Genomic DNA, 230,686 nt, shown 5'->3' on the forward strand with positions numbered 1-230,686 from the left:
AAATAATAGGAGGCGATATGATGAATATTCTATGGTTTATTCCAACGCATGGGGATGGGCGTTATTTAGGATCATCGAAAGGGGCAAGACAGGCAGACTATCCGTATTTTAAACAAATTGCTCAAGCTGCCGATCAGCTTGGGTACACAGGGGTCTTGCTGCCTACTGGTAGATCTTGTGAAGATCCATGGCTGACAGCGGCCGCTTTAGCTGCAGAAACAACCCATTTAAAGTTTCTTGTGGCTCTTCGGCCAGGGTTGATGCAGCCATCTGTTACTGCTAGAATGACCTCCACATTTGATCGGCTTTCAGGCGGGAGACTGCTGATCAATGTTGTAGCGGGAGGAAGTAAAGAAGAACTTGAAGGAGACGGGCTATTCATTTCTCATGATGAACGTTATGAGGCAGCAGAAGAATTTTTGACCATATGGAAGAGGTTATTGAAAGGAGAGAATGTTCAGTTTCAAGGGAAGCATCTGCAAACACAAAATGGACGGCTGTTATTTCCACCAGCTCAAACACCACATCCACCCGTTTTTTTTGGAGGATCATCAGAAGCAGGCATTCAAGCCGCTGCAAAACATACAGATGTTTATTTAACTTGGGGCGAGCCGCCTGCACAAGTAAAAGAGAAAATCGCACAAGTGAAAAAGCAGGCTGAAAAGGAAGGAAGAACGGTGAGGTTTGGTATTCGACTTCATGTGATCGTGAGGGAAACGGAAGATGAAGCTTGGCAGGCAGCGGAACATCTGATTCGTCATTTAGATCAAGAGACTATTGATGAGGCGCAAAAGACTTTACAAGGGATGGACTCAGTAGGGCAAAAACGAATGGTTGAATTACATCAAGGGAATAAAGAGAAGCTTGAAATTAGCCCTAATCTTTGGGCGGGCATTGGCTTAGTTAGAGGCGGGGCAGGAACAGCGCTCGTCGGGGACCCGCATACAGTAGCAGAACGTATAATAGAATATCAGTCTCTAGGTATTGATACATTTATCTTTTCTGGTTATCCGCACTTAGAAGAATCTTATTATTTAGCAGAACTTGTTTTCCCGCTTCTCCCATTTAAAAGAAATGGTGATGCAGGACCACACGTTCCTGCTGGTGAAATTATTGGGAACAATTACTTTCCTGATACAGTCTCTGCTGCAAGTTCCTCATAAATGAAAGCAAAGCAGTCATACTTGTCGGGCTGCTTTGCTTTTTTTATAGAAAGAGAAGCAAGTAAAATGATATGTGCTGTGGAAGAAGGCAAGGGCTTTTTTCCCAACAGGTTTTCTTGTATATACATATTTTAAGAGACAAGAGAAGAAGGAAAATATGCTCACTCTTTTGTCGGAATTATCAGTTAATATGTCGTATTTGATGTGTTAACGACATATAATTAGGACTTTTATATCTGATATATCGGGGGAATTCTTTCTATCTCAAAAAAATGAAAGATTAAATAGAAGAGATGATGAAAATGAACTATTTGAAAAAAGGCAGAAAAAAGATGGATTTATTGACAATATATGGTTTCGGTGGTTCTTATGTTATGGTGAAAAATAGTAAAAAAGGGAGTATTTATATAGTTGAACATGAATAATTGAATAAAAAGTCACATTTTACACGAAAATATGTTCGGTCAAAAATGGGATCTTCTGTTGATGTTTGGAGTGTGACGCCTATGATACGATCATCATAAGCTGGGAGGTGAAAAGTATGACTTATGCAGCGCCGCAAGTTGACTATTCCACTATGGAACCTGCTATTATGGACCAAGCTTGGTTCTTAGTATTTGTTGCTGTCCTTCTTGGATTGGGAGCAACAGTTGTTCTAGGAGCAGCAGTTTGGTGTTTAGCAAACGGCAAGGGTAGCTTTACAGGAGCCGTTCAGTGGGAAAGTGGCTTAAAAGTCCAAATTGAATGTAAGTAGCTATACTTAGGATTCATCTTTTTACTTCTTAGATAAGACACCAGGGCTAAACCGTCTGTGGCGGGCGGTTTAGCCTGATCTGTTTTTAAAGAATATGCAGACACTTGGAGGTTATATGTTTACGATCGAGAATTTAACCAAGACGTATAAAAATAACGTGACTGCTGTCAATGATTTTCATTTGAAAATTGCCCCTCATCAAATCGTTGCTGTGGCTGGACCAAATGGATCCGGTAAAACAACGATGATTAACTGTGTACTCGGCATCATTAAGCATACAGAAGGAACCATTCATATCAAGGATGTCACAAATGATGATCCATCCTTTAAAAAACAAGTCGCCTATGTTCCAGATGATCTGCTGCTCCCTGAAGCATTGACTGGTGCTGAATATTTAGATTTTGTTTCTTCTATGTATGAATGTAAAACAATTCAAAGAAGAAATCAACTAATTGAATTGTTTGATATGGAATCAGCTTTATCAAGACCGATTGAAACCTATTCCCATGGAATGAAAAAAAAGACACAGCTGATTGCTGCCTTTATGCTTGAGAGTCAATTAGTGATCATGGATGAGCCCTTTAGAGGACTTGATATTGAAGCGGTTATAAACACAAAGAAACTGATGAAACGTTATGCCGAGCACCATGGTGCAATCTTGCTTTCAACGCATGATATGCTTTCAGCGGAAGAGCTGTGCCACAAGATCGCCATTATTTCTAAAGGAAATAAAATGGATGAAGGGACGGTTTCAGCCTTAAAAGAAAAGTATCAATCAAGCACATTGGAACAGGTGTTTCTGAAAGCTTCAATGTTAAGTGATAGGGGTGCACATTTTGATGAAATCATTAATCATTTCTAAAATGATGCTTAAAATGTGGCAGCAGGAGATGTATAAGCTCTTTGATACTCAAACGAAGCGAATCATTGTGGTCTTATTCTTTTTGTTTGCAGTCACAATGGGAGCCATCATCGGATACAGTTTTACGGGTGTCTTTATGAAGGCTTTCTTAAATGGAGATGAACGTTCACTTGGGTTGTTGGTTGTGTCGATGGCAATCAATGCATCCATTTTTACAAGCTTGTTATTTGTGCTGATCAAAGTCAGAACACCTGAACAAGATCGTTTTTCTATGCAGCTCAGCTGGTTTCCGCTGTCTACCTTTCAAAAAAGTCTTGGTTACTTCATTCCGATGGTGACAGTCGTGACAGGGCTTGTTTTATTTTTCATCGGGATCTTGCTTTTACCTAATTTTATTGCACAAGGGATCGGTATTTTCTTTATTCTTACATTCTTTTTGATGGTGCTTTTGCAATCCCTCTTTGTCTTAACACTGCTTCAGCTCATTTACAACGTGACTTATTTACTCGTACTAAAATTAAAATTACCGTTGCAAAAATTTGCAGCGATATTTGTTTTATTAGCGCTAGTTGTAGCGTATGGAATGACACATTTCGACATCAATCAAATACAGCAATCATATGTACAGTTTGATTATCATTTGATGTATTTTACAGCGCCGTTTTTCTTAGCGGCACAAGGGATGTCTCCTGACGGGGTGAATTATGCGATTTTGATCCTCTTCATCTTATTATCTGCGGGAGGCGCATTTATTTCTCTTGCTTTAATGCCAATTATGGCTGAGAAAAAAGCGTTAACCTTTCTGCACAAACTACCATTTTCATCTTCGAAAAAGTGGTCACTCATTGTAAAGGAAATAAAGTCACAAGTGAGAAATGAAGAAAATATTTTAAACTTTCTCATCCTCCTTATTGTCATTTTATTTGTTCGTTATCAGTTTGCCTTCCGCTTTGAAGGAGAAGCTTTTTTTGTCTTATGTGCGCTAGCTGGGTTAACAGCTTTTAATTCATTTGGCAATGACAAACGTATGCTTGGGATGTATAAAACGTTTGGTCTAAGGCCGTGGGAAGTGGCTCTTTATAAGTTTCTCGGGCTTTTGCTCGTTGGTGTGATCCAAATTGTATTATTTATGATCACAACACTGACGCTCCCGGATCAGATCTGGATCGTGTTGATTGGCGCTGCTGTCTTGGTTAATGCAACGGCTCTCTTTTATGTGGTGGGTATTTTATTGCCCCTTGATCGAAATAATCCATACACAGGCATTTTCTCGTTTGGAGCGCTTATTTTAATCATGATTCCGATTGTATTTATTGGAAACTATGTGATAGGGGAATCGAGTCAAATGCTTCAGTGGCTGCTTGTGGCAGGATTTGAATGTCTGCTCATCTTTGCCATATATAAAGGTTTTTCATGGAGGTATTCACATGATTCAACTTCTTAACAATAAGCTAAAGATTGAGCGGGTGCCGGCACTTGCGCCATATGTGACTTTACAAAAAAGACATTTGACTGATACGCAGTACGGAAGTTCGCTTCCGATTAACGAAAGTGCATATCATATGTTAACGAAAGTGGATGGTCAAAGGACAGAGGCGAGTATTACGGCAGAGCTCGCCGATTTGTTTCAGGTCGATGAGTCTGTGATTGCCCGTGATTTTTATCAATTGATGATGGGGCTGAATCAGCATCACTTGCTGTCGATTCATTATCAATCGCCATATCGGACTGTCACAGCCTTCTGTCAATTTTTTAAGCAGTATCAAGTAAAGATGAAAGAGCGGTTTGACTGCACGGGTCATTCATTTCTTCACATATTGGGTACGGCTCTGCTGATGGTGACGCGCAAAATCATCTTTTTCTGGGTGCTCTTTATGATCATGGCGGGAATCGCCTTTTTATTTATTCCTGATCCATCGATTGCAGCCATTGCCATTTATTTTACGATTATTTATTTCGGATTAATTACTGGAACCGCCTTGCATGAGGCGGCACATGGGTATGCACATCGGAAGTTCGCCGGCCGGGATGGTCCTCAAGGCTTTTTTGCGAGCGATATGATGTCTGTGAAATTTGTGAGGCCTGTTTTAGATCCATTTCAGAAAAAACAGGTGTGGATTACACTGCTTGGTCCGCTTTTGCCGGGGCTCATTGGCGCAGCCGGAATCATTGTGACTGTTTTATTTCTAAAAGAAAATCCAATTTCGACAGGGTTTTTCATTTTTTCAATCACGTATTTTATTCAATTACTCTACCTTCTTCCGTTTATGGGGGATGGTAAGTCTATTATGAAGCAGTTATTGCTTGGTGGAATGGGAGGACAACGATCATGAACGTTCAGGCAATGAAACAAGGTGCAATTGTTGGTAGTTTCCTAGGTTTCTTAGGCTTTCCGATGCTGACCATTGGTGTTCTGTTCTATCACTTATTTCAATCAAAAACAAATAATGAATTATTATTTAACAGTCTTGCTTTTGAGATGGAAGGTTCGTCTGCATTTACGTTCCAAATCAAACCAAACTTTTTTATTTATATGGTTGTCATTTTTGCTGTCAGTTTTCTCATTGTGGCATTCCTATCAGCCATGAAACAGAAAAAAGCGAAAGATTAGGAGAATTTTCCTAATCTTTTTTTGTATAATCAACCAAATTTTAGTATAATAAAAAATAAAAGTATAAAAGGGGATATCAATGATTAAGAAATGGAGCATTCTTTTATTGACTGTTTTTCTATTAGCAGGATGCGGCGAGAAGGCTGCAGAAACAACAACGACAGAGAAAACGGTCTCTAAAATAGAAACAGAGTCTGACTCTAAAAACCAAGTAACGATTGAAAAAATGAAATTGACAAAGAAAGAAAAAAACTTACTAGAGGCATCAACGACGAATGAAATAGTAGCTCTTACACTTAAAGGATTAACGAAGAATGATAAGAGTATTACGTTTATCGGGAGCCACTACAAAAATGGCCGGCTAGTTGATAAGGAATCATCTTCTTCGACTTTTACGTTACATCAGGATGGAACTGACCAAACGATGAATATACTTTTACAATTAAGAGATGAGAAAGATACATATGAATCACAATTTAGTATGTGGTCAGACAACAAGAATGAGGGAATGACAAAAGCAACAGCAAGTTTTCCGTTCAAAGTAAGTGATTATGTTTTTTCTGCACAATCTGATACTGTCAAAGTCTCTCCTGGAGGAAAGGCACTGATTGCGTATACTGCGGCAATGGGGAAAGACGGAAATTCACCGATGCTTGAAGTGATTGAGAAAAATCCTAAGCAAGCGCTGAAGAATAAGTCACATGCCTACTTATTTTATATCCAGCTCGATAAATAACTATCGTAATATATATGGAGAATATGAAATTTTTTGACGAAAAATCTTCATATTCTCTTGACGAATTGTTAAGAAAGTTGTAACATAATAAAAGTCAACGCAATGATGTTGTCTTTAAAAGATTGATGCGGGTGTAGTTTAGTGGTAAAACCTCAGCCTTCCAAGCTGATGTCGTGAGTTCGATTCTCATCACCCGCTCCAATACATAATTTTGTTTATAACGCAGTATTTCGTTTCATAGATAAACGAAGTGTTGCGTTTTTTATTATGTCAGTATAATGTAAAAAGCACTGTGACCTACAGTGCTTTTTCAATGAGTTCATATTTACTTTCTCCACCATGTATTTGTATAAACATCTTCGTCAAGGATTGTATAAGTGTCTCACTCTTTTCCCGGGAAATAGATGGTGGGAAGAGAATGATTTGAAGAATGCTTTTTGTGTCTTGAGAAATTTGAGCTTTACTTGCTTGAGAAAATAACCCTTTAAGCTCTGCGCCATCCTGCCATTCAATATGACCAGTTTCATTTTTGGATAATGAAAGAGGCCCTTTCAATTGATCGGCATCTAATGTAAGGATAGGCAAGAAATATTTTAATGAAAAAAATATCGACAAATCCTGTACGGAATTGGCCGAGTCAATAAATTGTTCTTTTTGAATATCAGCAAGAAGCGGAAGAAAAGGGACATCTTCTAGAAGATTCGTCCATTCTTTGATCGCTGGTACTTCTTCCAAAGTTTGATCTTCATATTCAAAAAACAAAGATTCTTGAAACAGGCGCAGTCGGCCTTTTAACATTTGAGGGGATTTTCCTATCTCAATATGTGAATATTCAATCTGTCCAACATGGATAGACGGGCTTTGAGGTTGGGAGATTTCCATTTGTATCTTCACAGTGACTCACTCCAATCGGTCATGATACACTCGTATTATACTGAAAACAACTGAAGAAACAAAGAAAGGAGGTTTGCAAGGTGATTCATGTTGGACAATTAAAAGAAGAGTTAATTCAATATGCGAACGAAATTGGTGTCGATAAAATTCGATTTGCAAGTGCTGATACATTTGATTCATTAAAGGACCGCCTCATCTTACATGAATCGTTAGGGTATTTGTCCGGTTTTGAAGAGCCTGATATCGAAAAACGAACAAATCCTGCTTTGCTGCTTCCAAAAGCAAAATCAATTGTCGCCATTGCGCTCGCATACCCTTCCAAAATGAAAGATGCTCCCCGAAGTACAAAGGATGCAAGAAGAGGGATTTTTTGCAGGGCTTCATGGGGAACTGATTATCATGTTGTGCTGAAAAAAAAGCTCGACATGCTTGAAGAATTTTTGCGCAGTAAACACGAAGATATACGGACAAAATCAATGGTGGACACAGGTGAATTGTCTGACCGTGCTGTAGCCGAACGTGCTGGCATTGGCTTTAGTGCAAAGAACTGTATGATTATCACCCCAGAGTTCGGATCTTATGTCTACTTGGCTGAGATGATTACAAATGTTCCATTTGAACCGGATGAGAAAATAGAAGACCAGTGCGGAACTTGTAATAAATGTGTGGATTCATGCCCAACGGGTGCTCTTGTGAATCCAGGCCAGCTCAATTCTCAAAGGTGTATTTCGTTTTTAACACAGACAAAAGGGTTTTTACCTGACGAATTTCGCTCGAAAATAGGGAATCGGTTGTATGGATGTGATACGTGCCAAACGGTCTGCCCAATTAATAAAGGGAAAGACTTTCATCTACATCCTGAAATGGAGCCGGACCCTGAAATTGCAAAGCCGCTCTTAAAGCCACTGCTGACAATCAGCAATCGTGAATTTAAAGAGAAGTATGGTCATGTTTCTGGATCATGGCGAGGGAAAAAGCCAATTCAGCGGAATGCCATTTTGGCACTTGCTCACTTTAAAGATACATCTGCTTTGCCAGATTTGGTTGATCTGATGCATAAAGATCCAAGACCAGTCATTCGAGGCACGGCTGCTTGGGCAATCGGTAAAATTGGCGATGGTCAGCAGCTTTCAGAACTCGAAAAAGCCCTTGAGCGGGAAAGTGATGAAGAAGCAAAACAAGAGATCATCAAAGGGATTGAATTGTTACAAACACCTTTAAATACTAAATAACCTCCCATTGAACATAGAATGAACCAAACAGAGATGTTAAAAAAAGTTTGGTGGTGTCTGTGTGAAACAATTATTAGAACAAACGTTAGAAGACAGACTGGCATATTTATTAAATGGCAGTACGATCAAACAGCCGCAGCTGATGTCTGATGTGGACGCTGTGGAGCGAAAGAAAGAGCTGTTTGCAAGAAGACAAGTTGAGATTGTCAAGGCGAAAGCAAAAGCAAAACTTCTCGATTCAGCTATTCAAGATGATGGAGCTCAGCAAGTACAATATCTCGCGCACCTCACTTATGTCTGTAAGGATATAGACGATTCTTTTTATTTAGAGGAACAGGTTGAGAAAAGAGAAGCGTTTCTTTATAACGACATGCTTGTGAAAGATCGGATGATGTTAGAAGAACGACAAAAGGAAGGTCAGGTGGATGAGCGCTTCCAAAATGAAGACCAATTTGGAAGAGCTTTTCACTATGACCGGCGTGCAGCTGTTCAATATGCTGAGACGTATTGGAATAAACGGAATCCAGCCTATAAAAATTTTGAAGATAACTGTACGAATTTTATTTCACAATGTCTAAAAGCAGGGAATGCACCAACGAGAGGATATCCGAACCGTGGATCTGGCTGGTGGGTTCGTCCACATACATGGAGCTACAGCTGGACGGTGGCACATTCGATGAAAAATTATTTAGCGAATTCCAAAGCGGGGTTGAGAGCGAAGAAGCTCAAGGAGCCGCAGGAGCTTCAAATAGGTGATGTTATTTGCTACGATTTTGAGGGTGACGGTAGGTATAATCATACAACCATTGTCGTTGATCATGATAAAGGCGGAATGCCTCTTGTGAATGCACAAACGTATGACAGTCGTATGCGTTACTGGTCGTATGAAGATTCAACGGCTTATACACCTAGTATACGTTATACGTTTTTTCACATTTTGGACGATGCTCCGAAGGATAGTTAATGGTATAATGTTGAGCGGAAAAGAAAATTAGAGGTGAACTTTTTTGGGACTTCATGTCGTTTTATATCAACCAGAAATTCCAGCTAATACTGGAAATATTGCGCGAACATGTGCAGCAACAAATACAACACTTCATCTGATTCGTCCGCTTGGTTTTTCGACAGATGATAAAATGCTGAAGCGTGCAGGACTCGATTATTGGAAATATGCCAATGTCGTCTATCATGATTCATTAGATGAATTGTTTGAGGCTCATCCGAAGGGGCAATTTTTCTATATCACAAAGTTTGGGCAAAAGCCGCATACAACGTTCGATTACTCGCAGCTAGATGAAGACTACTTCTTCGTATTTGGCAGAGAAACGAGTGGATTACCAAAAGATTTGATTGAACGGAATATGGATCGCTGTCTACGTTTACCGATGACAGAGCATGTTCGTTCACTGAATCTATCGAATACGGCAGCGATTCTTGTGTATGAGGCGCTTCGCCAGCAGCAATACCGAGATTTGATATAAGAACATGATAAAAAGCCGAGATCCCATCTCGCTTTCAGTGAATATGTAAGTGCTGAAAATATGAACGAAATGAAAAAGGATGTTCCGCTGATGGAACATCCTTTTTTTCATTTACCAGGCTTGCCTTCGTAGCCAGCTGTGAAAATGGATACTAAAAACGTAATGATGACGCCCATCATAATGACCGTTCTCATATAAGCTCCCCCTTATCCCTTTGTTCCTTTGTTGCCGGTTTCATATGTTGTGAAGTTCGCCTTGAAAAGCAGGAGATGAAGATCATTTTTCTCCTGTTTTTCCTTTATTATGAAGGGTCTTGCGGATGGTTGTCAATTCAGTTTGCCAATTCGTCATTTTGAAGAACGAAAGCATGTAATAGGACGCCTCCGCATAGATTGTAAAACAGTATCTGATTTCTAGCTTCAATCTTGAAAGAGGAGGTTCATATGGATATTTTAAAGAAAATTGAACAGCACAGAGAAGAAGAGCAGCGACTGAAATGGGAAGGCACCTTCAGCGAATATTTAGATATTATTAAAGAAAATCCACTTGTCGCTCAATCTGCTCATTCTCGCGTTTATCATATGATTAAGGACAGCGGGATTGAAGAGGAGAATGGGGTCAGAACCTACAAATTTTTTGATCAGGAGCTTTTTGGTTTAGAGGAATCATTGGAAAGGCTAGTGGAAGAGTATTTTCACCCTGCGGCTAAACGTTTAGATGTCAGAAAGCGTATTTTATTATTAATGGGCCCAGTCAGCGGCGGGAAATCGACGCTTGTCACAAGGCTGAAAAGAGGGCTGGAAGAGTATTCACTAACAGATCATGGCGCAGTCTATGCGATTAAAGGCTGCCCAATGCATGAAGATCCGCTTCATCTCATTCCGCAAAATCTGCGGGAGGATTTCTATAGAGAATACGGCATACGTGTGCAGGGGAATTTATCACCTTTGAACTTGATGAGGCTCGAAGAGGAATATGGTGGCCGCATTGAGGATGTGAGAGTGGAACGAATTTTTTTCTCAGAGGACAAACGGACCGGCATTGGTACCTTCAGCCCGTCGGATCCGAAATCTCAGGACATTGCTGACTTAACAGGAAGTATTGATTTTTCAACGATTGCTGAATTTGGTTCAGAGTCAGACCCGCGTGCGTACCGGTTTGATGGAGAGCTCAATAAAGCGAACCGTGGAATGATGGAATTTCAGGAGATGTTAAAGTGTGATGAGAAATTTCTATGGCATCTTCTTTCATTAACGCAGGAGGGAAATTTTAAGGCAGGGCGTTTTGCGTTGATTAGTGCGGATGAATTGATTGTTGCACATACGAATGAAACGGAGTACCGATCATTTATTTCAAATAAAAAGAACGAGGCTTTACACTCAAGAATTATTGTGATGCCGATCCCTTATAATTTAAAGGTGACAGAGGAAGAACGTATTTATCATAAGATGATTTCAGAAAGTGATGTCTCAGATGTTCATATTGCACCGCATACGCTAAAGGTGGCTGCGATGTTCTCTATTTTGACAAGGCTGAAAGAGCCGAAGCGGTCTGATATCGATTTGGTGAAAAAAATGCGACTGTATGATGGGGAAAGTGTCGAAGGTTTCCAATCTGTTGATATTGATGAGATGAAAAAGGAATTTCATGACGAAGGAATGAGCGGAATTGACCCGAGATATGTCATTAACCGCATTTCATCCACTATTATTCGAAAGAACATGGAATCCATCAATGCACTGGATGTCCTCCGTTCCTTAAAAGAAGGACTCGATCAGCATCCATCGATCTCAAGTGAAGATCGGGAACGTTATTTGAATTTTATTTCTGTCGCACGAAAAGAGTATGACGATATGGCGAAGAAGGAAGTTCAAAAGGCATTTGTGTATTCCTATGAGGAGTCTGCGAAAACTCTCATGGATAATTACTTAGATAATGTCGAGGCGTACTGCAATAAAAACAAACTGCGTGATCCGTTAACAGGTGAAGAAATGAATCCTGATGAAAAGCTCATGCGTTCAATTGAGGAACAGATCGGCATTTCTGAAAACGCCAAAAAGGCATTCAGAGAAGAAATCCTTATTCGGATTTCAGCTTATGCGAGAAAGGGCAAACGCTTTGATTATAATTCTCACGAGAGATTACGAGAAGCTATTCAGAAGAAGCTCTTTGCCGATTTGAAAGATGTCGTGAAAATTACGACATCGACAAAAACGCCGGATGAGCAACAGTTGAAAAAGGTCAATGAAGTAGTGGCGCGATTGATTGATGAGCATGGCTATAATTCTACAAGTGCAAATGAACTCTTAAAATATGTAGGTAGTCTTCTGAATCGTTAATAAATGAAGGAGGCATTATTGGCGCAAACCAGCACCGGTAATGTCTTTTTTAAAAATCGTCGTCATTTCGCTGACGAGCAGCATACGATAATGGAATCGATGGGTACAAGAATTGTCCAAAAAGGTGAGGAGGGGGATGGATGTCCCGGCAAGAAAAAAGTCAGTTTATTGTGTCTCAGGAAGACTGGTCCCTCCATCGAAAAGGCTTTGATGACCAGCAGCGTCATCAGAAAAAAGTCAAAGAGGCGATTAAAAACAATTTGCCGGATCTTGTCACAGAGGAAAGCATCATTATGTCTAATGGCAAAGATGTGGTCAAAATTCCGATCCGTTCTTTAGATGAATATAAAATTCGGTACAACTATGATAAGAATAAGCATGTAGGTCAGGGGGATGGAGACAGCCAGGTTGGCGATGTGGTCGCTCGGGATGGATCTGACAGTAAGCAAGGGCAGGGAAAAGGTCAAGGTGCTGGAGATCAAGCCGGTGATGATTATTACGAAGCAGAAGTCTCATTAATGGATTTAGAGGAAGCGCTATTTCGTGAGCTGGAGCTACCAAATCTTAAACAAAAGGAACTTGATGATATCGTTGTCGAGGAAATTGAGTTTAATGATATTCGCAAAACGGGGTTAACCGGTAATATTCATAAAAAACGAACAATGCTGTCAGCATTTAAACGAAATGCCATGACAGGAAGCCCTTCCTTTTATCCCATTTACCCAGAGGATATTAAGTATAAGACGTGGAATGAAGTCACCAAACCAGAATCAAAAGCGGTTGTCCTAGCGATGATGGATACGAGCGGAAGTATGGGGCTTTGGGAAAAATATATGGCGAGAAGTTTTTTCTTTTGGATGACACGTTTCTTGCGGACAAAGTATGAGACAGTCGAGATCGAATTCATTGCCCACCATACAGAGGCGAAGGTCGTAGACGAGGAGCACTTCTTTTCTCGGGGAGAGAGCGGGGGAACCATTTGTTCTTCTGTCTATCGAAAGGCACTAGAGCTCATAGACGAACGATATCCTCCGTCACGATATAATATTTATCCTTTCCATTTTTCTGATGGTGACAATTTGACCTCTGATAATGCACGGTGCGTGAAGCTGGTTTCTGAAATTATGAAAAAAGCCAATTTATTTTGTTATGGTGAAGTGAATCAATATAATCGGCATTCTACGTTAATGTCAGCATATAAACATATTCAGGATGAGAAATTTAAGCATTATATTTTGAAGCAAAAATCAGACGTTTTTCTCGCATTAAAAAAATTTTTTCAGCAGGAAGAAGTTCTTTCTTAAAGAGAACATTCAAAAAAACCTTTCAGCATAAGGGCTGAAAGGTTTTTTGTGTGGAGAAGGAAGGGATCACCAGAAAAAAAGTAAAACTTTCTCTTTGACATTTCAATTTTCATTTATTAATATTTAATCTTGTTAAATATAAGTTTTTCAAAAAAGATGCCGATTGTCTTTTCTTCTTTTTCTGCTTTTTGCTCATAAGTGAACAATAAGTATAAATGGGCTGCACACCATTTTCAGCGGAGTAGAAAAAGGGGAAACAGGCAGCTCTATGAGCTTGTTTCATAATCTGTCAGATGATGGGCATTCTAAGTTTGCTAAAGCAGATGACACTATATTTTTATACATGAAAGGAGAAACAAAACATGAACAGAGGGCGTTTATTGCTAACGAATATTATTGGCCTTATTGTGATTCTTGCCATTATTGCCGGAGGTGCTTATTACTACTACGAAAGCACAAACTTCGTAAAAACAGATGAAGCAAAAGTGACAGGTGACATGTACCAAATTACAGCGCCAGCAGCTGGACAAATCAAAGGCTGGGACATCAATGAAGGTGACGAAGTGCAAAAAGACAGCACAGTTGCAAAAGTTGAAGGAGAAGCAAAAACAAACATTAAAGCAGTGGCTGATGGCACATTAGTCAAAAAAGAAGTACAAAACAACCAACAAGTGCAGCCTGGGACAGTTCTTGGTGAAACGATTGACCTAAGCAAGCTTTACATTACAGCGAATATTAAAGAAACAGACATTAAGAACATTGAAAAAGGTGACAAAGTGGACATCGTTGTAGACGGCGATCCTGATACAACATTTGAAGGAACTGTTGAACAAATTGGTTATGCAACAAACTCAACATTCAATATGCTGCCAGCAACAAACTCAAGTGGTAACTACACGAAAGTGACACAAAAAGTAGCAGTGAAAATTTCAATTAAAAATCCATCTGACAAAGTACTTCCAGGTATGAATGCTTCTGTCAAAATTTCATCTTAATGATGACTGATATCAAAAAATGAAAGGAGGTTGTCTGAGATGGCAAATCAACCTGCAGCGACAAAACAGGGAGCAGGCTCCTTGTCTTTACTGATCATTTTAATGGCCGGTTTGTTCGTAGCGATTTTAAACCAAACGCTTTTGAACGTAGCCATGCCCCATTTAATGACTGAATTTAATGTGAGTGCGACGACAATTCAGTGGCTTACAACAGGTTACATGCTTGTCAACGGTGTGCTCATTCCGTTATCTGCGTTTTTAATCACACGTTTTGGCCAGCGCAGCTTATTCCTCGTGGCGATGATTTCATTTACATTAGGGACTTTTATTTGCGGTATTGCGCCAAATTTTTCTACGATGCTGATTGGTCGTTTGATTCAGGCAGTCGGTGGCGGTATCTTACAGCCGCTCGTCATGACAACAATCCTTTTTATTTTCCCTCCAGAAAACAGAGGGAAAGGAATGGGGATTTTTGGTCTTGCGATGATGTTTGCGCCAGCTGTCGGACCAACGTTATCTGGTTATATTATTGAACACTATTCATGGCGTATTATGTTTTATGGACTTGTACCAATCGGTGCGATTGTCATTATCGCGGCTTTCTTTATGTTTAAAAATATTGTAGAGCCTAAAAAAATCAAGCTGGACACTCTTGGTGCGATTCTGTCGATCGTTGGTTTTGCTTCGCTTCTATACGGAGTGAGTGAAGCGGGAAGTGATGGTTGGACAGATCCAATCGTTTTATCTACGATTATCATTGGTGCGATTGCGATCATTCTCTTTATTTTCCAACAGCTAAAAGCGGATAATCCGATGCTTGATTTCCGCGTGTTTAAATACAGCATTTTCTCATTATCAAGTGTTATTAACATTATTATTACCGTTGCCTTATACACTGGGATGTTCTTACTACCGATCTACTTGCAGAACCTCGTTGGGTTTACTGCATTGCAATCGGGGCTATTAATGCTTCCAGGGGCACTTGCGATGCTCATTATGTCCCCAATTTCAGGGATCTTGTTTGATAAATTTGGACCTCGTCCACTTGCCATTGTGGGGATGCTGATTACGGTTGTCACCACATACGAGTTTACAAGGCTGACGATTGATACATCTTATAGTCACATTGTGCTCATGTATGCAGTACGTGCCTTTGGTATGTCACTCTTGATGATGCCAGTCATGACTGCTGGGATGAACCAATTACCGCAGCATTTAAACAGTCATGGTACAGCGATGTCAAACACACTGAGACAAATCAGTGGTTCGATCGGTACGAGTTTGATCACGACGATTTATACAAATCGCACGACATTCCATTATTCCAATATGGCAGATCAAACGAATACAGCTGATCCGTTCTTTATGAATTCATTCCAGGCGGCTGTCTCTCATGTGATGCACCATATGGGCATGACAGCAGAAGCTGCTCAAAAATACGTGTCGACCCAGCTCTTTACGAAAGCACAAGTCGATTCCAATGTGATGGGCATCAATGATGCTTATATGTGGGTGACATTATTCTGTGCAGCTGGTGTGATTCTCAGCTTGTTCCTGCGAGATGTACGTAAGGATAAAAAGCGAAAAGAAAAGCAGGATAAGAAACAAGAAATGACATTGCTTCCAGCACCTAAGGAAGCAAACCAAGATGCAAGATAAGTGTGGAGGGACCGTACATGAAAATTTATGTCGTATACGATAGTGAAGGTGACCATACAAAAGCACTTGCAGAAGCGATTGCAGCTGGCGCAGGTGAAACAGAGCAAGCTGAAGTGTTCATTGATCATGTGAAAGATGCGGATATCCGCAAGCTTGATCAAATGGATGCAATCATTTGGGGCTGCCCTGGTCACTTTGGTACCATTAGTTCTGGATTAAAGACATGGATTGACCGTCTTGGGTATTTATGGGCAGAAGGAAAACTCATCGATAAAGTCGGTGCCGTTTTCTGTACCACTGCAACAACACACGGCGGATTAGAAATGACGATGCATAATTTGATTACGCCAATGTTCCATCAAGGGATGCTTGTGGTCGGCCTTCCTGGAAATGTTCCAGAAAATGCGTTATACGGCTCTTATTATGGAGCAGGTGTGACGTGCCCGATTGATTCTGATGAAGTGATTTCTTCAGAAGGCATTGAGCTGGGGAAAGCATTAGGAAGACGTGTAGCATCAGTCACTGCGTCATTTAAGCGATAAGGAGAGGGTTCTTTTGGCGACGATTATTGTAGCGTTAGTAGCTGCTGTTCTAGTCATTATCGGATTAGTAGCGTTCAATGTCAGACACGCTTCGGCCGAGAAGGAAGAGATCAAAGAAGATGTATCGAATCATCCTGACGTGCCGCATAGCGAGCCAGAAGTTGCGGCGAGACCTGTAGAGCCTGAAGTGGAAGAAAAAGCGTCAGAGCCTTCTCAGACAGATGATGCTCCGTCAGGTGATGATTTCTATAGACAGGCGCTTCAAAAGTTTAAGCAGCCAGAACCACCTGTCAAAGAAGAAGAACCAGAGACGAAAATGAATGATGATATGTATCGTTCTGCTTTACAGAAACTAAAGCAGAAGGACAAATAAAAAGAGAACCTCTCGTCAGGTTCTCTTTTTTTTATTGCACAAAAAAACCGCCGGCATAAAAGCCGAGCGGTTTTCCTTCACTCTATAAAGTGCTAAAAGAGCAGATGCTCTTAAATTACGCTTTGTTAACGTTAGCAGCTTGTGGTCCACGGTTACCTTCAACGATTTCGAAAGAAACTGATTGACCTTCTTCTAAAGTTTTGAAGCCTTCGCCTTGGATAGCAGAGAAGTGAACGAATACATCGTCTTGACCTTCTACTTCGATGAATCCGAAACCTTTTTCAGAGTTGAACCATTTTACTTTACCTTCTAACATGAAATTTCCTCCTAAAGCGATCTTAACGCTTAAATTCACTATTCTTGCTCTTACACAAACTTCAAAGACGAAAACTCTTTCAAAACTTTCTTCTTAAAGATGATACGAACAAAAATAATTACCTTTACTTTACCAGTGTTTGCGGGAAAAAACAACTGTTATACGAAAACTTTTTTAAAAATAATTAGCGCTAACAAATTGAGGAAAAAACCTATGTTAAGTGTTCTCTTTTTCGTCCAGAAAAGCTCACTTGGTTTCTGCCTGACTGCTTCGCTTTATAGAGCTCCTGGTCTGCAATAATCGGTAATTGTTTCATGTTTTCACTTGTTCCTGCATCATAAGCACATCCAATTGACACCGTAATGTGAATCGATGTTCCGTTTTGTAAATAAATTGGCTGATCCGCCATTTTTTTTCGTAAACGTTCCGCAATTTGCCATGTTTTTTCAACGGAACAATTCGGTAAAAGCACAGCAAATTCTTCACCGCCGATCCGCCCAATATAATCAGAGCTTCTTGTGTTTTTAATCAGCCTTGTTCCGATTTCTTTTAAAACGATATCTCCCTCATGATGTCCATACTGATCATTGATGGTTTTGAAATAATCGATGTCTAGATAAATCAAGGACATTTGATGGATAGGTTGCTTTAAGTTCAGAGAAAAAGCATCACTTAATATCTCATCGAATTTCCGTTTATTTAAAACACCAGTTAAAAAGTCATAATGAGCTTGGAATTTATACAAATTTAACATCTGATACGCTTTTGTTTGATGCTCAATGACATAAAAGTTAAATAAACCGGCAATATACGAGAATATCCAATAGGCAGTATGCAGTTCAAATGATCTTTCATTGACGATGATGATAAATAAAATCGTCGCTATGACGTTGCTCATGGTAATAGATAACAGCATTTTTACGACGTGATTGATATGACGCTCAGCAATTAAAAAAGAAGCTGTGGCGATAAATATCATGGAAAAAATATTAATGAAAGAAGCGACATTGGCTTCGATTAATAATCGGCCAATAATGATCACACAGGCTGCAATGAACGTTTGTGCAATGCCTCCATAAAATGCCGTTAAAATAAGGGGGATATGTCTTAAATCGATGATGGCTGGTCCTGCTTTAATAGAGAAAAACATTAAGAGGACACCGAGTAACCCAGAAATCATTCCTTTATAAATTTGTCTGAGCAGGGTGTCTTCCTTTTTTAAAAAATTCTCTTTAAACACAAGCATTAATAAATAATGGAAAGTGACAAGAATTGTTAAATTAATAAAGAGGTCTCTTAGCAAAATAAAATCACCTTTTTAAAATTACTAAAATTTGTTGCAAAAGAAAAGGGGAAACAAGATAATTAATAAAAATTTCACTTATGAGGGATTTAAAATGAGGAGAAAACAATTTCCAGATCGAACGGACTGGCTTTCTTTTTTTGAGACGTGGCCTGATGAAGGATTTGAACGAGATATGCCCATTGAATATCAAGATCTAACGTTTCGGTTTGAGAATGAGGAAGAGCAATTTGTGGTGACGATGTCTCTTGGAGTACAAGAATTTTCTTTGAAGGCTGTTCGAAAAAAGGACGCATCCGTTTTAGGAGTATATGCCTTTAAAACTGTGCGACATGTAGAAATAAAAAAGGATCGGCAACATGAAAAAGAGCTGTTGATACTATTAGATGGTGTGGAACGGTTTGTTATCACGATCGAAATCACCTTCTTGCCTTCCTTCTGCATCATGGTGAAAGAGCATTTTTCAGGAGAATAAACAGGAGCCTTTCTGAAAAAAGGCTCCTGTTTTAGTTATTTGTGCTCGATGTCATTGAGCACTTGCTGAATAGATTCATCATCCATTACATTCATGACACTTTCATCAATGTGAAGAGACTGGGCGTAAGACTCTCTCGGTGGCTGATGGGTTTGGTATGTTTTCGATGATGTTTGATGCTGGCTTGTTTCATTTGGCTGGACAGCGGTGAATGCTTGCTTGATCATTTGTCCTACTTCAGCTGTGCCTTTTGAGTCTTTACGTGAATGTGAATGGGACTCATGACGAGATGACTCATGATGGTGTTGATCTTTGCCTTTCATCATTGAGGACAAATTCATTTGAGTCATGCTGCTTAGTCTTCTCCGTAATAGTGGTGAAAATAATGCAATGATGGCTGTTGATGCTGCGATCATTGCACCAGTACTCATACCTTTTCTCTTTTTAAACAAACGAATCCCTCCATTTGATCGTGATGATACTTCTTCATCATGTTTAGGATGACCAATCAAGGCTGATTTATGAATTCATTTGCTGAAATAGAGGATGTGTGCATAAAAAGTCTGCTGGATGAAAAACCTATGAGCAAAAGGAGGGAATAAATTGATGAATAAGAAATGGATGCTATCTTTATTACTCGTTCCAACATTGATCACTGCTGGGTGTGGAATGAACAACCAAGGCGATGAACGAAGAGGAACAATGAAACGACAGTACGAAAATGTCACATATAAGAACGACAACATGAGACAGGATCAACCAAATGTGCAAACACCTCAGAAGGTGAAAGTGGCAGATAAGGCATCAGAGCTTGTTGCCAACATGTCTGAAGTGAAAACAGCGAACGTACTTGTCACAGGGAAAAATGCATTTGTTGCTGTCGTGCTTGAAGGCAATAAAAGTGGAGATGTAACAGACGATTTGAAAAAGAAAATCTCTGACAAAGTCAAATCGACGGATCAACAAATTGATAATGTGTATGTATCTGCTAATCCAGACTTTGTCGATCGTATGGCAGGGTACGGAAAACGTATTAGAAGTGGAGAGCCAATTTCAGGATTCTTCGACGAGTTTACTGAAACGGTTCGACGTGTCTTCCCTGAATCAAAATAGCTACGACAAAAGCCGTATGTCATATGCGGCTTTTTTGTTTGGAACCGCACCTTGCGCACCTGACTGCATAAAGTAAAAAATATATCACCTCTTGTTGATCTTTGTTTTTTCATAGAAAGAGAAAGAGGTTGCAGGATGAATTCAGGTGGGGAGTAAATGAAAGCAAAACCGTCATTAATTCATAAAAAACTTGTAAGCGGAATGATTGCAGCAGGTTTGATTTTTTATGCGTTCACTGCGTACTTGATTTATGTTGCGTTCCAGCTGGCAGAGCAATATCTAGAGCAGCATTCTTCGCCTAAAACGGTCTTAACGGAAGGACTCAATAAGCAAGTCTATGAACATATTCGAATCTATTATGCAAAGGATGAGGGCGCCTTTGTCGATTTGACCATAGAAGCGCTGGAACAGGCAAAGAAGAGAACGATGTCAGTGTTTCAGTATGAAGCTGACAAACCGTTAGATATCATTTATTTTGATGATAAAGAAACGATTGAGCAATTTGCCGGCATTAAGCATATTACAGGTTTTTATTCTGATGTTGATCATATGATTGGATTATACCCAGATAAACGGGAAGAATTGTTGAAGAAAGAGACACTGCCTTTATACTTTTTCAACACGTTATTCATTCATGAGTATGCCCATTTCGTTTTCTATGAAAAGGTGCATGCATACAATGTATCTCCAGTCGTCTTTCCCCTTTGGTTCCATGAAGGAACAGCAGAATGGACGGCCTATGATGTGCTGAACGCCACGTCTGAACGGTTTGATGTCATTCCTTTTAAATCTCTTTATTCTGATCAAGACTGGCAAGAATCTCGCACGACGTATGAGACAGATGTTTATTTACAAAGCTACTATATGATCTATGAGCTTGTGCAGCTTTATGGACGAGATGTCATACATGAGATCATGGAGGAAACGGCGAAAACTAGTCGTTTTGATAGAGGATTTGAACAAGCGACAGGACAACGTCTCACAGATTTTGAAGAGCAATTTAAACTGAATTATCAAAGAAACAACGGCTGACCTGTAAATAGGTCGGCCGTTGTTTTTGGTTAATGAAGCGGTTTTTGCTGATTGGCTTTGCTTGGCGGCATCTGCACTTGTCCCTGCATAGGGGCAAATGTAGACGTCATCGCCTGCATATCTTGCGCTGTAAGCTGCGGAACTTGATAATAGCTATGTTTGTTTTGATATAAGAAAATTTCATACGCCATTTCAATAAAGTTCGGGATTTGCGCTGCAAGCACACGTCGCACCACAGGGTTTGTGACCTCTAATGCAGTCATTGAGAGTAATCCAGCATGAGATTTCACGAGACCAAGCATATGCCCTGTAATTCCCGCATCTTTTACATCCTGTATTGATTGATTAGGCTTCTTAGGCTGAGATGGTTTTATTCCGTATGTCACCTGTGTCTGTTCTTTCATCATATAAGTAGATGTTTCTTCACTAGGCTTTTGACCAGTAGAAAAGCAATCTACCGTGACGTTGTACTGGGACAATACAAATTGATATTGTCGATCTAACATGTCGGATAATGCGGGATCTTGGATAAATTGCCGAAAGATCATGTATTGATCCAAAATATTAATGGTCCCTGCTAATACCTCATGTAAATCAAATAACTCATGCCCGCCATGATTGAATTGGGGCTGCTGGACATGTCCTTGAACGTTTGGTTGCTGATCGTTTTGCATAAAGAATCCTCCTTCTGTTTATACAGTCTGTTTTAATGTGAGGAAGTTTTCCTCCTTTCATGCAAAAAACATTATTTACAATTAGAGGGTTTTCTTCCTTTTTGTCGAAAAAATGTATCAGACGAATGAACATGGGGGTACCAGATGCAGGACAAAATCATTAATCGTTTGATAGAAGACGAACATGTGCAGGCACCAGTGATTGGCATCGGTGTTTCGCCGTTTGAACAGCATCATCTTGAGGCTTTTTTTCAATCATTTCCGCATGAATTAAATGCCTCTTTTATTGTTGTGCAAAATCATGTGACAGGCGATTGTGTAACTGATTTGGAAGCACTTGTTTTACCGATTGGCTACCGGGCAAAGCCGATTAAGCATGGTGAGAAAGTCATGAAAAATACGATTTATGTTTGTCCGCAGCATGCAGCTGTGACATTGACAGAAGACAAACGGCTACACATAACAGAGCAGCATCCTACGAACAAGGCGTGTGCTGTAAATTCATTGTTTCAGTCACTTGCCAATGTGCAAAAGGAAGAGGCCTATGCGATCTTTTTTCAAAAAGGCTATTGTGTAGGAAGTGGTTTGCTTCAAATCGTTGAACAAGGCGGTACAGCCATATCGTGCAGTGAGACAAATAGTGGGTTTGATCGTATGTATCATCAAACATTTCAAGACCCTTCTGCACTTGCGTCATATATAGCCAACATCATCAACGTTCCGCATACAGATGTTGCAGACCCTGTTTTGATCAGAATCATTGAACGTCTTGAAATGCATAAAGGAATTGCATTTTCAACCTATGAGAAGCGCAGGCTGCTCTCTGTCATTCAAAAAAGAATGAGGAGTGCGAACCAATCGATCTCCTTATTGTCCGAGTACGATCGTTTATTAGAGAGAGAACCAGATGAGCTTGATCGCCTGCATGTACAGCTTTTAAGCGGCACGACTTCCTTTTTTAGAGATATGGAAGCCTTTCGAGTATGTGAACATCACATCATTCCGTCGATCATTGAAAACACAATGAAAAATGGGAAATCTCGATGCCGCATTTGGATTGCAGGATGTTCTACAGGTGAAGAAGCCTATTCTTTTGCGATGTTATTTTTAGAAGAAATGAAACGAAGACAAGTGTCCATTGAACTTCAAGTGTTTGCAACAGACATCAACCGGAAAGCCATCCAAAGTGCAAGCAAAGGTGTTTATTCGCTTGAGTCTATGGCACGGATGCCAGAAAAATGGAGGGCGCGATATTTCGAAAAAAAAGGTGACGCTTTTATTGTGAAGCAGTCGCTTAGAAAACATATTGTCTTTGCTCCTCACAATTTATTGATCGATTCACCTTTTATCCACCTCGATTTTATCAGTTGCCGAAATGTTCTGATGTACTTCCAGCCAGAAGTACAAAAACGAGTCTTATCTCGATTCCAATATGCACTAAAGGATCAAGGGATGTTGATATTAGGACCGAATGAAAAGGTACCCAATATCCCTCGTTTATTTCATTTGTTCAATGAAAAGTGGAACATTTACACCCACTCAAACGTTCCTAAATACAATGCAGGTCGTACGGAGTTAAAAGAACGAGCTGTCCAATATATGAAAGAAGTAGAGCAGGAGTATGATGCATGTTTCATCATAGACGATTGCGAGAAAATCCTCGCGATATCAAACGGTGCCTATTCTTACTTAGCGCATGCAGAAGTCTCAGATGAATTATGTGAATATGTAACCCCTGATTATATGAAAGAGATACTAAGTCAAAGCTTTCAAAAGGTGTGGACTGAAGAGACTGAGGTTGTCTTTCAACATGTCCTCATTTCGGAAAATGGCAGAAAGCAGTATGCTGATTTTACAGTGAAACATTTTGATCGCCGTTTTAAAGGAGTATACGTCATTCTCATTCGGATGAGTGAGAGAGGAAAAAATCAAAAGAACGGCAGGGTCAAAGGGATGTCAGAGCAGAATTCGGTTTATCAACAGCGAATTGTCGATTTAGAAAATGAGCTCAATGAGGTCAAACAAAAGGAGCAAGAAGCAAGGGCTCAATTAAAAGAAAAAAACAAGCAAATAGAAGTGCGCGAGAAAACAAACGAGCATTTTATTAATATTATAAACAATTTAAAGGTGACAAGAGAAGAACTGTACCGGCCGTCTGTGAAGCCAGAACTTGCCACGTTGTTTGTGGACCGGGAAATGAATATTCGCTATCACACTCCTACAGCTGCCTCTTTATTCACTTCAGCTCAAACCCGGCACCAGCAAACGTTTCAGTCGATGGTCAAGAAGTTATCGAAGGAAATGCTCTATCATGATATTCAATCTGTCATTTCAGATAGGCGCGTGATCGAACGTGAAATTGAAACGAACGAAGGAGAACAATTCACGGTTCATTTGACGCCTTTCTATGATCAAGATCACGAGGGAGCAGTGATGACCTGGATCAAAATGACCGAAATGACGAAATTGAAGCAGGCTCTTCATCTTGCGGTGACAGCACTTGATAACAGCCATATTCATATTGTGGTTGCAACGGGAGAAGGCGTTATTCAGTGTGTCAACCAGCGCTTTTGTCAGTTTGTACAGCAGCATGAATATGACTTGATCGGAAAAGATATTTTTTCTGTCTATTATGCGTTGTGTCAATGTGATGATCTAGTGAAACAATGGGACGTGTGTTTAAGAGAAGGCAGCTGGACAGGTGAGTTGTATTTTCAGGACTTATCAGGGCGTGAGCGATGGGAAAGAGTCTCTTTACACCGAATCGATGACCCTGACAAAATGCAGTCTACTGTCATGCGGATTTCAGAGGATATTACAAGTCAAAAACAGTCTGAGAAAATGCTAATGAAGTCTGAAATGCTGTCAGCAGTTGGACAGCTTGCAGCTGGTATTGCCCATGAGATACGTAACCCACTTACGTCGTTAAAAGGCTTTTTACAGCTAATGATTCAAAGTAAAAAGTATCAGAAGGATTATGCCGATGTGATGATGTCAGAGTTTAATCGGCTTGAGTCTATTATTAACGAATTCCTTGTGCTCTCTAGAAGTAAATCTGTTAAATTTGAACCGGTGAATGTAAATCTTCTCCTCGAAGAAGTCATTATGGTCGTTGAATCTCAGGCGGTCTTAAAAGGAGTGTCGATTCAAAAGAATCTGGCGCCCTCTCTGCCACATATTCAAGGCATTCCAAATGAATTGAAACAAGTGTTCCTTAACATTCTTAAAAATGGAATTGAAGCGATGGATGGAGTAACAGGTGTGATCCAAGTGACTTCATTATTGAAAAACGACCAAATGATGCTGATATTTGAAGACCAAGGAAAGGGCATACCAGAAGAGGAGATTGGGAAATTAGGTGAACCTTTTTACACAACGAAAGAAAAAGGCACGGGTCTTGGATTAATGATGACGATTAAGATTATTGAAAGCCATGGCGGTACCATTCGTTTTGAGAGCAAGAGCTTTGAAGGGACACGTGTGATTATTACGTTTCCAAGTAATTGAGATCAGTTTTACATGAAATCCATCCAGTCTCAATATTTGCTTTGTACACTTAGAAGAGATGAAGTTCAAAGGGGAGAAATCTAATGAAACGTATACAATCTATTCGAATGGTCTGTTGTTTGATTTTGGTGATATTTAGTCTGCAATCTTTACTGCCTAGTATGATGACAGCTGAGGCGTTTTCTTCTTCTGAGAAAAAGGAGACTTTATGGAAACAAACAAAGCCGATGAACATAAAAAAAGCCCGAAAACTGATAGGAGAAACGGTAACGGTGAGCGGAATCGTAACAGCAGATCAATCCGCTATAGGGAATGGGAAACTATCAACATATATTCAAGACAAAACAGCTGGTCTCAATATTTATTCTGCGCAGCCTAAGAATTTTCCAGAACTGAAAGCAGGCATGAAGGTCACGGTGACTGGCAAGGTGACGACTTATAAAGGGCTCGTTGAAATTGTGCCAGATCAAGATCGTCTGAAGATAGAGGCTGTGAATCAGCCATTGCCTTCGCCAAAGAAAGTTTCCATTAAACAATTGGAATCGGATCAGGCAAGCAAATATGAAGGAAGATTAGTGAAGGTAAAAGGCTATGTAGAACAAGCGCCAGATCAGCCAACTGGCGGTGGATACAATGTGGTCATCATCGATAAAAAATATCATAGCACAGTCCTTAGAGTCATGGTTGATACGGGTGCCATTGATCAAGTGAAGACCGGAAAATGGTATGAGTTTACTGGCGTTTTAAGCAGATATGATACGCTGCAAGTACTTCCAAGACACAAAACCGATGTCAAATTGCTGAAGCACCAGCCAAAGCCGCCAAAAATCAAAAAAGAATATGAGGCAACGGTAGATCGTGTTGTGGATGGAGATACCATTCATTTGAAGAAGCCTGTGCTCGGCACAACAAAGGTACGCTTCGTGAATATGGACACACCAGAAACCTACCACAAGCCAAAAAATGAATTAGATCAAAACCAGCTACGCTTTGGACAAAAAGCGACGGATTATTTAAAAACGCTTCTTTCAAGTGGTGATCGAGTCACATTAAAGATTGGCCCGGAAGCAAAGGATGGATATGGACGTCTTTTAGCTCAAGTCAAAACCAAAAAAGGGCTGAATACGAACCTAGAGCTTGTGAAAAAAGGATATGCCCCTACTTATTTCATCTGGCCTGTTGGAGATGAAAAAGAGTATCAGATGTTCCAACAAGCAGTGAAAGATGCCAAGGAAAAAGGGCTGGGTATTTGGAATGAAGAAGATCCTCTGTTAGAACAGCCGTTTGAATTTAGAGCACGCGAGCAGAAAAAAGGGCTCACACGTTATGTGGGGGATTCATCTGCAAAAACCTACGTATCACCTGACAGCTGGAATGAGATCGATGTAGATAAACGTGTCTTTTTTGCTTCTAAAGAAGAAGCAGAGCAGGCTGGATATCAGGCGTCAGCATCATCCAGTGAAGTCCCATTAACCATTTTAAGCATGAATGATTTGCATGGGAAAATTGATCAGCAATATGAGCTGGATGTAAAAGGTGATGGCAGTAAAGGAACATATGGACGGATGGATTATGTGGCGGCTTATATAAAACAAAAGCAAGCTGCGCAAAAAAATACACTGACAGTTCATGCAGGAGATATGATAGGCGGAAGCTCGCCAATATCTTCCCTTTTACAAGATGAACCAACCGTTGAACTAATGGAGAACATCGGCTTTGATGTTGGGACAGTTGGCAACCATGAGTTTGATGAAGGTGTAGATGAATTATTGCGCATCTTAAAAGGTGGAGATCACCCGAAAGGCACAAAAGGATACGATGGGCAGAACTTCCCGCTTGTTTGTGCAAACTGTGAATACAAGGATACTGGCAAACCACTTTTACCAGCCTATGAAATCATGGATGTCGAAGGAATTCCTGTGGCTTTTATCGGGGTTGTGACAACATCAGCGGCAGGTATGGTCATGCCAGAAGGAATTAAAGACATTCAATTTACTGATGAAGTCCAAGCTGTCAATGAAGCAGCGAAGGAATTAAAGCAAAAAGGGATTAAAGCGATCGCAGTTCTGGCTCATATGACCGCCTCTCAAAATGGTGATACCATTACTGGAGAAAGCGCAAGGCTTGCCAAAGAAGGCGATGACGAAATTGATGTCATTTTCGCTGGCCATAATCACGAAGTGGTCAATGGAGAAGTGAATGGAAAATTAATTGTCCAAGCCTTTGAATACGGAAAGGCAATTGGAGAAGTCAATGTCACACTTGACCGGAAAACAAAGGATATTGTCAAAAAGAGTGCAAAGATCCAGTATGTAGACCAGGCTGGTATTGAAAAGGATCAGGAGGCAGCGGACATTTTAGCTCATTACGGAAAAGAAGTGGAGCCGATTATTAGTGAGGTGGTTGGAGAAGCAGGGGTCAAGATGGAGGGCGGCTATTCCAATGATGGTGATACACCACTTGGCAACCTCATTGCGGATGGCATGAGATATTCAATGAAAAGTGACTTTGCCATGATGAATGGTGGCGGCATCAGACAAAATCTCGAAAAAGGACCCATTACTTGGGGAGACCTCTTTAATATTCAGCCATTTGGAAATGTGTTAGTGAAGCTGGAAATTAAGGGGAAAGATTTAGTTGATATCATTGAAGCTCAAATATCTCCTCAATTTGGACCGGATTATAGCATTTCAGGCTTTTCTTATTCGTACAATCCGTTAACATATAAAGTAGTCGACTTAAAACTGCCTGATGGTTCTTCCGTTGATTTCGATAAAACGTATACACTCACAGTGAACAACTTCATGGCGACTGCCACTGGAAGTAAGTATGCACCGATTGGGCGGCTAGGGAAAAATCCGGAAACAGGCCCAGAAGATTTAGAAGCAACGGTCGCTTTTGTAAAGAGCTTCGAGGGAGCTTCTATTGTGTATCAAAAAGAGGGCCGAATTCAACAAGCGAAACAAGAAGAAAAGGCAGCAGCAAGCTAAAGAATCATCAGCAAAGACAAAGGAGTTAACGCATGAAAAAATGGCTTGCAGTGATTGTCATGTCAGCGGGGATTGTGGTGCTTGGCTGGGGAATTTGGCAAATCGCTTCTACTCACTTACAAACAGCACATTCGTTAGAGGAAGCAAAGAAGGTCGTAGAAACTGATCAAGGGATGACAAAGGAAAAATTTTCACCTGAAATGGGGAAAGCCTCTGGCATCCTGACCATTCCGAAATTAAAAGCCGATTTGCCGATTGTTGAAGGGACAGATGCGGACGACCTTGCCAAAGGCGTCGGTCATTATAAAGGCAGTTATTACCCTGATCAAAATGGACAAATCGTTTTGTCGGGACACAGGGATACGGTCTTCCGCCGGACTGGTGAACTGGATATTGGGGATCAACTGAAAATCACTGTACCGTATGGTGAGTTTGTTTATGAAATTACGCATACGAAAATTGTGGATCAGTATGATACATCCATTATTACCTTACAAAATAAAAAAGAAGAGCTTGTGTTAACCACATGCTATCCATTTCATTTTGTCGGCAACGCACCAGAGCGGTACATTATTTATGCGAAAAGAGCATCTGTCTAACGTCAAAAGAGCCTGTATGATCAGGCTCTTTTTTCTACATATTGTCCATTAATTCAGCCATATCAGGTGGAAGCGGTGCTTCTATCGTCAGCTTTTCACCTGTGAATGGATGGTTCATGTCTACTTGTTTGGCATGAAGGGCGCATCTGTTTATCAGGTCACGCTTCCCGCCATATAATGTATCGCCAGCTAAAGGATGCCCGAGACTGCTAAGATGGACCCGAATTTGATGCGTTCTGCCTGTTTCTAATCGCAGCTTAACGGCCGTCATCTGTAAACGTTTATTGAGATGGAAGACCTCATAATGGGTCTTGGCGCTTTGACCAGTAGGAGAAACCCTCCTTCTGACGGCATGGTGTTTATCACGTCCAATGGCTGCTTGGATCGTTCCTTTCTTTTTCTTAAACAGTCCTTGTGCGATGGCAAGATACGTTCTGTTAATCGCTTTTTTTGAAAGCATTTGATCGAGTACAGCATGTGCCAACCTGTGTTTGGCAAAAATAACGGTGCCGCTTGTGTCTTGATCCAGCCTATGTATATGTCTGACCCGCTTTTCTTCTCCATTTGCTTGAAAATGGAAAGCGACTAGGTTCGCCAGCGTACCTGTTTGTCCTTTTTCATTTGGATGCGTCGGCTTTCCAGCAGGCTTTTGGACAACTAATAAATGCTCGTCTTCAAAGAGTACCTCTAATTCACCGTATTCTGGCGTCACATCACTTTCTTCCGTCTCAAATAAATCAATGAGAATCTGATCACCTGTACTCACTTTTGCAGCATGGTGGGCAGGTTTTTGATTGAGACGGACTTTTTGGTGCTCCATCCAAAAATGGATAATCGGTTTAGAGGCAGACACTTCGTCTTTTAAAAATTGACTTAAGGAAATGCCATTTTGCTGCTCACCTACTTTTAGGGAGAGCGTGTGTCCTTTTATGATCATGATATTCGTCCTCTCTTTGGGTATATATAGGAAACACTTACCTTAGCGAATGACTTTTTTTCTGTGCTATTCTGAATGGAGTAATAACGACAGAGAGGTAGATGCCACGTGAGATTAATGAAAGCTGCGACAGACCTTCAAGAGCAGGCAATTGAAGAAGTATCAAAGGAAATTGAAGATCTCTTATCCCATTCTGTCAATGGAGAAGCGCAGGAAAAACAACCCCGGCTTACATTCATTGATGGTGTGTATAACGGGACAATGGATGATGCTTTTCGTATCTTATCTGGTCTTCAGCTATTACATACCATTATTTTAAAGCCGAAGCGACATATCACAAAACGAGATCGTGAGTTATTTGAACTCAACCGTGAACAAGTTAATGCGTGCGGCTTTTCTTTCCCGTTTGATTTAGATGATTTTGCAGGCCGTCACCTTCAAAATGCGTAAAAGTTGGTGTGAACTTCCTTGTTAACTTACAAGGTCGTCGCACATACTATTTTTAAGGGAACGGAGAAACCTTCAAGATCTGCAATACCAATTCCGCTCTTTTTCAACAATGTCTATTCTCCACGAATCGGAGCGCTTGGATCTCTTGCAGAAAGAATCGAACATGACAGGAGCCTGACAAAACGATGCAGGCTCCTTTTATACATAATCATTTTAGCAGACATTCATCTTTGAAAGTCAATTTTATTCACGATATGATAGCAGTATGGAAGATATTTCAGACTTTCGGAAAAAAGGAGTGGCCTCTTTGGTAAAGGCGATTATATTTGATTTTGATGGATTAATTTTAGATACAGAAACACATGAATATGAGGTTCTGCAGGAAATGTTTGCGGAGCATGAATCGGAGTTGCCTCTGTCTGTATGGGGAAATGTGATTGGAACGCAGGCAGGTTTTAAGCCTTTTGAATATTTGGAAGAGCAGTTAGGAAAGACATTAGATCATGAGGCACTCACAGAAGACCGGCGTTCACGTTTTCAAAAGAGAATGAAGGACGAAGCAGCAAGACCTGGTGTAGAAGCTTATTTAGAAGCGGCAAAGGAGCTTGGAATTAAGATTGGACTTGCTTCCAGCTCAGATTATAAATGGGTGTCTGATCACCTGAAACAAATTGGACTTTTCGATTACTTTGAATGTATCCGCACGTCAGACGATGTGGAAGAAGTGAAACCTCACCCAGAACTTTATTTGCAAACCGCACAATGCTTAGGCGTTGAGCCAAAAGATTGCGTGGCATTTGAGGACTCTGTGAATGGGTCAATCGCTGCTAAACGAGCGGGTATGAAATGTGTCATCGTGCCAAATAAAGTGACGAGCACACTGCAGTTTGAAGAATATGATGCGAGATTAGAATCCATGGCTGAAATCGAATTGCTCCAGCTATTCCATCAGCTTGAAAAAGAGGATCAGTAAGGGGGCAATACATCATGGCAGAAAAACTAGATTTAACGCGATTTGAAAAAAGAATGGTGATTCGAAATATTAGAGAAGAAGATATCGACCGAATCATTGCATTGCAAGAGGTATGCTTTCCAGGCATGGACCCTTGGAAAAAAGAGCACCTTGAAAGCCACCTTGAACATTTCCCAGAAGGCCAGTTCTGTGCGGAATTCGAGGGAGAAATCATTGGCTCATGTTCAAGTTTATTAATTAACTTTGATGAATACGATGATCGTCACACATGGCAGGACATCACAGATGATGGATATATCACAAACCATAATCCAGATGGGATGAATATGTACGGAATTGAAGTAATGGTCAGTCCTGAGTACCGCCGGATGAAAATCGGTCATCGTTTATACGAAGCAAGAAAAGATTTAGCGAGAAGATTAAATTTAAAAAGCATCATCATTGGCGGACGTATCCCGAATTATCATAAATATCAAGAGGAAATGACGCCTCGCCAATATGTAGAGCAAGTCATGCTGCACCAAATTTATGATCCTGTGCTATCTTTTCAGCTGTTAAATGAATTTAGCCTGATGCGGATCAATCCGAATTACTTGCCGGATGATAAAGCTTCCAGTACGTACGCAACGCTAATGGAATGGAACAATGTCGATTATCGCCCGCAATCGAAAAGATATTATAAATCGGCGTTCCCAGTACGAATTTGTGTCATTCAATATGCAATGAAGCAAATTCATTCCTTTGAGGAATTTATGAATCAAGTGGAGTATTACGTGGATGTGGCATCAGATGCGTCAGCTGACTTTGCCGTTTTCCCGGAAATCTTTACAACGCAGCTTATGTCATATTTAGAAGAGAGATCACCAAGTCTAGCAGTGCAGCGGATCACAGAATATACCGAGGACTACATTAATTTGTTTACAGATCTCTCGGTCAAGTACAACATTAATATCATCGGTGGTTCTCATTTCGTTGAAGAGGAAGGGAAAATCTATAATATCGCCTATTTATTTAGACGTGATGGAACGATTGAAAAGCAATATAAGCTTCATATCACGCCGAATGAAAGAAAATGGTGGGGGATTTCAGCTGGTGACCAAGTCCGGGTATTTGATACGGACTGCGGTAAAATTGCAATCCAAATTTGCTACGATATTGAATTCCCTGAGCTTGCTCGAATTGCAGCTGACAAAGGAGCGAAAATTATTTTCACTCCATTCTGTACAGAAGACCGTCAAGGCTATTTACGAGTACGTTACTGTGCGCAGGCGAGAGCGGTTGAAAATCAGATATATACGGTCATTTCTGGAACGGTCGGAAACCTTCCGCAAACAGAAAACATGGATGTCCAATATGCACAATCAGCAATCTTTGCACCATCTGATTTTGAATTCGCAAGAGATGGCATTGTAGGGGAATGCAACCCGAATATTGAAATGGTGGTTGTCGGTGATGTCGACTTAGAAATATTAAGAAGACAGCGTCAAGATGGGACGGTTCGTCAGCTGAAAGACCGAAGAAGAGACGTGTACCATATTGAATATAAGAAATAACCAAAACAAGCGCCCCGCAATTATGCGAGGCGCTTTTCTTTATGTTTACATTTTCTTTAATGCGAGTGTAGCAAAGTGGGCAATGCTTTTGGCAGCTAAAAATGGAACGTCTGATTTGACAAGAGATTGATAAATCGTTTTTTCTACTTGTTTCCATGTAAGAGCAGGCTCTTCTAAAAGATTTTTTAAATCAGGTCCTACATGCTGGTTGAAAAACTGTTCAAATTGTTCACGTTTTTCTTGTCCGGCAATCACTTCTAATTTTTGTAGCCACTTTTCTTGTTTTTGGAAAGATTGTTCGATGTTTTGTTTAATGGTGTCTGTTGTTGAAGGAAGCTGAAAATCACTTTCTGCTGTCACCTGCTTCGTTTGAAGAGATGCAGCATCAGCTGTTTGTGTAATAGGTGAAGCGAATAAAAGGACAGAGGTGGAGAGCATCAAAGATTTTGCGATTGTTTTCATTAAGAAAACCTCCTAGTTCATTTAGTATTGTGCACGAGATTTATTATACATTTTTGTTAAAATAAGGTAATGGGGCTTACCGCTTATTTTTTCATGCGACAAAGGGATGCCAAATGAAAAGACGAATATACTGAATGGAAATGATGTTTTACAAAGGGAGAGGGATATGGGGCGAGAATCTAAACATCTGTATATCAATTTGCCGGTTAAGCATGTAAATGAGTCAAAGGATTTCTTTGAACAGCTAGGTTTTGACTTTCAACAAGAACTGACGAATGAACATGCTGCTTGTTTTGTGATGAATGAGACGATCACAGTCATGCTGTTATCACTTAAGCATTTCCAATCCATTTCAGAGAAGGAATTGGTAGATGCCAGAAATGGCGCAGAGGTCATTATCTCTTTACAGGTCGAGACGAGGGAAGAGGTTGATGAGCTTGTAGAGCGTGCGATCGCAGCTGGTGGTTCACCGTTTAAGGAAAAACAAGACCATGATTTCATGTATGGCTGGAGCTTTCAGGATCGTGATGGTCATTTATGGGAAGTGTTTTATATGGATGAGGAGAGAAGCGACCTTTCATAAGGGTGCTTCTTTTTTATTGATGATCAGTGGTATGATAAGAGGGTAAAAAATAAGGAATTCATCTAGAGAAAAGTAGGTGCTGCATGGAGTTTTTACTTGTCTTAATGCCAGTGTTCGGCATATTCCTTATAGGGTATATAGGGCAGAAGACAATTGGTTTTGATATACATACGCTCTCATCAATGTCTTTATATTTAATGTCACCTTTTCTTGCGTTTGAAACCTTTTATCAAAATAAAGTATCGATGGACTATGTGTACTTATCTATATTTGTCGTAGGGCTTTGTCTTTCACTTGTTTTATGTGTCTTCATTTTATCTCGAATTTACGGGTATTCGAATGAAACGTATTGTGCCATGATTTTGTCATCAGCATTTATGAATAATGGAAATTACGGCACGCCTGTTGTCCTTCTTGTTTTTGGAGCAGCTGGTTTAGATATTGCGATTGTGCTAATGGTCCTTCAGCAGCTCGTCATGAGTACGATCGGCATGTATTATGCAGCAAAAGGTGGAGAGGACGCGGGAGACTTGAAGGTCGTTCTAAAAAAAGTGCTGCGTATGCCGGTTGCTTACGGGGCTCTTCTTGGTTTATTATTTCAGCTCATTGACCTTTCATTACCTAAAGAGCTTATGACAGGTGTTCAGCTGGTCGGGGATGCAGCGATACCAACGATTATGCTGATTTTAGGTATGCAGCTCGCAGTGATTTCTTTTAAACAAGTGGATTATCGCAATATTTCCTATGCGGTGCTGCTGAAGCTCTTTATCTCACCACTCATCGCCTTTGGTTTTACACTTATTTTACCTGTAGATGATTTGGTGAAACAAATTATGATTTTAGTTGCAGCGATGCCGACAGCGGCGAATACAACGTTGATGGCTGTGCAATTTCGAACGAAGCCTGAGTTTGTCTCAAGCACGACGTTTCTCAGTACGATTTTAAGTATTGTGACTTTACCTGTTTTATTATGGATTTTATCCATGCACCCTCTGGGATAGGGGACGGCAAACAAAGGGGGACTTATGAATGAATGTAGATGTTCATTTTCAAGTAAGTGATGTGTTAAAAACGAAGCATTTTACGCATGCGAAAGTGTTAGCTGGGGAAAAGGGATTGTTTCGGCAGGTAAAATGGGTACATGTACTTGAAGTGCCTGCTGTAGAAGATTTGTTAAACGGAGGCGAGCTGATCTTAACGACGGCCGCAGGCTTCCATGATCAATTGGATGTCTTTCAGGCGTTTTTAAGGCAGTTGATTGACTCAGGTGCGGCTGGACTATGTATTGAATTTGTACCGCTCCGGTTTGATGTACCGGAAGAACTGATTATTTATGCAGAAGAACGTGATTTTCCGCTTATATTGTTTACAAAAGAAGTGAAGTTCGTCAATATTACACAGCATCTCCATACGATGATGATTGAGCGTCAGTATCAGATGATGGCGGATTTAGAAGCGTTGTCGTCAAAGCTGAATGAGCTTTTACTAACTCCTCATCCCCAGATGGATATTTTGGATCAAGTGTATCAGCACGTGAGAGGGATACTACTGCTGATCCCTGTTCAAGGTGAGCCGATTATTTTATGTGATTCTTCCAAACAAACAGAAGAGCTTGTGATGAATTATTTGCAATATGCTTCATTACCAAAAGGATATGAAGTGACGCAAAAACAAGTCCTTGCACTCAAACAAACCTTTGCAGACCTCGTCCTCATTCATCAATCGAACACGCTCTCGGAATTTGAACTGCTTGTGATGGATAAAGGAGCGAATGCCCTTGCCCAGCAAACATTAAGAGAGCTGTATACAGAAGAGCTGAAGAAGACAAAAGAGAATGAATGGCTGCAAAAATGGTTTCATGAAGAGCATACAGAAAGAGAAATCATAGAACACCTTGAGGAAACAGAAGGACTGAAAAAACCGACCGGCTGTGTGGTGATGCTCTTTCAAAAAAACCACCAAATAGAAGAAATCGCAGGGAATCTTTATTTTCTTGTCTCTTGCCGTTCTATTTTTCAGCGTGCTGGTTTCTATTTGATTGTGTACGAGCATCAAGGACAAACCTTATTTATTTTATTGAATACTAGAAAAGTTGAGGACTGGAAAGAGCGTGCAGAAAAAGCGGCAAACGACATCACGCAATTATATGACCGTGAGAAGCCCGGCGAGGCAGTCATCAATTATGGAATCGGTTCATATTGTGAGCAATTTCAGTACATGAGAAAAAGTTTTCAAGCAGCGAAAGAAGTGCTGCATTTAAAGAAAGTGATGCCGCAACGGATCAAAAGCCCATTTTATCAAGATTTACATATGCTTCGGTTGATGCCTGTCATGAAAGAAAGCGGGTTATTAGAATGCATGGTGAAAGAGTATTTAGAGCCGGTGATTTTATATGATAAACAAAATAGCGGCAGGCTCTATCAGACGCTGAATATCTTTTTACAGACAAACGGTTCTAAAAAAGAAACCGCAAGCCAGCTCTATATTGTGAGGCAGACGCTTTATCACAGATTGGATAAGCTTCATGCTTTACTTGGTGAGGATATGATGCAAGCGCCAAAACGTCAAGCGCTTGAATTTGCGATCCTTGCTTATGAATTTTTACAGGGGAATCGCCATTAACGGTATATGTTAGATTTGCCAAGGGATCAAGTAGAGTGTCTCATGGTTCTTTTCAATCAGTTGACGATCTGTCTAATGTAATGTGTCTGGCCCCTTTTTTATAATGAGAGTAACGACAGGGGCGGTCTTGTTTCAGTTTCATATGCCTCACTTTTTATCCATATAATGAATGGAGAGGTTATATGCAGGACCGGTTTAAGCTTCTTTGATGATGAAAACGGATACATGGGGGCGTGGGAAGATGAAAACACATAACGCACAAGATCTTCAGGCGAAAGATGATCAGTTCATTTGGCATCATATGAAAGGGACAAACAAAGAAAATGAAAGTATGGTGATTCATGAGGCAGAAGGCGCATGGGTGACAGATATTCATGGAAATCGCTATTTAGACGGGATGTCAGGACTATGGTGTGTAAATGCCGGATATGGACGTAAAGAGCTTGCAGAAGCGGCGTATAAGCAATTAAATACGATGCCTTACTACCCACTGACACAAAGCCATGTGCCAGCGATTCAGCTGGCTGAGAAGCTCAATGAATGGCTAGACGGGGACTATGTGATTTTCTTTTCTAACAGTGGTTCTGAAGCGAATGAAGCGGCATTTAAGATTGCCAAACAATATCATGCGCAAAAGGGAGAGAGTACACGCACAAAATTTATTTCCCGATATCGATCGTATCATGGCAATACAGCAGCAGCTCTAGCCGCAACGGGTCAAGCGCAGCGTAAGTACAAATATGAACCGTTAGGGCAGGGGTTTATCCATGTCGCACCGCCTGATATGTACCGGCATCCTGAGGATCAAGAGAGCTTGGCAAGTGCTGATGCAATCGATCAAGCGATGACGTGGGAATTAAGTGAGACCATTGCTGGCGTCATCATGGAGCCGATGATTACAGGAGGCGGTATCTTAATGCCGCCAAAAGGATATTTGAAGAAGGTGAAAGAAATCTGTGAAGATCATGGAGCGCTCCTTATTGTGGATGAAGTCATATGCGGCTTTGGCCGGACAGGAAAGCGGTTTGGATTTATGCATGAGGAAGTGAAGCCAGATATCATCACCATGGCAAAAGGGATCACAAGTGGATATTTACCGCTATCTGCAACGTGCGTGAAACGAGACATTTATGAAGCGTATGCAGGAGAAGATACGTATGATAGGCTACGGCATGTGAATACATTTGGCGGTCACCCTGCTTCCTGTGCGGTGGCACTTGCTAACCTAGAGATCATGGAAAACGAGCAATTAGTGGAGCGGTCAGGCACGCTTGGCCAAGACATGCTCGAACGTTTGCAAGAGTTAAAAGAGCATCCATTTGTCGGTGATGTGAGAGGAAAAGGCCTGCTGTTTGGAATTGAGCTTGTGCAGGATCAGGCGTCAAAAAAGCCAGCTGATCCAAGTGTAGTCGGTCAATTGATTGCAGAATGTAAAAAGCGGGGATTGATCATCGGGAAAAATGGCGATACAGTGGCTGGTTATAATAACGTGGCACAGCTCGCACCACCGCTAAATATCACTGATGAAGACGCCTCATTCATTATTCATACTTTAAAAGAAAGCATGGCGCAATTATAGCAGAGAGGTTTCTCTGCTTTTTTCTATGCCCTGAAAGGATCAGGTCTGAATCGATCTGCTAGGCTGAATGGTCAATGGGCACACTAGGTGTATTGAAAAAAACATGCGATTCTATTACTGTAAGGAGAAGATAGAACCAATACACACGAGAAGGAGACGACATATGAGTTTTCATGATCAACCCATTCTACCTGCTGTTCGCAATATGAAGCAATTTGAGGAATTTTTAAAAAGTCCATTTACATATGGGGTCTTACTAGATGTTCACTTAGGGCGGCTTAAGGGCATCATGAATGAGGCGAATGCGCATCATAAAAAAATGTTTGTCCATGTCGATCTCATTCACGGAATCAAACATGATGAGTACGGAACGGAATTTATTTGTCAGGAAATGAAACCAGCTGGCATTATTTCTACTAGGTCTTCTGTCATAGTAAAAGCCAAGCAGAAAAAGGTATATGCCATCCAGCGAATGTTTTTACTTGATACAAGTGCGATGGAAAAAAGCATGGAGTTTGTCGGGAAACATCGTCCAGATTTTATTGAAGTATTGCCGGGTGTCGTGCCAGATTTAATTACAGAAGTGCGCGAAAGAGCTGGAATACCAATATTTGCAGGAGGGTTTATCCGAACAAAAGAAGATGTAGAAAGGGCGCTTGCAGCAGGGGCGACAGCTGTCACCACATCGAATACAGAGCTTTGGAAAGCATTCCAAAAGTGAAAAAGATAAAATGTGAAAATTGATTGACAACGTTTTCATTCTCTGTTACTATAGCACTAAGTTAATATCATGTGATGGAGAAATGGAGATCCACAACGACGCTTTACTAGGTGACAAATGACCCTGATGTAAAGTATGTTTGTTGTGGATCTTTTTTCTTTATCTTTTCTACACATTTATAGGGGATGGCAACTGAACCAGAGGAGGAATTTTTCATGACACCATTTTGGGGTGAAGTCGTTGGTACAATGCTTCTTATTATTTTCGGAGGCGGTGTGTGTGCGGCAGTCAGTTTAAAGAAATCGCTCGCTTACCAGTCCGGCTGGATTGTAATCGCTTTCGGATGGGGATTTGCAGTAGCGATTGCAGCTTATGCCACTGGAGGAATCAGCGGTGCACATTTAAACCCGGCGCTGACAATAGGTCTTGCATTAGAAGGAAGTTTTCCTTGGGCCGATGTTCCAATGTATATTGTCGGTCAAATGCTTGGCGCATTACTCGGAGCTATTATTGTCTTCTTACATTACTTACCACACTGGAAAGCGACAGACGATCCAGGTGCAAAACTAGGCGTATTCTCAACTGGTCCTGCGATTCCGCATACTTTTGCAAACGTGCTCAGTGAAGTCATTGGTACATTTGTATTGGTGGTAGGAATTTTAGCGATTGGTGCAAATAAATTTGCAGACGGAGTCAATCCGCTGATTGTTGGTTTCTTAATTGTCGCAATTGGTCTTTCATTAGGTGGTACAACTGGTTACGCAATTAACCCTGCACGTGATTTAGGTCCAAGAATCGCACATGCCATTCTGCCGATTCCAGGTAAAGGTCCATCAAATTGGAAATATGCTTGGGTTCCTGTTGTTGGTCCAATTTTGGGCGGTGCATTTGGCGGTGTTTTCTATAATGCAGCCTTTAAAGCGAACGTCACACCAGCCTTTTGGATTGTAAGCGTTATTTTAGTTGTGGTATTGTTAGGACTCTATGTTTCTACGAAAAACCAGACAAATGCTGTCAATGAAAGTATGTAAGGGGAGGAAAACACCATGGCAAAAGAAAAATATATTCTCGCATTAGATCAAGGGACAACAAGCTCAAGAGCGATCTTATTTGATCAAGAAGGTAAAATTGCCCATACAGCTCAGAAGGAATTCAATCAATATTTTCCGAACCCAGGCTGGGTAGAACACAATGCAAATGAAATTTGGAGCTCTGTTCTATCAGTTATTTCAACTGCTTTAATCGAATCAGGAATTGAAGCAGATCAAATCGCCGGTATCGGAATTACGAACCAGCGTGAGACAGCTGTCGTTTGGGATAAACATACAGGCGCACCCGTTTACAATGCAATTGTTTGGCAGTCACGACAAACATCTGGTATATGTGATGAGCTAAAAGCGCAAGGGCACGATGAAACGTTTAGAAATAAAACGGGTCTACTCATTGATGCTTATTTCTCAGGTACTAAAGTGAAATGGATTTTAGACAATGTAGAAGGTGCTCGGGAGAAAGCAGAAAATGGTGACTTACTGTTTGGCACAATCGATACATGGCTCATTTGGAAAATGACTGGCGGTCAATCACACGTGACAGATTATTCAAATGCATCAAGAACGTTAATGTTCAATATTTACGATCTGAAATGGGATGAAGAACTACTTGATATTTTAGGTGTTCCAGCTTCCATGCTGCCAGACGTCAAACCATCATCACACATTTATGGTGAAACAACAGACTATCACTTCTTCGGTAAAAATATTCCGATTGCAGGAGCGGCAGGAGATCAGCAGTCTGCGTTATTCGGTCAGGCTTGCTTTGAAGAAGGAATGGCGAAGAACACATATGGTACAGGATGTTTCATGTTGATGAATACAGGGGAAAAAGCAATTAAGTCGGATCATGGATTGTTAACGACGATTGCATGGGGCATTGACGGCAAAGTTGAATATGCTTTAGAAGGAAGTATTTTCGTTGCTGGCTCAGCGATCCAGTGGCTGCGTGATGGACTTAGAATGTTTAAAGACTCAAAAGACAGTGAAGCTTATGCTGAGCGCGTTGAGTCAACAGACGGCGTATATGTCGTACCAGCATTCGTTGGTTTAGGCACACCATATTGGGATAGTGATGTCCGAGGCGCTGTATTCGGTTTAACACGCGGTACTTCTAAAGAGCACTTTGTTCGTGCAACGTTAGAATCACTTGCTTATCAAACGAAAGATGTTTTAGATGCGATGGAAAAAGATTCAAACATCTCACTTAAAACATTACGTGTCGATGGCGGGGCTGTAAAGAATGATTTCTTAATGGGCTTCCAAAGTGATTTGCTCGATGTACCAGTAGAACGTCCAGAAATTAATGAAACGACGGCACTCGGTGCGGCCTATCTTGCGGGAATAGCAGTTGGCTTCTGGAACGACCGTTCAGACATTGCAAAACAATGGAACCTTGACAAGCGCTTTGAACCTAAAATGGAAGAAGACAGCCGTGACTCGTTATACAGCGGGTGGAAAAAGGCTGTAAAAGCAGCTCAAGCTTTCAAATAAACAAAAAGTATGGTATACTTCAAGTAAGTTAATAGAACGGTTGGAGAACTGGAGAGACCGCAAGCACCGAAGTGTAGAAATACGCTTTGGGTGTTTGCGGTCTCTTTTTCTTTACCGTACAACATGGGAGGAACAAGAGATGACTTTTTCTAGCTTAGAAAGAGAACAAATGCTTCAGGACATGACAAAAAAACCATATGATGTGTTTATCATTGGTGGGGGTATTACAGGCGCTGGTACTGCACTTGATGCGGCTTCACGCGGAATGCGTGTCGGTCTTGCGGAAATGCAGGATTTCGCAGCAGGTACATCTAGCCGCTCAACGAAACTTGTACACGGCGGACTTCGTTATTTAAAACAATTTGAAGTGAAAATGGTCGCAGAGGTCGGTAAAGAGCGTGCCATCGTATACGAAAACGGTCCTCATGTGACAACGCCAGAATGGATGCTTCTTCCGATGCATAAAGGCGGGACATTCGGTAAGTTTTCAACTTCAATCGGACTTAGAGTATATGACTTTTTAGCTGGCGTTAAGCATAGTGAACGCAGAAGTATGCTAAGTGCAAAAGAGACACTTGCAAAAGAACCACTTGTGAAAAAAGATGGCTTAAAAGGCGGGGGCTACTATGTTGAATACCGTACAGATGATGCACGCCTGACAATTGAAGTCATGAAAGAGGCTGTGAAATTCGGGGCAGAAGCGGTCAACTATGCGAAAGTAAAAGAATTTATTTATGATAAAGGCAAAGTTGTCGGTGTTGTCATTGAAGATGTCACAACACAGAAAACATACGATGTATATGCGAAAAAAATCGTCAATGCGACAGGTCCATGGGTCGATCAGCTAAGAGACAAGGACCACTCAAAAGAGGGGAAACATTTACAACATACAAAAGGAATTCACTTAGTATTTGACCAATCTGTTTTCCCATTAAAACAAGCAATCTACTTTGACACACCTGATAAACGAATGGTCTTTGCGATTCCAAGAGAAGGAAAAACGTACGTGGGAACAACAGATACCGTTTACAAAAAACAGCTGGAACATCCGCGTATGACAAAAGCAGATCGTGATTACGTGATCAAAGCCATTCAATATATGTTCCCAGATCTTCATATTACAGAGAAAGACGTTGAATCTAACTGGGCTGGTCTTCGTCCACTCATTCATGAAGAAGGCAAAGATCCTTCAGAAATTTCTCGTAAGGATGAGGTATGGACATCATCTTCAGGCTTAATCACGATTGCTGGCGGTAAATTAACAGGTTACCGTAAAATGGCTGAACACATTGTGAATCTTGTACGTGATGGACTTAAAGAGGAAACTGGAAAAGATTTCGGACCATGTAAAACGAAACATATGCCAATTTCAGGCGGGCATGTAGGCGGTTCAAAAAATATGGCATCCTTTGTTCAAGCGAAAACGGCAGAAGGAGCATCCGTTGGTTTAACAGAACCGATTGCACAAAAATTAGCTGAGAAATATGGCTCAAACGTCAGCAATGTCTTCAAGCGTGTGGAGCAGCTTCAAGGGGAAGCAGACAAACGAAATATTCCCGCATATGTGTTGGCTGAACTTGTCTATGCGATTGAAGAAGAATTGGCTGTTACACCTGTCGATTTCTTCTTGAGAAGAACAGGCAGCCTATTATTTAATATCAATTGGGCAAAAACGTATGCACAGCCTGTTGTTGACTATATGGCAGATCGTTTTGGCTGGGATGAAGCGACAAAACAGAAACATCAAACTGAATTAGACCGACTATTCCATGAAGCAGTCGTACCGCTTGATGCTGAATAAGTAAAAAGCCGATCGTGTATCGGCTTTTTTTATTTTGTTCATCGTTTTTTCATATGTTCATGATATAACATGACATGAAGGATAATTCCATATAAAATAACAGTAGATGTTATTTTATTGATGATAAGAGCTGGGAGGACGACCATGAGTTGGAATACGAATTATGAGCGTTGGATCAATGAGAAGCACCTGGATACTGAACTAAGGGAATGGCTGGAGGCACATCAAGATGATCATCAAGCGCTTGAAGACTGCTTCTACAAAAACCTTGAGTTTGGTACTGGAGGAATGCGCGGAGAAATTGGTGCTGGAACGAACCGAATGAATGTTTACACTGTTCGAAAAGCATCTGCTGGTCTTGCTGCGTATATTGCAGCACATGGAGAGGATGCAAAAAAAAGAGGCGTCGCCATTGCCTATGATTCACGCCATAAATCTCCTGAATTTGCGATGGAAGCGGCCAAAACACTTGCTTCACATGGCATTCAAACATACGTATTTGACGAACTGCGTCCGACACCAGAACTCTCTTTTGCAGTTCGAGAACTGAATGCCTTTGCAGGGATTGTTGTGACAGCAAGTCACAATCCGCCAGAATATAATGGCTATAAAGTTTATGGAGAAGATGGAGGCCAAATGCCCCCATTTGAAGCAGATCAAGTCATTAAAGAAGTAGATGCCATCGAAAATGAATTAGCCATTTCAGTGGAATCAGAAGAAGTATTGAAGCAAAATGGTTTGATCCGTATGATTGGTGAAGAAATCGATCAAGCGTATATGGAAAAATTAAAAACCATTCGTGTGCACCCTGAGCTTGCAAAAGAAGTCGATGTCAAAGTGGTGTTTACTCCGCTTCATGGGACGGCGAATAAACCTGTCCGAAACGGACTTCAGGCCTTTGGTTATAAGCATGTGACGGTTGTGCCTGAACAGGAAAAACCAGATCCGCAATTCTCGACGGTTACGTCTCCAAATCCAGAGGAGCATGCCGCTTTTGAATACGCCATCAAGCTTGGCGAAAAGCAAAATGCTGATATTTTGATTGCGACAGATCCAGATGCAGATCGATTAGGTATCGCTGTGAAAAATCATGATGGTGAATTTACCGTTTTGACCGGCAACCAAACAGGTGCCTTACTACTTCATTATTTATTATCTGAAAAACAAAAACTAGGTCAGCTGCCGCCTCGCCCCGTTGTGATGAAAACGATTGTGACAAGTGAGCTTGGGCGTGCTGTTGCCTCAGCATTTGGAGCTGACACGATTGATACGCTCACTGGCTTTAAATTTATCGGAGAAAAAATCAAGCAGTTCGAGGAAAGCGGAGAATACACGTTTCAATTTGGCTATGAAGAAAGCTACGGCTATTTGATCGGTGATTTTGCACGAGATAAAGATGCAGTTCAAGCGGCGTTATTAGCAGTTGAAGTCGCAGCCTTTTATAAGAAACAAGGCAAGTCATTATATGATGCGCTTGTTGATATTTTTAAGGAATTTGGATTTTACAGAGAAGGGTTAAAGTCATTAACCTTAAAGGGGAAAGTAGGAGCAGAGCAGATTTCTGCTATTCTTCATACCTTTAGATCAAACCCGCCAGCTTCTATCGCCGGTCAGCGCATTACGGTCATTGAGGATTATCAATCAAGTCAAAGGCACCTTGTGGCTGAAAAGAAAGAAGAAACGATTCATCTGCCGGCATCAAACGTCCTGAAATATTTCCTTGAAGATGGCTCATGGTTTTGTTTACGACCTTCTGGTACGGAGCCTAAAGTCAAATTTTATATTGCAGTCAAAGGCACATCGTTAACAGACAGCGAAGAAAAGCTGAAACACTTATCAGAAGAAGTCATGAAAGTCGTCTATGACATTGTGGAAGAAACAGCTAAATAAAATATCACAAAGCCATCATGTCATGCATGATGGCTTTTTCTCAGTCAAAAGGATGAGAAAAAATCATCCTTTTTGAGAAAGAGCCGCACAGATGCTCATGGTATAATCAACATATTGATAAGAGAGGCAGTAAAAGCCGGGGGTACACACGATGGGAGATTACCAAGAAAAAGTCAAAACATTAAAAACGTTAAAAGAAATTGCTGAAAAGCTAAATGAAGGGATGGAAATGAAGGAAACGCTTCATGAAGTGCTTCATATGCTTATGGAAGTGACAGGCTTTCAAACAGCATGGATTTATTTTATAGAAGAAGACGGATCGTATGAACTAATGGCAGAAGTATGCTTACCTGAAGCGTTGGCAAAGGATCGAAAGCAATTGATGTGTCAAAACGATTGCTATTGCATCAACCGCTACACGAAAGGCTCACTGCAATCAGCTACCAATATCATCAATTGTAAACGGATTGAAACGGCGATTGAGCAAAAGCTTGGAGATACAGAAGGAATTACCCATCATGCAACCGTTCCGCTCCAAGCATGTAAGCGTACGTTTGGCTTATTAAATGTGGCGGCAAAAGGGAAGGTCACATTTACACAGGAGGAGCTGAATCTGCTTGAAAGTATTGCACTGCAAATTGGTACGGCTATTCAGCGCATGAAGCTTGTGCAAAATGAGCAGCAGCATGCACTTTTAGAAGAACGAAACCGGCTTGCGCAGGATTTACATGATTCTGTGAATCAAATGCTGTTTTCCGTGAGTTTGACTGCAAAGGCAGCGCGTCAAATGACAAGTGATCAAAAATTAGGTGAAATGATTGATTTTATTCAGCATTTATCACAAGATGCCCTCATTGAAATGCGATCACTCATCTGGCAGTTAAGACCAAAAGGGCTTGAAAAAGGATTTACAACAGCGATTGAAGAGTATGCACAGCTTTTAGGTCTAAATTGTTCATTGTCTTTATCAGGCTGTATGGAAATAGATCATTCAAAGCACGAAACCATATTTCGCGTATGCCAAGAAGCTCTAAATAATTGCCAAAAGCATGCGGGCGTTGAGAAAGTAGAGGTCAAACTGGAGCAATCAGGAGACACGTTTGGTATGAAAATCATCGATCAGGGAAAGGGATTTCAGTATGATGAACAAATGAGTCTTCCTTCATTTGGGCTGAAAGGGATGGCTGACCGTATCCGAAGAGCAGGAGGTACATTTTGCATCAATTCTGAGCTAGGGAAGGGAACGACGATTGATGTGAAAGTACCATTTTCTCAAGAAAGGAAGGGATTGTCATGAGGGTAGTCATTGCAGATGATCATCACATTGTCAGAAAAGGGCTGGTCTTTTTCTTGCAAACCCAGCCAGATGTGGACATCGTTGGTGAAGCATCCAATGGAGAAGAGGCACTACAGGTAGTGAGGCAGACAAAGCCTGACATTGTCTTGATGGATCTCTCTATGCCTGTAATGAATGGGATTGAGGCGACAAAGCAAATGACGCTGGATATGCCGGATGTCCGCATTGTCATTTTGACAAGCTATGCAGATAAGGACTATGTGATCCCTGCTATCCAAGCGGGAGCAAAGGCTTATCAGCTCAAAGATGTAGCACCTGAAAAGCTTCTCACGACAATGATTGAGGTGCAAAATGGTACGTACCAGCTAGATGGTCATATTACAGCTTTTCTTGTCCAGCATCTAACTGAACCTAAAGAGCAGAAATGGGCATTGATGAACGAACTGACCAATAGAGAACGTGATGTCTTATTTGAAATCGCAAAAGGGAAAAGTAACAAAGAAATCGCCTCATCGCTTTTTATTTCTGAAAAGACTGTGAAAACTCACGTGTCTCATGTGTTATCAAAGTTAGAGCTGGCAGATCGAACTCAGGCCGCTCTCTATGCGGTAGATTATCAAAAAAATCAGCCGAAAGAGCTGTTGTAAACAGTCATGGTGGACATTTCAAAAGACTTCATGAGTATTTCTCATGAAGTCTTTTCTTCTTTATGAAAGGCGGTTAGTAAAAGGATGAAAACAAAGAGCTAAAATAAAGTTCATTCTAGCCCTATGTCAACAATCTGAAAGAAAATCAACCTTTTCCTTTATGTGTACATTGGTTCAGCATATGCTTCAGCAACGGCAGCTTCTGAAGCATGGTCGATATACTGCAGGAGTCCATATAAACATTTTTCAACATCTGCATCGTTCCGGTTAAATTGATACGCATGTAAGAAATGCTCAATACGTTTCGAGAGCAAATCATCTTGCGTACGGACCATAAGAATAAGTAAATTATCCCATTGCGAGCGATGCGTATAATAAAGTGCCTTATCATAATCTGCCACATTCATTAAACCTTCTCCTTTCCCTTGAGAAGTCCTCATTAGTTTGCTCGGATCAGGTTGACTTTTTCAGGGGAAAAGTTGGTGTCTGCATAAACAGGGTACCGGGAATTATAGGCTGAATAAATGCTTGATGTATGAAAAACAACCAACCAGCAAAACCTAAACAAAATAGACATGAAAGTGAGAATATTGATATCATGCACCCGAAATTGTGGATGCTTTTTGCAGCAGGAATTGTTTTATTTGGCAGTCTCATGATTCATCCATCTTCACAAGCAGCTGTGCAGCCAGCAGAGAATTGGGAAAGGCTTGCGTATACTGCCTTGCAAGATGAATATGAAGGCGCCGCTTTAAACGATTATCATTACATTGGACGTACACAAGTGAATGAAGATCAAACAAAAGATGTGTTTCGTGTGACCGTGAAGGAAGGCTCCACACGATTTGCAGCACATGCAGAAATTTATTTTCATCCGGTGACGGGTCATTTGATTAGTATTAACGTATTCCGGCTATAAAAAAGCACCTCTTTTAAAAAGAGGTGCTCCAGCTGAAAAGAAGATTTATTTCATGCTTCCTTGAAGATATGAACGAATATCCACACCAAGTGAATCCGCTAAACGCTGTCCATAATCTTCATCTGCACGATAGAAGTTGCAGATCGCAAGTAATTTCGTTTTTTCATTTACGTCTTTCAAGTCAGCTGTCAAGTTTTTGATCAATGCTTGTTTCTCTTCTTCAGAGTAGCTTCGATATTTTTCTCCAGCTTGTTTGAAATCATTTGGTTTTTCAATTTTTTGTCTCACCATACGGTCACCATGAAGAACTGGTTCACTTTCTTTGTAGTGAGGGTTTTCTTTTGGCTGATCGTCATAACGGTTTGGTTCATAGTTAATATGACCGCTTGGACGAGTTGTTGTCATAAAGCCATCCTGTTGGTTATTGTGAACAGGCGCATAAGGACAGTTCACTGGGATGCGCATGTAGTTTGCACCTAGGCGGTGACGCTGCGTGTCAGGATAAGAGAACAGACGACCTTGAAGCAGTTTGTCTTCAGATGCTTCAATTCCTGGTACTAGGGCACTTGGCGTGAAAGCAGCTTGCTCTGTTTCAGCAAAGAAATTTTCTGGATTGCGGTTCAGTGTCATGCGGCCCACTTTTTGCAGCGGATAATCTTCCTCACTCCACGTCTTCGTCGGATCACATGGATCATAATCTAGTTCATCATAATCACTGAGCGGCATAAGCTGAACGTAAAGATCCCATGCTGGATAATTTCCTTTTTCAATACGATCATACAAGTCTCTTGTCGCATGCTGGAAGTCGTTTGCTTGAATTTCTGCAGCTTCTTCCATTGATAAATTGCGAATGCCTTCTGATGGTCTCCAGTGGTATTTCACATATTTTGTTTCTCCGTATTTGTTTACCCATCTAAACGTATGAACACCAGAACCGCGCATTTCAGCGTAGTTCGCAGGAATACCTTCGTCAGAGAAGAGCCATGTGAGCATGTGAGTGGATTCAGGTGTTAACGTCATAAAATCCCAATAACGGTCAGGATCTTGAATGTTTGTTACAGGATCTGGCTTGAGAGAGTGAACCATATCAGGGAACTTGAGTGCATCACGAATAAAGAAGATCGGCAAGTTGTTCCCAACTAGGTCATAGTTGCCTTCTTCTGTATAAAATTTGACAGCGAAGCCGCGAGGGTCACGTAATGTTTCAGGCGAACCTTTAGGATGAATAACCGTTGAGAAACGGACAAAAACGTCTGTTTGTTTTCCTTTTTCACTTAAGAAGGCTGCTCTTGTATGTTTCTCCATGCTATTTTCTACTTCAAATACACCATAAGCGCCGGCGCCTCTTGCATGAACGACACGCTCTGGAATACGTTCACGGTCAAAGTGTGCAAGTTTTTCAATCAAATGGTAATCATCAAGAAATGAAGGTCCCCTGTGACCAGCAGTTCTTGAGTTTTGATTATCGCCAACTGGCACGCCTTGATTCGTTGTCAAATTTTTATGATTAGAATTTGTCATTCTTTTTCTCCTCCTGTAAACAAAAAATGGTTTCTAGCAATCTATATACCCTAATTATATTGAATCAAACATGATAGTCAATATTTATTTATAATAATTTTAAATAAATTATTATTACAAGGAGGTAAAGAAAAAGACGAAAGAAATAAATTCTTTCGCCTTAGAGCAGAAGCTCTCTTAGAGCATCTTTGTTTTGTGTTAAATCACTTAATGTGTATTGATCAAGAACGCGTAAATAAGCAGTGAGAGCTTCATGAAGTACGTGCTTTAATGAACAAATCGGGGAGATAATACAGCTGTTTTTCTTCGGATCAAAGCATTCAACCATGACTAAATCATCCTCTGTATAGCGGACAACCTCACCAATATTAATGCTTTCTGGGCTTTTCCCCAGCCTAATCCCACCATTTCTTCCGCGGATCGTTTCTACATAACCACGTTTTCCTAGATGGTAAATTACCTTTGTCAGGTGATTTTTCGAAATGCCATAAATATCGGCAATCTGCTGAATATTTGACAGTTCATTGTTTTCTCTCGAAGCTAAATAAATGAGTACCCTTAATGAGAAATCTGTATAATTCGTAAGTTTCATTTGGACGACCTCTAAACCTAATAGAGTTTTGTATCATCGTAACACATTTTAGACAAAAACTGTTCGAGAAAGTACTAAATGTGACAACATTTAAAACATGTATTATAAATATTGCTTTTATACGTTGTCTTCCTTTACGATAAAGATGTATTTAAAATACATCTTTTGAAAGAAGGAATAACGATGTTATCCACAGATCAAATGAATGCCATTAAACAATCAGCCCCTCTTCTAAAAGCTGAGGGAACAAAACTTGTGACAGTTTTTTATCAAAATATGATTAGACAGCATCCAGAGCTACTCAATCAGTTTAATAAAACAAATCTCATGAATGGAAGCCAGCCAGAGGCGCTTGCGGCAACACTCTATCAAGCTGCACTGCACATTGACCGCTTGGCAGACTTGCTTCCTGCTGTGAAACAAATTGCCCATAAGCATGTCAGTGTCATGGTGAAAAAAGAGCAGTACCCAATCGTCGGATATCACCTTCTTGAAGCAATGAAAGAGGTATTTGGGTTATCAGAGGAAGATGACACATTGTTGGCTTGGAAGGCTGCATATGACATCATTGCGAATATATTCATCACCATTGAGGCAGAAATGATGGCTGAAAATGTGAAACAAACTGGTGGATGGGCAGATGTCAAACCGTTTATTCTGAAGAAAAAGAAACAAGAATCTCCATCACTCATTTCCTTTTATTTAGTACCAGAGGATGAATCTGAGCTACCAATGTATGAAGCTGGTCAATACATTACGGTGCAGGTAGATATGCCGGATGAAGCCTATGTATGCAGCAGACAATACAGTTTATCAGATCAATATCACCCATCTTACTATCGCATCACCGTGAAACGAGATGGGCATGTCTCCACATTCCTGCATGATGAAATGGAAGAAGGCGATGTTCTTCACGTCAGTATGCCGCAGGGAATGTTCTGCTTGCAAGATGACACAAAAGAACCCGTTTATTTGATTAGTGCCGGTTCTGGTGTCACACCAATGATTGGTTTAGTGAAAACAGCGTCGCATAACAATCAGCCATTCACGATGATTCATGCAGACAGACTAGAGGATGTAACTGCTTTTGAACAAGAGTTTGAACACGTTCTCACTTCATCTCCAGAGGGGCGTATTATCCTTTGTAACGAACAATTTGAAAAGAGTGTAAAGAGTGAGCTGGTTGAGAAGGTGGCTACGCGGATTGACCGACCTTTCCTTCAATCCGTCATTGGTGAAGGAAAAGGGCAATTTTATGTTTGCGGTTCCCCAGTATTTACTCAAGAGATGATCCTTATTTTAAAAGCGTTGGACATTCCGGAAGAGAATATCCATTTTGAAGCGTTCGGCGGGCAGTCCATGAAAGAGATGGAAGTCGTCTAAACAACTGGCTGAACATCATGTTTTTTTAGGTACGCTCATATAGTAGAGATAAGTCCGATGAGGAGGGATGGTTTCCTTGAGCGTATCTGAAAAGCGTCTTTTACAACGAGCCATTGATGAAATTACAGAAATTGCAGAAGGATTTGGTCTGGATTTTTATCCGATGAGGTATGAAATCTGTCCCGCGGAGATTATTTATACATTCGGTGCATATGGCATGCCAACACGATTTAGCCACTGGAGCTTTGGAAAGCAATTTCACAAAATGAAGCTTCATTATGATTTAGGATTAAGCAAAATTTATGAGCTGGTGATTAATTCAAATCCTTGCTATGCCTTTCTCCTTGATAACAATTCGCTTGTTCAAAATAAACTAATTGTGGCTCATGTCTTGGCACACTGCGATTTCTTTAAAAACAACTGCCGTTTCCAAAACACAAAACGAGATATGGTGGAAAGTATGTCAGCGGCAGCAGAGCGAATTAAAGAATATGAACATATCCACGGTACAAAAGAAGTCGAGTCCTTTTTAGATGCTGTATTGGCATTGCAGGAGCATATTGATCCGTCGCTTGTTCGTTCAAAATTAAGCTGGAATCTCGACGATGAAGATGAATATGAAGAGGACAAACCAAAACGTCAAACGCCATATGATGATTTGTGGGGAATGGATGAACCGAAAACACGTGAGAAAAAGAAAACGATCAAGCAATTCCCCCCAAAGCCAGAAAAAGATATATTGCTCTTTATCGAGGCACACTCCCGAGAGCTAGAGCCTTGGCAGCGGGATGTGCTGACGATGCTGAGAGAGGAAATGCTCTATTTTTGGCCACAGCTAGAAACGAAAATCATGAATGAAGGCTGGGCATCGTATTGGCACCAGCGGATTATGCGTGAACTTGATTTAGATTCAAGTGAATCGATTGAATTTGCCAAATTAAATGCAGGTGTCGTGCAGCCATCTAAGACAGGAATCAATCCTTACTATTTAGGGCTGAAGATTTTTGAAGATATTGAAGAGCGCTACGATCATCCATGCGAGGAATTGAAAAAAGCAGGAGTGACGGAAGGGTCGGGTCGCAGCAAAATGTTTGAAGTGCGGGAAATTGAATCAGACATTTCTTTTATTCGAAATTACTTAACGAAAGACCTTGTGATGAGGGAAGATTTGTACTTGTTTCAAAAGCAGGGGAGAGACTATAAAGTCATTGATAAAGAATGGAAGGCAGTCCGTGATCAGCTAGTCAGCATGAGGGTCAATGGCGGCTTTCCGTATTTGACAGTCATCGATGGCGACTATTTAAAAAACAATGAACTCTATATTAAACATTGGTATGAAGGCATTGAGCTCGATCTCAAATACTTAGAAAAGGTGCTTCCATATTTGTATCAACTATGGGGAAGAAGTGTGCACATCGAGTCAGTTCTTGAAGGAAAAGAAGTGATGTTTTCATACGATGGAAAAGGGGTTCATAGGAAGTATCTCACTTAATGATCAAAAAAGATGTCTACGACTAGACATCTTTTTTTGTGATTAGCACTTTATTGGTTTTTCAGCAGTTTGAAAATGTGTTTCGCTTGATCTGTATTTTCCATGAGCCCTTTTAGCTGTTCGCTTGTTGGCCCATAAGCATAAAATGGTACTTCATCCCCTGTATGACCCGATGTGGTCCAGCCTGTATGAGACCTTGTATTGATGACTTTTTCGATGGCATCATCAATTTGAACAGGATCTTTTGTTTCAGCTGCCTTTTGAATAGAGGCGATTTCCTCTTTTGTGAAATCAAGGTCGATGTATTGTTTGAGCGCAGTCTCGACCTTCATACCCCCTACAATTTTGTTTGCAATGAAATCAGGTGTCTTTTTTGCTGCTTTGACAGGCTGATAATCCCAGCTGCCCGATCCGTCTGCCCCGAAGGAAAGGCCGCCAGTTGAATGATCTGCTGTCGTGATGACTAACGTGTTTTTATCCTTTTTTGCGAAACGAATGGCTTCTTCAAATGCTTTTTCAAAATCTTTCATCTCACTCATCGCACTGACAATATCGTGGTCATGTCCAGCCCAGTCAATTTGACTGCCTTCAACCATGAGGAAAAATCCTTTTTTGTTTTTAGACAGCTGTTTGATGGCTGAGGATGTCATGTCTTGCAATGAAGGGGTCGTTTTATCACGATCAATTGCTTTATCGAGACCACCGTCAGCAAAAATGCCTAACAATTTTTGCTGTTTGTTTTTTTGTAAGTCAGCTTTATTGGTTACATAACGATAGCCTGCTTTTTGAAATTCTTTCGTCAAATCACGATCTTTGCGGACAAAATCGATCAGTCCTCCGCCAAGCATGACATCGACTGTATGCTGTTTGCCAATTTTCTCATCGAAGAAATCATCAGCAATGGCTGCTGTGTTTTTTCTAGAAACATCGTGGGCGGCATACGCAGCAGGTGTCGCATTGGTTAATTCAGATGTGACGACGAGACCAGTAGACTTTCCTTTGCGTTTTGCTTCTTCTAATACTGTTTTTAGTTTTTTGCCATTTTTGTTTACACCAATGGCGTTGTTGTATGTCTTTTGACCAGTTGCCATGGCTGTCCCAGCTGCTGCTGAATCAGTAATGTTACTTTTAGAATCATCAGGGTATGTTTTATGCATGCCAGTGAGGTAAGGGTCAAACGCTGTTTGCTTGGAAAGATCACCGTTGTGTTTAAATGAGCGGTAAGTTGAAAGGTAAGGTGTTCCCATGCCATCTCCAATGAGCACGATCACATTTTGTACGTCATTTTTTGGTTTCTTTTTAGCCTCAGCTTTGTCAGCCTGTCCAAATTCAATTCCTGAAAAAATACCAATCGATAACACTGATGCGGCTGCGATTGCAGCTATTTTCGTTTTCGAGCTTTTCAACACACTCATTCATTTTGCCTCCTCATTGTTTATGTATCGCTCTCACGTTTACAATGGTAGAACAGAAGTGTGGATTCCAAATGACAGCACCGTAAAGTTCACTTTAAAATTGTAAAGGTCCACTTTACATAGAATGAACCAAAAAGAGAAATGAATGTATGATTTATCTATGACAAGATGCATTTGTTTTGTCATGATTGTGTAATAAAAATGAAATAAAAAGAACCCTAAAAAAAAATATTTTTTGCCGAATTAATAAGCATAATGTCGTAGGAAGTCAAGACTATTTCTTCTGGTATTCGATCCTTATAATAGAAAGTAGATAAAAATTCGGATCACGATAGATACATACAGGAGGAACAAATGAAAAAACAATTGATCACAGCTGCAAGTGCAGTTCTACTTGGGACGACATTATTTGCCGGAGCTGCCTCAGCACAATCAGTAAAGGTTCAAAAAGGTGACTCTCTTTCTGTTCTAGCGAAAAAATACAAAACAACCGTGAGTAAGATTAAATCAGACAATAAACTGAAATCTAACACGATTTATGTTGGACAAACCTTAAAAGTGAATGGTACTTCTTCAAAAAAGGTAACGAAAACATCAAAAACAACAACAAAAGTAAAAGCGTCTTCAACGACAGCCACTCATAAAGTTGTCAAAGGTGATACTTTATCTAAAATCGGCAAAAAATATGGAATGACAGTGAAAGAGCTGAAATCGTTAAATAAACTCAAAACAGATCTGATTAAAATTGGACAAAAGCTGAAAGTGAAAAAGACGTCCAAAGTGAAACCAACACCTGTCAAAGAAAAAACAGTTGCTACTTCTTCTTTAAATACGTCTAAACTCGTAGCAGATGCGAAAGCACAAAACGGTACACCATATAAATGGGGTGGAACGACACCGAAAGGCTTTGATTGCAGCGGTTTTATGTGGTATATCATTAACAAACAAACAAAGATTTCAAGACAAACGACTGAAGGTTTTTGGGGATCAATGAAAAGCGTCTCAACACCTAAAGTTGGAGATTTTGTCTTCTTTACAACCTATAAATCTGGCCCATCTCACATGGGTGTCTACCTTGGGAACAACAAGTTTATCCACGCTGCTTCTGATGGTGTGACGATCAGCGATATGACTTCAAGCTATTGGAAGCCAATTTACCTTGGCGCAAAGACATTTGTAAATTAATAATGGATCTTAAGAGACTGCTTACTAGGCAGTCTCTTTTTTTGTATATCGTTTGCGCAGCTAAAACAGTCCTTTATCATAGCTCTCTATGAGTCTAAAGGCTTTTAAATAAGCAAAAGTGAAGACAAGTTATCAAAAGAATAATTTTATTTTCACTTTATAAAAATTATATCAAAAAAGTATAATTTTGTATGTTGTATAATAAATAGAAGAGGCCAAGCTATGATTTGAATAAAGATTGAAGAAAATCTACCATGAATATTGACAAGTATTTTGTTGATAAATAAGAATTTTCACTCTATTTCGAAAAAAGTGTTTTCATTTTTTAATTTTCATATATAATAATTTTACGCCACCAATTTATTGCGCTAAATTAAATCTAAATATTCAGAAAATAAAGTGAATTACGAAGTGGTGGCGTCTTTAGACGGATACTAAGTTTTGGGAGTGATGGTATGAGCAATTCGTTGTTTAGAAAGAAGAGCATTTCAGAGCTAATTGCGGCAACACAAGGGGAAAAAGCGTTAAGAAAGGAATTAGGTTCATTTGACTTAACGATGCTTGGTATTGGAGCGATTATCGGTACAGGGATATTTGTTCTGACAGGTACAGGCGCCGTCACAGCAGGACCAGGACTTGTTTTATCATTTGTGATTGCAGGTCTTGCATGTTTATTTGCGGCATTGTCATATGCGGAATTCGCTTCCACAGTGCCAGTATCAGGATCTGTTTATACATTTACGTACGCATCTATGGGAGAATTTTTAGCGTTTATCATTGGCTGGGATTTGATATTAGAATATATGCTAGCCGCTAGTGCCGTTTCAGCAGGCTGGTCAGGCTACTTTGTGTCGTTTTTAAATGGGATAGGGATTCATATACCGGTTGAATTAACAGCAGCACCAGGTGGTTTAAAGGGTCAAGTGACATATTTTAATCTTCCTGCATTTATTATTTTAATGATCATCACCTTCTTGCTGTACTTCGGTATTAAAGAATCAAAACGAGTCAACAACATCATGGTCATTATGAAAATTGCGGTGATTCTGCTCTTTATTTTAGTCGCTGTGAAATATGTAAAACCTGAAAACTGGACACCATTCGTTCCTTTTGGAACTTCAGGCGTGTTAAGTGCAGCAGCTCTCGTATTCTTTGCATTTATCGGATTTGATGCAGTTGCTTCTGCGGCAGAGGAAACAAAAAATCCATCCCGCAACTTGCCAAGAGGAATCATCACTTCCTTATTGATTTGTACCATGTTGTATGTGGTAGTCAGTGCCATCATGACAGGCATTGTTCCATTTATGAACTTTGAGGGAGTATCCCATCCAGTGTCTCTTGTTTTACAAGTAGCCGGTCAAAATTGGGTGGCGGGTATTGTAGATGTTGGGGCGATTTTAGGGATGACCACGGTCATGCTTGTCATGCTGTACGGCCAAACACGTGTCATGTTTGCCATGTCTCGTGATGGCTTGGTACCAAAGGTTCTTTCAAAGGTTCATCCAAAACATAAAACACCTTATATCAATACTCTTTTCTTTGGGACATTGTCAGCATTAATGGGTGGATTCATTCCGCTTGATGAGTTGGCAAGTCTAGTGAACATCGGAACACTTTCAGCTTTCATTTTGATTTCAGTTGCTGTCATTGTCATGAGAAAAACACAGCCTGATTTACCGAGAGCATTCAGATGCCCCGCAGTGCCGCTCATTCCAATCTTGGCTATTCTATCTTGCGGACTGCTCATTTATAAGCTTGGCACCATCACATTTGTTCGTTTCTTAATCTGGCTTGCCATTGGGCTTGTTGTCTATTTCTTATATTCAAGAAAGCACTCCGAATTAAACAAAAAATAAGAGTGTACAGAAAAAGCCAGTCAAGTATGACTGGCTTTTTAGTATTAAAAACCTAATTGAAGATCGACATCAATCGAGACGATCGCATAGACACAAACGATGACAAAAATATTCAGAACGACGCCTAGGAAACCTGGTCCAGTGCGGCCTTTTTTAATGAACAGTTCAATCACACCGAATGGAACTGCGGCCATTGCAAAAGGAAGCATTTGAAACGAATAAAATGTCACATTGCTAATAATGGCGAGGTTCAGCATGAGCAGCGATAAAATAGCGGTGCCGACCGAAATCCAGCCAAACACATTATGCTCTTTAAAAATTCTTACCAATTCCATAATTCCACCTCGCTCACTTTGGCCGTTTTAATGCGTTTTGTCTTCACAAATTTCTCTATTTCTTTAGAAGGACCTGTGACAACAGAACCGTAAACCTTGACACCATTTTGATTGATGTAGCGTATTCGGTTAGAGAGGTCAAGTTCAGGTCTGCCAGAGATCGTTTTTGCCCAGGTTGGATGCTGGTTGACATAAGCGAGGGCATCTTTGAACTGATCAACCTCTGTTTTTGATGTGTGCTGAAGCTCTTTTAAAAATTCAGAGTCTTTCCCGGGAAAACCGATTGGACGCTGATTTCCACTTAATGAATCTTCTGTTTTTATCGCATTCCAAAGCACTTTCATATCATATTTTTTAGCAAATGAATACACGTCTTTCGGTGTGTATGCTTTGTCATAGGATACATACACTTCACTCACTGTTCCTTCAGGTAGCTTGTCTAGAGTAGTGAGTGTTTGTTTTTTAGATGTATCTGCCTGAGACGAAGGGTGCGTAAAGAAATCCTCCGTATTACGTGCGCTGTCGCCATAATAAGAGATCGTAGGCTGCTTTAATTTATCGAAAAACATTTCGATTTGTTCACTGCCGATGGCTTCTGTTTTATTGCCAATTTGTTTTTGTAGCTTAAGTTCTGTGTTCATACCAAACAGTTTGACTTGCCCTTTTAAATCCTTCATATCAATGGCGACATTCGGTTTTGTTAGGGCGACTGTTACAGCGGCCGTTTCCATAAAATGATTGCCTTTACTGTCTGCTCCGCCAACGCCGTAGTATAGATAACTACCTAGTGTACAAAGCGGTAAAATAATCAGTGTAGATATGACAGCAAGCACAGAAATACGTAAATAGGACTTTCTTTTTCCGTATTGTAAAATGGCTTTTTGTTTTTCAGGACTGATGGAGAAGTCTGTCCAATCTGAGTCATTCAGTTCTTGGCTTAAGCGTTTTTCATTTTCTTCGAGCTCTTCTTCAAACGCCATCATTTCTTCTTCATTCATCTCGCCATTATTATATTGTTCCCATCGCTTATTAAACTCTTCATTCATCATTAACACCTCTGTTATATAGTGCTTTTAGGCGCTGCCTTGCACGAAATAAAACACTTTTAAAATTTGCTTCAGTAATATTCATGACCTTGGATGCTTCTTTGTAATTCAGTTCTTTTAAATAATACAATGTCAACGCTTCCTTGTAGTTATCTGGAAGCTGCTCCAAATACATGTTGAGGACTTCTTTTATTTCAATCTGTTCAGCAGGACTTTGTACAGACGTTTGTAAAAGGCCGCCAATGAGATCATCCGATATGGTCACTTCTTTTTTATGTTTCCTGACATAATCAATAAAAGCATTTCGTGCCACCTGAAATAACCAAGGTTTCACTTTGCTATGGTCGTAGGAATGAATATGTATATAAGCACGCATAAAGGTTTCCTGCAATAAGTCCTCTGCCAAATGTTTGTCTTTTGTCATGGAGAGCAGAAACCTGTAAACATCGTTCATATACATTTGATAAATTTCATCGATCGTCACTGATTTTTCTCCCCTCTATGTTATACACGCATAAGAAAGGCATAAAGTTGCACGAAACTTTTCATAGGCCGTACATTACTCATCTCTTTCACCGAATCAAAATCATTTCTCCTTATCATAGCGAAATTTGCATCATTTATAAAGTGTTTTCAATAGAACAAATCAGGAAAAAAACTCAAAAAACGACAATTTTGGACACATTTCTTCCTCTATTCTCTCCTAAAAACATATGCTTGAATACAGAAGGAGCGGTCATCTTAAGTGAAAAGATGATTTTAGTGAACCGTCTCTATTTTATCAGCAGGAGAAAATTTTTAGTACCAGGTAATAAAAAATTTGTTATAATAGAAACAAATCCTTCATTCTTCAAACAAAGGAAGTGCACTATGTATAAATTTTCAGGCTATACCGTCAAAGCATTTTTTGCTCTCCGAGGCGGAATCAAAGTATATCAAAAAGAGAATCTGCCAACAGACCGGGGTTTTGTCATTGCTTGTACGCATGAGGGTTTTGTGGATGTTCTTGCATTAGGCGCAGGAATTCTTCCGTTTGAGATCCACTACATGGCGAAAAAAGAATTGTTTGCAAATAAATGGATCGGCGGATTTTTAAAGAAGATTCATGCTTTTCCAGTTGATCGAGAGAATCCTGGGCCAAGCAGTATTAAAACGCCCATTAAATTATTAAAAGAGGGGAAAATCGTTGGGATTTTTCCAAGCGGAACACGTACAACAGAAGATGTTCCTTTAAAAAGAGGGGCCGTTACGATTGCGCAGCTCGGCAAATCACCAATCGTTCCAGCAGCGTACAAAGGACCTTCTAATGCAAAAAGCCTTTTTAAGAAGGGGAAAATGCGCTTAATCATTGGTGAACCGATTGAGCTGTCTGAATTTGATCATCTGCCGCCAAAAGAAAGATTAGGTGCGATGACAGAAGTATTAAACACAAGAATCAAAGAACTTGAAGCTAAGTTAATCGAAAAGGGATAAAGAAAACGACCACTTGCTAAGGCAAGGGTCGTTTTTTTTCTTAAGAAGCGCCTTCTTCAGCTGCTTCTAATAGTTGTTCGTTTAGTTTTTTGACTTCGATGTATGCCACATGGTGTCCATCGACTTCATTAATGATAAATTCATAGCCTTGTTCACGAATCGCGTCATTTTTCTCGACTTCATATTTTTGTGTAAGGAACCAGCCGCCGATTGTGTCGACTTCTTCGTTATCAAGCTGAATACCTAGTAGCAGGTTAACTTGATCTACAAGGACCTTTCCATCAAAGATATAGTGGTCTTCTCCCAGTTTACGCACTTCGTTGATTTCATCAATATCGAATTCATCACGAATTTCACCGACGATTTCTTCAAGGATGTCTTCAACTGTTACAAGTCCTGCTGTACCGCCATATTCATCTGATAAAATGGCCATGTGTACACGCTCACGCTGCATTTTAAGCAGTAGATCATGAACAGGAACTGTTTCAATTACATGAATAATCGGGTTTACAAAATGTTCGATCGTATCACTTGTGGAACATTCACCACTAATACATGCAGTGAGTACTTCTTTAATATTCACAACACCGATGATGTTGTCTTTATCGCCATCTTCAATTGGATAACGTGTATATTTCTCGACCTTGGTCACTTTCAGCATTTCCTCAATGGTAATATCATGAGGGAAGCTGACAACTTCGGTACGAGGAATCATAATTTCTTTCGCCAGACGGTCATCAAATTCAAAAATTTTATTCACATATTTGAATTCAGACTGGTTAATCTCGCCGCTCTTATAGCTCTCTGATAAAATAATCCGCAATTCTTCTTCAGAGTGCGCCATGTCATGCTCAGAAACTTGCTGAAGACCAAATGCTTTCGTTAATAAACGAGCAGATCCATTTAACACCCAAATGAACGGAAACATCACTTTATAAAAGATCATAAGCGGTCTAGCAAATAGAAGGGACACTTGCTCAGCCTTTTGAATGGCGAGTGTTTTTGGTGCAAGCTCTCCAACCACGACGTGTAAAAACGTCATAATACTAAACGCAATAATAAAAGTGACAATAGAACTAGCTGATTGAGGAATCGACAGCTCTACAAATAGTGGAGCAAGCATGTGCGCAATTGTTTCTTCCCCTAACCAACCAATCCCAAGGGCGGTAATGGTAATACCGAGCTGACAGGCCGACAGATACTCATCAAGGTGAGTCGTGACATGCTTGACAGCAACTGCTGTTTTATTACCTTCTGCGATTAACTGATCAATTCTTGAGCTTCTTAAGCGAATGATCGCAAACTCTGATGCAACGAAAAATGCGGTTAAAGCTATAAGCAAAGCAACTATAAGTAAATTAACTATGTCCAATTAAGGCCTTCGTTCTGACTTTGAGAACGAAGGTAACACCTCCTGTTTAGTAAAAATTTTAACTTAACAGCAGTAAAAATGATTGGACAGCCGTCATTTTTTCAGGAGTAAGCTGCTCTTTTAGTTTTTCACGTTGTTCTGGCTGAAGCTGCTTACAACGTGCCAAAATGCGGTCCATATGCTCATTCATCCGATCGATATCAGAGGTTAAATGGACAAGTTCGTCATGTTCTTCCTTTTGAGAAGGGAATTGTTCATCTAATCTGGATTTGATGTCAGAAAGAGCCAATCTCTGCTGTTTGCAAAGAACGATTAATTGTAATCGTTTTAAAGCATGTTCATCGTAATAACGATAATTAGAGCAAGATCTAACAGGCGCAAGCAACCCTAGATTCGTATAATAATCTACAGTTCGTTTCGTCACCTGTGCAATCTGTGCTAGTTCACCAATACGATACTTTTTCTCAGCCCCATCTGAACATCTCCTCCTAACCGTCACGTTATAGTTTATGAAAATAGTTTAATATAATTCGAGTCTGAAATACAAGATAATTGTTCAGATTTCCTGCCAATATGAAGAAACAAAGGGCATTTCCATCAATTTAGGTTGTCATCTCTAAAATACTGTAGCGATACAGGAATTTTCAGATTATTTATGGTAAGATAAAATGAATACCGTTTCATATATATGTAGAGAGACGGATTTTACGTGAACCGGAGGTGGTTAAGTGGGGCCCTCAAAGTAGTCTTATTTAATCAGTTAACCGTTTTGCAAAAGACAACATCATCAATCAGGAGGTGACTCCTTGTTCTTCTAAGAAAGAGCAAGGTTAAATGGACGATATTGTTAATCTGAGTATAGTCGGAGTTTTGATTGCTTTAACAGCTTTCTTTGTTGCATCTGAATTTGCCATTGTAAAGGTGAGAAGTTCAAGAATTAATCAGCTTGTTGCCGAAGGGTCCAAAAAGGCTATCATGGCGAAAAAGGTGACATCAAGGCTAGATGAATATTTGTCAGCCTGCCAGCTCGGTATTACAGTGACATCCCTTGGTTTAGGGTGGATCGGTAAACCGGCAGTAAAAGAACTTTTAGTTCGAGGTTTTGGTTTGACAAACATTCCTGATTCAGCAATCAGCCTGATCTCAGCAACACTTGCGTTCTCTATTATTACCTTTTTGCATGTAGTTGTTGGCGAGCTTGCACCAAAAACACTTGCCATACAAAAGGCAGAAAAAATGACACTTTGGCTGTCAGGACCGCTGCATGCATTTTATATCCTTATGTACCCTTTCATTTATGTGTTGAACGGGTCAGCCCGTGTACTAACGAAAATGATGGGTATCGATATGGGGTCTGAAAAAGAACATTCCCATTCCGAAGAGGAATTAAAGATTTTATTATCTGAAAGCTTAAAAAATGGGGAAATCAACTCATCAGAGTATAATTATATGAACAAGATATTCGATTTTGATAATCGAATCGCAAGAGAAATTATGATACCGCGAAGAGAAATTTGTGCGATTCCAGAAGATATGCCGTTAGACGAAATACTGGCGATCATGACAAAGGAAAAGTACACACGCTTCCCCGTGTTTTCAGGGGATAAAGACCATGTCATTGGCATGCTCAACAAAAAGCAGCTCTTTGCAGATATTGTGTATCAAGGAGAAAAAGATCAACTGAAGCTTCAAGATTATATTTATCCAGTGATTGAAGTGATTGACACGATTCCAATTCAAGAGCTTCTCGTCAAGATGCAGCGCGATCGAATGCATATGGCGATTTTAACGGATGAATATGGCGGGACATCTGGACTTGTCACAACGGAGGATATTTTAGAAGAGATTGTTGGAGACATTCGAGATGAATTCGATGAAGATGAGCAGCCGGTCATTCAAAAGAGAGCGGAGCATCATTATATATTAGATGGAAAAGTGAGATTAGAGGAAGTTCAAGATTTGATCGAAATGTCATATCATGATGAAGAAATTGATACGATAGGCGGGCTAATCTTAAATGAGAACATTGATATCCGAGAAGGACAATCCATTTATCTTGATGATATTCGGATGAAGGTCTTGGAGATGGATGGACGCTATGTGAAAAAGATCGACCTGAAAAAAGGCGTCACATCATCAGAAAAAGAAAATACACGCACAGGGCTTGATATAAAAGAGCCACTGTTAGTAAATGAAATGACCTTGAGCGAAAAATAAGCTCAAGGTTTTTTTAGGTATTTAGCCTCTTTTTTGAGAATATATGTTCGTATATAATAAGAACAAACGTTCGTAAAAGGGGGATGGAAATGCTCTGGTATGAAACAGCAAGTATCACGGAGAAAAAAACCTCAATGAAACGTATTGAGTTTCATTTAAAAAATTTCAAGAACTATCAAGCAGCCATTTTAAATATTGAAAGACAGCTTGAAAAGCGAAGTTCTCTCCAACATCATCATATGGCACGTCAAAAATTAGAAGAGCAGAAAAGTCAGTATGAACTGATTGTTGCTTGTATTGAAACGGCTTTAAAAGAATTGGATGAAATAGAGCAGCAGCTCATTGATTATAAGTATTTTCGAGATTGGCGCATGGCAAAATGTGCAATCGAAATCGGCTATAGTGAGAAGACACTATTTTTAATGAAGCGCCAGCTGATGGATCAACTGCTCATCAGCCTAGCTGCCATCACAGATATTTAAAACAGAAGTTGTCCTATTTGATAAAACGCCGCAAAAAGGCATAAAGAGCCGATGATTGTCACAAGTAAATAGGCAGCAAGCTTTCCTATTTGACGCTGCATCAGCATCGTCGCAGATTCTACACTAAACGTAGAGAATGTGGTAAAGCCGCCAAAAAAACCAGTTCCTATGATCACTAGCAGTGGATGATTGGACGTTACAGCGCCTGTGAGAAAACCTAAACCGGCTGCACCTAATAAATTAATGAAAATAATACTGTACGGGAAAAGGGCATGGGATGGAGTTTTCTGGATTGTTTGGCTGATGAAGAAACGACATGCACTACCGATCCCTCCAGCTACAGCTGTACAAAAAACAATCATTTATCTGCTTCCTTTCTGCTGCTTATTTTGATGAAAGAGCCGTTCAGCAAGGATCAGGCCTGCTAAAGCAGCGGCTACTCCAGCAATGACTGAGAGCAGGATGTACATCATACTTAAATTGAACTGCCCTGCCTGTAACAGAAGAACTGTCTCTTTAGAAAAGGTGGACATGGTCGTAAACCCGCCGCAAAACCCTGTTCCAATCAAAGCTGCAAGATATTTTTTTCCTTTCTGAAATAGAAAGTATCCTGTCGCAAAACCAAGAAGCAGGCTGCCGGAAATGTTTTCAATCATCGTTGCATAGGGGAATGTCTGGCTGATGACAGTTTGGCTTAGTTCATATCTGCAAAGTGTACCAATCAATCCACCGATAAAAACGGCGAAATAAGTTTTCATCTGCATCATTTCTCCTTTTGAAAAAATAGCGGGTTATCGGTTACCACACCATCAATTGGATATTTTTTGATTCGATCCGCTGTTTTTTGATCTTTTACAGTCCATATAAACACATCCATCTCGAATGTGTGGATGCGGTCTATCCACCATCTATTGATCATCGTTTTCTTCATATTAAGACAATTTGCAAACGAGCTGTATGTCGTTAACTTTCGTTTCGTTAGTTTAAATGCATCAGGCTTGATAATCAAAGCTGTGCGAAGAGAAGGGGCGAATGCTTTGATTCTTTGTAGTGCATGAACATCAAAAGATTGAATGATGATATGACGAGAATAGGCAAACCGATTGATGATGCGGGCAACGGCCTTTTCGATTCCTATCTGCCGTTTTGGGTGTTTGATCTCGATCAATATCCCAATCCGCTGACTGTATCTTTCAAGAATTTCTTGTAATGTTGGAATTCGTTCATTCGTATACTGTTGGTCAAACCAGCTTCCTGCGTCCAGTTTTTTCAACTGATCAAGTGTATAGCTTTTGACTAAGCCGTTTCCGTTCGTCGTTCGCTCAACGGTATCATCATGGATGACGACGACGTGCTGATCCATTGTCATTTGTACGTCTAATTCAATATAATCTGCTCCTTGCTCGACAGCTACATCAAACGCAGCGATTGTATTTTCTGGGGCTGCGCTTGATGACCCTCTATGTGCGATAATATACACTTGCTCCAGCTCCCTGACATAAGTTCTGGTCTTATCATATCAAATGCTTTGGTGGTTTTCCTTCTTTACTATATGGAGAAGAAGAGCGCCGTATTATCATGGAACCTCATGTACCGAAAAAGCTTGATGTATCATTTTGAAAAATTTACAGGAATAGAGCAAGCTTTGATTGAGTAAACCTGAATTACATCAATTTTTCTTCGATCAATTTTGTCCAAATCGTCAGCGTTCGTCAAAATATTAGTGCTTTCGTCATGTTGACTGAAAATTCTGATGTTTTATAATGATGAAAAGGAGGCGAGATGATTGGGTAAAGGGAGAATTAGAGTGGAAGAACGTATTAAGGCTGAAACGGATGCTGAAATGTTTAAAGCGACTCTCCTTGATCAGGCTCAGAAGAAAAAGTAGTTTGCTGCCCGTCGATATGTCTCAAGCCAAAATTTCATAATTGAACATCATGCCTCGGGATAGGTCCCGAGGCTTTTTATATAGAGGTCAGACATTTAAGAGAGGACATAAACGAAGGTTATATTATAAACTAGAGAGGATTGTTTTAAAGGAGAGAGACAGAGATGTTTACACAAAAATGGATGGATACATATTTTACAGTCGATATTGCGATCCAAATAGGCATTAGCCTTTGTATTTTATTGCTTTTTTTATTACTTCGAAAAGTATTTACGAAATACTTGTTTCACCTGCTCTTTAAGCTGACAAACCGGTCTAAAACCGAAGTCATTAATCAAATTGTCGTGGCGTTTGAAAAACCTGCGAGACTGTTTTTTGTGGCACTAGGTTTATATTTTGCGTTAAGACAAGCCCCATACTTTGAGCACCATATGGATGTCATTGTCAAATTGTATAGATCCTCTATTATTTTGATGCTGACGTGGGGACTTTGTAATCTAACCGCAGCTTCTTCCTTCTTATTTCAAAAAGTGAATTCAAAATTTGAATTAGAGATGGATGATATTTTAGCGCCATTTTTATCAAAGGTTCTTCGGTTTATGATTATTGCACTGAGTATTAGCGTCATTGCACAAGAATTTAATTATGATGTGAACGGACTTGTGGCAGGGCTTGGTCTAGGTGGTCTTGCTTTTGCGCTCGCTGCGCAGGATACAGTGGCAAACTTTTTTGGAGGAATTGTGATTATTACAGAGAAGCCTTTTACAATGGGTGATTTTGTAGAGACTCCAAGTGTACTTGGGACTGTAGAGGACATTACCTTCCGAAGCACAAAATTTAGAACACCTGCTGAAGCAGTGGTGACCGTGCCAAATTCGACCCTTTCAAAGGAGCCGATCACAAATTGGACGAGAATGAATAAACGTCAAATTACGTTCTCCGTTCGCGTATCTTACAATACACCGAAAGAAAACATTGATAAGTGCATCAAACGTCTGAAGCAAATGCTTTATGAGCATGATGGGGTTCATAAGGAAACGATTATGGTGAATTTCGATGTGCTGGCAGACAGCTATTTAAACTTATTCTTTAACTTTTATACAAACACAACGGCTTGGTCTGAAAACCTGGATATTAAGCAGGATATTAACTATCGCATTATTGATATTTTCCATGAAGAAGGGGTAGAATTTGCTTTCCCTGGACAGACCATTTATATGAAACAAAAAGGTGAGAAACAGCTCGGTGAATAAAGGAGGAATGGTGGTTGGATCAAACAAAAGTGGCAGCGCTAAGAGAGAGATTATCAAAGGCCTCACATATTACAGTCCTTTCAGGTGCTGGGATGAGCACAGAATCGGGAATTCCCGATTTTAGATCAACGGGTGGACTATGGACAGAAGATACTTCTCGCATGGAGGCAATGAGCCGGTCCTACTTTTTATCACATCCTCATCAATTTTGGCCGAAATTCAAAGAATTGTTTCAAATGAAGATGAGTGGAGAGTACGAGCCAAACGCTGGACATGCTTTTTTAGCCAATTTAGAAAAGCGAGGAAAACGCGTGGATATTTTCACGCAAAATATCGATGGTCTGCATAAAAAAGCGGGAAGCCAGCATGTGTATGAACTGCATGGTTCCATTCAAACAGCTACATGTCCATCATGCGGGTCAACATACGAACTGCCTTATTTATTACAAGAAGAGGTACCGGTTTGTGAGCGGATCTCATCAGACGGCCGTACATGTGGACGAGTACTTAAAACAGATGTTGTCCTTTTTGGGGACATGGTGAAGCACTTTGATCAAGTGGAGAAATCGCTCCAGCAAACGGACATGCTACTCGTCATGGGAACTTCCTTAGAAGTGGCACCAGCCCGATATATTCCAGAAGATGCTGCTCATCATCCTTCCATCTTTAAGGTCATGATGAATTTAAGTGAAACGGAATTCGATCCGCTGTTTGATCTTGTCTTTCACGAACGAATTGGCGAGCTTGTGAATGCTTTATAAATCATAAAAAACCCGCATCCAATAGGTGCGGGTTTGCTTTATTGTTGTAGTGGCTTCATTGTTTCATCAAGGACTTCAAATGTGTAGCCCTTCGCCTTTAATTGTGTGATCAGACTGTTTAAGTATTTTGCGGTAGCTGGCTGATCATGCATTAAGATGATTTTTGGCTCTTTCGGGTACTTGGTTTCAAGCACTTGCAGCTGATTTAATACTTCTGGTACATATTTTGAGCTTTTATATTTCCAGTCAAGACTGTCAATGGTCCAGTCCCAGTATACAAAGCCTTTTTGTTTTAAACGTGTTTTTTGCTGGTCTGTTAAGTTTGGTGAACTGCCATAAGGTGTTCTCACAAGATGTGTATATTCACCAGTAACAGAAGCCAATATGCGCTGATCTTCTTTCATCTCATTTACAGGAGAATCACTTTTTTGATAAAAGCGTTTCACATCATGTGTGATGCCATGAAGCCCTAATTGATGACCTTCTTGATGAAGTCTTTTCACAGCTGCTGGGTGTTCTTTGATTTGCGGCCCGAGCATAAAAAATGTGGCCTTCACTTGCTGTGACTTTAGCACATCTAACAGCTGATTTGATGTAGCAGAAGGGCCATCATCAAAGGTCAAAAAGATCGTTTGATCCGTTACATGTTTGTTTGGATTGATCTTAAAATGTGCATCTAATGTTTTTGGCGAATCATCTTTTGCTTTCAGACTTGTACTTGTGTCTCGAAATGGACTGCTCGCAGACACTTCATTCGGTTGATCTGCTGCCTGCATATTGGTTTTAGACATATCCCAAATGAAAAAAAGGATCAATGTCAGGATGACTAGACCAATCGCCTTTGAGAGCAGCATCGTGTTTGAAGGTGTCTGTTTTTTCGTAACCCGTTGCATTACAATCGCTCCAATAAATCAGTAGTTTGTGTCGAATCATGTAGTGGATTCTGTCTTTTTTCGCTGTTTTTTGTCGTGCTCATATGGAGTAAGTATACAGGAAAAAAGAGCCTATGAATATAGAAGATGCTAAAAAATTGGAATCTTTTTGGTTATGAATCTATATTTGTTACAATAGAAGGTTATCCAGTCAAATGGATATGAAATAATTCTGAATAATCATTGAAACGTTTACATTTATCCGCTAAGATAGCATCAGATTCAACCATTAAGCAAAGCGAAGGGGAGATTCCATATGAAAGTATTGTACAATGGGGATTTTATTGAAAAAAAAGATGCACATGTTGATATTGAAGACAGAGGCTATCAATTTGGCGACGGAGTCTATGAGGTCATCCGCGTATATAATGGGACTTTGTTTACATTAAAAGAGCATACTGAGCGTCTATTCAAGAGTGCAAAGGAAATCGGCATTCATCTACAAGGTACAGTATCCGATATGGAAGAGAATTTGAAGAAGCTAGTCGCAGATAATCAAGTGATTGATGGCGGCGTGTATATTCAAGTCACGCGAGGCGTCGCACCTCGTAAACATCAATATGGTGTACTTACCCCTCAGATTACGGCATATACATTTCAAGTGAAAAAGCCTATTCAAGAGCAGACAGCTGGTGTGAAAGCTCTATTGGCTGAAGATCTTCGCTGGTTAAGGTGTGATATTAAAAGCTTAAACCTTTTATATAACGTCATGGAAAAGCAGAAAGCGTCTGAAGCTGGTGCGTTTGAAGCGATTTTAATAAGAGACGGCTTTGTGACAGAGGGGACGTCCTCGAATGTATATGCCGTCATTGACGGTGTCATTCGTACACACCCAGCAAATAACCTGATTTTAAACGGCATTACACGTAGAAAGCTGCTAGAGGTTTGTCAGGAAGAAGGATATCGTGTGGAAGAAACCCGCATGAGTAAAGACGAACTTTTGCATGCACAGGAAATTTTCATCAGTTCAACGACAGCTGAAGTGATTCCAATTGTAGAGATAGATGGTCAGCCGGTTGGGGAAGGTGTTCCAGGAGAGATCACGAAGCGTGTACAGGAAGGGTTCCAGAAAAAAATTAAGTATGAAAGCGAAGCATCCATTTCTTCGTAAAAAGAAAAAGGCTGTAAACCAATGTTTACAGCCTTTTGTGATGACATTTATTTCACGATCAGTACAGGTATATCTGATTTGGACGATAACTTTTCACTCACACTGCCAAAGAGCATTTTTTTCAATCTGCTTTGGTCACGTGCTCCCATGACGATGAGGTCTGCTGAAATCTTTTCAGCGTATTCGATAATCGCTTCTGCAGGCTCCCCTTCAACAATTTCAATCGCAGCTTCAAACTGCTCTTCATTTAACAGCATTCTTGCTTCTGCAACGACCTCTTCTGTATGATCTTCAAAAATCAAGGGACTTTGCTGTTCATCATGAGGTACGTACACAGGGGGTGTTTGAAGGTCTGCCATGCCGCCTCCGATATAAGCGCCGCCAGTCATTGGGCGAGGTGCATCAAACACCTGTCTGCTGGATTTCCCATCATGAGCGTAGGCAACGGTCAGCTTGGCATTCAACGTTTTGGCTAAAGCGATTGCCTTCTTTAATGCTTTCTTACTGTCTTCATGTCCATCAAACGCAACGACCATCCGATCAGCTTGAAACAATGTCCTCATTCCTTTCAAAAGGAGTCTATACGTTCATGGTATACCCGTTATGAGAAAAAGATACACATGAAAACGATTGTGTTTTTGTTAGAAAATTTCATTTATTGAAAAATATTTATTGACAAAATGGTGACAGCCACTATAAGATAAAAAAAGATTCAAGAGCCAAAAGGAGGAAATGTCATGTGCAACATCATTGGAAGAATGAAATCAAACTGCATGAATGGGTTGATTCACGTGACAATTACACCTTCATTGGTCATTGAAAAGGGACTCGTATGTTCCAATTGATCGGATGAATCAAGGCGTATGTTGCGTATTTGTCAACATGCGCCTTTTTATCATGTATAAAAGAGGCGTACCAGTTAGCTGGTTGCCTCTTTTTTTGTTGTATACATTTCGTATCTCGAAATAATGGAATGCATCAACAACTAAATGAAGAGGAGTGAAAGCATGTGAACATGCCAAAGGCAAGACAAATGACAAAAGTTCAAAAAACGAAACAAGGTGACAATCAGGAAAATATAGAAAGCGGCTAGCTTTAAAAGGAGAGACAAACATGTTTTCAGTATTTGTGAAATTAGGCTGGTTCTTTAAACAAGAGTGGAGGCGCTATACAATCGCCATTACGCTGCTGCTCATTGTGAATGTGCTTGAAATGCTGCCACCGAGGTATCTAGGTCAAGCAGTTGATGACATTCGGTCTGGTCAATTTACAACATCCAGTATCTTATTTTACGTAACCATTTTTTGCTTACTTGGTGTCAGTGTCTATGCGCTCACCTACTTTTGGATGTATCAGTTATTTGGCGGCGCAAATGTCATGGAGCGTGTGATGCGCGGAAAATTAATGCGCCACTTACTTAAGATGACACCCACCTTTTATGAAAAGAAAAAAACCGGAAATCTAATGGCGCTAGGTACAAATGATTTGAATGCTGTGGCTTTAACAACAGGCTTTGGCGTTTTAACATTAGTCGATTCCACTGCTTACATGCTCATGATCTTTTTTACAATGGGGCTGACGATCAGCTGGAAATTAACTTTAATGGCCATTATTCCGATGCCGCTGATGGCGATTTTGATAGCGTTTTATGGCAGTAAAATTCATGAACGCTTTACAGTTGCTCAAGATGCATTTGGTGATATGAATGATCGTGTATTAGAATCAGTTGCCGGCGTTCGGGTGATCCGTTCTTTTGTACAGGAAAAACAAGATGTGAATCGCTTTCGAGAAATGACAGACGATGTCTTTCAAAAAAATATGCGTGTAGCGATCATTGATTCATTGTTTGAGCCGACGGTGAAATTGCTTGTGGGGATCAGTTATTTAATCGGTATCGGTTACGGGGCATATCTTGTGTTCCAAAGTGATTTAACCATTGGTGAGCTTGTCGCATTTAACGTCTATCTGGGGATGATGATCTGGCCAATGTTTGCCATTGGTGAATTGATTAATATCATGCAAAGAGGAAATGCCTCATTAGACCGGTTGAATCATACACTCAGTTATCAACCGGATGTAACTGACGCAGCCAAGCCAAAAAGATTACAAGAGCCTGGCGATATTCAATTTGAACATGTGACATTTAGGTATCCAACTTCCTCTAAAGATAATCTAACGGATGTCTCCTTTACTGTACGAAAAGGGCAAACGATTGGTATTACAGGAAAAACGGGAAGCGGAAAAACAACGATTGTCAAACAGCTTCTTCGTCAGTATCCGACAGGTGATGGGAAGATCTTGCTTTCAGGTGTTCCAATTGAGGACATTGAATTGGATCAACTGTTCCAATGGATTGGCTATGTTCCACAAGATCATGTCCTTTTCTCAAAAAGTGTAGAAGAGAATATGCGTTTCGGTCATAGAGACGCGAGAGAAGCTGAATTAGCACAAGCGATTAAAGATGCTTACTTTGAAAAGGATTTACGCCTTTTACCAGAAGGCTTGGAAACCATGGTTGGAGAAAAGGGAGTGGCGCTGTCAGGAGGACAGAAGCAGCGGATTTCCATTGCACGTGCTTTATTAATTGATCCAGACATTTTGATTTTGGATGACTCTTTATCTGCAGTTGATGCAAAAACAGAAACGGCTATTTTAGAGAATTTAAGACAAAATCGTCATGGAAAAACGACATTTATTACAACCCACCGTCTATCAGCTGTAGAGCATGCGGATCTCATTCTTGTCATGGAAGAAGGACGTATTGTTCAAAAGGGAACCCATAAAGCGCTTATTCAGCAAGATGGATGGTATAAAGAGCAATTTCTGCGTCAGCAGCTGACAAATCAGCTGGAAGGAGGGGATGAGGCATGACAACAGGGAGAAGACTTCTTACCTATGCACTCCTGTATAAAAAAGTATTGTCTGTTGCTTTGATCTTTCTGATCATTGCAGTTGGTGCTGAGTTGACAGGACCTTTCATTGGGAAAAAAATGATTGATGATCATATTTTAGGTGTAGAAAAACCTTATGTTGAGGTAAATGAAAAAACAGATAAAACGGTTTATTACCAGGGAAATAACTATATAAGAAGTGACCGGCTACAGAATCAAAATGAAGCTGGAAAGCAAATCAATGTCGTGCAAGTCGGATTTGGGTACTATTTTGTGAATGAAAAGATTCGATTTGACGGGAGCCGGACAATAGAAGGGGATCAGCTCACCATTGAAAATGGGAGCGAGCGTGAGACGTATCAGGTACAGCGTTTATCCAAAGAGGAAATCTTTGCTTTTTATCAGCCGGAAATCAGTGGTTTGGTACAGCTTGTTCTATTTTATTTTGGGATGCTCGTCATTGCGATTTTCTTTCAATATGGGCAACACTATTTACTCCAGCGTATTGCAAATCGCATTATTCAAAAAATGCGAGTGGACGTATTTGAACATATTCAAACGCTTCCGATTCGGTATTTTGATAATTTACCGGCTGGAAAGGTTGTCGCGCGGATTACGAATGACACAGAAACCATTCGTGATTTATATGTTACAGTACTAGCGAATTTCGTCACAAGTGCCATTTACATGATTGGTATTTATACCGCCATGTTTTTATTAAATGTGAAGCTGGCGCTCATTTGTTTAGTGGCTGTTCCGATTATTTTCCTATGGTCGATGACTTACCGAAAGTTTGCGTCGGTTTACAATCACCGCATTCGTTCCATCATTAGTGAAATTAATGCCAAGCTAAATGAAGCCATTCAAGGAATGACGATTATTCAAGCATTTCGACATGAACAAGCAACGAAAGAAGAATTTGATGAGCTGAATAACAATCACTTTCGATATCAGCGAAAGATGCTTCATTTAAATTCACTGCTTTCACATAACTTGGTGAATCTGCTTCGGAACTTAGCATATGTCGCACTCATTTGGTATTTTGGCGGCGCGTCCTTAAGTGCGACGGGCATTGTGTCGATTGGGGTGCTCTATGCATTTGTCGATTATTTAAATCGTTTGTTCCAGCCGATTACAGGCATTGTGAATCAATTCTCTAGATTAGAATTAGCCAGGGTTTCATCTGAACGGGTCTTTCGATTATTAGATGAGCCAGGTACTGAAGTGGAAGAACCAATTCAGAAGAAACTAGAGGGACACGTCCAATTTCAGGATGTTACCTTTGCGTATAATGAAGGGAAAAATGTATTAAAGAACATCACCTTTGAGGCGAAAAAAGGTCAGACGGTGGCACTCGTTGGACATACCGGTTCTGGGAAAAGTTCGATCATGAATTTGCTGCTACGTTTTTATGATATTCAGCATGGGGACATCCTCATTGATGGAGAAAGCATCTATGATCAGTCGCGCCAAACGCTGCGTAAGCAAATGGGCATTGTACTACAAGATCCTTATTTGTTCTCTGGAACGATTGCGTCCAATGTCAGTTTAGGAAATGAAGACATTAAAAGAGAAACGATTGAAACATCGTTAAAGCAAGTGGGCGCAGCAGAACTATTAAAGCATTTGCCTGAAGGTTTTGATGAACCAGTTGTTGAAAAGGGGAGTACTCTTTCCTCTGGGGAGCGTCAATTGATTTCATTTGCCCGTGCACTGGCATACGATCCAGCGATCTTAATTCTAGATGAAGCGACGGCTAACATTGATACAGAAACAGAAGCCATCATTCAGCGGGCACTGGATGTCGTCAAAGAAGGACGAACCACTTTTGTCATTGCACACCGATTATCTACTATTAAGAAAGCTGACATGATTTTGGTGTTAGAAAAGGGTGAGATTGTCGAGCGCGGCAGCCACGAAGAGCTCATGGAGCAAGGCGGACTGTATGCGCAAATGTACGAATTACAAAAGGGAGCTGTGACGAGCGGCTGATAGGATGAGTAGCAAAAGCCACTTTCAATTTGAAAGTGGCTTTTTCATGGCAATGAAAAAAGTCGAGGCTTTATGATATGATCTCGACTTTTACTGGTTGTATATCATTTACACGAACTAAATGGTCAATAAGCGATACCGACACGTTGATGCACAAATTCTTTTGAGTTTAGCTGCTGATACAAAAAGTGTGCGGTATCTTCAACTGAGATTTTCTGTCCATCTATAGGGAGAAAATTCTTTTCATAGCGATATGACCGTGTCACTTCTCCATCTGGTAAATAGGTTGGGCAAATGATTGTCCAATCTAGTTCAGTTGATTGAAGAATTTCAAATGCTTTGGCATGTTCTTTAGCAGCTCGGGAAGTGGTTCGCCTTGATTCATTTGTTTCAAAGCGGTAAAGCTCGGGCTGCTGCCTTGCTTTCAAAATCCCTGCTGTACCAATCGTTATAATTCTTGATGTTCCTGTTTGCTTCATGGCTTGTACGATATGCTCCATTGAAACAGATAAAGTATCATCACCATCTGTTGATAGACAGCTCACGACAATATCTGATCCTTTAATTGTTTCAAGCACATCCTCTTGATTTCTGGAATTGCCGGTGACTTGAAACATACCCGCAAGCATTTCTTCCCGGTTTGTCCGAATTAACGAGCGAACCATGTAACGATCATCTTCTTTTACGAAACGAAGAAATGCTTGTCCTACACGTCCATGAGCACCGAAAAGAGCTATTTTCATCTGATCGATCCCTCCACTACATACTATAAGTGAAAAGAACTTAAAATGGTACAGTTTTATGTCATGCTTTTTTTATAAAGATGAAAGGACCGAATACTATGAGCATATTCACATAATAGAGAGAGACCGACAAATTGTAGAAGTTCAAAATTCACACCTGAAATAATGTCCATAAAGATCCGCTCCTTTCTAATACATCATATGAATTCAAAAGGAATCGGTGAGGGATAAAACCAAAAAAAGAAGACACCATAAGAGGTGCCTTCTATGATCCAGATATGAAATTAAGCTTTTGTTCCGCCAAGGTTTTGCTGAGCGTAAGATACAAGACGTTTCGTGATTTCTCCACCAACTGAACCGTTAGCACGAGCTGTTGTTTCTGCTCCAAGGTTTACACCAAACTCAGAAGCGATTTCGTATTTCATTTGATCGATTGCTTGCGCTGCTCCAGGAACTAGTAATTGATTTGAACTATTAGAATTTGCCATGATGTGAATCTCCTTTTTATATAAGATTTTTTTGGTTGGGTTTGCTGGAGTCGCACCAGCGAAATGACCAAGTCATTTGCCACTTGGCGAAACCCAATGCGGTAACTGCTTTGTACTAAATATTATGGTTCGCTACGAAAAAAACATACGGAAAAAGAACATGGTAAATGTTGTTTTCATATACAAAAAACCACCACCCAATGGTGATGGTTTGTGGAACGTCTTCTTATTCAGCTGAGCGGATGCGCAGCTCAGTCTCTGTATCAAAGAAGTGAGCTTTATTCATATCAATGGCAAGAGGGATCGTCTGCCCTGCCTGAATATCTGTGCGAGAATCAACACGTGCAATAAACGTTTGACCAGCAAGAGAAGAATAAAGCATCGTTTCGGCTCCCATTAATTCAGCCACTTCTACGTTTGCTTCAATTTTTGTTCCTTCAGAAGCCTCTATAAACACAGGCTCATCATGGAAATCTTCTGGTCTGATGCCTAGAATCACATCTTTTCCGATATATCCCTGACTGCGTAAAACTTTCATTTTTCCTTCTGGTACACGAATGTGCGTATTCCCAATGGCAATGGCTCCGTCAGACAGTTTTCCTGTAAAAAAGTTCATCGCTGGAGAGCCAATAAATCCACCTACAAAGACATTCTCTGGGTTTTCATACACATCCTTTGGTGCGCCAACCTGCTGAATAAAGCCATCTTTCATGACAACAAGCCGAGTAGCCATTGTCATGGCTTCTGTTTGATCGTGTGTGACATAGATGAATGTCGTCTGCAGCCGCTGATGAAGTTTAGAAATTTCGGCACGCATCTGAACACGAAGTTTAGCATCTAAATTAGAAAGAGGTTCATCCAAAAGAAAGACTTTTGCATCGCGCACAATGGCCCTTCCAAGTGCAACACGCTGTCTTTGACCTCCAGACAATGCCTTAGGTTTTCGATCTAAGTATTGTTCAAGCCCTAATATTTTCGCAGCGTTTCGTACCCGCTCATCAATTTCTGCTTTAGGAAATTTTCGAAGCTTTAATCCAAAAGCCATATTATCGTACACATTCATATGAGGATATAAGGCATAGTTTTGGAAAACCATCGCAATATCCCGGTCTTTTGGTGCCACATCATTCATTCGCTTGCCGTCTAATAGAAAATCCCCTTGTGAAATTTCTTCAAGGCCTGCAATCATGCGGAGGGTTGTTGATTTTCCGCACCCAGATGGACCAACAAATACAATAAATTCTTTATCCTCAATATGTAGATTAAAGTTATCTACTGCTGTTACTTTGTTATCGTACACTTTATAAATTTGATTCAGCATCATTTCAGCCATAGCTGGTAGCCTCCCAGTCCTTTTTTGAAAGCGCTTTACTTATAAATGAAGTGTATAAAAAGGAAGGGTGTCTGTAAATGGACAACGTGCACAACATCTTATTTTCATTTTTAGGCAAGGTGCTCATGTTAGGATCATTCATTTAAGAAAAATCGAGAAGGTTCATCATGAAATAAGCAGCTGACGCTTCTTGAAAATGCCGTATATCTAGTCCTGTCCGTTCAATAAATTTATCAATCCGATACTGAAGGCTGTTTCGATGAACATATAACGCTTTTGCTGCCTGCGATGCATTTAAATTACACTGCATATAGGTCGTGAGAGTTCTGTAAACGTCCCGATCAAAGATTGTTTCTATAAATGCATCTGATATAGCGGCAGAAACCATGTCTGTATCATGGCGAATGAAAGCAGGTAAACATTGATAAAATGTTGCAACCCCTGACCTAAGTTTTCCTTGCTTCAGATGCCATAAGAAGAGCTGATGTTCATTTAATAATCTCATTTTTAAATTTCCATTCGGCAAATGCAGCTGTCCTTGCATGAAGACAACGTCTGTTAAAAAATCACTTGTGATGGCTTGAGACAAATCATGTATCTGTTCAAGTTGACCATTTTCTGATGTAGCGTTTGTTTGAATGAGCATAGCTGTTTCAGTGCCTGTCCATATGAAATGAATATGTTCGAGGCTGCTGTTCACAGCCTCTTTTATTTGCTGCCTTTGTTCTGCTTGGTGATCCATTTTGAAAAAATAAACACGGACGGATTGATCGATGGTGATTGATTTGTTTTCAAAGAGATAGCTGTACCATTTCTGTTCTTCTTCCGTTTCCTGCGTATGAGGTACATCAATTGGTGTGAGGAATGAATTGAGAAGAAGCGTTTCCCTTTCTGTTAGCTCCGTTTTGTTTACTCCAAAAATTTCGCCTTCGTCTGTTTGATACCAGAGAATTTGTTTATCATTTGTTGGTGAACTGATGATATGGTGTCCGTAAACAAGTTTTAGTTTTTCTAACATGGCGAGGCTCCTTAAACAGTTTAATCATACACATGGAATAGCATTAATTCATGGATTTCTTCTTTTAAGGTTGGTTCAACTTCATGAGGCGGAAGCTGAGAGCCCCATTCAATATCACCCGTTTTGTGATAAATGCCTTCATAGTGTGAACCATTATGAAAAAAGGATATTTTCCAGCCAGGTAATTGCGCTTTTTTAAAGAGAGGTTTCCATTGAAAATGAGAAATCATATCATCATTGCCTCCTTGCTTTTATTGATGAAACAATAAATACACACGACAATACGGAAACAACCTTGAACTTGGTTTTATTGTATCTCATCTGATGAAAAGAGCATAGGGAAAGCACAGATTTCAGAGACATGAAAAGAAAACATCAGTAGGCGTTTGCATGGTCTATAGGAGTAAGAGCCATTTGTGTTAGGTAAGATGCGTATTCAACGATTCTTTTCCCAATCAGCCATTCTGAGTTTTTCAATGGTGCATGCAGAAAAATCTCGCGGCCTGGACGAGAATTGGCTTCAAACATCCAGATAGCACCTAAGTGATCAATACCTAAGTCAAAACCAATTTCCCCAATCAGACCAGGCATTTTTTCATCTATCACACGACTAAGAGCGAGGGCAGTATCAGAGAGCTCTTGCAAAACCTTCAAACGTTTCTCTGCATCAGGAAAGATATCATATAGTGTTTTTACTGAACCACCATGCAGTTGATGGGTTGTGACAGTGTGATCTCCTGAAACTTTTCCAGCAGCGGCTGTAACAGTCCAATGACCATACTTATTTTTATTCGTATGAATTCTAAAATCCAGTGGTTGATTGTCTATTTGAAGAAGCTCAATGCCTTGTTGTGCAATCAAGTCTTGAATTGCACAATCTTCCCGCAGTTTTTTCACGAAATGGTCTACGGAATGATATGAAGTGGATTTCCCTTTATTTGAGCAGACAGTGACCCCGTTTTCCGTCTTCTTTAACTGATAAATCCCGTCTCCGTGACTGCCGTTTGTTGGTTTTAAATAAATGACATGATGCAGATGAAGGAGTGTTTCTATTTTATTTAAAGCATCAACAGGATCTAATCGTATAGAATGTGGTAAGAAAGAGCTTGTTTTTTCATCTGTTAATAGCTGTTCATGAATGTCCCATTTATTAAAAAAATAAGGGTTGAACCAAGGGATATCGTAGTCTTGAGTGAGTTTTCGTTTTGTTTCTTGAATGAATGCCGACTGAGCAGCCTTTCTATTAGGCAGCCGGTCATAAACAACGGATGGGAGGGGCATCTGCTTTTTTACCCAGCGCTCCTCTTGGTAAAGCAAACCTTCTACTATTCCTTTATCCCAATCGATAGAATGAGTACCAAAAAGATATGCAAAACCAGCATGCTGCCTGCAAGATTGCAGCAATTTCATAAAATAGGAAGATCTTGCGCCTAAAGGTGCTGTATTTTGTTCGAATCCTGCAGTGAAAATGCCGATGAGAGGTCCTATATAGAGTGTATGTTGAACTAATATGACATCAGCTTTTGTTTTGTATGGAATGAGTAAAGCGCGATAAAGGTCTTCTGATAATAAAATCATTTGAGATTGATGATGATAGGAAATGGCGAAATCATCTACTAAACAAGAACCTAAAGCAATAGATAAAATTGCCTCCTGCTCTTTAAACTGAGCAGGGAGATATACTGTTTTTTCACTTGCTGAATGAGGAGCGATGATGTAGCGTTTTCTCTTCATAAGGAACCTCCTTTTCTTCAGCCATCATCGATTTGGCATGTTCAAGTATGGTCTGAATCAATTGATTCTCCCTCTCAGGGTAAGCTTTTAAAAAAGAGGATCGTCCTGGCTTTGATCTTACATTTGAGATGAAAAGTCTGCCTTCATTTGTATGAAGCAAGTCTATAGCGAATTCAATACACGGTGAGAAAGTTTTGTCTATAAACGCTGGAAGAGATGATTGAATGGAGGCAATATCATCTAACAACAGCTCCTTGATGTGTGGCTTTAATGAGTTTAAATAGTGATCAAAGGCTACCACATGAATGGAATTTTGTGTATTGCTTAAAAGGCTGTTTTCTACTGATGGTTTTGTATGAATCCCCATGCTATTCCATTGATTTTGTGAATTTTTTATAAGAAAAATCCTAATTTCATTGAATATAACGTCTTTTTGATCATTCGTGTTAAAAAATTGAAGGAAAGATCGGCCGATATACTTTTTGCACCAGCGTTCAACCTCTGCTGAATGTGAAAAGGTGATGATTTGCTGAGCGTTTAGCTGCACAGTAATGAGTGATTTGTTTCTTAAAGAAATGAAGCAAGAGGGTGCTGCGTGCTGTTGAGAAAGCGGCTGTATTTTACAATATCCGCCCTTTCTGACCAAGTTGAGCAGTTCTGAAGGCTCTGTCAATAGAGAGCAGACAGGTAAGTATGGTTGTAAAGAAGGGAGGAGACGGAGCTGCTCGAATAGCCGCATTTTATTTGAAATTCCAGTATTCAAAAAAACGGTTTTTGGATACTTTTTTAACCAATTCATGATAGGTTTTGCTTTTTTAGATTGTGCGTCATGCTGATAAAGACAACGATCATAAATCAAGTCAGGAATCTGAAATTCTGACGCTTCAAATCCTTTGCCAGTCTTAAATTTTTGACCGTGAATGACATTTGAAGCAGGCTTTAAATCTAGAGGTGAAAAACGAACAACTTCTAAATCAAAAGAAGAGGCTGCTTTGGCAAGCTGATGTGTGAATGCTTCTTCATGCTTCGGAGAAAGAGTGACAATGCCGAGCGTTGACGTCATGAAACAACACCTACTTTTCAAATTCTTTTTTTAACATCTGAAAAACACTTTTTGTTGATTTTACATAAACTTGGCGTTCCTATATCATTACGACAGATCGTTGTCTCATATGTCACATTGAATGCTTCATTTGCTTGGACTCTTGACAACAACTATAATACGTATAGATAAAAACAATAAACTTCAGGTGTTGTTTGAAAGGTAGATGACGACTTTGGATATATTCACAACGTTTATCTTTATGATTGTGATAGGTGCAGTGATAGGGGCAGCAACAAACCATCTCGCGATTAAAATGCTTTTTCGTCCGTATAAGCCATATTATTTATTTGGGAAGCAGCTCCCATTTACACCGGGTCTCATTCCTAAAAGAAGAGATGAAGTAGCCAAGCAGGTTGGCGTCATGGTGATGGAGCATTTACTAACGCCAGAGGGCATTAAAAAACGATTTGAATCATCAGAGGCAAAGCAAGAGATATTGAGGACAGTGCACCGATATATTGATAAAGGTGCTGATATGGAAATGACGGTTTTCTCCATGTTAGAAAAATACGGTTTTTCACAGGCTGACGTTAAAGCTGACGCATGGCTTCATCAGTGGACTGATCATAAGCTCCACTCACTGCTTGAAAAGTATGATCAGCAAACATTGTCTGAGCTGTTGCCACAGGATGTAGAAAATAAGCTTGCATCAAAAATTCCAGATGCCGCAGATTATATTTTAAAGAGAGGCATTCATTATTTTGAAAGTGATGAGGGAAAAGCAAGACTCGGTCATATGATAGATGATTTCTTAAAAGAACGAGGAATGCTTGGCAGTATGGTCCAAATGTTTTTAGGGAATTCAAGCTTAATTGATCGCGTGCATCCTGAAATGATGAAGTTCTTAAAGAATGCAGAGACAAAAAGGTTTTTATCAGATTTACTTGTTCAAGAATGGGACAAGGTAAAGCAATTTTCTTTACATGAGCTTGATGAAAAATGGAATGTGAAAGAGCTTCTATTTAGTGTGAAAAAGCAATTGCTTTCACATTTTTCTACAAAGGTGCTGTTAGATAGACCAGTAGGAGTTTACATCAGTGCAGTAGCGGATGATCTTAAGACCAAATTTGCACCATCTCTCATTGATAAAGGGATTGAAGCCGCATCTAATGCGCTTGAGGGACTGCTCGCAAAGCTCCAATTTGAAGAAATTATTCGTGAACAAATTGAACTTTTCCCGCTTGAAAAAATGGAAGAGCTTGTGATCAGCATATCTAATAAGGAGCTGAAGATGATCACATTTTTAGGCGGTCTTTTAGGTGGATTGATCGGTGCTGTCCAAGCGATTTTTGTCACCTTATTCTAAGGCAAGATCGAGAAATTTCGATGAATTTATTGTATATATGTGAAACGAAAGCCATAGTTTGTTATAGTGGAGTGGTGTCCGCCGATCCATATCGGTGATAACGGATAGAAAGGAGACATAACATGTCTGTAAATCTTTATGATGTTGCATATGACCTTGAAAAAGCACTGCGTCATAGCGAAGAATATTCAGCGTTAAGAAATCTTTATGATGAGGTAAACGGGGATGAGTCCTCTAAAAGAATGTTTGAGAACTTCCGTGACATTCAAGTAAACCTTCAACAAAAACAAATGACTGGTCAAGAGATTACACAAGAAGAAGTAGAGCAAGCGCAAAAAACGGTTGCACTTGTGCAACAGCACGATAAAATCTCTCAGTTGATGGAAGCAGAACAACGCGTAAGTGTTCTCATCGGTGAATTAAATAAAATTATCATGAAGCCTCTTGAAGAGCTTTATGGAAATACTGAAGAAAATTAATTGAAAGGGCGATCATATTCGCCCTTTTTTTCATTCATATCGCCGCTTGTATATCTTTAAAAAAAGGGTTGTCGAAGCTCGTAAATTCTGCGATAATACTTATTGAAAGTGCTTTCAAAAAGCGCTATCGTGATGAATTGGGTGCGTTCCACTTTGGATTTACGGCGATGAGCCAAATGAGAGAGAAGCGCTTCTGGGAGAAAAGCAAAGCATAAGGGGATATGATATAAGCAATGCTTTGGTGTGTGAAAGATGAGGGGATCATGGGGAGCTTCATCACGCCATTGTTACGCATCCAAACCATACATAAAAAAAAGCCTAGGGGTAGGCTTTTTTTATTTGCGATTGAGGCATAAAACAAGGGCTGCTTCAACTGCATGTTCTAAAGCGCCAAGCTAGGGCATATCCTCATCGTAAGTACAGTCATCAAGAAGGGGGATGCCTCAGTGTCAAAAAAGCTACTTGCACTCAATATAGATGGAACGTTGCTTCGTTCCAATGGGAAAATTCATTCCGCTACAAAAGAAGCTGTGGAATATGTTAAGAAAAAAGGGGTTTACGTGACGATTGTCACCAACCGTCATTTTCGATCTGCACAAAAAATTGCCAAGGCGTTGAAAATACCAACTTCAACTCTTGTAACGCATAGTGGTGCATTTATCGCTGATAAGCTTGATGAGCCGCTCCATGTGAAGAAATTAACGGAAGAGAAAACATTTAATCTTGTGCAGATCCTTGAAAGCTTTAATTGTAATGTTCGCTTGTTACATGAAAAATTCTCAATCGGCAATCGGAAAAAAACACAGTCTCAACTGATGGGAAAAACGTTGATTCATCCGTCTGATCCCATTTTCTATCCCGTTCAATTTGTTGAATCATTAAGTGATATGCTCATGGATGAACCGGTTAGCACACCTGTCATTGAAGTGTATTCGACGGCAGCACTTCAGCCTGAAATCCACACAACCATTCAACAAGCATTCCCATCTGTTGATCTGATTAAGATCAGTGATGAGAAAATGAACATTGTATGCAAAGGGGTATCGAAAGAAGCAGGACTTTCTCTTTTAACTTCAGCACTAGGTTTTACATTAGAAGATACGGTCGTGATCGGTCACGGGACAGACGACATCCCGATGCTTGAGTTAGCTGGCTTAGGCGTTGCGATGGGGAATGCACCTCATTCGGTCAAACGTAAAGCCGATTGGGTGACACGTTCTCATGATGAACAGGGTGTTGCTTATATGATCAAAGAATACTTTAGAATGCAGCAAAGGGAAGGTTTTTTACATCAATTTGATATTAAACGATAGTATAGTGAAGGCCCTGTCTATTAAGAAATGGCAGGGTCTTCTTCTGTTCTCTTCATTGCTTTTCCTAGATGAATTTTGTAAAATGAAACAAGTTTGAAGATAAAGGTGATACGATGCGAATTTTAATTAAAGGGCTGTCTGATGAACGATTTCATCGACCGCTTGTCAATATAGCCAATTTATTCGAAGAAGATAGTGAAGTGCTGTTTGATCCAGGTGAAGCGAACGATGGCCTGGTCATGGTGTTTGATTGGAAAGAAACTGGCGGTATGGTGGAGGCTTCTGGCCATATTGCTGGATCAGATATGACGAGTTGTTTTACAAGAGAGATGCCGGAGGGCTTGAACGATAAAGAGCGCTGGAAGCAAATCAAAAACACTGTGCTGTCTGTTTATTTACATCTGCTTCAGGAATATACAGGAATGACGCAAAAATGGGGGATTCTTACGGGGATACGTCCTACGAAATTACTTCATAAGATGCTAAGAGAAGGCATGACAAAGGAAGAAGCACATGCAGCGTTAAAGCGCGATTACTTGATTCATGATGAAAAGATCAATTTGATGCAGGAGATTGTTGATCGTCAAATCAAAGCCATTCCAGATCTGTACGATCTACAGGAGGAAGTGAGTATTTATATCGGTATTCCTTTCTGTCCAACAAAATGTGCTTATTGCACGTTCCCTGCTTATGCCATTCAAGGACAAGCTGGAAGAGTGGGAACGTTTCTTTTTGGGCTGCATTATGAGATGCAAAAAATGGGCGAATGGTTAAAGAAACATGGGATTAAAGTGACGACTGTTTATTTTGGCGGAGGTACTCCAACGAGTATTACAGCAGAAGAAATGGATTTGCTGTATGAGGAGATGTATCGCTCTTTTCCAGATGTGAAACATATTCGGGAAGTCACTGTAGAAGCGGGACGACCTGATACGATTTCACCTGATAAGCTGGAGGTGCTCAACCGTTATCATATTGACCGGATTAGTATCAATCCGCAATCATATGAGAATGAAACATTGAAAGCGATTGGCCGGCACCATAGTGTGGAAGAAACGATTGAAAAGTATCATTTATCAAGGCAGTATGGCATGAATAATATTAACATGGACTTAATCATTGGGCTGCCAGGAGAAGGGCTAAAGGAATTCCAACATTCCTTGCAGCAAACAGAAGAACTGAAGCCTGAATCTTTAACGGTGCATACCCTTTCCTTTAAGAGAGCATCTGAAATGACCCGCAATAAGGAAAAGTATCAAGTGGCAGACCGAGAAGAGATCACACGTATGATGGATGAAGCAGTTGCTTGGACAAAGGCACATGACTATCATCCGTACTATTTATACAGACAAAAAAACATTTTGGGGAATCTCGAAAATGTCGGGTATTCGTTAGATGGACAGGAAAGTTTGTATAATATTATCATTATGGAAGAGGTGCAGACGATCATTGGCATTGGGTGCGGCGCTGCGAGTAAATTCATTGATCCGCGAACCGGAAAAATTACGCAGTATGCCAATCCAAAAGATCCAAAGTCTTATAATGATCGTTATGAGCACTATACGGAAGAGAAGATTCAGTTTCTTGAGTCATTATTTGTTTCTCACATGTAAACACTGCGGTGACGCAGTGTTTTTTTCATTTGTAAAAGGGTATATAGGGGGTAAAAAGGAAAAGCAGGTGTACATATGATGGATGTGATCGGAATTGGGATTGGGCCAGCAAATTTAGGATTGGCCGCTTTATTAGAGGAGTATGAAGATGTGACATGCTGTTTTTTTGAACAGGAAACCGAATTTGCTTGGCATCCTGGTATGCTCATCAAAGGAACGGACTTACAAGTTTCCTTTCTAGCGGACCTTGTGACAATGGCTAATCCAAGGAGCAAGTATACATTTTTAAATTATTTACATGAATCAAACAGGCTTCACCGATTTTATACATTTGAACAATTTGATATCCCCCGGAGAGAATTCAATGAGTATTTATCATGGGTTGCAGGTGAATTAGATAGCTGCCAGTTCGGGATGAAGGTGGAAGAAGTGACCGACTGTGAAGACGGGTATCTTGTAAAAGTTCGGCGGTTGAAAGATGGGGCGCTTTCTGAATATCGTGCAAAGCATGTCGTCCTTGGTACTGGAAGCAAACCGATGATTCCTGTCGATGTGCCAGAAGCTGCGTTGCCGCATGTGACCCATAGCAGCCGTTATGTAGATCAACAAAAAGAACTTCATGAAGCTGAAACGGTGGCGGTGATTGGTTCAGGTCAGAGTGCAGCTGAAATTTTCTTAGACCTGCTTCAGCATCAGAAGAAAGGACAGCAGCTTTCATGGTTTACACGTTCAAGTGAATTTAGAGAACTAGAGACAGCGGAGCTTGGTCAGGAGCTATTTACACCTAAGTATGTTGAATATTTTCATTCCCTTCCTTATGAAGAACGGATGAACACATTGCCTAGACTGGCAGGATTAAGGAATGGCATAGATGCATCGACGCTTTCTCGCATTTATCAGGAATTGTACCATCGATCCGTTTCAGGAGAAGAGCCATCTGTACTCATTCAGCCAATGACTGAGCTTGAAGCGATACATATGGAGGATGAGCAGCAGGTAGAGCTGCATTTGAAACAATGGCAGCTGAAGAAAGAAAAGAAAATCACAGTCGATCATGTTGTATTGGCTACAGGATATAAGCCTAATATTCCGGAATGGTTTAGCGCATATGAACCATTGATTGAATGGGAAAGCGATGAGCATTTTAAAGTGACAGACGACTTCAGGCTTGTGTTTAAAGACAAACGGTCTCATCATCTCTTTACATTCACGAACCTCGATCACTCTCATGGAACAGCGGCGACCAATTTAAAACTATCGATCTACCGCAATCAGAAAGTCATCCGAACCATTCGCGGGGATACGAAAGAACAAGTGAAGCAAGAAACAGCATTTCAGCAATTTGAATAGATATAAAAAAGGGCCCCTGCACAGGGCCCTTTTCAATTAAATGGTTGTTTCTCTTTTTACTTTTGGTTTTTCAGTTTTCCATTTGAAGATTTTGTTTAGGATTTGATAGATACGCTTTGATTCTTTCGTCACTAGCGGTCCTAAAATCGCAAGGATTAATACATATAATGCAGCAAATGGCTTCAATGTAGCGGCAAGCCCGCCTGCAATCCCAAGTTCGGCTACAATGATGGAAAACTCTCCTCTTGATACGATGGTTAATCCAATATTAGAAGAAGCTTTATGAGAGAAACCGGCTCTTCTTCCAGCAAACATCCCGGCGGTGAAGTTCCCAATTAAGGTGAGAATGACAGCGCCGATCGCAAGCCAGAAGGCATCTCCTAATGTAAATGGATCAATACTCAATCCGAAGCTGAAGAAGAACATGGCGCCAAAGAAATCTCTAAAAGGAACAACGAGATGTTCAATGCGGTCTGAGTGCTCTGTTTCTGAAAACACAAGACCGAGTAAGAGAGCGCCAATGGCCTCTGCGACATGAATCGTCTCTGAAAAACCAGCCACGAAGAACAAAGCGGCAAAAATGACAATGATAAATACTTCATTTGAACGGATATCGAATAGTTTGTTTAATAGTTTTGGCAGCTTACGTGCGATGATAAAGAAAATCATCATGTAACCAAAAGCGATTAAAATAGATAATAAGGCACCGCCAACGGACGTGGCATCTCCAAGGACAAGACCGGATACGACAGATAAATAGACGGCGAGAAAAATATCCTCAAACATAATAATCCCAAGAATTAACTCTGTTTCAGGGTTCGCTGTCCGTTTTAAATCGACAAGGACTTTGGCGACAATGGCGCTGGATGAAATGGTGATAACGCCTGCCATAATGAGGACTTCAAGGAATCCAAAGCCTGTGATAAACCCATAAAGCAATCCTAAGCTAAAGTTGATCAAAATATAAATAGATCCGCCGACTGCAATGGATTTACCTGATTTTATGAGTTTGCCGACAGAGAACTCAAGCCCGAGGTAGAATAGAAGGAACAGGACACCCATTCTACCAAAAAACGAAATAATCTCGGTGCTCTCGATAAATTTCAAATCAATGATCCCGATGGTTGGTGCATGCGGACCAACAATCATCCCGAGGACAATGAGAAAAGGAATGATAGAAAATTTAATTTTATTGGCGATTAAGCTGGCAATGGCGATGAGAATAAGCGCCGTTCCAACTTCAAAGACTAAATGATCCATTCATCACTCTCCCCCTCTAGAAAGAAAATCACGTATCAATCGCTTCAAGTGTTTTCTTTCGCCTGAAATGACCATCGTATCATTTGCTTGAATAATCGAATCGGCACCGGGGTTGAGTAATTTTTCATTTGTATGTTTAATGATCGCAATGACGGTGACTTCATAATTTTGTCTCACATCTAAATCGCCGAGTGTATGTCCAACCGCTTTTGCGTCTTTTTCTACCTTAAACCATTCAATGATCAAATCATTGAACGCCATTTCAATCGTTTCAAGTGCTTGCGGCTTATACACCATACCGCCAATAATGGCAGCAATTTGCCGGGCTTCAGCATCATCGAGAGAAATGGTGGACAGTACTTCATCTGGATCTTCATCGTCGAAACGATAAATCTCCCGTCTGCCATCATCATGAATCACAATCGTCATCTTTTCTCTATTTCTCGTTTCAATTTCAAATTTCTTTCCAATCCCAGGAAGATCATTTTCTTTAATGTTCATTTTATCCCTCCGAATATGATAGGTTTTGTTTTTCATATAGTGAGTACGGATGAAATAAAATGAATCAGTCGAGGTAATTTGATTGGTACATAATGGGGATTGCACACTTCATTTCTAAAAAACATAAATCAATAGATAACGCAGTGGCTAGTGCAAGCTTTACAAGAAAAGCTTTTGAAGCGCCTATTGATAACCTCTGTTTTAACAGAAGAGATGCGGCATGTTTTTTTGAGAATGGAGGTGTCTTCACAGCGTTGATTTCTTCATCATAAATCGATGGAGAAATCAGGCCTGGTGTGCTCGCTTCTGCTTGTGAAGCAAAAACGACATTTGAAAAGGGAGAAAACATGACGATGCAACTAATCAATATACATATGGAACTTCTTATCAATCATCCTCCCCCTTTCAAATGATGTTTTATTTCTTATTTTACTATATAAAAATATATTTCTCGTTTCAACAATTATGCTTATTTTAGTATCAGTTGATCTTGAAATTTTTTATGTAGAGGAAAAGGAATTACTTGATGGAAATTGAAGTAAGTCATGAGCTTGAAAAGAAAGAGGGGGAATGGATGATGACATATATCAATTGTCAGGTAGACGGGGATATTTTTGAAATCGTTTTCAATAGACCTGAAGCGTATAATTCGTTTCATGTTGACATGTTTGCTGAATTGAAGGAAGCGTGTGATACAGCGAGTGAGAGCAGTGCGAAAATTGTTGTTCTTAAGGGGATGGGCAAAGGGTTTTCAGCAGGCGGAGATATTGGCATGATGCTAAAGCAAGATCGTGAAGAAGATTTTCATCGCGTGATGGATTTGATCGAGGGAATTACACTTTCTTTAGCCAGTATGAAAAAAGTGACGATTGCACTTGTCCACGGGGCAGCGGCTGGTCTTGCTTTTAGCTTTGCCCTTAGCTGTGACTATTTGTTTATGCATCAAGATGCTAAACTTGCCATGAACTTTAATGGAATCGGGTTAATCCCAGATGGCGGAGGGCATTTTTTCCTCACCAAAAGAGTTAGTGAACAAACCGCTAAACAATTGATTTGGAGCGGACAAAAGCTGCCGGCTGAAGAAGCGCTCAAGCTTCGCCTTGCAGACGGCGTGTTTCAAGATGAGGTGGATACGTATCAAAAAGCGTGCGTCAAGCCATTTTTAAATATGCCGCTTCAAGCCTTTGTTGAAACAAAGATGATTTATTTTCAGCAGTCAGAATCACAGCTGTTAGCCGTTCTTCAAAAAGAGCGTGCTGCACAAGCTAGACTGAGACAAAGCAATGATCATCAGGAGGGTGTTCAAGCGTTTTTGGAAAAAAGACGTCCTGTGTTTCATTAAATAGAAGAATGAATGGCCGGCGGATGCCGGCTTTTTTAACGTTCAAATAAAAGAAGTTTACCTGCATCATTTACGAGCCGGTGAGAATGCTTTGTGTATTGTTGTTCGATTAAACGATGACGTCCTAATTCTTTTGCTTTTTCATCACTATCTGTGGTGATTTTTTCGTTTAATAAGGTTTCACCTGACGAATCAAATACAGTCAAATAGTAGGTTTTCTCCATCTCTGATCTTCCCTTTCTTCTTGTTTTTTAATGAATTATACAAGGAGGAAGTTAAAACCTCTTTTTTCACCCCTAAAAATGTGTTTTTTAGAATGAGAGCGATAGAACGTGCATTCGTAAAAACGGCGTGATAAAATATGGACAACTACAGTAACGTACAAGGAGATAGACGTTTGACGAAGCTCACTTTTATTCATGCCGCAGATCTTCATTTAGATAGTCCGTTTGCGGGAATGTCCAATATACCGAACCGAATTTTTAAGAGGTTGAAAGAAAGTACATTTCAAAGTGCCAAGAACATGTTTGAGCTTGCAATTGATCGAGAAGTAGACTTTATGCTGCTGAGCGGAGATATATTTGACGAATCGAATCGCAGCCTAAAAGCACAGCTTTTTTTAAGAAATCAGTTTCTTAAGCTACAATCACACGGGATTGAAGTGTTTATTATTTATGGTAATCATGATCATTTAGGTGGTGAATGGACACCAATTGAGTGGCCAGAGAATGTTCACGTTTTTTTGAGCAGTACGCCAAGTGAGCAAGCCTTTTATAGAGAAGGTCAGCTTGTGGCAAGTATTTACGGGTTCAGCTACAAAGATCGAGCTGTCCATGAAAATATGACACCTTATTATGAAAAAACAACAAATGCCCCCTATCATATTGCAATGCTTCACGGCACATTAGCAGGTCAAGAAGGGCATGATGCGTATGCACCATTTCAGCTTCAGCAGCTTCTAGCGCGGGATTTTGATTATTGGGCGCTTGGACATATTCATAAGCGGGCTCTTCTGCATGAAGACCCACTGGTGATCTATCCTGGAAACGTGCAAGGAAGACATATAAAAGAAACAGGAGAGAAAGGCTGTTATGTCGTTTACCTATCTGAAGACGCTCAAAGAGCGGAGTTTATGAGCTGTTCAGATGTCATCTTTGAGACATTGACAATAGATATCACACATACCGCTCATATGACCGATCTTGTGATACTTGTGGACAAAAAGATAAGTGGACTGAAAGAGAGAGGTGTTCCTCATTTTGTAAAAATCGAACTAACTGGCGATGCTCCTGCTTATATGGAGCTCACGCAGCTTGAAGTGCTTGAGGAGCTGATGGCTGTTCTTCATGAACAGGAGGAAGATGAAGACTTGTTCGTTTGGGTGATGTCGATTGACTGCCGGACACATGAAGATGCCGTCTATCCAGAAGATTCTTTTTTGACAGAACTAACAGCAGAAATTGCCGAGTTTGATGCGTATGATGAGCTGCTTTCACCGATCAAGCGTCATCCAACTTATAGAAAGGCAGGGAGAGCTTTTACAAAAGAGGACGAGATCGATATTAAAGAAGAGGCACAAAGGCTGCTGGCAGAACAGCTGAAGCATTTATGAGAAAAGGAGAGGCATGATGAAAATACGTTCACTCCATATTGCGAATTTCGGGAAATTTTCCAATCAAACCTTCCACTTTTCTGATGACGGTTTTCAGTTAGTTTATGGCCTGAATGAATCGGGGAAAACGACATTGAAGGCGTTTATTGAATCGATGTTATTTGGTTTTTCCAAAAGCCATATGTATAAGCCAAAGCATGGCTCATTTTATGGCGGGTCTCTTACATGTTTAGATGAGGAATTAGGTGTGATTCATATTGAAAGAACATCTGATCATGGCGGCCAAGCTCAGGTGTTGCTGCCAAATGGTGAAGTGAAAGATGAAGCGTTTCTACATGCGATGTTAAAGGGAACAGATCGCAGATTATACCAATCGATCTATTCTTTTGACGTGTTTGGTCTGCAAAATGTACAAGCATTAAATCAAGATCAAATAGGGGAATTTCTACTCTTTTCAAGTTTGTTTGGCTCAGATGCGGCATCCAAAATGGACAGCAGGCTGCTAAAACAGCAAGAGCAGCTTTTTAAACCGAATGGACGTAAGCCTGAATTAAATCAGCAGCTTGATCATGTAAAAGAGCTGTCAGGTAAGTTGAAACAGGCCAAATTGGTAGAAAGTCGTTATACCGAAAAGAAAAAAGAACAAGCTGAATTAACCGAGAAGGTAGAAATGCTTCAGCATGAAATGAGAAAGACTGAAGAAGAGATTCAGCTTTTGACTGAACATATTCGACTTTATCCTATGATAGAAAACAAGATAGAGTTAAAAAAAGATTTGGCTAGTTATCCTGAACGAGTCAAACGGTTTAGACCGGAAACCGCGCATGAACTTGATAAATTAGAATCACACCTTCACCCAAAAAAGGCGCAAGTGACGGCACTGAAACAAAAATTAGATCATTTGCAAACGTCGCTCACGCAAGTTCAGCCACTCTATGACAAGGATACGGTATTGGAGATGAAGCGAGTCATAGCTGAATCATCTGATGCTGAACTTGTGAAGAAACGCTTAGCAGAAGGGAAAACAGAGCAGAATTCTTTGAAACAAAAAATAGAAGAAGCATCAGCGAAGCTGAAGTGGCATCGTCCAATCAAGCTTGACCAGCTGGATGATTCACTTGACTTTGAGTGGGAATTAAAAGAGGCTGTGAGCCAATACGTTCGTTTAATGGATAGGAAAACGCAGCTCGATGACCGGTTTGATCATGCAAGACATGAGCTGGAAGAAGCGGAAACCGCTCTAAAAGGATTAAAGGAGCAGCCCGTTAAGCAGCAAGATGCAGAAGATGTCAGGGGCACAAGGGCTACAGTGAAACAGAATCATTCCAGAGTGTGGTTATTCCCGCTGATGTTCGTGCTATGTGCTGTCATTCTCACGGTCTTATTCGTTTTAGCAGAGAGCTGGGTGACGTTACTGTTTGCAGGATTTTCCGTTTTTGTCTTGATCGCAATTTATCCAGTGCTTAAACAGACTCAGATGAAGGAAGCAAACGACAGTAACGCCTATCATTCCTTTCAAGTTCAAACAGCTTCAGCTGAAACGCTAGTGAAGCAAAAGGAGCTTTTATACGAAAGAATGATACAGCAATATGAAGACTGGGAGCGGGAACTGGAACCTGTACAGCAACAAGTAGAAGATATGAGAAGGCAGCTGGGTTTGTCCTCAGAGCTCTCATTCCTTGTGGAAGCTTTCCATATCTTGAAACAATTAAAAGCGAATACAGCGGCATATGAGGCGCTTAACAAGGAAATAGAGATGCTCACACAGCAGCAATTGATCTACGAGCAAAGAGTTTCAGCGCTCATGAGTCTCCTTCAAAGAAAAGAAGGGACCATTCAAGAGAATATCTCAGCCTTTCAAGAGATATTGAAAGATGAGGAAAAAAGAGAAAAAGAACGTCAGACATTGCACGTATCCATTCAACATGTAGAGCAGCAGCTGACAACATTAGAAGGAGAAGTTCAATATTATGAAAAACAAACGGACGAGCTTTTTCGAAAAGTAGGAGCAGCGTCAAAAGAAGATTATCATGTCCTATCTCATCTATCCAAAGAATACCGGGAGCGGCTGTACAATTTGCAGCAGCTGAACCAAGAGCTACACAAAAGCGGTTATATAGATGAGGAAGAGGTCATTGTCCGTAAAGGTTTACGCACTCTTGAGGAGCAGTGTGCACAAGCAAAAAGACGTCTGAATGACATGCAAGAGAATGTGACGAATATGAAAAAACGCTTGGCAGAATTAGCAGTAGAAATACGCCAAATAGAAGCATCAGGTACAGTGTCTGATTTGACTCATCAGCTTGCTGTAGAGCAGGAGCAGGCAAAGCATCTAGCGAAAAAATGGGCGGCTATTCAGCTCGTGCGTTCCGTTATTCGAGAGAAACTCAATGAGCATAAAGAAACGAGGCTACCAGCACTCCTCCAAACAGCTTCCCGATTTATTCAGCCGTTAACGAATGATCGATATGAAGTGATTTTATTTTCTGCCGAAGATGACCGGCTGATTGTGAAACGGAGGGATGGACGCCTATTCCGCCCGGAGGAGCTTTCACAAGCAACATGTGAGCAAATTTATCTCTCGATTCGTTTTGCACTTGCTTTGTCCCACCAGCAAGATTGTCAGCTCCCATTTATGATGGATGACAGTTTCGTTCACTTTGATCATGTCCGTCTAGACAGGGTGCTGGAGCTGATGAGTGAGCTCACTCGTGTTGAAACACAGCTGTTTTATTTCACTTGTCATCATTATATGAAACAAGCAGCGGAAGACGGGCAGATTACGAGTTTAGTAGTGGAATGATTGACAAATTATGACTTATGTTATACTTATATGAGCAGAAACATGGAAGGAGCATTTATTGAATGGCTAAAGGGATCATGACCTATGACGTCGGCGAACAAGTTGACCTGCATTTATTAATTAAATCATCTACTAAAGGGATTGCGAGTAATGGCAAACCATTTTTAACGTTAATTCTTCAAGATCAAAGTGGAGATATTGAGGCGAAGCTATGGGATGCAAAGCAGAATGATGAACTCACATATGCTGCGCAAACCATTGTGAAGGTAGTAGGTGATATTCATCATTATCGCGGAAGGAATCAGCTGAAGCTTAGGAATATACGTCCTGTTGCTGAAAACGAGCAAATCCGCATTGATGATTTTCTAGAAACAGCTCCTATTCCAAAGCACGATATGATGGATACCATCATGCAATATATTTTTGATATGAAAAACCCTAATATTCAGCGTGTCACAAGACATTTGCTGAAGAAATATGGACAGGAATTCGCTGATTACCCAGCAGCTACGAAAAACCATCACGAGTTTGTTTCGGGTCTTGCCTATCATGTGGTATCGATGCTTCATTTAGCGAAAGCCATTGTTGATCTATACCCATCACTAGATCGAGATCTTTTATATTCAGGGATCATTCTACATGATTTAGGGAAAGTCAAAGAGCTTTCGGGTCCTGTCTCCACCACATATACAGTAGAAGGGAACTTAATTGGCCACATTTCTATTATGGTGACAGAAATTGCGAAAGCCGCAGAGGAGCTTGGCATTGATTCTGAGGAAATTCTGATTCTGCAGCATTTAGTGCTGAGTCATCATGGAAAAGGGGAGTGGGGCAGTCCTAAACCACCAATGGTGAAGGAAGCCGAAATTCTCCACTATATAGATAATTTAGATGCAAAAATGAACATGATGGATCGTGCGCTTGAGCATGTGAAGCCAGGAGAATATACAGAGCGTATTTTTGCACTAGAGAATCGTTCGTTTTATAAACCAACCTTTCACAATGAATCATCATGATAAAACGCCCGTTTGATGCGGGCGTTTTTTTTCATAACTTGTCTTCTTTTCGCATAAGCATGTAACACGAAGGAAGAGAGATTAGTCCTGAAAAAGGAGGCGAAGACAATGTTATTTTTTCCATGGTGGGTATATGCATGTATCATTGGTATTATCTTTTGTGCCTATAAATTAATGACGACAGCCAAAGAGGAGCAAGAGATTGATCAATCCTTTATTGAAAAAGAGGGAGAAATCTTTATCGAACGAATGGAGCAGGAGAGAGAGCGTAGACGTCAAGGACAGCAAATGAAACGATCCCAGGAAACGGCGAAGCATGAGGACCATTCGATTGCATAATCAATAAGAATAAAAAAACCCCTCTACAAGTTCATGTAGAGGGGTTTTTCGTTCATTATTGGTTTGGTGTTTGTTGTGTGGTTTGCTCAGATTTTTCTTTGAATGTATTTTCAAGTTCTTTATCTTTTACTTTCACATCAGCATCTTTCACCAATTTGTTTAAGATCGTTTGAATTTCGTTGTTATCTGCTTGTTTTTGATCAAGCAGTTCTTTTTTCAAGTCTGCTTTCATGTCATCGTATTTACCGCGTTCTTCGGTCTTTTTAATGATATGGTAACCAAATTGAGATTTTACTGGTTTGCTGATTTCATTTACTTTTAGTTTGAAGGCAGCTTTACTGAAGTTCTCATCCATTTGGCCATCTTTTGCGAACCAGCCTACATCGCCGCCTTGTGCTGCTGAAGCAGTGTCAGTTGAATATTCAGATACAAGGTCATCCCATTTTTCGCCTTTATCTAATTTCTTTTCTACTTCATCTGCTGTTTTCTTGTCAGCAACTAAAATGTGGCTTGCGCGGATTTTCCCTTTTAGGTCATCGTAATACGCTTTTACTTCTTTGTCAGTGATTTTGATGTTAGCTTTGGCAGCCTTTTGAGTCAGCAGCTCATATTTTACTTGATCTTTGATGTAATCTTTTCCGAATTCATCTTGAAGTTGTTTTAAACGATCTTCACCAAGTGTCTTTTTATATTCTTCCAATTTCTTATCAATTTCTTTATCTGATACTTTGTATTTGTCAGCAAGAACCTTTTGTTGAACAAGTAGGTTTAAAGCATCTCCACCTGCTTGTTTCTTAAGTGTTGTGTAAAGCTCTTCTTTTGTGACATCTCCTGATTTTGTGGTTGCGATCACTTCTTTGTCACCGCTACTGCATGCGCCAAGAGTTAAAACACTTACTGCTGTTACAGCTGCTAAAGCCATTTTTTTCATTCAAAAAACACTCCTAATCTTTCCAATTTATTTATCATTGCTTGTATCATAACATATTGTGACATGCTGTAAAAAGAAATGCAAATGGGAGGGCATTCGTCTAGTCAAATTTTTGCGACCAACATACACATATATTGATCACAAAAAGGAGGCTGAATTATATGGGAGCAGGATATTCTAATGGGTTTGCTTTATTGGTCGTGCTATTCATTTTGCTGATCATCGTTGGTGCAGCATATCTTTATTAATTAAATCGCTGTAACAGAAAGGAGCCGTCCTGCCATGCGTGCGGGCGGTTCTTTTTTAAAACGATGACAGGTGCCTAAACGTTTTAAAATTTTCTGCATACACTGAGCTTAGAACAGAGGAAGAACTGGCAGGAGGTGTTTTCACATGGGAGGAGAAGTCTTTGCTGGCGGTTTTGCACTAGTCGTCGTATTATTCATCTTATTGATCATTATCGGTGCATCTTGGATTTGCTAATAGATCATCATACACAAAAAGCTGCCATCAAACAGGCAGCTTTTGCTTTGATCTTAAATAGATATGGTAATTTCAACAAATGATGAGATCAGTAAGATCAGTATCGATACATTGATAAAGCGAAACACCTTATCTTGCCGTTCTTCAGGAATCTCTCTGACAAGGCATAATGTATTAGTAAGCCTGTTTATTGAATACACAATAAACGCGGCAAAGACGATGAAGTAAAATAAAACTATCGGAGATCCCCCCTCTCTATGCTATTCCCATACTACATTACCAAATTTTTTATGAAAAAGATAGAAGTTCGCTTTAAAAACCTCATGATGAGGAAGTTGGGTCAACTAAAATATCAAACTCGTCTTGGGCTTGATCAATGATGCATGATTTTGGCGCTTTTAGCAGTTTCCAAGCAAATAAAAAGTCAGGCAAACAATAGCCTGCATGAATACTTGCGATCATGATAAAATAGTGTGCGTACATTGGAAATGCCATTCCTAAAACAAAGTAAACAGGTGAGATGACACAAAACGGGCTGAGCAGTGAGAAAAGCATCACTCTCTTAGGCACGCGCTGCCAGCAATTTCGTTTAAATAACGTCATTTTTTTCTTATGTTTCATGACTGGGATCAAGTGAACCACGCGGTGGACAAGCAATGTCGCAAGTAAAAGCACGACAAAAAGTGGTGCATTGTGACTGCTGAGTCTCGTTTCAGGATGAGTCAGTTGAAAACATAAAAATGCCATAATGAAAAAAAATACAGTAAGACATATGGCTGAAATCATCATTCTCGTATAACCATAATCCTTTTCAAGATTAATGGTCTTCCAACAATTCATTTTTCATCCTTCCAATCTCAAAAAAACTAATTGAATATCTCAAGATAATTTACTCTTCCTGAGGATAAAAATCAATGGTTTTCAAGAAAAAAAATAAATTGTTACATTCATATGGAATAAAGAGAGGAAACTTTGGGTTTTTCAAGAAAAAAAGACATAAGAGGGAGGTTCGTCTCTTTCGTCAATGAGTAATTTCGGCTAAAATAGAGTGACTAAGAGAAAGAGGGAACGTACATGAGTATTGAGGAACGAATGAGCCAGCTCGAATATTATATGGAACTGTTACTGACGGCGACAGATATGAGCCGTTATCCATATTATGCGCTATTGATCCGGCAGCGTGTATCGAAAGAAGAGGCAAAGGACATTGAGCGTATTTGTGCTGAGCTCTCAGATGAAATGGACAAGCAAAAAGCACAAGGCTACGTCATGTTCGACGATCTCCTTGCGCTGTTTGCGGGACAGTTAATTGAAAAGTTGGATGTTCATGAGACGATTTTTGCTTTGCATGATCAAGGGCTGTTTCAGCCGTTAATGAATGAATTTATAAAGATCATTAAACAATTTGATTTGCTTTAGCCGCTTTTTCCTCTGCTGAGTCTTCAAGTTCTTCAGGCTTTTTCGTGACTTTCCCATGCTCATTCAAAAAGTCCTTCTCAATGTTTGAAAACGATTTCTCAAAAATCTCCATGAAATCCTCACCATAAATGTTTCGGATAATACACATCATTTCTAAAATTTCAGGGAACTTTCCGTAAATGTCATGAAGCGGCTGTGCGCCTTTGACAATACCAGTTCGGGCCGGGTCGTAATCTTCGAGTAGTTTATGGAATGTCTCTTCGCCTTTTGGCGTTAGTTCAATATACGTGTTGCGTTTATCGTTTAACTTTTTAGAAAATTTTAAAAATCCTCTTTCCTCTAATTTTTTAGAGAAGTTAAACGCCGTTGATACATGCATGACGCCAAACTTTGCAATTTCTGATATTGAAGCTCCTTTTAATTGATACGCAATCCACAAAATATGATGTTCATTGATATTTAGGTTATACGGTTTGATCCACTGCTGCCAGTCCTTTTCAATGGATTTCCAAAGAGCTTTGCTCAATTGGGCCATTCTTTGACTGAATAAAAGTGCTTCTTTTACATCGAAAGGCTGTTCCGAATGATTCATCCATTTCACCTACTTCTCTTTTTCTTGTAATTCTATTATGCCAATAAAATAAAGATTAATAAAGCTGAAAATTCAAGAATTTTTAAAAGTCATGAAAAACATTGACAAAATAACCTTTTTTCAACAAAAAAAGTGCGGGATACGCACCCCGCACACTTTTGTAAACGAATATTTTTTTGTGAGTATATTAGTTTTGTAAGGTTTTCTCCAGTTGTTTGAGCTTTTCCTCAATTTCCTGAATTTCCTTTTGTAAGTCCTGCTGATGAGGTTTGATTTCCTCGCGCCATTGCTGAATGGATGTTTGCAATTCAGTCCCGACCTCTTTAATGACCTCAGCACTTTCTTTTGCGGTTTCAACAATCTGCTCTTTTAAAGCTTGTCCATCTCTTTTTAATCTTGTCAGCGTATCTTCGAATTTGTCATAGCCGTCTTTCATCTTTCCGCGTACATCTCTGCCAGAAGAGGGAGTCGTCAGGAGCACTGCCGCACCTCCGAGGAGACCGCCTACAAATAATCCTGTTAATAAAGAACGTCCACTAGCCATTCCAATCACCTCTAGTCAAATTTTACACATTCGCATGTTCTCTCTGAGCTGACGAGCAGCTTCATTGAACTTCCATACATAGCTTGCTTTATTTTAGCATACTTTTGAAGAAAAGGGAGGGGAGAAGGTTGTCTGTCTTTCTGTTCGTTTTTACGTGTATGTGTGTGATTTTTGCAGGTGGTTCTATTCATTATGTAAGGCAGCTTGGGTATGCAGGGTCTTATCCGCCAAAACATGTATTAAGACAAAAAGCAATTGTGTGTGCAGCAGGTGCAGGGATTTCGCTCTCCATTTTGCTGCTTACCCTTTTTCTTTTATAGAAGCATGAAAGCATGAAAAAAACCTCTTCATCTAATGAAGAGGTTCAGTTATTCGTTAAGCGACTTCAATCATTCTTGCGCGCTTTAATATGGACTGAGCAATCGGGAAGACAAATACCATAGCTATCGTATTGATCACAGTTGCTGGCAGGACAACACCTACAAGAAGTGCTGGTAACGCAGCCGGCAGTCCAGTAATCAGTAAAGCGGCAGATAGGAAAATCACGCCCGATACGACGGTCCCAACAGCGGTGAGTACAGCGGTCAGAACGACTTTGTTCTTGATCTTCTGGCAAGATAAGAAAAGGGCTAAGAAGATAAAGGCTGTCACCGGTTTATCAATCATATTTGGAATTTGTCCGCCTGGAAAACCTGTTGTCAAAGCGGAAATGACCCCAGTGACTAGGGCGATCACAACGACATGCTGTACCTTTGGAAAAAGGATGATGCTTAAAAACATCATGACCAGCATCATATCAGGTTTCATTCCGAAAAAGATGGGCGGGAAAATCGTATGCAAAACAGCTCCCATTGCTGCAAGCAATGACATAATCACTAATTCTTTTGTTTTCATTTCTATGCTCTCCTCTGCTAAGCTCTTAGAACTCTCCAATAATATGGCTGATCATTTATTGCAAGAGTCATGACTTTATATTTCTCGTTATTATAACAAATTTATTTCACGATAGAAAAGCCTTTTTACTCATTTTCTTGCTGGAACTTTTTCATAAAGTCCGCAAGCTTTTGGCAGTCTTCTATAGAGACGGCGTTGTAAATCGAGGCTCTGCATCCGCCAACAGAACGATGGCCGGCGAGTCCAACCATTTGTTCTTGTTTTGCTTTCTCCACAAAGGATGCAGTGAGTGCATCATCACGCAGGGTAAACGTGACATTCATATGTGAACGGCTGTCAGCACGTGCATGTCCTTTGTAAAAACCGCCGCTTTGATCAATCGTATCATACAGAAGCGCTGCTTTTTGTTCATTGCGTTTTTCTGCTGCTTCTACGCCGCCCGCCTGTTTCACATGCTCCAGGACAAGGGACAGCATATAAATCGCAAAAGTCGGTGGTGTGTGATAAAGGGAATTGGCTTTGGCATGTGTTGAATATTTTAAAATTTTAGGTGTGCCGCTTTTTTCTTTCTCTAATAAACGTTTGCGCGCGATCACAATCGTGATACCAGAAGGCCCTAGATTTTTTTGTGCCCCGGCATAAATCAAATCAAATGAAGACACGTCTATTTTTTTGCTGAGAATATCACTGGACATGTCGGCAATAAGCGGGAGTGACGTGTTCGGGAACGTTTTCCACTGAGTACCGAAAATGGTATTGTTCGATGTGATGTGCAAGTAAGCACCGTCATTTAAAACGGAAGCATCTACATCTGGAATATACGAATAGTTGTCGTCTTCACTTGAGGCAAACACTGATGTTTCACCAAACCCTTTTGCTTCTGACAAGGCTTTCTCTGACCAAGCACCTGTTTGGATGAAATGAGCCGTTTCGCCTTCATGTAAGAAGTTCATCGGAATCATTGCAAATTGAAGACTTGCCCCGCCTTGTAAAAAGAGGACCTCATAATCTTCTGGAATGTCCATCAATTCTACCAAGAGTGCTTTCGCTTTATTGTGGACTTCTTCATACTCACCGCTGCGATGAGAAAGTTCCATCACAGACATCCCGGTTTGTTTAAAATCAACAAGTTCTTCCTGTGCTTTTTGAAGCACTGCTAGCGGCAGCGCCGCCGGACCAGCATTAAAATTCGTCGTTCGCTTCATCACAATCTCTCCCTATTTCTCGCGTTAATGGATCAAAAGATAAAACCATCCTATCACAAATTTGAAGCATTTGGACAAAAAATTTGAATCGTCCTAAATATCTTACGATTCAGAGGATAAGCACAGGAAAGAAGTGAAAAAAAGAAAAACCTCATCAATTAAGATGAGGTAAGGCGCGTATGGATGGCAGAAGAAATGTCTTTTAAATCCTCTGATGTATATTGATCTTGGTGAGATTTCCATACGGCACCAAAGCCGTCGCCTTTGCCATAACGTGGAATGATGTGCATATGGTAATGGAACACAGATTGCCCGGCTTTTTCACCGTTGTTGTTCAGAAGGTTTAAACCAATTGGTTCAAATTCTTGTTTGATGGCTCTAGCGATTTTTGGAATCGCTTGGAAGTAATGATTAGACACTTCTGGTGTCATGTCATAAATGTTTTCTTTATGTATTTTCGGGATTACAAGGGTATGTCCTTTTGTTACTTGGCTGATATCAAGAAAAGCCAATACATGCTCGTCTTCATATACTTTTGCACATGGAATGTCTCCATCAATGATCTTGCAAAAAATGCAGTCGCTCACGCCATGTCACTCCTCATTATTTTTCCTTTATCGTATCACAAAAAGAAGCAAAAAAGAAAACAGGACAAGCGAACTCCTTTGGTCGCTCATCCTGCTCCTGCAGAAGAAATGCTGATGCTTTCATTTGATATGCCTTTTGAATTCTCTATTTACTGAAATAAAGAATTCATATGCCTGCTATTTCTGCCGTAAACACCTCATTTGACGTTTTGGTTCGTCGTATACATATTTGTATAGGACACAAAAATCAAGAATCAGTGAAGCAAAACAGAAGCTAAGGTTTTTAGATGAAAAACCAATTTGTCATGCGGTTATTGCCTTTAACAAACACCTCATTTACGTATTGGTCATCAAGTTCATTTCTTCTACATACATTATCATGACCAGTATGCCGATGTTTTATTCATGAGTTGTCTATAGGTAAACATTTCAAATTGTCTTTCGTTTTTGGTACTATAAAGGAAAAAAGAAAGAAAGGAACGAACTGATGTCCCTTCTAACTGTAAAAGATGTAACGGGTGGATATACAAAGAATCCCGTTCTGAAAAATATTTCATTTGAATTAGAAAGAAACCAAATCGTTGGTCTCATTGGCTTAAACGGGGCGGGAAAAAGTACAACCATTCGTCATATTATTGGATTAATGAAACCTCATAAAGGGGTCATTGAGCTAAACGGACGAACCCTTCAAGAAGATCAAGAGGCGTATCGTTCACAATTTACGTTTATTCCAGAGACACCTGTCTTATATGAAGAATTAACGTTAAAAGAGCATTTAGAGCTGACAGCGATGGCTTACGGCCTTTCAAAAGAACAATTAGAAGAACGTCTGCCGTCTTTGCTGAAGGAATTCCGAATGGAGAAGCGATTGAAATGGTTCCCTGCTCATTTTTCTAAAGGGATGAAGCAAAAGGTGATGATTATGTGTGCGTTTCTTGTGGAACCAGAGTTGTATATTATCGATGAGCCGTTTTTAGGGCTTGATCCGCTTGCGATCAACGCACTATTAGAACGTATGAATGCGGCGAAACAAAACGGCGCAAGTGTTCTGATGTCAACGCATATTTTAGCCACAGCGGAACGTTATTGTGATTCCTTTATTATTTTGCATGAAGGGGAAATTAGAGCGAAAGGAACACTGACAGAACTAAGAGAGCAGTTCAACATGAGAGATGCGACACTCGATGATCTTTATTTGGAATTAACAAAGGAAGAAAGCTATGAGTAAAACAACGCAAACCATTTGGAAATCACGATTAGAAGAACACGTACAAGAAACAAGAAAATATTTAAAATATATGTTCAACGATCATCTTGTGATTGTGCTCATTTTTTTCCTTGCAGGCGGGGCGAGCTGGTACAGTAATTGGCTGAAGCATATTCCAGCTCACTTCCCATCCTATTGGGTTATGGCAGTTGTTTTCTCATTGGTAATGACTAGTTCTTACGTGCGAACGTTGATCAAAGAGGCAGATCTTGTGTTTATGCTTCCTTTGGAAGCTAAGATGGACCCTTATTTAAAACGAGCGTTTAACTTTAGCTTCATTTCTCAGTTATTTCCTTTGATTGCGGTGTCCATTATTGCACTTCCGCTATATTCGGCTGTCTCCTCAGGCGATTTGATGCTATATGTGCTCATTTTGGCGCAAATGATCTTAATAAAAGGTCTGAATACAGCGATTCAGTGGAGAATCACTTATTTTCAAGGGAAACATGTCAGATGGATTGATGCAGTGATTCGTTTTCTGCTCAATACAATGTTAATGTATACCGTTTTACAAGCAGCTTATGCCATTGCCATTGTTTTTTATCTTTTATATGCTGTCTATCTCATTTATCTAACAAATGCAGTAAAAAAACAGCCCTTTCAATGGGAATTGCATATTTCTGATGAGTTAAAACGAAAACAGCGTTTTTACCGCTTGGCAAACTTATTTACGGATGTCCCTCATTTAAAGAAACAAGTGAAAAGAAGGGCGTATATGGACTGGGTCTTGCAGTTTGTCCCTTATGAACAGCGTAAAGCTTTTTCTTATATGTATGTGAGGGCGTTTTTACGTTCAAATGACTATTTTGGTCTTGTGTTTAGGTTAACGGTCGTGTTTGTGCTCATCCTCTTGTATACAGGTGCAGCAGGCTGGGTGGGGGCATTACTTGTCTTGTTTACAGTCTTTATCACAGGTGTACAGCTTGTCCCGTTAACAAAGCATTTTGCTCATCTGTCGTTACAGGCACTTTATCCTGTGTCTCAGCAAGAAAAAGATCGAAGCTTTTTTGTTCTCGTACGAAATGTACTCATCATCCAGTCAATTGTACTGAGCTCCGCCGTTTTCCCAGCAGGTGGATGGAAGGGAAGCGGACTTGCTCTTCTCATTTCATTGGTATTTGTGCTTGTCCTATTCAAGCCTTACGTACAAAGCAGATTAAAAAAGATGAGATAAGCATTTTTTACAGCGTGTGTACGATGTCACCAAGGAGGGAACTGGGATGAATGCAGCTGAACGGGAACTGTATGAAGAGGCCATTTTTTTTCAAATGCGTTTTTTAAGAAAACCATCCAAGATCGAGCGGTTTTCAAAAGGTGTTCAGCAGCAAGTGAATCGCCGAATCCCTGCTCGATTTCATCAAGTCATCACAAGTGCGGTGAAAACAATGGTTGAATCCACCGTATCAGGAAGCCATTTTACTTCATTTACAGTCATTGATGAACAATTGTCTATTGTAGAGCGAAATGAGCTGGCAAAGGAAAAGGTGACATATTATCAAAAGGCCGCTGCGATTGAAGGAATTGGCACAGGTGCGGGTGGATTGTTTCTCGGAATGGCGGATTTCCCTCTCCTTTTGAGTATTAAAATGAAATGTCTATATGAACTTGCTTGTATATATGGATTTGATTTGTCTCAAAAAGAGGAAAGGCTCTTTTTGCTTTGTATTTTTCAACTCGCCTTTTCAAGCAGTGCACACCGTCAAAAAATGATGAAACTCATTGAAGAATGGGAAACAACCCGGGAAGAAATGGATTGGTATAGCTTTCAGCAGGAATATCGAGATTATATTGACCTTGTGAAGCTGTTTCAATTAATGCCTGTGGTCGGTGCCGCTGTTGGTGGGGTGGCAAATCATCAGCTGACAGGACAGCTTGGTGAAGTCGCACGCCATGTGTTTCACTTGAGAGTGTTGAAAGAATCGAAATAGAAAAGCCGCTGGTAGCAGCGGCTTTTTTTCATTCATTGTAGGAAAGGACGGCATGAGCGAGTACCTTTGCAGCGACAGGCATTGCGTTTTCGTTAATATCAAATTTCGGATGGTGATGTGGATACACATCTTGGCTGTTTTCTGGCATAGCGCCTGTGTAGAAGAAAGTACCAGGAACATGCTGAAGGTAGTAAGCGAAGTCTTCTCCGCCCATTTGAGTTTCGGCTTCTTTTACTTCTGTGACTCCTTCTGTCTGTTTGGCTATTTCTGCTATATATTCAGTTGGTGCAGGGTGATTTTTGACTGCAGGATAGCCTCTTACATATTCATAAGTATAAGAGGCATCGTGCATGTGGCAGACACCTTTCACCACCTGTTCAATTTCACGTTCAATGATATGGCGTGCACTCTCTTCAAAGGAACGTGCAGTACCTGTTAGCACGGCAGAATCTGCAATGACGTTAAAGGCATTTTCAGCGACAAATCCCCCTACAGATACCACCGCAGAATCAATCGGGTTGACTTTACGGGCCACGACCTGCTGAAGATTGGCTACAATTTGTGAACCGATGAGTACGGCATCTTTCGTCAGGTGCGGCTGTGCGCCATGTCCGCCTTTACCTTGCACTTGAATAGAGAAACGATCGGCGGCTGCCATAAAGTTCCCGCTTTTATAAAGAACAGTGCCGCATGGCTCTGAGGACCAAAGGTGGGTGCCGAAAATGACGTCAACACCGTCTAAACAGCCATCTTCAATCATTGGTTTCGCACCACCGGGGGCATATTCTTCAGCGTGTTGATGAATGAGGACGATTTTTCCTTTTAATTGATCTCGGTGCTCATGTAAGATCTTCGCTAAGACGAGAAGTGTTGCTGTGTGGCCATCGTGACCGCATGCGTGCATGACGCCAGGTTTTGTTGAACGGTAAGGTACATCCTTTTCATCATGAATGGGAAGTGCATCAAAATCAGCTCTCAGTGCAATGGTCGGTCCAGGGGAAGCTCCTTCAATAAAAGCGAGTACACCATGTCCGCCTACATGTGTGCGTGTTGGGATATGTAATCTGTCATAATATTGAGCGATGTAAGCAGCGGTTTCCTCTTCCTGAAAAGAAAGTTCTGGATTCATATGGAGATGGCGTCTAATTTCAACCATTTCCTCATAATGTTCATCAAGACGTTCATTGATCCTTTTGTGTAAAGTGGATACTGTCATTGATCCGAAAACCTCCTTTAGGCTCTTTTACTGATTGTATGGTAATTGTTAGAATCTTTCAACAGAAGAGGATGTCGAGAATGACAGAAAAGGTCATTTTACATAAAAGTCGAAGGTTAAGTATGAAGCTTGAAAAGGGGGAGTGGCATTGGGAAGCTGTCCAAATTGTTCAAAAGCATTTTCTTTCGTCGAAAAATTTCATTTATCGCATACGAGAATGATGCTTTGTCCAAGCTGCCGGCATCAAATCAAAGAAACGTTCGTTTCGAAGATGAGCTTTTTGATGATTTGTTTGATTCCACTGTTGGTACTACTTATTCAGATGAAAGGTGCTTCACCTATGCTCAAATGGCCAATCTTATTAGGGTGGATCTTGCTGAATTTTTATGTACTTCAGCCAATCATTCATCGGTACGAGCTTAGAGATAAGCGTTGAAAGCCCAGCAGAAGGGCTTTTTTTTATGAAAAAAAGAAGTGCGAAGAGCAGCACTTCCCAGCGTGTAGACAAACCCTCGCATTCGTTGTCAGTCCTGCGCTTCGGTGCTCACGAATGTCAATTCGCTCCGCGCCAGTACTCGTCCTTCCTAGGGCTGCAAAGGTTTTCTATCACGCTGAAAAGAAGACAAAGGGCTAAAATCAAGTTCATTTTAGCCCTTTGTCAACAATCTGAGAAGTGCGAAAAGCAGCACTTCCTTAATGGTCTATGACGGCATGATAGGATGTCAGATAGGCAGGACGAGAGAAGATGGAGCCAGTATCCTCGTGCGGCTGAAAGAATGCTTCTGACTCTTGAAAGTCTTGAAATAAGTCTTCAGATTCCCAAAGGGTCAATATCAAGTACACTTCTTCATCCTTTTTTGGTCTTAACACACGAAGCGCCTGAAAGCCGCGCTGGTGCTCTGACATGTTTGTTTTTTTCTGAAAGGTGGATTCAAAAAGTGCTCTGCTTTCGAGCTTTACAGGGATATGATTCAGCGTGACAAAGCCAGATTGGACGAGCTCACCTTTTGTATAAATCACATCATAGGCATGGGGTGCTTTAAAGACTGTCTCACCCTCCGTTTCATGAAAAAGAGCCGCTTGTTCCTTACCGACCGTATAAAGCAGATTTTCAAGATGATGTTTTTTTGCGATTTTTTGCAAAAAGTCTGCTGTTCCATATGTAATATAGAAATTCATCTAAACCGCCTCCTGCTTGATAGTATAACAAAAGAATGATATATAATTCTTTGGTAGTCAATCCATAAAACATATTATGAAGCAATACATCCCATACTATCCGTATAAAGGAATGAGGTGACCTAATTTGAAGAAAAAGAAGATAATCATTCCATTAGTCATTGCAGGAAGTACAATCGTGCTTTCATTTATTGGCTATCTGACCATTTTATTTTTAGGACATTATGTCATAGATGAGAAGAAGCTCGTTTTTCACGCTTCCTCGAAAATCATTGATCAGAATGGAAAAGAACTCACAAGCATGTATTCAGAAAATCGGGACCCTGTGTCATTAAAAGAGGTCCCAGATAAAGTGGCGAAAGCTTTTGTTGCTGTAGAGGACAAGCGCTTTTATGAGCACCACGGAATTGATGCACAATCGATTTCAAGGGCGGTTTATCGAGATATATTAGCAGGTGGAAAGGTAGAAGGCGGCAGTACCATCACCCAGCAGCTCGCCAAAAATATCTTTCTCACAAATGATAAAACGTTTCTTCGAAAAACAAAAGAAGTCATTATTGCGATCAATTTAGAAAGAGATTATTCAAAGGACAAGCTGCTTGAAATGTATTTGAATCAGCTTTACTTTGGTCATGGCGTCTATGGGATCCAAGCAGCGGCCAATTACTATTTTAGTAAAGATGTAAAAGATCTCACTGTCAGTGAAGGAGCTACACTTGCTGCCATGCCAAAGGCACCTTCAACGTATTCCCCTGTTCTACACCCAGATAAAAATAAACAAAGACGGGATACCATCCTGAATTTAATGAATGAACAAGGATATTTGTCTTCTACAGAAACAGTTGAAGCAAAAGGAAGAACACTTGGTATTCATTTAAAAAAGAAATCAGAAACCCCTTGGGTGGACAGTTATGTAGATCTCATGATTAAAGAAGCAGAATCACAGTATTCGATTTCGCATGAACAATTGCTTCAAGGCGGCTATACCATTACGGTACCAATCGATATGAATTTGCAAAAAGTTGCCTATGATGCGATGAAAAACAATCGTTATTTCCCGGGAAAAAGCGGGTCACCTGAAGGAAGCGCTGTGTTTATTGACAACGCATCTGGTGGTGTAAAAGCAGCAATAGGCGGACGAGAATATCAGGCAAGAGGCTATAACAGAGTCACAGCTGTTAGACAGCCTGGTTCTGTCTTTAAGCCGATCGCAGTATATGGTCCAGCGATGCAGGAGAAAAAATTCAGACCGTATTCACTGCTTGAGGACAAGGAAAAAAGCTATGACGGCTATTCTCCAAAGAACTACGATGGACAGTACGAGGGCAGGGTCACGATGGTAGAGGCTCTCATGAAAAGTAAAAATACATCTGCCGTATGGACGTTAAGCCAGCTTGGCATCGATACGTCTAAATCCTATCTTGAGAAAATGGGGATGGATATTTCGGATAAAGGACTTGCCATAGCGCTTGGTGGTCTAGAAAAAGGGGTTTCTCCATTGCAGATAGCTGGAGCATTTCATACATTTGCAAATGAAGGCGTCTATAAAAAGCCGTTCTTCATTCAGAAAATCACGAATGATGATGGAGAAACCGTTGAAAAAAATCGAAACAAAGAAGAACGAGTGTTTAGCGTACAAAATGCTTGGAATATGACAAGAATGCTTCAACAAGTCGTCAAAGGCGGAACCGCTCAGAGCGGATCATACGCTGGAGATTTGGCTGGTAAAACAGGTACAACTACGTATTCCGGTGTCAAAGGGGCAACGAAAGATGCTTGGTTTGCTGGCTACACGCCTAGTACAACAGGGGCAATCTGGATGGGGTATGACAAAACGGATAACAGTCATTATTTAACTGGCGGCAGTCAGTATCCAGTGCAGTTAATGAAAGATATTTTAACGACAGCCCAAATAACCAATGAAACATTCCAAAAACCAGAGGGAATTAAAGAACTTCAATCGCCAATCCATTTAGAAGGACTGTCAGGCTTTGAAGCACGTTATGCATTTAAAATCAAAGGGCTCTTTACATTGGAGCTGTCATGGGATGAACAGGAAGACAAACGCGTTGAATATCGTATTTATGAAAAGAGAAATGGAAGCGAGACCCTGATCGACTCAGTAACAGGAACAAACAGCTACACAATGCCGTATGCAAATGTGTTTTCAGATGCGCAGTATAAGGTTGTTCCATACAATACTCAAACACAAGAAGAAGGCGAAGGCAGTGCTTATATCAAGCCAGAGGCTTTTGGACGTTAATATTCGGCGATTTTTTGAACATTGAGCCGCTTTAGTATACCGAGCCTTGAAAAAGCGGTATAGTAAAAGCAGTGTTTGAGCCTTATACAAAGAGAGTGTGAGGCGAAAGGTGGAATGAAAGGTAATGGGAAAAACGAAGGCTTTTAATGACACGTTCTTAAAGGCGTGCAAAGGGGAAAAAACAGACCATGTACCGGTTTGGTATATGAGACAGGCAGGACGCTCGCAGCCTGAATATCGTGCCCTTAAAGAAAAATACGGGCTATTTGAAATTACGCATCAGCCAGAGCTATGTGCTTACGTAACAAGACTTCCTGTAGAACAATATGGTGTAGATGCCGCTATTTTATATAAAGATATTATGACTCCGCTTCCAGCTATTGGAGTGGATGTTGAAATTAAAAATGGAATTGGACCAGTGATTGACTCGCCTATTCGGACAAAGGCAGATATCCAGCGTCTTGGAGAGCTTCATCCTGAAGAAGACCTGCCGTATGTGCTTGATACGATCAAGCTGTTAACAGAGGAGCAGTTGAATGTTCCGCTGATTGGTTTCGCAGGTGCACCTTTTACGATGGCAAGCTATATGATTGAAGGCGGTCCATCTAAAAATTATCATAGAACAAAGGCGCTCATGTACAGTGAGCCAGAGACATGGATGCTTTTGATGAATAAATTAGCCGATATGACGATCACATACATACGCGCTCAGGTAAAAGCAGGCGTCCGAGCATTTCAAATCTTCGACTCTTGGGTTGGCGCTTTAAATGCAGCAGATTACCGGACCTTCATTAAGCCTGTCATGCAGCGTATTTTCACAGAGCTGAAGTCTGAAAACGTACCAATGATTATGTATGGTGTCGGTGCTAGCCATCTGGCCAAAGATTGGCATGACTTGCCGCTTGATGTCGTTGGACTGGATTGGCGTATGAGTATAGACGAAGCGCGAAAAGAAGGCTTAACAAAAACGTTACAAGGAAACCTTGATCCAACGATTTTACTTTCTCCTTGGGAAGTGATTGAAGAAAGAGCAGCAGCGATTTTAGATCAAGGGATGAAATCAGATCAATTCATCTTTAACTTAGGTCACGGGGTATTTCCTGATGTCTCACCAGACACGTTAAAGAAGCTGACAGATTTTATTCACGATTATTCAGCTAAACATAAAAAGACATCCATCTAAATGATTTCAAATGATCTGAAGGAGTGTTGGTTGTGGAGAAAAAGAAAATGGGGCTACTTGTCATGGCATATGGCACCCCATATAAAGAAGAAGACATTGAACGTTACTATACACATATCCGTAGAGGCAGAAAGCCAGAGCCGGAGATGCTGCAAGATTTAAAGGACCGCTACAAGGCAATTGGCGGCATTTCTCCTTTATCAAAAATTACAGAACAGCAGGCAAATGGTTTGTGTGAACATTTGAATGAGATCCAAGACGAGATTGAATTTCATGTATACATTGGGTTAAAACATATTGAGCCTTTCATTGAAGATGCAGTCGCTGACATGCACCGAGATGGCATCACAGAAGCGGTGAGTATTGTCCTTGCACCGCACTTCTCCACATTTAGTGTGAAATCGTATAACAAACGTGCACAAGATGAAGCAGAAAAGCTTGGCCATCTGAACATTACTTCTGTTGAAAGCTGGTACGATGAACCGAAGTTTGTGGACTATTGGGTGAAACAAGTGAAAGAGACGTATGCATCCATGAGTCAGGAAGAAAGAGATTCAGCAGTGCTGATTGTGTCTGCACACAGTCTTCCTGAAAAAATTATTGCAGCAGGAGACCCATACCCTGATCAGCTTGCACAATCTGCAAAAATGATTGCTGAAGGTGCAGGAATTAAGCATTATGAAATTGGCTGGCAAAGTGAAGGCAATACGCCTGATCCATGGCTTGGACCAGATGTACAGGATCTCACGCGTGACCTATTTGAGCAAAAAGGCTATAAAACATTTGTATACGTGCCTGTTGGATTTGTCGCTGATCACCTTGAAGTGTTATACGACAATGATTATGAATGTAAAGTCGTCACGGATGAAATTGGTGCAGCCTACTATCGTCCAGAAATGCCAAATGCGAAACCAGCATTTATTGATGCACTGACAGCAGTCGTATTAAAGAAGCTTAATGAAAGCAAGTAATCATATAAAAGAAGGCGATCCTATGCATGACAATCAAAAACACCTTGTCATCATTGGCGGTGGCATCACGGGTTTGGCCGCCGCCTTCTATTTGGAAAAGGAAATTGAAGAAAAAGGCCTTCCTATCCAAATATCTCTTATTGAAGCGAGTCCTAGGCTAGGTGGAAAAATTCAAACATTATATAAAGACGGTTATATCATTGAACGTGGACCCGATTCATTTTTAGAAAGAAAGGTCAGTGGACCCCAGCTGGCAAAAGATGTTGGCCTATCTGATCAGCTCGTCAATAATGAAACAGGGCAAGCGTATGTATTAGTCAATGAAACCCTTCATCCGATGCCAAAGGGGGCTGTCATGGGCATTCCAACTCAAATCAGTCCTTTCATTACAACTGGGCTTTTTTCAGTTGCCGGAAAAGCACGTGCAGCGATGGATTTCGTTTTGCCAAAAAGCAAACAGACGGAAGATCAGTCTCTGGGGGAATTTTTTAGAAGACGTGTGGGTGATGAAGTGGTGGAGAATTTAATTGAACCGCTACTATCAGGCATTTATGCTGGTGACATTGATCGCCTGAGCTTAATGTCTACCTTCCCGCAGTTCTATCAAACAGAACAGAAGCATCGCAGTTTGATTCTTGGGATGAAAAAATCACAGCAGCATGCAAAAGCGCAACAAGTGACAGCGAAAAAGCAAGGACAGTTCCAGACAATCAATCAAGGGCTGCAAGCACTTGTTGAAGCGGTCGAAAGTAAACTCAAGCTGACGAAGATTTACAAAGGGACAAAAGTGACCCAGATTGAAAAAGCAGAGGGAGGCTATGGCGTTCAATTAGACAGCGGTCAAACGCTTTTTGCAGATTCTGCCATTGTGACAACTCCTCACCAATCGATCTATTCCATGTTTCCAAAAGAAGCAGGGCTTGAGTACTTGCATGACATGACATCGACTTCTGTTGCAACAGTTGCACTCGGATTTAAAGAAGAGGATGTTCACAATGAATATGATGGTACTGGTTTTGTCATCTCAAGAAATAGTGATTTCTCCATTACAGCATGTACGTGGACAAATAAGAAATGGCCTCACACTGCACCTAAAGGAAAAACATTGCTACGTGCATACGTTGGGAAAGCTGGCGATGAATCAATTGTCGAACAGTCTGATCATCAAATCGTGAGCATCGTGCTGGAGGATTTGAAGAAAATCATGGATATTAAAGCAGATCCAGAGCTGACGACAGTGACTCGCTGGAAAACAAGCATGCCGCAATATCATGTGGGTCATCAAAAACAGATTTCGACGATGCGAGAAACGTTTAAGCAATCATATCCTGGTATTTATATCACGGGTGCTGCATTTGAAGGTGTTGGGATTCCTGATTGTATTGATCAAGGAAAAGCTGCCATCTCAGAAGCTGTATCTTATCTATTTTCATAAAAAAACAAACTCCCTTTTCTGTCATGGAAAGGGAGTTTTTCATGTTCGTATGTTTAGAAAAGAGTGGTGAATAATAAAATTGAACAAAGTTGTTGCATCTGAGGAAAAGGATGTGGTATATTACTTTCTGTACTTAATGACCGAAACGTTCAAATAGTCATTTTGGGAGTGAGATCATGAGTGTTGATAGGAGACAAATGATTTTAGATGGAGCAACAAAGGCATTTACCCAGTTCGGGTATAAAGCCACGACAATGGACCTTGTAGCAAAGCTTGCCAACGTCGGAAAAGGAACGATTTATACTTTTTTCAAAAACAAAGAAGAGCTGTTCGATGAAATTTTCACATCACTGTTAATGGAGATGAGGAAAATTGCAGATGAAGCAATAGATGAGAAGAATAGTTTCTCAGAAAACCTTCATTTAGCACTCTTTGCAATATTAGAATTTCGAAAAAACCACCAGCTTACAATTAAAATCTTTCAGGAAAATGCGGAGCTTGGCACATCAGCAGTGAAAGAAATGATTGAAAAAATGGAGCAGATGATCATTCGCTATATTAAAACAAAAGTAAAAGAAGCGATTGAAAAAGGCGACATTAAGCCCTGTGATCCTGAATTGACGGCATTTGTGATGGTGAAACTATATATTGCACTTATTTTTGACTGGGAAAAGCGATATGAGCCTTTAACAAAAGAAGAGGTCGCTGAATCGCTCGAGCTTTATGTACTAAAAGGACTGTCTGCAACAACATAATTTTTTTGAGTTCAAATGACCGAATTCTTAATTTAGTCATTCATCAATGGGAGGAAAACAGCAATGAATTTAATTCGGAATCAATGGAAAGACATTGTGACGAGCAAAAAACTACTGATCCCGATTTTAGCTGTCTTATTTATTCCACTGATTTATAGTGGTGTATTTTTAAAAGCTTACTGGGATCCATATGGTACAGTTGATCAATTACCTGTAGCGGTTGTCAACTTGGATGAAGGCAGTCATTATGACGGCAAAACCCTTCAAGTGGGCGATGATTTAGTGAAGGAATTGAAGAAAAACGATAGTTTTAAATGGCATTTTGTTGATAGTGAAGAAAAGGCCATCAAAGGGTTAAATAACGAAGACTATTATCTCGTCGTCGAGATTCCGAAAGATTTCTCGAAAAATGCGAGTACAGTACTAGACAAACATCCGAAAAAATCGAATCTGAAATATTATACGAATCCAGGCGCAAACTATGCTGCGTCTCAAATTGCGAATAACGCCATTATCAAATTAAAAGATTCGGTTTCAAAGGAAGTCACAGAAAATTATGCAGAGGTCATCTTTGATAACTTCAAAACGATTGCAAAAGGATTAGATCAAGCAAGCGATGGAGCGAAGAAAATTGATGACGGAACAAAAAGCGCAAAAGACGGTAGCCAAAAGTTAAAAGACAATCTGGCGAAATTGGCAGAAGGAACGTTAACGTATAGCGAAGGTGTTCATCAGTTTGCAGGAAAAATGGGTGAACTGAACACTGGAATTCAATCTCTTGATAGCGGTCTTGGTCAGCTCTTAACAGGCTATCAAACGATTGATCAGAAATTTGGTGAGCTTGGCACAGGAATTGATACATTGACCGAAGGGTTAAACACAAGCCGTGAAGGACATGAGCAGCTTTCTTCTAAAATGCCGCAATTCACAGCAGGCATTGAGCAGCTGAACAATAAAGCACAGTCATTTTCAGAAAAAATCGCTGCTGTGGAGAAAGTATTGTCTTCACCTGAATTAGCGAACCTTGAAAAGATGGCGCCTAAGATTGATCAGGTGAAAGAAGATGCAAAAACGTTCAGTACCAAACTTGCTTCTTTAAAAGAAGCATTATCTAATCGAGATGCAAAAGTAAAAAGTATTATTCAAAACAGCTCGATGACAGATGAAGAGAAAAAGGCGACAATGGATCAGCTAGACAGTCTTCCTAAAATTGAACTGCCTGATTTGTCTGGTCTTGAGCAAAGCTTAGCGGCGCTGCAGGAACTGCCTGACGCAAGTGAAGTTCAGTCTGCGGTTGCATCTGCAAAAGCACAGCTACAGCAAGTCAAGCAGCTGCCAGAGAAAACAGAACAGCTGTATACATCGACAGTCGCCATACAAAATGCGATTGATCAAATGACATCCGGTACGAATAAATTGTATCAAGGTGCACTGAAGCTTCAAACGGGCCAAGGGAAATTACAAGATGGCCTGCAAACAGCAAATGGAAAGCTTGATACAGCGAAAAGTGGTGCGGATAAACTGGCAAATGGTTCAAGCCAGCTTAGTGCAGCATTGAATAAACTAGAAAGTGGATCAGCGAGTATCCAAAGCAACTCATCTAAACTGGCTGAAGGGTCAAAATCCCTTGATAAAGGATTAGGTGACTTAAAAAGTGGAACTGGAAAGCTTTCTGATAAGCTAAAAAGCGCTGCAGATGAAACAGGAGACATTGATGCGGGGCAGGACAACTACAATATGATTGCAAGCCCAGTCAAAACAGAGAATGATACAGCGAAAAAAATTGATAACTATGGAACAGGGCTCACACCATATATTTTATCAATGGGACTCTTTGTTGGAGCTCTTATGCTGACTGTTGTATTCCCAATGAAAGATCCTGCAGGACGCCCTAGAAATGCGTTTGAATGGTTTGTCAGCAAATATAGTGTGCTTCTCTTAGTCGGTATCTTGCAGGCAGTGATTGCAAGCTCCATGCTGATCTTTGGACTTGGACTTGAAGTGGAAAGCCTCTGGCGCTTCTATCTCTTTGCGATCATCGTCAGTCTGACATTCCTAGCGATCATTCAGCTTCTTGCGACGACGATGGGGAACCCAGGACGCTTTATTGCCGTCATTATCTTGGTTCTTCAGCTTGCAGCAAGTGCGGGTACATTCCCGCTTGAGCTTGTACCAAAATTCTTCCAAGTTATTCACAGTCTGCTTCCAATGACGTATACCATCAACGGATTTAGAACGATCATTGCAAGCGGTGATAACAGTTATTTATGGCACCAAGCAGCGATTCTTGGAACAGTAGCCATCATCATGATGGCTGCAACAACAGCATACTTTGCTTGGAACATAAGAAAAATGAAACAAGAAGAAGCATAATCAAAAAAACCTTTCTCTTTCATGAGAAAGGTTTTTCTATTAGAAATTAGACATCAGGAACCCGAAGCGATATATTTTAAGAAGGATGCTGAAAAAAGGCATGCTTGGAAAGAATTTCTTTTAGATGAAGGAGGATATGCCGAATGACAACGGAAGTAAATGAAACGATTCAGCTTATTCAAAAGCTTGTGTCGATCCCAAGTCCATCAGGAAATACAGAGAAAGTGATTGGCTTTGTCGAACGTTTTTTACAAGATTTAAATATTGAAACGAAGCGAAATCGAAAAGGCGGATTAATTGCCACCCTAAAAGGAACAGATGACAAAGAACACCGCATGCTGACAGCACATGTCGATACGCTCGGTGCGATGGTCAAAGAAATTAAATCAAATGGCCGGCTGCGTCTTGCACTCATTGGAGGCTTTCAATATAACTCGATAGAAGGCGAGTATTGTGAAATTGAAACAGTAACAGGCCGTACATACACAGGTACCATTCTGATGCATCAAACGTCCGTTCACGTATATGAGGATGCTGGAAAAGCGAAGCGAAATCAAGAAAATATGGAGATTCGCTTAGATGAGAAAGTGAAAAATGCAGACGATGTGCAAGCACTCGGCATTCAAGTAGGAGACTTTATCTCATTTGATCCTAGAGTGGAAGTGACATCTTCAGGTTTTATTAAATCAAGACACCTTGATGATAAGGCAAGTGTGGCGTTGTTGCTGAGATTGATTCACCGCATTCAAACAGAGAACATCACATTGCCGCATACGACACATTTCTTAATTTCAAATAATGAAGAAATCGGATACGGTGGGAACTCGAATATCCCGGAAGAAACGGTGGAATATTTGGCTGTTGATATGGGAGCCATCGGTGACGGTCAATCAACTGATGAATACAGTGTGTCAATATGTGTGAAGGATTCTAGCGGCCCTTATCACTATGGTCTGCGCAAACATTTAGCCGCATTAGCTGAGGCAAATAAGATCGATTACCGCCTTGATATATACCCTTATTATGGTTCAGATGCGTCGGCAGCGATTCGAGCAGGGCATGATATCATTCATGGACTGATTGGACCTGGCATTGACTCTTCGCATGCCTTTGAAAGAACCCATGAAGACTCATTGATTCATACAGCCAATCTACTGTACCACTATGTTCAAAGCAAATTAATCACAGTATAAAAAAAGAACCCCGATCGCGGGGTTCTTTTTGATTAGCTTGAAAGTTGTGTTGGCTCAGGTACATCTTGTCCAGTCATCACGCGGTGTCCTTTTTCAGGGTCATATTGCCCTTCCCATTTAGACATCACGACAGCAGCAAGTGCATTACCAGTTAAGTTGACAACGGTTCTTGCCATATCCATGATACGATCAACACCTGCAATAAAGGCTAGACCTTCAGCAGGAACACCGATCGTTCCAAGTGTTGCAAGTAATACAACAAAGGATGTACCAGGAACGGCAGCCATTCCTTTTGATGTCACCATCAATACAAGGATCAGTGTGAGCTGCTGTACGATCGTGAGGTCAATGCCATATACCTGCGCTAAGAAAAGCGCCGCAATGGCTTGATACAAGACGGAGCCGTCCAGATTAAACGTATAACCAATTGGGATAACAAAAGAAACAATTCCTTTTGGACACCCGATGCGCTCCATTTTATCCATGACTCTCGGTAAAACTGTTTCAGAGCTGGATGTACTAAAGGCGAGAAGCATTTCGTCTTTCATGTAAGCAAGAAATCTGAAAATATTGACGCCAATCATCTTTCCAATAATTCCGAATACAACGATAAGGAAGAGAGCGAGCGCAAAATAAACAAGACCTACGAGCTTACCTAATGAAACGAGAGATTCAAGACCAAATTTTGATACTGTCACACCAATGAGCGCGAACACACCAAATGGTGCAGCTTTCATCACAACATTGACGACATGGAACATCGCATGTGACACACCTTCAAAGAAGGCGAGCACTGGTTTGCCGCGTTCACCAATCGCTGAAACGCCAAGTGCGAATAATACAGTGAAGAAAATAATCGCAAGCAAATCACCTTCCGCCAATGATTGGAAGAAGTTCGTCGGAACGATATGAAGGAACGTATCAGCAACTGATTTACTGCTTTGTTCTTTTTCCGTTTCAACATACTGGCTAATATCCTGTTTTTCTGTATGTCCAAAGTCAACGCCTGCACCTGGTTGAACAAAGTTCGCAAGCACAAGACCAAGGATGATCGCAAACGTTGTGATAATTTCAAAATAAAGAATGGTTCTAAAACCAAGCTTCCCTACTTTTTTACCATCACCCGCACCTGCAACACCTAAAATTAAGCTAGATACGACAATCGGAATGACAATCATCTTAATGAGTCGTAAGAAGAAGTCTCCAATTGGTTTTAAATATGTCTCAACACCAGGGTTACCGAAAAAGATCGCACCAACCACGACACCGAGAATAAGACCGATTAGGATTTGAGTTGCTAATCCAAATTTTAATTTTTTCATAGATTTCCTCCCTAACATATTCATTAAAGGAATATTCCCATTATATTAAGTTTTAATATATGAATTAAAGTATAACTAAAATTAAAGAGGTTCGTCCACGATTAAATTATATTAAGAAAATACAAAATTATTTGAAAAAATGGACACTTCGAACCCCCTTCGTTGTTTTAAGTCAATAAAAAGTGCCTTCCGAACTAAAAGTCATCATATGAAAATACTAAAAAACCCTTCTGTACCAGGGGTTTTACCTTTTTACCTATTTTTCAGAAAAAATAAAAAGCACTTTTGACTCCAACTGACGAAGGAGGAAAAAAGTGCTTTTTTGTTCTATTTATTTCCTTATTTAAGATAACTTACTTGTGAGCATTCCTCACATTCATTACCGTAACACTCGTGCTGTTCCATTAAATCATTTCCACATTTTGTGCATTTTTTTGAAGGCAAATTTCTAAAAAACTCAGTGATTTTTCCTAGCATTTGTCATCCTCCAATACGTTTTATTGTTATCATTGTATTATAACAGATTGATAATTGTCAATCTGTTTTGTAACAATAGGCAAGAAGAATGCTTTTTTTATGAAAAATGGGTATATTGTAAGAAGGGGATTTTTTGAAAAGGAGGAAATATGACGATGAAATTAACCGTGATTGGCTGCTACGGAGGATTTCCAGCAGCTGGTGAAGCCACATCAGGTTATCTTTTTGAATCAGATGGTTTTCGTCTGCTTGTCGACTGCGGGAGCGGAGTTCTGTCAAAGCTTCAGCAATACATTGATATAGAAGAACTAGATGCTGTACTCCTTTCTCATTATCATCACGATCATGTTGCAGATATCGGACCTCTCCAATATGCGAAGCTAGTGGGTTATCATTTAGGAAAAAGCAGTGGTCCGCTGACGATCTACGGACATACCGGGGATCAAGCAGCATTTCAGCGGCTCTCTGATGATGTACATACAAAGACAAAACCTTATCACCCGGAAGAGGGCATTCAAATTGGACCATTTCAAATTGATTTTTTGAAAACGGTTCATCCGGCAGAATGCTATGCGATGAGAATTCAAGCAAATGAGGCTGTGGTGGTGTATACAGCTGATTCCAGCTATCAAGATGCATTTATCCCTTTTAGCAAGGATGCAGACTTACTTATTGCCGAAAGCAACTTTTACGCCGGACAAGACGGATCGGGTGCAGGACATATGAACAGCACTGAAGTAGGGAAGCTGGCAAGTGAAGCAAATGTTGGAGAGCTCATCATCACCCATCTGCCTCATTTCGGCCGGCATAAAGACCTAGTCAATGAAGCACAGGCGTTATATACTGGCAATATACAGCTTGCCCAATCAGGGCTTAGATGGAACAAGGAAGGAAGATAGAGATGCTGTTTATCGATAACGAGCAACATTATGACCCAATGATTAATTTAGCAATTGAAGAGTATTGCTTAAAATATTTAGATCCAGAAGAAACGTATTTGCTGTTTTACATCAACCAGCCATCCATTATTATTGGAAAGAACCAAAATACAATAGAAGAAATCAATACAAAATATGTGGAAGACAATGGCATCAAAGTCGTTCGCAGGTTATCTGGCGGTGGTGCAGTTTACCATGACAAAGGAAACTTGAACTTCAGTTTTATTACAAAAGACGATGGGGACAGCTTTCATAACTTTAAAAAATTCACCGAGCCAGTCATCAAAGCGCTTGAAAAGCTTGGCGTCAAAGCGGAATTAAGCGGCAGAAATGACATCATGGCAGATGGGCGTAAAATTTCGGGGAATGCTCAATTTGCTACACGAGGACGTATCTTCAGTCATGGCACCCTATTATTTGATTCAGAAATCGAACATGTTGTCTCGGCATTAAATGTGAAGAAAGAAAAGATCGAATCAAAAGGTATCAAATCCATTAGAAGCAGGGTTGCGAATATTAGTGAACTGATGGATCAAAAGATGACAACAGAAGAATTTAGAAAAATTCTTTTAAGCTATATTTTTGACACGAACGGAGACGTGCCTGAGTATCAGCTGACAGAAAAGGATTGGGAGAAGATTCATGAGATTTCTCGTGATCGATACCAAAAATGGGAATGGAACTACGGCCGTTCACCTAAGTTTAACTTGCAGCACTCTAAGCGTTTTCCAGCTGGATCGATTGATCTTCGATTAGAAGTGAAAAAAGGCATCATTCAAGACTGCAAAATTTTTGGTGACTTCTTCGGTGTAGGGGATATTGCTGATATTGAGAAACGACTCATTGGGCAGCAATATGATCGCAAAACCATTAGTGATGTATTAGAAGACATGGATATGCGCCATTATTTTGGTAACGTATCAAAAGAAGATTTTCTGGATTTGATTTATTAAGCAAGGACAAGCACGGCTAGAGATAGCGGTGCTTTTTCTAATGAAAGAGATGAAAGCGGTTTACATTTGATCTTGTGAATTTTTTCGATTGTCTATTATAATAGAAAGGAGGAATGTTTGGTCATAAAATGAATGGCTATTCATTCATTGATGAAGTATAAGGGGTGGGAGAATGGATTTGATCAAAAATCTTGAGCAGACTGCGATGACCAAGGGAGAGAACGTCGCACTGATCTTTGAAGGGAACAAGTGGACCTATCAAGAACTGATGACAAGTATCGAACGTTTTGCAGATGGTTTAGTGAGCGAAGGGTTTCAAGCGGGAGATCATATCGCGCTGATTTTAGGAAATTCACCGCATTTTGTGATTTCATTTTTTGGTGCATTAAAGGCAGGACTTGTTGTTGTACCTGTCAATCCAACATACACGCCAAGTGAAATCGGCTATATGCTGGTCACTGGTGATGTAAAAGGGATTGTTGCACCGGATCAGCTTCTGCCGATATACGAGCAGGTGTATGAACAGCTTCCAGCTATTGAACGAGTCATTATTTGTGCACAAAATGAATCTGCGTGCAGGTCAAGTTTAAAAGAAGTATCTGATCGTCTTGTTTTCTTCGGAAAGCTTGTGTCTGGAGATGCGCCGGAAACTGAGCACCCTTCCATACAACCTGACGATACGGCCGTTATTTTATTTACATCTGGCACAACAGGAAAACCAAAAGGGGCAATGCTCACTCATGTTAACCTATATTCAAATGCAAGAGACATTGCGGAGTACCTGTCAATTGATGAAAAGGACAAGGTGATTGCTGCATTGCCGATGTTCCATGTGTTTTGTTTGACCGTTTGTATGAATGCCCCCTTGATTCATGGAGCGACCATCTATGTCCTGCCGCATTTCAGCCCATCAGAGCTTTTACGAATGATGGAGAAAGAAAAACCAACGCTATTTGTTGGTGTTCCAACCATGTATAACTATTTATATCGTCAGGACGGTCATGAGGAAGCGATGAAGTCGGTGAGGATTTGTATATCAGGCGGTGCGTCCATGCCTGTTGCTTTACTTCACGGTTTTGAAGAAAAGTTCGGTGTCACGGTGCTAGAGGGTTATGGATTATCAGAGGCTTCCCCAGTGACGGCATTCAATCCCCTTGATGGAAAAAGAAAACCAGGTTCAGTCGGCACTGATATTATGAATGTGAAAAATAAGATCGTGAATGAACTTGGAGAGGAAGTTGGACCAAATGAAGTCGGAGAATTGATTGCAAAAGGGCCAAACATTATGAAAGGCTATTATCAAATGCCAGAAGACACAGAAGCAGCACTGAAAGATGGCTGGCTGTACACAGGAGATTTGGCGAGAAGAGATGAAGACGGATATATTTATATCGTCGATCGAAAAAAGGACATGATTCTCGTTGGCGGGTATAATGTCTATCCAAGAGAAGTAGAAGAAGTGCTTTATCAACATGAAGCTGTAGCAGAAGCCGTTGTCATCGGTGTGCCCGATCCAAACACAGGAGAGGCTGTTGTCTGTTACATTTCCCCTAAGAAACATGCTCACATCAATCAAGAAGACATCATCACACATTGTTCACGCTATTTGGCGAAATATAAGCAGCCCCAAACGATCCATTTCATTGATGATATTCCAAAAAACACGACTGGTAAAATTTTAAGAAGAGCGCTAAAGGATAAGTACCAAGCAGAAACAAGTAAATAAAAAAAGAGTCTCTTCTTATGAGGAGGCTCCTTAGCGTGTAGACAAACCCTCGCATTCTTTGTCAGTCCTGCGTGCTGGTTCACATTCGCTCCGCGCCTCCTAGACTGCAAAGGTTTTCTATCACGCTGAAAAGAAGACAAGGGGATAAAATCAAGTTCATTTTCTCCCTTTGTCAACAATCTAGGGAGTCTCTTATGAAGAGGCTCCTTTTTGAATCGCTTCTTGTACCTGTTTTCGAAAGGAATTTGACTGTTTTTGATTTAATTCATAATAGGTGCCGTCTACTAAAAAAACAACTTGAGAGCGGTTGGTCCATAGCTGAAAAGAAGTGCCATTTGTCCGTCCGAACATGACCTTGGCGATATAATCTGGCTTTTTTACATTCTTTTTGAGATGGCTGCTTGTTTGTTTCCCTTTGTTTAATTGTTCAATTAGATCCTCAGTTGTATCTTTATCATCTATTTCATAAGAAATGGACTGGTTCGTCGGTGAAAGCAATAATTTCTCTGCTCGATTTTCATCGAAGATGTCACTTGTCCGGCTGAACACATAAAAGAAGGTAATCAGTAAAAGCCCAAAGATCACAATTCCTGCAAGGATTTTCTTCATGATGAACCTCCAACTCACTTTTTTATGGTTAGTTTCTCCGATTTTTGAACAGCATAATCATTTTTTTCACTCAAGCTTTTTCAGATAGGGCATGCTATGATGGAGCCACATGAGACAGGTTCTAAACAAAAACGTGCGTGATTACAATAGAGAGAGAAATGGAAAGGAGGCTGACCAGTGCGAGTACGCAAATGGGTAGCTCTTGCAACGGTAGCATACATATTGTACGGTCTTTTTATTTATTCTTACTTATTTCTAATGGGGGATTCATCTGTCCCTGACAGTGTGAAAGGGACAAGTGCAGACCCGCATACATTTATGACAAGCCATGAGCTTGTGATTAGTGGAAGTTACTCGAACATTCGTAACCTGTTGTACTTTATGACAATTCCTTTAGATTGGTATGTCTTTTTCCTTTTGCTCATTTCAGGGTTTTCAAGGAAATTAGCAGATTGGAGCTTGGCAGCAACTCGTTTTCACCTTTTGAGCAAACTTGTGTATGTGTTTGTGCTGTCACTTTTGACGGTGCTGATCACATTGCCGGTCAAGTGGGTGAGCTACCAGTTGTCCTTGTACTACGGTGTTTCAGCACAAAGCACGGCAAGTTGGCTAAAAGACCAAACGCTTGATTTTTGGATTCAATATCCACTGCTTGTTCTATGCGCGATTGTGTTCTTTTGGCTCATTCAAAAGAAAAGGAAATATTGGTGGCTGTATGCTTGGTGTTTAACCGTTCCAGTTACACTGTTTCTCTTCTTTATACAGCCGGTCGTTATTGATCCACTCTACAATGATTTTTACCCATTGAAGGATCAAGCGCTTGAGAAAAAGATATTAACTCTTGCAGAGAAAGCACACATTCCAGCAGATCATGTATATGAAGTCAACATGTCAGAGAAAACAAACACGATGAATGCTTACGTCACAGGAATTGGTGAAAATAAGCGTATTGTTTTGTGGGATACGACACTTCAAAAGCTGAAAGACCGTGAAATCTTATTTATCATGGCGCATGAGATGGGACATTACGTGATGAAGCATGTGTATATCGGTTTAGCAGGATATTTAGTGCTGTCTCTGGTTGGATTTTTTGCCATTGACCGTCTTTATTTTTCCCTTTACCAAAAAGGCGCTTCTTCATTTCGTCTGAAGGCACCACATGACGTTGCTGCTCTTCCACATCTGTTGATCATTGTATCTATGCTGTCATTTGTTGCTTCTCCTTTTACAAATGCTGTGTCAAGGCATCAAGAACGTGCAGCTGATGAATACGCCGTGAACTTGACGAAAGATGGAGAGGCGGGGGTGACGTCATTTCAAAAGCTTGCAAAATCAGGGCTTTCCCAAGTCAATCCGCCACTTTTAGTGAAAATATTCCGCTATGGACACCCGACGATGATGGAGAGAATCATCGATATGGAAAAAGCCGCAAAAAAAGAGGAAACATCGAAAAAGCAATAAATAAAAAATCCGGCTCAGTTAGCCGGATTTTTTTGTCACAATTATTTTAGTTAGAAGCCGCTTGAACGTTAATTAATCCTTTTCCATAATAGAACGAATTACCAAGCGGTGTTGCCGTATTTTCTAAGCGCTGACGAACCTGAGACGTTGATAGATTCGGATACTTAGAAAGGATAAGCGCTGCTGCTCCTGCTACATGAGGAGATGCCATTGATGTTCCCGTATAAGACGTATATCCACTGCTTGGCACTGTACTTAAAATCGATGTACCAGGTGCAGAAACATCTAATTCAGGACCTGCGCTAGAAGACGAGTTTCTGACATTGTTGCTGTTCACGTTGGCAACAGCAATTGTAGAGTCGTATTTTGCAGGATAGCCAACGGTGCTAGTAGAGCCAGTTGAACCTGAATTCCCTGCTGCGGCAACGACAACTACTCCGCGGTTATTCGCTGTGTCTACAGCATTTTTAAGCGCTGTGGAGCCGTTTGGTCCGCCTAAGCTCATATTGATGACATCCATGTTATTGGCAACAGCCCATTCAATACCACTGATAATCCAGCTGTATTGTCCATCTCCGTTTCGATCTAACACTTTAACGGCATACAAGGAGGCGCTTGGCGCAACCCCAAGAACACCAATCGTGTTATCAAGGGCAGCAATGGTTCCGGCTACGTGAGTTCCGTGTGATTGAAAGTCTTGTGTGGCATTTGGCTCTGAAGGGACGAAGCTAGCACCGCCTGCAACATTTAAGTCAGGGTGTGCGGCGTGGATTCCAGTATCAAGGACAGCTACTTTGACGTTAGCACCTTTATAACCTTGAGCGTGTACGGCTGGAGCTTTGATTTGAGGGATACCATAAGGGACAGTTTGGGCATATGCTTCTGCTTTGTGGTCTTCTTCTACATAAGCAATGCTAGGGTCGTGTTCAAGTTTTTTTGCGGCTTGTTCAGACATCTTCACTTGTGCAGCATTAATGAGGCGGTATTGTTTTTCCAATTTCCCACCATTTTGTGTCACTGCTTGTTTCTTAGAGCTGTTTGTGGTGGCAGAAGCTTTAAAGCCAACGATATAGCTTTTTTCGCTTTCTGACTTTGAGGCAGTCTCGGCATTTGCCATCGAGCCTCCAAACCCTGCTGAAAACAGAAGAGGGACAGCCAATAAAACACTTGTCATCACATTTTTCTTTTTCACGCACATTCCACATCCCTTTTTTCTTATTTCAGAATAATCATCCGTAGTCTATAAGAATGATCCGTTTGATTATTCTGTATTTTCAGTTTAATAGAGATAGGCAAATAAGAGTAGGCCCGAATTTTTGTGGAAGTCCTAGCGAAAAATAGGGAATTAAGTCGCTTGGAATTGATGGTAAAATATGTTTATTCTATATTTCCAACGGTTTTCTATTAAAAAGGAATCGTGCTTTTTTTCTCATGATCTATTTGAGGATAAACATTCGATACCCGAAATGCCATAAAATAGGTAGAAAAGGCTATCATCTATTTCGAATTTCGATATAAAAAAATATTATTTTATCATTGTTTTTGACATGAAAAAGAACCTGTTATGAAAACAGGTTCTTTAAGAAGGGGCAGATTGTGTTAAATGGCTGACCACGTTGTAATCGTTCACCTTCCATTCACCATCTGTCCATTCCACATAATTTAAGCAGGCATTCTCAAGTCTTGTATCCTTAATACCCATATGTTCGTCAGCTAGTGAGGTGAGTAAGGCATGGATGGCAGCACCGTGTGCTACGATTATTACCCGTTGATCTGGGTAGGTTGCTCTCACTTTTTCGATACCTTCTAGCATTCGATCTTGAAGTGCCGATAGTGGTTCCATATTTGGATACTGTTTATTCGGAAACAGTTTCTGACGTTCCTCAAATGACATGCCTTCAGCGTCGCCATAGTCACGTTCAATAAAATCGTCCATGATCACGAGCGGTGCATGTACATGCTGTAAAATCAAATGAGCTGTTTCTTTTGCCCTTGATAGCGGACTGGAAATGACAACATCCCAGTGGGCATCTTTTAAGTAAAGACCGGTTTGTTCCGCTTGCCATTTACCAGTGTCATTTAAAGGGATATCTGTTCGTCCTTGAATTCGTTTCGCTGCATTCCAATCGGTTTCACCGTGTCTGACTAGGCAAATTGCTGTCAATCAAATCCCGCCTTTTCTATCTTTTCTTCTATTATACTAAAACAGAAGAAGAATGACTGGATCAGTGATTTGTCAGACTCGTTAAGGATTCGACCGAACTTGCCACTTGGGACACAGTTTGTTTGACTTCTTTCAATTCGTTTAGGAATGTTTGCAAATCTATTTCAATTTTTCCGTTTTGGTTTTTGCTTAAGTTCATGCTGCTGACGATATCATCGAATAGCGAGTTGATTTGGGTCATTTTTTCTTTACTGTCTGTCACAAGTAAATTCACATCAGCAATATGCTGTGACACAATGGCGATTTGTGAATTTGTGTTGTTGACGAGCTCAGATACAGTTGAAACCGTTTTCTTTGTATCCTCTGATAATTTGCGAACCTCATTTGCAACGACAGCAAAGCCTTTGCCATGTTCACCTGCTCGAGCTGATTCGATTGAAGCGTTTAAAGAGAGTAAATTCGTTTGCTCCGCAATACCTGTGACGATCCCAAAAATTTGTTCAATTTGTTTCGCGATTTCTTCTAAGCGTTTAATTTCTGTTTCAATCTTTGTCATACTGCCGTCAATTTGGTTCATTTGCGTCTGCTGAATTTCTAACTCTTTTTTACCGCCAATTGATTTCTCTTCAACTTGTGCAGAAATCTTTGTGCCAGCCTGTGACATATCCGCCATCTCATCAGATTTTGATACAAGTTTGTCCACTGCATTTGTTGTGTTTGAGAAGAGAGAAGCAAGTGAATTAGATGTTTCTGTAATTTTTGTATGAAGCTCTTTTTGCTGTAGTTCTGCTTCATCACGAACTTTAGAGTATTCATTTTGGAACGTATCTAGGACAAGCTGCTGCTCTAGATTTAAAATTTTCGTCGTCGCTTTCACTGCCGTCTGATATTCTTTGAAATCTTGGATATGCTGGGCAAATAAATCCATTATGGATAGCAATAGGTCTTGGAAGGCTGCCATATACCATTTAGGTTGAAGTCCAATTCTTAAATGAACTTGTGCAATTTTAATTCTTTTGGCCACATAAGATTCGTCAATCACACCGGCAAACATTTCACTAATATGAATGCGTAGTGTTTTCTTTAGACGCTCGACTGAGCTGTTATCTTGAATGATGTGCATCAAGGAAGACTCGACTTCTAGGTTTTTATAAAATTTATCGACGATATGTTCAATTTCATCTTGAACGATTGGATTCAGCTGTTTCAAGATAAAAAGGTCTTGCTGCGTCAAATCAATCATTTTAATTTGTTTGGCAATGTCCGTATTCTCCGGAAAATTGATTCGTTTTATCCCATCATCCTGCTGTGTGAAAAAAGCAGTGTTTTTCTTTTTACTCTCTTTTTTAAATAACAATGTGTTTGTCCCCCCATAATCATCACAAATATCAGACTTTATGTTTTTTATCGGATAATTTTGGTTTTATTAAAGGGAAAACAGTGAAATTTTACTGTTCTTTATATGACCTTTTTAGTGGTTTTTTAGCCGGACCTTCTACTACTTCTCCCGTAATGGAGAAGCGAGACCCGTGACAAGGACAGTCCCACGTGCGGTCACTATTATTCCACGCGACTTCACAGCCTAAATGAGTACAGGTTGTATCGACAAGAAAGATATCGCCGTCCTCTGACTTAAATGCGCCACATTTTTTATGCTCATAAGACACAATCCCGCCTTCACCCGGTTTTAAATCATCAATTGTTTGATCAGCTCGTTTTAATTTACCGCTGATTAGCTTCGCTGCAACATTGGTGTTTTCTTTGATAAAGTCTTTTACGAATGCGTCTGACACGAGTCTTGATGGAGTAAAGATGGATTCGTAAGGATTCGATTTTCCTTCGATCAAATCTCCGATCAGTGTCGCTGCTACGTGGCTTGTGGTCATGCCCCATTTTCTAAAGCCTGTTGCCACAAAAATATTCGAATGATGTGATGTCAGGCGGCCAATGTAAGGGATTTGATCCATTGTGACCATATCATGCGTGGACCAACGGTAAAGGACTTCCGTTATGCCAAGGGTGGTTTCTCCAAACTTTTCTAGTGCTTCATAGTGTGCGGATTCATCTCCGCCTTGTCCGGTTTTATGGCCTTGTCCACCGATGAGCACGACATCTTCTCCATGGAATTTCGCCGTTCTTAATGAATGGGCAGGCTGATCAATTCCTAAGTACATGCCGTCTGGAAGCGGTTTTTTTGTTTTGGCTGCGACGACATAAGATTGCTCAGGATGGATTCGCGTGAAATACAGTCCTTTGCCATCGTAAAAAGGAAAGTGTGAGCATGAAATGATAGAGCGCCCCATCAGATGATGACCACTTTTTGTGATGACAGCAGGGTGTTTTCCTTCTTTTACATCGACTGCCGTTGTCTGTTCAAATATGCGCACGCCTCGGTCAATGAGCTGATCGATCAGTGCATGAAGATAATGAAGAGGATGAAATTGTGCTTGCTGCGTCATGGCGAGGGCTACCTTGATGCCAGCATCAAACGGGAGCGCTGTTTTCCATTCGCGATCGATACCGAGCTGTTTGTACGCATCTAATTCCTTCCTTAACTTTTTGACGCCGTTTTCTTCTGTTGTATAAAGGTAAGCATCTTTTACCTCAAGCTGACAATCAATGTCATACTCTTTCACACGTGCTTGGATGAGCTCCTTTGCTTTTTCATTTGCTTCTACATATAAACGGGCTTTCGGCATACCAATATGCTGAATCAGCTCATGATAGTACACATCATGCTGGGAAGTAATTTTCGCTGTCGTATGTCCAGTGGTTCCTTGCAATACTTGATCAGCATCTATGATGATGACATCCAGTCCGCGTTCTGTCATTTCAAATGCAGTAGCGATACCGGTAATACCGGCACCGACAATGATGACATCTGCTGTAAGATCTTCGCTGACAGTAGGAAAAGAGGGCTTCTCACTATCAGCTAGCCATAACGACTTTGCTTGTTCCGATCCTTTATGTTCATGTTCCATGTTGTCGCCTCCAGTCACTTGTTGTGTATAATTTTTCCACGATGCTGAAAATCATACATTTTAATGAAAACAAGAGCGAAATACATAAAAAAATGAGCAACACATAAAAATAAACGAGATAAAAAGGAAGGAGTGGACTGACGTGTCAACAAAGCAGCCAAAGAAAACGTTACCGCCTCAGCATCAGAACGAACGTCCAGGACTTGAATATAAAATGAACCCTAGACCTATCTTTGATCGAGAGGTGCAAGGCAAAAAGCTGACAGGGAAAACGGCGATTGTCACAGGTGGAGACAGCGGGATTGGAAGAGCAGTATCTGTCTTATTTGCGAAAGAAGGAGCCAATGTAGCGATTGTTTATTTGAATGAACATCGTGATGCGGAAGAAACGAAGGACTATATTGAAAAGATGGGAGGCCGCGTCATTTTAATATCAGGTGACCTAGGGGATGAAGCTTTTTCAAACGAGGTCGTCAAACAAACAAAAGATGCTTTCGGTTCGATTGATATTTTGGTCAACAACGCAGGTGAACAGCATCCGCAAAAAAGCATTGAACAGATTACCTCTCACCAGCTTCTTCGGACATTTCAAACGAATATATTTGCCATGTTCTATTTAACAAAAGCGGTGCTCCCTCATTTAAAGAAAGGAAGCAGTATTATTAATACAGCATCGGTCACTGCTTATAAAGGTCATGAAACCTTAATTGATTATTCATCGACAAAAGGGGCGGTTGTAACGTTTACAAGATCATTATCTCTATCTCTTATCAAACAAGGGATTCGGGTAAATGGGGTAGCGCCTGGACCGATTTGGACACCGCTGATTCCATCCACATTTACGGAAAAGGAAGTGTCTGAATTTGGTGGAGATGTCCCAATGGAGCGGCCTGGTGAGCCAGTAGAGTTAGCACCGAGTTATTTATTTTTAGCGAGCGAAGACTCTTCTTATATGAATGGACAAATGATTCATGTGAATGGCGGAACCATATTAAATGGATAAAAACAAAAAACTTGCGGTAAAGAGACAAGTTTCTGTCTCTCTGCCGCAAGTAAAATCATCATGATTGATGTAAGCAATGTTCTGCATATTGAGCTGACAGGTCATTAAAACGCTTTTCATCACGCTGATCTAGAGCCTTGTCAATCTCTTCTCTAAGGAAGGTTAAGCGCTGTTTATAAAGCGCCTCATCTAAAACCATTTGAATATAAATGTCTAAAATAGTAACGCCATTCTCTTCGGTTTTTTGGGTGTTGCGGGACTTCATGAGCTCAGCATACGTTTTTTTCTCTTTCATAAAGAATCCCCCCGATGCCTTTTTTATAGTATATGGATTGGCGGAGAAAAAATCAACAAGAATTTATAATTTTTAGACAATTTATTTTTGAGCCATATCGACACCCCTTGTCCAGTCGACAAGATGCGATATATCTTTAAAAATGGCTTTTAGATAGATCGAATGTACTAAATAACATGATAAAAAGATAATTTTAAATAAATATTGAAAAAATCCTGTCGTTTCTTATACGTTGGTGATAGATTAATAGTATCTAAAATAACCAAAAATTAACACAGGAGGAAATGAAGTGTCAGGAATTAGTGAAACACCATTAGATTCATACGTCATTAATCAAACAACAATGGCGGTCCTTCCGGTTGAAGAAGGAAAACGAGTATATTCAAAAGTGATCGAAAGAGAGACAAGCTTTTACGTTGAATTAAAGCCGCTGCAAATTATAGAACGCAGTTGCAGGTTCTTTGGCTCAAGCTATGCAGGCAGAAAAGCGGGAACATATGAAGTAACAGGTATATCACACAAGCCTCCCATCGTGATTGACTCATCCAATCATCTGTATTTCTTCCCAACCTATTCATCCAACCGCCCTCAATGCGGATGGATCTCCCACAAATACATTCATAACTTTCAGGAATCATCCCTCGGAGATACGGTTGTTACTTTTACAAATGAGCAATCGGTCAAACTAGATGTCTCATATAAGTCATTTGAGAGTCAGGTACACCGAACAGCGTATCTCCGAACGAAATTTCAAGATCGACTTGATGGAGGTCTTCCTAAGAAACAAGAATTTATGCTGTATCCAAAGGAACAGCAGCTCAACCTTGTGTATGATTTTATCTTAAGAGAACTTCGTAATCGTTATTAGTGAGAGACCAGCGGCAGACAGCCGCTGGACTGCTTACTCATCGCCATCACTTTTTTGCAGAAAAAACCATTGATTATCATATAAAAAAATATATAATTTATCTATATCGTATATTTTTTTATATAACGAAAGGGGTCATGGGGATGATGTATGAAGAACTGGATACGCCGGCACTACTCATTGATAAACGGGTGATGATGGAGAATGTAGCGGCGATGCAGCAATACGCAGACCGTCAGCATGTCAAATTGCGCCCTCATACGAAAACTCATAAAACGCCTGCACTTGCCAAACTGCAGGAAGAGAAAGGTGCATCTGGCATTACGGTGGCGAAAGTAGGAGAGGCTGAAGTCATGGCAGCCCATGGGCTAAAGGATATTTTTATCGCCAATCAAATTGTAGGTGAGATTAAACTCAAGCGGATTCGTAAACTGGCAGAGTCGATACAGATTTCATTCGGTATAGATTGTGTTGAGCATGTGAAGCAGATTGAGCAAGTCTTTTGTGAATCAGAGAAAAAAGCGGAGGTTTTAATTGAGATAGAGGTTGGAGAGGGAAGGTCTGGTGTCATTGAAGAACGTGATTTCTGCCACATATTAGAGGCGATTCAAACAAGTGATGCCGTTCATTTAAAGGGGATTTTTTCTCATGATGGTCATACGTATCAAGCGGAAAGTAAAGCACATTGCCGGACATTATACAAGGAGGCTGTTAATCGAACGCTCCGTTTTGCACAGATTGCAGAAGAAGCTGGTATGCCGCTAGAGGTCGTCAGTATTGGATCAACACCGCCATTTTTATTTCAATTTGATATTCCAAAAGGAGTCACAGAAATACGGCCAGGCACATACATCTTGATGGATGCTTCCCAGTCCAATGTAATCGGCACATATTCACATTGTGCAGCATCTGTGCTGACGACGGTCATTAGTAAACCGACAGAGCGCCGGGTGATTACAGATGTAGGGGCCAAGGGGCTGACGGCACAAACGCGTACAAAAGGGCTGACCAAAACAGAGGGCTTAGGCAAAGTGAAAGAATATGATGATGTATTTGTTTCAAGCGTATTTGACGAGCATGCCATTATCTATCATGAAGGCTTTCGTCAAAGTGTACAGATCGGTGAGAAGGTGCAAATGATTCCGAATCACATCTGTCCTGCTGTGAATCTTCATGAAAAAGCATACCTCATTCAAGATGGCAAGGTGGTAGAAGAGCTGGAGATTGCTTGTAAAGGAAAGCTGCAATAAATTGGTAGGATCATAGAGGGTGTTGCCGCTATGCAGAGCAGAATATAAGGCAGCTTCCATTCTAAGAAAGATCATCATTTGAAATCCATACATCTAAGGAAAAGGCGCCGAAAGGGGTCTTTTTTATTTGAGAAAAAATGACGAAGATGAAATAGATTGAAACCAAATGTGCCTTTCTCGTCGTCTATTGACTGTATCATCATGAAATGGCAGGGAAATGTGAACCATTAGAAGGATTTTCATTCATTTCCGCATAAATCACAGAAGTGATACATGCGGTCTGTTACAATAAAAATAAGTCATTTCTTACAAGGTGTTCGTATGAGGTAAAAGTTGATCATATTTGACCGATATGAACAAATGGGAAAGAGAAATGGGGGCCCTGTATGAAAAAACGATGGCATTTGATGCTGCTATTTACCGTGACAGTGACACTACTCACGGCCTGCAATCAAGCAGGTCAGCCGCCTTCAAAACAAAACACAAAAGAAGCTGCGTATGAACAATGGGTTCAGCGTTATATGGATGAGTTAAATGAAGCATATGAAAACATGACCGATCAATTTATTTCGGATGGACATGGAAAAATTCAAGTAAATGAAAAATTGACAAAAGCGACGAAAGCATTCGACCGTGTCATTCAAAAAGGGCTTACTCATCAAGAAGTGCCAGCTGTGTATCAAAAGGCAGACAAACAATTAAAGGCAGGTCTTGCTTCATTTGAAAAAGGAATTAGCAAGGTAGAGCAGCTGTTAAAGCGTCCTGATCAAGAAAAGCTGTTTATGTCAGCCACTCAACATTTTCAAGATGGATTGCAAGAGACAGCCTCTTTCATTGAAGAAGTGGGAAACGTTCAGCAATCACAATGAAAAGCCTGGAAGGGAGACTTCCAGGCTTTTTTAGATGTGCAGTGTTTGCTTTAATCGGCGTACACCTTCTTGAATCATGGCTTCATCCGTACAGGCAAAACCAAGCAGCAACCCTTTCCTTTTGCTTTCATAACAATAGGGGCTTAATGGATAAATGCCGACACCTGCCGCTTTTGCGGCCTCAATCGTACCTTGTTCATCAAAGTCTGATGTTCCTTCCAAAAAGACGTGAAGGCCTGTATCGGTTCCATATAAACGGAAGTGTTTGTCAAAGTGATGTGTCAAAAGAGCATCCATCATCGCTGCCTGCCGTTTTTTATACACCTGTCTCATCCGCCTGACATATCGCGTAAACTCTCCTTCTCTGAAAAAAGAGGCAAGAGTGATTTGCTCCATGATCGGCAGCTGTCTTTGAATAAGTGATTGCAGTGCAGCGATTTCTTTAATGACTGCTTTGGAGCCGATGATGGCAGCAAGGCGGATGCCTGGAGCAAGTACCTTGGAAAAGCTGACAATATAGATCACATGATCGGGTGCTTCTGAAAATAAAGAAGGAAGCGGTCCGCCATGATAACGATAATCCCCATCGAAATCATCTTCCAATATATAAGATTGAGCCTTCGCAGCAAACTGCAACAGCTCCCGTCTTCTATTGACGCTCATACAGACACCGGTTGGCCGCTGATGAGAGGGCGTTACAGCGATCAGCTTTGTACGTTCTGGCAATGTATTCACCATCATTCCTTCTTCATCGACTGGTGCGGGGTAAATAGTCATTTCGCGATGTAAAAAGGACAACCTTGCTCCAGGAAAACCAGGATCTTCAACAGCGACTGTATCTCCTTTTTTGAGCATGACTTGTGAAATCAAGTCAATGGCTTGCTGTGTGCCTCCTGTTAACACCATTTGGTCTTCTTCTATATCAATGCCGCGTTCAACCGATAAGTATTGGCGAATTTCAGAACGTACTTCCCATAATCCATGCGGAGAAGAATAGCCCCAATCTTTCATATTTAAGCGCTGTAATGCTTTTAGAAGCGAGCGTTTCCATATGTTTTGAAAATGGTCGTCGATGGCTGGTTCTTGATGGCGGAAATCAATCTCAAGTGTGTCATGAAATTGATTGGCCGAGAGCCAGTGATCCATTTGTTTTTCAGCCTCGTCAAAGTGAGGTCTTGTCGGAAGTGCAAAAGGCGGTTCGTTTTGATGCGGGGGAGAAGCAGCATAGTGATTACTTGAAATGACCTTTGTCCCGCCTCTTCTAGAGGTGCTGACATAGCCTCTTGCCAGCAGTTCATCATAGGCAAGCTGTACGGTGGATCGAGATACGTTGAGCTCTTGTGCTAATACTCTTGTTGGAGTCAACTGATCATCAGGATTCAGTGTGTTTGTATGAATTTTTTGAATGATGCCATTGACGATTTGCTGCCAGAGTGGGGTAGAGCTGGAACGGTCTAAATGAATGTACACAGTGCACCTTCTTTCCTTTTCATATCATCATTGATGATGACATGGAATTATGGACTGGTCAATAGCTTCATTTTTGGATGTGGGAAGAAATCCAAATGATGTGTACACTGGTTCATATCATTTACACAGAGGAGAGAGTCCCATGATTCCTGCATCAAAAGAAGAAACAGCACAGCTATCTATGATTCCGTTTGTGTTCGTTTTATTTAGCCTTTTTATGATTACAACAGCAGTGAACCTGCAAGTCCCTCTTTATACGGAATATGCAGAGCAGGCAGGATACGGAAAGGCGTCAACAGCCCTTGTGTTTGCTGTGTATGTTTTCGGACTGATTCCAGTATTATTGTTACTTGGCGGCATGTCTGACCGGGCAGGACGAAAACCGATTTTATTGATCGCACTTTGCTTTTCATTATGTGCCACCCTGCTCATGATCGTGCATCCGACCATACAAATGCTCTTTGTCGCCCGGCTGCTGCAAGGAGTGGGACTTGGGTTAAGTGTTGGCACATGTACTGCCTACTTGATTGCTTTATATCCAGAGAAATCGGGCTGGATCCCAACGTTTATCGCATTATGCAGTTCGATTGGATTTGGAGGAGGTGCTCTTTTTACAGCGATTCTTTCTTTTGAGCAAGTGTCACTGACGCCTCTTAGCTATTGGATTGTGTTGGTCTTGATTATGTTGACGATTGTTGCTGTATTCTTTTTGGTGCCGCCTGTACAAGGGGAGGCAAGTAAACCGCTAATGAACATGCCGAGGTTTCCAAAAGGGACAATGCCTGCGAACATAGCCATTGCTATCGCATGGTCTGTGTGCGGTCTTGTCATTTCGATTTTGCCAGCACAGCTTAAATTAAATGGCTATGAATTGTGGGTAGGCCCGGCGCTGTTTTTTATTAATATGGCAGGTGTTCTGATGCAGCCTTTTGTCCGAAAGATGAATAGCAGTGCAGCGCTTCGTATCGGTTTTATTTGTCTTCCGTGTGGATATGGCCTGTTGTTATTCGGTGCTAATAGCGGGTCCATTTTCCTTGTCCTTGCTGGAACTCTTTTAGCGGGCACAGCTTGCTATGGATTTACTTACTTAGGCGGTCTCCAGCTGATTGTTGAGAAAGGGAAGAAGGAAGCGGCTAGAGCCGTTGCTGGATATTACTTGTTTGCGTATCTAGGTCTTGGCATACCAAGTGTGTTCGTTGGTCTCTTTGCTGATATGTACGGTACTCAGACAGTGTTAACGCTCTTTTTCATGCTCGTGTTGTCTGCCTGTCTGATCTTGTTTAGTTTAAGTTTCAGAGAGAGGCAAAAGTGAAATGGATTCTTTCTCTTTCCTCTCCAATTCGTTTAAAATAAAGACAGAAGAGGGGGAGGGAAATGAAAAAAGTACAGCTAAATGGTGCGATGTGCAGATCACAAGAGGAGCTTCATGATCAACTAAAAACAGTGTTACAACTTCCTGATCATTACGGCAAAAATCTTGATGCCCTTTGGGACTGTTTAACAGGAGAAGTGAGCTTGCCTTTAGAGCTCACGTGGATTCATTATCAAGCAAGCAAAGACGAGCTTGGTGATTATGCAGAGAATTTGCGGCAGTTATTTCAAGAGGCTGAAGAGGAACTGCAAGGGCAGTTTCAATTGAATATTGAAGCGTAAAAAAGCAGCTGATCCCAAAAGCTGTTTTTTTTATGCGGTTTTCACCCTCATTCTACTATTGAATATTTCACTAAATATGATAATATATGAACTGTCGCTTAATTGATAATGATAATCATTTGTGGCAGAGAGCTTGATAGAAAGTGTGAACCCTGTATGAAGTTGTACCAATTAAGTTTGTTGTTTGTGTGTTTGGCATGTGCGTCGCTGTTTGTCGGGGTACAGGACCTGTCTCTTTTACAGTTGTTTCATCTATCAGATGAACAAATGAACACCTTATTTTCAAGTCGCATCCCGCGGCTGATGAGTATTGTGCTTGCTGGCATGAGCCTGAGCTTATGCGGTTTTATTATGCAAAGCATGACGAGAAATAAATTTGTCTCTCCAACGACTGCAGGAACAATGGATTGGGCCAAGCTGGGTATTTTAACCGCCATGCTTGTTTTTACACAGGCAAGCCCGCTGATGAAAATAGCGATTGCGTTTTTATTTACGTTAGCTGGCAATCTATTATTCTTAAAAATTTTACGCCATATTAAGGTGAACGATACGATCTACGTACCGTTAGTCGGCTTAATGTTTGGCGGAATTGTTAGTTCAATTTCCACGTTTATAGCCTATAAATATGATTTGATCCAAAACGTATCCGCATGGCTGCAAGGGGATTTTTCTCTTATTGTTCAGGGGCGTTATGAACTGCTCTATGTGAGTGTTCCTCTATTGATCATCGCGTATTTATATGCTGACCGCTTTACAGTGGCTGGTATGGGTGAGAGCTTTGCCGTCAATTTAGGTTTAACGTATAAACGTGTCATGGCAGTTGGTTTGGTGATTGTTTCGATGATTACGTCTGTAACGATTTTGACTGTTGGCATGCTGCCATTCCTCGGCTTAATCATTCCGAATATTGTATCGATCTACCGAGGGGATCACTTGAAAAAAAGCCTGCCGCATACGGCTTTATTAGGGGCCATTTTTGTGCTCATATGTGATGTACTCGGACGGGTGATCATTTATCCATATGAAATATCTGTCGGGCTTATGGTTGGCATCATTGGAAGTGCGATCTTCCTGTACATGTTATTAAGGAGGAAGCGCTATGCATAAGAAACGAACATTATTTCTCATTGCAGCCATTGCAGCCGTATTCGTTGTCATCTTCGTCACCTTTCAAATGGGGTACTGGGAGTATACAGTGCCGAGCCGTTTAAAAAAGGTGCTTGCCATGACTTTGACAGGAGGCGCGATTGCCTTTTCTTCTGTTGTGTTTCAAACATTGACCAACAACAGAATCTTAACGCCAAGCATTTTAGGGTTAGACGCGCTTTACTTGTTTTTGCAAACGGCGATTATTTATCTTTTTGGATCGACCAACTTGATGATCGCGAATAAGAACCTGAATTTCTTTCTCTGCGTTGGATTAATGATTCTTTTTTCTGTGCTGCTCTATACGGTCATGTTCAAACGCAAAAACAAGCATATTTTCTTACTCCTGCTTGTCGGGATTGTGTTTGGAACATTGTTCAAAAGTCTTTCTTCCTTTATGGAAATGCTCATTGACCCGAATGAATACCAAGTCGTACAGGACAAGTCTTTTGCCAGCTTTAATCACATGAACACAGATATTTTACTCTTCGCTTCTCTTTTATTTGCGGCACTTTGTCTTTATATATGGACCTTCCGCGCGAAATTAGATGTCATGTCATTAGGAAAGGAACAGGCTGTGAATCTTGGGATTGACTATGACGGGATCACAAAAAAGATGCTGATCGTCATTGCCGTCCTTGTTTCGATTGCGACGGCCCTCGTCGGCCCGATTACGTTTCTTGGCTTACTCGTCGTCAATGTGGCAAGAGAGCTGTTTCGTACATATCGGCACACGTACTTGCTATTAGGCTCGTTTTTCATTAGTGTCATTGCGCTTGTAGGCGGGGAATTTCTTGTGGAAAAGGTATTTACGTTTCAAACACCGCTTAGTGTGCTAATTGATTTAGTCGGCGGACTGTATTTTATTTATCTACTTTTAAAGGAGAGTCGTTCATGGTCGTGATGAAGGGAGTCAGTAAGACATATAACGGAAAAACAGTGCTTCACGAAACAACTGTCAGTGTAAAAAAAGGACAGCTGACCTCTCTCATTGGTCCAAATGGCGCAGGCAAAAGTACGCTTTTGTCCATCATGAGCCGCCTGATTCAACCTGATACTGGGGAAGCTTATTTAGAGGACAAACCTTATCGTGCGTACTCTCCTCAGGAGCTTGCGAAAAAAATGAGCATCTTGAAGCAGTCGAACCACATGAGTGTGCGTTTGACCGTTCGTGAGCTTGTCAGCTTTGGCCGCTTTCCTTACTCTCAAGGCCGCTTGACAAAAGAAGATGAGAACATGATAGATGTGTCGCTTCAATACATGAGACTTGTCGAAATCCAGCATCAATATTTAGATGAACTAAGCGGCGGACAAAGGCAGAGAGCCTTTATTGCCATGGTGCTGGCTCAGGATACGGATTATATTTTCTTAGATGAGCCTTTAAATAATTTAGATATGAACCATTCAGTTGAAATGATGAAGCTGTTTCAGCAGCTCGTGAAAGATCTTGGAAAAACGATTGTTGTTGTTCTCCATGATATTAACTTTGCATCTGTCTATTCAGATCACATCGTCGCCTTAAAAGAGGGTCAGGTGATCAAAGAAGGAAGCGTTGATGAAGTGATTCAAACAGAAGCACTTGAACACATTTATGACATGCGCATACCGATCGAAGTCATTCGTGGTGAGCGTATTTGCTTATATTTTTCTTGAAAAAATGAAGAGGTGATCAATCATGAAAAAATGGATTTGGATGATAACAGTATTAACAGCGATTGCTGTCCTTGCTGCCTGTGGTAACCAAGGAGAAACAGCGGGAACGAATGAGGAAACCGTAACAGTAAAGGATATGTTGAATAAAGACGGTGTGAAGGTCAAGAAAAACCCGAAAAAAGTCGTCGTCTTTGATATGGGAAGTCTCGATACACTTGATAAGCTTGGTGTCAACGTGACAGCCTTACCAAAACAAGTGATTCCTCACTATTTATCTAAATATGAAAGTGACAAATATGAGAATGTCGGCGGGTTAAAAGAGCCAAACTTTGAGAAAATTGCAGAGATGAAGCCTGACTTGATCATTATTCAGCACCGTCAAGCAGATGCATTTGATGAATTTTCTAAAATTGCTCCGACGATTTATATGGATGTAGATAATGCAAACTATATGGAATCATTTAAAAAGAATGCTGAAACATTAGGAAAGATTTTTGATAAAGAAGACCAAGTGAAAAAAGAACTTTCTGCCATTGACCAAAAAGTGGCTGCATTAAAGAAACAAGCAAAAGAGTTAAAGAAAAATGGTCTCGTCATTATGGCGAACGACAGCAAAATGACGGCATTTGGTCCTAAGTCAAGATATGGTCTGATCCATGATGTATTTGGCATCACACCAGCAGATCAAAAGCTAGAGCCATCTGATAAACATGGACAAAGCATTTCGTATGAGTATATGGTCAAAACGAACCCAGATTACTTATTTGTCGTGGATCGAGGCGCGGCGATTGGAGAAGAAACGTCTGCGAAACAGCTTGTTGAAAATGATTATGTGAAATCAGTCAAAGCGGTTAAAAACAATCATGTGGTGTATTTAAACTCTGACATGTGGTATTTAGCAGGCGGCGGCCTTGAATCATTGAATGCGATGATTGATGAAGTGAAAAAAGGAATTGAACAAAAGTAATGGATGAAAAGCTGCTTATTTTGAGCAGCTTTTTTATTGTGGATACATAAAAATATGTTGCGTGCAGGAAACTTTCATCAAAATATGTTATAGTGGAACCTACATTGTGAGACTAAGATAGAGTGAGGGTTCGGAAAGGATGAAGGAGAAAACAAGATCAAAAAGAAGGCTAAGACCTTGGGTGAAAGTCGTGCTGTTTATCATGGCATTTGTCATGATCATGGCAGTATCTGTCACAGGATACGCATACTATAAAATTTCAAAAGCGTCGAATAAAGCGCAAGTATCTTTAGAAAGAGGAGAGACCTCGCAAAAGCGTGTGAAAGCTTTTGATCCAGGAAAGGATAGCTTTTCGGTGCTGCTCTTAGGGATTGACAGCCGTCCAGGTGAAACGGTAGACGAAGCAAGAAGTGATGCGGTCTTACTGGCGACGGTGAATCGAACAGACAAAACGATCAAGCTCCTAAGTATTCCTCGTGATTCTTATGTTGATATACCGGGGAGAGGATATGATAAAATTGCTCACGCCCATGCGTTTGGGAGTGCAGATTTATCAGTCAAAACGGTAGAGAATTTGTTAAACATCCCGGTAGACTATGTGATTGCAGGAAACTTTAAGGCGTTTCAAGACATTGTCGATGAGCTAAATGGAATTGACGTAACGATTGAAGATGAAGGCATTGCAAAACAAATGGAAAAGGATTCGAAAGGAAAAGTTCATGTGGAAACCGGCACGCATACGCTCAGTGGTGAAGAAGCATTAGCGTTTGTGAGAACGAGAAAGGCAGATAGTGATCTCATGCGTGGAAAGCGCCAAATGGAAGCACTTCAAGCCATCTTTGAAAAATCCAAATCCATTTCTTCCATACCGTCTTATGACAACATCATTGATACACTTGGGGATAACGTCTCCACCAATTTATCCATGAAGCAGTTGATCGGTCTATTCCCTTTACTGAGTTCATTAAAATCAGTGGATACCATTCAGTTAAAAGGGCACGATTACCAGCCTGGGAATGTGTATTACTTTGAGTTAGATGGACCAGGATTAGAAGAAGTGAGACAAGAGCTGAGAAAACAGCTCGAATTATCATAATTGAGAAAGAGCCTGCCGCTGTGGCAGGCTTCAGCGTGTAGACAAACCCTCGCATTCTTTGTCAGTCCTGCGTGCTGGTGCTCACGAATGTGAAATTCGCTCCGCGCCAGTACTCGTCCTTTCTAGACTGCAAAGGTTTTCTATCACGGTGAAAAGAAGACAAAGGGCTAAAATAAAGTTCATTTTAGCCTTTTGTCAACAATCTGGAGCCTGCCACTGTGGCAGGCTTTTTTTAATAATAGAGGGTTGCAGGCATCGTTGGGTACCACACACCATTTAAAGCAAGCGCCCAGCCATACACCTTTTGACCTGATTCAATCTTGTCCTTTACCGAAGTGAGCGCTTCGTATGAAAAGACTTGATAAGCCTGTCCGGTTTTTTTTGCGACAATGACCGATAGAATATTGTCATTGAATACACTTGGCTCTTCGTCCGTACTCGTCCAAGCAATTCGATTATAGTAATTCATGTTGAAAGGATTTTCGAGTGCTTTCACTTCAAACTTCACTCGTTTTCCAACGATAGAAACCGTTGTATAGGCTACACTTGTTATTTGTGCAGATGCTGCTGGGGCTTGTTTTCCTGTCTGCAGTGGTTCTAATGCTGACACTGTGCTTGGCACAAGTAATCCTGCTGCTAAGGTGAGTGCTGTTATTTTTTTGAACATGAGTCGGAACCTCCTAATTTTTGGTATAACAATCAATTCGCCAAAAACTGAAAAGTCCCTTCTATAAATGTAAAATATAACCATATTATTTTCCTGAATGGAGGAAATAATGGGTGAGCATTTCCTCTACACGATGACGTATACGGGGATTAAAATATTTATGCTTTTCTTCATAGCCATTTATCAGAAATAAATATGTCGTAAATCCTTCATCGTGTTCAATTTGCTGTACGTTCATTTTTTCTTTACGTAACTGTTGTTTCAGTTGATAAAGGGCTTTTTGTGCTTCTTTTAATGAAGAGGTGACTAGCTGAATATATGGTTCATTTAGTTTGAATGTTTGATGTTTTTTAAGGTACGTCAAATCACGATTGAGGATGGAGATGACCATTGGAAGAAAGATGGCCTGTTCCATCATCTGAAGCTGTACGCTTGATAATCTCGTCATGTCCATGCCTGCTTTCTTTATTTATAGAACATTTGTTCTTATTTATTATATCGGATGAGTTAAAAAATCTCAAGGGGGGCTGAGAGGGATTCATTTGTATATTTTTATGTTTTCCATGTAAAATGAAAGATAGACAAACCTTGAAGGAGTCAAACAAGTTGCCATTATTTCTTTCTATATTTACTCATGAAAATATCACATCATTTTTTGAAAGCTACAAGGCTTTTGGACCCATTGTGGCTATATTACTCCCTTTAATAGAAGCATTTCTACCGTTTTTACCTCTCGTGGCATTTGCGGTGGCCAATGCAAATGCTTTTGGGCTATGGGAAGGCTTTTTATTGACCTGGATTGGTGCAAGTGCAGGGTCTATCCTTGTCTTTTTACTGATCAGAAAATTTGGACAGATGAGGATGCTGAACTTTATTAGCAGACACCCTTCTATTCAAAAGCTAATGCTTTGGGTTGAAAAGCGGGGATTTGGTCCGTTATTTATTTTACTCTGCTTTCCTTTTACACCTTCTGCTGCCGTTAATGTCGTAGCAGGTCTATCAAGAATCAGCGTCTGGCAGTTCTCATTAGCTGCTTTATCAGGGAAGTGTGTCATGCTCTTTATTATTAGTTTTATCGGCTATGACATTTCAGCTTTAGTAAAGAATCCGTTAAGAAGTGTTTTTGCGGTTCTAGTCATTGCTTTATTATGGTATGTTGGAAAGAGAGTAGAAAATAGGTTGAATATTCGGATGAGTCAGCGTGAGGACAAAGGAGGCTCTTAATGAAAAAGAAGCCATTGCTATGGTTCATGATTATTACATGCATCGTCTTGTTGTTCCAAGTAAAGAATTTCATGTTTGTCACGTACAAAGTAGAAGGGGTTAGTATGGACCCGACATTTACAGATGGAACAGAATTATTAATTAACAAGTTCTCGCCAAAACTCACGAAAATTAGCCGGTTTGACTATGTGTTATTTCATGGCCCTAAAAATCAAATATTGATCAAACGGGTCATTGGACTTCCAGGAGAAACAATCAAATATGAAGATGATCAACTGTTTGTTGATGGTGTAAAATGGAAAGAGCCGTATTTAAAAGAGCAGAAAAAACATAAAATGGGCAACGTCCTAACAGGTGATTTTCAGCTGAAAGCCATCACCGGTCGTCAGAACATACAAAACAATCATTACTTCGTGATCGGAGATAATCGAATACATAGCTTTGACAGCCGGCATTTTGGAACGATCTCAAAGGATCAAGTAGTCGGTGTAAAAAGGAATCATGATGAATAAAAAAGAGCCGCTCTGCTTATGCAAAGCGGCTCAGCGTGTAGACAAACCCTCGCATTCGTTGTCATGTCTGCGCTCCAGTGCTCACGAATGTCAAATTCGCTCCGCTCTGGTGCTCGACCTTCCTAGACTGCAAAGGTTTTCTATCACGCTGAAAAGAAGACAACGGGCTAAAATCAACATCATTTTAGCCCGTTGTCAGACAATCTGAAAGCCGCTCTGCTTATGCAAAGCGGCTCTTTTTATTTAGCGGCTTTATAATCAGTCTGTCTTTTTGCCCAGACATGATGTAAGAAACGAAAAAACGGTGGCAGCATGGCGATGACCAAAATAATTCTGACGACTTGTACAGCCACAACAAATGTGGAATCCTCATGAAGTGTAACAGCTGTTGTCGCCATTTCCGCAATACCGCCAGGCGAAAAAGCAAGAATGGCCGTAATGACAGAAATACCTGTTATTTCTGCAATGGCAATTGAACTGAGAACGGTCGCAGCAATCAATCCGGCTGAGCTGACGACGGCCACAATCAAGGTATTTTTTAGCCCGACAAACATTTGTTTATTCATTTTTGACCCGATGGTTGCCCCTAGAAATACTTGTGACGCAATGTTCGCTTGGGCTGGCCAGTAAGGAATCAAATCATGACCTGTCAAGGCGCCTGCCCCTACTTGGAGAGCCGCCACACCTAACATACTGCCGATGAGCCAAGGGGCGGGAAAGTGAAGACGCACGGCTAGGCGTGACATCAGCCATGCCCCTAAAATGAGTGCAGCAGTCCAAGAAATGTTTGATATTGTGAAAACGCCTGATGAGAAGGCGCTGCCTTGGGCGACTACCACATCTGATTGGCTTTTTGTATTTAAATAAAATACCGTAAATGGAATGGTCAGTACGACCATTAACACACGTATCGTTTGTACGAGACTCACTACAGCTGTATTAGCTCCAACCTCTTGGGCGATGCCAGGCATAGCGGAAAGACCGCCGGGGGCAGTGCCGACAAAGCTGGTCAGCATATCTGTTTTACTCAGCTTCCATAAGACAAACCCGGAGAGCATGGCTAATAAAATAGAAAAAACGAGCATGAAACTCACGGGAAGCCAATTTTCAGCGAAAATGTGAAGGACTTTCATGTTCATTTTTTGTCCTAGTTCGATTCCGAGAATGAATTGACCAAGGAGTAGCCATCTGCTGTGAATACGTAAGGTATTCTTTCCTTTACGCTGAAACAGGGCGGGACGGCGCAGGGCAATAAATGCAGCTGTCATTAATGTGCCAATCATCCAGCCGATAGACATCCCTGTTAGAGACAAAAGGAATCCACCTAAACCGCTTACCGCAATCAAAATGAGATCGGTTCGAAGGCTGTTTCCTTGCTTCATCACGTATAAACCTTCTTCCTGTATATTTGTTCAGTAAGTGAAATGTTGTTATCTTCACTATAATACAAAAGTCTCTATAAATAAAATACGAATTTTTTTAGTATTTTCATAAGATTAACTTATGTTTAACTTATGTTTAACTCTGTTAGAAAAAAGATTGTTTTTGATATAAATGACATATAATTTTCGCCAAAAACAAATACAATATACAACGATTTTCCCCTATTTTTGTTATCTGTTGACTATCATTTTCAATTACACTACAATGCTTAGTGTGAGGTGATGACATGAAAATTCCTTCTTTTAAATATAACGAAAAGGGATTGAACCGCTTTTTCGGTCCTTTAGAAGGAAGGATTATGGAGATCCTTTATCAAGGTGAGGATATGCCGATTAAAGAGGTACAGCAGAAGCTGTCAGATGAGAAGCCAATTAATTTCAACACGGTCATGACGGTACTCAATCGATTAACCGAAAAAGGAATTGTGGAAAAGAAAACAAAAGGGCGTTCATCTATCTATAACCCTGTTTTAACAAAAGAAGAATTTCTAAATGAGCAAACGAAATGGATTACTCAAGGACTGATGGATGATTTCGGCCCCCTTGCAGTCAATCATATGGTGGACGCAATTGAAAGTGCTGATCCTGAATTACTGAAGGTACTCGAAGCAAGGCTTGCATCCAAAAAAGAGGAGAAACGACATGATTAAAATGAAGTCGAGTCTGCTGTTTTTAGGCGGTATATTGATTGGCTTAGTGATCTTTTACCAGATGGGCTATTATGTACTCTCAAGCTTTTTTGGCTGGAATCAAGCATATAACCTGATCCATGTATGTCAATCTGTTCTCGAATTTTATGGATTCACTCCTTTAAAGTATTTTCTGGATGCGTTCGTCTTGTATACGCTTGGTTTTGCTGTTTTCTATATGACGAAGCAGGTCAGAAAGTATCTTCATTTCAAAAGAAATATGATGATGGCAGTCGATCAACATTCAACGCAAAGTCTATCAGACAAGTATAGAAATGAGATCATTGTGTTTCATTGCCATGAACCGCTTGCTTTCGCAATGGGGATGCTTCGGCCAAAAGTGTATCTCTCAACAGCGCTTATAGACATGCTGAATGAAGGAGAAATCGATGCTGTTATCTATCACGAATTACATCACAAATACAGCTACGATCCTTTAAAGACTTTCGCTTTCTCTATGCTCACAAAAGTGATTTGGTACATTCCAGTGTTAAAGCATATGAGACAAAGTTACTCCGTTTTTCGTGAAGTCATTGCAGATGACTATGCCATTCAGCAGACAGGGACTGAGCTTGGAGTAGGGCAAGCCCTTTTGAAACTCATTAAAAATAGAACCCAGTTTCAAAAACAAACGAAATTTGCCGTGTCCTTTGGAGATCGAGCATTGAATTTAAGAATCCAAAAGATCTTAAACCCAACATACAACATACCGTTCAATGTACCACTTATCCCAATTGTGACATCAACCATCCTCATGTTGGTCTTAATGATTATGCTCAACTTAAATTACTAATTTTTTTTTACGAATGAACATTACATGATGTAGTGTAAAAATGGGAGGAAATCACTATATGAAAACAAATCAAGAAATAGGAACACTTTTTGTACGCGTCATCTTAGGCATTATTTTCTTTTTACATGGGCTTCAAGCATATCAAGGTGGACTAGGAGGCACTGCGGCATTTTTTGGTCAAATTGGTGTCCCAGAATTTATGGCCTATATTGTCAAAACAATTGAACTGGTTGGTGGAATTGCCCTGATTCTAGGTTTAGGCACACGTCTTTTCGCAGCTTTATTTGTGCCAATTATGGCTGTAGCCATTATCACAGTTGGTTTTGCAAGAGGATTTGTGGGCGGTTATGAATTTGAACTTTCTTTAATGGTCATGGCGCTTTACTTGACACTTAGTGGCAGCAAGATGCTATCGATTGATGGATTGTTAAAACAACAGCAGCAAAGCAATGAAGCAAAATTTCATTAAATAACAAAAAACTCCTTCTGCGATTTGTAGCAGAGGAGTTTTTTTATGGTCAAAAGGTCGTTTTATCCTTAAAAAAGGAAAAGTGAAGAGGCGTTTTGATGATGACAGCCCTTTATTTCACATATTGAATGAGCAAAAAAGCAATTTCATTTTTTGACGGAACATACGATCTCCTATTAAAATAGGGGTAACTAAGAAACATGGTGCGTTAAAAGATATAGAAACCAGACGGCATGCTGCTGTTCATCTTGAGCAATACGCTTCATTAATTCCTTTGTTCCTTGATCACGGACATAGTCTGATACCGTTAAGTAAAAATCGACTGTTTTTTGTTCGTCTTTAAAGGCAAATAAGAGACCTTCTCTAAATTGGTCTGGACAAGGCTCTGTTATGCTTGGTTTGTGGTTTTTACCAGTCAAAGAATAGTATAGCTTTGTAAATAGCTGATAATGTCTGACTTCATCCTGACGTATTTCTTGAATGATTTTTTTCGCTTCAGGATTTTTTGCTTTTTGTGCGAGTTTTTCATAGCATTGGATCGCAGAATATTCGCCATTGATGGCCTTTTCAAGGTCTGCAATGATCCTTGTGTTTTGGCGCATGTCATATGGCGAGTAGTCATAATAACCGTAATACATGATATTGCCAGCCTCCTTTTAGATCATGATGGTTTATGATATGAAAAGAGTCGGGAAAGGTGCCTATTTTCTATTCAATCGGTGAAGAAAGGGAAGGTGATAGGAAAATAGCTATTTACTTTTATTTTCGCTAGAATATGAGTACATAAGAAAGGTGTTGTGGAACGTGGAGATTCAGTTTTTAGCAGGCAGATCGGGGAGTGGAAAAACGACTGCAATTCTAGAAGAAATCAAAGAACAACTGCGGCTTGATCCGCTGGGTCCGCCAATCATTTTTTTAGTCCCGGATCAAATGACATTTTTAATGGAATATGAGCTTGCAAAAACGTCTGAAGCTGGTGGAATGATCAGGGCCAAAGTCTTTAGTTTTACTCGGCTTGCCTGGTCTATATTACAGCAGACTGGCGGTGCGAACCGTCAATTTGTCACAAGCACAGGGATTCAAATGCTCTTAAGAAAAGTAATAGAAGAACAGAAAGACAAGTTTAAGGTATTCAAAAAGGCGAGTGATAAACCGGGATTTGTTGAGCAAATAGAAAAGACGATGGCTGAATTCAAAAGGTACTGTATGATGCCGGAGGATATTGAAAAAATCTCGGCATCCAGTATGCATTCAGAGTATACAGAAGAAAGACGTGCGGCGGAAAAATTGCATGATCTTCATGTTCTTTATCAGCAGATGGAGCAGCATCTGCAAGATGAGTATGTGCACTCAGAGGATTACTTGACACTTCTGGCTCAGCAAATTCCTTTATCAGAAGAATTGAGAGGGGCACACATTTTTATAGATGGTTTTTATCAGTTTACCCCCCAGCAGCTTCTTGTCATTGAACAGCTGTTGCTACATGCCGAAAAAATAACAGCTGCATTCACAGTGGATCGTTCCTATCATGACACGCAGCCAAATGAACTTGATTTATTTCGCATGACAGGTAAGACATATTCCCAGCTTTATCAGTTGGCCAAAGAGTGCGGAGCGGCTATTTCTGAGAACATTTTGGAGAGAAATAAGCGGCATCTTCATACTCCAGATCTAGCTTATTTAGAAAATCAATATGAACAGAGACCTTTGCAGCCGTATCAAGAAGAAACGCCTCACCTTACCGTATCGAAAAGTGCAAATAAACGAGCTGAAATTGAGGGAGTAGCGAGAGATATTCTTGATTTAGTAAGAGGTGAAGGTCTTAGGTTACGAGACATCTCAATTGTTGCAAGACATGTAGACGACTATAAAGATACGTTAAAAGAGGTGTTTCGAGATTACGATATTCCTTTCTTTATTGATGGAAATGAATCGATGCAGTATCATCCGCTCATTGAGTTCATTCGTTCGAGCCTCGATGTCATAAAAGGGAACTGGCGGTATGAGGCGGTGTTTCGCTGTGTGAAAACGGAGTTCTTATTTCCGCTTGAACTCGCCAAAAACAAAGCGAGAGAACAGGCGGATCAGCTTGAAAACTATTGTATTGCTTACGGTGTAAAAGGTGAACGCTGGACGAATGGTTCACGCTTTCATTATCGCCGCTTCCAATCACTAGATGAAGATTTTGGACAAACCGATCAAGAAATAGAAATGGAGCAAATGCTGAATGATGTAAAAGAATGGATTGTTCCGCCTCTCTTTCAATTGCAAAAAAGATTGAAAAAAGCGCAAAAACTAAGAGACATGGTGGAGGCAGTGTATGTCTTTCTAGAAGAAGCCCAAGTGCCAGAAAAGCTTGAAAAGGCAAGGCTTGAGGCAGAAGAAGCAGGCAGGTTAGCTGAAGCGATGCAGCATGGGCAAGTATGGGATGCTGTCATTCAATTAATGGATGAATTTGTTGAAATGCTGGGCGAGGAGGAGCTCTCATTTCCATTATTTCAACAGATGATGGATACAGGACTGTCCTCTCTCAAGTTCGCTTTGATTCCCCCTTCACTTGATCAAGTCTTTATTGGAAGTATGGATTTATCCAGAATGTATCAAGTAAAGTGTACGTTTCTCATTGGAGTAAATGATGGGGTTATACCTGCGCGGCCCTCTGATGAAAGTGTATTGTCTGAGGACGACCGGGAATGGTTAAAACGTGCAGGAGCAGAGCTGGCAGAGACAGGGAAGGAACGGCTGCTGGATGAACAATTTTTGATTTATCAAGCGCTGTCCAGTCCATCGCACTACCTGTATTTATCCTATTCAGCTTCAGATACGGAAGGGCGGTCTCTTTTGCCTTCGACCCTCATCAAGTATTGTGAGGAACTGATGCCAAACCATCAGCAAGCCCTCTATGTGTTAGATCCAGAGCAGTTGGATGATCAGGAGCAATTAAAATTTGTAACAAACGAGCATGTCTCGTTATCCTATACCGTTTCGCAGCTGCAACAATGGCTCAATCAATATCCGATCAGCGGCGTATGGTGGAGTGTATATAATCATTTGATGACCTCGTCCAACTGCGACGTATCAAAAAAAATCATATCCAGCTTGTTCTTTACAAATAGAGCGAAACGTTTAAAGCCGAATGTCACAAAAGAACTTTACGGTGACCATATTCAGGGCAGTGTTTCAAGAATGGAGAAATTCAATGCATGTGCATTTTCTCATTTTGCTTCCCACGGGCTAAAACTAAAAGATCGACAATTTTACAAACTAGAAGCACCTGATATCGGCCAGCTCTTTCACTCGGCTTTAAAACTGATTTCAGATACGCTTGTTGAACAAAAAAAGGATTGGAAAAACTTAACGAAGGAAGATTGTGTGACCTACTCAAGGCATGCAATTGAACAGCTGGCTCCACGTCTACAAAAAGAAATTTTATTAAGCTCTAATCGGCATGCTTATATAAAAGAAAAGCTTCAAAAAATCCTCATCAGGGTGTCTTCTATATTAAGCGAACATGCAAAAGTGAGCGGATTCTCTCCGGTTGGACTTGAGTTAGGTTTTGGAGGTCAAGGACCTCTGCCGCCGTTTACTTTTCAATTAAAAAACGGCTGCACGATGGAGCTTGTTGGAAGGATTGACCGAGTGGATAAAGCAGAAGGATCAAAAGGACTTCTATTAAGAATTGTCGACTATAAGTCCAGTGAGAAGGGGCTTGATCTAGCAGAAGTTTACTACGGTTTAGCCTTGCAAATGCTCACTTATTTAGACCTGACCATTACGTATTCTAAAGAATGGCTTGGCATGGAAGCGACACCGGCAGGAATTTTATACTTCCATATTCATGACCCGCTGATTCAAGCGCCTATTCCGCTTGGAGAAGATGCAATTGAGCAGGAAATATTGAAGAAATTTAAAATGAAGGGTCTATTGCTCGAAGATGTGGAAGCAGTGAAGTTGATGGATCAAACACTCGAATCAGGAAGATCACAAGTCATCCAAGCTGGTTTGAAAAAGGATGGTTCTTTCCGATCTGACTCTGCGGTATTAAGTGAAGATCATTTTCACATTCTCACAAAACACGTTCGGCGAACCTTTGAAGAGGCAGGAGAAAGAATTACAAGCGGTGAGGTAGAGATAAATCCATATAAATTAAAGGATCAAACCCCTTGCCGCTTTTGCTCCTTTAAGTCTATTTGCCAATTTGATGAATCAATAGAAGATAATGAATTTAGGGTGCTCATCTCTGAGAAGGATGATGTCATGTTAGACAGGATCAAAAAAGAAGGGGATCAGTATGCAAATACCAAAACCGAATAACAGTACTTGGACAGATGACCAATGGAACGCCATCGTTTCAGAAGGACAAGATATTCTTGTTGCTGCGGCGGCAGGGTCAGGGAAAACAGCGGTCTTGGTTGAACGGCTCATTCGAAAAATGACTCGGCCGGAGCAGCCAGTTGATGTGGACAGGCTGCTCGTAGTGACTTTTACCAATGCTTCAGCAGCAGAAATGAAGCACCGGATCACTGAAGCACTTGAAAAAGAACTATCTAAAAACCCTGGTTCCCTTCATATGCGAAGACAGCTGTCACTTATGAATCGTGCCAATATTTCTACCTTGCACTCCTTTTGTTTGCAAGTTCTGCGCACTTTTTATTATGAGATTGACCTTGATCCAGGTTTTCGTTTGGCTGATCAAACAGAAGGAGAATTATTAGGAGATGAAGTGTTAGATGAACTGTTTGAGGATGAGTATAAGGCTGGAAAGCCGTCATTTTTTGAACTCGTTGATCGTTACACATCTGATCGGCATGATTTAGATCTTCAATGGCTTGTCAAAAGAATTTATGAGTTTTCTAGGTCACATCCAGCGCCCGAACAATGGATGCGGGCATTCCTTTCTCTTTATGATGTGGATACACAGACAAAGGTAGAAGAATTACCCTTTTATCCATATATCAAAGAGGACCTTTCTCTCGTTTTAAGAAGCTGTCAGGAACTGCTGGAACAAGCGCTCACTTTGTCAAAAGAGCCGGGTGGTCCAGCACCGAGGGCGGAGAATTTTATAGATGATTTAGAGCAAGTAAATGAATTAATAAGGCATCAAGATGATTTTGGAACACTTTATGAGCTTTTGCCAAATATCAATTTTAAAAGATTAAAGACTTGCAAAGGGGATGACTATGACCCAGCTCTGTTAGAAAAAGCAACAGATGCACGCAATCAAGCCAAAAAACAATTAGAAAAGCTAAAAGATGAATACTTTATGCGCAGTCCCGATCAGCATTTAAAAAGCTTGGCTGAAATGAAGCCAGTTGTAGAAACACTTGTAGAGCTTGTGATTCAATATGGAGAGCGTTTCGAAAGAGCCAAACAAGAAAAATCAATCGTAGACTTTTCGGATCTAGAACATTATTGTTTGCGCATTTTAGCGAAGCAGGACGCAGAAGGAAATCTCATTGAAACAGAAGCGGCTAAATACTATCAAAAGCAATTTGAAGAAGTACTCGTGGATGAATACCAGGATACAAATCTTGTCCAAGAAACGATTTTAAAGCTCGTGTCTAAAGGGAAACATCCTGCAGAAGGCAACCGCTTTATGGTTGGTGATGTGAAGCAGTCCATTTATCGCTTTAGACTTGCAGAGCCGATGCTCTTTTTAAATAAATATAAACAATTTAAAGCAGACAGCAAAGAAACAGGTAAAAGAATTGATCTAAATAAAAATTTCCGCAGCCGGGCTGATGTATTAGACAGTACCAACTTTCTGTTCAAACAGCTGATGGGAGAAACAGTTGGAGAAATTGAATATGACGAACAAGCTGAATTAAAGCTTGGAGCGAGTTATCCGCAAAGCGAAGACACGACGACAGAAATGCTTCTTGTTCATTTAGATCAGCACGACACAGAAAGCGATGAAGAACGAGAAGAGCTAGAGACGGTACAATTTGAGGCGAGAGTGATTGCAAAGAAAATAAAAGAATTGGTAGAACAGCCTTTTCAAGTGTACGATGCAAAACAGCAGCTGACCCGCAACTTGCAGTATCGAGACATTGTGATCTTGCTTCGCTCAATGCCGTGGGCTCCGCAAATGATGGAAGAGTTGAAGAAGCAGGGAATCCCTGTTTATGCGAATCTTTCCTCAGGCTATTTCGAAGCGACAGAGGTATCTGTCATTCTTTCTTTGTTAAAAGTGATTGATAATCCATATCAAGATATTCCGCTCGCTGCTGTTTTAAGGTCACCTCTTGTTCATTTAGACGAAAATGAGATGGCACTGATTAGAACCAGTGATAAAAAAGGCACTTATTATGACGCTGTGAAGGCATTTATGAGTGTGACACACTCTGATCATCCGACATGCAGAAAGCTGGAGCGATTCTTCCTTCAATTACGCAAATGGCGTGATTTTTCGATTCAGCATTCGGTAGCAGAACTGATTTGGGAAGTGTACCGAGATACACAATATCTAGATTATGTCGGCGGGATGCCAGGAGGTAAGCAAAGACAGGCAAACCTTCGGGCTTTATATGATCGAGCGAAACAGTATGAAAAGGCTGCATTTAGAGGACTGTTTCGATTTCTTCGATTTATTGAAAGAATGCAAGAGCGTGGAGATGATCTTGGAGCGGCAAAAACGTTCAGTGAAACAGAGGATGTTGTCCGCATGATGACCATTCATAGCAGTAAAGGACTCGAATTCCCTGTTGTATTTACTGCAGGACTTGGCAGGAACTTTAACATGATGGATTTAAACCAGTCCTACTTGCTTGATAAAGAATTAGGTTTTGGCAGCAAATATATTCATCCTGAGCTGAGAATTAGTTATGCAACATTACCGCTGATCGCGATGAAAAAAAAGATGAGAAAAGAGTTATTATCTGAAGAACTGAGGGTTCTATATGTGGCGCTCACAAGGGCGAAGGAAAAATTATTTTTAGTCGGCTCTGTCAAAAATCAAGTGAAAGCTTTAAGCAAGTGGCAAAATGCCGCAAACGGAGACGACTGGCTCCTCCCTGATTTTGAACGTTATCAAGCGAGAACATACTTAGATTTTATTGGCCCTGCTCTTATCCGTCATCAAGCGATGTCTTCTCTTTTAGAAGAATCGAGAGAAGTCGTTCTCTTGCATCCATCATCATTTTCTATCACCTTTCATCAAGCGTCCGATCTTCTACAAGAAGACATGTCACTTGAAAAACAAAAACAAGACGAAGTGGTACAAGCATTAATGGAAGGTGTGCCTGTTCAAGGATATGGCGATTACGAGGAGGAAGTAAAAGAAAGACTTTCATGGCGTTATCCATATTTAGCGGCCTCCCAAGTAGGGACAAAGCAGTCAGTTTCCGAGATCAAAAGAATGAAAGAAATACAGGATGAATACAGTGTGCCTTCTTCCATTCGAAAAGCTCATGCGACACTGTACGAACGACCGGCTTTTATGAAGAAAAAAACACTCACAGCCGCAGAACAAGGGACGGCCATGCATACAGTCATGCAGCATATCCCTCTTCCTTCAAATGAACCATATGATGAATCTCGTGTAGAAGAGCTGCTCCATTCTTTAAAAGAGAAAGACTTACTAACAGATGAACAAATCCAGTCCATCAATCGAGAAGGAATTGTGGCCTTCTTTTCTACTGCTATTGGTCAAAAACTGCAGAAAGCGGACTGGGTGAAACGAGAAGTATCGTTTAGTATGGTTTTACCGGTTAAAGAGGTATACAGCCATATTGATGCAGAAGGTGAACCTGTGCTCATTCAAGGAATGATTGATTGTTTATTTGAAGCAGATGGCAAGCTCTATTTACTTGATTATAAAACAGATCGAGTGACTGGCAGATTCTCAGGTGGATTAGAGGAAGCTGAAGCGATGTTAAAAAAACGCTATGAAACACAAATATCGTTGTATTCAGCAGCGGTAGAACGTTTAACAAACAGAACATTAGAGGAGAAAATCCTTTATTTCTTTGATGGAAATCTAGAAATTTCTTTATAGGTGGAATGAATGAGAGGTGAATCACATGAGGATTCTGCATACAGCGGATTGGCATCTAGGGAAAACCCTTGAAGGCCGAAGCCGGCTTGAGGAACAAGCGGAGTTTTTAGATGAATTAAATCAAATCGTCAAGGATGAACACATTGATGTCATTGTGATGGCAGGCGATGCCTTTGATACAGTGAACCCTCCTGCTCGCGCAGAACAGCTTTTTTATGAAAGTTTGTCTGCATTATCTGATAAAGGAAAGCGTCAGGTGGTTGTGATCTCTGGCAACCATGATAACCCAGACCGTTTATCAGCCGCATCTCCTTTAACGAATGAGCAGGGGATTCATTTAATTGGATATCCGACAAATGATTTAATTCATGTCGATGTTTCTTCTGCAAGTGAACGTCTATCTATTGCAGCACTCGCTTACCCGTCTGAAGCAAGGCTAAACGAGGTGCTGGCTGAAACATTTGAAGAGAAACTGCTTCGTGATCAGTACAATTTAAAAATACAACAAATGTTTCAACATTTAAGCAGCCAATTTCAGGCGGATACGGTCAATATCGCAACAAGTCATATTTATGTGGCAGGTGGCAGTCAAACGGATTCGGAAAGGCCGATTGAAGTGGGAGGCGCATATACCGTTGCGGCCGAAAGTCTGCCTGAGGCGGCTTGTTATGTCGCATTGGGGCATTTGCATCGCCCCCAAACCATTAAACGTGCCAAGACGATTGCCCGCTATTCTGGATCTCCACTTGCATACAGCTTTTCTGAAGCAGGCTACGCCAAATCAGTCACCATTGTGGATGCAAAACCGAATGAAACAGCAAGCTGGAAAGAAGTGTTTTTATCAAGCGGTAAACCACTTATGAAGTGGAAGGCGACTGAAGGGCTGAGCCAAGTACACAATTGGCTGGATGAAAAGCGGGATCTTCAAGCCTGGATTGATTTAGAGATTCACTTAACAGATCAGCTGTCGATCGAACAAATTCATCAGCTTAGAAAACAGCATAGTGGATTTGTCCATATTAGACCAAAGTTTAAAGAGTTACAGCAAAAAGAAGAACAAAAACAAGTGGAAAAGCTCTCGATTGAAGAGCGGTTCGTGAAATTTTATGAGCGTCAGACAGGTGGAGGTCTACCTGATGAAAAAACTGTCAAGCTATTTTTAGAGCTTGCCAATGACATGCAAGAGGAGGAAGCGAATTGAAGCCGATCACGCTAACCATTAAAGGACTTCATAGCTTCAGAGAAGAGCAAACCATTGACTTTAGCTCCTTATGTGATGCAGGTGTGTTTGGTATTTTTGGACCGACTGGAAGCGGAAAATCGTCCATATTAGATGCCATGACACTCGCACTCTATGGCAAGGTCGAACGTGCACTCAATAATACGCATGGTATTTTGAACCAAGCTGAAGAAAAGCTGTCTGTCTCCTTTACGTTCGCTTTGCAAAGGGAACACCATATTTCTTATAAAGTGGAACGAGCCTTTAAACGGGCAGATGAAATGAAGGTTAGAACGACGTTATGCCGATTGATTGAAATTGGTGATACGCAGACAGTTCTTGCAGATAAAGCAAGTGAGGTCAATCGTAAAATAGAAGAATTACTTGGTTTAACCATTGACGATTTTACGAGAGCGGTTGTTTTACCCCAAGGAAAGTTTGCGGAATTCCTTTCATTGAAAGGAGCCGACAGACGCCAAATGCTGCAGCGTTTGTTTAATTTGGAGAAATATGGTGATCAGCTCGTCAAACGTTTACGCGCAAAGGCTCAAAATCACTATGGACAGAAAAACGAACTGCTGGCTGAACTGACTGGATTAGGAGAAGCTGGTCCAGAGGCATTAGCGAAAGCTAAAGAAGCAGCTGCGCAGGCGCAAGCTATTTTTCATGAGAAAAAACAAACGCGGGACGAAGCGTTCACTGCTTTTACAAAAGCGCAAACCATCTGGCAGTATCAAAAAGAACAAGAAGCGTACGAGAAGGAACAACACAACCTCAATCTGCTGGCATCCACAATGGAAGAGAAAAAGAATCAACTTCACATTGCAGAGCAGGCAGAGACATTAAAGCCTTATGCGGATGCATTAACAAAGGCTGAAAAGCAGCTCTCTCAAGCAATAAAAGAGAAGCAGGAAGCAGAAAAACATTTACTTCATCAACGAACGATCTATGATCAAATGACGCAGGAGTATGAGCAGGCACGGCAAAAGAAAATGGAAAATGAGCCAGAGCTTCTTCAAAAGAAAGAGCAGCTTATTCAATTAAAAGAAATTGAACGAAAAAAAGAAACAGCTCTTCAGGAAAAGACCTTACTAGAGCAGCAAAACAATGAAAAAGCGCAGCAATTGACTCAAAAAAAAGCGGAAGCCGAAAACGTGAAATCTTTATTAGAGCGTGCGCTTGCGAAACAAACACAGTTGAAGCATGAGCTGGAACAATTACAAGTCTCTGTCAAAGAGCGGAAACTTGTACAAGACGCACTTCGTTTCAGTGAAAATGTTCAAAGAATGAATGTGAGCATTCAAAAGGAAGAACAAAAGATTGAGAAGCTAAGACAGCGTTCAGCACAGGCGACACAATCGTATGAAAAGCTTCAAAAACAGCAAAAAGATCATCATGAAAAAATAAATCAATCGTTTCAAGCGATAGAGCAATTGTATTTTTATGTATGTGAATTTGAACGAGGTCTTACAGAATGGAGTCATAAAGAGCAGGACAAAAAACAAGAAAAATTAAAACAGCGTGATGTTGTCAGATCGGCAGAATTAAGAAAAGAATTAGCGGCAGAGCTAGTAGACGGTGAACCATGTCCTGTTTGTGGATCGATTCATCATGATCCAAAGGCTGTGATAGACAATGACCATGAAGAAACGGTTGCCCAAATTGATGAATGGATTGTAAAAATGGATAAAGAGCTCAAGCTGGCAGAGGAATATGCTAGAGACATGTTTGCTGCAAAGCAGCTGCTTGAAACGCATGCCAATCAATTAGTTAAACAGTTCTCCTTTTTATCTCAAAAAGCCCCCGATTCGGAAGTAGCTGCAGCAGTAGAAGCAGTACAGAATCCGCAGTCTTTGCACCAGCTGATTCAAGAATGGAAAGGCGTAAAACAAGATATTCAAGCAATCGAAAGCAAACGAGCTCGTTTAATGGACGTCACTTATGATCAAGCGGCAGAAATGAGCAAAGTAAAAGATCAACTGACATTTGAGCAGCAGCGCATGCAGGAATTAGACATGCTGATCAAGGAGCTTCGATCTGAGCTTTCCGAACAACTGACGCAATTTGAACAGACCTTTCCTCACCTGACAATCAACCAAGTGCAGGAAATGCAGCAACAAATTGACGAAAAGGATCAACAAGCGGAAGGTTATCAAGAGCGTATTGAGAAGAGTATTTCTTTTCTAGAGGAAAAACAGCAGGCAAAAGAGCATCTGCAAACAGCTATATACGATCTAGAGAAGGAACTCGATAAGTTGGCGCATCAGCTGGGAAGCCAGCAACACCTGATCGATCAATATGAAACAGATTTACAGCGATATCCTTTAAAAGCTGCTTCTCTTTCTGATGAACTGGACGAAGTTCAACAATCTATTGCTCATCTAAATGAAAAAGAACAGCAATCGTACGAGCAATTTAAGCATGCACAGCAATTATTTAGTGAGGCGCAAAGCCATTTCTCAAGCAGTGAACGTCAGCTCCAAGAGGCGAAGCGGCGAAAACAAGAAGCTGAGAAAGCGTGGCAAAAAGAAACAGCCTCTACTCCTTTTGATCATCCTCAGGAGATAGCACCTGCTTTAATGGATCGATCTGTACGTCTTACAGTCAAACAGGAAATTGAGGAATTTGAGGATAAAAGAAAGCAATGTGCAGCAAATTTAAAGCGAATTTCTGAACTGTTAAAAGGTGAGTCGCTGGATGAAGACGAGTGGACAGACATTCAACTAAAAAAAGAAGCGGCGGAAAAAGCGCTTGAAGAAGCGACAGCGCTGAGTGGATCTGCACAGGAGCATCTGCGAGTGATTGAAGCAAACCATCAGCGCTTTGCAAGCATTCATGAACGCCTTGAAGAACTGCAACAAGAAATTGACCGGCTGGATAAGCTTCAAACGGTGTTTAAAGGGAATACGTTTGTTGAGTTCCTAGCAGAAGAACAGCTAGAAAGTGTCAGCCGTGATGCTTCTCATCGTCTTGGGATTTTGACAAGACAAAGGTATGCCATTGAAGTCGATTCAGAGGGCGGTTTTGTGATGCGGGATGATGCCAATGGAGGTGTCAGACGTCCGGTATCCAGCTTGTCTGGGGGAGAAACTTTCCTGACGTCTTTAGCACTTGCCCTTGCTCTGTCTGCACAAATTCAGCTGAGAGGTGAGTTCCCGCTGCAATTCTTCTTCTTAGATGAAGGATTTGGTACACTCGATCAAGACTTGTTAGATACGGTGATTACAGCATTAGAGAAGCTACAATCTCAAAATTTAGCTGTTGGTGTGATCAGCCATGTGGAAGAATTAAAGATGAGACTGCCAAAGAAACTGATTGTCCACCCAGCAGATCCAAGCGGGAAAGGAACAACAGTCTCGATGGAATTAATGTAAAGTGAGGTGATCTCAGGATGGCAAAGCAAACGATTGGATTATGTGAGCTATGCGGAAGACAAGAGGTCGTCCTTACAGAACATCACTTAACGCCAAGAGAAGAAGGAGGGGCCTTTCTACCGACTGCCTTCCTGTGTATCCCTTGCCATAAACAAGTACATGCTCTTTATACAAACCAGGAGCTTGCCGCACGTTTGAATACGCTGGATGCACTAAGACAAGATGAAAAGCTTGTTCCGTACATCAAATGGATTCGAAAGCAGCCGGCAAGCAAGCTGGTCAAAACAAAGAAATCAAGACAACGCAGAAAGAAATAAGCATAAAAAAGCGCTCCTCTAAATGAAATGAGTGTAGAGGAGCCGCTTTATGCATTGCCTACCATATTCTGATCATTTAAGTCAGGATCCACATAGTTGGTGGCGCTAATGCCATTATTTAAAATCAAGAAATCTCCGGTATTCCCCGCTCCAGAGCCTAAAGCAGATTTTGAAGAACTTTTAGGCGAAAGATAAAATGAGTCACCGACGTTTACGACGCCCCCAGAAATCGAGTTAATGTAAATGGGTCCGACAATTGCTGGCATAATCGACATCCTTTATTCGAAGTCATATCACCATCATATGCGCAGGTAGGTCCAATTGTGAGTTTGGCGGATGTTCGTCGTTGTTGCTAAATAACTCTCGAATATGCTTCACTCGCGCAACGGCATTTATTCCGCACGTAGAGCCAATTTGATAGATAGAGGAGGAAGAGACCCCTTCTACATGAATGGACGAAACTTTAATGAGAGGCTTTTCATGATAAAAGGCCGTTCTAACCGCTCGTTCTGGCAGCATCAATGGGATTGGCTCATAATACACTTCAAATTCTTTTGCATCTAGGTTTTCAGCTTCATTTCCATAAAACAAACTAATGGTTCTCTGAACAGCTAACACCTTCACGTTCGGGCATAACTCTTGTGTATCACCAATTTGAACCACACTCGAAATCCCCACAGAATTCACCTTCGAGAACTTCACTTGAGATGTGCGCTTAATCATTATCGAGGGGCTAGAGGAACAAACGGGCCAATAATTAATGATTCTGGCGGTGTATCGAAAATCGATGACAGTTGTACATGGTCCGTGTCCCCGATAATAAATAGGGAAGAGGACGATACCCCAACTACTTTAATGCTTCCAGTTTCGATGTTGCGGTTGACGACTGTGAAATTCATCCGTTTTCCTCTCCTTTCGTTTCATTTGGAATATGGGCTAAAAAGTGCTCGATTGCCCGTTTGACATCATGTTTCACGTATTCAGCAATTTGCTCGGAACGTTGAAGCGGGGTCATATCTTCCCTTTGTGGCAGCTGCCCGGCATAATATTTGATTCTGCTGTCTATTTGTTTTCGAATGTCCTCAATGATATGGTGTTTGTTGCTTTCATCAAGCGAGCCTTCGTATCGCTGCTCTAGTTCTTCAAGAAGCTGCGGTGCTTCTTCATTTAAGAATGCATCGACAAGCTGGCGTGTTTGATTGAAAAATTGATCAGCCATTTCTTGCTGCATCATTCCAATTCCCGGGGGTGTTGTTTGGCCCACTTCAAAATTTTGAACACTATTTGGATCAGATGGATTGAGACCGATATTTAATGTGCCTTCCAGCCGCTCGATTTTCAGTTGATCAAATTGATAATCAATCCGTTCAATCGTTGTTGTCGGTTTATCTTTGATCATTTGCATTTCCTGCTGAAGCTCGTTAAGCCTTTTTTCAAGCATCATGATTTGCTGTGTTTGCTTTTGAATGATGCCATACATTTGTGAAGCGCTGTTTTGATAGTCATACATATGCATACACCTCCGGGGATTGCAGATGAACTTATGTTGTTGGTGACTGAAGCGGTACAAAAGGTGCCGTGCTTGCGCCTTGAGACTCTTCAATTCCTTGTGTGCCTGCTGCGGCAGGTGCTGACTCTACATAGCTTCCAGTGTTATACAGATTGGAGAGTGCCTTGATTGATCCAGCACTGCCGATTTGCAGAACGGATGAGTTACTCACAGACTCCACACGTAAGTAATTAATTTGTATCGCTTGATTAATATAGAAGTTCAATGGATTCTCACTCCTTACAAGTTACCAACAAGCGGTTGATCAATGACATCACTATCATACGTATTTGTCACACTTTTATAGTTGCTAATGCGTAATTGATCACCAGTGTTAAAACTGCCTGCGCCGGCAAACGTTTTAACCTGACTATTTGGAGAAATGGTGATGCAGTCTCCAACATGAACGACTCCGCTCGTTCCGACGGCATTTACTTTAAAGGCTCCAACAATAGCCGGCATAGCGGTGCACATCCTTTAGAAAAATAGGGCACTTCGTTTTTGGGCGTTTCACCATAGCTTATGATGGGTCTTTTAATATGTGATTGTCTTTTTGAAGAACTTTGATGAGAGGAATGAAGTGTATGGTTTACCCTTTATTCGAGCATTCTTTAGAGGTGGTTTTGATGCCTTTATTTAAGAGTGTGTCAAGCTCTTGACTGCACCTGATGGTTTCTTCGGCATTCATTCCGAATTTTTTTGCGGTCTCAATCAAATGTAATCTTTTTTGTTCAATTTCATAATTGATCATAACGGACGCCAACTCTCACATTTTTTATCAAATAGAAGGATATGGTTAGTATACCCTATTTTTCTATAAAAAAAGCTCTTTCGTCAATATGAGAACTAAAGTGACAAAATTCGAAAGTGTCTTTACAGGCGCGATGTCTCTTTTTTAATCTCAGTTTGTAAATAACGTCGTCTTTTGTTGATATACTGTCGGATTAATTCTCGCTCTGAACGCAGCATGTCTTGTCGGTTTTTCGTATATGGATCATCTCCAATTCGCTGCTCAATCGAAGCATGCCATGACTCAATGATGGGGAGAAGCCGTTTTTCTAAAAAATGTGTATCTAGTACGTGCTGGAAAAGGGCATAATAGTCTCTTTTAAATGCAGGGATGTCTAGCAATCTAGCGGTTAATGTATTGAAACCGCTGACTGGAATATAATCAAACGCCATTTCTTCTCCGTGAATATCACGACCCCAAGTCGCATCATAATCCCAAGGCATTACTTGAAACCTTCCTTGATCATTCACATAAAGCGCATAGTTATGAACAAAGCCATCAAAATTTTGGGTACACACGACACCAATGAGCCAGCGGAAATATTGTGTTACATCAATGTACTGCTCAATCTTATTTGCAAACGTGTCGTCCCTTGCGGTGTTCAAAAAGTAAATAAATTCACTCAGCTGCTTGTCGTGTTCAGGAGTTCCCGTTTTTTTCTCATAACCGAGAAGAAGATGTTTTTTTGGCTTTTTATCAAATGAACTTAAAAGAGAGAAATTGGCGTCATCATCTACAGCATAATAAATGCCGCCTCCATGCAGCTGTCGTTTTTGGAGGAACAGCTCATCTACAGATTCTATTTTTAAATAAATGCCTTCTTTTCTTCCATTAATGGTCAGAAACACATGAGAAGCGGATGGGCTGAATACACCCATCTGTTCAAAGAAATAAAAAGACAGCCTGTTGCGAATGAAAGAAGGATCATTGTACTCTGCATTTAAGTGAAAAAGGGATTCACCCTGTCTTTGCTTTGGTTTTCGATATTCAATTTGATAGGATTTTTTCTTGAGCTTTCGGATGTGTGATCCTCGGTATGAGGCATAAATATGTGACTTCGTTTGGCCGGTTTTCAGAATGGCCTCGACGGGTTCATCGTTCCATACGTCCTTTTTTAATTCCATGAGATCTTTTGGATGAATCCAGATATCCAGTTGTTTTAAAGGTTCTGTGTCCATGCGTTCATCACCCTCCTATATCTCCTCCACTATATGAAAATGAAGGAATGTCCTGTACCTGCTGGTAGGTATTCATGGAGTTTTCTAAGAAAGAGGCATTCGCCAAGAACACTTGTCTACCGAGTCTCGTAACATAAAGCAGAGAAGATAAACAGCTTTGTCTGTTTGTTTTGTCAGAGCACAGTTTGGGAGGGGAATTGTTCGTGAGCACATTTGATCATTCGCATATTGAACATGCAGTTGATTCACTTCGAAGTGAGGGGCGTGATCAACACTTAGATCGTGAACCAGAATCGGGATATTCGCACAAATCATCTCGTTCTCGTCATTCAAATCGCCGTCACTGGTTCTTTGGTGGAGGAGGCTGCCGTAAGTCACATCGCAGCAAAAAAAGCCATAAAAGCTATCGCTCTAAAAAAAGCTATCGCTCTAAAAAAAGTCGCTGCTCAAAGAAAAGTGTAAAGAGCGAGAAACCATGCAAAAGCAAAAAGTCGTATAGAAGCAAGAAATCATGCAAAAGCAAAAAGTCGTATAAAAGCAAAAAGTCATACCGCAGTAAAAAGAGTAAACCAAAAAAATCATGCCGCAGCAAATACAGATCTCATAAGAAAAGCTGCCGCAAATCACATCGCAGCCATCGATCTAAACGTTCTCATCACCATAAACGGAGTCACTCTTGCCGAAGATGCGGAAAGAAAAAACATCATTCCCGCCATCAAGGAAATGTTGATCGTAAATGGGATCAAGGGAATATGTGGGAGTATCGACGCTACCGCTAAATATCAGGTCTTCATTTTTGAAACCCTTTTTAAAAGAGAGTATGATAAAAAAGGGTTTTTTTTATTTCGTAGAGAAATAAAAATGAGACATCATAATGTAGTGAAATGAAGATTGTGAGGGGAAAACATGAAGTTTTTTACAGGTGAGATACATAACAGATTGTTTATCGGGGTCGTCATTGATGATGAATGGGTGATGGACGTCAAAAAGGCAGAAGCAAAACTATTTGAGCTGGAGACATTGCCAAACTCTTTATCTGAATGCATCAACATGGGGGACAAGTTTGTCGAACACGTCAAACAGCTTCTTGATTGGGCGGAGAAAAAAGAAGAAGACCGCGGCTCTTATGTCTATCCGCTTTCGGACGTGACACTCCATGCACCGATTCCAAAACCAACGAAAAACATCATGTGTGTTGGGAAAAACTATCAAGATCACGTCATGGAAATGGGAAGTGCGGCAGATATTCCTAAAGACGTGATGATCTTTACAAAGGCGCCTACCTCTGTTGTAGGGCATGAAGCGGACATTCTTCTCCATGAAGATGTGACAAGTGAATTGGATTACGAAGGGGAGCTTGCCATTGTCATTGGCAAAACAGGAAAGAATATAGCTCCGGAAGAGGTCCACGATTACATTTTCGGTTACACCATTTTAAATGATATAACGGCAAGAGATTTGCAGAAAAAACACAAACAATTTTTCATAGGAAAAAGCTTAGATACAACTTGTCCAATGGGACCTTATATCGTTCACAAGTCAGTGATTGAGGATCATGGAGCACTCCATGTGGAAACAAAGGTAAACGGAGAGGTTCGTCAGTCTGCCAGTACGGAATTAATGATCTTCCCAATTGAAGACATTGTGTCAACTCTTTCAAAAGGGATGACGCTGGAAGCGGGAGACATCATTGCAACAGGTACACCTTCTGGAGTCGGCAAAGGTTTTGAACCGCCAAAATTTTTAGCCTCAGGCGATCAGGTTGAAGTAACAATTGAACCAATTGGGACGTTATCAAATCGCGTCAAATAAAGGCGTGTTGACACAGGATTGTCGCTTTGTGTTCGACTTATTTCGTGGTACGATGAGAAGGTAATTGTTCTGATAAAGGGGGAAATCACAAATGGGAACACATTTACATATTACAGCGTGGGTGCTAGGTATTATTTTATTTTTCGTTGCCTTTGCATTAGCAGGTAAAAACGATAAAGGCGCTAAAATTGTGCATATGATCGTACGACTGTTCTACTTGATTATTATTGCAACAGGTATAGAGCTGTATGTTCGCACAGGAATGAAAATCCCGGGTTACGGGGGCGAGTATGTTGGAAAAATGATACTTGGTATTCTTGTGATTGGTTTCATGGAAATGGTCCTTGTACGCAAGAAAAAAGGAAAATCGGTGAAGGGTGTATTCATTGGTTTTATCGTGGTTGCCATTGTGACCATTCTTCTCGGCTTACGTCTGCCGATCGGTTTCCATATCTTTTAAGATAAAAAGGGCATTGCTTATCAAAAGCAGTGCCCTTTTTATGTGAGATCAAACTGAGACATCAGCCGATGACCGTCAGACGTCGTCCATTCCAATTGAACTTGATTTGTACCCGAATGATGGTGGCATTGAAGGGCAAGTGATTGCATGTCTCCTGAAAACTGAAAAAAAGACACGCGATGAGAAGGATGGAAGGAAGAGAAGATACAATCATAGACGGAAAAGCCAAGCTGTTCTACATAGTCAATGATCTGATAAAAGACGCTTTCCGGTACGAACATGAGCAAATCAAGCCACCCTTTAGAAAGAGACGCTGTATATTGAATGCGTTCACCGCCTTTTACCTCCATCAACTTCCCATTCTCACAAAGAACGACAGACCCGAGCAATTCTCCTTTTGTCCATCGATCCTTTTCTTTCAAACAGATCATAGAACTTTGAAGGCTTTCAGGCAGCATGATGTCTCCTTCTTCGTCTTCAATCAGACAATGACCGTTTTCCATCAGTAAGTACCCGTTACACCATTTTGGGTGGTTTTGCTGAAGATATGTCATTCGGTTCTCCATTCGCAAAACCTCCTTTCCTCTTTCTTTTCTTACCAAATGAAGCTTGTCCTATACACAGGGGGAAAAAAGGACAAATCAACTATCAAGGAGCCGATGCATAAACTAAGAAAGGCTAAATGAGAACACTTGATGAAAAACGGATGGGAGCTGATGATGATGTGTGGAATAACAGGCTGGGCAGACTTTAAAAAGCAGCTCATCCAACAGGATCATGTAATCAATCAAATGACAGATACATTATCTAAACGAGGGCCGGATGATACAAATACGTGGAAAAGTGAGCACGTTCTTTTCGGCCATAAACGGTTAGCCGTTGTCGATGTTGAAGGCGGAAAGCAGCCGATGACATATACCCATCAACACCATGATTATACGGTGGTATACAATGGAGAACTCTATAACACGGAGGATATACGAAAAGAATTATTCAAAAGGGGGCACCGCTTTCTTGGGCATTCTGATACAGAGGTTCTTCTTCACGCCTATACAGAATGGAAGGAAGAGTGTGTGACCCATTTTAATGGAATTTTTGCATTTGTCATTTGGGATAGTGAGCGTGAATTATTATTTGCAGCGAGAGACCGGCTCGGTGTCAAGCCATTTTTCTATACAGAACGTCATCATTCCTTTTTGTTTGGCTCAGAAATCAAAGCACTTCTAGCTCATCCTGAAATGAAAGCCAAAGTGGATCATGAAGGGTTATCAGAAATCTTTGGTTTAGGGCCGTCTAGAACACCAGGGCAAGGCGTATTTAAAGGGGTGAAAGAGCTGAGACCTGCTCATGCCCTAACCTTTTCAAAAGATGGTTTGCGTGTGTGGAGGTACTGGAATGTCAAAAGCAAGCAGCATACAGATTCGCTTGATGACACCGCTCAGCACGTGAAGGAACTCTTTACGGATGCTGTTACAAGACAACTTGTCTCTGATGTGCCTGTATGTACGTTTTTATCGGGCGGTGTGGATTCTAGTGCCATTACGGCCATTGCCGCCAAGCACTTTGAGAAAATAGGGAAAGCCCCGCTGCATACGTATTCCGTTGATTACGACGGAAATGATCAATTCTTTGAAGCAAGTCAATTTCAGCCGAATGCTGACGGCCCGTGGATTGATCGAATGACCAAAGCGTTTCAAACGAATCATCATAGCTGTATCATTGGGCAAAAAGAGCTGGCTTCTTATTTGAAAGAAGCGGTTGAAGTGCGAGATTTGCCGGGGATGGCAGATATTGATTCTTCCTTACTATGGTTCTGCCGAGAAATTAAAAAGGATTTTGTTGTTGGTTTATCAGGTGAATGTGCAGATGAAATTTTTGGAGGTTACCCATGGTTTCACATGGCAAGCGAAACCAATGGATTTCCGTGGATGAGATCAACGGAAGCACGCATTCAGCTTCTTCAAGACTCATGGCAAAAGAAATTATCACTGAAGGAATATGCGCAAAGCAAATATGAAGAAACCGTGGCAGAAACCCCTCTTTTAGATGGGGAAACTGGAGTAGATAAAGCCCGAAGAGAACTTTTTTACTTAAATATGATTTGGTTTATGACAACACTGCTGGATCGAAAAGATCGTATGAGCATGGGGGCGAGCCTTGAGGTACGTGTACCATTCGCAGATCATCGTCTTGTTGAGTATGTATGGAATATTCCTTGGGAAATGAAAATGTATGGAAATCGGGAAAAAGGGGTTTTGAGAAAAGCATTAGAGGGAATTTTACCGAATGAAGTGCTTTATCGCAAGAAGAGCCCTTATCCGAAAACACATCATCCTGCTTATACTCAGGCGGTAAAAGAGATGTTAACAGATTGTCTCGCGCAAAAGGATTCTGTGCTTCATGAATTTTTAGATCCACATCAATTAAAACAGCTGATTGAAACGGAAGGGGCTTCTTTCCAGGTTCCTTGGTATGGTCAGTTAATGAAAGGCCCACAGCTCATTGCCCATTTGGCACAGATTCATCATTGGTTTGAAACATATCGAATTGATATAGAAGCATAACAAAGGGTCGGCTTTCTTGCACTTGTTGAAAGGAAGTCGGCTTTTTTGATACATAACATGAGACTTTTAGAGCACATCAAAAGTTGATCTAACCGCTTCAATTTGTATAATTAACTTAAAGTGAATTAATTTGGAGGAAAAAGGATAATGAAAATCATTGTGATCGGAGCAGGACCAGGGGGACTTGCAGCAGCTATGATGTTGCAAAGCAAAGGACATGATGTTCATATATATGAAAAACAGTCCTTTGTTGGCGGACGTAACTCTAAGTTTCAACTTGGTGATTTCACGTTTGATACAGGTCCTACTTTTCTCAGTATGATTCATATTGCAGAGGAACTGTTCACCTTTGCCGGTAAAAATCTCTATGATTATATAGATGTGATTGAATTAAAAGAAATGTATAGATTAATCTTTCAAGATGAGAAGCTTGATATGATTCGAGATCGAGACGAAATGTACAAACGGCTAGAAGCCTTTGCACCTGGTGAGGGCGAGGGGTATGTACGTTTTATGAATGATACAAAACGAAAAATGGACCGCCTAACGCCGATTCTACAAAGTAAAATGGATCGTTTCCATCATTACTTGCGACCAAAAGTCATCAAAGCACTTCCTCAGCTCTCATTAAATAAAAGCTTATATGATGTGCTGTCGGATTATTTCTCAAATGAATCAGTGAAATATGCCTTTACATTCCAATCAAAATATTTAGGGATGTCACCTTGGGAATGCCCAGGAGCGTTCTCAATTCTTTCCTTTATGGAGCATGACACAGGCGTTTATCATCCGAAAGGCGGAGTGAATCAGCTGTCAGAAGCGATGGCAAAGGCAGCTGTTGAATCTGGGGCTACCCTTCATCTATCAACTGGAGTTGACAAGTTGCTGACGGAAGGCAGGAAAGTGAAGGGCATTCGCTTAGAAACTGGTGAAGAAATACAGGCAGATGAGGTGGTCGTAAATGGTGATTTTGCACACGTGATGACAAAGCTTGTAGAGCCGGGTCTTTTAAAGAAATATAGCGAGAAGAAACTGAAAAAGAAAAAATTCTCATGCTCCACCTTCATGCTGTACCTAGGTTTAGATACGATATATGATGAGCCACATCATACCATCGTTTTTTCCGATGACTATGCGAAGTTCGTCAAAGAGATTACGAAAACCTTTGAGCTGCCGGATGATCCGTCCATTTATATTCAAAATGCAAGTGTGACAGATGATTCGCTTGCGCCAAAAGGCAAGTCCGCTCTTTATGTGTTAGCACCTGTTGCCAATAATCAAAGCGGTATTGACTGGGAAGTGTATCAAGAAGAATTTAGAGAGCTTGTGCTGGATACGCTGGAGCGGAAAACAGGCTTTAAGAATATCAGGCAGCATATTGAAGTCGAGCGGATGATCACGCCGAAGCACTGGGAAGAAGAGCTGTACGTGTATGAAGGAGCTACATTTAATCTGGGTCACCAGTTGACGCAGATGATGGTACTCAGGCCGCATAATGAATTTGATGAGTTGAAACACTGCTGGCTCGTTGGTGGAGGAACCCACCCGGGCAGCGGATTGCCAACCATTTTAGAATCAGCGCGTATTACGACAAATGCGATTCTGTCAAAAGAGAAACATACGCACAAAAGAGTGCCACATCAAGAAAAGGGGAGCGCCTCATGAAAAAACATATATTGATTGCTGGCGGCGGTATTGGCGGTATGATCTCAGCCCTCTATTTAAAAAAAGCTGGACATGATGTCACCCTTGTTGAAAAAAATGAACGGCTCGGCGGGAGACTTGCTTTTGTACGTGAGAAAGGATATAAAGTAGATGAAGGTCCGACCATTGTCCTACTTCCTGATATGTTAAAAGGCATTTTACATGACGTAGGCATTGATGAAACATCTCTTGATCTCTTGCAGCTCGATCCGCTGTATACGATCCACTATCAAGATGGAACCTCCTATACGAAATACTCTGATACACTGCGACAACTAGAAGAAATCAAACGTGTATTTCCAAAGGAAGAACAGGGATATTTAACATTTATGCAAGAAATGACGGATCGGTTTCAAGAAGGGCAGGAAGCTTTTCTAGAAAAATCATTTCATGAAAAACGAACCTTTTTTACAAAAGCGAACATGAAGATTTTAATGAAATTAAAAGCATATCGAACCGTTCAAAGTTCTCTCAAAAAATATTTTTCAGATGAGCGCCTCCGAGATGCATATGCACTTCAAACCCTCTATGTCGGAGGAAATCCGTATGAAGCATCTGCCATTTATTCGCTTGTTTCATATAGTGAGCACGCACACGGAATTTACTATTTAAAAGGCGGATATGCGAGTTTAGTAGATATATTGGAGAGACAGCTCTTAAAGACGGGTGTACACATAAGAAAAAGTGAAGAAGTCGCACAATTTGAGTTTGAGGGGAAACGTGTGGTCAAGGCAACAATAAATGATGAGCACATAGCAGCTGATGCATTTGTGATGAACGGAGATTATCCAGCGGCGTTAAAACAGCTTGGTTTAGGTGAACAAGACCGGCGTAAATACGTTCCATCCTCCGGCTGCGTGATGGTGTATCTAGGGTTAAACAAAGTATACGATGAAGCACCTGTTCATCAATTTTTCATGGGAGAACACTTTGATCAGCATATGAGAGAGGTGTTCCAAACGAAAACGATACCTCAAGATCCATCATTTTATACTTTTAATCCATCGACCATCGATCCATCCCTTGCCCCAGAAGGCAGCAGTGTCCTATATATGCTCATTCCTGTTCCATCAGGAGATCACATCAATTGGGAACAAGAGACAGACTTTGTGGATAAAATGGTGGAGCGTCTTGAGAAAAGAGGCTTTCCACAGCTGCGAGAGGCGGTTGTCTGGCAAAAGGTGAGAACACCGAATGATTCAATGCGAGAAGGATTGTTTGAAGGCGGCAGCTTTGGACTCGCTCCTAATTTGTTTCAATCAGGTGTGTTTCGCCCGCAAGTAAAGGTTGCAGATGTAGACAATCTATATGCGGTAGGTGCTTCCATCCATCCCGGCGGCGGGGTACCGATCGTGATGCAAAGTGCAAAGCTCATGGCTTCTGTACTGCTTAAAGAGCTGAACAACAGAAAGGAAGTGAAGCTAAGTGGTTGATGTGCAAACAGCATTGAAAATATGTGAAGAGACCATTCAAACCCATTCAAAAACGTTTTATCGTGCCTTTTCCATGCTGCCTAAAAAGAAAAGACAGGCTGTTTGGGCCGTATATTCTTTTTGTAGGAGAGCGGATGACATTGTAGATGAGTCTCCTTCACCAAAGGAAGAACTGGCGTCTTTTCAGGAGGCATTTGAACGTTTCTTGCAAGGAGAAGTAGATCGTGATGATCCAATGTGGGTGGCGCTGGAGTATACATTTCAACAGTTTCGTATGGATGAATCCCCATTCCGTGACCTGCTGCGAGGACAGGAGATGGATTTAGAGCAACATCGATATGAAACGTTAGATGAACTGCTCATCTATTCCTATCATGTCGCAAGTACAGTTGGATTAATGCTGCTTCCGATCATTGCACCGCGTAAAAAAGAACAGCTAAAAGAAGCTGCGATTTCCCTTGGGATTGGCATGCAGTTGACCAATATTCTTCGAGACATTGGTGAGGATAAGGCGGAAAGGAACCGCATTTATTTGCCAAAACAAGTCATGGATCAATTTGGGTATACAGAGCAAGAATTACAAGAAGGGATCGTCAATCAAGCCTTCCAGCACGTATGGGAATATATTGCTTTTGAGGCAGAGGCGTACTATGAGGAATTTTTTGACCATCTCCATGAATTCCCACTTTATTCAAGGATACCAGTGAAAGCAGCTGCTCACTTTTATAAGGCTATTTTAGATAAAACTAGAGAAAACGAATACCGCGTCTTTACGAAGCGGTCATATATTTCAACACAAGAAAAAGCACTTATTTTAGAAGATATTACGTAATGAAAAGAAGACAAAGGGGTAAAATAAAGTTCATTTTAGCCCTTTGTCAACAATCTGAAAGGACTGCACCCGCAGTCCTTTTTATGTGGAAGTAAACCGATACTCCGTCCACACCCTTGAACGCCACCGCCTATACATGAAGATACCTCTTACCCATTCATCCACGATAAAAGAAATCCAAACCCCGATAAGGCCCATCTCAAGTTGAATGCCTAATAAATAAGCGATCGGAAGGCCGATGCCCCACATTGAAATCATCGCCATATAGACTGGAAACTTCGCGTCACCAGCTGCCCGCAAGGAGTTGATGATGACCATATTAAAAGAACGTCCAGGCTCTAAAATAATCGTCAATATGAGGAGGAGACTCGCTATTTGAATGATCTCACTGTTGCTAGTGAAAAAAGTAAGTAAATGCGTCGATGATAAAGATAAAGCAGTAGAAGAAAGAAGTGAGATGGCAATGGCCCAGTATAAGCTTTTCATGCATCTTCGATAGGCCGCATCAAATTCTTTCGCCCCGATCAGGCGCCCAATTAAGATTTGTGTTCCTTGGCTAATGGCGGCACCAAATAACATAATGAACATCATCAAATTCTGGGTATAGACTTTTGCTGCCAGTGCTTGCGTGCCCATAAATGTGATAAACAGCGTAATAATCATTTGAGAGCCATTATAAGAAAGTTGTTCTCCAGCAGAAGGAATGCCGATTTTTAGCAGTTTTTTTAAATGCGTTCGCTGGATGTAAAACATTCGCTTGAATGAAAACCGCAATCCAATGCGGTGTCGAACAATGAGTATCATGGCTGTAAGACCGATCAACCGTGCAAATGATGTGGAAAGAGCGACACCCATGACACCTAATACAGGGAAGCCAAATGGTCCGAAGATGACCAAATAATTACCAGCAACGTTTAACAGATTCATACCGATGGTGACATACATCGTATCTCTCGTGAATCCATAGCTTTTTAAAATAGCACTATAGGTCATAATGAGCGCCTGAATAAAAGAAAGCAGGCCGACAATCTGTAAAAAGACGGTTGCATCTGGCATGAGCTCGCTTGATAAGCCCATCATATGCAGGATGGGCACAGCTAACACAAACATAAGAAGACTGATCACAAAGCTAATGAGGAAGTTGGTGCCTAGTGATACATAGGCAACTTGGGTCGCATCCTGCTTGCGGCCCGCTCCTAAAAGCTGCGCAATGACAATCGTCGTCCCAGTCGTAATGAAGCTGAACATCACAATCAATAGATTTAGTAGCTGATTGCTTACTCCTACTGCAGCAACACTATTGTCAGAATACTGGCTGAGCATCAGTGTATCTGCGCTCCCCATCAGCATATATAAAGAGATTTCGATAAAAATAGGCCAAGTTAATGCAAATAATGAAGGGTGGGATTTTTCACTTTTGGCTTGAACCTTTTGTATTGTCAGTGCTTGTGGTTTCATCACATCGCCTTCTTTCGTATAAATCCGATTTATAGTGTACCTTGCATCGACTATAATAAGAAGAGATGAAACCGAAACTTATTGGAGAAATCCGACTTCATAAGGGGATGAATATGGGTCCGTTTATTACATTTACTGTACCGCCATTTCCAGTCTATATTGCTTCAGGCAAAGGTGTATTCCATCGAGGAGAACGACATATCTCCAGAATTTTCACCGTATTTGATCTTCTTTATGTCACGAAAGGTGAACTGTGGATCACAGAAGACGAGGTGCCTCATCACGTAAAAGAGGGTGAATATATCATCTTATCACCGGGACTTGCCCATGGTGGACATCTGCCATGCAAAGAAGAAACACTTTATGAGTGGCTGCATTTTTCAATTGATTCATTTGAGTTTACAGATCGGCCGAGAGAACACTGGTTTGACATGAAGCAAAATCAAGCCACTTTTGAAAAAGCAGCAAGCTATGAATTTCGTCTGCCCCGAAAAGGAAAAGTGAAAGGGGGAAGCGTGCTACAGAAGCATCTTTCAGCGATGCGCGCTTTAAATGATGATGCGTCTGAACTTCAGCTCAAAAAGCAGCTTCAATTTGAGGAAATGCTCATTCATTTACAAAAAGAAGCATTTCATATTCCAAGTGCAAAGGAGACTGTCGCTTCAGAAGTGGTTCACTATCTTGAACGTCATTTTACGCAAAAATTACAGATGGAGAAGCTGGCAGAGATTCTTCATTATCATCCTGATTACATGACAAGGTGCATGCAGACCGTGTACGGACTGACGCCGAGTCAGTACATCAATCGACTCAAAATTGAAAAAGCCAAAAGCCTGCTTGCTTCAACGAATGAAAAAATAGCTCTCATTGCAGAACATGTAGGCATTGATGACCCTACTTATTTTTCAAAGCTGTTTCGGCAAAATGAAGGCATGACGCCTATCGAGTATCGTCATCTTGCTAAAAGAACGACAAAGTAAAGGGACGTGAACAGATGAAAGGAAAAAAAGAAGAGATTGTGAGCATACGTCCATTAGACGAAACCGATTTAGAAGTGGTATGGCATTTAAGGTTTAAAGCGCCAGACCAGGCTTATCGAAAGTGGAATGCACCATATTTTATTGAACATGACATATCGCTCGCTGCATTTAAAAAACGCTATTTACAGGATGATTCTGTCCTGCCAAAACTATTTGGCATTGATGTCGGAGGTGAATTAAAGGGTACAGTTTCTTATTATTGGGAGAATGAACGCACACGTTGGCTGGAGTGTGGGATTCTTATTTATGACTCACGTTTTTGGAATGGGGGCGTTGGAACAAAGGCATTGCGTCTATGGATCGATGAACTTTTTTCACACATTGATATCCCACGCATCGGTCTGACCACCTGGTCTGGAAATGAACGCATGATGCGTTGCGCAGAGAAATGCGGGTTTATCCTTGAGGGAAGACTGCGTAAGGTTCGTTACTATCAAGGGGAGTATTATGATTCGATGCGGTATGGGATGCTGAGAGAAGAATGGCAAAGCCTTCCGAATCATTCATTTGAATAGTTGTTTTTAAGATTAGGAAAAAAGTATAGTAAGATTAAATAAATTGAAAAAGAAGGGTGGCGGATGAATGTGAAATGGATTACAGGTTGGTTTGTATCCATATTAGTCGCAATCTACCTATTCGTTGATGCACCAAAACACGGGAAAAATAAATGGTTATGGGCCATCTTAGGCCTTTTACTCGGGCTCTTCACACTTGGAATATATCTCATTCAAACAGGAAGAAAAGGGTTGGGCTGGACAGTACTGATTGTGTCCATTTTCATCTATGCGATTGCCATCCTCGTCTTTGTCTTGTACTTTCTCATGCTGGTCTTCGGGTACTCCAACGCAAATTAGAGAGTACGGCTGTGGTGATTTGTTTCACTTCAAGTTGCTACCGATTGATGGTTTGATTGCGCCAAAGCATCTTAGGATAAATGGTGATGGGGCTCGGGCAGGATGATCCTCATGTTTATCCATCTTATTTTATCTCATGTGGCTCACTGCTTTGGTCAAGTAAGTCCTTCATAAAGAAGGGCTTTTTTCTTTTATTTTTTGAGCAGGGACACCTGCAATGACAATTCGCTCTTCATGAAAGGAGCGATTCACTACTGCATTTGCTCCGATGGAAATATGATTCGCAATATAAATGTTTCCAAACAGTTTAGCGCCAGGGCCGATCCATACATGATCTCCAATGACGGGCACATCTTTTTCATGATGGTTTTGACCGATATTTACGCCTTGATGAATATCACAAAACGCGCCGATTTTGGCATGCTTGTTCACAATCAACAGCCCAGTATGGTTGATTCTGAGCCCAGGTCCAAATACACCAATTGGGATATCAAAGCCAAGCTGCATTCCTTTCTTTTTATGTAAGTAACGATAAAACCATTTGCGTAACGTAGCACCGCTATTCGTATAGTACTCATATTTTCGTAAATATCTTTGATATTTCCAAATATCATCCCCAAGCCACTTTGGTCTTTTTCGATTGATGGCAAGTGCTTTCTGATCTTGTGCCAAGTAGTGGTGAAGGTCATGCTTCGTTAAAATCATCAGATCCCCCTCGATTCCCTTTCGTTTCAGAGAAATTATACCATCATAACCATTTATATCAAGGTAAAATAACGTTCATTTTTTGTTATACTGCATTCATTTCATTCGGCCGTCCCGTATCAAACAGGGAAGCTACAACGCATAGAGCAAAAGAACCAGGAGAATTGTTTTGTAATTTTTTTTCAATATTTTTCATACTCAAACGTTACATCGCCCTTATGGCTGTAGATGTTTGTAAAAAATACACGAAATTACTCGTTAAAAAGAGAATATAGCATTCATATGCTTTTAGAATCATCTTTTTGAATACAATTGACTTTCGTATCTTACATCCTCTAGGCTAGTAAATGAAAATGATAATCTTTATCAATTGGAGGAGTGTTTTATTATGTCCATCAAAACCGTTTCTAAAAATCAGCAATTTTTAGAGCAACAAAGTCAAAGAGAATCTAATGCAAGGTCTTACCCGAGACGGTTCCCATTAGCCATGCAAAAAGCCGAAGGTATGATCGTGACAGATGCAGATGGTAGAGAATTTTATGACTGCCTAGCAGGTGCAGGAACACTTGCCCTTGGTCACAATCACCCGGTTGTTATAGATGCTATTGAACGTATGCTTCATGAAAAAAGACCGTTGCATACGCTGGACATCACTTCAGAGATTAAAGAAGAATTTGTGAATGAGATTTTTTCTCACTTGCCAGAAGAGTTTGCAAAAAGAGCAAAAATTCAATTTTGTGGACCAACTGGTGGTGATGCTATAGAAGCAGCAATTAAATTAGTCAAGACAGCGACGGGAAATCGTTCCATTCTATCATTCCACGGAGCATATCATGGTGCTACACATGGCACGATGTCATTAAGCGGTAACTTATCGCCAAAAGAAAAAGTACAAGGATTAATGCCAGATGTTCACTTCCTGCCTTATCCATATGAATACCGCTGCCCATTTGGAATTGGCGGTAAAGATTCACATCGCATTTCCAGCTCTTATATTGAGCGTGTATTAAATGACCCTGAGAGTGGAATTCTCCCGCCAGCAGGCATGATCTTTGAAGCGGTGCAAGGGGAGGGCGGCTCCATCCCGGCATCAATTGAATGGATACAAGAAATGAGACGAATCACAAAAGAAAAAGGAATTCCACTTATTATTGATGAGGTTCAATCAGGCATCGGTCGAACTGGTAAGATGTTTGCCTTTGAACATGCTGGTATTGTGCCAGATGTCATTGTGTTATCAAAAGCAATTGGGGGAAGCCTTCCGCTATCCGTTGTGATTTATGACAAAGACTTAGATCAATGGAATCCAGGTGCACACATTGGCACGTTTAGAGGAAATCAAATGGCGATGGCAGCTGGAACTGCTACGCTTAAATTTATAAAAGAAACCAATCTGCTTGATCATGTAGAAGCACTTGGTCAGCGTATGCAGGCCAATCTAAAAGACATTCAAAAACAAGTGCCTGCTCTCGGTGATGTGCGAGGAAGAGGATTAATGATTGGTGTTGAAGTTGTGAATCCAGATGAGAAACAGGATGTGGACGGCAGTTATCCAGCAAATCCAGAGCTAGCCAGTCTCATTCAAAAGAATTGTTTTGATAAAGGCTTAATTGTGGAGACAGGAGGCCGTTTTGGAAGTGTGATTCGATTCTTACCGCCTTTGATCATGACAGAAGAACAGCTTGAAAAAGTCATCACGATTTTTAAAGAGGCCGTTTACGATGCAGTCAACTAAACCATCTGTCGATTCATTATTTATTCAACAAAGCCAGCTTGGGAGGGAGTCCTTCCAAGCGGCTCTCTACACATCCATCGACAGCTTACTGGCAGAGTGGCAAACAAGCAGAGGACCGTATAGCGGAATATTGCCTGGGAAATTAGCGGCTCATGTCGAATCGTTATTCCAGATTCAACCGGCTGGTGAATCCATTGAGTCTGTTTTTCAAGATATAAAAAATCACCTTTTACCGCATTTAGTTGATGTGTCACATCCTAAATGCCTGGCACATTTGCATTGCCCACCTCTTATCCCTGCTCTGGCAGCAGAGGTGATCGTAAGTTCCTTTAACCAATCAATGGATTCCTTTGATCAAAGCGGCATTGCATCTTTGGTTGAGGAGGAAATCCTCAAGTGGTTATGTGAAAAATTTTCTTATGGAGAACGAGCAGATGGGACCTTTACGAGTGGTGGAACCCAATCTAACTACATGGGACTGCTTTTAGCAAGAGATGCATTTTGTGAAAACACTTGGCAATGGAATGTACAGCAGAAAGGGTTGCCGAGCGAGGCAAACCGTATGCGGATTCTTTGCTCCAAGAATGCCCACTTCACTGTGAAAAAATCAGCATCTCAGCTAGGTTTAGGTGAACAGGCTGTTGTGTTAGTTGAGACGGACGAACATCACCGAATGGACCTGCATGATTTGCAGAAGAAGCTTATAGAGCTTAAAGAGCAGGATTTGCTTCCATTTGCAGTCGTGGCGACTTGCGGGACAACTGATTTTGGCAGTATTGATCCTGTACATGACATATATGACATGGTGAAGCCTTTCGGTTTGTGGATTCATGCAGATGCTGCCTATGGAGGAGCGCTTGTATTAAGCAAAACCTTCCAAGGAAAATTAGATGGCATCGAGCTGGCTGATTCGATCACGATTGACTTTCATAAGCAATTTTATCAGCCGATCTCCTGCGGGGCATTTTTACTAAAGGATAAAAGACATTTTGGTTTGATTGATTACCACGCAGATTATCTCAATCCAAAGGAAGATGAACTGGAAGGCATTCTGCATCTCGTGAATAAATCTGTTCAGACGACGCGCCGATTTGATGCGCTAAAACTCCTTCTCTCTCTGCGTATGATTGGAGAAGAAGGATTTGCAAGTATCATTGACCATACCATCCATTTTGCGAAAGATGTGGCTACGTTGATTGAGAAAAATGAGCATCTTGAGGTGATCAATCCTGATCCAGAAATCAATGCAGTCGTGTTTCGTTTTATAGATGATCATCAAGCAGAGGACATCAATAAAATCATTCATCGCACACTTTTCCAAACTGGAACGGCTGTCGTAGCAAAAACAGTAGCCGATGGTCAAACTTGCTTAAAATTCACTTTGTTAAATCCGAGAACGACTATTACACATATTGAGGAAATCCTTTCTGACATTGTTGATATCGGGATCGCTCATATTCAATCCGGGAGGGTACTACGTTGAGTCAATATAAACAAATGGCTGAAAATGCAACTATGCAAAGCTTTTTAAACTGTTTTTTACGTGAAACAGGAATTGATCGATCTGCAAAGAAAGAGACAAAAGCAGACGGCTCACTTGTATTTGTAGCAGCATTAGCAAAACAAGATCTTGAGCTTGTCATTCCGATTCGATATTTTTCGCCTGTAGGCCGTCATCTCTTTGATTTTCCCGTTCGCTTTCGCCCGCAAGGCAGTGAGCAACAGGGAACGATCATCGATTACACCACACTTGTTGCTTTATGTTCAAAGGAACTTCTCATTGAATATGGCCGCACAGATGCAGAGGATGAGTTCATGCTTCGCATCATTTTAAGCTGCCGGAATATTGAACGATTCATCAGAGAGAGAGAAAGTGATCGAGCGGCTCTTTCTTCAGCTGATTTTGAATATATTGAAGCGGAGCAGTCACTTCTTCTTGGGCATTTAACGCATCCTACACCAAAAAGCAGACAAGGAATGACAGAAGAGGAGGAAGCTATTTATTCTCCTGAGCTGAAAGGCTCTTTCCAGCTTCATTACTTTAAAGCACATCCGTCAATTGTGCTTCAGGATTCTTCTCTTTCACAATCTGCGGCAAATCTCATGTTTGAGGAGCTCATGCGCCAGATGCCAGAAGAAAAAGAGAGACTGACGACGTTAACAGAAGGCGGTGAATATGTCCTGATTCCGATTCATCCGCTACAAGTCCAAGTGGTCATGGAGAAAGCGTTCGTCAAGCGTTATATAGAGGACGGGATGCTGACGTATTTAGGGCCGCTAGGATCTGAATACACAGCGACATCTTCCTTTAGAACGGTCTATCAAAAAGACTCTGCGTACATGCTTAAATTCTCTGTCCCTGTAAAGATCACAAACTCTTTACGCGTTAACAAACAAAAGGAACTTGATCGTGGAGTTGAGATGTCTCGTATCTTAAAAACAGAATTAGGCGTTTCTTTATATGACAAATTCTCTGGATTCCGTGTGATTGAAGATCCTGCGTATCTATCTATTCAAGGGGATGAGGCGGAATCTGGCTTTGAAGTCGTCATTCGTCAAAATCCATTTTTGCATCATGAAAAAGGGGCAAGCTTAATTGCAGGGCTATGTCAGGATCATGCATACGGAGGAAAATCAAGGCTTTCAGGCATTATCCATGAATTAGCAGACGCTGAAGGCAGATCAACAGAAGATGTTAGCCGTGATTGGTTCACACAATATTTATCGATTGCGTTAGAGCCGATGCTTTGGCTGTTTGAAACGTATGGACTTGCCCTTGAAGCCCATCAGCAAAATGCTGTCGTACAGCTAAAGAATGGATATCCGCACACATTCTATTATCGTGACAACCAAGGCTACTATTATAGCGAATCGAAAAAGGATCAGCTTGCGAAGCTTGTTCAAAACTTAAGCGTCAGAAGTGAAACCATTTGTGCAGACGATGTAGCGGTTGAGAGACTGCGTTACTATTTCTTCTTTAATCATTTGTTTGGTCTTGTGAATGGTTTTGGTACAGAGGGGCTTGCAAAAGAAGAAGATTTATTAGCCCTTATTAGAGACACACTGCTTGCGCATGAAGAGACATATGGTGCATCTGAGCTGACGAACAGTCTTCTCCGGTCACAGGAGCTGCCTTCAAAAGCGAACTTACTCACGCGGTTTGAAGATATGGATGAGCTGACGGGTTCTTTAGAAACTCAATCCAGGTACACGTCTGTGTTGAATCCGCTCTTTTTACATAAGGAGGCGCTGATTGGATGAGGCATCGAATTGGGTTCATTTGCGCTGAATATGAACGGGACGTCCAGCTTGTCCACAAGTGGATGCAAGAAGAGTATGTCCACCCATTTTGGCATTTGAATATTCCATTTCCTGCTTTTGAAAAGCACTTTTATCAGGCCATTCATGATCCGCATCAAACCCTTTATTTAGGAACCATTGATGGCACGCCGATGAGCTATTTTGAAGCATACAATGTGAAAGGGGATATCATTGAATCGTACTATCAGCCTTCTCCGCATGATCAAGGCATTCACCTGTTAATTGGAGAGCCAGATTATGTAGGGAAAGGATTTGCGGCTCCGCTGCTTCAAGCCATGACAGCATTTCAGTTTGAGCAGAACAAACGAACAGAAAAAATCGTGGCTGAGCCAGATATTCGGAACGAAAAAATGATTCATGTCTTTGAAAAGTGTGGATTCGAACGTGTGAAACCAGTCACTTTACCAGATAAAACAGGTCTTTTGATGTTTTGTCATCGAGATCCATTTGAAAGGAAGTATAACCATGACGCGGTTCAACAAGCAAAATAATGTAGTGGATGTCATTGGGATTGGCATTGGACCATTTAACCTAGGGCTTGCTGCATTATCTGAAGAAGTAGACGAAATTGACGCTTTGTTTTTTGAAAGAAGTGAAGCGTTCCACTGGCATCCAGGTATGCTCATTGAAGGGACAACACTTCAAGTCCCCTTTTTAGCGGATCTTGTCAGTATGGCAGATGTGAAAAGTAAATATAGCTTTCTCAACTATTTGCAGGAACAAAACCGTTTGTATTCATTTTACTTTCTAGAAGACTTCCATATCCCGCGCAAGGAATATAGCCATTATTGCCGCTGGGTCGCGGATCAATTAGATTCTTGCCGATTTGGCATGAATGTCGAATCTGTCTCCATCGTTGAAAAAGCTGGAGAAAAACGATATGAAGTGCATGTCCGTCATGTGAAAGATCAAACGGTAGAGGTGTTTGAAAGTAAGCATCTTGTTTTAGGTATCGGTACACAGCCTGCGGTACCAGCATCTCTTCAGCCAGCTTTAGGGGATCGGGTGTTTCATTCTGCTGATTACTTGAAACGAAAGAAAGAAGGCTGTTTTAAAGGAAAATCCGTGACGGTCATCGGTTCTGGTCAAAGTGCAGCAGAAGTATTCTATGACATTTTATCAGACGATGAGGCGAAGGATATTCATTGGTTTACACGCTCTAAAGGGTTTTTCCCAATGGAATATTCAAATTTGGGTCTTGAGTATTTCTCTCCAGACTATATTGATTTCTTTTATGAGCTTCCTCAGCCTAAAAAAGATGCGTTATTAAAGCAGCAAGATTTGCTGTATAAAGGCATCAGCTCAGCGATGATCCGAGATATTTATCACTTGCTTTATGAACGTTCTGCTTGCGGAGAGCAGCTGAACACCGTGCTGCAGGCGATGACGGAAGTCAATTTGATTGAGGAAACGAGGGACGGCTTATCGCTTTCATGCAATCAATGGGTCAAAGAGGAATCCTTTACGCATGAGACAGACATTGTCGTCTTGGCAACGGGCTATCAATCTGTATTACCGCCATTTATTGATCCGATTTCCCATCATATTCAGTGGGATCATCAAGGACGCTTCCAGGTTGAACGTGAATATCGATTGAAAACAAACACATTAGGTGAGAATGATATTTTTGTACAAAATGCAGAGCTTCATACACATGGAGTAGGCGCACCAGATTTAGGGCTAGGGGCGTACCGAAACAGTGTCATTATCAATGAACTGGCTCGTCGACCTGTGTATCCACTTTATCAAAAGCATGTTTTCCAGACATTCGGTACACATAAACACGCAAATACATTTGAAGAAATCAAAGGGTAAGGAGGATGAACCGATGAGTGTACAAGATGAATTGAAAAAAGCGGTCAATCCTGCTGCTTGGAAAAAAGCAAACCAGCGAATGGTGGCAAAAATGCTGTCCGAATATATGTATGAGGATATGCTTCATCCCGTTCAGCTAAATCATCAGGATGGCATCGCCCAATATGAATTAATCATTCACGAACAGAAGAAATATCGTTATCTCGCAAAACCTCGTTTGTTTGATAGTTTTGATACGATTGCTGAATCGATCGAGTGCTGTCAAGACGGAACATGGACAAAGGATGTTAGTGCCATTGTGTTTTTACTAGACATTCAGCCAATCATCCCAATGTCTTCTGAAACAACTGGTCATCTGATCAAAGAGCTTCACCATACCTTGTTAGCGGATGTTCATTTGCTGTCGAAAAAAGCACTTCGTGCAGATGAGCTAACAGATACAGATTATGCATGGATTGAGGGCGAGATGACTGGTCATCCGTGGATCGTCTATAACAAAGGGCGTATTGGATTCAGCTACGATGATTACTTAGCCTATGCACCTGAAAGGCAGGAATGTGTGCAGCTGTCTTGGATTGCTGTTCACCGAGAACTTGCGACTTTCCATGCGGTCGATCATGAGAACTATGAGCACATCATTGCCAAAGAATTAGACGAAGTCACGATTCGTCAATTCCAACGTGTGTTAAAGGATGAAGGGCTGAATGCGGCTGATTATTATATGATGCCTGTTCATAAATGGCAGTGGACGCATATGATCATCCAGCATTTCCCTGAAGATTTAGCCATGCGCCGTATTGTGTATTTAGGAGAAGGGCTGGATCAATATATTCCACAGCAATCGATCAGAACTTTTACAAACATCTCAAATAAAGGCAAGCATCATATTAAACTGCCAATGAGTATTTTAAATACGCTAGTGTACCGGGGACTCCCATCAGAACGTACGGTGATTGCTCCTCGTATTACAGCACATATTAAAGGTATCGCCGATCAAGACGCCTTTTTATCCGATGTATGCCGCGTCATTTTACCAGGTGAGAATGCGAGTATCAATGTTGATCATCCTTATTACAGCAAGCTACCTGGTGCGCCGTATCAATACCTTGAAATGCTTGGGGTCATTTTTAGAGAAAGCATTTATACGTATTTAGATGAAGGGGAGAGCCCTGTTACGTTGGCGGCACTGACGTATGAAGATCATGAAGGCGAGCCTTATCTGAAGCAGCTCATTGAAAAATCGGGTCTGTCAGCAAAAGAATGGATGGCGTCATTCTTCCACGTTGTCATGCCACCGCTTCTCCACTTTATGTATCAATATGGCACGGTGTTTTCACCACACGGACAAAATACTATTCTTGTATTAAAAGATCACAAGCCGCATCGTTTGGCGATCAAAGATTTTGTTGATGATGTGAACATTAGTGATCAGCCGCTGCCTGAATTGGCTTCATTAGAAGAAGATCTAAAGGAAGTGCTGCGTAGTGAGCCGCCTGAGGGTCTTGTACAATTTATTTTTACGGGCCTGTTTATTTGCAATCTTCGTTACGTGTCAAATGTGTTAGACAATCACAATCTGTTAGATGAAACGACGCTTTGGCGCTTGCTTGCAGAAGAAATTCAGCAGTATCAAAAGCAATTTCCACAGCTAAAAGATCGTTTTGCTTTATTTGATCTATTCCAGCCTCAGCTGACAAAGCTTTGCTTAAACCGTAATCGCATGATTGATTACGGCTATGGAGACGGAGATGACCGGCCGCATGCATCAGAGCATGGCAAGGTCACAAATGCACTCGCTCAAGTTCTCTCATCCGTAGGCGAAAAATAAAAAAGAAAAGCTGTAGACAACTTCTGTCTACAGCTTTTTGATTTTTTAAGAAAATGCTTGTGAGGCCAGAAAATAGAGAAGCGCCGGATCGTTCTGCTTTTCGTTCCCGCGAATCATCATAAAATGTGCGACGTTTGTTTTTGTAAATCCTGCTTCTACAAGTGATGCATGCAGGCGTTCAGCTGTTTCTTCCTGCATATCTAAACGAAAGGCGCCAGAATAAGACGTGAGAAGTGATTGAATGAGTGATAGCGCCGTTTGTTCATCGTTTGCTGCAAGCGGGCCAATCATCAGATTAGCTGGTGTTTCCACACCAAATGCGAAGCCGGTGATTTCGTGGTGTTCATCCTTTGCGATCAGTTTAAATGTTGCTCGCTCCATTCGCTTTATTAAGAAGTTTGATCGATTGGTCCCTGCGCCTTTTTCATCCAGCCTTTCAATAGACGGGAGGTGCGTTTGATCAGCGGGAAAAAGATGAATCTGATGTGACGGGTGAAGCGCACTAGGATTTGTTTTTTGTGCTTTGTATGTATGAATATAACCGGCTGTCTGAAAGCCGATTTTTTCATAAACTGGCTGTCCTTGTACAGTAGCCGTTAAAACGACAGGGACACTTGGATCACTATGACGAAGCAGTGTGTCAATCATTTGACGGGCAAGACCGAGGCCTCGATGTGTCTTAGATACAATGACCGCCCCAATTGATGCCACACTGTCATACTGAAAAAGTCCAGCGCATGAAATGACTTGTCCGTCAGTTGTTGTAAAACCGGTAAAATGTCCATTTGTTAAAAGAGATGTGAGCTCTTCCGCATTGTAATCAGGCCAGTCGACCTCTTTTGACAATGCGACAAGGTCTGGTATGTCATCAAGGGTTAAAGTTCGTTGTATAACGTTTGCCAATACACGCAACTCCTTCTTAGCTGATTTCTCTATATGTATCGTACCATAAGAACGCATAAGAAAAAGGAAAAGGGGATACCTTTTCCTTCAGCGTGTAGACAAACCCTCGCATTCGGTGTCAATCCTGCGCTTCGGTGCTCCCTTTTCCTTTTGTCTAGTTTAATAATTGAGGTCACGGTTGTATTCATATTCAAAGGTGAGCTGTAAGTTTTTAATTGAGACAACGCCTACTTTGATTAACCGTCCACCGATCAATTGAGGAACCTCGGTTGCATTAAAAGAAACAAAAAAGCGGTCTTTTGCTGGCACTTGACTTGTTTTATAAGAAGAGATGTCAACTTTTTGACCGTTCCAAGGTACGTTCACTGTTCCGCCTTTTAAGGAAGAGACAGTGAATACATAATTATATGCATTTGTACTGCCTTTTTCAGCTTCTAATGACAGGCCAGTGACAACGGCATCCTGCGGCAAGCTGCTTAAATCAAATGAAGAATTGGGAGATCCGGCTTCATTGAAACTATTCAATGTGGCAGGTGATCCATATCGTTTGGTTGTGCCTTTTTCAATACTTTTATCAAAGACAATACGATACATGTTGTCCTCTTCATTTAATAATTGCTTTGGTTTGACGGCTAAATAGTAGTCAGTGCTTGCGGCAATTTTCGGCATATGGATGATTTCATTTTGGTTGTTTGTCCGCACAGAGGAAGACACGAGTGACCCGCTCTGATTGTAAAGATAAAGATCGAAATCATTTCCAGCTTTCACATTGACGAGTTTGATAGAAAAGCGGCCATCTGCTCCATCAAATTTAGAGCTGGTGAACCGGTAAAAATCAATGTCATTCATAGAAGAGATACTACCTTCGTGATATAAATAGGTCTTGTTTAGATGAAGAGAGTGCTGTAAGAACTGAGCTTTTTCCATCGTATCATTGTTTGCATAATCACTGTCTGGATACAGATGCTCCAATTCTTCTGTATAATATGTTGTTTGTTTCGTAGAAGTTTCACTCGCTTGAGCAGGTGATTGGAAAAGCGGGCCAGCGATAAAGAGGCCTGTAAGCAATAAAACCCCGATCTTCTTTTTGAACATGACAAACATCTCCTTTTAAGTAAATGACTTTCATTTATAATATCGGTAAATAAACGTAATTTTTCATATTTATTCCATTTTTATTTATAAAAAGAACCTCCAATTCAGGAGGTTTTTTTAGTGAACGTTAAAATATCGAGCTTCAGGATGAGAAACGACAATGGCTGAAACGGATGCTTCGGGCTCCATCATAAACCCTTCTGTGAGATGAATCCCGATTTTTTCTGGCTGCAGCAGGTGGAATAGTTTTTCTTGGTCTTCTAGATTAGGGCACGCTGGATAGCCAAAGGAATAGCGCTGACCTTGATATTTGGCTTGGAACCGTTTCTCCATCGTGAAATCGACTGGGTCTGGGAATCCCCATTTATCACGAATTACTTGGTGCGTTCGTTCAGCCAATCCTTCTGCAAGCTCAAGTGCTAAAGCTTGGACCGCATGCATTTTTAAATAGTCACCCTCTTGTTTAAATTGCTGCGCAACCTCTCGTATGCGGGCACCAGCCGTCACTGCAAATAAGGCGATATAATCTTTCTCGTTCTCTCCGCTTTTCCGCACATAATCAGAAATAGACCGGTACGGAAGTTTTTCCTGTCTTGGAAATTGGAATGTCTCAATGACGCGGTCAGGCGCTTCTGGATCATAGATATGCAGGTCATTCCCATTTGAACTGGCAGGGAAGAATTGATAGACGAATGCAGGTGCAAACCAGTTTTTCTCTCTGCCTTCTTGAAGAAGATCTGTGATCAGCTGTTTTAACTCCAATGCTTTTGGATGCTGTTCAGCCAAGAGCTTTTTGACCTTTCCTTTTAAGCCGAGATGATGGCCGATCAGCATTTGCTCATTGACATAGGGCATAATGTGGTGCAAATCAATATCCCGTACATAATGGCGTTTCGTATTTTCTGGCGTGAAAATCGCTGCCTCAGGAAGTGTCGCGCGTTTTTCTAGTAATTCAATCACAGCTTTTGGCTGCGTTGTTTCTTTTTCCTTATGGAGTGTTTCTTGATCCTCTAAGGGTTTTGTTTGAAATTGAAGAGGGTTCGCTCTTAATTCATTCGCTAAAGACAGGCCGTCCATTGCATCTTTGGCGTAAAGGACGGGGCCATCATATTGAGGCGAAATTTTCATCTTCGTAAACTTCCGGGAAAGCGCCGCGCCGCCCACCAAAATGGGAACAGAGATGTTTGCTTTTTGTAAATCTTGAGCGGTCAAGACCATTTGCTGTGCTGATTTGACAAGTAAACCTGATAATCCAATCATATCTGGCTTTTCTTTTTGCACCGCTTCAATCAATGTTTGTGGGGTTACTTTAATTCCGAGATCGACGACGTGAAAGCCATTATTGCTCAAAATGATGTCGACCAGGTTTTTCCCTATATCATGGACATCGCCTTTGACGGTGGCGAGGAGAATCTTCCCTTTGCCGCTTGCGTCCTTTTTCTCCATAAATTGCTCAAGGTATGAAACAGATGCTTTCATGACCTCAGCGGATTGGAGGACTTCAGCTACAATCAATTCGTTTTGATTAAAAAGGCGCCCAACCTCTGACATTCCCTGCATTAATGGTCCATTGATGACATGAAGAGGTGATTCAAATTTCTCCAAAGCAAGGGCCAAATCATCAATCAGGCCTTCTTTCGTCCCTTCGACGACATAGAGTGCCAGCCTTTCATCAAGTGATAAGGAGATCTTTGGTTTCTTCTCTGTTTTCTTTTTCCCGCGATAAAATTGGGTAAACTCAGCAAGGGTTTGATCATTTGTTTCATAAAGTAAAGTTTCAGCCAGCTTGATTTCTTCCTTTGGAATTGAAGCGAAGCGTTCAAGCTTTTCAGTATTCACGATCGCATAATCAAGCCCTGCTTTTACGCAGTGATACAAATAAACGGCATTCAATATTTCTCTGCCAACTGGCGGGAGTCCGAAAGACACGTTACTAATGCCTAAAATGGTGAGACATTCAGGCAGTGCTGCTTTGATTCGCTCAATGCCTTTAATCGTCTCTTCAGCAGCACCAATATACTGTTCGTCTCCAGTACCTACTGGAAAGACAAGCGGGTCAAAAATGATATCACTCGCAGGGATTCCATATTTTTTCGTGAGCAGGTCATGGGATCTTACGGCAATCTCAAGTTTTCGATCTGCTGTGACGGCCATCCCTGTCTCATCGATTGTTCCAACAACAAGTGCGCCGCCATATAGCTTGACAAGCGGAAGAATCTCTTCAAAGCGCTCTTCTCCATCCTCTAAATTAATAGAATTAATAATGGCTTTTCCTTGAGAATACATGAGTGCTTTTTCGATGACATGTTTATCGGTTGAATCAATGACAAAAGGAGCTTTCACTTTTTTCATGGCTTCTTTTAAAAAGCCTTCCATGTCTGCTATCTCATCACGATCAGGGTCTGCTAGACACACATCAATGACGTGAGCGCCATTTTTCACTTGAGCACGAGCAATTTCTGCTGCCTCTTCAAACTTTTGTTCTGCGATGAGCCGTTTGAATTTGCGTGAACCAATGACATTTGTGCGCTCACCAACAAAGAGGGGGCGCATCGCTTCTTCATAAATGAGGGGCTCGATGCCTGATACGGTATGCGGTGATGACTCATGCGACATGCTGCGGGGCTGAAGCGAACGTACTTCATCTGACAATGCCTGAATATGTGCAGGCGTTGTACCGCAGCAGCCACCGACGATATTTAACCAGCCTTCTTTTGCAAAAGCGGCAATTTTTTTAGCAAGCGAAGCAGGGGATTCGTGATATTGCCCTTCTTCATCAGGGAGACCAGCGTTTGGATAGCAGCTGACAGCCGACTTTGAGATGGAGGAGAGTGTACGGATATGGTCTGTCATAAATTCTGGACCAGTTGCACAGTTTAGTCCGACGCTGATTGGTTTCATATGCTCAAGTGAGATATAAAAGGCTTCAATATCTTGACCGGCAAGGGTGGTGCCCATTGGTTCAATCGTCCCTGACACCATCAGTGGCAGCTCAATACCGGTCGCGTGAAAGGCTTCTTGAATACCTTTAAATCCAGCTTTGACATTCAGCATGTCTTGACTCGTTTCTAAAAGAAGAGCATCACATTTCCCATCAATCAGGGCGCGGGCTTGTTCTTCGTAATTTGCAACGAGCTCTTCAAACGTTGTGCCGCCTGTCACGGATAATGTTTTTGTAGTGGGTCCCATTGCGCCTACAACAAAGCGGGGCCAGTCTGGTGTCGACAAACGGTCTGCTTCACGCTTTGCCAACTGAGCTGCTTTTACGTTCAATTCATAGGCGAGATGGCCAAGTCCATATTCATCGAGAACGAGCTTCGTCGCGCCGAATGTATTTGTTTCGATTAAATCTGCACTTGCTTCAAGATATTGCCGGTGAATCGTGGAGATCATATGAGGGGCTGTGACGTTCAAATATTCGTTACAGCCTTCATACTCTTCTCCGCCGAAATCCTCTGCTGTGAGATCGGCGTTTTGAATCATTGTGCCCATTGCACCGTCAAGGACGAGGATGCGTTTTTTGAGCTGTTCAGTGATAGTTGGCATGGATGTTTGGCTCCTTTTCTTTCTGATGGATGTAAGTTGTCAGTTCTGCTGTTAAATCTGATCGAAGGAAAGGGGTAATTAAATAGATACCATTAAACAATTCGCAGGCTGTATCTAATAAAGAGCGGGCAATCGCTAACCCTTCTGTCCGCTGCTTTTCTTTATCTTCGCCTGCCTTGGCCATAATCTCACGAATCGAGTCAGACAATTTAATGCCGGGAATTTCATGATGAATAAACTCAGCATTTCGGCTGCTTGTTAGCGGCATAATACCGATGTAAATCGGTTTATCCAAATGTCGGCTTTCTTCATGAATCTTCACAAGCTGTTCCTCAGAGTAAACAGGTTGTGAAATAAAATAATCGGCACCGTATTCAATTTTCTTCTCGAGGCGTTTGACCGCTTTATCAATATGACGGACATTTGGATTAAACGCACCAGCCACAGAAAAATTAGTCTTTTTCCCGAGCGGCTTCCCGGAGAAAGATAGTCCCTCGTTAAATTGTTTGATCAGACGGATCAAATCAAAGGAGGTTAAATCATACACAGATGTCGCACCTGGGAAGTCTCCAATTTTAGACGGATCGCCTGTGATGGCTAAAATATCGGTTAGTCCAAGCGTGTCCAGTCCCATTAAGTGGGATTGGAGTCCAATCAAATTGCGATCACGACATGTGATATGGACAAGTGAACGCATATCAAGCTGCTGTTTTAATAAAGCGCCGCATGCCACATTGCTAATACGCGGGGTAGCTAGAGAGTTATCGGCCAGTGTGAGGGCATCAATGCCTGCACTTTTTAATTCGTTCGCTGCGACGAGGAATTTTTCAAAGTTCAGCTTCTTCGGCGGGTCCAGCTCGACGATAATCGAACGTTTTTTCACAGCAAGCTCGTCAAGACCTGGTTCTGTCCGTTGATCTTGGATGGAAATGATTTCTTCTTTTAATACTTTCACTTCTTTTTCGGTGATAGGTGCTAAATCTTTGACCGCCTCAGCCATGGCGCTTATATGCTGAGGGGTTGTTCCGCAGCAGCCTCCAATGATTCGTGCGCCCTGATTTCTAAACTCAAGTGCACTTTTTCGGAAATAATCATTATCTGTATCATAGACGAGTCTGCCTTCTTCAAGGGAGGGGAGACTGCTGTTTGGATAGACAGATAAATGCGAATTTTGCAAAAGTGGAACGCCTTCAAGTGCCTGAATCATATGATAAGGGCCTAATCGGCAGTTAATGCCGACGACATCAGCGCCAAGTGAGGATAATTCAGATAAACCGTCTTTTAGCGGTGTACCGTCCTGTAATACACCTTGCTCATGCATGGAGACGTTCATGACAATCGGAAGCGCAGTTTCTTTGCGAGCAATCTCAAGAACGGCTTTTGCTTCTTCAATATCGTAATATGTTTCAAGCAGTAATCCATCAGGCTCTTCATTTAAAAGGATATAGAGCTGTTCTCTAAAGCTCCGTTTAATCTCGTCTAAAGAGTAGGCATTTTTGTTAAATGTTCGAATCCCGCCGATCGTTCCAAGGACATAAGCTGAGCCAGCGGCTGCTTTGGCAATTTGTACAGCTTTTGTGTTGATGCGTTTTGTTTCTTCTTCTAAACCGTAGCGGGATAGTTTAATATAATTCGCACCGTATGTGTTCGTTTGAATAATGTCCGCTCCAGCTTGCACATATGCTTCGTGCACTCTTTTGACTTCATCTTCTTTCGATAAATTTAATTCTTCAAAGCAGCGGTCAATGCCATAAGAGTATAAAAGTGTTCCCATTGCTCCATCAGCAATCAGTACGCGATTTTGTAAGTCTTGTAATAGGCCCATTGGTTTCCTCCTTATTTCTATGTAACAAAAAAAGCCTTCTGATAAGAAGAAGACTTTTGGCTGTATTGAAATTCTTCTCCTTATCTTCCAAGCAGTTGCTTGCTGGATTTAGCACCTTGGTCATAGAAAATAGATTTCTACTACACCGGTTGCTGAGGCTTCACAGGGCCAGTCCCTCTGCCTCTCTTGATAAGAAAGCGATATGAACATGTCAATGAATTGAACTTCCATCAACTGTATCGAAAAAATCGGAAATAATCAATGGAAAATTTGAAATTTATCGAAAATTTATAAATTGGACGTCAATCGGTAAATCTGCCTTGCGCATGAGTGTCATCACTTCTTGTAAATCATCTTTATTTTTTCCTGTCACACGCACTTGGTCATCCTGAAATTGCGACTTTACTTTTAAACCAGATTGTTTGATCAAGGCATTGATCTTTTTGGCATTGTCCTTATCAATCCCGCTAATCAGCTTTGCACGCTGGCGAACGGTTCCACCTAGGGCATGTTCTGTTTTTCCATAGTCAATGTTTTTAGTCGGTACGTTTCGTTTAATCAGTTTTGTCACAAGGACATCCTTTAGCTGCTCCAGCTTGAAGTCATCATCAGAAATGAGAACGAGTTCTTCTTTTTCTAGTGAAATATCACTTTTACTTCCTTTAAAATCATAACGGTTTTTAATTTCTTTCAGTGCTGCTTGAATGGCGTTTTGCACTTCTGGCAGCTCCACCTTCGATACAATATCAAATGAACTTTCTTTTGCCATCACATATGACCTCCAACTATAGATATTGCGTCTATTTTATCATGCCCATAGGGGAAGAAGAAACTTTATCGAAGAGAGATCAGATATATGCGGTATAATTCAAGTACAGTTTGTCCACTTTAGCTAACAGAACTAGAGATGTTCATGATGACAGAAGTATAGTAGAATAAAGTGAATCAAAAGATGAACGAACGCTCTTTTAAGGGCAGATAGGAAGGAAGAGAACATGAGACCAGGTGAGCAACTGACCTTGCAAATAGATAACGAGATGGAATACGGCTACTTTTTAACAGATGGCGAAGATTCTGTTCTCCTACATCGCAGTGAGATGACAGAGGATATTGGAGATCGTGATGAAGTAGAGGTCTACTTATATGTAGATCATGAAGAAAGACTGGCAGCGACAATGAAAATTCCTAAAATCAATGCACATACATACGACTGGGTAGAAGTCGTAGATGTTGTAGAAGATATGGGTGCTTTTGTCGATATAGGTTTGTCAAAGGATGCACTTGTTGCAACTGAACACCTCCCGCCTTTTGAGGAAGCGTGGCCGAAAAAAGGCGACAAACTATACTGTATGCTCAAAGTGACAAGTTACGGGAGAATGTTCGCAAAACCAGCCACTGAAGATGTGATCAGTGAATTATTTACTGAGGCGCCAGAAACGTTAATGAACAAAGAAATGACGGGAACGATTTATCGCTTAATTGCGACAGGTTCTTTTATGCTGACAGATACAGGCGTGCGTGGATTTATCCACCGCACGGAACGAAAGGAAGAGCCTAGATTAGGATCGACCGTGACAGGACGCGTCATTGCAGTGAAAGAGGACGGAACCGTGAACGTTTCTCTGCTTCCTAGAAAACAGGATGCATTATCTGTCGATGCAGAAGAAATTTTAACTTACATGAGAACGAGAAACGGTGCAATGCCTTACGGGGATAAAAGTGATCCAGAAGATATCCGGGAAAGATTTCAAATGAGCAAAGCAGCCTTCAAACGAGCATTAGGTCATCTGATGAAAAATGATCTTGTTTACCAAAAAGAAGGATGGACATACGAGAAAAAGTGAGCATTTGCTCACTTTCAGCGTGTAGACAAACCCTCGCATTCTTTGTCAGTCCTGCGCGCTGGTACTCACGAATGTCAAATTCGCTCCGTGCCAGTGCTCGTCCTTCCTAGACTGCAAAGGTTTTCTATCACGCTGAAAAGAAGACAAAGGGCTAAAATCAAGTTCATTTTAGCCCTTTGTCAACAATCTGAAGTGAGCATTTGCTCACTTTTTTTATTTTTGTGATAAATAATGGTTTTTTTCAGTGAAAAAAGTCATGAAAAAAGCTGAAAATCCTTCACTTTATCATTGAAACAATGCCTCTCAAATCCGATAAATAAGGGGTAAGGATGATAAAAGGAGTGTGTTTTTGGATGAAAGTGAAGATTTCATTACTTCTGATGGCAGCTATGATCATGGTACTCGCCTCATGCAGCAATCAGCAGGGAGGACCCCCGGTATCAAATGCGAAGCATATTGGTGTCATGCTGACGGATGATGGTCTTGGTGATCAATCATTTAACGATTCATCATTTAAAGGATTAGAAAAAGCACGTGATGAGCTTGGCATTGAATTCGATTATAGAGAAATTGCAGAAACCGATACATATGAAAAAGGGCTGACCGAGCTTGTGAAAGATGGAAATGACCTGATCATCGGTGTAGGTTTCAGTATGCAAGAAGACTTAGAAAAGGTAGCGAAAAAATATCCGAAAAAGCAATTTTTACTCATTGATGCTGTGTCTGAACTGAAAAATGTCACATCAGTGACTTTTAAAGAAGAGCAGGGCAGCTATCTAGCGGGAGCTCTTGCTGCCATGACAACAAAAAGTGATGTCATTGGTTTTGTGGGCGGAGTCGATGCAGAGGTGATCCACCGATTTGAACAAGGCTATCAAAAAGGCGCAAAATCTGTGAATCCGAAAATCAAGGTCGTATCCACGTATGCTGGCACATTTAGTGATGCAGGTAAAGGCAGTAAAATAGCGAAAGACATGATCAAAAAGAAAGCAGATGTTTTATATGCCGCAGCCGGTTATACGGGTGTTGGTGTATTAAAAGAAGCGCAAACGCAAGGTAAATATGCAATCGGCGTGGACAGCGATCAGTATTATACAGCTGAAAAAGCCGTTATTTCGTCTATGGTCAAAAAAGTAGATGAAGTCGTCTATCAATTCAGCGAACAGCTCGTCAAAAGCAGCAAAATCAAAAGCGGGCATATCGTATATGACTTAAGTAATGACGGAATCGATATGGCAAGAATCCGGGTGCTCAAAGATGCTGAGAAATTGACCAAAAAATTAAATGGACTGAAGCAGACACTTCTGAAAGAAGAGGGGGCAGCATCATGAGCTTACGCATCAAAATTTTGCTCAACTCACTCATTTCACTTCTTTTAGCGGTTGGCGTAATTGCCTTTATTATTGTGAGCATGACAAAGATTCAGTCATCAAGCGAAACAGAAGTTCAAACCTTACTGAACGTACAAAAAACGAAGGCCAGCTTTGAAAGTGTCGAACAAGCCATGACCAATTATTCCATGACCCTTTCAGATGAACAGCTAGAGGTCGTTCAAAGCGATATATCGACAGCGAAAAAACAGCTGCAAACGTTAAACAAAAACGCAGGAAATATGAACAAAGAAGCCCTCACACGGTTAAATTCAAAGTTTGACACATGGACGCAAGAAGCAAACAATGCCATTGGTGAAAAAAATGCCTCTGATGCCAGACGAGTAGCTGCCAGAATTGACGGTGTTTTAAACGACGTGCATACGATGAATAAAAGAGCACAAGAAGCGTATGAATACCATTTAGAGGAGGCGGCAGACAATGTGCAAAGGATCATCACAAGCGCATCTGTCGCAGCCCTCACGCTGATTGTCATCGCCGTCTTTTTAAATATTGGTTTAACGAGATCCATTGTGACGCCAATCAAATCCCTTTCTTACCGGGCAAAACAGATTGCCGAAGGAAACCTCGCTGTGGAGCGGATGAACATCAAGCGGAAAGATGAAATCGGCGGATTAAATGAGTCGTTCAATCAAATGACGGATCAGCTGATTAGCTTGATTCAAGAAATCAGTCATGTCTCAAGTCAAGTGGAATCATTCTCGATTCAGCTAGATGATGAAAACAAAAAGCTTATGGAATCAGCCAATCAAGTGTCTGTATCGACAGACGAAATGGCGAATGGTTCACAAGCGATTTCAGAAGACCTTCAGCATGGCGTTAGTTTGATTGAGAAAATGGATTCACATGGCCGTAAGAATTCCGAAAGATCACATACAGTCATCCGTAGTACAGAGGATGCCATTGAAGCGGTGGAAAGCGGAAAGAACACGTTAACAGAAACAAAAGCAGCCATTGAAAAAAATACACGTGCGACGAGACAAATTGAAGAGTCTGCAGGAGAATTCACTCAGTACGCAAGCGGAATCTCCGCAATGGCCAAAACGGTTTCTGATATTGCGGACCAGACAAACCTCCTCTCGCTCAATGCGGCGATTGAAGCGGCAAGAGCAGGAGAAGCTGGCAAAGGGTTTGCCGTCGTAGCGGACGAAATTCGTAAGCTGGCAGATGAATCGTCTCGTGCAACAAGACAAATTTTTGACATGGTGAGTCATATTGAAAAAGGCATTCAATCCATTAGCCAAACTGTACAAGAAGGGGTCAAGCTATCACTTCAGCAGCAAGATGCAATGGACAAAACCTCACACTCCTTTGAAGATATAGAAACAAAAGCACAACATATTAAGCAAGAAATGGCGGTCTTAAATGACCAAATTATTCAATCAACAGAGCTTGGCGGACAAGTGCTGCACTCGATTGAAAATATTAGTGCCGTTGTAGAAGAAACGGCAGCGGGCAGCGAAGAAATTTCTGCCTCGGCAAACGAACAACTGCAATCTTTCCATCAAATGAACAAACAAGTAGAAGAACTGATGAGTATGACAGCAAGGTTAAACGAAACCGTTCACCGATTTAAGCTATCATAAGAAAAGCACCCTTCCCGTGATGTTTCAGGGAAGGGTGCTTTTTATGATGGGCTGCCTGTAAAGAAGATGGCAAGTGTGCTAGGGCCTGAGTGGGACCCAACAGCCGCGCCGATGACCTGGATGTCGATTTCTTTTGGGTGAAATTCCGCTTCGATTAATTGTCTCATTTCTTCTGCAAGTGCAGGGTCATCTCCATGACTAATGCCAACAGTTTGACTAGACCAGTCAGATCCGCGTTCTTTCATTAGCTCGATAATGCGTTTCAACAATTTTTTACGGCCACGAATTTTTTCAAGGGGTATCAGTTTTCCATCCTCAACGTGTAAAATGGGTTTAATACTTAACAATCCGCCAACAAATGCGGACGCTTTACTGATTCTTCCGCCTCTTGCTAAATACGATAAATCGTCTACAGTAAAAATATGTTGTAAAGATTCACAAAAATGCTTTACAGACGTTTCAATTTCTTGTATTGTATTTCCGTCAATGGCAAGTGATTGAGCGTGTTTGACAGCTAGTCCATAACCAAGTGAAGCACATTTAGAATCAATGATTCGTAAATCGAAATCAGGGTATTCTTCCTTCACTTCGTTTGCCATCATCACAGCGGTTTGGTATGTACCTGAAAGCTCTGATGAAAAGGCAACATAAATAGCCGATGTATGGGTTTGGGCTGCTGAAACAAAGGCTTCTTTGATCCGGTTCGGTGAAGCTTGTGATGTTTTTGGACTTGCACCTTGTCTCATCGCATCAAATACTTGTTTTGGTTCAATGGTGATCAAATCCTCAAATTCCTGCTCGCCGAGTAACACACGCAGCGGAATGAGTGTCATGTTTTGTTCATCATAATAAGAAAGAGGCAGATCAGCAGCACTGTCTGCTATGATATGAACAGTCATCAAAATCCCTTCTTTCTAAAAAAATCAACCATATTTTACATCTTTTTAGCCTAACTATATCATAGAAAATCATTTTTTCGTGTTCAAATTCTAAATTTTAGGGAAAACCATAGAGAGAATGGTAAGTGGAGGAATGACAACATGTTCATTGGAGAAGCAAAAAAATTCATCGTCGTCGTCATTGGTGCCTTACTTAATGCGATTGGGCTGAATTTATTTTTAATCCCTGCTGACGTATATGCAAGTGGTTTTACAGGGGTTGCTCAGCTGTTATCTAGTTTAATCGATCAATATGCACCGTTTTATTTATCAACAGGGATCCTATTATTTATTTTAAACATTCCGGTCGGCATTTTAGGCTGGATGAAGGTTGGTCGTTCCTTTACTTTGTATAGCATTATTAGTGTGGCACTGACAACGATTTTCCTCGGCATTTTACCAGAGACAAGTGTTTCTGAAGATATTTTATTAAATGCTGTATTTGGCGGAGTCATTTCTGCACTTGGCATTGGGATTACACTGAAATATGGGGCATCTACAGGCGGCCTTGACATTATTGCGATGATTTTAGCGAAATGGAAAGACAAACCAGTGGGCACGTATTTCTTCATTTTAAACGGAATTATCATTTTTACAGCAGGATTGTTACAAGGTTGGGAGAAAGCTTTATATACCCTTGTCACATTATATGTGACGACTAGAGTAATTGATGCCATCCATACGAGACATGAAAAGCTGACTGCCATGATTGTGACAAAGAAAGCAGATGAAATCAAAGAAGCCATTTATGGAAAAATGGTCAGAGGGATTACGACTGTTCCGGCAAAAGGGGCATTTACCAATGAACAAAAAGAAATGATGGTCATTGTCATTACAAGGTATGAGCTGTATGAACTTGAACAAATTATAAAGGAAGTCGATCCAAAAGCCTTTACAAATATTGTTCAAACAACCAATATTCTTGGATTTTTCAGACGAGATTAAAAGGTGGGGAGAAGATGAAAAAAGGGTTAGTGCTTTTTCTCGTTCTATTGGTTTTAACAGCTTGTGGACAACAAAAAAAGGATGAACCAGACAAGGAGGTATCCGGTCAAATGGGAGAAAAAACCGTTGTACTCACAGTAGACCCCGTCCAAAAAGGTTCTTCGGTTCAATTTCATATGTCACTAAAAAATGAATCAGATCGAGATATTGAATTCACGTTTAACACAAGCCAAAAATTCGAATTGAGTGTGTACGATGAAGACGGAAATGAAAAATACCGTTACTCGAAAGACCGTATGTTCACACAAGCCATCCAATCCTTTGTGCTGAAAGCAGATGAAACATATGACTTCCAAGATACGTGGTCAAACGGTGTGGAGCCGGGAACGTATGAAGCGGTCGTCACATTTAAAGGAAAAGCAGAAGGGCTAAAGCAAATCACTGAGAAGAAAACGTTCCAAGTGAAATAAGCATAAGAAAAGCTGTCCACAAAGCGGACAGCTTTTTTCGTTAAAGATCATCAAGCAGGTCTTGGAACGTATGCAGCTGGTTTCTTTCTGCATCTGTCGAATTAGCAAATGCAGATGATACGGCGTTTTTAGCTCGCTGAACTGCTTGTTGACGCTCTAAACCAGATGGAAATGAAGAAGTAAGGGCTTCTTCAGTAAATGATTTGGCTTGATCAAAAAGTTCGTTTCTCACAATGAACCTCCAGAAGCATCAGTCTTCATATTTCCCCTGTCCTCCGCAGCTTCTTCAAGTGTGGAACGATACGGAAAACGTGCGTCATGTAGACTGACTGAATCTTTACCTTGTTGTATAAAGCGTTTCGATTTGCTTCTTTTACCCATTCGGAATCCGCCCCTTTACACAAGCTGACAGGACAACCTGTCTAACGGTAGTATGCCCGCTTCGACCTGCTATGTATGAATGGAAAAATTAAAGCGAGAAGTAATTCGTTAGGAATTTTGCAATCCCATCTTGTTCATTCGTATCTGTCACTTCATTAGAGACGCGTTTCACTGCATCAATTCCGTTGCCCATCGCAACCCCGCATCCAGCAAATTCAAGCATCTCTAAATCATTGTCTTCATCTCCGAATGCCACAATCCGCTCCTGAGGTACACCGTAATAATCACTGATCTTTTGCAGTCCAACGGCTTTGTTCATACCTGTTTTAATGATTTCAATGACATGCCACGGAGCAGCCCAGCGTCTGTGGTCAATCACTTCTGCATGAACATCTGTCAAATAGCTCCGAATCGCTCCGACGTCTTCTTCTTTTGCGTGAATTAAGACGCTTGTGACATTCTCTCCAAGATTGTTCCGAAGGTCTCCAACGGTCACTTTGTTTGCATTCATATTAAATATATCAATGAGCTTTTCATCATGATAATGGAAATACAAATCGTCTAGCACTTCAGCTAACACATTGTGTACTTTATATTCCTCACTAATATCCACAAGCTGTTTCACGACTTGAAGATCAAGTGATGTGTGAAATCTGCCCCATTTTTCATCAAGAGGATGATGGACAAACGCTCCATTAAAGTTCACAATCGGTGAATCGAGCTGCAATTGCTGATAATAAGGAGAGCTGGAACGAAATGGCCGGCCAGTTGAAATACAGACATGATGCCCGCTGTCTTTCACTTTTTGAATGACATCAAGTGTGTGTGCAGAAATCGTTTTATCGTCTTTTAATAACGTGCCATCCAGGTCAAGTGCGATTAGATAAGGTTTAGTCTCCATAAAATCTCCTTTGATCTGTAAGTAATAGGAGGCAGCTGGTGCGGGTGCCTCCACCTATAGTGTATCTTTATCACATCTTCGTTGTCTACATGTTAAAATAAACAAAGACGGGAATGATAAAGGAGGATTCATAGGCTGTGATCACCATTGATGAGCAAATGACACACGATATTCCATTTTTACATATCGTAAAAGCTGAAAATAAAGATAAACCGCTGCCACTTGTATTTTTTATACATGGATTTACAAGTGCACGCGAGCACAACTTACACTTCGCCTTTCATTTGGCGGAAAAAGGCATGAGAGTCATTTTGCCTGACTGTGCTTATCATGGTGTAAGATCAGAAAACCTCAGCTTAGAGGAGCTGGCATCAAAGTTTTGGGAAATCGTCCTGAACGAAATCCGTGAAATCGATATCTTAAAAACATATTTTCAAGAAAAACAATTGATTGAAGCCGATCTAATAGGTGTTGCAGGTACTTCCATGGGAGGCATCACGACCTTTGGTGCACTCGCAAAACATGATTGGATTAAAGCGGCAGTCAGCTTGATGGGCAGTCCGAAATATACGACATTCCTACAAGCACAAATTATGGACATGCGGCACAAAGGGTTGATGAAAGAGATTACAGATGAAGAGGTTCATCAGCAATTAGACGCGCTGCGTCCATATGATTTAACGCTGCAAACAGATCGATTAAACAAAAGACCGCTGTTATTCTGGCATGCAGAAAACGATCCAGTTGTCCCTTACAGACATGCAAAAGCTCTTTATGACGAGTTAGCAGAAACCCAATATAAAGAAGATCCGCACCTGATTCGTTTTATCACAGATGGACAGGCTGGCCATAAGGTCTCAAGACAAGCAATGTTTGAAACCATTGACTGGTTTGTGACACACCTGAAAAGCACAAACGTTTAGCCAAAAGGAAAAGTACGTTATACTAGTTGAAAAAGGAGTGGATATCATGGATGAAGCATTGAAAGAAAATATTTTAGGCGCCCTAGAACAGGTGATTGACCCTGAGTTAAACGTAGACATCGTCAACCTTGGACTTGTCTATGATGTCGATCTTGATGAGAATGGAAAAGCGGATATCACAATGACTTTAACATCAATGGGCTGTCCTCTTGCACCAGTTATCGTCGATGAAGTCAAAAAAGCATTGAGCGACTTGCCTGAAGTGAAAGAAACAGAAGTTCACATCGTATGGAATCCACCTTGGACACGTGACAAAATGTCAAGATACGCTAAAATTGCGCTTGGTATTCAATAAGTAAATACGAAAAATGCCTGGTATGAGTTGAACTCGTACCAGGTTTTTTTATGAAAAATTAAGGTAGAGGAGGAGTATGGCTTGATATAATGGATGTAATTTTATAGAACGGAGTACCTATAATGAAACGAAAGTGGATATGGATCGTTCTTTTGATGGGATATGGCGCTGCCTTTTTTGCATCAGTCTCTATACGTGAAGGTCAAGCACACAAAAGACAAGGACTTGAGGCGTTTACAGATGTGAGTCACCTCATGCCGGTCAAAATAAAAAAAGTCGTGCAAGGAAAAGAAATAGAATCTTTAAAAGAAGTATTAGAAGAAGCAAAAGAGAAGAATCTGCCCATTTCAATCGCCGGAAAGCAGCATAGTATGGGCGGCCACACGTATTATGAAAATGGCATTGTACTAGACATGACGAAATTTCGCCGAATCGTATCATTTAATGAAAAAAAGAAGACCATTCGGGTACAGAGCGGCGCCACATGGGATGATATTCAAAAATATGTGAACCCATATGGTCTTGCAGTAAAGGTGATGCAATCTCAAAACATCTTTACGATTGGTGGCTCGTTAAGTGCAAATGCACATGGACGTGACATTCGCTACGGCTCACTCATTGACACTGTGCGCTCTTTCACACTGTTAAAAGCAGATGGAGAGATCATCACAGTAAAGCCTAGCGATGATTTATTTACTGCCGTGATTGGAGGATACGGCTTATTCGGTGTCATTTTAGATGTTGAGCTGTCCTTAACAAAGGATGAATTATATAAAATGGAGACAACCTCTCTACACTTCGATGAATACACTGATTATTTTCAAAAGCATGTAAAGAACAATAAAGAAGTGCGCATGCATCTCGCAAGAATCTCTACAGCGAAAACAAATTTTTTGAAAGAGATGTATGTGACGAATTATTCGCTTATTTCTGATCAACAGATCGATCCATACCGCGAGCTCAAAGAAGATCAGCTCGTCATCCCTTTAAAATTTATGCTCGGCCTTTCGAGAAGATTTGATATGGGGAAAGATTTGCTATGGAACTTGCAAAAAAAGTATTTTCAAAGTCAAAATGACCAGCTGATCACAAGAAATAACGTGATGCGGTCTGATTCTGCTTTTTTAGAATATGAAAATGAGTCAGATACCGATGTGCTTCAAGAATACTTTGTTCCAGTTGATCGTTTTCGTGCGTATATCGATGACATGAGAAGCTTTTTACAACAGGAAGAATTGAATTTAATGAACATCACGATCCGCTACGTACAAAAAAATGAAAAAGCGGATCTCTCATATGCGAAAGAAGATATGTTTGCACTTGTTTTGTTAGTGAATTATGGTTTTGAGAAAGAAGAGAAGGCAGAAGCAGAGCGGGTCATCCGGCAAATGACAGATATCACCTTGCGGCACCATGGAAGCTATTACTTACCATACATGCCTTATCAAACGAAAGCACAAATGAAACAAGCGTACCCAAAAACCGATCTATTCTTTCAAAAGAAAAAGCAAGCAGATCCAGATGGCAGATTTATCAACTACTTTTATGAAAGGTACAATACACAATGAATGCTAAAGCAATGAAATGGTTCGTCTATTCACAAAGTCTACTGTTTTTCGCCAGTAGTCTCATTTTCCCTTTTTATATTCTTTTTATTAAAAATGTTGGGTCGAGCTATTCTCAATTTGGTCTTGCTTATGGTCTGTTTGGTTTGAGCGGTGCGTTCATTCATTTATTATTAGGAAAACTTCCTGAAACGACCGACAGGCGTCTCTTTTTAATCATTCATTCGTTTGGTATGGCGTTTCTTCTTCTACTTTTTCCACATATCACAGAAGTAGAGCAAGTTTATATGGTTCAGCTTGCCTTAGGTGTGCTAGGTGGTGTTCAGAAGCACGGAGAGAAATTACTCGTCACCGAACTCACAAACGAGAAAAAGCGTATGAAAGAAGTTGGGCACTATCATTTTTGGACAGCGCTTTTTTCATCCATCGCCATTATGCTTGGCGGCCTTTTTGCTGATTTCTTCACCATTCATTTGATTTTTTATGCAAGTTCCCTATTATATTTATGCAGTGCGCTTCTGGTCCTCAATATGAAGAACAATAGATAAAATCCGCATGTCTCACGAAGATATGTGGATTTTTTTATGAAAAAAAATGAAAACAAATATTAAATATACAATTGAATTAATTTTTATACATGTTATAATGTTAAATAATTTCACAAAGATCAAGAGGGTGTATTGACGTTGAAAATAGGTATTATAGGTGCTACAGGGTACGGTGGTGCGGAATTAGTTCGTATCTTTAAGCAGCATCCACATGTGGAGGAATGTATATTGTATTCATCAAGTGGTGATGGGCAATTATACAGTCAATCTTATCCGCATCTGACAACGATTACTGACCAAACATTAAAAGCCATTGATCCGGCTGCCATTGTGCAAGAAACAGATGCTGTGTTTTTAGCGACACCAGCAGGCGTTTCAAGTGAACTCACACCGAAGCTCATGAATCAAGGGGTGCCAATTATTGATTTATCAGGTGACTTGCGCATTCAAGATGGAACTGTTTATGAAGCGTGGTATAAACGAAGGGCAGCGGATGAAGCATCGGTTCAACAAGCTGTATACGGATTATCTGAATTGAATCGTGAAACCATTAAGCAAGCGGAAGTCATTGCAAATCCAGGCTGCTTTCCTACTGCAGTTCTTCTAGGTTTAGCACCGCTGATGAAACAGAATTTAATCGATGAATCTATGATCATAATAGATGCAAAAACCGGGGTGTCCGGTGCAGGACGATCAGCCTCACTTGGCACACATTTTTCAGAGCTGAACGATAACTTTAAAATTTATAAGGTGAATGAACATCAGCACACACCTGAAATAGAACAAGTACTTAGAGAATGGAACCCGCAAACGGCGAACATCACATTTTCAACACACCTTGTCCCGATGACAAGAGGGATTATGGCGACGATGTATACACAATTGAAATCAGATGTCACAAAAGAAGAATTAATGAAACGGATGAAGGACTTTTATGAAGATTCCTATTTTGTAAGAGTGAGAGATCATGGGATATATCCGCAAACAAAAGAAGTATATGGCAGTAACTTCTGTGACATTGGTTTTCATTTAGATGAGCGAACAGCGAGACTGACGATTGTATCTGTCATAGATAATCTCATGAAAGGCGCAGCCGGCCAAGCGGTTCAAAACTTCAACATCATCAAAGGCTTACATGAAGAGGCGGGCCTCACAATGACACCTCTCTATCCATAAGAACAGGGGAGACAACAAACATGATCGAATTGAATGAAAAAAGTATTGTCAAAATAGACGGGGACGTATCATCACCAAAAGGTTTTGAAGCAAAGGGGATTCATATAGGATTACGCTATTCAAAAAAAGACCTTGGCTTGATCATCAGTGAAGTACCAGCAGCGAGTGCAGCGGTATACACTCAAAGTCACTTTCAAGCTGCGCCTCTTCAAGTCACACAAAAAAGCTTAAAAAAGACGGGCAAACTAAAAGGTGTCATTGTCAATAGTGCCATCGCCAACGCATGCACAGGTGAACAGGGATTAAAAGATGCATACGACATGCAGGCAGCCTGTGCAGACATGTTAGGCACAGAGCCTGATTACATTGCCGTTTCTTCTACTGGTGTCATTGGAGAGTGTCTGGATATGGATAAAATCAAAACAGGCATTGCTCAGCTAAAAGAAGCAAAAGCAGGAAATGGCCACTTTGAAGAAGCGATTTTAACAACAGATACAGTCATTAAAAATACGACATACTCCTTGACGATAGACGGGAAAGAGATTCTCATTTCTGGTGCAGCAAAAGGCTCTGGTATGATTCATCCGAACATGGCAACAATGCTCGGGTTTGTCACAACCGATGCAAATGTCGAACAAGAAGCTTTGCAAAATGCTCTTCGTGACATTACAGATGTGACGTTTAATCAAATTACCGTCGATGGAGAAACATCAACTAACGATATGGTGCTTGTGATGGCAAATGGGATGGCAGAAAACCAGGCACTGAATGAAGAACATCCAGAATGGCCATTGTTTAAAGAAGGATTAAAACTAGCCTGTGAAGATCTAGCAAAAGAGATTGCAAGAGACGGAGAAGGCGCAACCAAATTAATCGAAGCGAAAGTTGTTGGTGCAAAAAACAACTTAGAAGCGGGTATTATTGCAAAAAAAATCGTAGGTTCAAGTCTTGTGAAAACAGCCGTATACGGTACGGACGCCAACTGGGGACGGATTATCGGAGCAATCGGTCATAGCGCAGCTTCTGTCACGCCAGAAGAGGTGGAAGTTTACTTAGGCGGGCAATGTCTGTTTAAACATAATGAACCTCAGTCTTTCTCAGAAGAGGAAGCAAAAGCGTATCTAGAGCAGGATGAGATTACGATTTTCATTCAAATGAATGAAGGAAATGGTGAAGCGGCAGCATGGGGCTGTGACCTTACCTATGATTATGTGAAAATTAACGCGAGCTATCGCACATAATGAAGGAGATAGACATGGATAAAACGATCGTGTTCAAGTGTGGAGGCAGTGTCATTCGAGAACTTTCCGATACCTTTTATGAAAATGTCCGCTCACTTCAAGCTGCTGGATTTAAACTGGCTATCGTACATGGCGGGGGTCCTGAAATCACGAGCATGCTGCAAAAATTAGAAGTGAAAACGGAATTTGTAGATGGACAGCGCAAAACAACAAAGCCGGTGTTAGAGGTAGCCGAAATGGTCCTTTCAGGAACGGTGAATAAATACTTTGTTTCAGAGTTGGCAAAGCATGATATATCATCTGTCGGTGTATCTGGTAAAGATGGACAGATGCTTGTCGCCGATTTTCTCGATCAAGATGTATATGGGTACGTTGGCGAAATCAAAGAAGTCAATCCAGAGATGGCAGAAGCACTAATGGAGAAACAATTCATTCCCGTCATTGCGCCGCTATCTATGACCGAAGAATGCCAAACGTTAAATGTAAATGCTGATCTTGCAGCATCAGCAGTCGCAGGAGCTATGAAAGCTGATAAGCTCATGTTTGTCACAGATGTGGAAGGAATTTTAAAAAATGGTGAGCTGTTAGACGTTGTCACCGAACAAGAAGCTCTCAAGCTCATCGATGAAGGTATTATTTCCGGGGGAATGATTCCAAAAGTGCAATCTGCGCTAAGTGCTTTATCAGGAGATGTGGATGAAGTCATGATTGTGAATGGAAAAGGCAGTATTTTTACAGGAGATACCTTTAAAGGAACTCGAATTGTAAAACAAAAGGAGGCGGTCCTGTGAGTCATCTCTTTCAAACGTACGGACGGTGGAACGTTGAAATTAAAGAGGCAGAAGGTTCTTGGGCAGTTGATACAACTGGGAAAAAATATTTAGACTTTATACAAGGCATTGCGGTCACGAATTTAGGTCACAATCATCCAAAGGTCAATCAAGCCATCAAGAAGCAGCTTGACGAGGTCTGGCACGTATCAAATCTATTTGAAAATGGACTGCAAGAAAAAGCAGCGGAAAAGCTGGCAGCCAACAGTTCGGGAGATCTCGTATTTTTCTGCAACAGCGGGGCTGAAGCGAATGAAGGGGCTATCAAATTGGCCCGAAAAGCAACAGGTAAAACAAATATTGTGACGTTTTTGCACTCTTTCCATGGGCGTACGTATGCTGGTATGGCTGCCACAGGTCAAGATAAAATCAAAACTGGTTTTGGACCGATGCTGGAAGGCTTTCATTATGTACCGTTTAATGACCCTGAAGCGATCACAGCGTGTGAAATCGATGATGTCGCAGCGGTCATGCTGGAAGTGGTGCAAGGTGAAGGTGGAGTGAATCCAGCTACAGCTGAATTTCTAGAAGCCGTTCAAATGTTTTGCAAAAAACATCAAGCACTGCTGATTGTAGATGAAATCCAAACGGGTATTGGGCGAACAGGGACAGCATTTGCCTATGAGCAATCGGGACTTGATCCTGATATTATTTCAGCCGCAAAAGGTTTAGGAAATGGGTTTCCAGTAGGTGCAGTGATAGGGAAAAAAGCTTTAGGGGATGCATTTTCTCCAGGCTCTCATGGCACAACATTTGGTGGCAATATGCTCGCTATGTCAGCTGTGAACGCAACTCTTGATGTAATATTTAAAGAAGACTTTCTTTCAGAAGTGAAAGAAAAGGGTGCGTACCTCTTAAAGAGACTGCAAGAAGTCAAGCAGCTGAACATCGTGAAAGAAGTACGTGGCAAAGGATTAATGGCAGGAATTGAGTGTCATCAGCCAGTAGGTGATTACATCACAGCCCTTCGAGAGCAAGGTTTGCTTGTGCTTCCAGCTGGTCCGAATGTTATTCGATTATTACCTCCGCTGAATGTCAAAAAAGTTGAATTGGATCAAGCCATTGAAGCCATCATTCAAGTGTTAGCAAATGAAGCAGTAACGGTCTAAATTTTTTTACACCAGAACGCATAAACATGCATTTATATTATTAATTATTCAATATGGGGTGACACAAGCATGAAAGGTTATTTAAATTTAGAAGATGGAGCCTCTTTTGAAGGAGATCTGACAGGAGAAGCTGGCATTACAGGTGAAGTGGTCTTTTTTACAGGGATGACAGGTTATCAGGAGGTGCTCACAGATCCTTCTTATAAAGGACAAATCATTGTCTTCACATATCCGCTCATCGGAAATTACGGCATCAATCATGAAGACTTTGAGAGCAAAAAACCACAAGTGAAGGCGGTCGTTGTCTATGAGGCAGCTGACCATTTTTCTCATCACCTTGCAGCCGTAAGCTTAAAAGATTATTTACAGAAGTGGAACATTCCGCTTCTTACACATACAGATACTCGCGCAGTCGTGCAGAACATTCGAGCAAATGGAACGATGAATGCAGTGCTTAGTTTAGACGAAAATGAAACGCCTCCTGCAATGAAGCAAGACAATGTGATTGAGCAGGTCACAGAAGATGAAGTATACACACAAGGAAGCGGCGAGGAACATGTAGCGCTCATTGATTTTGGCTTTAAAAAATCTATTGCGGACTCACTCGAAGCGCGCGGCTGTAAAGTCACAGTGATTCCGTACAAACAAATGGAAAAGGTATTTGATATCAAGCCAGATGCGATCCTTTTGTCAAATGGACCTGGAGATCCAAAAACAATGAAGCCATATTTAAAAACCATTCATGACATCATGATGACCTTCCCGACACTAGGCATTTGCTTAGGTCATCAATTAATTGCTCTTGCGCTTGGCGGGGATACGTATAAGCTTCCTTTTGGCCACCGCGGGGCGAATCATCCTGTACAAGATACAGAATCAAAACGTGTCTTTATGACAAGCCAAAATCATAGCTATGTGGTCAATGAAAAAAGCATGAATGACAAAGAAGTGGACGTCAAATTCCTCCACGTGAATGACGGATCTGTTGAAGGATTCATTCATAAAGAGAAGCTGATTATGTCCGTTCAATTTCATCCAGAAGCACATCCAGGCCCTGCAGAAAGTGAATGGGTATTCGATGATTTTATTGAGAAAGTGAAACAAGCAAGGAGAGAAGTCGCACATGCCTAAAGATCAAAGCATACAAACCATTCTAGTCATCGGGTCCGGTCCAATCATCATTGGTCAGGCAGCAGAATTTGATTACTCAGGAACACAAGGTTGTATGGCCTTAAAAGAAGAAGGCTACAACGTCATCTTAGTGAATAACAACCCAGCAACCATTATGACAGACGAGTCATTTGCTGATGAAATTTATTTTGAACCGCTTTCAGTTGATTCAGTGACAAGAATCATTGAAAAAGAGAAACCAGATGGTCTTTTAGCCAATCTTGGCGGACAGACGGCTTTAAACCTTGCTGTCGAGCTGGAAAAAGCCGGTGTGCTGAAAAAGCATGGGGTAAAACTGCTCGGAACGTCAGTTGAAACAATTGAAAACGGTGAAGATCGTGAGAAATTCCGTGCTCTCATGAAGCATTTGAATGAACCTGTACCAGAAAGTGAAATTGTAGATAATGCGAAAGACGCCCTTCAATTTGCAAAAGAAGTGGGCTTTCCTGTCATTCTTCGACCAGCCTACACACTTGGTGGTAAAGGGGGAGGCATCGCTTTAACTGAAGAGGCTTTTAAACCGCTGATTGAAGGTGCTCTTCTAGCGAGTCCGATTCATCAGTGCTTAGTTGAAAAAAGCATTGCTGGCTTTAAAGAAGTCGAGTATGAGGTCATGAGAGATCGTCAAAATACGTGTATCACTGTATGTAACATGGAAAATATCGATCCAGTTGGTGTGCATACAGGTGACTCGATTGTCGTTGCACCGTCACAGACATTAACGGATCAGGATTATCAAATGCTCCGTTCAGCGAGCTTAAAAATTATTTCAGCGCTTGATGTCGTTGGCGGCTGTAATATCCAGTTCGCTCTTGATCCACTCAGCAAAGAATATTTTGTCATTGAGGTCAACCCTCGGGTCAGCCGGTCTTCTGCTCTCGCATCGAAAGCAACAGGCTATCCGATTGCCAAAATGGCGGCAAAACTTGCGGTCGGTTATACACTAGATGAATTGAAAAATCCGCTTACAGGAACAACGTATGCTAGCTTTGAGCCGGCACTCGATTATGTCGTGGTGAAATTCCCGCGTTGGCCGTTCGATAAATTTAAACAGGCAGACCGGAAATTAGGCACAAAAATGAAGGCGACTGGTGAAGTCATGGCGATTGACCGTAATTTAGAATCTGCCATTCAAAAAGCCGTCGCATCACTTGAAATCAAAACAAAGGGCTTCCACTTGCCTGAACTGAAAGAACATTCGACTGAACAGTTATTTGAATTAATCAAAACACCGGACGATCGCCGTTTCTTCGCTGTCATGGAGCTGCTTTCCAGACAAGAAACCGTTGAAACGATTCATGAAACGACGAAGATTGATCTGTTTTTCTTACATGTCTTCAAGAATATGATCACACTCGAACAAGAATTGAAGAATCATCAGGGGACGCTATCCAAAGACACCTTAAAAAAGGTGAAAGAAAAAGGTTTCCTTGATGAAACAATCGCTTCTCTGACGGATCGCAGTGAACAAGATATCAGACAGCTTCGTCAAGAGTATGGCATTGCCGCTTCATTTAAAATTGTCGATACATGTGCGGCTGAATTCGATGCAAAAACGAATTACTTCTATTCTACGTACTTTGGCAAAAGTGATGGAGAGCATCAAGAGAAAACAAAGCAGCGTGCACTCATCATTGGATCTGGTCCGATTCGAATTGGGCAAGGGGTCGAGTTTGATTATAGTGCCGTTCACGGCGTTCTTACTTTACAAAAGCTTGGATTTGAAACCATCATGATGAACAATAATCCAGAAACGGTTAGTACCGATTATGAGATTGCAGATCGTTTATACTTTGAGCCGATCACGTTAGAACATATTTTAAACGTAGTTGAAGCGGAGCAAATTGATTTTGTCATCGTTCAATTTGGCGGGCAGACAGCAATCAATGTGGCGGAAGGATTAGAAAAAGCCGGCGTTACCTTGTTAGGCACGTCCTTTGACACACTAGATGCATTAGAAGATCGCGATTTATTCTATCAGCTTCTTGATGAACTGAATCTTCCTCATGCAAAAGGAGATACAGCACATTCAAAAGAAGAAGCACTGGGGCATGCTGCAAGCATCGGGTACCCTGTTCTTATTCGTCCATCATATGTCATTGGTGGAATGGGCATGATCGTTGTTCATACAGAAGCTCAATTGGCAGAACTACTTGATCAGCCAGATCATTTACCTTATCCGATCTTAATTGATGAGTATGTCACTGGAAAAGAAGTGGAAGTGGATCTTATTTCAGACGGACAAACGACATTCATTCCAACCATTGTTGAGCATATTGAAAAAGCGGGCGTACACTCAGGTGACAGCTTTGCCATCTTACCAAGTGTCTCTATTAGTGAAGACATCAAACAACAGGTGTATAACGCTTCTGAACAAATCGCAAAGAAATTAGCTTTTAAAGGCATTATGAATATTCAATTTGTGATAAAAGGGAACCAGACGCTCGTATTAGAGGTGAATCCTCGGGCAAGCCGGACTGTTCCAGTTGTAAGTAAAGTCATGGGTGTTGACATGATCCCAATGGCGACTCAGCTGTTAGCTGGTGCAACGCTTGAAGAATTGAAACCGGCAACGAAGAATAAGGGGGGCACAGCTGTTAAATTCCCAGTCTTCTCCTCACATGCCATTCAAGATATCGATTTAAAGCTCACACCTGAAATGAAGGCGACGGGTGAAGGAATGTGTGTAGGAAAGAACGTCGAAAGCGCCTTGAAAAAAGTGTTTGCACCGATCTGGAAACAGAAAGGAAGCCTCTTTATACAAGGCAGTGAATTATTCGTAGATGAAGCAAAAAGAGCAGGCTTTGACGTCTGGACTGGCAGCTTTGAATCGTGGCTGCAACAAGACGATAAATCGCTTCACATTCATTTAGGTGATGATGAAGAGGCAAAAGAACAGCGTGTAAAAGCACTCACACATGGTGTTCAAGTTCTAACCGAATATGAAACGGCGCAAGCGTTCCTGCAAGGAAAAGATGGAGATGTATCACCAGTATCTCTCCACGAATTATATAAAAAGGAAGTGACGGCATGAGCCAAGTCGACGTGCAACCGGCATTATACGGAAAAGACTTTTTATCGTTAAAAGACTTTTCGATCAATGACATTGCGTACTTAATTGAAAAAGCAGAAGAAATGAAACAACATCCATATCAAGATTTATTCAAAGGAAAAACATTAGCGATGATCTTTGAAAAATCTTCAACTAGAACCCGTGTCTCGTTTGAAGCGGGCATGACGCAGCTAGGCGGACATGCGCTCTTCCTCAGCTCAAATGATCTGCAAATTGGCAGAGGAGAAACGATTGGTGATACAGCGCAGGTGCTGTCTGGGTATGTAGATGGCATTATGATTCGAACCTTTGAACATGAGAAGGTAGAAGAACTTGCAAAATACGCCTCTATTCCAGTGATCAACGGACTAACGGACTACTCTCATCCATGTCAGGCACTGGCTGATTTACTGACGATTAAAGAAGCAAAAGGCACACTAAAAGGTGTGAAAGTGGCGTACATCGGTGATGGGAATAATGTGGCTCATTCCTTAATGGTCGGCTGCGCGCAGTTAGGCTGTGACATTGCCGTTGCATCACCAAAAGGCTATGAACCTCTTCAAGAGGTGACAGACACTGCTCAGGCGTTTGCAAAACAATCAGGCGCAGAAGTCATCGTCACAACAGATCCAGTAGCTGCTGTTCAGGATGCAGATGTCATTTATTCAGACGTATTTACAAGCATGGGACAGGAAGCTGAAACAGAGAAACGTCTAGCTGAATTTAAAGAATATCAAGTCAATGAGGAACTCATGCAACATGCAGCAACAGATTATATCTTCCTTCATTGTCTGCCGGCACATCGCGGAGAAGAAGTGACGGCTGATATCATTGATGGACCACATTCTAAAGTATTCCAGCAAGCAGAAAATCGCCTGCATGTGCAAAAAGCGTTAATCAAAGAGCTCATGTATCAACAACCTAAATAAATCACAAGTGTCCCTGTCTCGACTGAGCAGGGACTTTTTACATATTGGATTGGAGAGGCAATGGACGGGACATAATAACATCAATCGAGAAAGGAGGATGGAAATGGGTCAACAGCATCAGTTTAAATCTGGTAATAAGGCACCTAATAATGGTGTTTATATCGAAATCGGTGAGACCGGTAGTATGGTGAAAGATCCTTTAAAGATAAAGCTTAAAGCAGGAGACGTCTTTCCGGATAACTCGAACCATAACCGCGTATGGACTTACCAAAGGAAGCCGTAAGCAATTGACTAAGAGTCCATATGAATAAGTCTTTAGAGGCATGTGTCATGCCTCTTTTTTCTTTATAATAAAAAACAATTAAGTTCCAATTTTCAAATAAATAGTATGAAAAAAAGAAAGATTAAGGTAAAATATGTAAAAATAGTATAAGGTTGAAAGGATTTGTGTGATGGAAAAGATGAATCTCAGTGAAAGTGTTTGGAATAAACGCTTCACCTCATTGTTCATATCAAGACTCATAAAAAATACAGGAGAAAGTTTTGCTTTTACATCCGTTCTTTGGTTATTGATTTTAAGAGGGGATGGAGCGCTCGGTACCGGACTTCTTCTAGCAGTGACAGTTCTTCCTTCATCATTGTTGGCCCCAATACTAGGACCTCTTATGAAAAGACATCATTTATCTAAATGGATGTTTGCTTCAGATGTCATTCGAGCAACCATTGTACTCATTATTCCACTACTGCATTTTTCGCACATATTGCCTCTATGGTTATTGATCTCATTAATGGTTATTCAATCGGCAACAGGTGCAGCATATAACCCGGCTTCTGTGGCCATCCTGCCGCAGATTGTTCCAAAGCATCTCATTCAAAAAGCAAATGCGATCCTGCAATCATCTTTTGAAATTGTCGCACTTGCTGCGGTGATGGTCGCTGGTCTTTTGGTCAAATTAATTGGCCCTGCAGATACGCTCCTAATCACCACTGCTTTATTTATCATATCGGGCTTGTTCATTATTGGCGTTAAACTCCAAAAGTCAGATGCAGAAAAAGCAGCAGACATTAAACAAGCAAAGAATACATATCTGTATAACTTAAAAAGAGGCTTTCTAGTCGTTAAAAATCATCATATTTTATTTGCACTGACCCTTTATTGTATTTTAATGAATGTCGCCGCAGCTCCGTGGCAGGCATTATCCGCTGTATATGTAGCAGAAGCGCTGCAAAGTGATTCAATGGTGTATTCCATTTTAAGAGGTGTCGCTGCAGTCGGTGCGTTTATGATGGGCTTTGCACTGGCGAAGGTGAAAATCAAAAGATTCGGCTTGTTCTTTATTGTCGCAGGCATGATTGAAGGTGCGGCATTCTTTATCACTGGAATGAGTACATGGCTTCCAGTCGTTCTTCTAGCTTCCTTTATTTTTGGTGCAGCCGTCAGTGCGATCAATGTCCCAGAGATGGTCATTATTCAAACGTCTGTTGACCAAGAAGATCAGCCGCAAGTATATGCCGTGATCAATGCGTCATCAAATGTCTTTCTCCCGCTTGCAGCCGTCATATCGGGCGTCCTGGCAGAACGCTTTGGAGCAGGACCTGTCATTGCGGGGGGTGGTGTGCTTGAGATTTTATCAGGCATCGCGATCTTCCTGTTCACAGGGCTTGCGAAAAGCCATTTGTCAGCAGACAAACAGAAGTCCGAAACGGTTGAAGTGTAACTCAAAAACCCCCTGTAATTGACGGCAGGGGGTTTTAGCGTGCGCTCTCAACTTCTAGTCATCATTCTGAAAAAAAGAAAAAGAGCTAATCTCAAATCATTAGCTCTTTTCCAGCAATATTAAGAATGTTCTGTTGAACTTTCTGTTTCTTTCATTGGACTTACTTCAGCAAAGATGAATAAAATAACCGTAAACACTATGGCAAGAATGGAAGTTAACGTAAAATCATAAGCAGCTCCATTCATAGATGCAACGATGTAACCAGCCATATGTGTCAGCAGAAAAGTCCAAATGAGGGTGATAATGTAATGCATTATTCCACCGTCCTTTATGTAACAATCTATTGACTATCATACCATAGATACGAGTTCAGAGAAAAGACTGTTTTCCGCCTTTATGTGACCATTTTGAGACCTTCTACTATAAAAATAAAAAGAATTCTTCTGTCTTTAGGGGATTTCCTTATTCCTACAAGAGTTGTTGTTCATATCATAGAAAGCAGAATCACTGAAAGGAGGCTGGCCATATGGGTGTAAGCGAACGTTTTTTCCAGCTTGGTTCCCAGTGGAACGTCATTCACCTTCCTCAAAAACCAAATGGCTTTGGCATTCTAATCCTCGGTGACCGAAATCACTTTGTGCAGGAAAATACATCATTCTGGCTTCAGCATTACGGAAGAAACCAGCTATTAACTGCTTTAAAGGATGAAGGATATACATTGTTTAATAGTCATCTTCATGGGAATCACTGGGGATGTGAAGATGCTGTTTTTAGTGCGAAACAGCTTGTTCATCACACATTAAAACAAGAAATATTAAACCGGGAAATTCATGTGCTGGCAGAGGGAATGGGCGCACTTGTCGCCATGAGTCTTGCCGAAGAAATGCCAGAAGTGCTAAGGTCTATAGCCATGATGAATCCATGTTTACACCTGCAAGCACAAAGAGAAAGAGAAAAGGAACACAAATTCTTCTACAAACAGTTCATGAAAGAACTCGCACAGAGCTATGGGTGCTCTGCAAAGGAAGCAGAAACGTATCCACTTCCTTCTTGCCCCGTTCATTCAGCTCATGTACCGATTCATATATGGCAGAGACTAAACGGCGCACCGTATGCCTATGAACTACATGCAAAGCCTTTTATTGATCAACATATGATGAATCCAGACCATTGTCAGATGGACCTTACCTTGCATATGTTTGATCATCCAAGAAGAATCTTTCAGTCCATTCACAAGTTTTATAAATCGCATGAAAGAGAATTGTAATGAATAGGATGATAACAGCCCTTCATGGAAAGGGCTCTTCTTTTTATTCGATATGCTAAAAAAGGGGACATGAACATGGAAACTGGACTGATCATAGGTGCAGATGAATTTTTTGGACTGACACTTTGTGAATATATGATGAAAGAGGGCATACAAGTGGATATCACATATCCTAAGGAGCAGTCAGAGGAGCAAAAAATGTTATTAGAAGAGCGGATGATGTGGCTTGGCCGCAATGATCTTGTCCGCGTTATTGATGGTCAAGATAGGAAAGAGGCATATGACCTGATCTTTTTTCAATCAGATGATTCAATGAACAGAGAGACAGACCTCGAAGCGAAGCATGGCATATACCGCTTGTTTTACGAAGAACCCGAAAGCCATTCGCATGAACAAAGTGTTTCGGCTGTTATCCTTCCACGCATGTTTGGTCCGTGGACACTCCATGAAGAGAGACGAATAAAGGATGATCACGCATTTTTTGTAGAAGATGTCGCAAAGGAGCTTTTAAAGTGGGCACGGACTGATCAAAGGCAGGAAATGATCCATCAATTGAAGGTAGAAAGACAAACAGGTGACAAACAAGCAGAAGAAATCATAGCAGAATGGAAAAGACAAAACTCAACATTTTTCGACAAAAAGCAAGAATGATCTTCCATCTTATCTTTTTTCAGTATAAAATAAACCTATATTTAACATACAGGTTCATGCCTGCGTGTTGCAAAGGGAGTTGAACATGGCATGAAGTACCAGCGGCTTGTCATGATCTTTTCGTTCCTTCTTCTTATGCTATCTGCCTGCTCGCAGGCGCCGTTAAAAGGACATATTGAGAAGGTGGGTTTACTCGTCCCCGATACGATTAATGATCAAGTTTGGGGAACGAAAGGTTATAAAGGCTTATTAAATATCCAATCAACATTTGGTGTAGATGTTTATTATAAGGAAGGGATGGTCGACAAGGAGAAAATCGTTGATGCCATTGAAGAATTTCATAAAAAAGGAGTCAATTTAATTATTGGCCATGGCAATGAATACAGCGAAATTTTCAACTTGATCAGTGAAGATTATCCGAAAACACAATTTATCACGGTCAATGGAGGCAAGCCTCAAGCTGATAATGTCACAAACGTCACGTTTAAAGGAGAAGCAATGGGCTTTTTCGGAGGCATGACAGCAGCACATATGTCCAAAACAAAAAAGATTGGTATTCTGGCTACATATGATTGGCAAAGTGAAGTAGACGGTTTTATCAAAGGTGCAAAATATCAGGACGAACATGTGCAAGTCCTAGCGGAATTTGTCGAAAACTGGGATGATGCTGACAAAGCGGTGAACCTCTATCAAAAATTGAAAAAACAAGGTGTAGATGTTGTGTATCCAGCAGGTGATGGTTATAATATCCCTGTCATTGAACAAATCAAAACCGACAATTTATCTGCGATCGGATATGTCACTGATCAATCCAACCTTGGAAGCCATACGGTGTTAACTAGCACTGTACAGCATGTCGATAAAGCGTACAGTATCATTGCGAAGAAGTTTAATGAAGGCAAGCTAAACGAACAAGGTGAGTACTCCTTTGACTTTAAAGAAGGAGTGATCGAAATGGGGAAATTTAGCTCAACCATAGACCGCGCTTTTGTGAAAGACATTGAGAAGGATATTGCGAATTACAAAAAAACAGGCAAATTGCCAAATGAAAAGTGAGGACGTTGAACATGCAGCACGAAAAATCGATGGAGTTTTTACAAATTGCGATGAAGTATTTTCCACAAGCAAAAGAAGAATTAGATAAAGCAGGGATTCAGCTTGATCCACAAGCACTTCAGCCGCTTCTCTCTTTGTTTACATCTGTCATGCAAGAGGCATATGAGCTTGGAAAAGCAGATGCAGCATCAGAAAAAGCCACAGAATAGTGGCTTTTTTTTATGATAATTTTTTCTTGAAGGCACTAATCATAGGGCCGACATCTTTAAACACAGGCTTCAGCTCATCGATGGAGTTCATAATGTTTCCAATTTGATTCATGACATGCATGTAGTCAATGGAGTCATCACTTGAAGAAGTCTCTGCACGCTCCTCCTTTTTTTCTGTCTTGCTTTTCTCCTTTTCAAGTGGCTGACCAAACATCATTGCTGAGAAAATATCCTTTTGCGCCATATCACATGTTCCTTTCTACTATTGGTATATCATTAATCTATGAAAAAAGTGAGAGGAAAGGTTAGACGTTTGTATTGCCAAGGAGAAAAAAATAAGGTAAAATTAGTACCAGATACTAATATAAGATCACAATATCACATGCTCGTATGAGTAAAAGGAGTCTTATTCAATGAATGCTGGAATTATTGGCCTTGGCCGCTATATACCTGAAAAAGTATTAACAAATCGTGATTTAGAAAAAATGGTTGAAACTTCTGACGAGTGGATTCGTACTAGAACAGGTATAGAAGAAAGAAGAATTGCATCTGATGATGTCAATACATCTCATATGGCACTTGCTGCTGCAAAAAAAGCATTAGCTGACGCAGATGTGGCTGCAGAAGATATTGATATGATTCTTGTAGCGACAGTTACGCCAGATCAAGCATTTCCGACAGTCGCTTGTATGATTCAAGAGCAGCTCGGTGCACATAAAGCATGTGCAATGGATATTAGCGCTGCCTGCGCTGGCTTTATGTATGGGCTTGTTACTGGAAAACAATTTATCGAATCTGGCACTTATAAACATGTGCTTGTCGTTGGTGTAGAAAAGCTTTCTCGCATTACCGACTGGGATGACCGCAACACAGCTGTTTTGTTTGGAGATGGAGCAGGTGCTGCTGTACTAGGAACAGTCAGCGAAGGCAAGGGAATTCTATCATTTGAGCTTGGAGCCGATGGAAGAGGCGGGAAGCACTTGTACTTAGATGAAAAAGATCATACAATCATGAATGGAAGAGAAGTATTTAAATTTGCTGTGAGACAAATGGGCGAGTCAAGCGTAAATGTGATTGAAAAAGCTGGACTATCAAAAGAAGACGTAGACTTCTTGATTCCGCATCAAGCAAACATTCGCATTATGGAAGCAGCACGCGAACGCTTAGAGCTGCCAGTTGAAAAAATGTCGAAAACAGTCCATAAATATGGAAACACATCAGCAGCATCCATTCCAATTTCACTATGTGAAGAAATCGAAGCCGGAAAAATTCATGACGGCGATGTGATTGTAATGGTTGGTTTTGGTGGAGGATTAACGTGGGGCGCAATCGCTATGCGATGGGGCCGATAAAAGAGTGGGGTGCACAAATTAATGGATAAGAAACGAGTAGTTGTTACAGGATTAGGTGCTTTGACACCTCTTGGCAACGATGTAGAGACAACATGGAAAAATGCTGTAGCAGGTGTATCAGGTGTTGGCCCGATCACACGTGTTGATTCAAGTGAATATACAGCAAAAGTAGCAGCAGAACTAAAAGATTTTAACATCGAAGATTACATGGAGAAAAAAGAAGCGAGAAAGATGGCACGCTTCACACAATATGCAGTCGTTGCTGCTCAAAAGGCTTTAGAAGATTCACGCCTCGAAATTACAGATGAAAACGCACCTCGTGTTGGGGTATGGGTTGGATCTGGTATTGGCGGACTTGAAACATTCGAAGAGCAATTCGAAGTGTATTCAAATAAAGGAGCAAGACGCGTAAGCCCGTTCTTCGTTCCAATGATGATTCCAGATATGGCGACAGGTCAAATTTCGATTGCACTTGGCGCAAAAGGGGTTAACTCTTGTACAGTGACAGCATGTGCGACAGGAACAAACTCCATTGGTGATGCCTTTAAAGTGATTCAGCGCGGAGATGCAGATGCGATGATTACAGGTGGAACAGAAGCACCATTAACGAAAATGTCGTTTGCTGGTTTCTGTGCAAACAAAGCCCTTTCGACAAATCCTGATCCAGATACAGCAAGTCGTCCATTTGATAAAAACCGTGACGGATTTGTTATGGGTGAGGGAGCGGGAATTGTTGTTCTTGAAGAATTAGAGCATGCGTTAAAACGTGGTGCGACCATTTATGCAGAAATCGTTGGCTACGGTTCAACTGGAGATGCATACCATATCACAGCACCTGCTCCAAACGGAGAAGGCGGCGTACGTGCAATGAAAGAAGCAATTCGTGATGCAGGTTTAACAGTGGAAGAAATTGATTATATCAATGCCCACGGAACAAGCACACCGTATAATGATAAGTTTGAAACAATGGCGATTAAAGAAGTGTTTGGAGAGCATGCGAATCAGCTTGCGATCAGTTCGACAAAATCAATGACAGGTCATTTACTTGGTGCAGCAGGCGGAGTAGAAGCGATTTTCTCTGTTCTGGCGATTAAAGACAGTGTCATTCCGCCAACGATTAACCTTGAAACACCAGATGAAGAATGTGATCTTGATTATGTAGCAAATGAAGCACGTTCAAAAGAAGTACAAGTTGCTTTGAGCAACTCACTTGGTTTTGGCGGGCACAATGCGACTATTATCTTCAAAAAATACGAAGCGTAATATGTCTTAAGAAGGCGGCGATCTATAAACAGATCGCCGCCTTTTTGCATATGATGAAAATGGAGGTGTTCAGCGGTATGGGTCTGATCAATACACAATATCTCATCCAACAATCATCATCATTTCAGGAGCTGGCGGCACGTTTTGTCCCTTATTTTAAAGGAGCGGAGAAAAAAGAAGGATCATCTATTCTCGCCCATTTACAACATCACGGAATGGTGCGATCATGGAACGCCTGCCAGGAAATGATCGACAAGCTCAAAGAAAAAGGGTATTTCAAGCTTGTGATGAAAGAATACAAAGCGCTGCAAAAAAAGTGGGGAGGTCCTGATGTCCCCGTCTTTATTTTGCCTGTTAATGAGAGCAGCAAAGAGATCAGAGAACAATTTTACTTTCAATCAGGCATGGCATTTGATGACAAAATCTTTCTTTTTTTATCCCCGCATACACCGAAGGAGCGAATCGGTACGTTGCTGACGCATGAATATCATCATGTATGCAGGTTGCATTTTCTCACGAAAGAAGAAAAAGATTTTACATTCCTTGATACAATCATGATGGAGGGGCTCGCTGAATATGCTGTGTATCATAGATATGGAGAAAGCTATACAGCAAAGTGGACGACTTTATATGACGAATCGCAGCTGCAGCGCATGTACAAGAAATGGGTATCCAGTCACCTTTATCAGAAAGTGCAGGACGACGAAAGGCTGATACAGAATCTCCTTTATGGAAAGGGGAACTACCCCAAAATGCTTGGCTATGCCACTGGATTTTATATCGTGAAAAAGTATTTCGATGAGTACCGAATCAGCGAGGAGTCTATGATTGCGGAGCCAGCGGAAACGTTTTTAAAGGCGATAGAATCATAAAGACAAACATTCACAAAAAAAGTGACATATTACAATTTTACTAAATACTTCTTGATTTCGTCATGCTGATGTAATAATATACAAATATAAATTTTGATAATTCTTTTTATTCTAAAAAGACAGAATTTTTTGATTCGGTTCATTTAATCTATGGAGAAAGGGGCGAATGCATGAGCACACTGCTTGAAGTGCAAAACTTAAAAACCTATTTTTTTCGAAAAAAGGAACCAATACCTGCTGTTGATGGCGTTGATTTTAGTATCAAAAAAGGGGAAACAGTCGCATTAGTCGGTGAGTCTGGGTCTGGTAAAAGTATTACGTCTTTATCCATCATGGGTCTGATTAATGGGACTGGTGGGAAGATTATGGATGGTTCCATTAAGCTTGATGGAAAAGACCTTGTTACATATAGTGAAAAGGAATTGTGCAATATTCGCGGTAATGATGTATCCATGATCTTTCAGGAACCCATGACCTCACTTAATCCCGTCTTAACCATCGGGGAACAAATAACAGAAATCCTCATTTACCACAAAAAACTTTCAAAAAAAGAAGCGACCAAAAAAGCGATTGATTTGCTAAAGCTTGTAGGCTTTTCAAGGCCAGAACAAATCATCAAAGATTACCCGCACCGTTTATCCGGCGGTATGCGTCAACGAGTCATGATCGCCATTGCGCTAAGCTGTGATCCGAAGCTCCTCATTGCGGATGAGCCGACTACTGCTCTCGATGTGACCATACAAGCCCAGGTGCTGACCTTAATGAAAGATTTATGTTCGACCTTTGGTACATCTATACTTCTCATTACGCATGATTTAGGTGTTGTGTCGGAAGTAGCAGACCGCGTCATTGTCATGTACTGCGGACAGGTTGTTGAAAATGGAACCGTTGAAGAGTTGTTTGATCAGCCGCTTCACCCATACACAGAAGGACTGCTTGAATCCATTCCAGTCATTGACGGAGACATTCAGCCATTAACGGCGATAAAAGGAAATGTCCCTGCGCCAGATCAGCTTCCGGCAGGATGCCGTTTTGCGCCTAGATGCCCTAAAGTAATGGAACGCTGCATAGGTGAATTGCCCAAACTGACAACCTTTGAAAATGGTAGAAGCGTCAGGTGTTTCTTATATGAGGAGGCAAGCCAAACATGACACTTGCTGAAAATCAACCATACATGACAGATCGATCTGAGAAAGAAACCATCCTGGAATTAAAAAATATACGAAAACACTTTCCAATTAAAGCTGGGGTGCTGCAAAAGAAAGTAGGAGCAGTCAAAGCGGTTGACGGCATCGACTTAAACATTTATAAAGGCGAAACGTTAGGCATCGTTGGAGAGTCTGGATGCGGTAAATCCACATTAGGACGGACGATGATTCGTTTATATGAACCAACAGAAGGACAAATTCTATTTAAAGGGCAAGATATCTCTCATGTATCAGAATCAAAACTAAGACAATCAACAAGGAAAAACATCCAAATGGTCTTTCAAGATCCCTTTGCATCACTCAACCCTAGAAAAACACTTCGAAGTATCATCAAAGAACCCTACAAAACACATCACTTATATTCCTTAAAAGAAAGAAATGAAAAAGTAGAACAGCTTTTATCCAAAGTCGGCCTTCACCCAAGTTTTGCGAATCGATACCCGCACGAATTCTCCGGCGGACAAAGGCAGCGGATCGGTATCGCTCGTGCACTTGCCATGAATCCTGAAATGATCATAGCAGATGAGCCTGTTTCAGCGCTTGACGTCTCCATTCAGGCGCAGGTCATCAATTTGATGGAAGAGCTTCAAGAAGAGTTTGACCTCACCTATCTCTTTATCTCTCACGATCTCAGTGTGGTACGTCACATTAGTGATCGAGTGGGCGTCATGTATCTTGGGAAAATGATGGAACTTGCGGATAAGCATAGCCTGTACGATGATCCGCTTCATCCGTATACACAGGCGCTTTTATCTTCCGTTCCAGTCACCCGTAAAAAAGGTCAGATGAAAAGGGAACGGATTATGCTGCAAGGGGATTTACCAAGCCCTGCAAATCCACCAAAAGGCTGTGTGTTTCATACAAGATGCCCGCACGCGAAAGAAGTCTGTAAAGAAAAAGTACCACAATTTCAAGAATTAAAAACGAACCACTTTGTGGCCTGCCACCTCTACGACGCTTGATCACGCTTGTATGATCTCATCTTTGAGAGGGGGGATAAAACGGGCTTCTGTCATCATTTTTTAAAAAAAGATAGGGGGAATTGTCTATGAAAGATAAAAAGAGAAAGTCCATTTTGGTCAGTTTGCTGCTGATCTTTACATTGATCCTTGCTGCTTGTTCTGGTGGAAATAAAACGTCTGGAGACAGTGAAAAGAAATCCACAGGTAAACCTGTACAAGGCGGCGATCTTGTCATTGGTTCGATTGCAGAGCCTACATTATTTAACTCACTTTACTCAACAGACGTGGCAAGTTCTGATATTGAAGAAAGAATCTATAGCTTTTTACTACAAACAGATGGAAAGCTAAACCCACAGCTGGCGTTGGCAGAAGATATTAAAGAATCCGATGACGGCAAACAGTTTGATGTGACCATTAGAAAAGGCGTGAAGTTTCATGATGGAGAAGAACTGACTGCTGATGATGTTGTGTTTACATACAGCATTCCGATTAATAAGGATTACAATGGTGAGCGTGGATCAGGCTTTGAAGTATTAGAGTCTGTCAAAAAAACAGGGGACTATTCGGTCGAATTTAAGCTGAATAAAAAAGATCCATATTTTTATAATGTCACGCTAGGAAGCTATGGGATTTTACCAAAGCATATTTTAGGTGATGTCCCTATAAAGGATCTTGGCGAAAATGAATTTAACCGAAAAAATCCAATCGGCTCCGGTCCATTTAAATTTGCCGAGTGGAAAGAAGGAGACTATGTCAAACTCGAAGCATTTGATGACTATTGGGATGGACGGCCATACCTTGATACAGTCACCATTAAAACGATTCCTGATCAAAATGCAGCCATGGCCCAGCTATCCGCAGGTGATATTGATTTCTTTGCAGTGCCTGGAGCAGAACTGCAAACAGCCGAAAAAGTTAGTAACATCAAAATTGAATCTGATCTAGGGCTAAATTATTCATATATTGGCTGGAATCAGAAAAACGAACTGTTCAAAAGTAAAAAAGTCCGTCAAGCTCTTACCCATGCCATTGATCGTCAAACGATTGTCGATCAAGTGTTAAATGGAGACGGGAAAGTAGCCAACATCCCAGAAAGCCCGCTGTCATGGAACTACCCTAAAAATGAAAATGTCCCAGTATTTGAATTTGATCAAGAAAAAGCGAAAAAGATGCTGAAAGAAGAAGGCTGGGAGGATACAGACGGAGATGGTTATCTTGATAAGGACGGTAAGAAGTTCTCCTTCGTCTTGAAGACGAACCAAGGAAACAAAGTCCGTGAAGATATTGCTGTCGTTGTCCAGCAGCAGCTCAAAGAAATTGGCATTGAAGCAAAACCGCAAATTGTAGAATTTAGTGCATTAATCGAACAAACAACCCCGCCAAAATGGGATTATGATGCCTTATTACTCGGCTGGAGCTTAGCGACATTCCCTGATCAATACAGCATTTTCCATTCAAGTCAGTCTGAAAAAGGCTTAAATAACATTTGGTATAAAAATGAAGAAGTCGATAAACTGCTAGTTGATGCCAAAAACTTGAGTGATCGTAAAGAGTATTCAAAGGCGTATGAAAAAATTTATGAGCTGATTGCAGAAGACCAGCCGTATACGTTCCTTTATTATGCCAACTCACATCGCGCGATGCCATCTAATCTACAAGGCTACTCTTACCACCCGAAAGATGAATATTACAAAATCGAAAAATGGTGGATTGAACAGTAGTCTGCTAGTGAAGAAGGGGAGGGGTCTCCCCTTTTTTCATCATAGTATGGCCATCCGATGAAAAAGGAGTTGTGCACATGGTTACATATATCATTAGAAGGACACTTCTTTCCATCCCAATTTTGTTTGGTATTACGATTTTGTCCTTTGCGATTATGAAAGCAGCACCAGGCGATCCGATGTCACTCATGATGGACCCGACCATTAGTGCCGCAGATCGGGAAGCCTTTATTGATAAGTACGGCTTGAACGATCCTGAATATGTGCAATATATGAAATGGCTCGGTAATATGCTTCAAGGTGACTTTGGCACATCCATTGTAAAAAAAGGAACGCCCGTGTCGGATTTGATTTTTGCCCGGCTGCCAAATACCCTCATCCTCATGATCTTTTCTACATTAGTTGCCCTGATCATTGCCATCCCATTTGGTGTTCTTTCAGCAAAACGTCCGTATACAAAACTTGACTATGGTATTACGGTTACATCATTTATCGGACTGGCTATTCCGAATTTCTGGTTTGGTTTGATCCTGATTATGGTGTTATCAGTGAATTTAGGATGGTTTCCGACCGGGGGTGTCTCTACCTTAAATGCAGATTTTAATCTATTTGACCGGCTTCATCATATTATTTTACCGGCCTTTGTTTTAGCAACGGCTGATATGGCCGGCCTTACACGTTATACAAGGTCAAGTATGCTCGATGTGATGCGGCAGGATTACATTCGCACGGCGCGAGCGAAAGGCTTTAGAGAGAACAAAGTCATCTTCAAACATGGATTGAGAAACGGTCTGATGCCTGTTATTACGATCTTTGGACTCATGATTCCATCCTTTATTGGCGGCGCAGTCGTGGTGGAACAAATCTTCACATGGCCAGGGCTTGGGAAACTGTTTATCGATTCTGCTTTTTCAAGAGATTATCCCGTCATTATGGCGATGACTGTTATCTCTGCTGTGCTCGTGGTCGTTGGAAACTTAATAGCGGATATTCTCTATGCGATCGTTGATCCGCGTATTGAATATTAGAAGGGAGCTGAAGCACAATTGGCACAACCTAATATGGGAACACCTCCAGTTGATCTCAAATTAAAAGAAGGCCTTCCGCCAAAACCAGAGACGATGCTTCGTTTATTTTGCGAGAAATTTTTCAAAAATAAATTGGCGGTTGCCGGCTCCGCTATTTTATTGGTCATTATCTTTTCCGCTATTTTCGCCCCGGTGATCGCACCTTACGCACCGGAACAGCAAGACTTGTTGAAACGGCTACAGCCTCCAAGTGCAGAGCATTTTATGGGAACCGACAAGTTTGGTCGAGATATTTTTTCAAGGGTGCTATACGGAGCGAGGGTGTCTCTATTAGTTGGCTTTGTCTCAGTAGTCGGAGCCATCACCATTGGTACCGTCATTGGGGCGGTAGCGGGATACTTTAAAGGCTTTGTTGATTCTGTGCTCATGAGAATGGTGGATGTCGTATTGTCTATTCCAGATATTTTTCTCTTGATCACGCTAGTGACAATTTTTAAACCGGGTATTGATAAATTGATTTTAATCTTTGCGCTGACTGGCTGGACAACAACCGCCAGGCTGATCCGCAGTGAATTCTTGTCACTTCGCACAAGAGAATTCGTACTCGCAGCAAGAACGATCGGAACGAAAAACCATGTCATCATCTTTTCGCATATTTTACCGAACTGTATCGGCCCTATCATTGTGTCTGCTACATTGAAAGTCGGTTCTGTTATTTTAGCTGAGTCGACACTTAGCTATCTAGGGTTCGGCATCCAGCCTCCAACGGCGAGCTGGGGAAACATGCTTCAAGATGCACAAAATTTCTCCATAATGGTGCAAGCATGGTGGTATCCACTGTTCCCAGGCTTACTGATTCTACTTACCGTTTTATGCTTTAACTTCTTAGGTGATGGACTGAGAGATGCCCTTGATCCTAAAAAGCTAAAATAAGGTTCTGCTTATAGAAGATCGTGAAAGGACTCTGCGAGACGTTCTCCTTTTCCCAGGAAATAAAGCCGTCCTTCCGTCAGGGCGAAGTTTTAATAAAGTTGGAATAATTTCTCTATCCCTTGCCCATACTGTGGACAACAG

Annotated in this window: 223 protein-coding genes, 1 tRNA gene and 1 riboswitch (1 of these 225 running past the window's edge); of the genes, 147 read left to right on the plus strand and 77 right to left on the minus strand. The window is 40.9% G+C overall.

What is annotated here, in order from left to right; translation table 11 throughout:
* The 9 genes from NST24_RS04625 to NST24_RS04665 all read left to right on the plus strand — a co-directional run.
* Nucleotides 1-6, plus strand: partial view of an ABC transporter permease gene (locus NST24_RS04625; protein WP_225310416.1) — the 3' portion only. Its footprint begins 783 nt before the window's first position; 6 of the gene's 789 nt are visible here — the last part of the coding sequence; its start codon lies off the left edge, out of view; the stop codon is at nt 4-6.
* A 14-nt stretch (nt 7-20) separates the two neighbouring features.
* Nucleotides 21-1,163 carry an FMNH2-dependent alkanesulfonate monooxygenase gene (gene ssuD / locus NST24_RS04630; protein ID WP_342462392.1) on the plus strand — a complete coding sequence of 381 codons (1,143 nt, stop codon included), beginning with the start codon at nt 21-23 and terminating at the stop codon, nt 1,161-1,163.
* A gap of 541 nt (nt 1,164-1,704) precedes the next feature.
* Entirely contained in the window at nt 1,705-1,917 is a 213-nt protein-coding gene (locus NST24_RS04635; RefSeq protein ID WP_003211695.1) for a hypothetical protein, read from the plus strand.
* Between the two features lie 115 nt (nt 1,918-2,032).
* Nucleotides 2,033-2,779 (plus strand): ABC transporter ATP-binding protein, encoded by a 747-nt coding sequence (locus NST24_RS04640; protein ID WP_008349096.1) that lies wholly within the window; start codon nt 2,033-2,035, stop codon nt 2,777-2,779.
* Complete coding sequence (locus NST24_RS04645; RefSeq protein ID WP_342462393.1) at nt 2,757-4,223, plus strand: hypothetical protein; 1,467 nt, start codon at nt 2,757-2,759, stop codon at nt 4,221-4,223. Before NST24_RS04640 ends, NST24_RS04645 begins: the two co-directional genes overlap by 23 nt.
* Nucleotides 4,207-5,112: a PqqD family protein gene (locus NST24_RS04650; protein WP_008349091.1), complete on the plus strand. Its 906-nt coding sequence runs from the start codon at nt 4,207-4,209 to the stop codon at nt 5,110-5,112. Before NST24_RS04645 ends, NST24_RS04650 begins: the two co-directional genes overlap by 17 nt.
* Nucleotides 5,109-5,390, plus strand: a complete 282-nt coding sequence (locus tag NST24_RS04655) for a hypothetical protein (protein ID WP_008349089.1) — start codon at nt 5,109-5,111, stop codon at nt 5,388-5,390. The genes NST24_RS04650 and NST24_RS04655 overlap by 4 nt, the downstream gene beginning before the upstream one ends.
* Nucleotides 5,391-5,469: 79 nt before the next feature.
* Entirely contained in the window at nt 5,470-6,126 is a 657-nt protein-coding gene (locus NST24_RS04660; protein ID WP_168948489.1) for a hypothetical protein, read from the plus strand.
* Nucleotides 6,127-6,253: 127 nt separating this feature from the next.
* A tRNA-Gly gene (locus NST24_RS04665) sits at nt 6,254-6,327 on the plus strand.
* Nucleotides 6,328-6,423: 96 nt separating this feature from the next.
* Here NST24_RS04665 and NST24_RS04670 read toward each other — a convergent pair.
* On the minus strand, nt 6,424-7,020 hold the full coding sequence (locus tag NST24_RS04670) for a hypothetical protein (protein WP_342462394.1): 597 nt from the start codon (nt 7,018-7,020) through the stop codon (nt 6,424-6,426).
* Between the two features lie 83 nt (nt 7,021-7,103).
* On the opposite strand from NST24_RS04670, the gene queG reads away from it, so the two are divergent.
* The 9 genes from queG to NST24_RS04715 all read left to right on the plus strand — a co-directional run bounded on the left by queG (nt 7,104) and on the right by NST24_RS04715 (nt 16,945).
* The gene (gene queG, locus NST24_RS04675; RefSeq protein WP_026050065.1) at nt 7,104-8,252 is read left to right on the plus strand and encodes a tRNA epoxyqueuosine(34) reductase QueG; all 1,149 of its coding nucleotides are present in this window, start codon (nt 7,104-7,106) and stop codon (nt 8,250-8,252) included.
* A gap of 61 nt (nt 8,253-8,313) precedes the next feature.
* A complete protein-coding gene (locus tag NST24_RS04680) occupies nt 8,314-9,216 on the plus strand; it encodes an amidase domain-containing protein (protein ID WP_076822001.1) in 903 nt (300 codons plus the stop codon).
* A gap of 43 nt (nt 9,217-9,259) precedes the next feature.
* Nucleotides 9,260-9,733 carry a tRNA (uridine(34)/cytosine(34)/5-carboxymethylaminomethyluridine(34)-2'-O)-methyltransferase TrmL gene (trmL, locus tag NST24_RS04685; protein WP_003211950.1) on the plus strand — a complete coding sequence of 158 codons (474 nt, stop codon included), beginning with the start codon at nt 9,260-9,262 and terminating at the stop codon, nt 9,731-9,733.
* Between the two features lie 443 nt (nt 9,734-10,176).
* Complete coding sequence (locus tag NST24_RS04690; RefSeq protein WP_017360374.1) at nt 10,177-12,072, plus strand: PrkA family serine protein kinase; 1,896 nt, start codon at nt 10,177-10,179, stop codon at nt 12,070-12,072.
* 140 nt (nt 12,073-12,212) lie between these two features.
* On the plus strand, nt 12,213-13,376 hold the full coding sequence (gene yhbH, locus NST24_RS04695; protein ID WP_007497035.1) for a sporulation protein YhbH: 1,164 nt from the start codon (nt 12,213-12,215) through the stop codon (nt 13,374-13,376).
* Between the two features lie 362 nt (nt 13,377-13,738).
* The gene (locus NST24_RS04700) at nt 13,739-14,371 is read left to right on the plus strand and encodes an HlyD family efflux transporter periplasmic adaptor subunit (RefSeq protein ID WP_007497037.1); all 633 of its coding nucleotides are present in this window, start codon (nt 13,739-13,741) and stop codon (nt 14,369-14,371) included.
* A gap of 39 nt (nt 14,372-14,410) precedes the next feature.
* Nucleotides 14,411-16,030 (plus strand): DHA2 family efflux MFS transporter permease subunit, encoded by a 1,620-nt coding sequence (locus NST24_RS04705; protein WP_061418487.1) that lies wholly within the window; start codon nt 14,411-14,413, stop codon nt 16,028-16,030.
* Between the two features lie 17 nt (nt 16,031-16,047).
* Nucleotides 16,048-16,572: a flavodoxin family protein gene (locus tag NST24_RS04710; protein WP_007497041.1), complete on the plus strand. Its 525-nt coding sequence runs from the start codon at nt 16,048-16,050 to the stop codon at nt 16,570-16,572.
* 13 nt (nt 16,573-16,585) lie between these two features.
* Complete coding sequence (locus tag NST24_RS04715; protein WP_017360371.1) at nt 16,586-16,945, plus strand: hypothetical protein; 360 nt, start codon at nt 16,586-16,588, stop codon at nt 16,943-16,945.
* 115 nt (nt 16,946-17,060) lie between these two features.
* Here the strand turns inward: NST24_RS04715 and cspB are convergent, their stop codons facing one another.
* Together cspB and NST24_RS04725 are read right to left on the minus strand one after the other, a co-directional pair.
* Nucleotides 17,061-17,261 (minus strand): cold shock-like protein CspB, encoded by a 201-nt coding sequence (cspB, locus tag NST24_RS04720; RefSeq protein WP_008349061.1) that lies wholly within the window; start codon nt 17,259-17,261, stop codon nt 17,061-17,063.
* A gap of 211 nt (nt 17,262-17,472) precedes the next feature.
* Nucleotides 17,473-18,564 (minus strand): diguanylate cyclase, encoded by a 1,092-nt coding sequence (locus NST24_RS04725; protein WP_045034824.1) that lies wholly within the window; start codon nt 18,562-18,564, stop codon nt 17,473-17,475.
* A gap of 94 nt (nt 18,565-18,658) precedes the next feature.
* Between NST24_RS04725 and NST24_RS04730 the strand changes: the two genes are divergently transcribed.
* Entirely contained in the window at nt 18,659-19,039 is a 381-nt protein-coding gene (locus tag NST24_RS04730) for a hypothetical protein (protein ID WP_342462395.1), read from the plus strand.
* Between the two features lie 35 nt (nt 19,040-19,074).
* Here NST24_RS04730 and NST24_RS04735 read toward each other — a convergent pair whose 3' ends face one another.
* Nucleotides 19,075-19,491, minus strand: coding sequence for a hypothetical protein (locus NST24_RS04735; RefSeq protein ID WP_024719940.1), 417 nt, complete (start codon nt 19,489-19,491; stop codon nt 19,075-19,077).
* Between the two features lie 154 nt (nt 19,492-19,645).
* On the opposite strand from NST24_RS04735, the gene NST24_RS04740 reads away from it, so the two are divergent.
* Together NST24_RS04740 and NST24_RS04745 are read left to right on the plus strand one after the other, a co-directional pair.
* Nucleotides 19,646-20,152 (plus strand): YhcN/YlaJ family sporulation lipoprotein, encoded by a 507-nt coding sequence (locus tag NST24_RS04740; RefSeq protein WP_008349054.1) that lies wholly within the window; start codon nt 19,646-19,648, stop codon nt 20,150-20,152.
* A gap of 156 nt (nt 20,153-20,308) precedes the next feature.
* Entirely contained in the window at nt 20,309-21,184 is an 876-nt protein-coding gene (locus tag NST24_RS04745) for a hypothetical protein (protein ID WP_056705068.1), read from the plus strand.
* 29 nt (nt 21,185-21,213) lie between these two features.
* Here NST24_RS04745 and NST24_RS04750 read toward each other — a convergent pair whose 3' ends face one another.
* A complete protein-coding gene (locus tag NST24_RS04750; RefSeq protein WP_058337542.1) occupies nt 21,214-21,858 on the minus strand; it encodes a spore coat protein in 645 nt (214 codons plus the stop codon).
* Nucleotides 21,859-22,002: 144 nt separating this feature from the next.
* Here NST24_RS04750 and NST24_RS04755 point away from each other — a divergent pair, with 144 nt between their 5' ends.
* The 3 genes from NST24_RS04755 to NST24_RS04765 all read left to right on the plus strand — a co-directional run bounded on the left by NST24_RS04755 (nt 22,003) and on the right by NST24_RS04765 (nt 28,954).
* The gene (locus NST24_RS04755; RefSeq protein ID WP_342462397.1) at nt 22,003-25,365 is read left to right on the plus strand and encodes a CheR family methyltransferase; all 3,363 of its coding nucleotides are present in this window, start codon (nt 22,003-22,005) and stop codon (nt 25,363-25,365) included.
* An 83-nt stretch (nt 25,366-25,448) separates the two neighbouring features.
* Nucleotides 25,449-28,355, plus strand: a complete 2,907-nt coding sequence (locus tag NST24_RS04760) for a 5'-nucleotidase C-terminal domain-containing protein (protein ID WP_342462398.1) — start codon at nt 25,449-25,451, stop codon at nt 28,353-28,355.
* Nucleotides 28,356-28,387: 32 nt separating this feature from the next.
* Nucleotides 28,388-28,954 (plus strand): class D sortase, encoded by a 567-nt coding sequence (locus tag NST24_RS04765; RefSeq protein ID WP_081114735.1) that lies wholly within the window; start codon nt 28,388-28,390, stop codon nt 28,952-28,954.
* Between the two features lie 34 nt (nt 28,955-28,988).
* On the opposite strand, the gene NST24_RS04770 is transcribed toward NST24_RS04765, so the two are convergent.
* Nucleotides 28,989-29,891: an RluA family pseudouridine synthase gene (locus NST24_RS04770; protein WP_056705076.1), complete on the minus strand. Its 903-nt coding sequence runs from the start codon at nt 29,889-29,891 to the stop codon at nt 28,989-28,991.
* A 108-nt stretch (nt 29,892-29,999) separates the two neighbouring features.
* Between NST24_RS04770 and NST24_RS04775 the strand changes: the two genes are divergently transcribed.
* The 3 genes from NST24_RS04775 (at nt 30,000) to NST24_RS04785 (ending at nt 32,867) form a co-directional block, all read left to right on the plus strand.
* The gene (locus NST24_RS04775; RefSeq protein WP_138278325.1) at nt 30,000-30,341 is read left to right on the plus strand and encodes a DUF5365 family protein; all 342 of its coding nucleotides are present in this window, start codon (nt 30,000-30,002) and stop codon (nt 30,339-30,341) included.
* Between the two features lie 307 nt (nt 30,342-30,648).
* Complete coding sequence (locus NST24_RS04780; RefSeq protein ID WP_017366913.1) at nt 30,649-31,314, plus strand: HAD family hydrolase; 666 nt, start codon at nt 30,649-30,651, stop codon at nt 31,312-31,314.
* A 14-nt stretch (nt 31,315-31,328) separates the two neighbouring features.
* Nucleotides 31,329-32,867 carry a bifunctional GNAT family N-acetyltransferase/carbon-nitrogen hydrolase family protein gene (locus NST24_RS04785; RefSeq protein WP_007497061.1) on the plus strand — a complete coding sequence of 513 codons (1,539 nt, stop codon included), beginning with the start codon at nt 31,329-31,331 and terminating at the stop codon, nt 32,865-32,867.
* Between the two features lie 45 nt (nt 32,868-32,912).
* On the opposite strand, the gene NST24_RS04790 is transcribed toward NST24_RS04785, so the two are convergent.
* Nucleotides 32,913-33,329, minus strand: a complete 417-nt coding sequence (locus tag NST24_RS04790; RefSeq protein WP_135009109.1) for a hypothetical protein — start codon at nt 33,327-33,329, stop codon at nt 32,913-32,915.
* Between the two features lie 166 nt (nt 33,330-33,495).
* Between NST24_RS04790 and NST24_RS04795 the strand changes: the two genes are divergently transcribed.
* The 11 genes from NST24_RS04795 (at nt 33,496) to NST24_RS04845 (ending at nt 47,012) form a co-directional block, all read left to right on the plus strand.
* Nucleotides 33,496-33,912: a VOC family protein gene (locus NST24_RS04795; protein WP_024719950.1), complete on the plus strand. Its 417-nt coding sequence runs from the start codon at nt 33,496-33,498 to the stop codon at nt 33,910-33,912.
* Between the two features lie 83 nt (nt 33,913-33,995).
* Nucleotides 33,996-34,913, plus strand: coding sequence for an AEC family transporter (locus NST24_RS04800; protein WP_007497064.1), 918 nt, complete (start codon nt 33,996-33,998; stop codon nt 34,911-34,913).
* Between the two features lie 28 nt (nt 34,914-34,941).
* On the plus strand, nt 34,942-36,534 hold the full coding sequence (locus NST24_RS04805) for a PucR family transcriptional regulator ligand-binding domain-containing protein (protein ID WP_342462399.1): 1,593 nt from the start codon (nt 34,942-34,944) through the stop codon (nt 36,532-36,534).
* Nucleotides 36,535-36,775: 241 nt separating this feature from the next.
* Nucleotides 36,776-38,113, plus strand: a complete 1,338-nt coding sequence (locus tag NST24_RS04810; protein ID WP_144666981.1) for an aspartate aminotransferase family protein — start codon at nt 36,776-36,778, stop codon at nt 38,111-38,113.
* A 163-nt stretch (nt 38,114-38,276) separates the two neighbouring features.
* Entirely contained in the window at nt 38,277-38,834 is a 558-nt protein-coding gene (locus tag NST24_RS04815; RefSeq protein WP_017360356.1) for a glycerol-3-phosphate responsive antiterminator, read from the plus strand.
* A 215-nt stretch (nt 38,835-39,049) separates the two neighbouring features.
* Nucleotides 39,050-39,865, plus strand: a complete 816-nt coding sequence (locus NST24_RS04820; protein ID WP_008349011.1) for an MIP/aquaporin family protein — start codon at nt 39,050-39,052, stop codon at nt 39,863-39,865.
* A 15-nt stretch (nt 39,866-39,880) separates the two neighbouring features.
* Entirely contained in the window at nt 39,881-41,377 is a 1,497-nt protein-coding gene (gene glpK / locus NST24_RS04825; RefSeq protein WP_007497075.1) for a glycerol kinase GlpK, read from the plus strand.
* Nucleotides 41,378-41,516: 139 nt separating this feature from the next.
* Nucleotides 41,517-43,178, plus strand: coding sequence for a glycerol-3-phosphate dehydrogenase (gene glpD / locus NST24_RS04830; protein ID WP_039169256.1), 1,662 nt, complete (start codon nt 41,517-41,519; stop codon nt 43,176-43,178).
* A gap of 144 nt (nt 43,179-43,322) precedes the next feature.
* Nucleotides 43,323-45,068: a phospho-sugar mutase gene (locus tag NST24_RS04835; protein ID WP_024719954.1), complete on the plus strand. Its 1,746-nt coding sequence runs from the start codon at nt 43,323-43,325 to the stop codon at nt 45,066-45,068.
* Nucleotides 45,069-45,219: 151 nt separating this feature from the next.
* The gene (locus tag NST24_RS04840) at nt 45,220-46,365 is read left to right on the plus strand and encodes a GAF domain-containing sensor histidine kinase (RefSeq protein ID WP_342462400.1); all 1,146 of its coding nucleotides are present in this window, start codon (nt 45,220-45,222) and stop codon (nt 46,363-46,365) included.
* Complete coding sequence (locus tag NST24_RS04845) at nt 46,362-47,012, plus strand: response regulator transcription factor (RefSeq protein ID WP_007497084.1); 651 nt, start codon at nt 46,362-46,364, stop codon at nt 47,010-47,012. Before NST24_RS04840 ends, NST24_RS04845 begins: the two co-directional genes overlap by 4 nt.
* Nucleotides 47,013-47,170: 158 nt before the next feature.
* Here NST24_RS04845 and NST24_RS04850 read toward each other — a convergent pair whose 3' ends face one another.
* Nucleotides 47,171-47,419, minus strand: coding sequence for a YhdB family protein (locus tag NST24_RS04850; protein ID WP_008349000.1), 249 nt, complete (start codon nt 47,417-47,419; stop codon nt 47,171-47,173).
* A 248-nt stretch (nt 47,420-47,667) separates the two neighbouring features.
* Here NST24_RS04850 and NST24_RS04855 point away from each other — a divergent pair, with 248 nt between their 5' ends.
* Complete coding sequence (locus NST24_RS04855) at nt 47,668-47,931, plus strand: YqzG/YhdC family protein (RefSeq protein ID WP_224562989.1); 264 nt, start codon at nt 47,668-47,670, stop codon at nt 47,929-47,931.
* Nucleotides 47,932-47,976: 45 nt separating this feature from the next.
* Here the strand turns inward: NST24_RS04855 and NST24_RS04860 are convergent, their stop codons facing one another.
* Nucleotides 47,977-49,452, minus strand: coding sequence for a catalase (locus NST24_RS04860; RefSeq protein ID WP_024719958.1), 1,476 nt, complete (start codon nt 49,450-49,452; stop codon nt 47,977-47,979).
* Between the two features lie 160 nt (nt 49,453-49,612).
* Nucleotides 49,613-50,044: an Rrf2 family transcriptional regulator gene (locus tag NST24_RS04865; protein WP_007497090.1), complete on the minus strand. Its 432-nt coding sequence runs from the start codon at nt 50,042-50,044 to the stop codon at nt 49,613-49,615.
* Nucleotides 50,045-50,227: 183 nt separating this feature from the next.
* Between NST24_RS04865 and NST24_RS04870 the strand changes: the two genes are divergently transcribed.
* Together NST24_RS04870 and NST24_RS04875 are read left to right on the plus strand one after the other, a co-directional pair.
* Complete coding sequence (locus tag NST24_RS04870) at nt 50,228-51,427, plus strand: globin domain-containing protein (RefSeq protein ID WP_342462401.1); 1,200 nt, start codon at nt 50,228-50,230, stop codon at nt 51,425-51,427.
* Between the two features lie 76 nt (nt 51,428-51,503).
* Nucleotides 51,504-52,919 (plus strand): SpoVR family protein, encoded by a 1,416-nt coding sequence (locus NST24_RS04875; RefSeq protein ID WP_024719961.1) that lies wholly within the window; start codon nt 51,504-51,506, stop codon nt 52,917-52,919.
* 50 nt (nt 52,920-52,969) lie between these two features.
* On the opposite strand, the gene NST24_RS04880 is transcribed toward NST24_RS04875, so the two are convergent.
* Nucleotides 52,970-54,334 carry an alkaline phosphatase gene (locus NST24_RS04880; RefSeq protein WP_058337533.1) on the minus strand — a complete coding sequence of 455 codons (1,365 nt, stop codon included), beginning with the start codon at nt 54,332-54,334 and terminating at the stop codon, nt 52,970-52,972.
* A gap of 354 nt (nt 54,335-54,688) precedes the next feature.
* Here NST24_RS04880 and NST24_RS04885 point away from each other — a divergent pair, with 354 nt between their 5' ends.
* Together NST24_RS04885 and NST24_RS04890 are read left to right on the plus strand one after the other, a co-directional pair.
* Nucleotides 54,689-55,519, plus strand: coding sequence for a C40 family peptidase (locus tag NST24_RS04885; RefSeq protein ID WP_007497097.1), 831 nt, complete (start codon nt 54,689-54,691; stop codon nt 55,517-55,519).
* Between the two features lie 455 nt (nt 55,520-55,974).
* On the plus strand, nt 55,975-57,375 hold the full coding sequence (locus tag NST24_RS04890; protein ID WP_024719963.1) for an amino acid permease: 1,401 nt from the start codon (nt 55,975-55,977) through the stop codon (nt 57,373-57,375).
* A gap of 44 nt (nt 57,376-57,419) precedes the next feature.
* On the opposite strand, the gene NST24_RS04895 is transcribed toward NST24_RS04890, so the two are convergent.
* From NST24_RS04895 to NST24_RS04905, 3 genes are read right to left on the minus strand one after another with little or no spacing between them, the layout of a single operon-like run.
* Nucleotides 57,420-57,710, minus strand: a complete 291-nt coding sequence (locus tag NST24_RS04895) for a hypothetical protein (protein WP_008348984.1) — start codon at nt 57,708-57,710, stop codon at nt 57,420-57,422.
* Entirely contained in the window at nt 57,698-58,756 is a 1,059-nt protein-coding gene (locus NST24_RS04900; protein ID WP_008348982.1) for an anti-sigma factor, read from the minus strand. The genes NST24_RS04895 and NST24_RS04900 overlap by 13 nt, the downstream gene beginning before the upstream one ends.
* A complete protein-coding gene (locus tag NST24_RS04905; protein ID WP_008348979.1) occupies nt 58,749-59,240 on the minus strand; it encodes a sigma-70 family RNA polymerase sigma factor in 492 nt (163 codons plus the stop codon). The genes NST24_RS04900 and NST24_RS04905 overlap by 8 nt, the downstream gene beginning before the upstream one ends.
* Nucleotides 59,241-59,626: 386 nt before the next feature.
* Here NST24_RS04905 and NST24_RS04910 point away from each other — a divergent pair, with 386 nt between their 5' ends.
* On the plus strand, nt 59,627-60,229 hold the full coding sequence (locus NST24_RS04910) for a 1-acyl-sn-glycerol-3-phosphate acyltransferase (RefSeq protein WP_017360344.1): 603 nt from the start codon (nt 59,627-59,629) through the stop codon (nt 60,227-60,229).
* A gap of 40 nt (nt 60,230-60,269) precedes the next feature.
* On the opposite strand, the gene NST24_RS04915 is transcribed toward NST24_RS04910, so the two are convergent.
* Nucleotides 60,270-61,601, minus strand: a complete 1,332-nt coding sequence (locus NST24_RS04915) for a hemolysin family protein (protein WP_008348975.1) — start codon at nt 61,599-61,601, stop codon at nt 60,270-60,272.
* Between the two features lie 58 nt (nt 61,602-61,659).
* Nucleotides 61,660-62,100, minus strand: a complete 441-nt coding sequence (locus tag NST24_RS04920; protein WP_076821966.1) for a MerR family transcriptional regulator — start codon at nt 62,098-62,100, stop codon at nt 61,660-61,662.
* Between the two features lie 335 nt (nt 62,101-62,435).
* On the opposite strand from NST24_RS04920, the gene NST24_RS04925 reads away from it, so the two are divergent.
* Together NST24_RS04925 and NST24_RS04930 are read left to right on the plus strand one after the other, a co-directional pair.
* A complete protein-coding gene (locus tag NST24_RS04925) occupies nt 62,436-63,818 on the plus strand; it encodes a hemolysin family protein (RefSeq protein ID WP_017360343.1) in 1,383 nt (460 codons plus the stop codon).
* 89 nt (nt 63,819-63,907) lie between these two features.
* The gene (locus NST24_RS04930) at nt 63,908-64,300 is read left to right on the plus strand and encodes a hypothetical protein (protein ID WP_017360342.1); all 393 of its coding nucleotides are present in this window, start codon (nt 63,908-63,910) and stop codon (nt 64,298-64,300) included.
* Here the strand turns inward: NST24_RS04930 and NST24_RS04935 are convergent.
* Genes NST24_RS04935 through NST24_RS04945 form a run of 3 tightly spaced genes read right to left on the minus strand, consistent with a single transcriptional unit; the run spans nt 64,297 to nt 65,780 of the window.
* The gene (locus NST24_RS04935; protein ID WP_007497111.1) at nt 64,297-64,662 is read right to left on the minus strand and encodes a CrcB family protein; all 366 of its coding nucleotides are present in this window, start codon (nt 64,660-64,662) and stop codon (nt 64,297-64,299) included. The genes NST24_RS04930 and NST24_RS04935 overlap by 4 nt on opposite strands.
* Nucleotides 64,663-65,064, minus strand: coding sequence for a fluoride efflux transporter CrcB (gene crcB / locus NST24_RS04940; protein ID WP_034647784.1), 402 nt, complete (start codon nt 65,062-65,064; stop codon nt 64,663-64,665).
* A complete protein-coding gene (locus tag NST24_RS04945; protein ID WP_100325438.1) occupies nt 65,064-65,780 on the minus strand; it encodes a glycerophosphodiester phosphodiesterase family protein in 717 nt (238 codons plus the stop codon). Before NST24_RS04945 ends, crcB begins: the two co-directional genes overlap by 1 nt.
* A gap of 306 nt (nt 65,781-66,086) precedes the next feature.
* On the opposite strand from NST24_RS04945, the gene NST24_RS04950 reads away from it, so the two are divergent.
* The 3 genes from NST24_RS04950 to NST24_RS04960 all read left to right on the plus strand — a co-directional run bounded on the left by NST24_RS04950 (nt 66,087) and on the right by NST24_RS04960 (nt 68,202).
* Nucleotides 66,087-66,188 carry a YhdX family protein gene (locus tag NST24_RS04950; RefSeq protein ID WP_017360338.1) on the plus strand — a complete coding sequence of 34 codons (102 nt, stop codon included), beginning with the start codon at nt 66,087-66,089 and terminating at the stop codon, nt 66,186-66,188.
* A gap of 164 nt (nt 66,189-66,352) precedes the next feature.
* Nucleotides 66,353-67,441, plus strand: a complete 1,089-nt coding sequence (locus NST24_RS04955) for a mechanosensitive ion channel family protein (RefSeq protein ID WP_024719970.1) — start codon at nt 66,353-66,355, stop codon at nt 67,439-67,441.
* A gap of 14 nt (nt 67,442-67,455) precedes the next feature.
* Nucleotides 67,456-68,202, plus strand: a complete 747-nt coding sequence (locus tag NST24_RS04960) for an NAD-dependent protein deacylase (protein WP_024719971.1) — start codon at nt 67,456-67,458, stop codon at nt 68,200-68,202.
* Between the two features lie 38 nt (nt 68,203-68,240).
* Here NST24_RS04960 and NST24_RS04965 read toward each other — a convergent pair whose 3' ends face one another.
* Complete coding sequence (locus NST24_RS04965; RefSeq protein WP_024719972.1) at nt 68,241-69,095, minus strand: polysaccharide deacetylase family protein; 855 nt, start codon at nt 69,093-69,095, stop codon at nt 68,241-68,243.
* A gap of 295 nt (nt 69,096-69,390) precedes the next feature.
* Between NST24_RS04965 and dat the strand changes: the two genes are divergently transcribed.
* On the plus strand, nt 69,391-70,245 hold the full coding sequence (gene dat / locus NST24_RS04970; RefSeq protein WP_268430720.1) for a D-amino-acid transaminase: 855 nt from the start codon (nt 69,391-69,393) through the stop codon (nt 70,243-70,245).
* A gap of 47 nt (nt 70,246-70,292) precedes the next feature.
* On the opposite strand, the gene NST24_RS04975 is transcribed toward dat, so the two are convergent.
* Nucleotides 70,293-70,799: a universal stress protein gene (locus tag NST24_RS04975; protein WP_017360333.1), complete on the minus strand. Its 507-nt coding sequence runs from the start codon at nt 70,797-70,799 to the stop codon at nt 70,293-70,295.
* A gap of 559 nt (nt 70,800-71,358) precedes the next feature.
* Between NST24_RS04975 and NST24_RS04980 the strand changes: the two genes are divergently transcribed.
* Together NST24_RS04980 and NST24_RS04985 are read left to right on the plus strand one after the other, a co-directional pair.
* Nucleotides 71,359-73,116, plus strand: a complete 1,758-nt coding sequence (locus NST24_RS04980) for an ABC transporter transmembrane domain-containing protein (RefSeq protein WP_342462402.1) — start codon at nt 71,359-71,361, stop codon at nt 73,114-73,116.
* Nucleotides 73,113-75,128 carry an ABC transporter ATP-binding protein gene (locus NST24_RS04985; protein WP_342462403.1) on the plus strand — a complete coding sequence of 672 codons (2,016 nt, stop codon included), beginning with the start codon at nt 73,113-73,115 and terminating at the stop codon, nt 75,126-75,128. Before NST24_RS04980 ends, NST24_RS04985 begins: the two co-directional genes overlap by 4 nt.
* A gap of 125 nt (nt 75,129-75,253) precedes the next feature.
* Here the strand turns inward: NST24_RS04985 and NST24_RS04990 are convergent, their stop codons facing one another.
* The 7 genes from NST24_RS04990 to NST24_RS05020 all read right to left on the minus strand — a co-directional run bounded on the left by NST24_RS04990 (nt 75,254) and on the right by NST24_RS05020 (nt 81,507).
* Nucleotides 75,254-75,871 (minus strand): NAD(P)H-binding protein, encoded by a 618-nt coding sequence (locus NST24_RS04990; RefSeq protein WP_008348943.1) that lies wholly within the window; start codon nt 75,869-75,871, stop codon nt 75,254-75,256.
* 284 nt (nt 75,872-76,155) lie between these two features.
* A complete protein-coding gene (locus NST24_RS04995; RefSeq protein ID WP_008348940.1) occupies nt 76,156-76,359 on the minus strand; it encodes an alpha/beta-type small acid-soluble spore protein in 204 nt (67 codons plus the stop codon).
* Nucleotides 76,360-76,585: 226 nt separating this feature from the next.
* The gene (gene ugpC, locus NST24_RS05000) at nt 76,586-77,692 is read right to left on the minus strand and encodes a sn-glycerol-3-phosphate ABC transporter ATP-binding protein UgpC (RefSeq protein WP_024719977.1); all 1,107 of its coding nucleotides are present in this window, start codon (nt 77,690-77,692) and stop codon (nt 76,586-76,588) included.
* 142 nt (nt 77,693-77,834) lie between these two features.
* Entirely contained in the window at nt 77,835-78,710 is an 876-nt protein-coding gene (locus NST24_RS05005) for a helix-turn-helix domain-containing protein (protein ID WP_342462405.1), read from the minus strand.
* A 20-nt stretch (nt 78,711-78,730) separates the two neighbouring features.
* Entirely contained in the window at nt 78,731-78,940 is a 210-nt protein-coding gene (locus tag NST24_RS05010) for a YheE family protein (protein ID WP_008348933.1), read from the minus strand.
* A 145-nt stretch (nt 78,941-79,085) separates the two neighbouring features.
* Nucleotides 79,086-80,444, minus strand: coding sequence for a YheC/YheD family protein (locus NST24_RS05015; RefSeq protein ID WP_168948498.1), 1,359 nt, complete (start codon nt 80,442-80,444; stop codon nt 79,086-79,088).
* Entirely contained in the window at nt 80,401-81,507 is a 1,107-nt protein-coding gene (locus NST24_RS05020; RefSeq protein ID WP_342462406.1) for a YheC/YheD family protein, read from the minus strand. The genes NST24_RS05015 and NST24_RS05020 overlap by 44 nt, the downstream gene beginning before the upstream one ends.
* Nucleotides 81,508-81,721: 214 nt before the next feature.
* On the opposite strand from NST24_RS05020, the gene NST24_RS05025 reads away from it, so the two are divergent.
* From NST24_RS05025 to NST24_RS05045, 5 genes are all read left to right on the plus strand, one after another.
* A complete protein-coding gene (locus tag NST24_RS05025) occupies nt 81,722-82,855 on the plus strand; it encodes a DUF445 family protein (protein WP_024719981.1) in 1,134 nt (377 codons plus the stop codon).
* Between the two features lie 122 nt (nt 82,856-82,977).
* A complete protein-coding gene (locus NST24_RS05030; RefSeq protein WP_008348927.1) occupies nt 82,978-83,334 on the plus strand; it encodes a YlbF family regulator in 357 nt (118 codons plus the stop codon).
* 446 nt (nt 83,335-83,780) lie between these two features.
* Nucleotides 83,781-84,647, plus strand: a complete 867-nt coding sequence (locus NST24_RS05035) for a Cof-type HAD-IIB family hydrolase (protein ID WP_159159507.1) — start codon at nt 83,781-83,783, stop codon at nt 84,645-84,647.
* 113 nt (nt 84,648-84,760) lie between these two features.
* Complete coding sequence (locus NST24_RS05040) at nt 84,761-86,260, plus strand: coproporphyrinogen III oxidase (RefSeq protein WP_342462407.1); 1,500 nt, start codon at nt 84,761-84,763, stop codon at nt 86,258-86,260.
* Nucleotides 86,261-86,335: 75 nt separating this feature from the next.
* The gene (locus NST24_RS05045) at nt 86,336-87,610 is read left to right on the plus strand and encodes a SidA/IucD/PvdA family monooxygenase (protein WP_108611342.1); all 1,275 of its coding nucleotides are present in this window, start codon (nt 86,336-86,338) and stop codon (nt 87,608-87,610) included.
* Between the two features lie 36 nt (nt 87,611-87,646).
* Here NST24_RS05045 and NST24_RS05050 read toward each other — a convergent pair whose 3' ends face one another.
* From NST24_RS05050 to NST24_RS05060, 3 genes are all read right to left on the minus strand, one after another.
* The gene (locus NST24_RS05050) at nt 87,647-88,870 is read right to left on the minus strand and encodes a cation:proton antiporter (protein WP_007497140.1); all 1,224 of its coding nucleotides are present in this window, start codon (nt 88,868-88,870) and stop codon (nt 87,647-87,649) included.
* Nucleotides 88,871-88,873: 3 nt separating this feature from the next.
* Entirely contained in the window at nt 88,874-89,371 is a 498-nt protein-coding gene (locus NST24_RS05055; RefSeq protein ID WP_017366937.1) for a cation:proton antiporter regulatory subunit, read from the minus strand.
* A gap of 64 nt (nt 89,372-89,435) precedes the next feature.
* On the minus strand, nt 89,436-89,762 hold the full coding sequence (locus NST24_RS05060; protein WP_235683797.1) for a potassium:proton antiporter: 327 nt from the start codon (nt 89,760-89,762) through the stop codon (nt 89,436-89,438).
* A 135-nt stretch (nt 89,763-89,897) separates the two neighbouring features.
* On the opposite strand from NST24_RS05060, the gene NST24_RS05065 reads away from it, so the two are divergent.
* Nucleotides 89,898-90,713, plus strand: coding sequence for an enoyl-CoA hydratase (locus NST24_RS05065; protein WP_268381637.1), 816 nt, complete (start codon nt 89,898-89,900; stop codon nt 90,711-90,713).
* Between the two features lie 35 nt (nt 90,714-90,748).
* Here the strand turns inward: NST24_RS05065 and NST24_RS05070 are convergent, their stop codons facing one another.
* Nucleotides 90,749-90,937 carry a YhzD family protein gene (locus NST24_RS05070; protein ID WP_024719988.1) on the minus strand — a complete coding sequence of 63 codons (189 nt, stop codon included), beginning with the start codon at nt 90,935-90,937 and terminating at the stop codon, nt 90,749-90,751.
* A 173-nt stretch (nt 90,938-91,110) separates the two neighbouring features.
* Between NST24_RS05070 and NST24_RS05075 the strand changes: the two genes are divergently transcribed.
* From NST24_RS05075 to NST24_RS05090, 4 genes are all read left to right on the plus strand, one after another.
* Nucleotides 91,111-92,325 carry a DNA repair exonuclease gene (locus NST24_RS05075; RefSeq protein ID WP_342462408.1) on the plus strand — a complete coding sequence of 405 codons (1,215 nt, stop codon included), beginning with the start codon at nt 91,111-91,113 and terminating at the stop codon, nt 92,323-92,325.
* A gap of 16 nt (nt 92,326-92,341) precedes the next feature.
* Nucleotides 92,342-95,128 carry an AAA family ATPase gene (locus NST24_RS05080; protein ID WP_342462409.1) on the plus strand — a complete coding sequence of 929 codons (2,787 nt, stop codon included), beginning with the start codon at nt 92,342-92,344 and terminating at the stop codon, nt 95,126-95,128.
* A gap of 62 nt (nt 95,129-95,190) precedes the next feature.
* A complete protein-coding gene (yhaM, locus tag NST24_RS05085; RefSeq protein WP_081114753.1) occupies nt 95,191-96,144 on the plus strand; it encodes a 3'-5' exoribonuclease YhaM in 954 nt (317 codons plus the stop codon).
* Between the two features lie 108 nt (nt 96,145-96,252).
* Entirely contained in the window at nt 96,253-96,483 is a 231-nt protein-coding gene (locus NST24_RS05090; RefSeq protein ID WP_017360318.1) for a sporulation YhaL family protein, read from the plus strand.
* Between the two features lie 55 nt (nt 96,484-96,538).
* Here the strand turns inward: NST24_RS05090 and NST24_RS05095 are convergent, their stop codons facing one another.
* The gene (locus tag NST24_RS05095) at nt 96,539-97,414 is read right to left on the minus strand and encodes a peptidylprolyl isomerase (protein ID WP_008348897.1); all 876 of its coding nucleotides are present in this window, start codon (nt 97,412-97,414) and stop codon (nt 96,539-96,541) included.
* A 161-nt stretch (nt 97,415-97,575) separates the two neighbouring features.
* Between NST24_RS05095 and NST24_RS05100 the strand changes: the two genes are divergently transcribed.
* Both NST24_RS05100 and NST24_RS05105 read left to right on the plus strand, forming a co-directional pair.
* The gene (locus tag NST24_RS05100; protein WP_008361129.1) at nt 97,576-97,662 is read left to right on the plus strand and encodes a YjcZ family sporulation protein; all 87 of its coding nucleotides are present in this window, start codon (nt 97,576-97,578) and stop codon (nt 97,660-97,662) included.
* Nucleotides 97,663-97,807: 145 nt separating this feature from the next.
* Nucleotides 97,808-97,897, plus strand: a complete 90-nt coding sequence (locus tag NST24_RS05105) for a YjcZ family sporulation protein (protein WP_017360317.1) — start codon at nt 97,808-97,810, stop codon at nt 97,895-97,897.
* Nucleotides 97,898-97,950: 53 nt separating this feature from the next.
* On the opposite strand, the gene NST24_RS05110 is transcribed toward NST24_RS05105, so the two are convergent.
* Both NST24_RS05110 and NST24_RS05115 read right to left on the minus strand, forming a co-directional pair.
* Nucleotides 97,951-98,136: a hypothetical protein gene (locus NST24_RS05110; protein ID WP_072368131.1), complete on the minus strand. Its 186-nt coding sequence runs from the start codon at nt 98,134-98,136 to the stop codon at nt 97,951-97,953.
* Between the two features lie 82 nt (nt 98,137-98,218).
* Nucleotides 98,219-98,737 (minus strand): DUF3267 domain-containing protein, encoded by a 519-nt coding sequence (locus NST24_RS05115; RefSeq protein WP_007497155.1) that lies wholly within the window; start codon nt 98,735-98,737, stop codon nt 98,219-98,221.
* A 234-nt stretch (nt 98,738-98,971) separates the two neighbouring features.
* Here NST24_RS05115 and NST24_RS05120 point away from each other — a divergent pair, with 234 nt between their 5' ends.
* Complete coding sequence (locus tag NST24_RS05120) at nt 98,972-99,316, plus strand: YhaI family protein (protein WP_007497157.1); 345 nt, start codon at nt 98,972-98,974, stop codon at nt 99,314-99,316.
* On the opposite strand, the gene NST24_RS05125 is transcribed toward NST24_RS05120, so the two are convergent.
* Entirely contained in the window at nt 99,294-99,908 is a 615-nt protein-coding gene (locus tag NST24_RS05125) for an HTH-type transcriptional regulator Hpr (protein WP_342462410.1), read from the minus strand. The genes NST24_RS05120 and NST24_RS05125 overlap by 23 nt on opposite strands.
* Nucleotides 99,909-100,095: 187 nt before the next feature.
* Nucleotides 100,096-100,452, minus strand: a complete 357-nt coding sequence (locus NST24_RS05130; RefSeq protein ID WP_007497160.1) for a YtxH domain-containing protein — start codon at nt 100,450-100,452, stop codon at nt 100,096-100,098.
* A 128-nt stretch (nt 100,453-100,580) separates the two neighbouring features.
* Here NST24_RS05130 and NST24_RS05135 point away from each other — a divergent pair, with 128 nt between their 5' ends.
* Nucleotides 100,581-100,772, plus strand: a complete 192-nt coding sequence (locus NST24_RS05135; RefSeq protein ID WP_008348888.1) for a hypothetical protein — start codon at nt 100,581-100,583, stop codon at nt 100,770-100,772.
* A 55-nt stretch (nt 100,773-100,827) separates the two neighbouring features.
* Here NST24_RS05135 and NST24_RS05140 read toward each other — a convergent pair whose 3' ends face one another.
* The 3 genes from NST24_RS05140 to NST24_RS05150 form a co-directional block, all read right to left on the minus strand.
* The gene (locus NST24_RS05140; protein WP_008348886.1) at nt 100,828-101,346 is read right to left on the minus strand and encodes a tryptophan transporter; all 519 of its coding nucleotides are present in this window, start codon (nt 101,344-101,346) and stop codon (nt 100,828-100,830) included.
* Nucleotides 101,347-101,471: 125 nt separating this feature from the next.
* On the minus strand, nt 101,472-102,551 hold the full coding sequence (gene serC / locus NST24_RS05145; RefSeq protein ID WP_342462411.1) for a 3-phosphoserine/phosphohydroxythreonine transaminase: 1,080 nt from the start codon (nt 102,549-102,551) through the stop codon (nt 101,472-101,474).
* A gap of 158 nt (nt 102,552-102,709) precedes the next feature.
* Nucleotides 102,710-103,138, minus strand: a complete 429-nt coding sequence (locus NST24_RS05150; protein ID WP_008348883.1) for an HIT family protein — start codon at nt 103,136-103,138, stop codon at nt 102,710-102,712.
* A 487-nt stretch (nt 103,139-103,625) separates the two neighbouring features.
* Between NST24_RS05150 and NST24_RS05155 the strand changes: the two genes are divergently transcribed.
* The 3 genes from NST24_RS05155 to NST24_RS05165 are packed head-to-tail and all read left to right on the plus strand — an operon-like array spanning nt 103,626 to nt 106,333.
* Complete coding sequence (locus NST24_RS05155; RefSeq protein WP_008348877.1) at nt 103,626-104,366, plus strand: ABC transporter ATP-binding protein; 741 nt, start codon at nt 103,626-103,628, stop codon at nt 104,364-104,366.
* On the plus strand, nt 104,359-105,579 hold the full coding sequence (locus tag NST24_RS05160; RefSeq protein WP_342462412.1) for an ABC transporter permease: 1,221 nt from the start codon (nt 104,359-104,361) through the stop codon (nt 105,577-105,579). Before NST24_RS05155 ends, NST24_RS05160 begins: the two co-directional genes overlap by 8 nt.
* A gap of 46 nt (nt 105,580-105,625) precedes the next feature.
* Nucleotides 105,626-106,333, plus strand: a complete 708-nt coding sequence (locus tag NST24_RS05165; protein WP_024719995.1) for an EcsC family protein — start codon at nt 105,626-105,628, stop codon at nt 106,331-106,333.
* 28 nt (nt 106,334-106,361) lie between these two features.
* Here NST24_RS05165 and NST24_RS05170 read toward each other — a convergent pair whose 3' ends face one another.
* Nucleotides 106,362-107,549, minus strand: coding sequence for a M20 family metallopeptidase (locus tag NST24_RS05170; RefSeq protein ID WP_342462413.1), 1,188 nt, complete (start codon nt 107,547-107,549; stop codon nt 106,362-106,364).
* Nucleotides 107,550-107,697: 148 nt separating this feature from the next.
* Between NST24_RS05170 and NST24_RS05175 the strand changes: the two genes are divergently transcribed.
* The gene (locus NST24_RS05175) at nt 107,698-107,985 is read left to right on the plus strand and encodes a hypothetical protein (protein WP_223255613.1); all 288 of its coding nucleotides are present in this window, start codon (nt 107,698-107,700) and stop codon (nt 107,983-107,985) included.
* Between the two features lie 257 nt (nt 107,986-108,242).
* Here NST24_RS05175 and NST24_RS05180 read toward each other — a convergent pair whose 3' ends face one another.
* On the minus strand, nt 108,243-108,728 hold the full coding sequence (locus NST24_RS05180) for an antibiotic biosynthesis monooxygenase (protein WP_007497177.1): 486 nt from the start codon (nt 108,726-108,728) through the stop codon (nt 108,243-108,245).
* A gap of 127 nt (nt 108,729-108,855) precedes the next feature.
* On the opposite strand from NST24_RS05180, the gene NST24_RS05185 reads away from it, so the two are divergent.
* The 7 genes from NST24_RS05185 to NST24_RS05215 all read left to right on the plus strand — a co-directional run bounded on the left by NST24_RS05185 (nt 108,856) and on the right by NST24_RS05215 (nt 118,901).
* Nucleotides 108,856-110,991: a transglycosylase domain-containing protein gene (locus NST24_RS05185; RefSeq protein WP_017360307.1), complete on the plus strand. Its 2,136-nt coding sequence runs from the start codon at nt 108,856-108,858 to the stop codon at nt 110,989-110,991.
* A 124-nt stretch (nt 110,992-111,115) separates the two neighbouring features.
* Complete coding sequence (gene hemE, locus NST24_RS05190; protein WP_073415410.1) at nt 111,116-112,174, plus strand: uroporphyrinogen decarboxylase; 1,059 nt, start codon at nt 111,116-111,118, stop codon at nt 112,172-112,174.
* A gap of 32 nt (nt 112,175-112,206) precedes the next feature.
* A complete protein-coding gene (hemH, locus tag NST24_RS05195) occupies nt 112,207-113,145 on the plus strand; it encodes a ferrochelatase (RefSeq protein ID WP_342462414.1) in 939 nt (312 codons plus the stop codon).
* A gap of 22 nt (nt 113,146-113,167) precedes the next feature.
* Nucleotides 113,168-114,580 (plus strand): protoporphyrinogen oxidase, encoded by a 1,413-nt coding sequence (hemY, locus tag NST24_RS05200; RefSeq protein ID WP_008348859.1) that lies wholly within the window; start codon nt 113,168-113,170, stop codon nt 114,578-114,580.
* A gap of 176 nt (nt 114,581-114,756) precedes the next feature.
* Nucleotides 114,757-115,335, plus strand: coding sequence for a TetR/AcrR family transcriptional regulator (locus tag NST24_RS05205; protein WP_007497184.1), 579 nt, complete (start codon nt 114,757-114,759; stop codon nt 115,333-115,335).
* Nucleotides 115,336-115,398: 63 nt separating this feature from the next.
* On the plus strand, nt 115,399-117,708 hold the full coding sequence (locus tag NST24_RS05210; RefSeq protein WP_342462415.1) for a YhgE/Pip domain-containing protein: 2,310 nt from the start codon (nt 115,399-115,401) through the stop codon (nt 117,706-117,708).
* Between the two features lie 143 nt (nt 117,709-117,851).
* Entirely contained in the window at nt 117,852-118,901 is a 1,050-nt protein-coding gene (locus NST24_RS05215; RefSeq protein ID WP_024720001.1) for a M42 family metallopeptidase, read from the plus strand.
* Nucleotides 118,902-118,933: 32 nt separating this feature from the next.
* Here the strand turns inward: NST24_RS05215 and NST24_RS05220 are convergent, their stop codons facing one another.
* Both NST24_RS05220 and yhfH read right to left on the minus strand, forming a co-directional pair.
* Nucleotides 118,934-120,223, minus strand: a complete 1,290-nt coding sequence (locus NST24_RS05220) for a cation:dicarboxylase symporter family transporter (RefSeq protein WP_008348850.1) — start codon at nt 120,221-120,223, stop codon at nt 118,934-118,936.
* A 339-nt stretch (nt 120,224-120,562) separates the two neighbouring features.
* Nucleotides 120,563-120,700 (minus strand): protein YhfH, encoded by a 138-nt coding sequence (yhfH, locus tag NST24_RS05225; RefSeq protein ID WP_008359029.1) that lies wholly within the window; start codon nt 120,698-120,700, stop codon nt 120,563-120,565.
* A gap of 155 nt (nt 120,701-120,855) precedes the next feature.
* Between yhfH and NST24_RS05230 the strand changes: the two genes are divergently transcribed.
* From NST24_RS05230 to NST24_RS05240, 3 genes are all read left to right on the plus strand, one after another.
* A complete protein-coding gene (locus tag NST24_RS05230; protein ID WP_045034874.1) occupies nt 120,856-121,599 on the plus strand; it encodes an MBL fold metallo-hydrolase in 744 nt (247 codons plus the stop codon).
* Between the two features lie 2 nt (nt 121,600-121,601).
* Entirely contained in the window at nt 121,602-122,591 is a 990-nt protein-coding gene (locus NST24_RS05235) for a lipoate--protein ligase (protein WP_008348846.1), read from the plus strand.
* Nucleotides 122,592-122,763: 172 nt separating this feature from the next.
* The gene (locus NST24_RS05240; protein WP_024720003.1) at nt 122,764-124,317 is read left to right on the plus strand and encodes a fatty acid--CoA ligase family protein; all 1,554 of its coding nucleotides are present in this window, start codon (nt 122,764-122,766) and stop codon (nt 124,315-124,317) included.
* A gap of 192 nt (nt 124,318-124,509) precedes the next feature.
* Here the strand turns inward: NST24_RS05240 and NST24_RS05245 are convergent, their stop codons facing one another.
* On the minus strand, nt 124,510-124,926 hold the full coding sequence (locus NST24_RS05245) for a hypothetical protein (protein ID WP_007497192.1): 417 nt from the start codon (nt 124,924-124,926) through the stop codon (nt 124,510-124,512).
* A gap of 177 nt (nt 124,927-125,103) precedes the next feature.
* Between NST24_RS05245 and NST24_RS05250 the strand changes: the two genes are divergently transcribed.
* Complete coding sequence (locus NST24_RS05250; protein WP_342462416.1) at nt 125,104-126,387, plus strand: M48 family metallopeptidase; 1,284 nt, start codon at nt 125,104-125,106, stop codon at nt 126,385-126,387.
* A gap of 46 nt (nt 126,388-126,433) precedes the next feature.
* Here the strand turns inward: NST24_RS05250 and NST24_RS05255 are convergent, their stop codons facing one another.
* From NST24_RS05255 to NST24_RS05270, 4 genes are all read right to left on the minus strand, one after another.
* Nucleotides 126,434-127,579, minus strand: a complete 1,146-nt coding sequence (locus NST24_RS05255) for a S8 family peptidase (RefSeq protein WP_046526644.1) — start codon at nt 127,577-127,579, stop codon at nt 126,434-126,436.
* Between the two features lie 387 nt (nt 127,580-127,966).
* Nucleotides 127,967-128,551: a histidine phosphatase family protein gene (locus tag NST24_RS05260; RefSeq protein ID WP_335372504.1), complete on the minus strand. Its 585-nt coding sequence runs from the start codon at nt 128,549-128,551 to the stop codon at nt 127,967-127,969.
* A 61-nt stretch (nt 128,552-128,612) separates the two neighbouring features.
* Complete coding sequence (locus NST24_RS05265; protein ID WP_007497200.1) at nt 128,613-129,908, minus strand: globin-coupled sensor protein; 1,296 nt, start codon at nt 129,906-129,908, stop codon at nt 128,613-128,615.
* 91 nt (nt 129,909-129,999) lie between these two features.
* Entirely contained in the window at nt 130,000-131,532 is a 1,533-nt protein-coding gene (locus tag NST24_RS05270) for an FAD-dependent oxidoreductase (protein ID WP_342462417.1), read from the minus strand.
* Between the two features lie 142 nt (nt 131,533-131,674).
* Here NST24_RS05270 and NST24_RS05275 point away from each other — a divergent pair, with 142 nt between their 5' ends.
* Complete coding sequence (locus tag NST24_RS05275; protein ID WP_058337510.1) at nt 131,675-132,535, plus strand: SDR family oxidoreductase; 861 nt, start codon at nt 131,675-131,677, stop codon at nt 132,533-132,535.
* Nucleotides 132,536-132,593: 58 nt separating this feature from the next.
* Here the strand turns inward: NST24_RS05275 and NST24_RS05280 are convergent, their stop codons facing one another.
* Nucleotides 132,594-132,830, minus strand: coding sequence for an IDEAL domain-containing protein (locus NST24_RS05280; RefSeq protein WP_008348804.1), 237 nt, complete (start codon nt 132,828-132,830; stop codon nt 132,594-132,596).
* A gap of 289 nt (nt 132,831-133,119) precedes the next feature.
* Here NST24_RS05280 and NST24_RS05285 point away from each other — a divergent pair, with 289 nt between their 5' ends.
* The 3 genes from NST24_RS05285 to NST24_RS05295 all read left to right on the plus strand — a co-directional run bounded on the left by NST24_RS05285 (nt 133,120) and on the right by NST24_RS05295 (nt 135,817).
* The gene (locus tag NST24_RS05285; protein ID WP_041507498.1) at nt 133,120-133,698 is read left to right on the plus strand and encodes a competence protein ComK; all 579 of its coding nucleotides are present in this window, start codon (nt 133,120-133,122) and stop codon (nt 133,696-133,698) included.
* Between the two features lie 143 nt (nt 133,699-133,841).
* Nucleotides 133,842-134,948 (plus strand): D-TA family PLP-dependent enzyme, encoded by a 1,107-nt coding sequence (locus tag NST24_RS05290; protein ID WP_268430746.1) that lies wholly within the window; start codon nt 133,842-133,844, stop codon nt 134,946-134,948.
* A gap of 386 nt (nt 134,949-135,334) precedes the next feature.
* Entirely contained in the window at nt 135,335-135,817 is a 483-nt protein-coding gene (locus tag NST24_RS05295) for a hypothetical protein (RefSeq protein WP_138278362.1), read from the plus strand.
* A gap of 30 nt (nt 135,818-135,847) precedes the next feature.
* On the opposite strand, the gene NST24_RS05300 is transcribed toward NST24_RS05295, so the two are convergent.
* The gene (locus NST24_RS05300) at nt 135,848-137,287 is read right to left on the minus strand and encodes a PLP-dependent aminotransferase family protein (RefSeq protein ID WP_025207099.1); all 1,440 of its coding nucleotides are present in this window, start codon (nt 137,285-137,287) and stop codon (nt 135,848-135,850) included.
* Nucleotides 137,288-137,429: 142 nt separating this feature from the next.
* On the opposite strand from NST24_RS05300, the gene NST24_RS05305 reads away from it, so the two are divergent.
* From NST24_RS05305 to NST24_RS05335, 7 genes are all read left to right on the plus strand, one after another.
* Nucleotides 137,430-138,599 (plus strand): MFS transporter, encoded by a 1,170-nt coding sequence (locus tag NST24_RS05305; RefSeq protein ID WP_342462418.1) that lies wholly within the window; start codon nt 137,430-137,432, stop codon nt 138,597-138,599.
* Between the two features lie 62 nt (nt 138,600-138,661).
* The gene (locus NST24_RS05310) at nt 138,662-138,940 is read left to right on the plus strand and encodes a barstar family protein (RefSeq protein WP_041507495.1); all 279 of its coding nucleotides are present in this window, start codon (nt 138,662-138,664) and stop codon (nt 138,938-138,940) included.
* Nucleotides 138,941-139,096: 156 nt separating this feature from the next.
* Complete coding sequence (locus NST24_RS05315) at nt 139,097-140,047, plus strand: ABC transporter permease (RefSeq protein WP_342462419.1); 951 nt, start codon at nt 139,097-139,099, stop codon at nt 140,045-140,047.
* On the plus strand, nt 140,040-140,990 hold the full coding sequence (locus NST24_RS05320) for an iron chelate uptake ABC transporter family permease subunit (protein ID WP_019743340.1): 951 nt from the start codon (nt 140,040-140,042) through the stop codon (nt 140,988-140,990). The genes NST24_RS05315 and NST24_RS05320 overlap by 8 nt, the downstream gene beginning before the upstream one ends.
* On the plus strand, nt 140,981-141,739 hold the full coding sequence (locus NST24_RS05325; protein WP_019743341.1) for an ATP-binding cassette domain-containing protein: 759 nt from the start codon (nt 140,981-140,983) through the stop codon (nt 141,737-141,739). Before NST24_RS05320 ends, NST24_RS05325 begins: the two co-directional genes overlap by 10 nt.
* 22 nt (nt 141,740-141,761) lie before the next feature.
* Nucleotides 141,762-142,706, plus strand: coding sequence for a siderophore ABC transporter substrate-binding protein (locus NST24_RS05330; protein WP_216895851.1), 945 nt, complete (start codon nt 141,762-141,764; stop codon nt 142,704-142,706).
* Nucleotides 142,707-142,845: 139 nt separating this feature from the next.
* Entirely contained in the window at nt 142,846-143,802 is a 957-nt protein-coding gene (locus NST24_RS05335) for an LCP family protein (RefSeq protein ID WP_007499147.1), read from the plus strand.
* A 232-nt stretch (nt 143,803-144,034) separates the two neighbouring features.
* Here NST24_RS05335 and NST24_RS05340 read toward each other — a convergent pair whose 3' ends face one another.
* Nucleotides 144,035-144,469, minus strand: coding sequence for a hypothetical protein (locus NST24_RS05340; protein WP_039167431.1), 435 nt, complete (start codon nt 144,467-144,469; stop codon nt 144,035-144,037).
* Between the two features lie 85 nt (nt 144,470-144,554).
* Nucleotides 144,555-144,917 (minus strand): hypothetical protein, encoded by a 363-nt coding sequence (locus NST24_RS05345; protein WP_017360224.1) that lies wholly within the window; start codon nt 144,915-144,917, stop codon nt 144,555-144,557.
* 158 nt (nt 144,918-145,075) lie between these two features.
* Here NST24_RS05345 and NST24_RS05350 point away from each other — a divergent pair, with 158 nt between their 5' ends.
* Together NST24_RS05350 and lepB are read left to right on the plus strand one after the other, a co-directional pair.
* On the plus strand, nt 145,076-145,693 hold the full coding sequence (locus NST24_RS05350) for a TVP38/TMEM64 family protein (protein WP_017366969.1): 618 nt from the start codon (nt 145,076-145,078) through the stop codon (nt 145,691-145,693).
* The gene (gene lepB, locus NST24_RS05355) at nt 145,693-146,205 is read left to right on the plus strand and encodes a signal peptidase I (protein WP_007499139.1); all 513 of its coding nucleotides are present in this window, start codon (nt 145,693-145,695) and stop codon (nt 146,203-146,205) included. The genes NST24_RS05350 and lepB overlap by 1 nt, the downstream gene beginning before the upstream one ends.
* Before the next feature lie 239 nt (nt 146,206-146,444).
* Here lepB and NST24_RS05360 read toward each other — a convergent pair whose 3' ends face one another.
* Entirely contained in the window at nt 146,445-147,587 is a 1,143-nt protein-coding gene (locus NST24_RS05360; protein WP_007499137.1) for an AbrB family transcriptional regulator, read from the minus strand.
* A gap of 287 nt (nt 147,588-147,874) precedes the next feature.
* On the opposite strand from NST24_RS05360, the gene NST24_RS05365 reads away from it, so the two are divergent.
* Genes NST24_RS05365 through NST24_RS05375 form a run of 3 tightly spaced genes read left to right on the plus strand, consistent with a single transcriptional unit; the run spans nt 147,875 to nt 149,598 of the window.
* Nucleotides 147,875-148,297, plus strand: coding sequence for a BlaI/MecI/CopY family transcriptional regulator (locus tag NST24_RS05365; protein ID WP_007499135.1), 423 nt, complete (start codon nt 147,875-147,877; stop codon nt 148,295-148,297).
* Nucleotides 148,290-149,129, plus strand: a complete 840-nt coding sequence (locus NST24_RS05370) for a M56 family metallopeptidase (protein ID WP_342462420.1) — start codon at nt 148,290-148,292, stop codon at nt 149,127-149,129. The genes NST24_RS05365 and NST24_RS05370 overlap by 8 nt, the downstream gene beginning before the upstream one ends.
* Before the next feature lie 58 nt (nt 149,130-149,187).
* Nucleotides 149,188-149,598 carry a DoxX family protein gene (locus NST24_RS05375; protein WP_008348626.1) on the plus strand — a complete coding sequence of 137 codons (411 nt, stop codon included), beginning with the start codon at nt 149,188-149,190 and terminating at the stop codon, nt 149,596-149,598.
* A gap of 191 nt (nt 149,599-149,789) precedes the next feature.
* Here NST24_RS05375 and NST24_RS05380 read toward each other — a convergent pair whose 3' ends face one another.
* Complete coding sequence (locus NST24_RS05380) at nt 149,790-150,236, minus strand: ferritin-like domain-containing protein (RefSeq protein ID WP_007499129.1); 447 nt, start codon at nt 150,234-150,236, stop codon at nt 149,790-149,792.
* 166 nt (nt 150,237-150,402) lie between these two features.
* Between NST24_RS05380 and addB the strand changes: the two genes are divergently transcribed.
* From addB to NST24_RS05405, 5 genes are read left to right on the plus strand one after another with little or no spacing between them, the layout of a single operon-like run.
* Nucleotides 150,403-153,912 (plus strand): helicase-exonuclease AddAB subunit AddB, encoded by a 3,510-nt coding sequence (gene addB / locus NST24_RS05385; RefSeq protein WP_342462421.1) that lies wholly within the window; start codon nt 150,403-150,405, stop codon nt 153,910-153,912.
* Nucleotides 153,890-157,594, plus strand: a complete 3,705-nt coding sequence (addA, locus tag NST24_RS05390) for a helicase-exonuclease AddAB subunit AddA (RefSeq protein ID WP_138278367.1) — start codon at nt 153,890-153,892, stop codon at nt 157,592-157,594. The genes addB and addA overlap by 23 nt, the downstream gene beginning before the upstream one ends.
* Before the next feature lie 25 nt (nt 157,595-157,619).
* Nucleotides 157,620-158,795, plus strand: a complete 1,176-nt coding sequence (gene sbcD, locus NST24_RS05395; RefSeq protein WP_138278368.1) for an exonuclease subunit SbcD — start codon at nt 157,620-157,622, stop codon at nt 158,793-158,795.
* Nucleotides 158,792-162,187, plus strand: a complete 3,396-nt coding sequence (gene sbcC, locus NST24_RS05400; protein ID WP_342462422.1) for an exonuclease subunit SbcC — start codon at nt 158,792-158,794, stop codon at nt 162,185-162,187. Before sbcD ends, sbcC begins: the two co-directional genes overlap by 4 nt.
* A gap of 17 nt (nt 162,188-162,204) precedes the next feature.
* Nucleotides 162,205-162,504 (plus strand): hypothetical protein, encoded by a 300-nt coding sequence (locus NST24_RS05405; RefSeq protein ID WP_017360217.1) that lies wholly within the window; start codon nt 162,205-162,207, stop codon nt 162,502-162,504.
* Nucleotides 162,505-162,551: 47 nt separating this feature from the next.
* Here the strand turns inward: NST24_RS05405 and NST24_RS05410 are convergent, their stop codons facing one another.
* The 8 genes from NST24_RS05410 to NST24_RS05445 all read right to left on the minus strand — a co-directional run bounded on the left by NST24_RS05410 (nt 162,552) and on the right by NST24_RS05445 (nt 166,021).
* The gene (locus NST24_RS05410; RefSeq protein ID WP_003211468.1) at nt 162,552-162,770 is read right to left on the minus strand and encodes a spore germination protein; all 219 of its coding nucleotides are present in this window, start codon (nt 162,768-162,770) and stop codon (nt 162,552-162,554) included.
* 22 nt (nt 162,771-162,792) lie between these two features.
* Nucleotides 162,793-163,227, minus strand: a complete 435-nt coding sequence (locus NST24_RS05415; protein WP_024720023.1) for a spore germination protein GerPE — start codon at nt 163,225-163,227, stop codon at nt 162,793-162,795.
* Complete coding sequence (locus NST24_RS05420) at nt 163,227-163,403, minus strand: germination protein GerPD (protein WP_003210893.1); 177 nt, start codon at nt 163,401-163,403, stop codon at nt 163,227-163,229. The genes NST24_RS05415 and NST24_RS05420 overlap by 1 nt, the downstream gene beginning before the upstream one ends.
* The gene (locus tag NST24_RS05425) at nt 163,400-164,014 is read right to left on the minus strand and encodes a spore germination protein GerPC (protein ID WP_342462423.1); all 615 of its coding nucleotides are present in this window, start codon (nt 164,012-164,014) and stop codon (nt 163,400-163,402) included. Before NST24_RS05425 ends, NST24_RS05420 begins: the two co-directional genes overlap by 4 nt.
* A 31-nt stretch (nt 164,015-164,045) precedes the next feature.
* A complete protein-coding gene (locus tag NST24_RS05430; protein WP_035392485.1) occupies nt 164,046-164,279 on the minus strand; it encodes a spore germination protein GerPB in 234 nt (77 codons plus the stop codon).
* Nucleotides 164,280-164,293: 14 nt separating this feature from the next.
* Entirely contained in the window at nt 164,294-164,515 is a 222-nt protein-coding gene (locus NST24_RS05435) for a spore germination protein (protein WP_003211745.1), read from the minus strand.
* A 127-nt stretch (nt 164,516-164,642) separates the two neighbouring features.
* Nucleotides 164,643-164,804, minus strand: a complete 162-nt coding sequence (locus NST24_RS05440) for an aspartyl-phosphate phosphatase Spo0E family protein (protein WP_008348605.1) — start codon at nt 164,802-164,804, stop codon at nt 164,643-164,645.
* A gap of 122 nt (nt 164,805-164,926) precedes the next feature.
* Nucleotides 164,927-166,021, minus strand: a complete 1,095-nt coding sequence (locus NST24_RS05445; RefSeq protein WP_342462424.1) for a CotH kinase family protein — start codon at nt 166,019-166,021, stop codon at nt 164,927-164,929.
* Nucleotides 166,022-166,927: 906 nt separating this feature from the next.
* On the opposite strand from NST24_RS05445, the gene NST24_RS05450 reads away from it, so the two are divergent.
* Complete coding sequence (locus NST24_RS05450) at nt 166,928-167,833, plus strand: fumarylacetoacetate hydrolase family protein (protein WP_007499116.1); 906 nt, start codon at nt 166,928-166,930, stop codon at nt 167,831-167,833.
* A gap of 91 nt (nt 167,834-167,924) precedes the next feature.
* Nucleotides 167,925-168,293: a YisL family protein gene (locus tag NST24_RS05455; RefSeq protein WP_342462425.1), complete on the plus strand. Its 369-nt coding sequence runs from the start codon at nt 167,925-167,927 to the stop codon at nt 168,291-168,293.
* 38 nt (nt 168,294-168,331) lie between these two features.
* On the opposite strand, the gene NST24_RS05460 is transcribed toward NST24_RS05455, so the two are convergent.
* The gene (locus NST24_RS05460) at nt 168,332-168,859 is read right to left on the minus strand and encodes a DUF2777 family protein (protein ID WP_056705140.1); all 528 of its coding nucleotides are present in this window, start codon (nt 168,857-168,859) and stop codon (nt 168,332-168,334) included.
* A 156-nt stretch (nt 168,860-169,015) separates the two neighbouring features.
* On the opposite strand from NST24_RS05460, the gene asnB reads away from it, so the two are divergent.
* From asnB to NST24_RS05480, 4 genes are all read left to right on the plus strand, one after another.
* Nucleotides 169,016-170,857, plus strand: coding sequence for an asparagine synthase (glutamine-hydrolyzing) (gene asnB / locus NST24_RS05465; protein WP_024720029.1), 1,842 nt, complete (start codon nt 169,016-169,018; stop codon nt 170,855-170,857).
* Nucleotides 170,858-171,004: 147 nt separating this feature from the next.
* Entirely contained in the window at nt 171,005-172,522 is a 1,518-nt protein-coding gene (crtI, locus tag NST24_RS05470) for a phytoene desaturase family protein (RefSeq protein WP_056705142.1), read from the plus strand.
* On the plus strand, nt 172,519-173,994 hold the full coding sequence (crtI, locus tag NST24_RS05475; protein ID WP_061418640.1) for a phytoene desaturase family protein: 1,476 nt from the start codon (nt 172,519-172,521) through the stop codon (nt 173,992-173,994). The genes crtI (NST24_RS05470) and crtI (NST24_RS05475) overlap by 4 nt, the downstream gene beginning before the upstream one ends.
* Nucleotides 173,987-174,826, plus strand: coding sequence for a phytoene/squalene synthase family protein (locus tag NST24_RS05480; RefSeq protein ID WP_024720032.1), 840 nt, complete (start codon nt 173,987-173,989; stop codon nt 174,824-174,826). The genes crtI (NST24_RS05475) and NST24_RS05480 overlap by 8 nt, the downstream gene beginning before the upstream one ends.
* Before the next feature lie 81 nt (nt 174,827-174,907).
* Here NST24_RS05480 and NST24_RS05485 read toward each other — a convergent pair whose 3' ends face one another.
* Nucleotides 174,908-176,284 carry an MATE family efflux transporter gene (locus tag NST24_RS05485; RefSeq protein WP_193804210.1) on the minus strand — a complete coding sequence of 459 codons (1,377 nt, stop codon included), beginning with the start codon at nt 176,282-176,284 and terminating at the stop codon, nt 174,908-174,910.
* A 113-nt stretch (nt 176,285-176,397) separates the two neighbouring features.
* On the opposite strand from NST24_RS05485, the gene NST24_RS05490 reads away from it, so the two are divergent.
* The 3 genes from NST24_RS05490 (at nt 176,398) to NST24_RS05500 (ending at nt 178,178) form a co-directional block, all read left to right on the plus strand.
* Nucleotides 176,398-177,264 (plus strand): AraC family transcriptional regulator, encoded by an 867-nt coding sequence (locus tag NST24_RS05490; protein ID WP_100324869.1) that lies wholly within the window; start codon nt 176,398-176,400, stop codon nt 177,262-177,264.
* A gap of 14 nt (nt 177,265-177,278) precedes the next feature.
* On the plus strand, nt 177,279-177,839 hold the full coding sequence (locus NST24_RS05495) for a GNAT family protein (RefSeq protein WP_035392472.1): 561 nt from the start codon (nt 177,279-177,281) through the stop codon (nt 177,837-177,839).
* A gap of 63 nt (nt 177,840-177,902) precedes the next feature.
* Nucleotides 177,903-178,178, plus strand: a complete 276-nt coding sequence (locus NST24_RS05500) for a hypothetical protein (RefSeq protein WP_035392471.1) — start codon at nt 177,903-177,905, stop codon at nt 178,176-178,178.
* Between the two features lie 168 nt (nt 178,179-178,346).
* Here NST24_RS05500 and NST24_RS05505 read toward each other — a convergent pair whose 3' ends face one another.
* On the minus strand, nt 178,347-178,883 hold the full coding sequence (locus NST24_RS05505) for a serine O-acetyltransferase (RefSeq protein ID WP_017360201.1): 537 nt from the start codon (nt 178,881-178,883) through the stop codon (nt 178,347-178,349).
* Between the two features lie 388 nt (nt 178,884-179,271).
* Between NST24_RS05505 and NST24_RS05510 the strand changes: the two genes are divergently transcribed.
* The 6 genes from NST24_RS05510 to NST24_RS05535 are packed head-to-tail and all read left to right on the plus strand — an operon-like array spanning nt 179,272 to nt 187,582.
* Nucleotides 179,272-180,618, plus strand: coding sequence for an aspartate aminotransferase family protein (locus NST24_RS05510; protein WP_008348573.1), 1,347 nt, complete (start codon nt 179,272-179,274; stop codon nt 180,616-180,618).
* Nucleotides 180,605-182,101, plus strand: a complete 1,497-nt coding sequence (locus NST24_RS05515; protein ID WP_342462426.1) for an aspartate aminotransferase family protein — start codon at nt 180,605-180,607, stop codon at nt 182,099-182,101. Before NST24_RS05510 ends, NST24_RS05515 begins: the two co-directional genes overlap by 14 nt.
* Nucleotides 182,098-183,879 (plus strand): IucA/IucC family protein, encoded by a 1,782-nt coding sequence (locus NST24_RS05520; protein WP_326112636.1) that lies wholly within the window; start codon nt 182,098-182,100, stop codon nt 183,877-183,879. The genes NST24_RS05515 and NST24_RS05520 overlap by 4 nt, the downstream gene beginning before the upstream one ends.
* The gene (locus NST24_RS05525; RefSeq protein ID WP_342462427.1) at nt 183,876-184,430 is read left to right on the plus strand and encodes a GNAT family N-acetyltransferase; all 555 of its coding nucleotides are present in this window, start codon (nt 183,876-183,878) and stop codon (nt 184,428-184,430) included. The genes NST24_RS05520 and NST24_RS05525 overlap by 4 nt, the downstream gene beginning before the upstream one ends.
* On the plus strand, nt 184,405-185,754 hold the full coding sequence (locus NST24_RS05530; protein ID WP_039167398.1) for a lysine N(6)-hydroxylase/L-ornithine N(5)-oxygenase family protein: 1,350 nt from the start codon (nt 184,405-184,407) through the stop codon (nt 185,752-185,754). The genes NST24_RS05525 and NST24_RS05530 overlap by 26 nt, the downstream gene beginning before the upstream one ends.
* 13 nt (nt 185,755-185,767) lie before the next feature.
* A complete protein-coding gene (locus NST24_RS05535; protein ID WP_035700240.1) occupies nt 185,768-187,582 on the plus strand; it encodes an IucA/IucC family siderophore biosynthesis protein in 1,815 nt (604 codons plus the stop codon).
* Nucleotides 187,583-187,627: 45 nt separating this feature from the next.
* Here the strand turns inward: NST24_RS05535 and NST24_RS05540 are convergent, their stop codons facing one another.
* From NST24_RS05540 to NST24_RS05560, 5 genes are all read right to left on the minus strand, one after another.
* Entirely contained in the window at nt 187,628-188,485 is an 858-nt protein-coding gene (locus tag NST24_RS05540; RefSeq protein ID WP_342462428.1) for a GNAT family N-acetyltransferase, read from the minus strand.
* Between the two features lie 159 nt (nt 188,486-188,644).
* On the minus strand, nt 188,645-189,580 hold the full coding sequence (locus NST24_RS05545; RefSeq protein WP_268381763.1) for an anti protein: 936 nt from the start codon (nt 189,578-189,580) through the stop codon (nt 188,645-188,647).
* Between the two features lie 117 nt (nt 189,581-189,697).
* A complete protein-coding gene (metH, locus tag NST24_RS05550) occupies nt 189,698-193,126 on the minus strand; it encodes a methionine synthase (RefSeq protein WP_342462429.1) in 3,429 nt (1,142 codons plus the stop codon).
* A complete protein-coding gene (locus NST24_RS05555; RefSeq protein ID WP_008348554.1) occupies nt 193,110-194,951 on the minus strand; it encodes a bifunctional homocysteine S-methyltransferase/methylenetetrahydrofolate reductase in 1,842 nt (613 codons plus the stop codon). Before NST24_RS05555 ends, metH begins: the two co-directional genes overlap by 17 nt.
* A gap of 77 nt (nt 194,952-195,028) precedes the next feature.
* Nucleotides 195,029-195,147: riboswitch (SAM riboswitch) on the minus strand.
* An 81-nt stretch (nt 195,148-195,228) separates the two neighbouring features.
* Nucleotides 195,229-195,720 carry a YajQ family cyclic di-GMP-binding protein gene (locus NST24_RS05560; protein ID WP_342462430.1) on the minus strand — a complete coding sequence of 164 codons (492 nt, stop codon included), beginning with the start codon at nt 195,718-195,720 and terminating at the stop codon, nt 195,229-195,231.
* Nucleotides 195,721-195,946: 226 nt separating this feature from the next.
* Here NST24_RS05560 and NST24_RS05565 point away from each other — a divergent pair, with 226 nt between their 5' ends.
* From NST24_RS05565 to NST24_RS05575, 3 genes are all read left to right on the plus strand, one after another.
* Nucleotides 195,947-196,795 carry a S1 RNA-binding domain-containing protein gene (locus NST24_RS05565; RefSeq protein WP_024720045.1) on the plus strand — a complete coding sequence of 283 codons (849 nt, stop codon included), beginning with the start codon at nt 195,947-195,949 and terminating at the stop codon, nt 196,793-196,795.
* A gap of 353 nt (nt 196,796-197,148) precedes the next feature.
* The gene (locus tag NST24_RS05570; protein WP_039167385.1) at nt 197,149-198,126 is read left to right on the plus strand and encodes a BMP family ABC transporter substrate-binding protein; all 978 of its coding nucleotides are present in this window, start codon (nt 197,149-197,151) and stop codon (nt 198,124-198,126) included.
* Nucleotides 198,123-199,772, plus strand: coding sequence for a methyl-accepting chemotaxis protein (locus NST24_RS05575; RefSeq protein WP_342462431.1), 1,650 nt, complete (start codon nt 198,123-198,125; stop codon nt 199,770-199,772). Before NST24_RS05570 ends, NST24_RS05575 begins: the two co-directional genes overlap by 4 nt.
* A gap of 41 nt (nt 199,773-199,813) precedes the next feature.
* Here the strand turns inward: NST24_RS05575 and NST24_RS05580 are convergent, their stop codons facing one another.
* Nucleotides 199,814-200,671, minus strand: coding sequence for a DegV family protein (locus tag NST24_RS05580; RefSeq protein ID WP_008348544.1), 858 nt, complete (start codon nt 200,669-200,671; stop codon nt 199,814-199,816).
* A 141-nt stretch (nt 200,672-200,812) separates the two neighbouring features.
* On the opposite strand from NST24_RS05580, the gene NST24_RS05585 reads away from it, so the two are divergent.
* Together NST24_RS05585 and NST24_RS05590 are read left to right on the plus strand one after the other, a co-directional pair.
* Nucleotides 200,813-201,655 (plus strand): YitT family protein, encoded by an 843-nt coding sequence (locus tag NST24_RS05585; RefSeq protein WP_007499067.1) that lies wholly within the window; start codon nt 200,813-200,815, stop codon nt 201,653-201,655.
* Nucleotides 201,656-201,669: 14 nt separating this feature from the next.
* Nucleotides 201,670-202,125 carry a BsuPI-related putative proteinase inhibitor gene (locus NST24_RS05590; RefSeq protein ID WP_008348542.1) on the plus strand — a complete coding sequence of 152 codons (456 nt, stop codon included), beginning with the start codon at nt 201,670-201,672 and terminating at the stop codon, nt 202,123-202,125.
* 40 nt (nt 202,126-202,165) lie between these two features.
* Here NST24_RS05590 and NST24_RS05595 read toward each other — a convergent pair whose 3' ends face one another.
* The 3 genes from NST24_RS05595 to NST24_RS05605 all read right to left on the minus strand — a co-directional run bounded on the left by NST24_RS05595 (nt 202,166) and on the right by NST24_RS05605 (nt 203,407).
* Nucleotides 202,166-202,357 carry a DUF3813 domain-containing protein gene (locus tag NST24_RS05595; RefSeq protein ID WP_008348541.1) on the minus strand — a complete coding sequence of 64 codons (192 nt, stop codon included), beginning with the start codon at nt 202,355-202,357 and terminating at the stop codon, nt 202,166-202,168.
* Nucleotides 202,354-202,506, minus strand: coding sequence for a hypothetical protein (locus NST24_RS05600; RefSeq protein ID WP_008348539.1), 153 nt, complete (start codon nt 202,504-202,506; stop codon nt 202,354-202,356). Before NST24_RS05600 ends, NST24_RS05595 begins: the two co-directional genes overlap by 4 nt.
* Nucleotides 202,507-202,594: 88 nt before the next feature.
* Nucleotides 202,595-203,407 carry a Cof-type HAD-IIB family hydrolase gene (locus tag NST24_RS05605; protein WP_008348537.1) on the minus strand — a complete coding sequence of 271 codons (813 nt, stop codon included), beginning with the start codon at nt 203,405-203,407 and terminating at the stop codon, nt 202,595-202,597.
* 137 nt (nt 203,408-203,544) lie between these two features.
* Between NST24_RS05605 and NST24_RS05610 the strand changes: the two genes are divergently transcribed.
* The 13 genes from NST24_RS05610 (at nt 203,545) to NST24_RS05670 (ending at nt 218,023) form a co-directional block, all read left to right on the plus strand.
* Nucleotides 203,545-204,330 (plus strand): alpha/beta fold hydrolase, encoded by a 786-nt coding sequence (locus tag NST24_RS05610; RefSeq protein WP_041093094.1) that lies wholly within the window; start codon nt 203,545-203,547, stop codon nt 204,328-204,330.
* A 46-nt stretch (nt 204,331-204,376) separates the two neighbouring features.
* Nucleotides 204,377-204,685, plus strand: a complete 309-nt coding sequence (locus NST24_RS05615; RefSeq protein ID WP_003211530.1) for a metal-sulfur cluster assembly factor — start codon at nt 204,377-204,379, stop codon at nt 204,683-204,685.
* Nucleotides 204,686-204,807: 122 nt separating this feature from the next.
* Nucleotides 204,808-206,253, plus strand: coding sequence for an FAD-binding oxidoreductase (locus tag NST24_RS05620; protein ID WP_341043605.1), 1,446 nt, complete (start codon nt 204,808-204,810; stop codon nt 206,251-206,253).
* Nucleotides 206,250-206,798 (plus strand): MFS transporter, encoded by a 549-nt coding sequence (locus NST24_RS05625; RefSeq protein ID WP_268362219.1) that lies wholly within the window; start codon nt 206,250-206,252, stop codon nt 206,796-206,798. The genes NST24_RS05620 and NST24_RS05625 overlap by 4 nt, the downstream gene beginning before the upstream one ends.
* A gap of 138 nt (nt 206,799-206,936) precedes the next feature.
* A complete protein-coding gene (gene argC, locus NST24_RS05630) occupies nt 206,937-207,974 on the plus strand; it encodes an N-acetyl-gamma-glutamyl-phosphate reductase (protein ID WP_268416937.1) in 1,038 nt (345 codons plus the stop codon).
* Nucleotides 207,975-207,994: 20 nt separating this feature from the next.
* Nucleotides 207,995-209,215, plus strand: coding sequence for a bifunctional ornithine acetyltransferase/N-acetylglutamate synthase (argJ, locus tag NST24_RS05635; RefSeq protein ID WP_039167371.1), 1,221 nt, complete (start codon nt 207,995-207,997; stop codon nt 209,213-209,215).
* Between the two features lie 14 nt (nt 209,216-209,229).
* A complete protein-coding gene (gene argB, locus NST24_RS05640; RefSeq protein WP_017360181.1) occupies nt 209,230-210,006 on the plus strand; it encodes an acetylglutamate kinase in 777 nt (258 codons plus the stop codon).
* Nucleotides 210,003-211,154 (plus strand): acetylornithine transaminase, encoded by a 1,152-nt coding sequence (locus NST24_RS05645; RefSeq protein ID WP_100324878.1) that lies wholly within the window; start codon nt 210,003-210,005, stop codon nt 211,152-211,154. Before argB ends, NST24_RS05645 begins: the two co-directional genes overlap by 4 nt.
* A gap of 69 nt (nt 211,155-211,223) precedes the next feature.
* Complete coding sequence (locus NST24_RS05650; protein WP_060780960.1) at nt 211,224-212,285, plus strand: carbamoyl phosphate synthase small subunit; 1,062 nt, start codon at nt 211,224-211,226, stop codon at nt 212,283-212,285.
* Nucleotides 212,278-215,358, plus strand: coding sequence for a carbamoyl phosphate synthase large subunit (locus NST24_RS05655; RefSeq protein ID WP_342462432.1), 3,081 nt, complete (start codon nt 212,278-212,280; stop codon nt 215,356-215,358). The genes NST24_RS05650 and NST24_RS05655 overlap by 8 nt, the downstream gene beginning before the upstream one ends.
* Nucleotides 215,355-216,305, plus strand: a complete 951-nt coding sequence (argF, locus tag NST24_RS05660) for an ornithine carbamoyltransferase (RefSeq protein WP_342462433.1) — start codon at nt 215,355-215,357, stop codon at nt 216,303-216,305. Before NST24_RS05655 ends, argF begins: the two co-directional genes overlap by 4 nt.
* Nucleotides 216,306-216,408: 103 nt before the next feature.
* The gene (locus NST24_RS05665; protein ID WP_008348517.1) at nt 216,409-216,588 is read left to right on the plus strand and encodes a YjzC family protein; all 180 of its coding nucleotides are present in this window, start codon (nt 216,409-216,411) and stop codon (nt 216,586-216,588) included.
* 169 nt (nt 216,589-216,757) lie between these two features.
* On the plus strand, nt 216,758-218,023 hold the full coding sequence (locus tag NST24_RS05670) for an MFS transporter (protein WP_007499050.1): 1,266 nt from the start codon (nt 216,758-216,760) through the stop codon (nt 218,021-218,023).
* Between the two features lie 119 nt (nt 218,024-218,142).
* On the opposite strand, the gene NST24_RS05675 is transcribed toward NST24_RS05670, so the two are convergent.
* Nucleotides 218,143-218,337, minus strand: coding sequence for a YjzD family protein (locus NST24_RS05675; RefSeq protein WP_008348514.1), 195 nt, complete (start codon nt 218,335-218,337; stop codon nt 218,143-218,145).
* A 212-nt stretch (nt 218,338-218,549) separates the two neighbouring features.
* On the opposite strand from NST24_RS05675, the gene NST24_RS05680 reads away from it, so the two are divergent.
* The 4 genes from NST24_RS05680 to NST24_RS05695 all read left to right on the plus strand — a co-directional run bounded on the left by NST24_RS05680 (nt 218,550) and on the right by NST24_RS05695 (nt 221,206).
* Complete coding sequence (locus NST24_RS05680; protein ID WP_007499048.1) at nt 218,550-219,290, plus strand: hypothetical protein; 741 nt, start codon at nt 218,550-218,552, stop codon at nt 219,288-219,290.
* Nucleotides 219,291-219,365: 75 nt separating this feature from the next.
* Entirely contained in the window at nt 219,366-219,941 is a 576-nt protein-coding gene (locus NST24_RS05685) for a hypothetical protein (protein WP_039167361.1), read from the plus strand.
* A 90-nt stretch (nt 219,942-220,031) separates the two neighbouring features.
* Nucleotides 220,032-220,997, plus strand: coding sequence for a BMP family ABC transporter substrate-binding protein (locus tag NST24_RS05690; RefSeq protein ID WP_017360174.1), 966 nt, complete (start codon nt 220,032-220,034; stop codon nt 220,995-220,997).
* Nucleotides 220,998-221,008: 11 nt separating this feature from the next.
* Nucleotides 221,009-221,206 (plus strand): ComZ family protein, encoded by a 198-nt coding sequence (locus NST24_RS05695; protein WP_008348507.1) that lies wholly within the window; start codon nt 221,009-221,011, stop codon nt 221,204-221,206.
* 10 nt (nt 221,207-221,216) lie between these two features.
* Here the strand turns inward: NST24_RS05695 and NST24_RS05700 are convergent, their stop codons facing one another.
* On the minus strand, nt 221,217-221,450 hold the full coding sequence (locus NST24_RS05700; RefSeq protein WP_008348506.1) for a hypothetical protein: 234 nt from the start codon (nt 221,448-221,450) through the stop codon (nt 221,217-221,219).
* Between the two features lie 169 nt (nt 221,451-221,619).
* On the opposite strand from NST24_RS05700, the gene NST24_RS05705 reads away from it, so the two are divergent.
* The 8 genes from NST24_RS05705 to opp4C all read left to right on the plus strand — a co-directional run bounded on the left by NST24_RS05705 (nt 221,620) and on the right by opp4C (nt 230,545).
* Nucleotides 221,620-222,558: a beta-ketoacyl-ACP synthase III gene (locus tag NST24_RS05705; RefSeq protein ID WP_024720058.1), complete on the plus strand. Its 939-nt coding sequence runs from the start codon at nt 221,620-221,622 to the stop codon at nt 222,556-222,558.
* Between the two features lie 21 nt (nt 222,559-222,579).
* Nucleotides 222,580-223,821: a beta-ketoacyl-ACP synthase II gene (gene fabF / locus NST24_RS05710; RefSeq protein ID WP_008348501.1), complete on the plus strand. Its 1,242-nt coding sequence runs from the start codon at nt 222,580-222,582 to the stop codon at nt 223,819-223,821.
* A 77-nt stretch (nt 223,822-223,898) separates the two neighbouring features.
* Nucleotides 223,899-224,693 carry a DUF2268 domain-containing protein gene (locus NST24_RS05715; RefSeq protein WP_342462434.1) on the plus strand — a complete coding sequence of 265 codons (795 nt, stop codon included), beginning with the start codon at nt 223,899-223,901 and terminating at the stop codon, nt 224,691-224,693.
* Between the two features lie 170 nt (nt 224,694-224,863).
* A complete protein-coding gene (locus NST24_RS05720; protein WP_035392443.1) occupies nt 224,864-225,844 on the plus strand; it encodes an ABC transporter ATP-binding protein in 981 nt (326 codons plus the stop codon).
* A gap of 23 nt (nt 225,845-225,867) precedes the next feature.
* On the plus strand, nt 225,868-226,863 hold the full coding sequence (locus NST24_RS05725; RefSeq protein ID WP_024720061.1) for a dipeptide ABC transporter ATP-binding protein: 996 nt from the start codon (nt 225,868-225,870) through the stop codon (nt 226,861-226,863).
* Nucleotides 226,864-226,949: 86 nt separating this feature from the next.
* Complete coding sequence (locus NST24_RS05730; RefSeq protein WP_041093116.1) at nt 226,950-228,584, plus strand: peptide-binding protein; 1,635 nt, start codon at nt 226,950-226,952, stop codon at nt 228,582-228,584.
* Between the two features lie 77 nt (nt 228,585-228,661).
* Nucleotides 228,662-229,612, plus strand: coding sequence for an ABC transporter permease (locus tag NST24_RS05735; RefSeq protein ID WP_008348492.1), 951 nt, complete (start codon nt 228,662-228,664; stop codon nt 229,610-229,612).
* Nucleotides 229,613-229,645: 33 nt separating this feature from the next.
* Nucleotides 229,646-230,545 carry an oligopeptide ABC transporter permease gene (gene opp4C, locus NST24_RS05740; RefSeq protein WP_008348491.1) on the plus strand — a complete coding sequence of 300 codons (900 nt, stop codon included), beginning with the start codon at nt 229,646-229,648 and terminating at the stop codon, nt 230,543-230,545.
* Nucleotides 230,546-230,686 lie beyond the last annotated feature (141 nt).

It is taken from the genome of Bacillus sp. FSL R5-0286 (genome assembly GCF_038593245.1).
GTDB classification, from domain to species: Bacteria; Bacillota; Bacilli; order Bacillales; family Bacillaceae; genus Bacillus; species Bacillus altitudinis.

What these genes read in the sequence shown, in the direction of transcription:
- ssuD (WP_342462392.1), top strand. Translation starts at nt 21, where the DNA reads ATGAATATTCTATGGTTTATTCCAACGCATGGGGATGGGCGTTATTTA.
- NST24_RS04635 (WP_003211695.1), top strand. Translation starts at nt 1,705, where the DNA reads ATGACTTATGCAGCGCCGCAAGTTGACTATTCCACTATGGAACCTGCT.
- NST24_RS04640 (WP_008349096.1), top strand. Translation starts at nt 2,033, where the DNA reads ATGTTTACGATCGAGAATTTAACCAAGACGTATAAAAATAACGTGACT.
- NST24_RS04645 (WP_342462393.1), top strand. Translation starts at nt 2,757, where the DNA reads ATGAAATCATTAATCATTTCTAAAATGATGCTTAAAATGTGGCAGCAG.
- NST24_RS04650 (WP_008349091.1), top strand. Translation starts at nt 4,207, where the DNA reads ATGATTCAACTTCTTAACAATAAGCTAAAGATTGAGCGGGTGCCGGCA.
- NST24_RS04655 (WP_008349089.1), top strand. Translation starts at nt 5,109, where the DNA reads ATGAACGTTCAGGCAATGAAACAAGGTGCAATTGTTGGTAGTTTCCTA.
- NST24_RS04660 (WP_168948489.1), top strand. Translation starts at nt 5,470, where the DNA reads ATGATTAAGAAATGGAGCATTCTTTTATTGACTGTTTTTCTATTAGCA.
- NST24_RS04690 (WP_017360374.1), top strand. Translation starts at nt 10,177, where the DNA reads ATGGATATTTTAAAGAAAATTGAACAGCACAGAGAAGAAGAGCAGCGA.
- yhbH (WP_007497035.1), top strand. Translation starts at nt 12,213, where the DNA reads ATGTCCCGGCAAGAAAAAAGTCAGTTTATTGTGTCTCAGGAAGACTGG.
- NST24_RS04700 (WP_007497037.1), top strand. Translation starts at nt 13,739, where the DNA reads ATGAACAGAGGGCGTTTATTGCTAACGAATATTATTGGCCTTATTGTG.
- NST24_RS04705 (WP_061418487.1), top strand. Translation starts at nt 14,411, where the DNA reads ATGGCAAATCAACCTGCAGCGACAAAACAGGGAGCAGGCTCCTTGTCT.
- NST24_RS04710 (WP_007497041.1), top strand. Translation starts at nt 16,048, where the DNA reads ATGAAAATTTATGTCGTATACGATAGTGAAGGTGACCATACAAAAGCA.
- cspB (WP_008349061.1), bottom strand. Translation starts at nt 17,261, where the DNA reads ATGTTAGAAGGTAAAGTAAAATGGTTCAACTCTGAAAAAGGTTTCGGA.
- NST24_RS04730 (WP_342462395.1), top strand. Translation starts at nt 18,659, where the DNA reads ATGAGGAGAAAACAATTTCCAGATCGAACGGACTGGCTTTCTTTTTTT.
- NST24_RS04740 (WP_008349054.1), top strand. Translation starts at nt 19,646, where the DNA reads ATGAATAAGAAATGGATGCTATCTTTATTACTCGTTCCAACATTGATC.
- NST24_RS04745 (WP_056705068.1), top strand. Translation starts at nt 20,309, where the DNA reads ATGAAAGCAAAACCGTCATTAATTCATAAAAAACTTGTAAGCGGAATG.
- NST24_RS04750 (WP_058337542.1), bottom strand. Translation starts at nt 21,858, where the DNA reads ATGCAAAACGATCAGCAACCAAACGTTCAAGGACATGTCCAGCAGCCC.
- NST24_RS04755 (WP_342462397.1), top strand. Translation starts at nt 22,003, where the DNA reads ATGCAGGACAAAATCATTAATCGTTTGATAGAAGACGAACATGTGCAG.
- NST24_RS04760 (WP_342462398.1), top strand. Translation starts at nt 25,449, where the DNA reads ATGAAACGTATACAATCTATTCGAATGGTCTGTTGTTTGATTTTGGTG.
- NST24_RS04765 (WP_081114735.1), top strand. Translation starts at nt 28,388, where the DNA reads ATGAAAAAATGGCTTGCAGTGATTGTCATGTCAGCGGGGATTGTGGTG.
- NST24_RS04770 (WP_056705076.1), bottom strand. Translation starts at nt 29,891, where the DNA reads ATGATCATAAAAGGACACACGCTCTCCCTAAAAGTAGGTGAGCAGCAA.
- NST24_RS04785 (WP_007497061.1), top strand. Translation starts at nt 31,329, where the DNA reads ATGGCAGAAAAACTAGATTTAACGCGATTTGAAAAAAGAATGGTGATT.
- NST24_RS04790 (WP_135009109.1), bottom strand. Translation starts at nt 33,329, where the DNA reads ATGAAAACAATCGCAAAATCTTTGATGCTCTCCACCTCTGTCCTTTTA.
- NST24_RS04795 (WP_024719950.1), top strand. Translation starts at nt 33,496, where the DNA reads ATGGGGCGAGAATCTAAACATCTGTATATCAATTTGCCGGTTAAGCAT.
- NST24_RS04800 (WP_007497064.1), top strand. Translation starts at nt 33,996, where the DNA reads ATGGAGTTTTTACTTGTCTTAATGCCAGTGTTCGGCATATTCCTTATA.
- NST24_RS04805 (WP_342462399.1), top strand. Translation starts at nt 34,942, where the DNA reads ATGAATGTAGATGTTCATTTTCAAGTAAGTGATGTGTTAAAAACGAAG.
- NST24_RS04810 (WP_144666981.1), top strand. Translation starts at nt 36,776, where the DNA reads ATGAAAACACATAACGCACAAGATCTTCAGGCGAAAGATGATCAGTTC.
- NST24_RS04815 (WP_017360356.1), top strand. Translation starts at nt 38,277, where the DNA reads ATGAGTTTTCATGATCAACCCATTCTACCTGCTGTTCGCAATATGAAG.
- NST24_RS04820 (WP_008349011.1), top strand. Translation starts at nt 39,050, where the DNA reads ATGACACCATTTTGGGGTGAAGTCGTTGGTACAATGCTTCTTATTATT.
- glpK (WP_007497075.1), top strand. Translation starts at nt 39,881, where the DNA reads ATGGCAAAAGAAAAATATATTCTCGCATTAGATCAAGGGACAACAAGC.
- glpD (WP_039169256.1), top strand. Translation starts at nt 41,517, where the DNA reads ATGACTTTTTCTAGCTTAGAAAGAGAACAAATGCTTCAGGACATGACA.
- NST24_RS04835 (WP_024719954.1), top strand. Translation starts at nt 43,323, where the DNA reads ATGAGTTGGAATACGAATTATGAGCGTTGGATCAATGAGAAGCACCTG.
- NST24_RS04840 (WP_342462400.1), top strand. Translation starts at nt 45,220, where the DNA reads ATGGGAGATTACCAAGAAAAAGTCAAAACATTAAAAACGTTAAAAGAA.
- NST24_RS04845 (WP_007497084.1), top strand. Translation starts at nt 46,362, where the DNA reads ATGAGGGTAGTCATTGCAGATGATCATCACATTGTCAGAAAAGGGCTG.
- NST24_RS04850 (WP_008349000.1), bottom strand. Translation starts at nt 47,419, where the DNA reads ATGAATGTGGCAGATTATGATAAGGCACTTTATTATACGCATCGCTCG.
- NST24_RS04855 (WP_224562989.1), top strand. Translation starts at nt 47,668, where the DNA reads ATGATTCATCCATCTTCACAAGCAGCTGTGCAGCCAGCAGAGAATTGG.
- NST24_RS04860 (WP_024719958.1), bottom strand. Translation starts at nt 49,452, where the DNA reads ATGACAAATTCTAATCATAAAAATTTGACAACGAATCAAGGCGTGCCA.
- NST24_RS04865 (WP_007497090.1), bottom strand. Translation starts at nt 50,044, where the DNA reads ATGAAACTTACGAATTATACAGATTTCTCATTAAGGGTACTCATTTAT.
- NST24_RS04870 (WP_342462401.1), top strand. Translation starts at nt 50,228, where the DNA reads ATGTTATCCACAGATCAAATGAATGCCATTAAACAATCAGCCCCTCTT.
- NST24_RS04880 (WP_058337533.1), bottom strand. Translation starts at nt 54,334, where the DNA reads ATGAGTGTGTTGAAAAGCTCGAAAACGAAAATAGCTGCAATCGCAGCC.
- NST24_RS04885 (WP_007497097.1), top strand. Translation starts at nt 54,689, where the DNA reads ATGAAAAAACAATTGATCACAGCTGCAAGTGCAGTTCTACTTGGGACG.
- NST24_RS04890 (WP_024719963.1), top strand. Translation starts at nt 55,975, where the DNA reads ATGAGCAATTCGTTGTTTAGAAAGAAGAGCATTTCAGAGCTAATTGCG.
- NST24_RS04895 (WP_008348984.1), bottom strand. Translation starts at nt 57,710, where the DNA reads ATGGAATTGGTAAGAATTTTTAAAGAGCATAATGTGTTTGGCTGGATT.
- NST24_RS04900 (WP_008348982.1), bottom strand. Translation starts at nt 58,756, where the DNA reads ATGAATGAAGAGTTTAATAAGCGATGGGAACAATATAATAATGGCGAG.
- NST24_RS04910 (WP_017360344.1), top strand. Translation starts at nt 59,627, where the DNA reads ATGTATAAATTTTCAGGCTATACCGTCAAAGCATTTTTTGCTCTCCGA.
- NST24_RS04925 (WP_017360343.1), top strand. Translation starts at nt 62,436, where the DNA reads ATGGACGATATTGTTAATCTGAGTATAGTCGGAGTTTTGATTGCTTTA.
- NST24_RS04930 (WP_017360342.1), top strand. Translation starts at nt 63,908, where the DNA reads ATGCTCTGGTATGAAACAGCAAGTATCACGGAGAAAAAAACCTCAATG.
- NST24_RS04935 (WP_007497111.1), bottom strand. Translation starts at nt 64,662, where the DNA reads ATGATTGTTTTTTGTACAGCTGTAGCTGGAGGGATCGGTAGTGCATGT.
- crcB (WP_034647784.1), bottom strand. Translation starts at nt 65,064, where the DNA reads ATGCAGATGAAAACTTATTTCGCCGTTTTTATCGGTGGATTGATTGGT.
- NST24_RS04955 (WP_024719970.1), top strand. Translation starts at nt 66,353, where the DNA reads ATGTTTACACAAAAATGGATGGATACATATTTTACAGTCGATATTGCG.
- NST24_RS04965 (WP_024719972.1), bottom strand. Translation starts at nt 69,095, where the DNA reads ATGCAACGGGTTACGAAAAAACAGACACCTTCAAACACGATGCTGCTC.
- dat (WP_268430720.1), top strand. Translation starts at nt 69,391, where the DNA reads ATGAAAGTATTGTACAATGGGGATTTTATTGAAAAAAAAGATGCACAT.
- NST24_RS04980 (WP_342462402.1), top strand. Translation starts at nt 71,359, where the DNA reads ATGTTTTCAGTATTTGTGAAATTAGGCTGGTTCTTTAAACAAGAGTGG.
- NST24_RS04985 (WP_342462403.1), top strand. Translation starts at nt 73,113, where the DNA reads ATGACAACAGGGAGAAGACTTCTTACCTATGCACTCCTGTATAAAAAA.
- NST24_RS04990 (WP_008348943.1), bottom strand. Translation starts at nt 75,871, where the DNA reads ATGAAAATAGCTCTTTTCGGTGCTCATGGACGTGTAGGACAAGCATTT.
- NST24_RS04995 (WP_008348940.1), bottom strand. Translation starts at nt 76,359, where the DNA reads ATGGCAAATTCTAATAGTTCAAATCAATTACTAGTTCCTGGAGCAGCG.
- ugpC (WP_024719977.1), bottom strand. Translation starts at nt 77,692, where the DNA reads ATGGCTGAAATGATGCTGAATCAAATTTATAAAGTGTACGATAACAAA.
- NST24_RS05005 (WP_342462405.1), bottom strand. Translation starts at nt 78,710, where the DNA reads ATGTTAGAAAAACTAAAACTTGTTTACGGACACCATATCATCAGTTCA.
- NST24_RS05010 (WP_008348933.1), bottom strand. Translation starts at nt 78,940, where the DNA reads ATGATTTCTCATTTTCAATGGAAACCTCTCTTTAAAAAAGCGCAATTA.
- NST24_RS05015 (WP_168948498.1), bottom strand. Translation starts at nt 80,444, where the DNA reads ATGAAGAGAAAACGCTACATCATCGCTCCTCATTCAGCAAGTGAAAAA.
- NST24_RS05020 (WP_342462406.1), bottom strand. Translation starts at nt 81,507, where the DNA reads ATGACGTCAACGCTCGGCATTGTCACTCTTTCTCCGAAGCATGAAGAA.
- NST24_RS05030 (WP_008348927.1), top strand. Translation starts at nt 82,978, where the DNA reads ATGTCTGTAAATCTTTATGATGTTGCATATGACCTTGAAAAAGCACTG.
- NST24_RS05040 (WP_342462407.1), top strand. Translation starts at nt 84,761, where the DNA reads ATGCGAATTTTAATTAAAGGGCTGTCTGATGAACGATTTCATCGACCG.
- NST24_RS05045 (WP_108611342.1), top strand. Translation starts at nt 86,336, where the DNA reads ATGATGGATGTGATCGGAATTGGGATTGGGCCAGCAAATTTAGGATTG.
- NST24_RS05050 (WP_007497140.1), bottom strand. Translation starts at nt 88,870, where the DNA reads ATGGATCATTTAGTCTTTGAAGTTGGAACGGCGCTTATTCTCATCGCC.
- NST24_RS05055 (WP_017366937.1), bottom strand. Translation starts at nt 89,371, where the DNA reads ATGAACATTAAAGAAAATGATCTTCCTGGGATTGGAAAGAAATTTGAA.
- NST24_RS05065 (WP_268381637.1), top strand. Translation starts at nt 89,898, where the DNA reads ATGGAAATTGAAGTAAGTCATGAGCTTGAAAAGAAAGAGGGGGAATGG.
- NST24_RS05070 (WP_024719988.1), bottom strand. Translation starts at nt 90,937, where the DNA reads ATGGAGAAAACCTACTATTTGACTGTATTTGATTCGTCAGGTGAAACC.
- NST24_RS05080 (WP_342462409.1), top strand. Translation starts at nt 92,342, where the DNA reads ATGAAAATACGTTCACTCCATATTGCGAATTTCGGGAAATTTTCCAAT.
- yhaM (WP_081114753.1), top strand. Translation starts at nt 95,191, where the DNA reads ATGGCTAAAGGGATCATGACCTATGACGTCGGCGAACAAGTTGACCTG.
- NST24_RS05090 (WP_017360318.1), top strand. Translation starts at nt 96,253, where the DNA reads ATGTTATTTTTTCCATGGTGGGTATATGCATGTATCATTGGTATTATC.
- NST24_RS05095 (WP_008348897.1), bottom strand. Translation starts at nt 97,414, where the DNA reads ATGAAAAAAATGGCTTTAGCAGCTGTAACAGCAGTAAGTGTTTTAACT.
- NST24_RS05100 (WP_008361129.1), top strand. Translation starts at nt 97,576, where the DNA reads ATGGGAGCAGGATATTCTAATGGGTTTGCTTTATTGGTCGTGCTATTC.
- NST24_RS05105 (WP_017360317.1), top strand. Translation starts at nt 97,808, where the DNA reads ATGGGAGGAGAAGTCTTTGCTGGCGGTTTTGCACTAGTCGTCGTATTA.
- NST24_RS05115 (WP_007497155.1), bottom strand. Translation starts at nt 98,737, where the DNA reads ATGAATTGTTGGAAGACCATTAATCTTGAAAAGGATTATGGTTATACG.
- NST24_RS05120 (WP_007497157.1), top strand. Translation starts at nt 98,972, where the DNA reads ATGAGTATTGAGGAACGAATGAGCCAGCTCGAATATTATATGGAACTG.
- NST24_RS05125 (WP_342462410.1), bottom strand. Translation starts at nt 99,908, where the DNA reads ATGAATCATTCGGAACAGCCTTTCGATGTAAAAGAAGCACTTTTATTC.
- NST24_RS05130 (WP_007497160.1), bottom strand. Translation starts at nt 100,452, where the DNA reads ATGGCTAGTGGACGTTCTTTATTAACAGGATTATTTGTAGGCGGTCTC.
- NST24_RS05140 (WP_008348886.1), bottom strand. Translation starts at nt 101,346, where the DNA reads ATGAAAACAAAAGAATTAGTGATTATGTCATTGCTTGCAGCAATGGGA.
- serC (WP_342462411.1), bottom strand. Translation starts at nt 102,551, where the DNA reads ATGAAGCGAACGACGAATTTTAATGCTGGTCCGGCGGCGCTGCCGCTA.
- NST24_RS05155 (WP_008348877.1), top strand. Translation starts at nt 103,626, where the DNA reads ATGTCCCTTCTAACTGTAAAAGATGTAACGGGTGGATATACAAAGAAT.
- NST24_RS05160 (WP_342462412.1), top strand. Translation starts at nt 104,359, where the DNA reads ATGAGTAAAACAACGCAAACCATTTGGAAATCACGATTAGAAGAACAC.
- NST24_RS05165 (WP_024719995.1), top strand. Translation starts at nt 105,626, where the DNA reads ATGAATGCAGCTGAACGGGAACTGTATGAAGAGGCCATTTTTTTTCAA.
- NST24_RS05170 (WP_342462413.1), bottom strand. Translation starts at nt 107,549, where the DNA reads ATGACAGTATCCACTTTACACAAAAGGATCAATGAACGTCTTGATGAA.
- NST24_RS05180 (WP_007497177.1), bottom strand. Translation starts at nt 108,728, where the DNA reads ATGAATTTCTATATTACATATGGAACAGCAGACTTTTTGCAAAAAATC.
- hemE (WP_073415410.1), top strand. Translation starts at nt 111,116, where the DNA reads ATGGGAAAAACGAAGGCTTTTAATGACACGTTCTTAAAGGCGTGCAAA.
- hemY (WP_008348859.1), top strand. Translation starts at nt 113,168, where the DNA reads ATGCATGACAATCAAAAACACCTTGTCATCATTGGCGGTGGCATCACG.
- NST24_RS05205 (WP_007497184.1), top strand. Translation starts at nt 114,757, where the DNA reads ATGAGTGTTGATAGGAGACAAATGATTTTAGATGGAGCAACAAAGGCA.
- NST24_RS05210 (WP_342462415.1), top strand. Translation starts at nt 115,399, where the DNA reads ATGAATTTAATTCGGAATCAATGGAAAGACATTGTGACGAGCAAAAAA.
- NST24_RS05215 (WP_024720001.1), top strand. Translation starts at nt 117,852, where the DNA reads ATGACAACGGAAGTAAATGAAACGATTCAGCTTATTCAAAAGCTTGTG.
- NST24_RS05220 (WP_008348850.1), bottom strand. Translation starts at nt 120,223, where the DNA reads ATGAAAAAATTAAAATTTGGATTAGCAACTCAAATCCTAATCGGTCTT.
- yhfH (WP_008359029.1), bottom strand. Translation starts at nt 120,700, where the DNA reads ATGCTAGGAAAAATCACTGAGTTTTTTAGAAATTTGCCTTCAAAAAAA.
- NST24_RS05230 (WP_045034874.1), top strand. Translation starts at nt 120,856, where the DNA reads ATGAAATTAACCGTGATTGGCTGCTACGGAGGATTTCCAGCAGCTGGT.
- NST24_RS05235 (WP_008348846.1), top strand. Translation starts at nt 121,602, where the DNA reads ATGCTGTTTATCGATAACGAGCAACATTATGACCCAATGATTAATTTA.
- NST24_RS05240 (WP_024720003.1), top strand. Translation starts at nt 122,764, where the DNA reads ATGGATTTGATCAAAAATCTTGAGCAGACTGCGATGACCAAGGGAGAG.
- NST24_RS05245 (WP_007497192.1), bottom strand. Translation starts at nt 124,926, where the DNA reads ATGAAGAAAATCCTTGCAGGAATTGTGATCTTTGGGCTTTTACTGATT.
- NST24_RS05270 (WP_342462417.1), bottom strand. Translation starts at nt 131,532, where the DNA reads ATGGAACATGAACATAAAGGATCGGAACAAGCAAAGTCGTTATGGCTA.
- NST24_RS05280 (WP_008348804.1), bottom strand. Translation starts at nt 132,830, where the DNA reads ATGAAAGAGAAAAAAACGTATGCTGAGCTCATGAAGTCCCGCAACACC.
- NST24_RS05290 (WP_268430746.1), top strand. Translation starts at nt 133,842, where the DNA reads ATGATGTATGAAGAACTGGATACGCCGGCACTACTCATTGATAAACGG.
- NST24_RS05295 (WP_138278362.1), top strand. Translation starts at nt 135,335, where the DNA reads ATGAAAAAACGATGGCATTTGATGCTGCTATTTACCGTGACAGTGACA.
- NST24_RS05305 (WP_342462418.1), top strand. Translation starts at nt 137,430, where the DNA reads ATGATTCCTGCATCAAAAGAAGAAACAGCACAGCTATCTATGATTCCG.
- NST24_RS05310 (WP_041507495.1), top strand. Translation starts at nt 138,662, where the DNA reads ATGAAAAAAGTACAGCTAAATGGTGCGATGTGCAGATCACAAGAGGAG.
- NST24_RS05315 (WP_342462419.1), top strand. Translation starts at nt 139,097, where the DNA reads ATGAAGTTGTACCAATTAAGTTTGTTGTTTGTGTGTTTGGCATGTGCG.
- NST24_RS05320 (WP_019743340.1), top strand. Translation starts at nt 140,040, where the DNA reads ATGCATAAGAAACGAACATTATTTCTCATTGCAGCCATTGCAGCCGTA.
- NST24_RS05325 (WP_019743341.1), top strand. Translation starts at nt 140,981, where the DNA reads ATGGTCGTGATGAAGGGAGTCAGTAAGACATATAACGGAAAAACAGTG.
- NST24_RS05330 (WP_216895851.1), top strand. Translation starts at nt 141,762, where the DNA reads ATGAAAAAATGGATTTGGATGATAACAGTATTAACAGCGATTGCTGTC.
- NST24_RS05335 (WP_007499147.1), top strand. Translation starts at nt 142,846, where the DNA reads ATGAAGGAGAAAACAAGATCAAAAAGAAGGCTAAGACCTTGGGTGAAA.
- NST24_RS05340 (WP_039167431.1), bottom strand. Translation starts at nt 144,469, where the DNA reads ATGTTCAAAAAAATAACAGCACTCACCTTAGCAGCAGGATTACTTGTG.
- NST24_RS05345 (WP_017360224.1), bottom strand. Translation starts at nt 144,917, where the DNA reads ATGACGAGATTATCAAGCGTACAGCTTCAGATGATGGAACAGGCCATC.
- lepB (WP_007499139.1), top strand. Translation starts at nt 145,693, where the DNA reads ATGAAAAAGAAGCCATTGCTATGGTTCATGATTATTACATGCATCGTC.
- NST24_RS05360 (WP_007499137.1), bottom strand. Translation starts at nt 147,587, where the DNA reads ATGAAGCAAGGAAACAGCCTTCGAACCGATCTCATTTTGATTGCGGTA.
- NST24_RS05365 (WP_007499135.1), top strand. Translation starts at nt 147,875, where the DNA reads ATGAAAATTCCTTCTTTTAAATATAACGAAAAGGGATTGAACCGCTTT.
- NST24_RS05370 (WP_342462420.1), top strand. Translation starts at nt 148,290, where the DNA reads ATGATTAAAATGAAGTCGAGTCTGCTGTTTTTAGGCGGTATATTGATT.
- NST24_RS05375 (WP_008348626.1), top strand. Translation starts at nt 149,188, where the DNA reads ATGAAAACAAATCAAGAAATAGGAACACTTTTTGTACGCGTCATCTTA.
- NST24_RS05380 (WP_007499129.1), bottom strand. Translation starts at nt 150,236, where the DNA reads ATGTATTACGGTTATTATGACTACTCGCCATATGACATGCGCCAAAAC.
- addA (WP_138278367.1), top strand. Translation starts at nt 153,890, where the DNA reads ATGCAAATACCAAAACCGAATAACAGTACTTGGACAGATGACCAATGG.
- sbcD (WP_138278368.1), top strand. Translation starts at nt 157,620, where the DNA reads ATGAGGATTCTGCATACAGCGGATTGGCATCTAGGGAAAACCCTTGAA.
- NST24_RS05405 (WP_017360217.1), top strand. Translation starts at nt 162,205, where the DNA reads ATGGCAAAGCAAACGATTGGATTATGTGAGCTATGCGGAAGACAAGAG.
- NST24_RS05410 (WP_003211468.1), bottom strand. Translation starts at nt 162,770, where the DNA reads ATGCCAGCAATTGTCGGACCCATTTACATTAACTCGATTTCTGGGGGC.
- NST24_RS05415 (WP_024720023.1), bottom strand. Translation starts at nt 163,227, where the DNA reads ATGATTAAGCGCACATCTCAAGTGAAGTTCTCGAAGGTGAATTCTGTG.
- NST24_RS05420 (WP_003210893.1), bottom strand. Translation starts at nt 163,403, where the DNA reads ATGAATTTCACAGTCGTCAACCGCAACATCGAAACTGGAAGCATTAAA.
- NST24_RS05425 (WP_342462423.1), bottom strand. Translation starts at nt 164,014, where the DNA reads ATGTATGACTATCAAAACAGCGCTTCACAAATGTATGGCATCATTCAA.
- NST24_RS05435 (WP_003211745.1), bottom strand. Translation starts at nt 164,515, where the DNA reads ATGCCGGCTATTGTTGGAGCCTTTAAAGTAAATGCCGTCGGAACGAGC.
- NST24_RS05440 (WP_008348605.1), bottom strand. Translation starts at nt 164,804, where the DNA reads ATGATCAATTATGAAATTGAACAAAAAAGATTACATTTGATTGAGACC.
- NST24_RS05445 (WP_342462424.1), bottom strand. Translation starts at nt 166,021, where the DNA reads ATGGACACAGAACCTTTAAAACAACTGGATATCTGGATTCATCCAAAA.
- NST24_RS05450 (WP_007499116.1), top strand. Translation starts at nt 166,928, where the DNA reads ATGAAGTTTTTTACAGGTGAGATACATAACAGATTGTTTATCGGGGTC.
- NST24_RS05455 (WP_342462425.1), top strand. Translation starts at nt 167,925, where the DNA reads ATGGGAACACATTTACATATTACAGCGTGGGTGCTAGGTATTATTTTA.
- NST24_RS05460 (WP_056705140.1), bottom strand. Translation starts at nt 168,859, where the DNA reads ATGGAGAACCGAATGACATATCTTCAGCAAAACCACCCAAAATGGTGT.
- asnB (WP_024720029.1), top strand. Translation starts at nt 169,016, where the DNA reads ATGTGTGGAATAACAGGCTGGGCAGACTTTAAAAAGCAGCTCATCCAA.
- crtI (WP_056705142.1), top strand. Translation starts at nt 171,005, where the DNA reads ATGAAAATCATTGTGATCGGAGCAGGACCAGGGGGACTTGCAGCAGCT.
- crtI (WP_061418640.1), top strand. Translation starts at nt 172,519, where the DNA reads ATGAAAAAACATATATTGATTGCTGGCGGCGGTATTGGCGGTATGATC.
- NST24_RS05485 (WP_193804210.1), bottom strand. Translation starts at nt 176,284, where the DNA reads ATGAAACCACAAGCACTGACAATACAAAAGGTTCAAGCCAAAAGTGAA.
- NST24_RS05490 (WP_100324869.1), top strand. Translation starts at nt 176,398, where the DNA reads ATGGGTCCGTTTATTACATTTACTGTACCGCCATTTCCAGTCTATATT.
- NST24_RS05495 (WP_035392472.1), top strand. Translation starts at nt 177,279, where the DNA reads ATGAAAGGAAAAAAAGAAGAGATTGTGAGCATACGTCCATTAGACGAA.
- NST24_RS05500 (WP_035392471.1), top strand. Translation starts at nt 177,903, where the DNA reads ATGAATGTGAAATGGATTACAGGTTGGTTTGTATCCATATTAGTCGCA.
- NST24_RS05505 (WP_017360201.1), bottom strand. Translation starts at nt 178,883, where the DNA reads ATGATTTTAACGAAGCATGACCTTCACCACTACTTGGCACAAGATCAG.
- NST24_RS05510 (WP_008348573.1), top strand. Translation starts at nt 179,272, where the DNA reads ATGTCCATCAAAACCGTTTCTAAAAATCAGCAATTTTTAGAGCAACAA.
- NST24_RS05515 (WP_342462426.1), top strand. Translation starts at nt 180,605, where the DNA reads ATGCAGTCAACTAAACCATCTGTCGATTCATTATTTATTCAACAAAGC.
- NST24_RS05525 (WP_342462427.1), top strand. Translation starts at nt 183,876, where the DNA reads ATGAGGCATCGAATTGGGTTCATTTGCGCTGAATATGAACGGGACGTC.
- NST24_RS05530 (WP_039167398.1), top strand. Translation starts at nt 184,405, where the DNA reads ATGACGCGGTTCAACAAGCAAAATAATGTAGTGGATGTCATTGGGATT.
- NST24_RS05535 (WP_035700240.1), top strand. Translation starts at nt 185,768, where the DNA reads ATGAGTGTACAAGATGAATTGAAAAAAGCGGTCAATCCTGCTGCTTGG.
- NST24_RS05545 (WP_268381763.1), bottom strand. Translation starts at nt 189,580, where the DNA reads ATGTTCAAAAAGAAGATCGGGGTTTTATTGCTTACAGGCCTCTTTATC.
- metH (WP_342462429.1), bottom strand. Translation starts at nt 193,126, where the DNA reads ATGCCAACTATCACTGAACAGCTCAAAAAACGCATCCTCGTCCTTGAC.
- NST24_RS05555 (WP_008348554.1), bottom strand. Translation starts at nt 194,951, where the DNA reads ATGGGCCTATTACAAGACTTACAAAATCGCGTACTGATTGCTGATGGA.
- NST24_RS05560 (WP_342462430.1), bottom strand. Translation starts at nt 195,720, where the DNA reads ATGGCAAAAGAAAGTTCATTTGATATTGTATCGAAGGTGGAGCTGCCA.
- NST24_RS05565 (WP_024720045.1), top strand. Translation starts at nt 195,947, where the DNA reads ATGAGACCAGGTGAGCAACTGACCTTGCAAATAGATAACGAGATGGAA.
- NST24_RS05570 (WP_039167385.1), top strand. Translation starts at nt 197,149, where the DNA reads ATGAAAGTGAAGATTTCATTACTTCTGATGGCAGCTATGATCATGGTA.
- NST24_RS05575 (WP_342462431.1), top strand. Translation starts at nt 198,123, where the DNA reads ATGAGCTTACGCATCAAAATTTTGCTCAACTCACTCATTTCACTTCTT.
- NST24_RS05580 (WP_008348544.1), bottom strand. Translation starts at nt 200,671, where the DNA reads ATGACTGTTCATATCATAGCAGACAGTGCTGCTGATCTGCCTCTTTCT.
- NST24_RS05585 (WP_007499067.1), top strand. Translation starts at nt 200,813, where the DNA reads ATGTTCATTGGAGAAGCAAAAAAATTCATCGTCGTCGTCATTGGTGCC.
- NST24_RS05590 (WP_008348542.1), top strand. Translation starts at nt 201,670, where the DNA reads ATGAAAAAAGGGTTAGTGCTTTTTCTCGTTCTATTGGTTTTAACAGCT.
- NST24_RS05600 (WP_008348539.1), bottom strand. Translation starts at nt 202,506, where the DNA reads ATGGGTAAAAGAAGCAAATCGAAACGCTTTATACAACAAGGTAAAGAT.
- NST24_RS05605 (WP_008348537.1), bottom strand. Translation starts at nt 203,407, where the DNA reads ATGGAGACTAAACCTTATCTAATCGCACTTGACCTGGATGGCACGTTA.
- NST24_RS05615 (WP_003211530.1), top strand. Translation starts at nt 204,377, where the DNA reads ATGGATGAAGCATTGAAAGAAAATATTTTAGGCGCCCTAGAACAGGTG.
- NST24_RS05620 (WP_341043605.1), top strand. Translation starts at nt 204,808, where the DNA reads ATGAAACGAAAGTGGATATGGATCGTTCTTTTGATGGGATATGGCGCT.
- NST24_RS05625 (WP_268362219.1), top strand. Translation starts at nt 206,250, where the DNA reads ATGAATGCTAAAGCAATGAAATGGTTCGTCTATTCACAAAGTCTACTG.
- argJ (WP_039167371.1), top strand. Translation starts at nt 207,995, where the DNA reads ATGATCGAATTGAATGAAAAAAGTATTGTCAAAATAGACGGGGACGTA.
- argB (WP_017360181.1), top strand. Translation starts at nt 209,230, where the DNA reads ATGGATAAAACGATCGTGTTCAAGTGTGGAGGCAGTGTCATTCGAGAA.
- NST24_RS05650 (WP_060780960.1), top strand. Translation starts at nt 211,224, where the DNA reads ATGAAAGGTTATTTAAATTTAGAAGATGGAGCCTCTTTTGAAGGAGAT.
- NST24_RS05655 (WP_342462432.1), top strand. Translation starts at nt 212,278, where the DNA reads ATGCCTAAAGATCAAAGCATACAAACCATTCTAGTCATCGGGTCCGGT.
- argF (WP_342462433.1), top strand. Translation starts at nt 215,355, where the DNA reads ATGAGCCAAGTCGACGTGCAACCGGCATTATACGGAAAAGACTTTTTA.
- NST24_RS05665 (WP_008348517.1), top strand. Translation starts at nt 216,409, where the DNA reads ATGGGTCAACAGCATCAGTTTAAATCTGGTAATAAGGCACCTAATAAT.
- NST24_RS05670 (WP_007499050.1), top strand. Translation starts at nt 216,758, where the DNA reads ATGGAAAAGATGAATCTCAGTGAAAGTGTTTGGAATAAACGCTTCACC.
- NST24_RS05675 (WP_008348514.1), bottom strand. Translation starts at nt 218,337, where the DNA reads ATGCATTACATTATCACCCTCATTTGGACTTTTCTGCTGACACATATG.
- NST24_RS05680 (WP_007499048.1), top strand. Translation starts at nt 218,550, where the DNA reads ATGGGTGTAAGCGAACGTTTTTTCCAGCTTGGTTCCCAGTGGAACGTC.
- NST24_RS05685 (WP_039167361.1), top strand. Translation starts at nt 219,366, where the DNA reads ATGGAAACTGGACTGATCATAGGTGCAGATGAATTTTTTGGACTGACA.
- NST24_RS05690 (WP_017360174.1), top strand. Translation starts at nt 220,032, where the DNA reads ATGAAGTACCAGCGGCTTGTCATGATCTTTTCGTTCCTTCTTCTTATG.
- NST24_RS05695 (WP_008348507.1), top strand. Translation starts at nt 221,009, where the DNA reads ATGCAGCACGAAAAATCGATGGAGTTTTTACAAATTGCGATGAAGTAT.
- NST24_RS05700 (WP_008348506.1), bottom strand. Translation starts at nt 221,450, where the DNA reads ATGGCGCAAAAGGATATTTTCTCAGCAATGATGTTTGGTCAGCCACTT.
- NST24_RS05705 (WP_024720058.1), top strand. Translation starts at nt 221,620, where the DNA reads ATGAATGCTGGAATTATTGGCCTTGGCCGCTATATACCTGAAAAAGTA.
- fabF (WP_008348501.1), top strand. Translation starts at nt 222,580, where the DNA reads ATGGATAAGAAACGAGTAGTTGTTACAGGATTAGGTGCTTTGACACCT.
- NST24_RS05715 (WP_342462434.1), top strand. Translation starts at nt 223,899, where the DNA reads ATGGGTCTGATCAATACACAATATCTCATCCAACAATCATCATCATTT.
- NST24_RS05720 (WP_035392443.1), top strand. Translation starts at nt 224,864, where the DNA reads ATGAGCACACTGCTTGAAGTGCAAAACTTAAAAACCTATTTTTTTCGA.
- NST24_RS05725 (WP_024720061.1), top strand. Translation starts at nt 225,868, where the DNA reads ATGACAGATCGATCTGAGAAAGAAACCATCCTGGAATTAAAAAATATA.
- NST24_RS05730 (WP_041093116.1), top strand. Translation starts at nt 226,950, where the DNA reads ATGAAAGATAAAAAGAGAAAGTCCATTTTGGTCAGTTTGCTGCTGATC.
- NST24_RS05735 (WP_008348492.1), top strand. Translation starts at nt 228,662, where the DNA reads ATGGTTACATATATCATTAGAAGGACACTTCTTTCCATCCCAATTTTG.
- opp4C (WP_008348491.1), top strand. Translation starts at nt 229,646, where the DNA reads ATGGGAACACCTCCAGTTGATCTCAAATTAAAAGAAGGCCTTCCGCCA.